Here is a 195,713-nt window from a genome sequence, read left to right on the forward strand (position 1 = left end):
AGTTGGACCCCGAAAACCATACTGGCGACGACGACACATAGCGCGGGTTTCATGCACGCCTCCTTGGTCATATCGAGCGAATACGCCGATAAAGCATAGACGCCAGCCGGCGACCCAAGGAGCTTCCGCCAGTTGGAACCTGTGTTTTGGCGGGCGATGCAAGGGAACACCCGTCGATATCGAACGGTGATGGCCCTATGTCGCACATGGATGGCCGGTTTTTTTGAACGCGTGGGCTCGTTCCAAGCCCAGCAACGATCGGCCGGAATGCCTGTCTGAGCGGCTCAAATTGGCCGCTCGCAGCCTCCCCACCTGAACAAGGGCCCTCTATCGGGGCGTTCAAGGCAGTTTTGACAGTCAGCGGAAACTATCCGAAAACCCGTACCCAGGCCGCCCGGATTCGCCGCGCCCGATCTTCAAAGAGATATGAGGCGGCCAGCGCGAGCAGACCGGAAACGACGCCCGTCGCAACGTGCTCGACAACAGGAAGCCGGTAGTGACTCGTATGCGAGAAAGCGTCGCCTAAGGCCGTCAGACAGCCGACGATCAGCGCATTGCCGTATCGATGCGAGTAGAGTTTCGCGGCTGGCGTGAACGTCAACAGTACCGCGAGGACCCCGGTGAGCAGTCCCGTCTGGAGTGCAATCGTCCAGTGGACAAGGCTCAAGACGTTGCCCCAACTCCCCGGCATGCAGGTCATGCACGCGCTGGTGGGCTGCCAGAAACGCTGGGCAAACAAGCTCATCCGGCGTTTCCATTCACTTGACATGATGCGCTCCCCGTCATGGATGCACGGAACGCGCGCCCGAGGGAATCAGGATCCAAAGAGCAGCGTATCCACGGTGGAATCATACCTCGCGACCAGATCTACGCCCCGTTCACGTGGGGCGGCAACTCGAAGGCTGCACGACCGGCATCGCCCAGCTGTCTTGGTGCAGACCTACCCACATGATCGTGTCGTAAATGCTGCGTTGCGCTTTGTTAGTCGGATACCGGGATCGCTTATAGTCGGATATGGTAATTCATATGGATTCCATACCATCACGACGCAAATGAACCAAAACGAAGCCCCGATTTTGTCGGCAATCCGCAGAACCATTCCGCATGAACCGGCTGGTGTGTTCTTGCGTAGCTAGCTGGCAGGGAGCCTGCCGAATTGGCATACGGTAGGGATTTCACCAAGTATTCGCGAACCGACTGCTGTGCGACGCTATGTCTCAGTGCCATTCCTCATGGAGACAGGCATGCAATCTGAGACACACAAGAAAGCAGCAGTCGGAGCTTTTCTTAATCGGTCGGCTCTGTTCCTGCTGATGTTGCCAGTTGCCTTCTTTCTCTGGGCACTCCACGCCTACCCGCCTCACGAAGCATGTTGGCTCGGCGTCGCCTCTGCCATCTATGTCTGGCCTGTGGCTGGAATCCTCTTTGTCGTCGCCGCAGGCTTTCACGTCGGCTCCACCAGTCGACGACTGGGAACGGCCGGCGAATTGCGGAAGGCGCACGGGCACTAGCTCCCGGCGGTGACGGGTGCGATGTACGCGACGGCCTCGGCAGGGACCTCGTCGATGACGAGGTTCGTCAGGCGGAAATCGGTGCAGTCCAGCAAGGGCGCGCATACCGGCGTTCACGGAAGATGCGCAGAAAATTAGCAAGCTGGTCTGTGACGTGTCGTGTCGCCGCTACCCCTGCCACCCGTCTTGCCTTCGCGGCACGGTCTCTGAAAACACAACGCCCCAGAGTCTCCTTTATAGGAGGCTCTGGGCGTTTTCAATTGGCGCAACTTATTCTGCAATGCGTTTGAAACTGGCGTAGTAATCCTCGGTGTAGTAGCAGTCGCTGGTTTGCTTGCGCGGTCCACCACATACGATGCGGCGTTGTCCGCGATCCGTTGAGCCAGGCGTGCGAACCGTGTATGCGTGGTAATAGCCGCGCGGATGCTCCGGCAGCAATGCCGCGCTGTTGCGGAACAAGACGCCGTCCTCGCTAAAAGGGAAACGGCCGCCCGCTTTGATCAGACGCAGTGTTTCGGCTGCTTCCGCCGGCAACTGCGCCTTAGTGACGACGGCCGGCGCGCTCGGCGCCGGCGCGCCCGATGCAGCCGTTGTGCCGCTCGCGGCCTGCCCAGGCTGACTCGCCGCCTGACTCGCGGAGGCGCCCGAATCCTGAGTACCACTTCCCGATCCGTCCTTGCCGCATCCGCCGAGGATCGCGTTCAAGGCGAGGATGCAGGAGAAAGCCCACGCTCGCTTCACGAAATGGTTGTCTCCGGGTTGACTGGCATTCGACGTTCACGAACGATTCAAGGGTATCGCTATTGGCAGAGTGAATCAATGTTCGGTCGGAAATAGGCGTTTCTTACCCGGCAACCAGGCTGATGCGCGCTTCACGGTGTTCGAGAAGCAGGCAAATCAAGCAGATCGCGGTGAAGCTTCGAAGGGTGCATTGCTCCCTCGCCCACGTCTAGAGCAGCAATCGATCCGGCAGGGAAGCTCGCGCCAGCATTGTCTACGCAGCGCAGCGCCAGTGACCTTGACAGCTTGTGGTGTCCGAGAGGCTTATGGCTCAACCGAAACATCCCGGTCGTCGCCCATCCCGTGATACCCACCTTGAAATATGACAGTCACGTTGCGGGGGTTGTCTGCACGATAGACGTTGGCATAGATGGGGGTCGCCACGATGCCCGCGCCGCAATCGAATTTCAGATCCTTGTCGATTCGTCCACTTTTGATATTGATAAGACGCAGGCGGACCATCGACAACGAACAATCCACCGAAGACTGGTACACACCCAGCAACAGATGGTTCTTCGTGTGATGCCACATCGGTATTTCGACAACACCGACCACTCGGGGTGTTTCGAGGCCGGTATCGTTGAGACTGCCGACTTGATGCAGCGCGATCGGCAGGATTTTTTTGCCATCTCGCCACTCCCCCGATGCCTTCGTATCGCTGATTTTTAACGCAATAGGGCAAGGAACAGGGTGCGTCGGCGAAGCGGCAGGCACCGTTGGCGAATCACCAAACGAAACAGGCTCTACTGCTTCGCATAACTGCATCTCTCCATTGGGTTGGCGTTTACCTTGCAATGGAATGGGAACGCGATGAGCATCGTAGTAGTAACTGCCATCGACGCGCCACTGACCAGACTCATTTCGGTTGATGTCATCGTAGGTCTGTAACGACACATGAACAGGGAGGCTACCAATCGTGCCGGCATAGTTCCTGATCTCATACCACCCGGCATGGGCCGACGAAGCGGTGAACAAAATCACGCATAGGATCGTGCAAGAGAAATTTCGTTTGCGTTTCATCGGTTATCTTCAGTTGTCGCCGATAAGTATGCCCGCGGACCGGTATCGGCCATTCGCGGCCGATAGACTCGATTACAAGCACGGCTGCCTTCCTTTCGCGCAATTACAAAACATCAAGTCTCACGCGAGGGTCCCGATAACCCGATTGTACGTCGCTACCGTGCATTCGATTTTCGACCGTCCCTCCAAGCGCTGAACAAAGGAAGCATCAGCCCCATGTCGCCTGATCCGATCAACACGAACACGTCAGTCACCACACCGCCACCGCCCGAGCCTCCTCCATCAAAGGATGCATCGTCGACGGCCAGCACGTCCGACCGCAGTAACGATGCACTGATGGCAGCCCTCAAACGCACGTTGACGCGGCTCGGCATCGATGCATCAACGGGCTTGACCATCAGCGACAGCGTCAACGACAACTCCGACGCCTTGTCGTTACCCAGGCGCGTGAGTGCGTCGAGCGCATCACTGATCGCGGCGCTCTATCAGGCGCTCGAACTGCAGCAGTCAATTGCCCTGGCCAATGGCCTGAGCATACCGGGCAAAGAGACGAAGGACGCGCTTTCCGTCGTGACAGATATCCAGTCATCCAATTCGGCCGTAAATGGCTATCGCGATCTCGGCGCTCAGATTGCCGATCTGGCGAAGATGTCCGGTACGGTGGCAAGCGACGACGATGCCGATACGGACGAATGGGGTTTCGATATTGACGATTCCGCAAACACCTCGAGCGCTGACACACAGCCGGGCGACCCAATGACAGCCGCAATCGGACAATTGAATCAGGCGTTAAAGGATCATGTCGTGACGCTCGTGCAGAATGCAAACGCGAAAGTCTCGCTGGCTGCGGTACTCGACGGATTATCAGACGAGACGAAGGGAGTCCAGTGGCGGCCGCTTGGCGTGCTGATCGACGTGCAGGCGTAGTGCCCGATTAACGCCTCATGCCCGAGAGACATGCCTGTACCCTGGAAGGGGCCGGCGCTGTATGCATCCGGACGCGGCAATCGAAGCCGCTCGCCACGGCCCTCCGGCGCGGATTTCATTCACGCGTGCTTCTGTCGAGGAATGCGATTCCCCCAGGAAATTCAACTAAATAACTTCCACTTCGAGCGGATTTCGACGTCAGAACTGACCTCCCTCATCCCGTCTGTTACCCATATAACTTCCCAAGTCAAGCAGGTTTCAACCATAAATCTTCCATCGTCGCAGGCGCTCGCCATAAGGGGTTGCACGCGACCAACGTGAGCACCTTCGGGCGATCCCGCCCATGAACGCGCGAACCGATCGACTCAAGATCGGCCTGAGCAGACGTTCACGTGTCGCCGTTGGTAAGCCAGCTCAGGGTTGCTCTTTTGCCACTCTCACCGCCGCGACCGCGAATGTCAGCTCTCGCCGCAGTCGCATGAGTACTTGCGACCCGTTGCTGACTCGCTGATCCGTGAGAAGCGGACGCCCACCAACCTCGCTGAAGGTGCACAATCGACCTGTAGATCGTGACACCCGAAAGCGGCCACTCGACGGTGTCAATGTCCACGATAGAACTCCATACGTACAGTTGACTCTGCACGTGTCCGCCGATGCGTGCGTCGGGGTCCATCGGTCAATCGGGCATTATTGGCGGCCCGACACCGGACCTGGTGGCGTACGTCACCGGGATATGATCGTGCAGATCTGGATCGGTTCGTTTTGATCGAGCCTTGCAGCAAGGAGAGCAACCATGAAGAGCATTTTGATGGGTGTTTTAGCGGGTCTCTCATTCGGGTGCCTTGCCGCCCCGAATTGCAACGACGTAAAGACCAATTGCATCGACAATTACAATCGGGACATCGGAGCGTGTGGAAATTACTCCGACAGACGAGGAGAACTTTGCAAGGCGGACGCACAAAATCGATATCTGTCATGCGTTCAGGCTGGTGGCTGCGGGGGCTAACGGCGCCTTATTCATTGCGGCCGTAGATCCGAAGCACCGTTAACCGACCGCTTTCGGACCCCACTCCCGACCGACGGCTTATGGCCGACTACTTGCCCGATGTAGTCGGCCAACGACGACGCACGAGAGACGGTGACGGGACGACGAAGCAAGCGTCGATGGCGCCCAGCTTCTTGACGACCTTGAAGGTCGCCGAAAAAATGGGCGTACGACTACAAGTCTGTCGCGGGCACGGTCGCTGACATTCCAATCGTCTCGGGGCTTGAATGCGCCAGCACGTAGTTCACCAGCGCCTTCAGCTTGGCAGGCTGCTGCCGTCTGCTCGGGTAGTACAGGTAGAACCCGGGAAAAGTCGGTGAGAAGCTGCTCAAGACGCGTTTCAGCTTCCTGGCCCGGATGTGAGGAAGCGCGAGCTGCTCGAACGTGTACGCCAGTGCAATCCCATCCAGCGCAGCTTCAATCGAGAACAATGAGTCGCTGATCGTGAGATTGCCGCTGATCTCGTACTCGACGATACGGCCTTCGACCTCGAGCTCCCACTTGTGAATCGCCCCACTGCCTGAAAACCTGAATCGCACGCAGTTGTGATGGATCAGATCGGAGGGGTGCCGTGGCACAGAATGCTGCCTGAAGTAGTCGGGAGATCCAACAATGGATACGGCAACCGGGCCACCGAGAGGCACAGCTATCATGTCCTTCTGGACACTCTCTCCCATTCGAATGCCCGCGTCGAACCCTCTTTCGACGATGTCCACGTAGCCCTCGTCATTCGTCAGCTCCACCTGGACGTCCGGATAGGCTTTCAGGAACCCGGCCAGCAGCGGCTGGAGGACCATGGCGGTCGAGATTCGCGCTGCGTTGATGCGCAGCACGCCCGATGGCCGGCCTTGAAGCTCATGAAGTTGCTCCCCAGCTTCCAGTACGTCGCTCAACGCCGGCCCAATCCGGGACAGGTACGCCTGTCCGGCTTCAGTGAGGCTGACGCTACGCGTGTTCCGGTTGAGAAGCCTGACGCCGAGCCGGGCTTCCAGGTGGCGGATCGCCTGACTGAGCGCAGAAGGCGAGACCTCGAGCGCTGCCGCGGCGGCTGAGAACCCGCGGTACTCTGCGACCTTCCAGAATGCGAGCAGTCCATCAAGCTGGTTGAGCCTCATACTTTGAAGAATATCTTCAAAGCGTGTTCAGCACCAGGGTGTTTTTCTTCTCAGTCAATCTGCCTAGAGTGACAGGCATTGACCAGGACTGGGAGTTTGAGCATGAGCAAAGTGTGGTTTATCACAGGTGCTGGCAGCGGTATCGGCGCCGGTACGGCCAGGGCCGCACTGAAGTCAGGTGATCGGGTCGTTGCCACAGGCAGGAACCTGGACAAGGTGGGCAATGCCTTGCGCGACCTGGCCGGCGAGAATCTGGAGATTCTCCGGCTGGACGTCTCCGACGAGGCCCAGGCAACGGCAGTGGTCGACGAGGCGCAAAAGAAGTTCGGGCGTGTCGATGTAGTCGTGAACAGTGCCGGCTACAGCCTCTTAGGCAACTACGAGGAGCTGGGGACGCAAGACATTCAACACCTGTTCGCGACGAACTTCTGGGGCGTGAGCAACGTGATGCGGGCAGCGCTGCCGATCATGCGCAAGCAGCGCTCCGGGCACATCATCAACGTCAGTTCCGTGGCAGGCGCTGTCGGCCTGATGCACTGCGGCGCCTACAGCGCGAGCAAGTTCGCCGTGGAGGGGCTCTCGCTTTCTGTGGCTGAAGAGGTCGGAAAGTTCGGCATCGAGATCACGGTGGTCGAGCCGGGATTCTTCCGCACGGACTTGTTGGCCGCAGCCAACGCCAAATGGCCGGACAAGCGTATCGACGATTACGCCGCCGCGGAGGTCAGCGCCGAGGCGATGTGGTCCCCCTATGCCGGCAAGCAACCGGGCGATCCGGACAAGCTAGGCCAGATCCTGGTAAAGCTTGTGGGCATGGAGACTCCACCCAGAGTGTTCGTGGCCGGAAGCGATGCACTGGCGTCGGTCGGGCCGGCTGTGGAGGCTCGATTGAAAGCGGTGCACGCCTTCGAGGCGCTTTCGAAGTCGACGGACGGCAGCTTCTGATCGCGAGGCGAGTTGCCCTTGCCACGACATACCTAACCCGCGAAGGACTGACCCAGCATGAGCACGCTCCACGTCAACGGCCGTGAGCACACGGTCGACGTCGCCCCGGACACCCCCATTCTCTGGGCCTTGCGCGACACGCTGGGCATGACGGGCACGAAGTCCGGTTGCGGCGCCTGCACCGTGCATCTGGACGGGCAGGCCATCCGCTCCTGCGTTACACCGATCTCGGTGGCCCAGGGCAAGCAGATCACCACCATCGAAGCCACCACCGACGGCAGCGACAAGGTCGGCGCCGTCGTGCATGCAGCCTGGGTCAAGTACGACGTCGCCCAGTGTGGCTACTGCCAAAGCGGCCAGATCATGAGCGCCACGGCGTTTCTGAAGTCGTTGCCCCGCGGCAGGCAGCCTACCGCCGTAGATGCGGAAACCGGGCGCGCACGCTTCCACGAGATCTCATCCAGCGAATATGTTTTTCAGCAGTCGTCGGTTGCCCTGCTCGCTAACACGCTAAGGCTGTATGTACAGATCAGCAAAACTGCCCCGTAGCCCCTCGCCGGTCGGCGCATAGTCCTTCACTTTCTTCCGTCTCTATGTCGACCCGCTCGGCACCTCACGCTTCGTCAGCTCTCAAGCCGCAATGAACCCGACAAACACATATTTTTTCATAAACGGTATATACGGTATTCTTGTAGAGGTGTTGTGACATTCGCAGACTTACCGGACCAGCAGCGGCGCTGAACGGGACGGTACGCTGCCATCATGACTCGGGACAACGCCCGGCAGCTGTAGATCGACGCAGGGAGACTAACGATGAAGCTTTCTCACAAACTCGCTTCGCACAAGGCGGGCCCGGTGTGGGGGCTCGCATTTGGCCTGCTCGTCACGCTAGCGGGGATAGGACTCTGGTGCAATGCGAAGCTATCGGCGTCCGCCGGCCAGCTCGATGAATCGTTGTCGGTAGCGGCGGTGCTCGTTGGCGTGCTCGCGGCTATCTACGCACTGCACGAACTTCGGCATCGTTAGCCGCTTTTCAGGTCGCTTCCTGCTCGCGGCGGCAGTGGCACCTGGCATTGCCTGTTGCGAGTGTCGGGCTCAAATGCGACGCAGAAGCTCTTCCCCGAACTGAATCACATACGTATCCTGCGGTTTGAGTTCGTCGACAGCGCGAATACGTTCGTAGATCAGCAATGCACCGACCAGCTTCGAGTTGTAATGGCTGCCAAAGTCAGCCTGCGCGACACCCGTCAGGGTTTCGTACTTGTCGAGCAGATCGTTCTGGAAAAGAAGCGCGATAGCCGGTGTATTGGGTCCGCGTGGGTTATTGACCGTCAACCCGGCAGGCGTTCCTTCGAGCGCTTCACGTTCGACAATATGGGCATCTTTATCGAATCGTCCGGTCAGCAAACCGGCGACTCGCATCAGAGATTGTCGTGCTATGGCGTACGTCGGCATTCAAGTCTCCTGGCCACGAAAGAGGATCCAGCAGCAGACATGTCGACACATACGAACCACTGAGCCCTTCGCTTGCGATGCGCCTTTCGCTGCGCACGGGGCCAACGTCGCATTGGATCGGCACAGACGTGCCGGGCCTACTCCCGAATTTGAAACTGCTTATGAAGTGCCCAATGTGTCGAACCACGTCGGCGCGGCTCGACTACGCACTGCGTCACAGGCATTGCCCCAGGTCACGAACCGATTCCCTGCGCGTCGAAAAGACCTTCATAGAGAACCGTGCTCAGGTATCGTTCGCCGGAGTCGGGCAGAATGACGACGATCGTCTTGCCTGAATGCTCCGGACGCTTCGCGAGCCGCACGGCAGCCGCGACGGCCGCACCTGATGATATCCCCGAGAGTATCCCTTCTTCGCTAGCAAGACGTCGGGCGTATGCGATCGACTCTTCGTTGGTGACCTGTTCGATCGCGTCGACGAGAGCGAGATCCAGAACGTCGGGAATAAATCCGGCACCGATGCCCTGGATCTTGTGTGGCGCAGGCTGGAGCGGCTCACCCGCTCGCGCCTGTGTGAGGATCGGGCTCGCAGCGGGTTCTACCGCCACGGATAGTATCGGCTTCCCTTTGGTCTGCTTGACGAAGCGCGACACGCCCGTAATCGTGCCGCCCGTGCCCACGCCCGAAACGAGAATGTCGATGCCGCCCTCGGTGTCGTCCCAGATTTCCGGACCCGTTGTCTTTTCGTGTATGGCGGGGTTCGCAGGGTTCTTGAACTGCTGAAGCAGAACGTAACGGTCGGGCTGCCCGGCAGCAATTTCTTCGGCCTTTGCCACCGCGCCGGGCATGCCGCGCGCGCCCTCCGTCAGCACTAGCGTCGCCCCGAACGCGATCAGCAGCTTGCGCCTTTCAACGCTCATCGTCTCAGGCATAGTGAGCGTAAGCGGAATTCCGCGGGCCGCCGCCACGTACGCAAGAGCAATGCCCGTATTGCCGCTCGTCGGTTCGATTATTTCCTTGCCGGGACCGAGTAGCCCTCGAGCTTCTGCATCCCAGATCATCGCGGCGCCAATGCGGCACTTCACAGAATAGGCCGGATTTCTGCCCTCGATTTTTGCCAGAACGGTCGCAGGCGCGCCATCCGTCAAACGGTTGAGACGGACCAGCGGCGTGTGACCGATGGAGCGCGAGTTGTCTTCGAACCAACGTGCCATGTTTTTTTGCTCCTATGCCGATAGGCAAAAGTGGACTTAGTGTAGAGCGGCGGTCTACAGAGTCAAGCATTCGCACTTCCGATTCCAGGCGCTTCATCCAAACAAGCAGCAGATGTGACGTTCGAGCAGATCTTCGATTACGCACCTGTGCCCTTTGCGCACGAGTGTCGATGGCGTGAGCCACAACGAGGCCAAAGCAATCACACCGGGTTGGGCCGAGGCCGGTGCGAGCGTGCTGTTGCATGCGGTCCTGCGATCGGCTGCATAGCGCTGCTTGAGAGCAAGATGGGAGCGGTGTCGACGCGAGCTCGCCCGGGCCGGCATAAGGTTATGCGAAGCGATTGGTTAGTGGAAACGGAACACGTCAATAGAATGACCGCATTCGCCAACCTTTCCTGGACAGGTATCCATTCATCGTGCAAGCGCTCTCCTTCCCGTTTCTGCGCATCCTCCGTTGGGCGCTGCTCGCTATCATCGTAACCGGCACCGCACACGCTCAGGAGCAAGTGCTGCGGGTCGGCGTGACGAGCGGGCCGCACGAAGAAATCTTCGAGGCAGTCAAAAAAGTCGCTGAGCGCGACTATGGACTGCATATCCGGATCGTGTCGTTCAACGACTATATCCAGCCGGACGCGGCCCTCGACGCAGGCGACCTCGATGCGAACAGCTACCAGCATCGGCCTTTTCTCGCTTCGCAGGTTCGCGCGCGCGGCTATAAGCTCGTCGGGATCGGCCGCACATGGATTGGGCCAATCGGTCTGTATTCGAAGCGCTACCGGAAGTTGGCCGATCTGCCGGACGGCGCGACCATCGGCATTCCGAACGATCCCGCGAATGAAAGCCGTATTCTGCTGCTGCTTCAGAAGGCGGGCAGCATCAAACTGCGGCAAGGAATCGATCCCGTCACCGGCATCAACGCGACGCCGCTCGACATAACCGCGAACCCGAAGCACTTCCATTTCAAGGAAGTCGACGCCGCGCAACTGCCGCGCACGCTCGACGACTTCGACGCCACCACCGTCAACGCGGACTACGCGATCAAGGCCGGCCTCAATCCGGCAAAGGACACGATCCTCGTTGAGAACGGCTCAAGCGTCTACGCATGTCTGATCGCCGTGCGAGAGCAGGATGCGAACAAGCCTTGGGTGCAGCAGCTGGTTTCCGCCTATCAGTCGCCTGAAGTCAAGCAGTTCATTCTGTCGCGCTATCAAGGCGCAATCATTCCGGCTTTCTGAGCGTCAGGCGGGAATCGCCGCCCCAGGCGCGCACCATCACCGGGCAGCGACGCACCTGAAATGCAAATACGCATTTGATGGTTAGCCGCCAGGCCTATCTGTGGGACGCTACGCGTTTCATCGGGTCACGCCAGCGCTGCCGCCCGGCTTCGCTGACGTGATCCGCCTTCGTTCCGCCGCACGCCCTTCCATGAGCAAGAAGCAAATCATTCTGAACGCGTTCACCATGAACTGCGTCGGCCATATCAATCATGGCCTCTGGACGCATCCGCGCGATCGTTCCACCGATTATCGGAAGCTCTCTTACTGGACCGATCTCGCGAAGCTGCTCGAGCGCGGCCTGTTCGACGGCTTGTTCATCGCGGATATCGTCGGCGTCTACGACATCTATCAGCAATCGGTCGACGTCACACTGAAGGAATCGGTGCAGTTGCCCGTCAACGATCCGATGATGCTCGTCTCCGCGATGGCAGCCGCCACGCAGAATCTCGGCTTCGGCATCACGGTGAATCTCACGTATGAGGCGCCCTATCTGCTCGCGCGGCGCTTCTCCACGCTCGATCACCTGACGGAAGGCCGTATCGGCTGGAACATCGTGACGGGCTATCTCGACAGCGCCGCGCGCGCCATGGGCGGCACCGAGATGATCCCGCACGACGAGCGCTATGAGCGCGCCGACGAGTATCTCGAAGTGCTTTACCAATTATGGGAAGGAAGTTGGCAGGACGACGCTGTGCTGCGCGACCGTGAAGGACGCGTATTCGCCGATCCCGCGAAGATCCGCAAGGTGCATCATCATGGCCGCTACTACGACGTCGACGGCTATCACCTGAGCGAACCCTCGCCGCAACGCACCCCGGTGCTGTTCCAGGCGGGGTCATCGGGGCGTGGCCAGGCGTTCGCCGTGCGTCACGCCGAGTGCGTGTTCGTGTCGAGCCAGAGCAAGACTGACACGCGCAAGCTGGTCGATGCGCTGCGCGCGCAAGCCGCCGATGCCGGACGCGACCCGACCGATCTGAAGATCATCATGGGCATCACCGTCGTGGTCGGGCGCACGCAGAAAGAGGCCGAGGAGAAATTCGCCGAATACGCGCGCCATGCCAGCCCCGAGGCGGGGCTCGCACACTTTGCGGCGGGCAGCGGCATCGACTACTCCACCTACGCGCCCGACGACGAGCTTGCCCCACCCGGCGGCCACAAGGGACGCGGCATCGAATCGTCGGTGCAGCGCGTGACCGACGGCAAGCGCGGTGTCACCGTGCGACATCTGCTCGAACAGATGCAGTTGGGCGGCCGCTATACGACCATCGTCGGCGATCCCGTGCAGGTGGCCGACGCGCTGCAAGCGTGGGTGGATGAAGCGGATATCGACGGCTTTAACCTCACGCGCACGGTGACGCCGGAAAGCTACGAGGATTTCATCGGTCTGGTCATCCCCGAACTGCAATCGCGCGGCATCTACAAGACTGCGTATGCGCAGGGGACGCTGCGCGAAAAGCTCTTCGGCGAAGGCGCACGGCTCGGACCGCGGCACACGGGCGCGAGCTTTCGCGATCTGTCGAACGTCACGGCCGCGCAAGTGACATGAACGCCCCGTCGCCCCTTCTGCAGATCGACCAGTTGAGCGTGTCCTTCGGCGCGCACGCCGCGGTGCGGCCTTTCGATCTGACCGTCGCGCGCGGCGAGATCGTCGCGCTGGTCGGCGAATCCGGCAGCGGCAAATCCACCATCGCCCTCGCAACGATGGGCCTGCTGCCCGGCCAGGCGCATGTGCAAGGCGCGCTCCGCTTCGAGGGCAAGCCGCTCTTCGGCCAAAGCGAACGCGAATGGAGCGCAGTGCGCGGCAATCGCATCAGCATGATCTTTCAGGAGCCGATGACTTCGCTGAACCCGCTTCAGCCCATCGGCAAGCAAGTCGCGGAAGCCTTGACGCTGCATCGGCCGATGTCGGCGCAGGCCGCGCGCAAGGAAGCACTCGCACTGCTCGAACTCGTCCGCCTGCCCGAGCCGCAGCGCCGCTTCGTGCACTATCCGCATCAACTGTCCGGCGGGCAGCGGCAACGCGTGATGATCGCGATCGCCGTCGCCTGCCGTCCCGGCCTGCTGATCGCCGACGAGCCGACCACCGCGCTCGACGTCACGATTCAGGCGCAGATTCTGGAGCTGATCGACCGCCTGCGCCGCGAACTGTCGATGGCCGTGCTCCTCATCACGCACGATCTCGGCGTGGTCGGGCGCTGGGCGGATCGGGTGGTCGTGATGAAGGACGGCGCGAAGGTCGAGGAAGCGGCAAGCACGCAGCTGTTCGCGCAGCCCTCGCAGCCCTACACCCGCGCGCTGCTCGGCGCATCGCTGCATTTCGGCGCCGGTCTGCATTATCGCGACGTGCGGCTCACGGACGCGCCGCGCGCCGTGCCACGGTCTGCTGACCACACGCCTGCCCCCGTGCTGCTGGAGGCCCGCGACATCACCGTCGATTACCACGGCGTGCGTGCCGTCGACGGCGTGACCTTCGACATTCGCGCGGGCGAGACCGTGGGTCTGGTGGGTGAATCGGGATGCGGGAAGTCATCGCTGTCGCGAGCACTGACGCGGCTCGTCGAGCCTTCGGGCGGCCGCATCGTGTTCGACGGCGAGGACATCACGCATCGCAGGCGGCGCGCCTTGCGGCCGTATCGCCGGCGTGTGCAGATGATCTTCCAGGACCCGTACGGCTCGCTGAATCCGCGTCATACCGTCGAGCGCACGCTCGCCTATGCGATTGCGATTCACGGCGTCGCCAACCGGCGCGAACGCGACGCGAAGATTCGCCGCATCGTCGACGCGGTCGGTTTGCCGGATTCGGCGCTGCGGCGTTATCCGCACGAGTTTTCGGGCGGGCAACGGCAACGCATCGGCATTGCCCGCGCGCTCGTACTCGAACCCGAACTCGTCATCTGCGACGAGCCCGTGTCCGCGCTCGATGTCTCAATCCAGGCGCAAGTTCTCGACCTGCTCGTCGATCTCAAGCACGAGCTCGGCCTCGCACTGCTGTTCATTTCGCACGACCTTTCGGTGGTCCGCTACATCGCGGACCGCGTGCTGGTGATGCAGGCGGGGCGCATCGTCGAACGCGGAGATCAGGCCTCCATCTGGACTTCGCCGCAACACGCCTACACGCGCACCCTGATCGACGCCGTGCCGTCATCGCAGGCCCCATTCTCACTCGACACAAGGAAAATTGATCGTGACTTTCAAGAGCAAGCGGCAGCCCCCTTCGACTTCGACGCTCCTGTTCCGCGATGATCCGCTGGGAGCCGCGGTTGCCGATCTGAAGCGGCGCAAACTGCTCAAGGGCGCCGGCGCGCTGCTTGCGGGCGCGGCGACACCGTTCATGTTTACGGGCGAAGCCTGGGCCACGACGGAAACGACGCCCATCACACTGAACGGCGCGAAACGCGGCGGCACGCTCACGGCCGTCATCCACCCGGAGCCGCCGACGCTCGCGTTCTTCGTCAACTCCGCGACCATGATCGGCGCGGTGGCGAGCAAGATCTTCGATGGCCTTATCGAGTACGGTCCCGATCTGAAGCCGCGTGCGCAGCTCGCCGAGAGCTGGAACGTATCGCCGGACGGCCTGACATGGACCTTCAAGCTGCGCCAGAACGTGCTGTGGCATGACGGCCAGCCCTTTACCTCCGCCGACGTGAAATTCTCGGCCGAGGAAGTGTGGCTCAAGATCAGCCCGGCGTCGCGGCGCGTGCTGCAATACCTGACGAAGATCGACACGCCGGACGCGCATACGGTCGTACTGCATCTGTCGAAATCCACGCCCGCGACGTTCGGCATTCTCGATTCGCTGGGCACGCCGATTCTGCCGAAGCATCTCTACGAGAACACGGACATCCGCAACAATCCGTACAACAACAAGCCGGTCGGCACCGGTCCGTTCAAGTTCACGGAATGGGCGCGCGGCGACCGCATTGTGCTCGACCGAAACGAGAAGTACTGGGCGCCGGGTCAGCCCTATCTGGACCGCATCACATGGAAGATCACGCCGGACGTCTCGGGCCGCGCCACCGCGCTCGAAACGGGCGCGGCGCAATACGGCGAACGCAACCCGGTGACCTTCGCCGATGCCGACCGCCTTGCGAAGCTGCCCAATCTCATCGTCTCGCGCGAGGGCTATAACGGCTACGCGGCGTGGCTCTGGCTCGAACCCAATCTGCGTGATCCGATCCTCGGCAAACTCGAAGTGCGTCAGGCCATCGCGCATGCGATCAATCGCGACGTGCTGGTCAAGACCGTCTGGGGCGGCTATGCGGTGCCCGCCACGGGCCCGGAGTCGTCGCTCGTCAAGTCGTTCTACACACCGGATACGCAGCAATATGCGTACGATCCCAAGCGCGCCGAGGAACTGCTCGACAAAGCCGGCTTCCCGAAGAAAGCGGACGGCTGGCGCTTCAAGCTCGATCACGATTTCATCCCGTATGGCGACGACTATCGCCGCACGGGCGAATTCGTGCGTCAGGCGCTGCGCCGCGTCGGCATCGACGTCAATCTGCGCGGGCAGGATCTGCCGACCTGGATCAAGAACGTCTTCACCGACTACAACTTCCAGCTCATCAGCAGCTGGGGCACGGACGGCCTCGATCCGCAGATCGGCATCGAGCAGCACTACTGGTCGAAAGCGGCTTCCAATGGCACGCCGTGGTTCAACGCCTCCGGCTACGCGAGCCCCGAAATGGACCGCGTGATCGAAGCCGCACAGACGGAAACCGATCCGGCCAAACGACGCGACCTGTACGTCCAGTTGCAGAAGATCGCGCAGCGCGACCTGTCGCTCATCAATCTGTTCGAGTTTCGCTGGTTCGGCGTATGGGCGAAAAACCTGCGCAATGTCACCGACACCGCCAGCCATTCGCGCGCCAACTTCGCGCGAGTCTGGTTCGACAAGGCGTAATCATCATGCAGCTCACATCGGCGCTCGCTTCGCGCAAGATCGGGCGCAGGCTGATTCAGTTCGTGCTCGTGCTGCTCGGCACTACCGTGCTCAACTTCGTGCTGCTCAAGCTGATGCCCGGCGATCTCGTCGATGTCATCGCGAGCGAGAGCGGCAACGTGTCGCCGCAATACGTGGCGCAGTTGCGCGAAGCATATGGTTTGAATCAGAGCGTCGTGTGGCAGCTGCTGCATTATGTCGAGCATGCGGTGCGGCTCGATCTCGGCTTCTCGTTTCGCTTCGGCGAACCCGTAGCGACGCTGATTTTCGCCCGTCTGCCCGCCACGCTCGCGCTGATCGGCACGGCCCTGCTGGTCTCCGTAAGCCTTGGGCTGCTGCTCGGCGTGCTGGCCGCGCGCCGTCCGCATGGTTTCGTCGACACGCTCGTGTCCACGCTCGCGACCCTCGGCTATTCGGCGCCGATGTTCTGGACCGCGCTGATGCTGATCGTGATCTTCGGTGTGCATCTCGAATGGCTGCCGATCGGTGGTGTCGCCGACACCAACGTTGCGCATCACGGCGTCGCGTTGCTGCTCGATCATCTGCGCCATCTCGTGCTGCCTGCTGCGACGCTCGTACTGTATTACGTAGCCATCTTCGCGCGCCTCGCGCGGGCCTCGATGATCGAGACGCTGCAGGAAGACTTCATCCGCACTGCGCGCGCGAAAGGCGGACGGCCGTGGTACGTGACGACGCATCACGCGCTGCGCCATGCGGTCCTGCCCGTGCTGACGATGCTCGGTCTGCAAGGCAGCGCGCTGATCGGCGGCTCGGTGATCGTGGAGACGGTGTTCGGCTGGCCGGGGCTCGGACAGTTGTCGTTCGAAGCCATCAAAAGCCGCGACGTCAATTTGCTGGTCGGCGTGCTGCTGCTTTCCGCGTTTCTGGTGGTCCTGCTCAATCTGATCGTCGATCTGCTCTACGGGCTGGTCGATCCGCGCACGAGGTCGCGTCGATGAAACAGCTCCATTTCCTGCGCCAGCCGTCCGCGCTGGTCGGCGTGATCCTGCTCGCGCTGGCGCTGTTCGCGGCGCTATCGGCCAACTGGCTCTTCCCCGGCGATCCGCTCGATATGGTCGCCGCACCCTATCAATGGCCTGGCGCCGACCACGCCTATCCGCTCGGCACCGACCTGATGGGACGCGATCTGCTCGCCGGGCTGTTTCATGGTGCGCGCGTGTCCCTCTACGTGGGGACGACGGTCGCGCTCATCGCGCTCGTGCTGGGCGTGCTGATCGGCGGCGTCGCGGGCTACTTCGGCGGCGTCATCGACCAGACACTGATGGCGATCACTGAGTTCTTCCAGACCGTGCCGCCGTTTCTGCTCGCCATCATTCTCGTCGCGATTCTCACGCCCTCGCTTTCGACCATCGTGTTCGCGCTCGGCGTCACGGCGTGGCCGAGCATCGCGCGGCTCACGCGCGGCGAGTTCATCGTGTTGCGCGAGCGCGAGTTCGTCAGCGCTAGTGTGGCGCTCGGGGCAAGCGATGCCCATCTGATCTTCATCGAGATTCTGCCCAACGCGCTCACGCCGATCCTCGTTTCCACCGCGCTACTCGTCGCCAATGCGATCCTGTCCGAAGCAGCGCTGTCGTTTCTCGGCCTCGGCGATCCGAACGTCGTGAGCTGGGGTTCGATGGTCGGCACCGGGCGCGAAGCGCTGCGTACTGCGTGGTACATGATCGCGGTGCCCGGCTCGGCGATCGCGCTGACAGTACTGGCGCTCAATCTGCTGAGCGATGCGTTGCACGCCACGTTCAATCCGCGGCTATCCAGAAACCGCCGCGCCGACGCAGCGTCTGCGCAAGAAGCGGTCGAAGCGCTGCGGCCCTGAATGCGCCCTCCTCCGATCCATACGCAAGGCCACGCCCGCCCGCATCACTCCGACGGCTTCGAGAATCCCGCAAAACGCTGATCGATCACGCGCTTGAATTCCGCCGATTTATAGGCGTTCGCGATGTCCGTCACATACGGCTTGTTCAGGTCGGCCGTGCGCACCGCGACGAGGTTCAGGTAATACGGCGGGATCTTCTCGAGCAGCAGAGCATCCGTGAGTTTGAAGCCGGCTGCGAGCGCGAAGTTGCCGTTCACGAAGGCGTAGTCGACGTCATCCAGAGAACGTGGCAACTGCGCGGCCTCGAGCGGCACGAGCTTGATGTTGTGCGGATTGGACGCGATATCGCGCTCCGACGACTTCACGGGATCGACGCCCGCCTTGAGCGTCACCCAGCCGAGCTGCTGCAGCAGAATGATTGCGCGCGCCTGGTTGGTGACGTCGTTCGGCAAAGACACGGTCGCGCCGTCCTTCAGCTCGTCGAGACGCTTGTGCTTGTGACTGTATAGCCCGATGGGCGCTGTCGGCACCTTCACGAGTTCCGACAACGCAAGCTTGTGATCGGCCGAGAACTTCTTCAGATACACCTCGTGCTGGAATGCATTGGCGTCGAGCGCGCCGTCGGCGAGCGCGAGATTCGGCTGAACATAGTCGCTGAACTCGACGATCGTCACCTTGTAGCCTTCCTTCTCCAACTGCGGCTTGATACCGTAGCGAATCTGGTCCGAGTAGGGACCGGCTGTCGCGCCGAAGCGGATTTCGGGCTTGCCTGGATCCGCGGCGTACGCATGAGATGCGAGCACTGCGCTGATCGCGACGGCCAGCAGGCTGGCTCCCAATGGACGAAACGTTTTCATCTGGCTCTCCTTTCGCGCTTCGCGCCTGCATGGACGCGAAGCAATTGCCGTAGCAGTTGTTATTCGTGATGCGCCACAAGCTTACGAATCGGTTAGCCAAAGCCAAACCAATGAATCAATCTATGTTTTTCTGGATTAGCGTCTTAGCCCAATGCTGTCCCGGGCGGACTCATGCCCAACGCGAAAGATGAAGATGCTGGTGGATGTCTGTCAGCAGACCAACGTCGCGTCCACGTTTCTGATCGGCTAGCACGGTGTGAAATTGCCGACGTGGAACGGTGTACCGCAACGTTGAGGCACTTCCGGCGTTGGTCCGCCCCGTGGCCGGACGAGTACTCCGTGCGCTTAAGCGTAGCGCCCCTGAAACCTCAGCGGCGCACGAGCATGGCAAGCGAACGATGCGCATCGAGTTCCCTGTCATAGCCTGTAAGCGGACCATCTACACGGCGTATCAAACGCGGCGTGGCTACCGTCGTTGCCTCGGAGAGCACCGTCGAACTGGACATCGGTGTGGTGCCCGTCAAACAGTAGCCAACATCGCGCCGCGCGTTAGCGCAGGTGCGCACCTTGCCTGCGTCAATCAGCGTGGCGAGCGCGGCTTCCATTGTCTTCTCCGATACGCCGAACAGACGGGCGAAGGTTACGGCCGTGTAGACTCGGTTGTGTCGCATTTTCAGCATCAAGCTATCGATCAGCGGATTCATGCTCATAAAGGTCAACCCCGACAGTTTCGGAATGAACGCCGTGCGCTGAACTTGCACGCGGCCCGAGTGGAAGCATGGCAGGGTCTACAAAATCCTGGAAAGACCGAGTTTCGATATCGTTATGAAATGCGCAGCACGTCGTCATAGGAGCATGGGCCCGATCGGCCCAGGAAGGCTGTATCAAGTTCGTTTTCGTAGTCGCCGCGATTATGGTAGTTGCTCTTGCGGCTCGGTGGTGTATGTACCGGTTGAGTTTCAGCAACGCGGACTGAGCCGGCGCGCGATTCCGCCATCGACTCGGGCGACCGAAGTTCCGTTTGTGGACGACAACTTTAGGTCCCTGCAGGGACGTACGGCCGGATTCCGGCACTGTATGGATCCGGCGCCTTTCGCGCGTCGAGCCATCAACTCTTAAAGCCAGATCCCCTGAGGAACAGTTTTGGTCCGTGCATAGCGCATACATGACGGTCAAAAAGGCGTCATCGCTCGCCGCGCGACACCTTTTCCTCTGATTCATAAGTGTTTGTCCATCCCGGAAATTCGTATGCGACGCCACAGCGCCTAGAGTAGACGTGTGAGTCCGATTGCCCGCAAACACCACTCAATTGCTTTGGAGGTTTTAGATGAGTCATGCATCGGAGGAAAGCCTCTCAGCCCACGAATCGACCGACGGCGACTATGCCTCCCTCGCGAGCGAGATTGTCGACATTTTCTACAAGATCTACGGTACCCATCCGGGCTTTCGCGTCAACCACGCGAAAGGCATCGTCGCGGAAGGCAGCTTTGTCGCCACGCCCGCTGCGGCGGCTTTGAGCCACGCCGCGCTCTTCGACGGCAGCAGCATTCCCTTCACCGTGCGCTTTTCGAACGACGGTGGCTTTCCGGCCATCCCGGACGGTGCCCCAGGCAACATCAAGGGAATGGCCGTCAAGTTCCATCTGCCTGGCGGGGCCGAAGTCAATATCGTGATGCTGGCGGTGAAGACCTTCCCGATGGCGACCGGCGAGGGGTTTCGCGATCTGCTGGCGGCCATCAGCGAGAGTCCCGAAGATGCACCGAAGCCGACGAAGCTGGATGAATTCGCGGCCAGCCACCCGACCGTTCCTGCGGCCTTCAATACTGCGGGCACGCCGGACAGTTTTGCGCACGAGGAATATCGTGGCCTCAACGCCTTTATCTTCGTCGACAAGGCCGGGCGCAGGCAGGCGGTGCGCTACATCATGAAGCCGGAAGAACTCGTGTATCTGACGGCTGACGAGGCGGCCAGACAACCGCTCGATTTCCTCGTCGACGACCTGCCGCAGCGCATTGCGAACAAGCCGGTCAAATTTCACTTCGCGGCCCAGCTTGCCGAACCCGGCGACCAGACCAAAGATCCAAGCCAGCCCTGGCCCAATGATCGTCAGGTGGTGGACCTGGGCGTATTGACAGTTCACAAGGTCCGTGACGACAGCCGGGAAGTGCAGAAGGATTTGCTGTTCCTGCCGACCGACCTGATCGACGGAATTGAGCTCTCCGACGACAGGATGCCCGTGATCAGGTCCGAGGTATATGGGGTGGCGTTCGCGCGACGCAGCCGATGAGCGCACGCGGGGCTCGACGTGCCCGCGTTTCAGGCAGACATGGCTGGGCCGCGTCGTGCCTGGGCGACATCGAACGCGGTCTGGCACACGCACTACCATGTGCAACCTGCTCTGACGAACGATTCGATGGAGACGCCCCGGGCTCTATATAGGCAAGCATCGTAAAACTATGATCGCGCTCCGGCGTGCCCGCTGGCAGTATCGCGCCGATTGCCGCGTGCCCGGAGATCACAAGCGCGCTTCCAGACCAGATTCCATTCCGACCAGTGATGTCCGACGGCGAACAGCGACTCGATCTGGTCCTAATGCAGCACTGCGACGCTCGTCAGAACAGGCAACAGCATCACTTCCAGCAAGCTAAGCACATGTTGCTCGATGGGGAAAGCGGTTCGCATGCTCGTCGCGAAGTTCACATCCCATAGCGCCGTTGCCTCGTGCAGCAGGAACGCAACGATCATCGCGACGAGCACAAGCGCATTAATCTCAGCGAAGAGCGCAACGAGCAGCGGAACGCGTTCCCGTTTGCAGCAATGCGCTCCTGCCTTCCCAACTCAACGGTCTTCGCGCACCACGCGCAATCCAGTACCAAACGGGACAAGCCTGTGCAATCTCCAGCGACGTCATCTCCGTATGCTGGCTATGCAGCGGCACTTCATCGGTCGCCCATCGCACGGGCCCGGCCGCGGGCAGTGTGCGTATCGCACGCACCGGCACCCGCTGGCTCGCGATGTCGTGATAGCTGTTCCCTCTTAATGTTGGAGAAACCGTATGAGCGATTACAAAACCACAACTCTCGTCGTTGGTGCATTCGCCACCGCCCTCGCTGCACTGACGGCTGCCTCCGCGAGCGCAGAAGAATTCACTGCCGCCCAGAAGAAGATTCAGGCGGAGCACACAGTGCTCGTCAAATCGGGCAAGGTCGAACCCTGTTTCGGCACGGCGCTCAAGGGGCAAAACGATTGCTACGCGGGCGCAGGTACGACCTGTGCCGGGACGAGCACGACCGACTATCAAGGAAACGCATTCAAGCTGGTGCCCAAGGGAACCTGCACAACCATGTCTACGCCGAACGGCCCTGGAAGCCTGTCTCCCAAGGCCTGATATCGACATGTGGTCAGGCCGCGTAAGCCTGGCCACGCAGTTCTCTCTGGAACAATGCCCGGATATGTCAGAGTCACTCTCGCCCAATGCTCGATGCCGCCTGCCGACGCGCACCGGGGTTGGGCTCAAGGCCGAACATTACAGAGCAGTCCTCGAATCGCGGCCGGATATCGGCTTTTTCGAGGTGCACGCGGAAAACTACATGGGTGCAGGTGGCCCGCCGCATCGATTCCTGTCGGCGATACGCGAGTCCTACCCTCTGTCCATTCATGGCGTCGGGTTGTCCATAGGCGCGGACCGACCTCTGGACCGGGATCACCTGCTACGGCTGAAAAGACTCATCGCCCGATATCAGCCCGCGCTGTTTTCGGAGCACCTTGCCTGGTCCGGTCACGACTGCGGTTTTCTCAACGATCTGCTTCCCGTTCCCTACACTGCGCAAAGCCTGACTTGCATCGTCGATCACGTAGACGAACTACAGGAAGTACTCGGGCGGCAGATCTTGCTTGAGAACCCATCGACCTATCTGGCGTTCGAAGAAAGTACGTACCCGGAGACCGGCTTCATTGCCGAAGTCGCGCGGCGAACGGGATGCGGTCTCCTTCTTGACGTCAACAACGTGTATCTCGCGTCGATCAATCAACAATGGGACCCGCTCACGTATATCGATGCGTACCCGCTCGCGGCCGTGCAGGAGATTCATCTCGCCGGCCACGCGCAGGAGGCGGACGAACGGCGTCGCCCGCTGCTCATCGATACGCACGACCGTCACATTGCACGCGTTGTATGGGACCTCTTCGCATACGCAATCGGCAAGACCGGTCCGATGCCAACGCTGATCGAATGGGACGCAAACGTGCCCGACTGGCCAACCCTCGCAGCAGAAGCAGAGCTGTCCGACACGATTATCAAGGCCGCCACGCGCCCAGCAACGGTCGAAATGGCGACAGCGCTGCCCTCGCTCACTGTACGGCAGCGCAATTCAGCGGGAATACCAACGCTATGATCAAACGGCACATCATGGTCTATTACGCGTGGAGTCGGCCAGGCGAAACGGGCGCGCCGCTTCAGGTGATAGAGGATCGATTTCCGACGCTCTTCGAAAGCCGCAGGATGGTCTTCCCGAGATTTCATGAACTCGCGGACCCGCATCAGTTCGACCAGAGTATCGCCGGCTTTCTCGATCACATCATGAAGCGCAATTTCACCGCTTTCGTCGATCTGGCGGCATCGCTAACAGGTCAACGCGTCGCGGAAATCGAGCGCGTCACGGACGATGGAAAAATCACGCCACTCAACGCACGTCTTCTCGCTGGAATCGACACGCTGATAGTCATCAGCTTCGATTCCCAGAGAACAGCCCAGACTGCGCAGAGCGACGAGATCGAAGCGCTCCGCACGTTCCTCGACCATCCGGATCATCTCGCCTTTGTTTGTCCGCACCACGACATCGGCGATGTCGCGCATCTTCCGGAAAGCGAGCAGCTGCAACGTCACATCGTCGAATTCCTGCACCATGGAGACACGACGATTCCGCCACGGCAACGGTTCGGAGAGTTCGCGCGCTCGCTTCTCGCTGGACTTGGTGTACCTGTGGAAAATCGCTTCGGGCTTCGACCGGCAGCCGAAGCGGATGGCACGCCAGCGCCGATCGAAGTCGATACCACGCTTGACCGCCTCGGCCTGCTTCAGAAAGTCAGCACTTTCAATCTGCATCCACATCTGCCGCAGCTCGAGCGCCTTGGCGAGGCGTTCGACAAACTCGATGTCCTCGCCCATCAGCGCATCGACACGAGCGCTCCACCGCACCCTTTCGCAAGTGACCGCCCAACTTTCGATGCACTCCTCCAATCACGCCCAGACACGTTTGCCGGCACCCTTCTGGTGAGTGATACGACGCTTTGGAGTTCGACGGCGGGTGGTGTCGACAGTCTCCGCGCATTGTGGACGAATGTGGTTCAACGATCGGCCCGGGCCTGAAGGCACAATGGCCATGGTTCCTCTAAAACCACCTCCCGCGTCCGCCCGGATACCCCTGAATTCTCATTCCTTGTTCGAGCGGCAAAAACACTTCGCTTCGGCATTGCTGTATCCAGCTATGCCTGTGCCTCCCGGCCTGGTCGGCCCCGATCGACAACCCAGCGAAAATCGCTTCAATGTGTATCGCAACAATGTTGTGGTCGGGCTCGTCGACGCATTAAAGGCTGCGTTTCCCGCTGTGCTTCGTATCGTCGGAGATGAGTTCTTTGCGGCGATGGCCCGAATTTACGTCTCGCGCCATCCACCGGAATCCCCTGTCATGCTTGACTATGGCGGAACGTTTCCAGACTTCATCGAGGCGTTCCGACCGGCGAACAGCGTGCCATATCTGCATGATGTCGCTCGACTCGAGCGGGCGTGGGCCGAGGCGTATCACGCCGCAGAGGTCTCTCCCATAGATCACGCTGTTCTTGCCACGATCGATCCCGATAGCCTTCCGCATCTGCGCCTCACGCTGCATCCATCGGCACGGGTCGTTCGATCCTGCATCCCTGTCGTCCAGATATGGCAGATGAACATCGACAGAGGCAAGCCGACCGGGGTCGACATCACCATCGGCGGCGAAGATGCGCTCGTCCTGCGCCCACACGCCGAGGTCGAGGTTCGCAGACTGCCTGTCGGCGCGGCAGCTTTTATCCACGCCATTGCGGCCAACCAATCAATGAATGAAGCAACGACGCTCGCACTCGACGATCATGCCGATTTCGATCTGGCCGGTGCGCTGCGAGATCTGTTCATGATCGGTGCGATTGTCGGATTGAGCCCACGGGCCTCTGATTCCGGCCACCTGCGAGGTATCGATGAGTCAGCTTAGCGCACCAACGAAAGGCCGTCTCGCGCCGAGGGTCCGTAAGGCCGCTGAGCTGATTCAGAAGTTCGCCTGGATCGTTGCACCGCCCTTGCTGCGGATTGCTCTAGCACTCCCTTTCTTCCGATCAGGTCTCACCCGTTGGGACGGCGTGCTGTCCATTTCGCCCGCCACGCTCTTCCTGTTCGAAAACCAGTTCAAGGTGCACATCCTGGGCGGCGCATACCCATTTCCCGCCCCTGACGCAGTCGCACTTATCGTTGCAATGGCAGAAGTCACGCTCCCGGTTTTGCTCGTATTGGGATTCGCAACCCGCTTTGCGGGGCTCGCGCTGCTTGTGATGACGGGCGTCATCCAGCTCGTATTCCCCGACGGCTGGGCAAATTTTCATCTCTGTTGGGCGTCGCTCGCCGTGGGCATCATGGCCCTTGGACCAGGCCCACTGTCGCTGGATCATTTGTTAGTGCGCATCCTCAAGCCGCAAGTCGCGGCTCGATGATTCTGGCTTCTACCGTTGAGCAAACGGTAGTGCGTACCGGTTACGAGCTGATTGCACGGTAGACGCGTTCATGCGCCGGTGCCGCAGCACTACCCTTTCAATACACGTCGTCGCCGTCCATGCTCTCGTGCAAACGCAGCCGGCGTGCAACCCGTATGACGATGAAAACGACGGGTGAAATGACTCTGGTCTGAAAAGCCCGTCATGAGTGCAATTTCCGACAGCGGAATGTCCGTCTCAAGCAGCAACGACTGTGCGCGACGAATCCGGCATTGCTCGACAAAGCCAATCGCGGTCATACCCGTACTGCGCTTGAACAGCCGGGTGAAGTGGAAACGCCCCACGTTCACGATGCCGGCAAGTTCGTCGAGTCCGATCGACCTGTCGAGATTTTCCTCGATGTATTCGGTAATGCGCGCAACTTCCATTCTGGTCAACGCGGGATGTTCCCGTGGAATGACCGGTTCGAATGCGTTGTAGCTTCGAAGCAGATGCGCCGCCAGCGCAAAGGACACGTGATCGACTATCAGCGTTTGTGCGGGATGAGGCTTGCGGTCGAGTTCCGCGATGAGAACTCGCGCGATGTGTTCGATGACAGGGTCTCGCGTCTCGAACACATTTCTGATTTCTATCTGCGTCGTACTCTGGCGTCCAATCTGCTCGCCGGCAGATGCAACGAGCGCAGTGGGAATACGCAATCGCGCGGTCGCGGAAGCACTCCCCTCCCAAAGCGAATCGTACCCGGCCGGCATGAGCATCGAGACGCCGGAAGTAATCAGACATTCGTGAACGGCTCCATCGCGCCCCTGAACGAGACGCGCACTCCCCGAAGGGCAATAACAGATCAGATGATGATCGAGGGCGGGATACCGTTCGGAGATATTGTGGAGCGGAGCGTACATGTCCACTGTCACTCCCGACCACTCCCGTTCACGAGTGGTTGCTGTGGGACGATGCGACAGCACGTGAACGATCTCATCGATCGTTACGGGGTTGTCGGCAGTTTGGTAAGTCGTTGACATGTCACAGTGCCCTGTGAGCCTGCTGTTAGCTGTGATCTGGCTCTGCAAAGAATGCTAACACGCCAATATTCCAGAATGGAAAAACCAGTGGAGCCATAGGGCGAGTTATGTTTGTCGCTATCAATGTCTCGATGTTCGATATAACCGTGCACATTCCACTCGTCAAGCATCGACAAAAGTCAGCACGAGTGTTCAATCCAGCTTTCGCCCGCCCTGATAGCCTGAAGCACCTCTGCATGTCGAGGCCATGCCGGACCTGTCCGAGGACGATATCCCCATCCATTCGTTCATCCTCGCTGTTGTGAGTCAAAGGCGCAAAGCTGATGGACCATTTCGATGTCGTCATCGTCGGGTGCGGCGCGGGCGGCTATAACACTGCTATTCGAGCGGGCCAGTTGGGTTTGTCTGTCGCCTGTATCGAACGGGCATCGCGCCCTGGCGGAATGGGCATTCGGACCGGCTGCATTCCTTCCCGAGTCTTGTTACGCAGTTCTGAAATATATGACCTGATGGACAAGGGGAGCTTCACCGCGCTAGGGATTGGCTGTGCACCCACGCTTGATCTCGCGCAGATGATGGCCCACAAAAAGGCAATCGTCGACAAGATGTCGACGCGTGTTCACAGCCTGCTGCACAAGCAGGGGGTAACGCTCATCCATGGACATGCGAAGCTGGCTGCGGCTGGGCAGGTCGAAATCCGAAATGCGGAGGGCGCACGGCGAACCGTACGCGGTACATCCATCGTTATTGCAACAGGTTCCGAGCCCATTCCACTGCCGTTTGCCGCTTTCGATCATGTGAAGATTCTCGATTCCGACGACGCGCTATCGCTCGACCGTGTGCCGCGGCATCTCGCCATTATTGGCGCGGGCGCCGTCGGCGTCGAAGTCGGCTCGATCTGGCGCCGCCTCGGCTCACGCGTGACGCTCATTGAACAGCGCGACCGCATATGCTGCTGGTGCGACCGCGACGTGACGGCTGCGCTGGAGCGATCACTCAAGCAACAGGGCATCGCGATCAGGCTGTGCAGTGACGTGATCGGCGTCGACAAGCGTGCCAGCGGTGTTTCGATTCAATTGCGCACGGCGACATCCAGCACAATCACTACCGTCGATGCAGACGCCGTTCTGGTCGCCATTGGCCGGCGGCCATCGACGGGCGGTCTCAACCTTGCGGGCATTGGTGTACAAGCGGGTGCGCAAGGCGCATTACTTCAGCAAGCGTTTGCACAAAGAGGCCCGGCTATATGGGCCGTCGGCGATGCCGCGGTAGGCCCGATGCTGATATCGAAGGCGGAAGAGGAAGCGGTAGCCTGCGCTGAACGGATCGCTGGCCTGCCTGGGTTCGTCGATTATTCGTCGATTCCCTATGTCCTCTATACAAGGCCGGAAGTCGCGATGATCGGCAAAACGGTGGACGAGCTTGTGCGAGTGGGAGCTCCATATAAAGTCGGCTACTTTCCGCTCGCGACCAACGCGCGTGCCGCGATAGACGGAATCGCCGAGGGGTTCGTCAAGCTGCTCGTTGAAGCTCGAACGAATCGGATCGCGGGTGCTCATCTCATTGGTCCGGGCGCGGCCGATCTGATTTCACAAGTGGCAATCGCAATGGAAGCATCCATGCTGTGCGAAGACTTTGCGCACATCTGTCACCCTTTCCCCGCCTGGTCAGAGGCGCTGCGTCAGGCCGCGATGGCGGCAGGCGGATGGGCGACACACATCTAGCGCGTCGCCTCACCGTGCTGCGCGGAACGCCTGCGTCCCTGGAAATTCCGGCGCAGCTTGACTATCGGAATCGTGATCTTGTTGAGTATGTCGGAGGCAATGGCGGATTGACGATCAACCAGAGAGCGCGACATTGTCGTGGCGAACCAACCTTGACCGCAACAGCCGAATCTGCGGTCAATCAGGTGTTGAATCAGCGCATGTGCAAGCGTAAAAAATGCGCTGGTTGCCGATCAGTTGCCATCTGCTGGCACAGGTCTTGTGCTGTCGTCGACGGCGACATTGTCGGGAGCCTCGCGAGGTACGAGGCACCGAGGAGCCATCGTCACGCGAGGCCGTCGAGCTCCTGCAACAGTTCATGCCTGGCTCGGAGGTACAGGCCCAAGTTGTTAAAGCGCCCTACTCCATCGACCTCAAGCAGTACCGCCACGCAGGGCAAATTTACATCGGCGGCGCCACGCCGTCCTTTTCAACCACGACGAATTGCGCACCGTAGCTCCCGCCGTTGGCCGGCGCTGCCACCACGAACACTTTCTTTCCCGCGATCAGATCAGCACGCGTGGCGGGCGCGAGCGTCACGACGGGCACGTTGGCCGGCACCGTGATCGAGTTGCTGCCGCCCTTGTACGAGAGTTTCAGGTCGCGTCCGCTCGTGCTCTCGACAACCGTGTCCACGTTTGCATTCGTCATTGAGCTGTTGGCCCCGAGATCCCATGCATAGTGACCTTCGCCCGTACCGCGCGCAGCCTCGGGGAAGACCAGCACTTCCTTCGCAGTCAGCTTGCCGTCGGGACCGGGCGTTGCCGCTGCGCCGACATAGGAACCCGGTTTGATATCGGCGAGCTGGATCGGCTTCACGGCGCTAACCTTCGACGCGTCGCTCATGGCAATCGTCACGGTTTCGCCACTGCGGCGATGCACCGTCAACGTATTACCGGAGAACGACACGATGTCGCCACGGATACGTTCGGGCTTCGCAGCCGGAGATTGAGCGAACGATGCGCTGGCAAGCGTGAGCGCGACGAAGGAAGCAGCGAGCTTGAAACGAATGGGCATAGGGACTCCGTTTGTGTGATGTGATTGAAAATGTCTGCGGCGTGCGGGTCAGGATCCGCCGAACCAGTTGTAGCCCTGGTTTTCCCAGTAGCCGCCGGGAAATTCGTTCGTCACCGTAATGGCGACAATATGTTTCGGGTTCTTGTAGCCGAGCTTGGTGGGGATGCGCAGCTTCATTGGAAAGCCGTATTTCGCAGGCAGAACGTTGCCGTCATAGGTCAGCGTCAGCAGCGTCTGCGGATGCAGCGCCGTTGGCATGTCGACGCTCGTCCAATAGTTGTCGGCGCAATGCAGCGCGACGTATTTCGCCGTGGTATCCGCGCCGGCCAGCAACAGAAAATCCGAGAAGCGCACGCCGCCCCACTTGCCGATCGCGCTCCAGCCTTCGATACAGATATGCCGCGTCACCTGGCTGCGTTGCGGCAGTGCGCTCAGCTCGCCAAGCGTCCACACGCGCCGGCCTTTGACGAGACCTGTGAGTTCGAGCCGCCACGTCTGTGCATCGACCTCCGGTACCTGATCGATGTCATAGAACGCGTTGAACGGAAATGGGCGCGTAATCATCGAGTCCGGATACGTCGGCGCGAGCTTGCGTCGATCGAAGAGTAGCGCCTGCGCGTCGTCGTTAAACGAGGACATCGTGCGTAGCAGGTTGTTCACCGACCTGTCGTTCGTCAGATCGCAACCCGACAATAGCGCGAGGCCGCCCAGCGTCAGGATTCTCTTGCCAAAGAGACGCCGCGAAGACGAACCCAGTTCCTTCTGCGCGTCCTTGATGATGGATGCGGCGTCGAGCGTCCGCACGTCTTTATCTGAATCCATGGTTAGCGGCCCCGGATCATGGTAAGCAGCGATCGCGGCACGAGCGCAACCATGGCGACATGGATCGCGAAGAAACCAACGAGCACGCTCATCGCAACGAAATGGACGATGCGTGCGTTATCGAAGCCACCCATCAGCGTCCGCAGAACCGGGAACTGCACCGGCTTCCAGATCGTCAGGCCAGACACTATCACCAGCGCAATGTCGACGATGACGACGAGATACGCCAGCTTCTGTACAGCGTTGTACGCGCCAAGATCGCTGTGACTGAGCTTGCCGCGCAGCGCAGCAACAAGGTCGGTCGCAATCGCGCGAAAGGTGATGGGGAAAATGGTTTTGCGCAGTCGCCCGGTGAAGACGCCCAACGCCAGGTACGCGACGAAGTTGGCGACCAATACCCACATGATCGCGAAGTGCCAGAGCAGTGCGCCGCCCAGCCAGCCGCCGAGCGTGATAGCCGCCGGGAAACTTATCGTCCCGAAGATAGGAGACGCTTCATACACCTCCCAGCCGCTCATACACATAAGGATCACCGCTGCTGCGTTGATCCAGTGGAAAGCGCGGACCCATACGGGATGAATCGTGGCGTGATTCAAGAAAACCTCGTTGTCTACGGTATGGAAAGCACGTTGCGCGATAGTCTGCGAGAGCGCCGATAGAGCGCGCGTCGTCCGTGCGCCATGGTTCAACGCGCCGAAGCTGGCGCTACGTTTCCGCAGCGGCTCGCGGTTGGCTTGAAGATGAGGATCGCAGGTGGGCGGCAGCGAGGGTATCGGTCAAACGACCGATGGGCGCCAGAGGCGATGTCCCGCCGCATGAGGAAATGCGTCTATGGAATGTAAAAGCCGGCGTTGGCAATTAACGTGATGTGCCCGCTTGGGTCATCGCCAATATCGGCAGCTATTGTTGAAGTTCGTGAATTCTGGGAGCGAACGAGATCAGGGAGAGTCGCACGCAAATTCGTCAACTGCTAATCGAAGCACGCGCGATATCAAATCTTCCGAACTTTTATTTCGCATCCCGTAAATGCGACTCGTCCGACTCCAAGAATATGATGCCGTTATCCGAGCATGATGTTCCGCTTGATATTAAGCGCGCACTCCATTCTCTAAGAGTATCAGGCGCTACTTAAACAGTATTGGACGATGCTTCAGCGGTTCGCCTATCCTGAGCCCGCTACCAGACAAATAAATTGAAGGGATAGGTCACGGAGATGGGGGCATCATGCAGCACAGCCACACTTCTGCGTAGACGATCTTAGCGGCAGTCACGATCTACGACACTGCGCCGAGCAAGCCCTCGCATCTAGAGAATCCCACATCGCGGTTTCACGCAATGCGTGCGCAGAACCGCGCTCATCCGCACACGATCCATAAATCAAGCATGAAAGGAGACAGCATGCGCCATCTCGATGTTCAAAAGCTTTGCGATGAAGCCCGATTCAGTAAGTTCCACCTTCTGCTGCTCCTGTGGTGCGCGCTCATCATCATCTTCGATGGATACGATCTCGCGGTCGTCGGCATTGCGTTGCCATCGATCATGCGCGACATGAACGTCGCGCCGACAAGTGCCGGCTTCATGGTGAGTTCGGCCTTGCTCGGCATGATGATCGGCGCCGTGTTTCTCGGCACTATCGCAGACCGCATAGGTCGCGTTCCCGCCATCGTCATTTGTCTGTTGCTCTTTAGCGTCTTCACTGCGGCGGCGGGCTTGACGGGCGATCCAGTGACGTTCGGCATTGCGCGATTCCTCGCGGGCCTTGGAATCGGCGGCGTCATGCCGAACGTGGTTGCGCAGATGACGGAATACTCGCCACGCAAAATCCGCAACACGATGGTCACGTTGATGTTCAGCGGCTATTCCATCGGCGGAATGCTTGCGGCGCTCGTTGGGAAAGCGATGATCGAACGTTACGGCTGGCAATCCGTGTTTCTCGCCGCAGGCATTCCCGCGTTGCTTGCGCCGGTCATCTGGAAGCTAATGCCAGAGTCCCTGGCCTTCTTGGTACGCAACCAGCGCGAGGCCAGGCTGAAGCAGATTCTTCCGAAAATCGACCCGGCCTACGTCCCTCAGCAAGCCGATCACTTCACGCTGCACGAGAAGGGCACGGAAACCGTCTCTCCCATCAAACAACTCTTCGCCGATGGCCGCGGCTCCAGCACCGTGATGCTTTGGATCGCCTTCTTCATGTGTCTCTTCATGGTCTACGCGTTGAGTTCGTGGCTGACCAAGCTGATGGCAAGCGCGGGCTATAGCCTCGGCTCTGCGCTCACGTTTGTCCTCGTTCTCAACTTCGGGGCGATGATTGGCGCAATCGGCGGCGGATGGCTCGCAGACCGCTTCAACATCAAGCACGTTCTAATCGTGATGTATGGACTGGCGGCGGTTTCCATCAGTTTGCTGGGAGTCAAGGTTCCCGTCGAAGCGTTGTACTTTCTCGTTGGGTTGGCCGGAGCGTCGACGATCGGCACGCAAATCGTCACATACGCGTTCGCTGGCCAGTTCTATCCGACCGCGGCGCGGTCGACGGGCATCGGGTGGGCGTCGGGTGTCGGACGAAGCGGTGCAATTCTGGCGCCGATCGTGATCGGATTCCTTGTGAGTCAGTCACTGCCGCTGCAGCAGAATTTCATCGCAATTGCGATTCCTGGGGCCATCGCGATGCTCGCGGTGTGCCTCATCAATGTGAGGCGTGCGCCGCCAGACGGCGCGATGTCCTCCGTCCCTGAAGTCGACCCCATTTAATCGCGACACTACGCACGATTGCGCTCTCAGCCTGCTCTGCACGCTGAGAGCGCCTTGCTTTCGCGGCGACCTCTCGCCGCTCTCGTACTCGAAAGCGGCTGAATGGCCAATACGGAATCACCAGCGCAAGACGGTGCGGACGTCACTAAAACGACTTTTTGTCGACGTGGCCATCTCTCCAACGACCACGGTATCGCCATTCCCTTGGCGGGAGCTCCACCCGTCGATTGTCGAGTGCAAACCACAGGACAACTACTATCGCTGGCTAGCGCTCACCTACGTTGTCACGCTCACGAGTCATCCCGCGTTGTCTCTACCGTGTGGTATCGACAATGAGGGCATGCCGTTCGACTTACAGATCATCGGACCATTTCGCGAAGATTTAGCGACGCTTGCTATCGCCCGCGCACTCGAATGAGTCTTCAACACTCCCCGACTTTACGCCGGCCACGTCCTGATTTGACGCGGTTTGAACAACCAGATACCGCGCTGAAATCAAATGTCACCGCGCCACCTGACTTCGACCCATTTGGTGGTGAGTCTATCCGTTGATCGACGCCATAACGATGGGCAAACGGATCGATTCTGTCGCACTAAGACGGTGCATTTTGATTCGAGCGAACTCGACGAATGACATGATTGATGAAGTAGACCCTGACTCCGGCCGTGGCCCGCGTCTTTAAACGCCTGCACTACCCGCTTGGAGTAACGTTGGTGTACGTGCAGTAGTACGTGGCCTACGGGCTGAGTGTGCGAAATCTGGAAGAGATGATGCTGAGCGCGGCATACAGGTCGATCATTCGACCGTGCATCGTTGGGCCTTAAAACTGCTTCCGGTGCTGGAGAAGGCGGTCCGGCGTCACAATTGGCACGAGCTGGCGCGTTGATGAGACCCACATCAAGGTCAAGGGTCACTGGAAGTATTTATATCGCGCGGTTGTCAAGGCCGGCCAGACGGTCGATTTCCTGCTGCGTGCTCACCGTGACGAGGCTGCAGCCCAGCGCTACTTCGAGAAGTCGATCGATCAGAACGGCGAACCCGAGACGGTCACAATCGATAAAAGTGGTGCGAATCTGGCCGCTCTTGGGGCCCTCAACGCGGAGCGCGACACGCCGATCAAGATCCGCCAGAACAAGTATTTGAACAACATCATCGAACAGGACCATCGGGCTATCAAGCGCCGTACCCGGCCGATGCTCGGGTTCGAGACCTTCCGTTGTGCCCGCATTCTGCTGGGCGGCGTCGAGATCATGCACATGGTTGCGAAGGGGCAGATGAAAGACAGTGGTAGCTGCCAAATCCCCGCCGAGCAGTTTTACTCGCTGCTCAAATAAGCAATCCAAATAATATCGCTATTTGCTCGAGCCGCCGTCTTTGTTGCGACAGAACCAAAAATCGTCCCGCCCAATCAACTCGTTGAGAAGGCGGCTCTTGCCGTGGTTGTATTTGCCGATGACGGAGACGAGAGGCTCATCGTGTTCAAGCGGGATTGCCAGCCGCGCCATGTCGTCTGTGCGACTCGGGAGTAAGGAAACGACATCGCGTGTTGCTTGCTGATGTATTTCGCTGGACAATGGCCGGCTCCTTATATTGGCATGCGCCTGGCTCCCGCGTCACTCAGGCAGGACGGCTACGGCCTTGATTTCAACAATGTAACCGGCCGTTCCGCCAAGCATGTGGGCGCCCACTGCCGTCCAGGCTGGCAGCGGGTCCGTCGTAATATATCGGTCACGCACTTCCATGAAGAGCGGAAGGTCGCGCATGTCGGTGTGGAATGTGGTCAGGTCAACCACGTCGCTCATCGATGCGCCTGCCGCAGCCAACACAAGCTTGAGGTTCTCGAAAGCCTGGGCTATCTGCGCCTCGCGACCTTCAACTAATTCCATGGCCGCGTTACGACCAATCTGACCAGATACGTAAACAGTGTTGCCGACCTTGAGTGCAGGGGCGTACCGAATCTTTTCGTACACGGCTTCCATCCCGTCAGGGACGATGGCTTTACGTTCGCTCACAGATTTGTCTCCTTGTATATGCCGAACGCGGGAAGCGTCGACAACGTCAGCCGTTATCTCCGCCGGCTACCGGCAACACAGTGCCGGTGATATAACCTGCCTCGTCCGAAGCGAGGAACAGAATCGGCGCGGCCTGCTCGTCGATGCTGCCGTAGCGTTTCAAGAAGGTCGATTCAGTGACCTGCTTCACCGCTTCGCTCATCCAGACTTTTTCCTGTTCACTGTCGCCGGCCGTGTTGCGGGGGACACGTCGCGGAGGCGCATCGGTCCCACCTGGCGCGGTGGCAACCACCCGGATGTTGTGCTCCGCGTATTCCATCGCCAACGACTGCGTAATCGCGTTGACACCGCCCTTGGCCGCCGAATACGGTACGCGGCGGATGCCGCGAGTGGCATTCGAGGAGACGTTGACGATGGTCCCTCCCCCGCGCTTAAGCAGGTACGGCAACACTGCATGGCAGGCGTACAGCGTCGGCATGAGTGACCGACGGATTTCTGCATCAATCTGTGCGGGCTCGAACTCGGCGAAGGGACGCATGCGAATCGCGCCACCCACGCCATTCACCAGGATGTCGATGCCGCCGAACTTGCGTGCGGCAAAATCCATCGCCGATGCGGCGCCTTCATAAGTCTCAAGGTCGGCGACAAACCCGGCTGTGTCCGCGCCTTCCGCTTCGGCGGCGACTTCTGACACGAAGTCAGCGCGGTCTACGAACAGCACCTTGCCGCCTTCTGCGGCTGCGCGAAGCGCTACCGCGCGACCAATGCCCTGCGCGGCACCCGTGACCACCATGACCTTGCCGGCAAATCGTTGCGTGCTCATACGGTCCTCGGCGCTGCGTTCGGAGTGAACTTCTCGTAATGAAAGCTGTTGGGCTTCATGCCGTTATCGTCGAAATACTTACGTACGGCATCGACCATCGGTGGCGGCCCGCAGAGGTAAACGTCGACATCACCCTCATTCAGGATCTCAGCTGGCATGTGCTGCGTCACCCAACCCTTGCGCGGATGATTCGAATCCGCATCGGCTACAACCGTGTCATAGCTGAAGTTCGGCAACTTCGCCTTGTACGCTTCGATGGCATCAACCTGCACCAGGTCGAGGTCGCGGGTCACGCCATAAATGAGGTGGACCGTCTGCTGCGAGTCGGCGCGCGCCAGCACTTCCAGCATCGACAGAAACGGAGCCAGGCCCGTGCCGCCAGCGAGAAACAGCAACGGCCGCTCGACGGTGCGCAGATAAAAACTTCCGAGCGGTCCGACTAGCTCTACCTTGTTGCCTTGCTGTGCGGATTCGAGCCAGGTGCTCATCACGCCACCAGGAATCTTCTTGATCAGAAAACTGATTTTCGATTCGCCCGGTGCAGATGAAAACGAATATGAGCGATATTGACCGCTGCCGGGAACATCGATGTTGATGTACTGGCCTGCCAGGAAAACGGGCGCAGCAGCATCCACGTCCAGTTCGAGAACAACAGCCGCATCGTTGTGCTGGTCGATCTTCGCCACGGTCGCGGCGAACCTGCTTTGCTCAGTCTTGCATACCGTGGACGATGCCGGCACTGCAATCACACAGTCGCTTTGCGGCACCATCTGGCAGGTGAGTACGAGACCACTTTCCTTTTCATCCTCGGTCAGCGCATCTTCGATGTAGTCGTCGCCAAGGTCGTAGCTTCCGCTCTCGGCGCGGCACTTGCAGGTACCGCACACGCCGTCGGAGCAATCCATCGGCAGGTTGATCCTGGCGCGAAAGGCGGCATCAAGCACCTTCTCGCCCGCCTTGCATGTGACAAAGCGGGTCACGCCGTCTTCAAAATTCAGTGCAATGTTGTAGCTGGACATCTTGCCTCCTGTACTTCTGATTTCTGCTGACGCTCGACATCAAACGTGATAAACGTCGAGCACCTGGCGGATGTAGTCGTCCTTCAACACAATGCGCTTGTAGGAAATCAATAGTTCATCATTGACTTTGCGCAGAGTGACAAACATCGTGCCGAAAAACTGGTCGGTGGTTTTGTAGCGATGGCTGAGCGTGTTGAAGTTGTAGCGCACGTCTACTTCGTTCTCGCGCTCGGCCAGCACTTCTACGTTCGTCACGTTGTGACTGGTGCGTGGTTCAGGCATCGAAGCACTACTGCGCTCTGTCTTGATGCGGAACACCCGGTCTTCAAGCCCGCCACGGTCCGGGTAGTACATAAGCGAAATCTGGCCTTCGTGGTCGTCGGTGAGCTGGTCGTCGTCATCCCACGCGGGCATCCAGTACGTGACGTCCTCGGCATAGCATGCAAGCCAGTCTTCCCACTGCCGGTCATCGAGCAGGCGCGCTTCGCGGTACAGCGCGGCACAGATTTTCTGGTAATCGAAGCTCATGCCAGTGCCTCCCCTTGTTCTTTTTTGAGCGCGTCCCGCATCACATGCACCCAGTATTCGTGCTGACACACAAAGAGCCCTTCGTCTTCGCTACGCTCGCCTGAGATGAGCGGCTTCAGTCCCATATTTTTGGCGTTCGCGTCGGCCCCCTCGACCCACAGCGGCGCCCCACGCGAAAGGTCGTTCCACAGCGCAGTGGTGCCGGCATAGCCCGCCTGGCAAGCGCGGAACTCTTCAAGGTCATCTGCCGTGCCCATTCCGGAGACGTTGAAGAAATCTTCGTATTGCCGAACGCGGGTAGCGCGGTCGGTCGCGCTTTCGCCCTTAGGGGCAAAGCAAAAAATGCTGACTTCAGTCTTGTCTACGCTGATCGGACGTACGACGCGAATCTGGGTACTGAACTGGTCCATCAGGAACACGTTCGGATACAGGCACAGGTTTCTTGTCTGGTTGACGATAAAATCCGCCTTGACTTCGCCCACGCGTGCCTTGATTTCATCGCGGTGTTGATAGACCGGGCGCACTTCGGGATTCATGGTCTTGGTCCACAGCAGGATGTGGCCGTGGTCGAATCCGTACACGCCCGCCACCGACTTGCTCCAGCTGTTCGCGTCCACCGCCTTGGTGCCCTCTACCTTGCGACGGTCCATCGTCGCAGCGTAGTTCCAGTGGACGGTGCTCACGTGATAGCCGTCGCAACCGTTCTCCATCTGCATCTTCCAGTTGCCGTCGTAGATGTACGAGGAGTTGCCCCGCAACACTTCCAGCCCGTTTGCAGCCTGGTCGACAATCTGGTCGATGATGACCTTCGTCTCGCCGAGGTACTCCTCCAGTGGAATGGCGTCCGCGTTGAGGCTGCCAAACAGGAAGCCGCGATAGCTCTGGAAGCGTGCAACTTTCTTCAGGTCGTGCGAGCCGTTGGTATTGAATTGCACCGGGTATTCGGTGGTCTTCACGTCTTTCACTTTCAGCAGCTTGCCGGTGTTGGCGAAGCTCCAGCCGTGGAAAGGACAGGTGAAGGTGCCTTTGTTGCCGTGCTTTTTCCGGCAAAGCATCGCGCCTTTGTGCGCACAGGCGTTAATGACCGCGTGGAGCTCGCCGTTCTTGTCGCGAGTGATAACCACGGGCTGACGCCCAATCCAGGTCGTGTAGTAATCGTTGTTTTCGGGAATCTGGCTTTCATGCGCCAGATATATCCAGTTGCTCTCGAAGATGTGTTTCATCTCGAGCTCAAACAGATCGGGGTTGGTGAAGATGTCGCGGCGGCAACGGAATACTCCGTTTTCCTTGTCGTCCTGAACCGCGGTGTGCAGCAGTTCATCCAGCTGCGTGGCTTTGTTGAGAATGGCAGACATGTGTGCTCTCCTACGCGTGCTTCAAGCTACGAAGCACGCGCATCGGTGTCGAAAGATTCTTGAGGAGAATTGAGCGGCAGCAGCGGTACGAGGTAGCAGCCGCGCGGAACGGTTACGCCGTGACAGACGCGCGCAGACGACTGACGAGCTGGTTATCCTTGCCATGAACCAGCGGAGTCAACTCGATGTTGAACTCGATTTCCTTGTACGTGTCGGCCTTCATGCCCAGAGCCGTGCCGCCCGTCTTCTCGATCACGTGGGGAATCAGGTCTTCACGGGTGGCATAGGCGAAGTCGTCCCAAATCAACGGGTCGCCCTCGATGTTGATTTGTGTCGTCAGCTTGCGGTACTTGTCGGTGGTAACAAAAAAGTGAACATGCGCCGGACGGTTGCCGTGACGTGCGAGGACATTCAACAACTGCTGGGTCGCGCCATGCGGCGGGCAACCGTAACCCACCGGCATGAGTGTGCGGAACTCGTACTTACCGTGGGCGTCAGTGCTGACGGCACCGCGCAGGTTGAACTCGCTCTGCGCGCCGGTCGGGTCGAAGTGCGAATAGAAGCCCTTCGAGTTGGCGTGCCAGCACTCGACCAGGGCATTTGCGACGGGCTTGCCATCCGGGCCGGTCACCGTGCCGCGGATGACCAGCGGGCCCGCGTCATCGTCCGGATTGACGTCGATCTTCGATACGCCGTCGCGCACTGGCGCACCCGCAACATACAGCGGACCTTCGATGGTACGCGGCGTGCCACCAGTGATTTCTGCCGCCTTGTCCTCGGCGTCCATGCGAATGTCGAGGAATTTCTCCAGACCGAGACCAGCAGCAAGCAGAGCAGCTTCGCCATCCTGGCCGAGCTTGTTGAAGTAGTGGACGCCGGCCCAGATTTCGTCGGGCGTCATGTCGAGGTCGTCGATGGCCTTGAACAGGTCGCCCAAAAGGCGATTGACAATCTGCTTTGCGCGAGCGCTGCCGTCCTCGCTACCCATGTTGGCGGCCGCCTTCAGCAGGTCCTGCACTTCCTTCGTATCGAACACTTTGACGCTCATGTCTGCTCCTGAATCTCTATTTTTGCTGGGGTAAACCCTTCGTTTAGCGCCCGCCTGAATATGCCTGAGAGGTATAATGGGTGCTGAAACAGAGTGTGAATGCAGAATAATGGACGCCGGAAGGCCTCGTCCAACACTGATTTAGTATCGGTCTATATCCACGAGGTATTGAAATGGAACTGCGGCATCTTCGCTATTTTGTCGCTGTGGCCGAGGAACGCAATTTCACACGCGCGGCGAAGCGACTCAATATGGCCCAACCGCCGTTGAGCCGTCAGATACAGCAACTTGAAGAGCTGCTTCAGGTACAGCTTTTCCAGCGCGACTCACGCCCGTTGCAGTTAACGGAGACGGGCAAGTTCTTTTACGCTCATGCCCTTCAGTTGCTGGCTCAGACCTCCGATCTCGAATCCATGACGAGACGCGTAGGCAACATTGAGCGCAGCCTCTCTATAGGTTTCGTTGGCTCGACCTTGTACGGAATGCTGCCCAAAATCATCCGGCGATTCCGCGACGAGAACACCACAGTCGAACTCAGCCTCCACGAGATGTCGACGATGGACCAGATCAGAGCGCTGAAAAGCGGTCAAATCGATGTCGGGTTCGGCCGCATTCGGCATGAGGAAGCAAACATCCGTCGGGTGATTCTTCGCGAAGAGAAGATGATTGTTGCACTCCCGGAGGGCCATCCACTCTCACTGGTCAAGCCCGTCCTCGCTCTCAGCGACCTGGTCAACGAGACCCTGATTATTTTCCCTAAGGCCCCGCGACCCAGTTATGCGGACCAAGTACTGTCGGCATTCAAGGACCGCGGTCTCAAGCCTCGCCGGATATACGAAGTACGAGAATTGCAGATTGCTCTAGGCCTCGTGGCGGCGGGCGAAGGAATTTCTGTCGTTCCCAGTAGCGTTTACGGTCTGAAGCGAGACGATGTGAGCTACAAGGAACTTGACGACCCGACTTTGGTTTCGCCAATCATCATGAGCATGCGTGCGCTCGACGAGTCGCGCGACATTCGGGAAATGCTCGAACTCATCTATCGGCTGTATGAGGAGGAAGGCATCCCCTATGCGGCCCGTAACGATTTCGGCCGGTGACACACGCCATACCTCGGGGGTATGGCACTAGACGTCGATGGTGTTGGACATGGGGTTGCTGAGCACGCAATACTTCAGCAACCCTTCAACTCCAACATTCCAGGTATGAACGCCCAAATCACATCCGTCGAAACCGTTCTGGTTGACCTCCCAACCATTCGCGCGCATCAGCTAGCAATGGCGACAATGCAGCAACAAACTTTGGTCGTCGTTCGTCTGCGCTCGAGCGACGGTATCGAGGGGATTGGCGAAGCCACCACGATCGGCGGCCTGTCGTACGGCGAAGAAAGCCCCGAAGGTATCAAGCTGACCATCGACACTTACCTGGCACCGGCACTTGTTGGGCAGGACGCGACCAACGTCAACCGCGCAATGCTCAAGCTGAATAAGGTTGCGCGGGGAAACCGGTTTGCAAAATGTGCAATCGAGACGGCCTTGCTGGACGCGCAAGGCAAGCGCCTGGGCGTCCCTGTTTCGACCCTTCTTGGCGGCGCTGTCCGCAAGACACTTCCGGTGCTCTGGACGCTCGCGAGCGGCGATACACAACGAGACATCGAGGAAGCAGAAATGCTCCTCGCCGAGCGTCGCCACAACACTTTCAAATTGAAGATTGGCCGACGTAGCGTTCGTGATGACGTAGCTCACGTATCGAAAATCAAGTCCGCGCTTGGCGACCGTGCCAAGGTTACTGTCGACGTGAATCAGGCGTGGAACGAGGTTGACGCAACGCTCGGAATCCATGCGCTCGAAGCTGCTGGCGTTGACCTCATCGAGCAACCTACGCCGCGTGAGCAACGCGGCGTACTCGCCAGACTTTCCGCGCGCTTCATCGTGCCCATCATGGCTGATGAAGCTGTGACGGGACCGGAGGACGCTCTTGAACTCGTACGTGACGCATGCGCGGACGTGTTCGCGTTGAAGATTGCGAAGTCCGGTGGGATTTACGGAATGATGCGCGCGGCCGCTATCGCGGATGCGGCCGGCGTAGCGCTGTACGGCGGCACGATGCTGGAGGGCAGCATTGGGTCGATTGCGTCGGCACATGGATTCAGCGCGCTTCCGCAACTTGCGTGGGGTACTGAGCTGTTCGGGCCGCTCTTACTGAAAGACGACATTGTCACCGCAAGACCGCAGTATCGGGATTTCGACCTTCATCTGCCAGAAGGACCGGGGCTAGGCCTGCAAATCGACGAAGAAAAGCTCGCTTTCTATCGTCGCGACAAAAAATAATTGAGCGCGCGTCGTTCCAGCATCAAACACACCGGCTCATTCCAACGGTGTGCTGCTGAACCTGAGAGACCCGACTTTTTAAATGAGAGACGCATGCTTTATCTCGTAAGAATGGATGTGCACCTGACAAACGATATGCCGATGGCTCAGGCAGATGAAATCAAGACCCGCGAGAAAACCTACTCGCAGGAGCTTCAACGTCAGGGCAAATGGCAGCAACTGCATCGCGTGGTCGGTGAATATGCCAACTACAGCATTTTCGATGTCGAGTCCAACGACGAACTGCACACCATTCTCTCTGGCCTGCCACTGTTTCCGTATATGACGATGAAGGTGACTGCGCTCGCACGTCACCCATCCTGCATCCACTAAAGCCTTCCGTGTGCCATGCATCGCGACAACGAAGGTACGCTAGTGTCCGCCGCTCCGATGGGGCGCTGGTCCGTGTCGGCAGTCACCGCAGGGCTGCTCGCCGTCATTATTTCTTACGCCGGACCGCTTGCAATCTTCTTCCAGGCGGCGCGTAGTGCCCATGTTGGCAATGACGTCGTCGCGTCCTGGGTCTGGGCAATTTCTATGGGCGCTGCAGTCTCCGGCATAACATTAAGTTGGTGGCTGAAGCAGCCCATCATAACGGCCTGGTCTGCGCCCGGAACCGCGTTGCTTGTTTCGCTCTTTCCTGGCATGCCTGTGAGCGAGGCAATCGGCGCTTACATCATCGCCGGTGCGTGCATTTTCGTGCTTGGCGTGTCCGGGTTGTTTGACCGGATAGTGAAGCGCATACCGAAAGGGATAGCCTGCGCAATGATGGCAGGCATTCTCTTTCAGTTCGGCACCAATGTATTCAAGTCGGTAGCAAGCACTCCTTGGCTTGCGCTGGGAATGCTCGCGAGTTACATCGTTTTCCGTCGATGGGCCGCGCGCTACTGCCTCATCCTGGTTCTGGCGTTCGGTTGTGCGCTCGCTGTGGCACTCGGTTTGACGAATCTGCAGTCGGTAAGTCTGCACGTTACCCGTCCCGTGTTCACAATGCCAACCTGGTCCTGGCAGTCAACCGTGAGTCTGGCGGTCCCGCTGGTTATCGTGAGCTTGACTGGCCAATTCCTGCCCGGCTTCGCTATCTTGCGGGTATCCGGTTATCAGACGCCGAGTCGCCCGGTTCTCGTGGGGACCAGCCTGGCGTCGATTCTGGTCGCGTTCGCCGGTGGCATAACGATTGTCATCGCAGCAATCACCGCGGCCTTGTGCACCGGTCCCGACGCGCATCGTGACCCGGAGCGCCGCTACGTCGCAGGTATCGCGAATGGGCTCTTCTACCTGATAGGTGGCGTCTTCGCGGGGACGGTCGTCATGCTGTTTGCAGCCCTCCCCAACGCCTTCGTTGCAGTGCTCGCAGGCCTTGCTTTGCTCGGTGCTATTGCGACGAACATAGTCGGGCTGGTGCAAGACGACGCCCATCGCGAAGCGTCATTCATCACATTCATCGCCACAGCTTCCAACATGAGCTTTCTAGGTCTCGGTGCGGCGTTCTGGGGTATCGTCCTGGGCACGTTGGCTCATCTGGTTCTCGGAAGAACCGGTCATAAGCGTTGAGGAATGGCTTTGTCATCAGTGCATGTCAGGTCAAACATTTTCCGACACAGCTCGGCGTTGAAGTGGCGGAACGGGTGCTCATCGGAACCCTATCTGAGTAAGTGGCGAGAGGTCCGCAAGCCTCTTGAGGGAAGTCGCGAACGACACTCTCATGGGGCCGGAATCGGAACCGCAGCAAGACCTTGTCCGAAGGAACCGCAATTGAACGCGATGATGCAAAGCAAAAACAATCGGCAGCTTTTTACCTATCTGCCGGTTCGGCGAAAGACTCAATATGTCACGTGATGACATGGCCAAGGAAACTCGTCGGTGGGGCCTGAGCGTCTCGAACAGGCACGCTATCCGCAATGCAGATGCAGAAATTTCCAATCTCGAGAAAGCACTAGCTGCAGACGGAACGCACTCGGTTTTCGCTCAGACTTACTGGCGGCGGCGTCTGTATGAAATTCACGAAATGCCGGGGCTTGGACCTGCTCAACGTATCAAGCTGGAAAAGCTTCTCAGTATCCTGGAGGGGCACGAGAAGCGGATGAAATAGCAAGCGAAACTGCTGTGCGGCTCCTGGCGCCGGGTCGGCACGGCAGTTGAAAGGCGCAGCGGCCGATCATTGGCATCAAGTAGAACGGCGCCATGCATTTGACCTGAAAGGCCCAATGGCCTGAATGCCTCCAAAGGCGTCGGGATAATTCATACGCAGCATTGCTAGCGCGATTTGCGTAGCGCGCCACCAGTCCTCTGGGTCCTGTTCCGACCAGCGGCTCTTCGGCCTCGAGATTTCCAGCGGATAGCGCGCGGTGCCGACGACGTGTCCATCGCTGGCCAACAGGAGGACCTCCAGTTCGGTCGTGCCAAGGTCAATGCCGAGGAACATTACACAAACCCAAACTGTCTCTTGCCCATATTTGCCTAGAGGTCGAAGTTGGTAGGCATCAAAACAACGTCGCGAATGGTCAGGCCGCGTTGCCGCGTCAACATGAACATGATTGCGTCCGCCACCTCGCTAGCCTCAATCAGGCTTCCGGATTCTTTGGCTTCTTTCAGTTTTTCTTCTGGCCAGTCGGCAAGTAGCGCGCTGATGACCGGGCCGGGCGATACAGAACCGACGCGAATTCCGTGTTTGAAAACCTGCCGTCGCACCGTTTGTACAAAGCAGTTAATCGCCCATTTGGAAGACGCATAAACCGGCTCCCACGGCGTTGGAAAGTGAGCCGCTAAAGAACTGGTCACCACAATATCGCCGGTCCGACGAGCAATCATGTGGGGCAGCACGTCGTGAACGTTTTTCATCACGACATTGACGTTGAGATTCAGCATCCGGTCAATCGCTGCCGTATCCGCGTCCACCAGCTCACCGCCGACATACGTGCCTGCGTTCGCATGCAGGATGTCGATTTGTCCTGCGATGTCCAGCACGCGCGGTACGAGCGTCGAGCAGGCTGTCGCGTCAAGCAAATCCACGACCAGCGGAATCGCCGCATCGCCGCGTTTCCTGCAGATTGCATTCAATGCGGCTTCGTCGCGGTCGACCAGCACAACACGGGCACCAGCCGATAACATCGCCTCGGTGCTGGCCAAGCCTATGCCTGAAGCAGCGCCAGTGACAACAGCGACCTTGCCTTGCAGTTCCCCGGCCATTTCCTCATCCTCCTGTTGGCGCTCGTTGCGGACTTGCTGCGGTAGCGATCTGCCCGGGTAACCTGACGCCCGTGGCGTCCGTAGTCGACATTGAACGCGGCTTCATCTTTCCACCTTAGCGTCGCCAAAGGCGCTATCCGCCTTGCGGTCGCAGCCGGTGCGAGTCGACCGTTGCAAAACCACAAGCGAGCAACTGCTCAGTAAGCGAGCAAATAATCAGCTGTAGGGCTAGCTCTGTCAAGGCGATTTCGAGAGGGGAAAACCCGATGGCCGGCGGGTGAACGATGTTTATTTGTCTGTCGCAAAGAGTGCGTTGGCCTCCGCAGAAGGAGGTGCGTCGCTCATCGACTGCCCGGCGCCGCGAGTCAATCCGCCAAAGCTATGCGGTTGCACGTGAGGCGTCTTGCCATCAGATGACGAGAGGAAAACTCTCCTGAATCGCGGACTGGACCTTGACCACCGCAGAATCGCGCATTGAGCTAGTCCGCCAGGCAAGTACGATGGGATAAATCGGGAGTTTTACCGGGCACTCGACAAGCGTCAGCCCGGTCAATCTGGAAATCGCCAGGGCCGCATGCCTCGGAATGGTCGCGACCGCACGGGAGCCCTTCAGCAGATGCGGCAGGGAAGCAAAATGTGTTGTTGAGGCTATGACGTTACGCCTTCGGCCGAGTGCCGACAGCCCCTCATCCACGATCCCTACCACCCCTCCCGAGGAGACGAGAATGTGTCCCCGAGACACGTATTCGTCAAGCGTCAGAGTAGACGCCGCGCGGCGTTTCTCATCCAGGAGACACGCGTAATCGCCTTCACCTACAACTCGATGATTGAGTCCTCGGCCGGACGGTGCACCCGCAACAACGCGAGGTCCATTTCGCGATTTGCCAGTGCGTCGCCGACAATCTGGCTATGGGTTTGCCGGAATATGAGCCTTAGTCCCGGCGTGCTCTGCGCCAGGCGTTCAATCAACTTTCGTCCCACCGCAATCTCAAAGTCGTCGGACAGCCCAACCGAAACTGAGCGGCCGTGAAACGAGGTCGCCTCGGGCCAGGCGATAGCGACGGTCTGACGGCACTTGCCGAGCGCTTCGCTCACCAGCGGTTTCAGCTCTTTTGCACGGGATGTGGGCGCAAGACCCCGTCCAGTGCGTACGAACAGGGTGTCGGAAAACACTTCGCGCAGCCGTCCGAGCGCCGCGCTCACTGCGGATTGCGTGAGATTGAGCCGAATTGCAGCTCGGCTTGCGCCGCCTTCCTCGAACAAAGCTTCAAACACCTTGAAGAGGTTCAGGTCGACAGCATCGATATCAATGTTGTTCATATCAGATAGTGGCGATATGTGTTCACACGATTTTACTTCCGGGCAAAGATGCAGACACAAACGTTCATCGAGGAAAACACCATGTCCAGGTCAAAAGTCGCCGCGCTGCAAATCGGTTCGTCTGCAGCAGGAAAAGCCCAGACCCTGCAGCACATCCTCTCTTTCGAAGAGCAGATTCGCGCCTCCGGCGCCAAGCTCGTGGTCATGCCTGAGGCGTTGTTGGGCGGCTACCCTAAGGGTGAAATTTTCGGGACGCGTCTTGGCTATCGGTTGCCGGAAGGTCGCGAGGCTTTCGCGCGGTACTACGACAATGCCATTGACGTGCCGGGCGAGGAAACTCAAGCGCTCGCTGACCTCTCGGCTAAGTGCGACGCTTCAATCGTCATTGGGGTCATCGAGCGAGATGGAAACACGCTCTACTGCACGGCGCTGTTCTTCAATCCCGGAGAGGGATTAGTGGCGAAGCACCGCAAGCTGATGCCTACCGGCACAGAACGGCTTATCTGGGGCCAGGGAGACGGCTCGACGCTGCCCACGGTCAAAACGGGAGCCGGCATCACCGGCGCGGCTATCTGCTGGGAAAATCACATGCCATTGCTGCGCACCGCCATGTACGCCAAGGGCGTTCAAGTCTGGTGCGCGCCCACAGTCGATGAACGCGACATCTGGCAATGCTCCATGCGGCACATCGCTCACGAAGGTCGATGCTTTGTCATCAGCGCGTGTCAGGTTCAGCCTTCTCCGGCGCAGCTTGGAGTAGATGTTCCGGGTTGGGACGAGAACCGACCGCTCATCAACGGTGGCAGCCTCGTCGTGGGTCCGCTGGGAGAGGTGCTCGCGGGACCGCTGCACGGCGAAGCGGGTCTTGTCGTCGCAGAAATTGATACGGCCGAGCTAACGCGCGCCAGATACGACTTCGATGTCGTCGGCCATTACTCCCGCCCAGACGTGTTCTCGCTGTCAGTCGATGAGCGTCGCAAGCGCACTGTGAATTTTTCAGCCGCCCCTGACTGAGCCAAATATCGAGGTCCAAGGCCAGATTTATGTGCCTTCTCCCCAACGGAACCCGATGGATAGTTTTCAACACCGCCCTCCCCGCCCTGCTCCACTGCATTGAGCAGTATGTCAACTCGACGAGAACATGCCAAGCCGACGAATCGAACGACGCACGCCTAAGTGAAGGTCACGCGCGCGCGGCGCGTCGGCAGAATCAACGGCGTCGAATTTAAGCTTGCAGGACAGTTCCCTGTGGACGGCCGGTCTGTCCTTCCGACCTTGGTTTTGCCGCACGCCTGGGCGCTCACCTGATACCGTAGAGATAGTCCGCGTTTTCGAGGGAGAAGCACTGCCGGTACGTGATGCTAGCCATGTTGCCGTCATCACAGGCTCATGGACCATGGTGACGGACTGTCTTCCGTGGAGCGAAATGACGGCCGAGTGGATTCGCGATGCGATGACTATAGACATGCCCATTTTCGGCGTTTGCTACGGCCATCAACTGATGGCGCATGCGCTGGGCATGCGTAGTCTACTATCACCCAAAAGGTCAATAGTTAGGATGCCAGATGATAGCTTGATGCCTGCCGACGGCGCATCGTTCTTACCTGCACCCGGTAAATTTGCCCCCGCATCTTTTGCGTCCGCTGGGCAACTTTCCGACATTCGACGAAGAAGGCCCGCCCCTCTCGAGCCTCGTTCTGGCCACGCTGTATCGGGCGGTTTTCACTTCCCCCAGTGCCCTCAGTGCCCTCAGCAGAAAAAGCAAACGGTTACCTCAGTGCTCGCTTAATTGAGGATGTGGTGGACCGCTTTCTGCGCTCGTCGCCACCAGCTTCCTGATACACCTTGGCCACTGACGACCGTTCGGTTCGTAGCCTCTTCGTCGTCGCATTTGACGTCGCCGCTTGCATCGCTCAAAGCGACGTTGTCAAAGCCGCCAGCTTCGGAAGCGTATGCTGCTGGATATCACCTGGAGACGACCATGGCGCTTACCGGCAAGACAATATTCATGTCAGGCGGAAGTCGCGGTATCGGACTTGCCATTGCGCTCCGGGCGGCACGTGACGGCGCGAACGTCGTGATTGCAGCGAAGACGGTCGACCCGGACCCGCGGCTTGACGGCACGATACATACGGCGGCCGCTGCCGTGGAAGCTGCCGGCGGAAAGGCGCTCCCGCTTGTCGTCGACATTCGTGATGAAGAACGCGTAAAGGCCGCGGTTGCCAAGGCCGTTGACGTGTTCGGCGGCATCGACATCCTCGTGAACAATGCCAGCGCCATCCGGCTGACGGGAACGCTGGATACGCCCGTCAAGCGGTACGACCTGATGCACGGGGTGAACGGCAGGGGTACGTTTGTCTGTGCTCAGGCCTGCCTGCCTCACCTCCTCGATTCGCCGAATCCACACATCCTTACGCTGTCGCCTCCGCTGGTCACGGACCCCAAGTGGTTCAAGGATTTCCCGGCATACGCCATCGCAAAGTACACGATGAGCCTGTTCACGCTGGCGCTAGCTGGTGAGTTCAAGGACCGTGGCGTCGCCGTAAATTCGCTGTGGCCAAGAACCGCGATTGCGACTGCGGCCGTGCGAAACGAGATTGGCGGCGCGGATATGATTGCTACGTGTCGCAAACCGGAGATAGTTGCCGACGCGGCCTACTTTATCCTGACACGCCCATCCAGGGAGTGCTCGGGAAATTTCTTTCTCGATGACGAAGTACTATTGGCAGCTGGCGTCCGGGACTTTTCTCAATACGACGTCCAGGCTGGGGCCGCATTGCAAGCTGATTTTTTTGTCGATGCCTTGCCGGGCATGCTACCGGCGGACAATATGATAAAGCCTGCCAAGCCCTCATGAGATTCGCTGGCCACACGACAGTCGGCTGTCAACCTGATGCAGCAGACCCGGCGGCCCGCGGAAACTGTCCATAGCCGCGTAGCAATGAGCCCGAAGGCGACATAGAATTGCGTGAGAAAACCACTAACGCGTAGGAGGAAACGATTCATTTCTCCAGGAGACGGTCCAGTTCTCGACGGTCGTGGGTTGCACTTCACGCAAAGGAACGGGTGAGTCAACGGTCCACGTTATCGGCAACATCTATTCGAGAAATGTTGGATGCAGGTCGATGCGTGTTGCTTGGGGAGGTTCCGCCCAACCGCCGCTGCTACCTCATTTACAGCAAAGCAGACGACCGCTGTTTTGTCGTTGTACAGGACATCGGCAACTGGGCTGTCGTTACAGTTCTGCCACTCTGGATGTGGAACAACGGCGATTTGTCGGAAAGCTCGCCTCAGGCAGAAGAGGCTCGCAGGCTGGCGCTCGAACCACGCTCACGCCGGCCAAAACGAGAAGATTTCGGGTATCAGTCGCGACGGCGGACCGGCCTGTTCAGGCGTAGACGATAAGCCCGCCTGGAGCTTAACGACTCTCGCCGACGCCCCCACCCTCCACGTCGCACGCTCGTGGCCTTTTATGACACATCTCGCACAGCCAATCCCTCAAGCAAGGCGCTGAGCGCCTCATCACATGCGGGCGCGAGCAATCAAAAGGACGTGCCCTGTCCGCATTCACGAACAGCACATAACTGCAAGAAGAACGATCCGCCTCGGCGGACCATTCTTCGCGCGACCGCGAAAGCGCTTTGGTATCAGATCGGTTGAATGTTGGCCGCCTGCTTGCCCTTCGGTCCTTGCTTGACCTCAAAGCTCACCTTTTGCCCCTCCTGAAGGGACTTGAAGCCCTCCGCCTTCACTTCCGAAAAATGAGCAAACAGGTCTTCGCCGCCATCGTCTGGCGTAATGAAGCCAAAGCCCTTCGCATCGTTAAACCACTTCACAGTACCGGTTGCCATGATTGTTTCCAAAATTGAAATAGGCCGCGTTATGCAGACGCCATCGGCCGCGTCGTAGATATGTTCAATGTCTCCGGAGACGGAGTGTCACGGTCCACTGCGACTGAAGTAGTCGCGATTGGGCGATGCCTACCGAAAAAGATACACCGCCCTGCGCAAACCATATGCCAGCTTGTAGCGGCGCACAATTGGTGTCTTTCCGACTGATAGCTGACCAGGTTGGACCGCTCATCGCAGACGACTCCCGAAACGTACCAGGTAATGATTTGTTTGCAGGTACGCCCGGCATCCCCTCAAAGCTCGCGAGACAAAGGCGACCTCGGTCTTCACCCGCGATTAGCGAGACGTCCTTTACCACCTTTTTACTTGCTGCAGGGTTTCAAGACCCCCTAAAATTTCGGGATTGTCAGACTGAGGACAGATGCGGTGGGCAATCAATGTCGTCGATTTCCGGACAGTTTCACTGCCCGACCGACGGGACGTCCGCGCCCGCTTTTTTTTCGAGCCTCCGTCTTGCCAGCAGGCAGACATTGCGCGCCGCGGTGACGCTCTCTGTGCACCTCAATTGGCGCCATATGGCCGCAGCGATTGCGTGCGTCCGCATCGCACCGCGTCGTAACGCGTCAACTCGCGGCTGCGTTCGTTAACACCTTTTCGAATCACTCACGTGGGCGGACGCGTACCCCCTCACCAAGACACGAGAAGCCTATGCATGCAGACAACGCCGCACTTGCAGCGGAATACCAGCAGTACCTTGGCGAAGCCGAGAGATGGTTCCGTCACGCGAAGGAAGCGACACACGCCGGGGTTGACACAAAGAGCGCCCGGGGAGTCGCAACGGGATACACCGGCGAGCCGTATGGCCCACTGGCAGTGTTCAACGAATGGGCCGACCGGCAGTTCGCGAAGCAACTCGCGCCAGGCTATTTTGACGCCGCGAATCTGAGCGACCGTGCCGCGTTCGACGTTTGGCAGGCTGACATGGTGCGAGATATTCGCGCCCATTGGTCAAGGAAGCGCGCGTCCGAAACGCGCGGCAAGACCCATCAAGTCGAATTCCCACCCCTGCCGTTTCTGCAAGCTTCGCGGCTGGCCAACAGTTTCATCAAGGCGTTGCGCGTTAAATGCAATAAGCGGCCACACGTACTCGAGGCGATTTTTGCCAACGGACACGTGGTGCTGGACGCGCCGACGTTGGGCGTGCTTCGCGACCTGAACACGAAACTTTCTGAGTACAACCTGCTGCAGAGCGAGGACGAAGTCCAGCAAAGCTATCGCTCGATTCAACAGCGCGCGCGAGACTTCTGTGCGGAGTATGGCGGCTCTCCATTGCTGTTCGATGTCTTCGCGCGTAACAAGCGGCCGGACCTTGAAGGCAAAGACCTGGACTCCCGGTCTCCTCAAGTTGGGCGGTCGCGAGGTCGGGCTCACGCCTTAATCTGTTGAAGCATCGCCTTTGCTTCGGCGAGCGTCCTATTCTGTGGCTTGTCGTTCGTGGCTCCGTTTAACAGCCTCTGGAACACTCGCCACTTCACCCCGATGAAATACCTGATGCCGTGCTGCGGGTGCTGGGCCCTAACTGATTTGATACCTGGCCATACCCGCTCGGACAGAAAAAGCAGCCGCAACCGGATGGCACGCAATGAACCAGCAAAATAGAGCTGTAAAGAGTAGCCGGGGTACACACGAGCCTGTTACGCAGGCAATGCTTTTGCAGTGCTACGCCGCGCTGGATGCCTTTCGCCGGGGGTACGGTTCGCGCGAACTGGTTACCACGCTGGGCCGATATCTCCTGATCGCTGGGGAGCTTTGCCGCCTCGGACACCAGTCAGACGCAATCGGGCACATAGCAGCGGCACGGGCGGCGGTGGTACGGATGGATGCCACTGAACAGCAGGACCGCGTATGGCGTATAGACGATGCCGACTACTCGCGACTTTGCGTCGCATTCGCAATTCTGGACGACCAACTATCCGTAGCGTCACTGGACGATATCGCGAATGCAGAGACAAGCATTGCTGAAGGCTTGCTCGGAGCCGAACGCGAACCGGTCGTCGTCGAGCCGATTTGACGTCCAGACAGGAAACAGACTTTGCAGCTCCTGTCACCTCCCCTGAAAGCACTGACCACGCCCTTCACCCTTGTCTGACAAGACTGCGCCCGCCATTTGCCGATGAATTCCTCATGGTCTTCCTGTGCCAACAGATTGCCTCCTTGCGCGTAGCACCACACGCCTGACTTGCGCTCAACTCAAGCGAGACAAAGGCAACTACGGTCTTCGTGCGGTGTTGGCAAGACGTTCTTTACAACCTTTTAACTTGCCGCTGGGATTGACGCCCGATTAGAATCCCATGAACGTCAAAAAAGGACTGATGCCTTGGACAATCGATGTTGTCGATTCTCGGACAGTACCACTGTCTGACCCGCAGGACGTCGCGCACTTTTCTCTCAGCCGCCGTCTTGCCAGCAGGCAGACGGTGCGCGTCGTAGTTGCTTTCTCTGTGCACATGCAATAACGCCATACGGATGCCGCATTTGCGCGCGTTCGCGTGGCGCCACGTCGCGAGCGTCAAGTCTCGACTGCGCTCATTCGCGCCGTCTGGATTCACTGCCGCGAACGCGTGCATGAGCACATGCGCACGATAAGGCTTCGCCGTGCCGGACAGTGACACTTATCGCGTATGCCGTCTCAGTTTTATCTTTTTAGTGAAGCGAGTAGACGCTCCTCGTCGCGTGCATAGTGTGCCCGACTTCTGCGTCTGCTGGCTTTCCGCGAACCGCATTAAGCTCGCCTCGGAGAAATATGATGAACTTCGGCCTCCTCGTTTCACAACTTCCCCACGTCCAGGAATCGCGCGTCCACTACGACACCATGCTCGCAATACACGCCAGCAGACCGCATAAGTTTGTTGCGTTCTGGCAGCGTCTTAAAGCTCTCTTCTCGCAGCTTTCAGCGCTCTTCCGGCATCCATGAGAAACCCACACGCGAGTCAGCATAGTCGGGGACTGCAACTTTCAAATACGTGTTGACGCCCGGACGTCGTCGCGACGATGACATGCTTGCAGTCAACTGAAATGCAACGAGCGAAGCGTTTCCGACAAAACAGAAGGCTCGCCATGAAGGCTATTGAACACGACTGCACTTCCGGAGAACCGCTGCGCCTGAGTGCGCATGAAATTGCTACGCTGCTGCTGCTACTTCATGCACCCGTCGATTTGATTGCAGCGACACCAGACGTGATTTCGCTTCGGGAAAGCGAGTTGGTTCATCTGGTCGAGTCGAAGCAAGGCCAAACTATGTTCGCGATTACGGACAAAGGAAACGCCGTGCTGCGGATACTGGGCGCGCGATGAGCAACGGCGCGGGCGCAAGCCCGACGCTTCCTTATCAAGTCTTGAGATGATGCCGCGGCAACCGGGCCGTACAGTAATCGGTTCAATATCGAATATGACCAACAGAAAAATCGTTCAACTACTCCACGTGCAGAGCGATAACCGTGTTTTTGTGGATATGGCTGACGACGAGGACAATCCGTGCTTGTCATGTGGTGCGTGTTGCCAGCACTTTCGGGTGTCGATGTATATGGGTGAGATGGCGAGTTCACCGGGCGGCACGGTACCGGATGAACTCGTGCGTGCTGTCAATCCAGTCATCGTTTGCATGAAGGGAACGGAGACTGGCAGTGGACGCTGCATCGCTCTGCGAGGGGTAGTCGGCAAGCCTGGCATCAAGTGCGGGATATACCATCTGCGGCCTACGCCATGCCGCGAATATCGCGTGTGGCTCGAGGATGGAACACCCAACCCCGATTGTCAGCGACTGCGAAAGGATAACGGACTAATGCCCCTGAAACACCGGTCTGCTGTTCCCGGCGTCACGGAGTGGTGAGTGGCGGGACATGGCGTGCTGTTTCCCTACGAAACTTAACGCTCAATTCTAGCCCGCCTGCCGGGCAGCGCCGTGTGTGTTGCAGTGTTCGCATTGCCGCGAGAGAAAGTACGATTTTCTCGTCCTTTCTCCTCACGCCTTGCGTGATGCGTCGTTCCGCGCTGGCGTGACCTTTCCAGACACAGGAAGACCAATGCGTGTCCTGATAGTCCGCGCAACCGGACTGCTCGGCAAGGAGGTCGTCCGCCTGCTCTCGCCCGAACACCAGGTCATCGGCACCCGCCTTACAGGCGCGGACTTGTCCGTTGACCTCGCTGACAAAGCGGGGCACAGTCAGACGGTTTGAACAGGTTGGCCCGCTCAGCCGGGCCAACTCCTTTTTCGTCGCCCTGTTGACCATTCCCGTTCGCGAACGATGCGCAATGCGCTCGCCGACCCGTCAACCGTGAGACCAGCTAGTATCATTCATAGGGGCGCAATGAACGGAGATACTTCAATGGATGACCGATTCGATAGACGAGAACTGCTGCTTCACCTCGGGGACATGCTCGAAGCTTTGAGCTGTTTGACCAAGGCAGGTCGACCGGATGCGCCGGTGGCTCAACTCGCGAAGGAGCAGGATTCGTTCCAGGAATTTGGGTACCTCCGGGCGCTCGCCCCGAAAATGACGGTGACCGAGTTCAGCGCACGCGTCGCGAGCGCGTTCTTCCTGTGGCCAAAGGAGCTGCTCGAGTCCGAACTCAACCGCAATGCGCTGGCGTCAACCGTTCAGCATGACCTCTTTGATGGCAACCCTGACGGCTGGAAGGAATACGTCGTCCACGTCCAGAAGAAGGTGACGTGGTTTGGGACCGGGCTTCCCGAGATAAAAACGAGCGTCTCGGACGAATCCGCGCACGTTGCCACTGAAGAAGCGAGTCCGGTCGAAGCGTCGGTCAAGGCCGCGCCGTCTGTGGAGTGGGATACGCCCGACGAGAAGAAGGGTTGGCCTTGGCCGCAGCCGGGGTCGACGTCCTGACACGCAATGGCTCACCGCATCTGACTCAGATTCCAGGTTCCCGAGCGCCCGAACTTCGCACCACCGACAGCACTGTCAACGAGAAAAGCCCTGACAATCAATTTTCGGAAGGCACTCTACCAACCCCGTCACGCTTCCACGGACGCCCTCCTCTCGGGTGATTTCCGCAGCAACACAGGTTGCCGAGCTGATGGCCTCGGCGGCGCTGACGACTTCTGCCCGATCCCCGAACTCATCGGACCGGAAGAACTGTGACTCTCGGAGCATGTCCGAGCCGGGTCCGACCTTCACGCCCTCACGCAACATGAGCGTATGTGCCTCTCGACACCTGCGGAGCGAGCTCCGTCAATTTCGCGAGCGACTCGGCGTGAAAATCTGGCGCTGGTCCCTTGTTTCGTGAGATGGACAGGTGTCGCCAGCGTGTGGCGACGGTCTTCCTTTATCCTGCTTACTGGCTATTCGCCATCGCCTTCCAGTTTCCGAAGCACCTCCGTGATGACCTTGTGTGTCGTCTCGAGGTCCTTTACCTGAAGTCCTTCCGCAAGGTTATTGACCCATGGCATCTGCAGGTGCATCGCATCCCCGAGCGCCTGCATCCCCTTGTCCGTCAGTACGACCAGGGCCGCTCGTCGGTGGTGCGGATTGACTTCAAAAGAAACGAGGTCCTCCGCCGCCAGGTCGTTGACGATGCGCTGAACATTCTGGCGGTGCGCTCCGATATCGCGCGCGAGCCACGCGACCGGCTGCGGCCGTTCAGCTGCGGCGATAGTGCCAAGAATCTGCCAGCGGGCACTCGTCAAGCCGACCTCGCCGACCAGTCGGTCTCCCGCCGAGAGTAGCCGGTTGTTGAGCCGAAACAGGTCGAGAATCGTATCGGACAAGGCTGTTCCGGCAGGCGTTCGCTTAGGTTTAGGCATCTGTCACCATATTCTGAATATGGTGTAACGATTTCACATTGACATCATAATGTCAATGTGAAATCGTTACACCATCACAACCATCGATAGAAGGAGTCCGCCATGCTCATTCGCCCGCTTGACCCTGCCTTTCCAATAGAACGTCAGGTCGCAATCGATGCCTCTCCCGTGGTTTTGATGAACGTCTTTACGCTGGAAAAGGCCGACGAGTCGTCGTTCCTCAAAGTATGGCAAGACGACGCAGAATTCATGAAGCGTCAGCCGGGCTTCATCTCCACCCAACTGCACCGCGCGGTTGGCGAGAGTCCGACGTATCTTAATTACGCCGTCTGGGAATCCACCGCCCATTTCCGGGCTGCGTTCACGGACCCTGAGTTCAGGGCCAAAGTCTCGGCCTATCCGTCGTCGGCCGCTGCTACCCCGCATCTGTTCCAGAAAATTGCGGTGCCAGGCATCTGCGTCGCGTAATCGAACGAGAGGTTGCCGGAAGCGGCAAGGGGGCACGGAATACGACCGGCACGCCTGCGTGTATGTTTGCGACGGTCGGCCCCGGACGCCGCGTGTCAACGCGATAGCGCGACTGCCCCAGTTTGGCGAGCGCAGCACACACTGCCCCAGCACCCGTCAAGCCTGGCGCGGCGCGTCGTCCTGCTCGGTCGTGCTTAACGGCTGCGATCAATCGGGGCGCCATCTCTCCCAAAAGTAAGGGGCGTCGCAAACGGCATCGCCTTTCGACTGGTGACACTGCGGCCGACGAAGGATAGCCCCTGTTTACGCCCTCGGCAGAGTGTGCAAGTATCCCTTCCAGCACATAGTACGGATACTCTTGCTCTCTCGCGAGGTGCAGAATGGACTGGAGGTTCTGGAAGACCGTGAAGCGCCTCGAGGAGGCGCGCGACTGGCCCACCGATACGCATGAATCGATACGGCAGCTCCTGAGCATGTATCAGGGCGCCGGAATACCGCCGTTCGCGAGCTGGGCCGCGCCCGGCATTGCGTTCACACCCGACGTCGAACCCACCGCCCGAAACGGTGTCAAGGGCTACCAGCTTGCCCTCTGGTTCTGGCTGTTTGCTGAGAAGCACGGCACTATCGCGGCGAGGATGGCACGCGAAACTTTCTGCCTGCTTGCCGACGCGGCGCAGCCGTCGTCGGGACACACCATTGATTCCCTCCTCGACCTGGAAAACCGCCTGGCGCATTCTGTCGAGGCAATTTCCGCTGAACAGCGCACCTTCAGACAGGAAGGCCTGTCCGTGGAACTGCCGATGGAATTCTTTCTGGCCACAGGAACCCTCAGGCTCACACTCGACTCACCCTATGCGGGCAATGCGAGCGTCCCCTTGAACGGAAATGACTACAAGCTGGCAGACTGCTTTCGCCATGCAACAGAGGAAGCGCTGGCTGTTTTCCGGCCGATGATTCAGGCGGTCGACTTTGACGCGAAATTGCTGCCCAACTGGAAATGGAGCGACCGGCCGGGCGCGGTAGAACGACATCTACAGCGGCGCCACAGCAATCCACTCTTCCCCCTGCACCGTCAATTGGTGACGGCCCACGACGTCCATGAAGCGCGTCTTGCCGACAACCAGGCCCTTCAGGACATCCGCAACGAGTTCAATGACGTTCGCCGGACATTCTCCCAAACGCAGGAGTTGCCGTTGAACTGGCAGCCATTCCTTGAAGGTTATCGGGACTACGTGGACAGGCTCGATGAGCGTCGCCTTGTAGCGGGCGGGCAGAACTCGCCGCTCGGTGACGCAATAGCGGCGCTGCGGGCCGACATCCTGGCGGCGTGGCGCTCTGAGATTCAGAAGAACCGGCATAGCCTCGCCACGCTCGAGCAGGATGAAGCGCGAAAGGCCGAACGGCGTGTGCTTCTGTACGGATGCGACTGGACCGCTCAGCTGTTGAGTCATGGCTCCCTGATACCGCCGGAGGAAGTTGTTCCCGCCCTGCTAAGCGAATCTCCTCCAGAACTTGAGAAAGCGGTGACCGGCCTGCAGGCAGAGCCGCGCCTGCATGAGACGCTCGCACACTGCAAGGCAGCTGCACATCGGCTCGTGAGCGACCTTCGAGCGGCAGGTCACAACTTTCCCGATATGAGCGACAAACTCCGCATCCTGGACGGACCCGCGGAGCAGGTGCCGGTCTGACGTTTCTCATCGCATACGTTATCCGACTGGTTCCCTTGCGTGACTCAGACAGTCACGCAAGACACTTCACTCGGATTACAGAAGCGCCATCGATTCCGTCATGTTCTGTCGCATGTAATCGAGGAATCGCTTCTGGAATAGCATCGTATGCTCGTGCGCGAGTTTTTCAGCGGCAACAGCATGCTTGCGCGCAATCGCATCAATCATGTCTGCATGGTCACGCCCCAGCTTCATTGCCGTTGGCGACGATACCGTGAAATCAAAGTGAAGGTGCAGGAGCGGCTGCCCTCCACCAGGCAGCCGCTCGTAGTACCCAACGAAGTAGGGATTGTTAGCTGCATGCGCGATGGCCATATGCAGCGCCTTGTTCGTTTCGGACATGACGTTGAAGTCGCCACTGTCAACCGCCTGCATATAAACGTCATCCGCCTTCTGAATACGCAGGAGGTCAGCTTCCGTCCGGTGCAACGCTGCAAGGCGCGTCACTGCACGCTGGATGAGGTCCAGCGCCGACACATACTTCGGGAACTCGTAGCCACGACGGGAGCCTGCGGACTCTCACTCGACACGCCGCGGAGGCAAACCAGGTGATTCAGCCAAAAATTTCCTATTAAACAATAAAAAAACCCATCAGGTTACGGCTAGCATCCGGTCATCAACTGGCATGTGCTGCATCTGTAGTTTTAACTAACTGCTTATGGCCTTTTGGCTGTGGAGTCCGTCGAATGCGAGTCGTCGTGCTGGGCAGCGGAGTCGTGGGTGTAACGAGCGCGTTCTATCTCGCGCGGGCAGGCCACGAAGTCACGGTCATCGACCGGGAGCAGGGTCCCGCTCTCGAAACGAGCTTTGCCAACGCAGGCCAGATTTCCCCTGGCTACGCGGCGCCTTGGGCTGCCCCCGGTGTACCGCTCAAGGCTGTGAAGTGGATGTTCCAGAAACACGCCCCGCTTGCAATCAGACCGGACGACGAGGACAAGCAGTTCCAACTGCAATGGATGTGGCAGATGCTGCAGAATTGCACCGCCGAACGCTACGCGATTAACAAGAACCGCATGGTGAGACTTGCGGAATATAGTCGCGACTGTCTGAAGGCTTTGCGAGCCGAGACGGGCATTCAGTACGAGGGACGTGCAGGGGGCACTCTTCAGGTTTTCAGGACGCAGCAGCAGTTCGATGGCGCGGCGAAGGATATCGCGGTACTTAGAGAGGCCAACGTCCCGTACGAGTTGCTGACAGCCACTGAGCTCGCCCGGGCTGAACCTGCTCTTGCTGCCACCTCACATAAGCTGACGGGTGGACTGCGCTTGCCTGGCGACGAAACCGGTGACTGCCAGTTATTCACCACCCGGCTCGCCTCGATGGCTGAGAAAGCTGGCGTTAACTTTCGCTACAACACCCAGGTTGATGGTCTGGTCGTCGAGGGTGGACGCGTCGCCGGCGTTCGGCATGGCGCGAAACTCATTCATGCCGATATGTTCGTCGTCGCATTCGGTTCCTATTCCACGAACTTTCTCTCGGACATCGTAAAAATCCCCGTGTATCCGCTCAAGGGGTACTCCATCACTGTGCCCATCGCCGACGAGTCACGTGCGCCGGTCTCAACAGTTCTCGATGAGACGTACAAGATTGCTATCACACGATTCGACAAGCGCATCCGTGTCGGTGGGATGGCCGAAATCGTTGGGTTCGACAAGCGCCTTCGCGAAGCTCGTCGAGAGACTCTGGAAATGTGTGTGAACGACCTCTTCCCTGGCGGCGGCGACACATCGAGCGCCACATTCTGGACCGGTCTTCGTCCCATGACGCCCGACGGGACACCTATCGTAGGTCGTACATCCATACCGAACCTTTTCCTGAACACGGGTCACGGCACGCTCGGTTGGACCATGTCGTGCGGTTCAGCACAGCTTCTTGCCGACTTGATATCAGGAAAGCAGCCCGCCATTCGGCATGACGACCTCAACGTCTTTCGCTACGACAAAGAGCCACAGGTACCGGCCGACTTCCAACTGAGCTAAGTGTCGTGGCGCGGCACTGACTTTCCGCGGCACGACTTCAGCGATCCGGACTGCGACGCTCCGAAGTTTCGTTCAAACCTTGCCTTTGAAGAGAAAGCTTATGCCACGTTCCATCACAATTGCCCCGACCGCGACCGTCCTGTAGTCGAATCTTCGACGTTTGCAGCTCCTGCCTCTGTCAACGTCCACAGTGCACCCTTACGCAGCCCAGCGCGGAGGACGTTCTACAGGCAATCCCGGCTGAGAACAATACGCTTACGGAGCTGGTGTCGAAAATGCTGCCGACACGGGAGCTTCCATTCGACGCGCTTCATCAATTGGTCACCGTTACCGAACATGCTGGGCGATGCGCAGACATCTCCAGGAGGTGAACATGGCTGATTTTCACACACAGGCTGCTACGACCCAGCAAGCAAATCTTGACTTCTTCTTTGGTTTGGCCGGCAGAATGCTGGAGGGCGAGGAGAGGCTCGTCAGATTGAATCTGGAGACGGCGAAGACGACGTTTGCCGATTGGTATCAACGTGTGCAAGACGGGATGACGAAAAAGGACAGGCAGGAAGTGGGTGATTTGCAAGACGTGCTGGCGCTGCCCTCGGCCGAGAAGGTCCTGACGTACGAACGTCAGGTTGCCGAGATTGCGTCGAGTACGCAAGCGCAGCTGTCAGAGGTCGTCAATGCCCGGTACCAGGAGGTCAGCCGCCAGGTTCAATCGTTCGCCGAAAATCTCGCGCAAAACGCCCCGGTCGGCGCGGAAGCCGCAATCGCATTTCTGAAACAGGCTATCACGCTCGCCGACACCGCTCAGGAAAGCGTGCAAAAGGCAACCAGGCAGGCAGTCGAAGTCGCGCAAACCAACCTGGACGCCGCAACGAAGGCCGCATCAGAGGTGACCGAGGCAACTGACCAGGCAGTCGAGAATGCGACGAAATCGAAGCCGGTGAAGCAATAATTCGAGGGAACGTTGAACCCGATGTGGTCGCATCGCGCGGTGAGCTGACCGCCCGGCCACACTGCGCTATGGCCGCTATCGGACAAGCCCTACTCCCGTGTGCGCTGGTCGTTCGTTCCGGCGCACGTGATGCCCACCCACGTCTGTTACCCGGCTCACGTCCGAAACCTGCACACACGGGAAGACCGTGTCACGGCGCGTAGTTGAAAAGGACTGGTCTGCCTCGGCGGACCGGTCCCTACGCGACAGCGAGTGCGGTGAGGTGTCAGATTGGCTGTATGTTTGCCGCCTGCTTGCCCTTCGGTCCCTGCTTGACCTCGAAGCTCACCTTTTGCCCCTCCTGAAGAGACTTGAAGCCCTCCGCCTTCACTTCCGAAAAATGTGCAAACAGGTCTTCGCCACCATCGTCTGGAGTAATGAAGCCGAAACCCTTAGCGTCGTTGAACCACTTAACCGTGCCGGTTGCCATGCTATTCCCTGTTGGTTGGATTGGTCATCGCGCGAGCCCCTCGCACGTGCGCGAACTCACGGAAAGTGAAGAACAAGTCGGAGGGGTATCGCGGAAGATTCGGAAACACAAGCGGCCCATACCTGTCACTTGAAGCTTGAGTTGGCGCATAGCGGTTTATACGGCGGCTCGTCGCGCGGGTCAATTGGCGTTTGTCTGGTTTGGCTCCAGCCGCGAAACACAGCCTCAGAGCACCGTGAGATGCGCTCGTTGGTAACAGCGCACCGCATCAGCTCCGCGTGGCCGCATTCGGTCTGCGCCAATCGCCCACGCGCCGTGAACGAAGGCGGCCGGGTACCTTCTTCAGCGTTGCAGGAGCAGGTTCAAGTTGTCAGTCGGACTTTGCCCAAACCTGATTCAGTGAACAACCAGGCGGGTACGCCACCACGCCATCACGCTTGCCACGAACACACCCCGGCACGCGCCAAGGACAAACATGATGAACCGAATGGCGACGCACATCGTGTCCAACGAAAGTGCGCGCAGTACACGCGGAAAAGCATACTGGACACTGGCCATAAGGAACAACGCGAAGACTCCAGTCAACACAGCCGCGCGCCTGTGCATGAAGGCAGGAGCATGCCGCACACGGTAGCGGACGATAGCCGCCGAAGAGCTGACCCAGACGCATCGGCTGCGCTCGCACGACTGACCTTCCGTAACGACCTCGGACTCAGAACGCTCCTCCCGTTACGCCATGTAGTCCCGCCGACCAAACTACTGTATCCAGTGGAACTGGTACTGCCCGTACTGTTACAGGGAAGACGAAATGGCGCATCGACTCAAAGCGTGAGTGCGCGGCACTCGTGTGCTCACGATCACGCGAACCGGCTTCTTTGACGGTCGTCAACAACAGGATGCCTGGACCAGGACGAGGCGGTTATCCGACGGTTGATCACGAGTTCGCACGCGAATGGCCCCTTTGTTCGTAACTAGCGTAAGAACTAAATCGTCTTTTTTGTGGAGAATATCCGGTAGAAAACAAATCAAATGAGACGATTTTGCTTTTTTACCGATGCCGCCTTCAGGCAGCAGTTTGGTGGCTAAACTTATTAGGAAAGTGGAAGGATCTGTAGAAACAGATCATCGCTTGAAACTGGAGCGTGTCAGATAGTTGTGCAGGAGAAAGCGGACGCCAACTCGCTCGCGGGCACAGCCTACCAGGCCGGTAAGGCAATCCCATGGAATTTCTCTTATTGGCCGCGATTTTCTTTACGTCGACTGGATTTCTTTTCGGCGCATCGGGGGCGCCGTCTCCGCCGGCGGCGATCGAGCCAGCTTCCGTTTCCGGATATATCGAAGGCGGGGCCACGGGCTCGCCGCTGATTCCCCAATTGCGAGGGACGAATGGCCTGTTCGCTCAGCAAGCAGGCGGGGCGACCTTCACCAGCACGATGTCGGACGAGCGCATATGCAAGGATGCGCAAAACCGAACCGTTAGTTTGACGCAGTGACGACTACCGTTTCTCTCGTGCGGCTTTCACGGTACATTGCTCGGGCTTAAGAGCCCACGACGTGGCCGCCAGACGCCGAATTGCTTGATTTTTCAGCCTAATTTTTCTTCCGACGAAGGACAGTCTCGTCGATTGTGCACCGCCGCCTTCATCAGATAATTTTCATCTCTGCCGCAGGAATTGTGTGATCTGGTTTTCAACTAGCCACTTTGAACTAGAATCTTGACTGGTTGGTAAAGAGCCGACCGCCGGGTTCACAAGCAAAGGCATTGAATGCTTGTGTTGCAACGAAGCTTCGTGACTACTTCATGAATCAGGGGATCGTGATGCGCGCCCACCTTGCTCTCGTTGTCATGCCTCTTCTGGTTGTTGGCTGCAACACACCGCCCATTCCCCCAGGAAAATCCATCGATATCCCCACCGCATTGGAGCAGGTCATGACGGGCCTGTGCAATTTCAAGAAGGAACAGGCGGCACGCGGAAAGGACTGGGGCGTCGCAATAGAATCGATTACAGTGGAACTCGACCTGACCGTGGACGGCGCGAGAAATCCGGCCGTAGCCGTGGCACCCGATATACAGTTTATTCCGACCGTCAGTTACGGGCAGATCATCACGGCCAACAGAGGCAGCAGGCTCGCACTTACGTTGAAGAACACTGGCGGCGGTAGTGTTCCTACCGGCGAATGCGCTCTGTCCAAAGCCGAAAAATAGGTGACGTCGAATCGCACTGCGCCATTCGCATTGCAGACAGTCACAACGTACGCCCAAGTCATCCCATGCATTGCGCATCAGGTGTCGAAATGCCGGGCAAAAAGAATGAATAGCATTTGTCGGTCATTCGCGTGTTGCGATCGCGGCATCGACGACAGAATCTGTCTGCGGCCAGGTTCCATCATGATTGCGCCTCGCAGCCATGTTCGCAAACACCGGTGCTTCCCATACCTGTTCGCCTTATCGCCTCTGCCACCACGCGCTGCGCCGCCTGAGCGGTTATAGTTCGAGGACTGGGTGCTCACTCGTCCACGATCGTTGTCGCGCTGCGACGCACCGCCTGCGCCGACACCCTGGAAAGCCGTGACGCGTCCGCCACCCGGGTAGCCGTTGCTTCGAAAGCTTGCTGATTCCGTTGTTGCGCCGGCACGAGTGGGCGTTTGGGCGCGATTGTTTGCTGAAGCACCAAGATTGGATATCCCGGTTTCAACCATCCAGACAAGTGAGCAACGACCGCCTGAAGCAGGCTTGCGAACCAGCAGAACTTCCTGCCCCAAACGGGGCCTCTATCCTCGCCGCAAAGCGGCCACATAGTTCCTCTTGAATCGAAAGTCGTGCATTACTCCGGCTGGAAGGCACGGGAAGATTTCCCAACACTCCAACAACGGGAGTGCGTCATGTATATCCGGTTCGACAAGGCGGGGCGCAACCTGCCGCGGTACCTGCCAGATCGACTGAAGCGTCCGTCGTTGTCGCGATGCACGCGGGCAGCTGCTTGCGGCCTGATCGTGATCCTGCATCCTGTACAGGGGTTGGCCCAGGCCACGCCAGGATCCCTGTCGAGCCAGGCCGTCGTTGGTGGCAACGTCAAACAGCATGCCGATGCCGTGCTTGCCGTCATGACCTACACAACGGTGCCCGATGTTACGACCAGTTCACTCTCGATCAATAGCGGCACCACCGGCAATCCCAGTTTCGGTCAGTCACAACTCGGAGGCGGATTCACGATCAGCAGGTCCTTTCCGTTGTATGTTGAAGGGACGATCGCCTACAGCCGCTACGATCCGACGTTCATCGCCACGGACGGCGCCGACCAGCGTCCCGTGCCGGCAAAATGGAACACCTTCAGTGGCACGGTCGGCATCGGCTGGGATTTCCGGATTACGAACGAACTGGTGTTCCGCCCGATCCTGAACGGTACGATCGGCCGCGTGTCGAGCGACCTGAAGGTAGGACAGTCGATCTTCAATCGCATCACCGACCGCAACCTTCAGTTTCTCGAGAACGGGTCGCTGGACGCGTATGGCTACGGCGGATCGCTGATGCTCGACTATGAGCATTATCGCGACAACTATGAAATCGACGCTGAACTGCGCGCGACCGATATCTACCTTCGCAGCTTCGGGAGTTCATCCGAAGCCGTTCAGGGCTCGGCCATGGCGCAGCAAGTGAGCCTGTGGACACGCTGGCGTGCGCCAACTGGCTGGCACGCGCTGGACCGGCCGATCCGTTACGTGCTCGAGTTCGCCTACTCCCATTATTTCGGTGACAGTGCGGGGGTGCTCGGTTTCAACGAACTGACTTCACTCGGCGTCGGTCTGGAACTTGATAGCAGCAGATATCCGATCATCGTCACCAGGACACGTGCGATGGTGCGGTACGTGTTTGGACATAATGTCCACGGCGTGTCCTTCGGATTCGCCATGAGTTTCTAAGCGGAAATCTCGACTGTACGCGTTCAATGCCAAGCCTCATGATCTGCCCGTCAGAAACATTCGCTTGGGCCAATGGCGCCTTTGTGACGGCATGTCGAATGCCTCTGCGTCTGAACTCGCCCGCGCCGGCGCTGACTACACTTCTGGGATGCGCGACGCCCATCATCAAACCCATATGACGCGAACGATCGGGCGGCTGGCCGGGTTCGCTCTCGCCCACGCCGCCTTTCTTGCTGCCTGCTCGACCATCCCGCTCACGCCCGCCAGCGGACCGCCGGTGACCACCATCGACGTGGTCGAGCGCGGCTGGCATACCGATGTCTGCGTGCAGGTGCAGGACGTGCCGGACCTGCAGGCCTGGCTGGCGCAGGACTTCGTCGGTGCCACCCACCTGTGCTTCGGCTTCGGCGAACGTGAATTCGCGATGACGCGGGAGCACAGCATCCTGGCGACGCTATCGGCCCTGTGGCCCGGCCGCGGCGCGATCCTGATGACGGTGCTGCGTGACACTCCCGTCGCCGCCTACGGCGCCGACAAGGTGGTCACGCTGCAGGTGGCCGCGGCCGGCAAGGCGGGCCTGGCCGCCTACCTCGACCAGTCGGTGCAGCGCGACAAGCTATCGCACCCCGTGCGGCTCGGCGACGGCCCGTATGCCGGCAGCCTGTACTTCGGCGCCACAGCGAACTACGCGGGCTACTACACCTGCAATACCTGGACCGCCGACGCCCTGAGGTCCGCGCAATTGCCGGTGGACGGCACGATATTGTTCGCCAGCACCGTGTTTCGACAGGCGCGCGACGTTGCCGCCTGCCAGCATCCCGGCAACATCACTGGCACGGACCCGGCGTGCATACCACGGTAGAACCTGCAGGCACGACGACCGTGTGCGAGTTCGGCGGAGGCGAGGAGTCGCTGCTGCTCAACGAGATGCAGCCAGTCAGGGTCAGCAGAGGTAGCAATGCCAGCGAGCGCGCAAAGAATCTGAACCTTGCCATGACGATCTCCAGGTCAGGTCAGGTCGGGCGGGTGCCGATGCGGGCGTCCGGAACCTCGCCTTTCCCTATCCGGAGTATAGGTAACAACTGAAGGGTCTCGCTTGCGCGGGCCGCACCGTTCCCGTTAAGTGCGGTATGTGCGATATCGGTCGAACGTTTCCCGACATCCGTACTGCAGCGTCCGGATCAGGTGAAAACCGAAAAGGGCTTCTCGATCAACTCCAGGGTCCTGCTTTCAGGATCGTGATGGACGTGCCACGGGCTCGCCGGGCGAGCGCTCGTCACATCTCACAAGCCACCCGGTCGCGCGCGGCGTCAGAGCAAGGGGCACGCGGAATCGCGGCGGTTCGGGATTCTCTCCGCCATGCGGTGGTGTCCGGGCAAAGGACGAGAGGAAAGCGCACGAGAACAGGATGATAGAAAAGTAAGTCTCACTGCGTTCCATCGGTTGCCACTGACACCACAGCGCTCACCACAGTAATCATCGACAATATTAAAACGAAGGGCGGACTACTGATAGCGAGTAACGACCCAAATCCATCCTGGTTATCCGATGCGGCAGCAGCGCATTCCGTTTGGCATCACTTATTGAAGCCTGCTCCCGATCGGTGGGATCTGAATATCGGTAAGTCATCTTTTCTTGAGCTAGTTGTACCCTAACGTCGTCATTCATCGCCGGCGGCGTCGACTGAGCGGCGGGCCGGCATGTTGCCACACTCCTTTTGCCTCCGACGCATGCGGAGCATTGAGCGCTCACACGCAATTGGGGCGCCAGTCGACAAAGCTGATAGTCGAAAGAACTTCCGTACCACTGGTCCGGTGCAGATGAGAGCGCGTTGCGCCAATACGCGTCGCGCTTATCTATGATTTCCCCTTCCATAAATCACTTTATCGGGTCAAGAAGCGTAAGCGCTCTGCCCGTATGCGGCGAGTTCTAAGGGAGCTGAAAGGACCCCGACTATCTGGCCGCAGCGCGACCTATTCAGCATGAAACATCTCCCTCACTCGATCAACCCACGGACCGCCCTGAAGCGAAAACGCTCAGGCAACTATGGCTATCCCCGAAGTCAAGCAGATGGTCGACAAAAGTGCTGGGGTGTCAGTCTGACACAAAGTATGGACCCTGAAGTCAATCCAGCCGTCAACGAGCAGGCTTCGCTGGCGCTTCTGAACGCCAGCACAAGAGCATCCCGCAATACGGTAGCTGACAACCTGCTTCACCGCAGACTCGGCGATGCTGTTGCTGATCGGCAGGCCCTTGCGATGCCGGGCACCGTAGTTGACCAACACGCCCGGTTACAAGAGCATTGATTAGATTTAGTCATTGGCGATCGTGCATGGATCGGTGTGAAAGCAGCTGCATAAACAGAAAGTACGCTCTGAAAATACCAACCTTGCACTAATCGCTCAAAGCCTTTAACCGCGCGGGTTTCGATGCCCGACTATCACTGCGGATTCACTACCACCCGCCTCCCCTTTCCATCCCTGACACGGTATCGGCTAGAGTTCCATCTGTGATGCAGGTCCTATTGGAGAAGACATGCGCGACAACCTGATTCCCGTCATCGTTAGCCGGAAATGGCAAATTGCCAAGGGGTACCATGCCGTTGAACTGCGAACGACGTCAAAATCGGCGCTTCCGCCGTTTAACGATGGGTCGTGTGTCACACTCTGCTTGAATAGCACTGGTGACAAGGAAAGAATTTATCCCTTGCTCGGTGTTTCGTCCCTGTCAGATGGTTACGTGGTTGGCACGAGACAAGATGGTGATGGCAGAACGGATAGTCTGCTATCCGAGTTTCCGTTGAATGAACGAGACGAAGTGTTTGTCGGCTCTCCCAAAAGCCCGCCAACAATTTTGGACGATCGTGCGCGATCCATCCTGTTTGCTGGCGGAATAGGCGCAGCATCGATCGCGGGAATCGCGAAGCGGCTTGCATTGGCGGGTCAAAGGTTCGAGGTGCACAACTTCGCCCGATCGGCCGACCGCGCAGTTCTTCGAGAAGAATTTGACGCGCTTCGAAGTCACGGTGAGGTCTATCACCATTTCGGCCTGTCCGATGATCTATTCGCGCAGAAGAGTTCCCACGCAATGAGTCCAACTCATGCCAACACGCAGATTTACTGCAGCGGCCCCCCTGCTTTCATGGATCTCATTGAGCGCCAAGCCCGCGAATGGGTGTATGCAGCGAACGTTCATAAAATTGCCCTTGGCGACCAAACGGCATGCTAAGCGGCAGTGCGACGGCACGGTGACTGAGGCACGTTTTCCGCAGCTGATGCACATTCGCTCATCGGTCTTGCAAGCCGCCCGCCGTCCACTGCCTGATGACGACCCCGAACCGGCCGTCGAGCATGCACGACTCCGGTGTCTCTTCGATTCGCTGCGGACATCCGGCGCGGTAAGAGCGGTAACGGCAGCTTGAAGAAAGAGGGTATGTCTCAGCTATGCAGTCCGCCACTGCGCCGCATCAGCCCCTGGGAGAACGCGACGTCGCCTATAAGCGTCCTCCGTGGCGTTCGATGATGGAGCTGCAGATTGGCAAGCCTGCGTGATCGAGCTTGGTCCGTCTCGCGCCAGCCGAACGGCCACTTCCCGGACCACGGGCATCAGGGCGCGCTAGCCGCTTTCATCGCCGGCGAGGCTGCGCGCGACATCCGATGGACAAATCGAAGCAGTGGGAGCACGACTGCCAGGCAACGCCAGCACGCAGCGTTCAATGTCGGGACTTGATACGGGCATCGTCGCTAGGCCGTTGCTTCACCCGAACAGCGCTATTCCACGCGACGCCGCGTCGAAATCGCTGATGCCGTGGAAATGACCAGATCGGCGAAGCGTCGCTCGTCGCGGTCGGCGTGCCAGCGCGACCGCGCCACGGCGATATTCACCGCACCGATTCCCCGCCCGTGCGCATTGGTGATCGCCGCCGCCGTCGAAATATCGCTGACGAAGTACTCGTCTTCCGTATGGGCATACCCTTGCTTGCGGATCTGCGCGATGCGGTCCCTGATCTTGCGTGGCTGATACACGGTCGACGATGTGTAAGGCACGAGATTGGTGCGGGAGAGAATGTCCTCGATCTCTCCGTCGGGAAGCGTCGCAAGGATCGCGAGTCCCGGCGCGGTGCAATATGCAGGCAGGCGCGAGCCCGTGATCACGTGGGCGTTGAACACATTGCGGCTCACGATTCTCAACACGAACACGATGTCCGTATCGTCCAGCACGGTGAGGTTGGTGGCTTCCTCCGTCTCCGAGCCGAGCTGCTGGAGATAGGGCGTCGCACGACTCACGAGCTCGTTCGATGTCAGATAATGATAGGTGAAGTCCAGCAGCCTCGGCGACAGTTCATATTTGCGACTGTCGGGATCCTTGAACAGATAGCCGAGCGCGGCGAGCGTGAACGTGAAGCGCTGCGTCGCGCTCATGTCGAATCCCGTGAGCGACGAAATCTCGGACAGAGACAACTGACGCTTGCTGCCGTCGAAGGCGGTGAGCACTTTCATCGCCTTTTCGACGGACTGCACGTACAGGGACGAGGCACTCGGATCCGCCGCGTCGGCCTGCGGCTTCGTCGCTGGGCTCTTGCGCTTGCGCGGGACTTTGGGCGCTTCGATCATCACGTGTTCATCTTTTCGATTGTTGGTGAATTATTGCATAACCTTAAAGTCCTATCGTTATCCGATATCAGGCCCGCGCTTTGCCCATCCGATCCCACGCGTCGTCCACGCTGCGCGGCAGCAGATGCTTCTTGATACGCTCGCTGGCCGTCAGTTCGAAGCTCGCCACCGCCCGGTAGTAGCGCGGCAACTGAAAGCTCGCGAGCCGCTCGCGAGCCCACGCGTGCATGGTTTCCCAGTCCACAGGTTCTTCCTTGAACTGCACGTTGAGCAGGATGTCCTGCTCACCGATCGGCGAAGCCACGCCGATCGCAGCACTTGCGCGCACCGCCGGATGCGCCGCGAAAATGCGCTCGATCTCCCACGCCGATACATTCTCGCCTCGTACGCGCATGCTGTCCGTCTGCCGGCCGATGAAGAAGAAGTCCCCGTCGGCATCGCGCCGTGCACGATCGCCCGTGTGCAGCCTGCCGTTGCGCAAGGCTGCCTGAGTCGCGTCGGGATTCTTGAGGTACGCCGGCAGGAACGTGCCATCCACCTTGCTCGACAGCACGATCTCGCCCGCTTCGCCTTCCTTCACCGGCTGACCGTTTTCGTCGAGCAGTTCGATCTCGATCCACGGCAGCGCGCGACCGATCGACCCCGGTTTGCCCGTTGCATTCGCGGTCGCGAAGCTCGAGCATTCGGTCATGCCATAGCACTCCCGCAGGCGCACCTTGAGTCTCTCCTGCACCAGCGCCCACGCGGAGGCGCTCACGCCCGCGCCCCATGCGACGCGCAGCGTGTGCGCCTCGGGGTGCGCGTCCAGCGGTAACTGCATGAGAATATCGAGGACGCCGCCGAGATAGTGCAGTTGCGTCGCGCCCGCGCGCTCGACCTGCGACCAGAACTGCGAGGCCGAGAAGCGCGGTACCGCGTGCAGAGTCACCGCTTCGAGAAACGGCAGCAGCAGCATCTGCGCGCCGCCGATATGGCACAGCGGCTCCCACAGGAAGAGCCGGTCATCTTCGCGCACATCGGCGACGCGCAGCGCGGCTTCGCCCGCAATGCGCATCATCCGGTGCGTGAAGACGACGCCCTTCGGCGCGCCCGTTGTACCCGAGGTATAGATGACGCACAACGGATCGTGCACGCCGATATCCGGGCTCGCGAATGCGGCATTCGCTCCCTGCGCATCGAACGCCGGCATTCGCACGCGCCGTGTCGTCCCGCAGTCGATCGTCTCGGTCAGGGCGTCGAACTCGTCCTCGATGATGAGCAGTTTCGGCTCGGCGTGCTGCAGCAGATATTCGAGGCCCGCCGCGCGCAGCTTCGTGTTCACGGGCACCCAGACGAGCCCGCTCAGCACGAGCGCGTAGATCAGGTGAACGTGCTCTGCGCTGTTGCCGAGCATGACGGCGACGCGGTCGCCCTGCACGAGCTCTTTCTCGGCGAACCAGCGCTGCAACTGTGCGACATGCCGCGCGATGTCGTCGCAGGTGATCGCCTGATCGTCGAAGTGTGCGACGGTGCGCGACGGTTTGCGGCGCAGTTCCGCCGCGAGCAATGGCACGCAGTCGAGTTGGTCGTCTGCGTGGCGGTGAGCAAAGTATTCCGAGTAGCGATGCATATAGGTACCGAATGGAAAACCCAGGATTCAGCGCGCGCGGCGCTTAAGCCAGGAAGAAACCGCCACGACGAGTGCAATGAGAACGATGAGCGTGGTCGACACCGCCGCGAGCGTCGGCGTGATCGCAAGCTGGATGTCGTCCCACATCTGCTTCGGCAGCGTCGAGTTGATGCCGCCGCTCACGAAGATCGCGATGGTGAGATCGTCGAAAGAAACCAGGAACGCGAACAGGAATGCCGCCGTCACGCTCGCCATGAGCAGCGGCAGCACGATCGATGTAATGCGCCGCAGCGGCGACGCGCCCATCACGCGGGCTGCGTCGTCCAGCCGCCAGTCGAAGCGCTGGAAGCCCGCGGCGAGCGTGACGACCACATAAGGAATCGCGAGCACCGTATGACCGACCACGAGGCCGAGATTGGTGCCCGTGAGCCCGAGGCGGCCGAACAGATACAGCAGTCCCACCGCGACGACGATACGCGGCACGATCAGCGGCGCGACCAGCAGCGCGAACACCGGCTTGCTCGCGCGGCGCGGCATGCGCGTCATCGCAAGCGTCGCGCCGAAGCCGAGCAGCAGCGACAGCAGCGCCGTGCCCAGACCGACTTCGAACGAACGGATGATCGCGCTGCGCCACACCGGCGAATCCATGAAGGTGCCGAACCATCGCGTGCTGAAGAACTTGGGCGGAAACGCGATGTAATCGCTCGTCGTGAACGCGTACGGAATCACCGAGAGCACCGGCACCACGAGCACGACCATGATGACGCACGTATAGAGTCCGAGCGGGCTCGCGGCGCGCGCGGCCGTATCCGCGTGCGCTTTGCGGGGCATCATGAACGGCGCGAACAGGCGGCCCGCCGTCATCAGGAGGGCGAGCTTGAAACCCTGCGCACGCGAGCCGCGCGAACGCTCCGTCACTTCGCCCGTCAGCGATGTCAGGCCGACCATGCGGTCATAGATGAAAAAGATGACGATCGAGCAAATCAGGAGCACCGTCGAGAGCGCGCCCGCAAAGCGCATGTCGAAGAGTTCGAGTACGGACGAAATCACGAGCTGCGCGATCATCGTTTCCTTCGGCGAGCCGAGCAGCGCCGGCACGATGAAGAAGCCGAGGCTCGAGATGAACACCAGCAGCCCCGCCGCCGCCACGCCCGGCGACGAGAGCGGCAGGAACACCGTGAAGAAACTCGTGCTGCGTTCCGCGCCGAGCGTTTCCGCTGCCTGCGCGAGACGGTCGTCGATGCCGCGCATCACGGGCAGCATCGTCATGACGGCGAGCGGCAGCATCGAATGCACCATGCCGATCAGCACGCCCGTCAGTGAGGGGATCGTGCCGCTCGTCTCGCGCACGAGGCCGAGCGAAAGCGCAATGGTCGAGAGCACGCCGGTCTTCGAGAGCAGCAGCATCCAGGCGTAGGTCTTGACGAGATAGCTGGTCCAGAACGGCAGCATGATCCACAGGAGCCAGCGTTCACGCACGCGTTCCGACAGCCGGCTCAGCATGTACGCGACCGGATAGCCGAGCAGGATGGACAGCGCCGCCGTCAGGAACGATATGGCGAAGGTGGTCCACAGCACCTTCGCATAAACCGGCGTGCGCGCGATGCGCTCGAACTGCGCGAAGCCGATCTGGCCGTCCGCGCTGACGAGACCGCCTTGCAGGATCTCGCCGACCGGCACGATGAAGAACACCAGCAGGAACAGGAGCGTGGGCACGATCGGCAGGAAGCGCATGCAGCGCGCGAGCACGACGGGCCGGCCGCGCCGCGAGGCTTGGTTCTCGCGGTGCGCCTGAAGAGCGATGGTCATGGCGATTCCTCAGGCGTGTAACAGCGTCGTGCGATGCGGATCCCACATGAGACCGACCCGGTCGCCGACGCGTGGCGTCACGCTGCGCTCGCAGCGTACGGTCAACTCGCTGCCGTCGCTCATCGCGAGTTGCACGCGCGTGTCGCTGCCGAAGAACACGACATCCGAGATCGTGCCGTCGACGAAGCCGCTGTGCGGTTCGACGAGACGCGGCGCTTCGGGGCGCAGGAGCAGCGTGTGACGCTTCGCGGGCGCGTCCGATGCGCCGTTCGGCAGGGGAATGCGGCCTCCCGCCGCGAGCAGGATCGGCTCGCCGCTGGCGCCGCGCGTTGCGTCGAGTTCGCCTTCCAGCAGGTTCGAATGACCGATGAAACCCGCTGCAAAGCGCGTGGCCGGACGATCGTAGAGGTCCGCGGGCGTGCCCACCTGCTCGATGCGCGCCTGATTCATGAGGCAGATGCGGTCGGAGAGCGTGAGCGCTTCGTCCTGATCGTGCGTCACGTAGACGAAGGTCGCGCCGAGTTCCTTGTGCAGGCGTCGAATCTCGGCCTGCATGTGTTCGCGCAGCTTCTTGTCGAGCGCGCCGAGCGGCTCGTCGAGCAGAATCACCGAAGGCCGGTACGCGAAGCAGCGCGCGAGCGCGATGCGCTGCTGCTGCCCGCCCGACAACTCCTTGGGAAAGCGCTTCGCGTACTCGGTCATGCGCACCATCGCGAGCGCGTCGTCCACTGCGGCGCGCACTTCCTCGCGCGACTTGCGGCGCATGCGCAGGCCGTACGCGACGTTGTCCCACACGCTCATGTGCGGGAACAGCGCGTAGCTCTGAAACACCATGCCGATGCCGCGCTTGCCCGGTTCGACATGCGTGACGTCGCGCCCGTCGATCTCGATGCGCCCCGCGCTCGGCGCGACGAGGCCTGAGATCATCTGCAACAAGGTCGTCTTGCCCGAACCCGAGGGACCGAGCAGCGTCAGGAATTCGCCCGCCTGCACGGCGAGATCCGTCGGTTCCAGCGCGACCGAATCGCCATAACGCTTCGCGATGCCGATCGCCTCGAGTTTCGAGCTCATTGTCCGCTCCTCAGGAAATGATCCACGAATTGAACCGCTCGGTGACCTTCTGGCGGTTCTCCTCCCACCATTGCGGGCTGGGCAGCTTCATGTCCTTGATGTTCTCCGGCGACGTCGGCAGCAGCGTTGCGCGCTCCTTGCTGATGGTCTCGAAGGACTTCTTGTTGGTCGGACCGTACGCCAGCGTTCGCGTGAGCGTGGCCTGACGTTTCGCGTCGACGCAGAAGCGCACGAACTGTTTCGCGGCATCGGCACGCGGCGTGCCCTTCGGAATGCCCCAGCCTTCGATCGAATAGAGCCCCTGATTCCACACGATCGTCACCGGTGCGCCGCTGTCCTTCGCGGCCTGCGCGCGGCCGTTCCAGGTCGAGATCATGTCGACGTCGCCGCTTTGGATCGCCTGCATCGCCTGCGCACCGGACGTCCACCAGATGTTGATGTGCGGCTTAATCTTGTCGAGGCTCTTGAACGCGCGGTCCACGTCGAGCGGATAGAGCTTGTCGAGCGGCACGCCGTCTGCAAGCAATGCCTGTTCGAGCGTGTCGAGCGGACTGCGGCGCAGGCAGCGGCGGCCGGGAAATTTCTTCACGTCCCAGAAGTCCGCCCACGACTTCGGGCCGTTGTCCTTGAACTTGTCCGCGCGATACGCGAGCACGGTCGAATACACGTCGACGCCGAGCCAGTTTGGCGTGATCGCCTCGGGCATGATGTCCGGAAAGTCGCTCGCCTTCAGGCCGATCGGCTCCAGCAGGCCTTTCGATTCGAGATACGGAATGTCCGCCGACAGCGTCAGCGTGGTTACGTCCCACACATAGTTCCTGGTTTGCACCATCGCCGCGAACTGCGCGACCGGCTGCGATTCGCGCGCGACGCTGACGACCTTGATGCCCGTCGCTTTCTCGAACGGATCATAGAAGGCTTCGCGATACGCGGTCGTGTACGGACCGCCCGGGTCCGATACGACGATCTGCTTCGATTGAGCGCGCGCAACAAGCGGCATTGCGCCAGCCACGGCGAGCGCGCCCGCGCCATGCAGAATGCGGCGGCGCGTCGGGTTGAAGTCTTGCGTCATGATTCAGGTCTCCCGCACTGGGGTTGAGAAGAAGCGGCTCGACTTCAGCCCGATTTATTTGGCGCGCTTTTTGAAGAACTCTTCCATCATGCGAGCGGGCTCGCCGGAGTCGTACGCCTCGCGCTGGATGCGCTCACCCGCCGCGATACAGTCCACGAACCCCGGCTCGGTCATCTCGCGAAAACGCTGCTTGTCCAGACGCATGGCGACCGGCGGCTTGGCGGCGAGTTCAGTGGCGATTTCCAGCGCCTTCTCGAAGACCTTGTCCTGCTCGACGATGTGATGAATCAGCCCGATGCGATAGCACTCATCGGCATCCATTAGGCGGCCGGTGAGCGTGAGCTCGATGGTGCGCGACATGCCGAGCATCGAATTCATGATCCACGGTCCGGTCGTGCTGGCGATGCCCGCATTGATTTCCGGCTGGCCCATGCGCACGCCCGGATGACCCACGCGGATATCGCCGAGCAGCGCGACCTGAAACGCCGAACCCGCGGCCGTACCGTTGAGCGCCATCACGAGCGGCTTGCTCAGGCCGCGCAGCGTCGCGTAATAGCGCTGCCATTCCTTGACCCACGCCACCGCGCGTTCGCCGTCGAAGTCGTGCGCCTCCGCCAGATCCTGCCCCGCCGAGAACGCGCGATTTCCCGCGCCCGTCATGATGATCGCGGCGACCTCGTCGTCAGCATTGAAGCGCTTGAGCGCCGCAATAATCGATTCGCGCATCGGCGTGGTCCACGCGTTCATGCGCTCCGGACGATTCAGTGTGATGACCGCGACGCGGCCGTGATTCGAAAACAGAATGTCGTCACTCATGATTTATCGCATCGTAATAGTTGATGGTGAAATGCAATATAGATTCATCAAAAATAAGGTACAAGCGGGTTTACGCGGAAGAAGATGCAAACTTGATGAAAAAAATGCACGCGGGTGAAGCGAATCCGTCGGGCGGTCGAGAAAAAATCAGTGGGAAACGAACGTGCGAATGCATCGGGCCGAGGATGGCCCGATGCATTCGCCAGGAGGAAGAGAAGAAGGAAGCGCGAGGACGCCGCTTCAGGCGCCCCGCTTTTGCACGCGCGCTGTCGCGCGGCGCATCACTTTGTCCCAGGATGATTCCGTCGCGACGTGTCGGTTGTCGGCGCGGACGAACCAGCGGTCCTGCGCCGTTGCCCACCACTGCAGTTCAACGCCTGCTTATCTCCACAGGCGCTTGAAGCGCGCCTGGATATGCGTGCAGGCGTTGAATAACTCTGAAGGGAGGAAATCCCGGAGTGCCCAAATGCCGTGAGAGTTCGGGAGCCTATCCGAAGCCACCAAGGGTAGCCAGCTTGCGACGTAAAGCATGGCCAGACCGTCCGGATGACGAACACGCCTCGCCCGGCGGCTGCTCTCAATCAGGGAGTCTGCAAAGTACCATCCTTCAACCGGGTTTGCGTCCACGTCGTCACGGTGTTCTCACACGGATACTTTGCCGCTTCAGCTTCGTCGATATCGACTCCCAGACCGGGTCTGTCGTTCGCGTACACGTGCCCGTTGCGGAACTCGGGCAAGCCAGGGAAGACGTCCAGCAATGCCGCCCGCGGCCCCTTCAAGTCCTGGATGACGAAGTTGGGCGGCTCGGTGCCCGACCATTCCTGAACCCCGAAATTGCGCGCAGCGAGATCGATATGGATGTTCGCCGCGTGAGCCATCGGCGACATATCGCCCGGACCGTGCCAGGCCGTCCTCACGCCAAACTGTTCGGCGAATATCTGCAGCTTGCGTCCGGCAGTAATCCCGCCGATCTGGCTCAAGTGAACGCGTATGAAGTCGATCAGGCGCTCCGTGATCATGAAACGCCATTCAGACGGGTTGTTGAAGAGTTCGCCCTGAGCGAGAGGTGTCGTCGTCTTTTCTCGCAATTGCCGTATCCATTCGCCCTCTTCCAGCGCAATCGCATCTTCAAGGAAGAACAGCTCGTATTGCTCGAGCTCGCACGCGAAGCGGATCGCCTCGACGGGTTTGAGGCGTTCATGCACGTCGTGACACAGCTCGACGTCGAAGCCCACCTTGCTGCGAATGCCGTCGAAGAGTTTGATGGTCTCACGCATGTACTTCCTGCTATCGAGATACACGCCCTCGGGCGCACGCGCCGGCGCGCCCGAGGGCGCCTTGCCATAGCCGCCTCCGCCGTAGCCGCCGCTCTGACATCGAATGTGCGTGATGCCCTGCTCCCGGTACTTCTGGATGTTCTCGCACAACTCGTTGAGGTCACGCCCGTCCGCATGGCGATAGATCGGCACCCCTTCCCTGCACTTGCCGCCGAAGAGTTGATAGAGCGGCATGCCCGCCATCTTGCCCTTGATGTCCCATAAGGCCATGTCGATGCCCGAGATCGCATTGTTCTCGATGGGGCCGTTGCGCCAGTAAGCGTTCTGGTGCATCAGTTGCCACAGTTCCTCGATCGCCTCGGCGTCCCTGCCGATCAGAAGTGGCCGCAAATACTCGTCGATCAGACATTTGACGGCTACATGCCTATACGCAAACGTCGCGCAACCGAGCCCATACAGTCCAGCCTGATTGGTCTCCACCTTGACGACGATCAGGTTGATGCCTTCCGGCGCGGTCAGGATGACCTTTACATCGGTGATCAGCGTTGCCATGTTGTTCCTGCCTTACAAATGTTGTGTCGTGGCGTGGCGCTTTATCAGCGGCTCACTGCGAGCCGCCCTTCCTGCTTCGAGCGCTGACCGGCGGGCGCAGGCACGGTGATCATCACAATCACGGAGCAGAGCAGCGCACCCGCCATGAATATGTACGAGGCCGCCGGGCTACCCGTTGCGCCGTTCAGATAGCCGACGATCCACGAGCCGAGAAACGCTCCCAATGCGCCGCATGCGTTGATGAGTCCGATCGCGCCGCCCAGCACGTTGCTCGGGATGAGTTCGGGAACGAGGGCGAAGAACGGTCCGTACGGCGCATACATCGTTGCACCTGCCACGACGAGCAACGCAAACGACATCCAGAAGTGCGAGCTGCCGATCATGTACGAAGCCACGAATGCAATCGTCCCGATCAGCAGCAGCGGCCAGACGAACAGCTTGCGGTTGCGGGTCTTGTCGGACAGCCATGATGCGAGCAGCATCAGGACGATTGCAGCGAGATACGGCACGGCGGCAAGCCAGCCGACCGACACGATATCGATTGTCGAAGCCGTCTTGAGAATCGACGGCAGCCACATGATGAAGCCATACACGCCGATGCTCCACAGCGCGTGAATTGCACAGCATTTCAGTACGATCGACGAGCGGAACGCGGTCTTGTAGTCGCGCACCGGCGCGATATCGGCCTGCTCGGCTTTCAGGCGCGCCTGCAATTCGGTCTTTTCTGCGTCGCTCATCCAGGGCGCATCGGCCGGTTTGTCCTTGACCGTGAACCACCACACCACGGCCCATGCCAGCGCAGGTACGCCTTCAATCACGAACATCTCGCGCCAGCCGAAGCTGTGCACCAGATAGCCGGACACCACCGACATCCACAGCACCGTCACCGGGTTGCCGAGAATCAGGAACGTGTTGGCGCGCGACCGTTCTGTTCGCGTGAACCATCGGCTGATGTACATCAGCATCGACGGCATCACGGCAGCCTCCACGATGCCGAGCACAAAGCGCAGCACCATCAGCATCGGAATGTTGCTCACCATGCCCGTCGCTGCTGCGCAGAGCCCCCACAGGATCAGGCTGAAAAAAATCAGTTTCTTGACGCTGTTGCGCTGCGCGTAGATTGCACCGGGCACCTGAAACAGACAGTAGCCGAGAAAGAACAGCGACCCGATCAGCGACGACGTCCCATGCGTGATACCGAGATCCTTGTCAATGCCGGCAGCTGCTGCAAAACCGTAGTTAGCGCGATCCAGATAGGCGAGGCTGTAAGTGATGAAGATGATGGGCATCAGATACCACCACCTTTGAGTTGCTACGGGTTTGACGCTTTCCATGATGTCTCCGATCGGTACCGCGAAAGACGGCACACACTGCGTGATGAGCGGGATCGTGCCGTTCTTTTAGTTGTCGTAGATCCCTGCATGAGTTGCATTCAAAGCACGGCCAGCCAGCCTCCATCGACATAGATGATCTGGCCGTTGACATAGCTCGATGCGGGCGACGACAGAAACACGGCCGTGCCGACGAGTTCCTCCGGTTTGCCCCAGCGTTGCGACGGGTTGCTGTTCTTGACCCATGCATCGAAGGCGGCGTTATCGACGAGCGCCTGGTTCATATCGGTCAGGATGTAGCCGGGACCGATCGCGTTCGCCTGGATGTTTGACGCGGCCCATTCGGCGCTCATCGCGCGGGTCAGCATCTTGATGCCGCCTTTCGCCGCGGTGTACGCGCCGACTGTCGCACGGGCCGCTTCGCTCGTCAGTGAACCGATATTGACGATCTTGCCGCCCGTGCCGCGCGCGATCATCCGCTTCGCCGCCTGCTTCGATACGATGAAGGCACTGGTCAGGTTCGTGTCGATCACGCGCTGCCAGTCCGACAGTTCTAGGTCGACGAGCGGCTTGCGAAACTGGATGCCGGCATTGTTGATGACGATGTCGATCTTCACGCCGTCTTTGTCCCATTGGGCGAACGCATCGGCGACGGCCTGTTCATCGGTCACGTCGAAGGCTCGGCCTTGTGCGCGGAAGCCCTTCGCATCCAGCCGGCTGACCGCGTCGGCGACCGTATCGGCGCGTGTACCGTTCAACATCACGCTCGCGCCTGCGGTTGCGAGCCCCTCGGCCAGCGCAAAGCCGATGCCGCGCGCGGAACCGGTGACGAGCGCCGTGCGCCCGCTCAAGTCGAATAACTGTGTCATGCGTGGCTCCTTGTGCGGAATTCAAAAACCAGGCGCGAAAACGCCCCTCGCGACCGGCCTCCCGCCGCGACGATAGTGGAAGCAGGAAGCGTCAGACGGGTGTGTCGTTTGCGGTTTGCCTGAGCTTGTCGCGGTCTTCGAAGTCCTTCTCCGCACGCTCGATCAGCGTCAGTACGGCAGCCTCCGCGGCCGCTTCTTCGCCCTTTTCGATCGCCACGCAAAGAGCCTCGTGCATCGGCAGCGAACGCGCCGGACCGCCGGCGATTTCGGAGCTGAGCTCAAAACTCGTACGCAGAATCGCCGACAGCGCGTTTTGCATCTGCTGGACAAACTGGTTGTGGCAGGCGGTCAGGATTGCGCCGTGAAACGCGAGATCGGCAGGAACGTATTCGCCATGGCCGGCGACAGCGCGTTCCATCGCCTTGAAAGCGCGACGCACGGCGACGCGGTCTTCATCGGTCGCGCGTCGGGCTGCGAGTTTGGCTGCATTCGGTTCGATGATGAGGCGCAGCTCCATCAGATCCTGGATCAGGCCCGCGTCAACCGTTCCCGCCCTCGCGCGCCACGTGATCACGTCCGGGTCGAACAGTTGCCATTGCGAACGCGGCAGCACGATCGTGCCGTAACGGCGGCGCACCTGGAGCATGCCTTTCGCCGACAGCGATTTCATCGTCTCGCGAATCGTGATGCGACTGACCTGCATCTGCTCGGCGAGCACGGGCTCAGCCGGAAGAATGTCGCCTGGCGCGAACTTGCCTGAACAGATCTGTTCGCCCATCTGGTTCAGGACCTGCCGATGGAGCGTTTCCATGTTTTCGCCTCTAGATCATACGTATGATGTAGAGATATTAGGCAAGCGACGAACCGAGTTCAACCAGGGATCTCCCTGTATCTGAGCAATGGGATTGACAGCTCTGTTGCGCGCGGCGATTAACTATCGGCTCGTTGGGGCGCGGGTCCACGGGTCAAACGACCGATCGATATAGAAGAGCGGTGCCGCTGAGCGGGCTTCTATGTGTATGCCGCGCGTGCTCGTCGAAAGCGAGCAGCAGCGATCCTCCGGGCGCGCCCGATGTCGGTTTCAATCCTGATTATTGTTGTTAGCACGATTGCGCTTTATCGCGTCAGGCTTGCTAGCGAATATGTATCCGTCGTAACGACAAATACTGCGATGATCGAGGGATATCGGGCGAACGGATCTGTTGCAGTAAGACGCTCCGTTATGATGTGGGGAACGACGGGGCCTACTGTCTCTGGTCTTTTCCGATAGACTGAACTATCGGTCCTCCTTCAGTCTCTCACGCTCCGCCCAATGCGCACCTGAAGCCGGTAGATTTCCCGCCCATCTCCCTTCACCATTGCCCATCGCTCGCAAAGCTCCGAGGTCAGTTCGTTGCGCGCGAAATCGAGCAAACTCTGTTCCGATATCCCCTCAACCAGTACAACCCATTCCTCGGCGAAGCAATTGCCACTCCGGCGACTCTCTTCCGTATCTAGCGTGGAAGCAAGCCGGTCAGGTATGGCGAAAGCCACACTCGCAATGCCGGGTCGCGCACTCCACTCGCCGCGAACCGCGCGCTCGATCTCGCGTTGTACCCGATCGGGTTCATCCGGCGCGACACGGATTACCATCAAGAACGCGCCTTCCGCACCGCCCTGCTGCGCTATGAGCCGATACGCCGAACGTCTACCATTCTGAAACGTCGCGAGGGTTGCGCGGGTCCATGGCGTGGGATGGTTGAGTCGCTCAACGTAGTCTGGCTGCGAGAGAACGGCCAGACTCTCGACATCGTACAGAATCAGATAGCGCGGACTCGCAGCCTCTTGAACAAAGCGTCGTCCACGCAGAAATCCGGAAATCGCGAGCCTCTCAACCAGATGCTCACGCGTATGCCACTCAACGAAGTTCGCGTCATCGCCGTCGCTTATGTCGAGCGTCGCGCACAAAATGGCATGTTCGGGCAGATTCATGTTGTCGATCCAATAAGAAAGCTACCACTCGACGGGCAGTGCAATGAGACCAAACACATTGCCGTTACGTTTGAATTCCAGTTCGTCGAAGGGTACTGCGAGACGCAACGACGGAAGCCGCTTGAATAGCGTTTCGAACACCACCTGCAGTTCCAGGCGTGCTAGCGGTTGACCTAAACATTGGTGCACACCAAAAGAAAATGCCACATGCGACGCGCTTCTCGTATCACGACGGATATCGAACCGGTCGGGTTCGGGAAACGCTTCCGGGTCGTGGTTCGCCGCCTGCACCGGCGCAAATACACCCTCGCCCTTGCGGATAAGTTGCCCCCCGATCATCACGTCGGCGGTCGCCACCCGCGCAGAATTCATGTGCGTGATCGAGTGAAAGCGCAACATTTCCTCTACCGCACCGCGAACAAGCGACGGTTCCGCAATTAGCGCGGCCGTTTGCTGCGAATCCTGCAGCAGGCTCAGCAGCCCGAGTCCAATCTGGTTGGCCGTGGTCTCATGTCCGGCGAGGTACAGCAAAGCACCCATTTGTACGGCGTCAGCATGCGAGAGCTTGCCTGTGTTGATCCATTCGACAGCGAGACGGCTCAAGAGATCGTTGCCTTCGCCAGGATGCTGCTCCTTTTCGCGCAAAAGCCGGTCGATGTACTGTTCCATTTCCTGCGCTGACTGCGTCAGCAGTTCCGGGCTGATGTCGAGGTTCATCCGGTTGCTGCTCAGCATCTGCAGGCGCGCGTGATCTTCATAAGGTACGCCGAGCATGATCGAGATGACAACCGAGGGGAGCGGCAATGCCACATCCTGGATGAAATCCGCGGGCGCACCCTTCGCGATCATCTGATCAAGCAATGTATCGAGTGTGCTCTGTACGAATGGACGCAACTCGTCGATGCGCTTCATCATGAATTCTTTCGTGAGCGTCCGCCGATACTGACCGTGCTCCGGCGGATCCATCGTAATGAACGTCTGATAAGAGCGGGACTGTGCTGCCCGCGCCGGCGAAACGGACGGATAACCGTGCGTTTCCGGCGAAGCGCTGAAATGCGGACTGGTCAGCACTTCCCTGAAGTCCTTCATTCTCGTGACCACCCATACGCTACTGCCGTCCCACGTCTTTACGCGCCTGATGGGTTCGCTTTCGCGAACGCTCGCATAGCGAGGCGGCGGATGCAGCGGACACTCCGCTGCACGAGGCCAGGGAAATGTGTCGCTTTCGAGCGGACAACGCTGTTGAGAAGTATCGTCAGTCATTCGCAGTCACCTTCTTGCTGAAACCATTGAATCGCGTTAGCGCGCAGTCGCACCACCATCGACGGGTAGTGCCACGCCGACGACGAAAGAAGCCGCATCGGAGCACAGCCACACGACGGCCGCTGCAATTTCTTCGGGTTGCGCCATCCGTCCGAGCGGATTGGCGAGCCTGGCGCGTGTGAGCAGCTCGTCACCGAATCTCGCATGCGTGAGCGCCGTTTCTACGAGTCCCGGACACACGGCATTCACGCGGATACCCTTAGCTGCGAATTCAATGGCCGCCGCCTTCGTCAGTCCTACGACGCCGTGTTTTGCTGCTCCATACACACCATCCGATGGAACACCCACGAGGCCCGAGCGTGAAGCGTTATTGACGATCGCGCCCTTCCCGGCGACAAGCATGTGATCGAGTTGAGCCTTCATGCAGTGCCATACGCCCTCCAGATTGACGGACATCACGCGGTCCCAGTTTTCTTGCGTCGACACATGCAGGCTTGCGGCGCGATCCGGCACGCCCGCGTTGTTGAATGCCATATCCAGTGCACCGAATCGCTCGACAGTGGATCGCACCATGGCCTTGACGGATTCCCCGTCACTTACATCGACCTTGATGAACGCCGCTCTCGCATCACAGTGCGCCTCGATGTATCTGGCCGTCTCCTCGCCGCCCACCGTATCGGCGTCCGCGACTGCGACTGCCGTTCCGATACGGGCGAAGGCGATGGCCGTTGCACGGCCGATGCCGGACGCGCCACCCGTCACCAGCGCCACTTTCGAGCCTGGTCGTCGATCCATGTTTTGTATCTCCTCTGTCTCACACGCACGGCTCAATGCCTGCGCATGTTCATATCCTTGCGACCCTGCGGCGGCACCGCACACGTTCCGCTATGCCGTCATTGCGAGGTTCGCGAACAGCGCAACCAGCGCGTCGAGGGTTGCGTAGAAACCAGTCACGAAAGATTTCCTGTTCATCATCACCTCGCACATTTGCGATTCCCGACGCTTACCAACTGACAGGCAACGCCTTCAGCCCATAAACGAATGATTTGTCCTTGTAGTGGAGCGTGTCCGCAGGTACGGCCAACCGGAGGTTCGGGAAACGTTTAAAGATCGTCTCGAACACCACCTGGAGTTCAAGACGCGCAAGCGGCTGTCCGAGACACTGGTGGATGCCGAACGAAAACGCGACGTGCGACTGGTCTTTCGTATCGCGACGGATATCGAAGCGCTCCGGTTCCGGGAATGCGGCGGGATCGTGATTCGCAGCGTGCAGGAGCGCAAGCACGCCCTCGCCTTTGCGGATCAGTTGTCCGCCGATCATGACGTCTTCTGTCGCGACCCGATTCGAGTTCATGTGCGTGATCGAGTGAAATCGCAGCATCTCCTCGACGGCACCCTTGACGAGTGAGCCGTCTGCCATCAGCGCATCGCGTTGTTCGGGATGCTGGAACAAACTCAACAAACCCAGGCCAATCTGATTTGCGGTCGTCTCGTGCCCCGCCAGATAAAGCAAGGTCGCCATCTGAACAGCATCGGCGTGCGACACCTTCCCCGGATTGATCCATTCGATCGCCATCCGGCTCAACAGATCACTGCCGTCGCCCGGATTGCGTTCTTTTTCGAGCAGCAGCGCGTCGATGTACTGACTCATGCTTTTCGCCGACTGCGTCAGCGCTTCTGGCGCAATCGACAGGTCCATCCGGTCGCCGCTCCACTTCTGGAGCTTGTCGTGGTCCTCGTAGGGCACGCCGAGCATGATTGAGATGACGAGAGACGGAAGCGGCAGCGCGACCCCCGATATGAAATCGGCGGGCGCACCCTTGCTTTCCATTTCGTCGAGGAGACGATCGAGCGACTTCTGAACCAGCGGCCTGAGTTCCTGCATGCGTTTGGCCATGAATTCCTTCGTCAGCGTGCGCCGATACTGGCCGTGCTCGGGCGGGTCCATGGTGATAAAGGTCTGGTACGACTTCGACTGCGCGGCGCGCGACGGCGAAATAAACGGGAACCCGGGCGTCAGCGGCGACGCACTGAAGTGCGGACTGGTCATGACTTCCCTGAAATGCTCCATGTCGGTGACGAGCCAGGCAAGGCTTCCGTCCCACAGCTCGACCTGAACAACGGGTGCCTTTTCGCGAAGCCTCGCATACTGAGGCGGAGGAATAAGCGGCGCGGCGCTATCTCGTGGCCAGGGAAAGCTCTCCGTGGCAAACGGGCATTTGAGGGTTGTCTCAGACATATTCATTTTTTCCTCGCAATAAGGCCTTCGGGTCTGTCTTTCCTAGAAGCGATGCCGCATGCCGATACGCAATACGACCTGATGTGCCGTATTGGACGGCGTAATCGTCAGATAGGACGCCACAGCCGGCTGACCCGTCGAATCCGTACCGGAAGCAATCTGGTAGTTCGCCATGAAGTACACGTCTGTCCGTTTGGAAAAGAAGTAATCGACCGATGCATTGAACATGTGATATTTGGCACTGTCCTTGCCGTCGATTGCACCGCCGACGAGATAGTCGTAGGAACCGTTCAGCCACAGGAAAGGCGAGACCGCGTAGCGGGCAAAAACGTTGTAGCTGTTGAATGTTGCAGTGCCCGTATAGCCGCGCGGGTTGGTGAGCGCAAGATTGCCGGACGAAGGCGAATTCAGATCACCAAAGGTGATGTGCGAATAGTCGGCGCCCAGCACCAGGTTCTGAATCGCGTACTGGAAAGCGGCACCCATGACCTGGTAGTACGCCGCGGAAGCGAATGCGCCATACACAGGGTTAGTCTGAACGCCGTTGATCGAGCCAAGATTATTGGCCGTGGTCGAGCTGTTCGGATTGTTCCCGAAGAACGAGCGATTCGGATCCCGGGCACGCAAATAGGCAACAGCCGCCGTAAATGGGCCGTTTGCATACGAAGCGCCAGCGGAATAGACGCTATTCGTGCCGAACGAACCCGCTACACCTCCAAAGCTATACAGCCCGCCAAACTTGAATCCCCCATACGTGTTGCTGGTGAACTTGACAGCGTTGTTGACCCGGTACGAATTGCCAAAATTGTTGATGTCGTTACCGTGCAAGGCGTAGGTTCCGTTGCCGACCGCCCCCGTAATCGGCCCGATGAAATCGACCCCCGAATCATACTGGCGGCCAAGGGTGATCGTGCCATAAGGAGACGAAAGCCCGACGTACGCCTGGCGCCCAAACAGGTTACCTCCTTGCCCAAGCGCACCTGTGCCGATATCGAAGCCATTTTCCAGCAGGAAGATAGCCTGATAGCCGCCACCGAGATCTTCGGTGCCGCGGAAGCCCAGTCGATTACCCTGCATGATGCTGCTGCTCATTGCGTACTGATGGCTGCCCGTCCGTCCGCCTGACGCGGCCGTTTGCGCATCGTTGACGAAATTCAAGCCGTAGTCGATCACGCCGTAAATCAGCACGTTGCTCTGAGCTGAAGCCTTTAACGACACCAACAAAACAGCAGCGACTGACGCCCGTCTCCAATACCTCATCTCCGTCTCCTAGTTTCGTATGATTTATAATATGATTTGTATTACTACTTATGCGGCACTAGAGCGAACCCAGAATTTAGGCGACACCCAGTTTTATCCGGGCACATGAGTCGCGCCGCCCAACGTGCGAAAACTACTTCATTCGCTCCTGCACAATGAAAGCTGCGGCATGGGCGTCCTTGAGCGCGTACGGAACTGGTACAGCACATCGGCGCGCAAAACCGGTTTGGCCAAGGCATCGCACTCCATCACACAAGCCAGTGTCAGTTGCCAGTGATCATCTACGGGTCGAACTGCCTTCACTGCCGCGCCGAGGCGCAGACCCGTGTTCGCCGACACAGGCAGGAGAAAGTGCAACTGCTCGACACCACAAAGCGTGAAGTCCAGCGTGTCTTCAATCACGTAGATCTCCTGCAGCATCGGAATCACCAAGGCAAGCAGGACGGCACATGGCACCTGTCGCTCACGCGATCCCGGCGTCTGCATCCGCAAGCAGTCGACGGATAGCGATTCGAAACTGGCAAGCATCGCTTGATCGACCTCCACCCAGTCGCTGTGACCGAGATTGAAGCCAACGCAGGCGCGGATGCCCTCGATTCCGCTTAACATTATTGGCACGTGGATCTCCGTGTTCGGGTCGCGCCATCGCGCGTCAGTGCGTTATGACTCGAAGAGTTCGGTGTTGCCTTCGCCGAGCACAGGGGCAGCTCGGCGCGGCTTCAGCAGATGTCCGTTGAAACGCGCAGGGTAGCGGATTGCCCGCACGACGCCTGTCGGTGTTTCAAGCTGCGAGAACAGTTCGTTATGACGCACCTGTGCGTCTTCCAGATGAGCAGTGGGCTCATTCACGGGTCCCGCCGGTACGTCGAGTTCACGAAAGCGCGCGAGCCATTCCGCCGTCGTCTTCCCTTTGAGCGGCGCCGCAATCCGTTCGAAAAACGCGTGCGTCATTTCGCGCTTGTCAGTGAGCTTTTTCAGCTCTTCTTTCCATTCGGGGTGCCCGACGGCTTCAAGTGTGCGACTCAACTGCTTGCCGGAAACGGGAGACACGACAAGGTACCCGTCGCTCGTCTTCAGCACGGGTTGCGGCGCCAGCGTCACGTCAGAATCGTCACCGATGAAGGTGCGGTTATGGAACATGTCCGGGAAGTTGTAGTAGGACAGGATATCCAGCATCGACGTTTCGAGATGAATCGCCTTTTTTGCGCGATCCCGCGCGATCAGTCCCGAGAGCGCCATCTGCGCGGCAAAGATCGCAGCGACCTTGTCAGCAAGAAACGTATTCGTCGCGCGCGGCGTGCCGCCCGCAGCTTCATAGCTGAGCAGGCCCGTGCGGCCTTGAATCAACGCGTCAAATGCAGGCTCCGTGGCAAGTTCTCCATCGGGTCCATATCCCGTGATCGAAAGCTGGACGATCCGTGGATTCAGCGCGCTCACCGCCTCGAAGCTCAAACCCAGCGATGCCGACACATGGGGACGCCAGTTCTCGACGTAGACGTCGGCGTCACGCAACAGCACCTTGAATCTAGCCAGATCGTCAGCGGACTTGAGGTCGAGCGTGACGCTGCGCTTGCCGCGATTCGAGTTGGTCCAGACCGTGCCGACGCCGTCCCAGCTATGCCCGAAGTTGCGGTATGGATCGCCCGTCGGCGGTTCAACCTTGATGACGTCTGCGCCGAGGTCGGAGAGCATCTGCGCGCAAAACGGCCCCGAAATGTAGCTGCATGCTTCTATCACCTTTACACCGGCAAGCGGTCGTTCGAACGCGTCGTTGGCGTTCGACGGGGTCATTGTGGAAGCGGTTGTCATGCGTGTTGCTCCTGTGTCTGAATTGCGTTCGTCGCGCTAACGGCCCGTAGGTTCGCCATCGCGAGCACCATGTCGAGAGTGGGCGTGGCAACGCCTGCTAGATCGCGCACCGCGCCAATCGAACGGCTCAACGGTTCGAGTTCCAGCTCGCGGCCCGCTTCGAGGTCTTGCAACATGGACATCTTGTGATGCGGCGCGCTGAGCGTCATCGCAATTCGCTTGTCTGGCGTGGGTCCGATCCGCAGCCCGAGCTGCGCGGCGACCGTATCGGCTTCCGACATCATTGATTTGATGAGAGGCAATACGCCACCGGCTTCTGCCATCTCGCCGAGTGTTGCTTGCGTCAAGAGTGCGACCGGGTTAAAGCAGAGGCTGTTGACGAACTTGACCCAGATTGCGGAACGGATGTCTTCATTCACTTTCGCGGCGATTCCGCTCGCGCACAGCAATTCGCTCAATACGCGTACTCGTTCGGAATCGCTGCCGTCGAGTTCACCGATCGGGCAGCCCGCCTTCGCACCGTCCTGCACGATTACACCTGGCGCGCTGGCATGCGCGCCGATCCAGTAGACACAGCCCAGCACTTGCGCGGGCGGGATGGCACGCCACTGACTTCCGTCGCGGTCCAACGCGGGCAGTTGCGTGCCGTTAAAGCGTCCCGGCAATGCGTAGAAAAAGTAGTAAGGAATGCCCGTTGTCGGCGGGAGGATTGTGGTGTTCGGACCGATCAGCGGTGCGATCTGTGGGAGCGCATCGTCGACCTGATGCGCCTTGAGCGTGATGAACACGTAGTCCTGTGGACCCAGTTCGCGCGTATCCGACGTTGCGTGAACCGACACCGAGAATTCATCGCTTGCCGTCCTAACGCGAACACCGTGTGTCCGGATAGCGTCCAGCGTCTTGCCGCGCGCAACGACGCTCAACTCGCATTGCCCAGCACGCGCGAAATGAGCCGCGAGATAGCCGCCGATTGCTCCGCCTCCAAAAATGCAAACCCTCAGCATAATTCGCTCTCTCGCAAACTTATGAACTGCGCCTTGCACCACTTCACGCAGATGTGAAGTCAGACGCATACGATGAGCAAAAGATACGGGCCACCCGGGCAGGAGGGGAAATACTAAAAAACGATGATTCAAGCAGATCGGCGTATAGATCAGGATGTGATCTGCCGCACGCCCGCAGGCTATTGGCGCACAGCCTGCTCGCTTTTTCTGGCACGGCGGAACGCGGCGGGAGCAACCCCGACGGTGCGGCTGAATGCGGTGCTGAACGCGCTGTCCGAGTAGTAGCCGATGGACAGCGCGATATCGGTGATCGAGCGTTCGCTGTTGAGCAACGCATCTTTGGCAAGCGCAATGCGCCAGTTCGACAAATACGTGGCAGGCGCAACGCCGACACGCTCGGCAAAGCGCCGCGCAAATACAGCGCGCGACATGCTGACCTCTTTCGCAAGCAGATCGACGGTCCAGTGACGCGCCACGTCCGCGTGGATCTTCTGCAACGCCAGGTGGATGTGCGGATCAGCCATGCCGCTGAACCAGCCGGCCTCGCGCACGTCGATCTTGTTCAGCGGCCGGCGCCACACCTCGACCAGCATGATTTCGACGAGGCGGCTCATCACGAGGTCCCGCCCCGACAGGTTGCAACTGGACTCTTCGCCGATTAGTGCGATCAACCGCGAAAGCCTGCCTGCCTCTTCGTCTGAGGAACGGATATGCAGAAAGTCCGGCAACATGCCCGAGAAGAGCGCCGTGTGTTCAGGGCCAATCTCGAAGTACCCGCCAACCAGGCGCACCGTATCGCCGCCGAGGCCTTCGTCCCATCGCACGTATTCATCGCTGGCGACGCGCTCTTCCTTCGCGTGCAGCGTCTTCGTCGCTTCGAGGTCACTGACGAGACAGTAGCGGGCCGTTGCCCGTATCAACAGGTAATCCCCCTGATGCAGATACAGCGGCTGGCCATGACGCGGCACGTACCAGCATTGCCCCGTGACGACGAGAAAGTACACGGGTAAGTCGCGGCACGGCACGCTCAACCCCCAGCGCCCTTGCGCCTCGACCGTTCTCCAACTGATCGCCTGCGGTCGCATTAGTCGGATGATATCGGTCAGGATGTCCATGTTGAGACGATCGATAAAGTTTAAGAGACGGCCTCTTATAGATTAACTCATCGCTGTGCATTAACGTGTTTCTCACCGACCGGCGCGCACGCGCAGCGCAAATCAAGCCGGCGATCCCCCCGCGGGAAAAACAACACGGAGACAAAGCAATGAAACTCAAGGACAGAGTCGTCATCGTCACAGGCGCAGCACAAGGCATGGGCCGCGCGATCGCGCTCGAAGCCGCGCGCCAGGGCGCGGCGTGGGTCACGCTGGCTGACGTGCAGGAAGATCGCGGCGCGACGGCTGCCTATGAGGTCGAACAGGCGGGCGCGAAAAGCCGCTTCATCCGCACCGACCTCTCGAACACGGAAGCGATCCGCCACATGATCAACGAGACCGCGCGCCTCGCGGGTGGGATCGACGTGCTGGTCAACAACGCGGGGGTGACCGACGACGGCCTGACGGGTCGCGCGCCCACGATCGAAGACCTGCCCGAAGCAGTCTGGGACACGGTCATGAACGTCAATCTCAAGGCAATGTGGCTGGCGAGCAAGTTCGCCGCACCGTGGCTGCGGCGGTCCACAAGAAGCCCCGCTATCGTGAACGGTGCATCGGTGGCGAGTACTGTCGCTTATCCCGGCTTGCCAGCCTATGCGGCCAGCAAGGGTGGTGTGGTCATGCTGACGAAAGCGATAGCGCTCGATCTTGCCGACGCAGGCATCCGTTGCAACGCATACGCGCCGGGCGCAATCGACACACCGATGCTCAGCCGCAGCGTCGAGCATGCGCCTGATCGCGAGAAAGCCCGCTCGCGTCTGTGGGGCACGCATCTCCTCAAGCGCCTGGGGCATCCCGAGGAAGTGGCGAAGCTGGTGTGCTTTCTCGCTTCCGACGAAGCGTCGTTCTCGACGGGCAGCACGTTCAGCGTCGACGCCGGGACGCTCGCGTGGCGCGGTGTTCACTGAGTGCGTGAGCGGCAAGGCGATGCGAACCTCCAGCGGACATAAAGGACGCCCCAAGACGCGCGGCAAATCGCTCACGCGCCGCTGGATGAACGCACTCTGCCTCGCACTCTATATGACCGACCCGATTCGCCAGGGTATCGACGCCGAACTCGTCGCCGAGTACCTCCGTGAATCCGAATCGTACGCTCCGTGCAGTACAGGACGGATCACCTGACGAGCATCGAACTGCATCTGCCGGATCGATACAACCAGCAGTATGCGAACATCAGAGAAGGAACGCTGACATGAACATGCGCCAACTTCAATACTTCCTCGCCGTCGCGGCCGAGCTGAACTTCACGCGCGCCTCGGAGCGCGTGAACATCGCCCAGCCAGCATTGAGCGCGCAAATCATCGCACTGGAAGATGAACTGGGCACGCCGCTTTTCACACGCGAAAAGCGCAAGGTATTGCTGACGCCCGCAGGCGAAATTCTCGTCGAACATGCGCAGCGCGTGCTCAATACGGCCTCGGCGGCAATTGCCGCCGTACGAGCATCGGGACGCGGGGCGCGCGCCCATCTGATCGTTGGTTCGATCTATACCGCGATCTACTGTTTCCTGCCGAATACGCTGCGGCTCTTCAACACGCTCGCGCCAAACTCGGATGTGAGTCTGCAGGAAATGACCATTTCACAGCAGATTGCCGGGCTCAAGGAAGGTCTGATCGAAGTAGGCCTCGTGCGAGGACACATCTTCGATCACAACATCGTGACCGAGCTGCTGTATCGCGAGCTTCTCGTCGTTGCGGTGCCCGCGGGCAGCCAGTATGACGTGCCCGGTCCCGTCGATCTGCACGATCTCGCCACGTGGCCGCTGATCGCCGTCGCGCGTGGCACGGCTACCGAGCGCGGTTACGGCGACAAGATTCTCGACATTTTCGACGACGCGAACCTCAAGCCCAACGTTGCCAAAGAGGCGTACGACATGCATACGTCCGCGTGCCTCGTCGCAGCGGGCGTGGGCGTGGCCGTCGTCCCCGCAATCATGCAACTGATGCAGCCGCACGGTGTCGCGTATCGTCCGCTTGCCGTCGAGACGCCGGGTGTCTCGCTTTCTCTCGCATGGCACAAGGACCGCGTGCCGCCGTTGCTTGGCGCATGGCGCGAGGCCGCGCGTGCGAACGCAGCGCAACTGATCGCGCGGCATCCGCAGTACTTCATCGACACATCGGCGCCGCGTCTCGTTGAGGCAGTGGCTGCCTGAGGCATCACCGCTACGTCTCGGGCCCCTCGCGTAACCAGTCTTCGATCTCTTCACTATGTTCGCCGAGGTGAGGCGCTGCGCGCACCTCGGCAGAAGGCGAGCCGTGAAAGCGCACCGGTAGACGCATTTGCAGGTAGTCGCCTTCCGATGGGTGCGTCCTGCGCTCGAAGAAACCCACCGATGTCAAATGTGGATCCGCGAACACCGCATCGAGATCCTTGACTTCCGAGGCCGGAATATCCGACTCCGCAAAAAGCATGAGCCAATAACTCAGCGGTTTGTCCGCGACAATGCGTGCCATTTCCGCGGACATCCGGTCCAGCGCTCGAAATCGCTCCCGTGCCGAACACAGATTCTCCCGCTTCAGAAAATCCGCGTGGCCCGTCACTTCGAAGAATCGAACCCATCGTTCATCCGTATAAGGTGCGATAGAGATATAGCCATCGAGGCACTTCAGCGGCTGGCGCAGCGGATCGAGCTGGCGCGGATAGCCGGCGGGATCAGTAGGCGGAACGAACGCACGCCCATAGATATGTTCCTGCAGCAGGAAATGCGTGAAGCTCTCGAACATCGGCACTTCGACGGCTTGTCCCTGCCCCGTTCGCTCGCGATGCAACAACGCACCGAGCACGGCGTACGTCGCGTGCAGGCCGGCCACCTTGTCGGCCATCGCCATAGGGAGAAAGCGGGGACTCGGATTACCGTCTGTGCGCGGCAGAAGACTCGCCGCGCCCGAAGCGGCCTGAATGATGTCGTCATACGCCGGCTTGCCCGCATAGGGGCCGCCTTCGCCAAAGCCTGTGCAATGGACGTACACGAGACGAGGATTCAGAGAACATGCGGCCTCGTAGCCGAGGCCAAGCCGCTCGATCGCGTCACGGCGCAGGTTGTGTATGAAGACATCGCAACGGCGCAGCAGACGCAACAGCGACGCTTTTCCGCGCGGCGTCTTCAGGTCCCAAACGACAGACCGTTTGCCGCGATTGAGCGTGATGTGCGCCGGCCCCATGCCGCGTGTGTTCGCGGGCCGCCCGACTCGCCTGATCTCGTCGCCTGCAAGCGGCTCGATCTTGATGACGTCCGCGCCCATTTCGGCAAGCGTCGCGGAGCAATAGGGGCCGAAGATCACCGACGTCATGTCGAGAATGCGAACCCCTTCGAGAATGGACAATGCGGCCATGGCTATCTTTTCCTGCAACGAATATCAGACCGCTTCCTCGAGCGTGAGCAACAGCTTCAGATCGAATGACGGATCGGCGGCCTGCTCGCGGGACGGACTGATGCGCCGTTGCAGCAATCGCCGCGCAGCCATGTGGTCGGAAGGCCGGTTGCAGGATTCGACGCCCGTCAGCCGATGATGGCGGAAGCGGAACACCGAGAACGAACCCGACGCGGGGTCGCCGCGCATGACACTGCTGTCGAGCCTGCGCGCAACGCCCGCTATTTGCAGGCGCGCGCCGCCCTGATCGCTCCAGAAGATCGGCGTCTGGTCGTAGGGTGCCGTCTGCCCCAGAATGGATCGCGCTACGTGCCGCGCCTGATCGACGGCGTTCTGCACGGATTCGAGACGCAGCAGGTCGCCGCCGTCGAACGCGTACGGGAAGGCCGCGCAATCGCCGATTGCGGATATCGAAGGGTCCGACGTGCGCAAGCGCTCGTCGACGATGATTCCGTTGAACACGGACAGGCCGCATTCCGAAGCAAGTTCACTGTTGGGCACCACGCCTGCGGCTACGAGCACGAGATCTGCATCGAGTTTGGTGCCGTCCGAGAGCTTGACCGCGAGGACGCTCTTCTCGCCGCGCAGAATGCGCTCAACGTGCGCGTTGAAGTAAAAGCGTGTGCCCGCCGCTTCGTGATGCGCGGTATACGCCGCCGACATCTCGGCGGAGATCGCCCGTTTCATCACGCGATCCACAGACTCGACCACGCGCACGTCGCATCCACGCGCGGCCGCGATGCTGGCGACTTCCAGCCCGAGAAAGCCCGCGCCGATCACCACCACGCGCCGCGCCTGTTCGAGATGCGCTTTCAGCAACTGCGCATCGTTCACCGACCGCAGCGACACGATGCCATCGGTCGGTTGCGTCACAAACGGCAGTGACCGGTTGCGAGAGCCCGTCGCGAGCACCAGATGATCGTATGAGATCGCACGCCCCGACGTCAGCGACAAGCGCCGCCGGCGACGGTCGATCGACCCGACGCGCTCACCCGCGAGCCGCCCGATACGCGTATCGTCGAACCAGTGCATCTCTTCGAGGCAGAGCTCTTCCGCACCGACATCGCCCGTCAAAAAGCGCTTTGACAGCGGCGGCCGTTGATACGGCAAGCCAGCCTCTTCGCCGATCAGCCGGATCGTGCCTTCGTATCCCTCGTCGCGCAGGGACGCCGCGACCTGCAGCCCGGCCTGTCCCGCACCCACGATCACGATCGAATCGGGCCGCGCGTTCACTGCCCGTTCTCCTGTGCCGCTGCTTCGTCCGTCACTTTCTCGACCTTGATCGCTTTCGACGGACATTTACGTGCCGCGCCGAGCACCTTTTCATAAAGCGCCTCGTCTGGCTCCGTCTGCAACAACTTCACGACGCCGTCCTCGTCGCGCTGATCGAACACTTCAGCCGTCGACAGCACGCACAATCCCGCGCCGACGCAGACGTCCTGATCGACGGCGACCCGTAATTTGAAGTTTCCATTCGACATGCCTTACTCTCCTCATTCGCTACGATGAGCGCGCCTCGTTTAACTACCAGGTGACGGGCAAGGCTTCGAGACCTTGCACGAAATGGTCACCCTTGCCTTTGATGTCTTCAAGCGGCACGGCAAACTGCAAACCCGGCATGCGTTCAAACAGCGATGCGAACACGACCTGCAACTCGACGCGCGCAAGCGGCTGGCCCAGGCACTGGTGAATGCCGTAGCTGAATGCGACGTGATGATCGGCCTTGCGCGTAATGTCGAACCGTTCCGGCTGATCGAACGCTGTGGCGTCATGATTCGCGCCGGAAATCAGCGCGATCACGCCCTCGCCTTTTCTGATCATCTGACCCGCCACTTCGACGTCTTCCGTTGCGACGCGAAACGCGTTGTAGTGAACGATCGTGTGAAAGCGCAGCATTTCCTCGACCGCGCTGCGCAGCAACGTCGGGTTCTCGCGCAACAGCTGCAACTGGTCCGGATTGGTCAGGAAGCTGAACACGCCGAGCGCCATCTGGTTCGCCGTCGTTTCATGACCGGCCATCAACAGCAATTCGGCCATGATGACCAGCTCGCGGTGCGTCAAATGCCCTGGGCGCACCTGTTCGACAATCAGCCGGCTCAGCAGGTCGGTGCGATGCTCTGCGTCCTTCTCGCGCTCGGTAATCAGACGGTCGAGATAGGACAGGATGCGATCCGACGCCGCCTTTGGAATCGACGGATCCACATCGAGGAGCACCTTGAGGCGGCTTTGTTCCTGGAAGAAGCCGTGATCGCAGGCGGGCACGTCGAGCAGGCCCGCGATGACTTCCGACGTCAGCGGCAAGAAGAGGTCTTCGACCAGATTCGCGGGCGGTCCCTTTTCGAGCAATTCATCGACGAGGCGACTGAAGATCGACTCGATGCGCGGACGCATGTCGCTCACGCGCTTGATCATGAACTCTTTGGTCAGCATGCGGCGAAATTGGCCATGCTGCGGTGGATCCATGCGAATGAACGCTGGTTCCAGGTCCAGCACGGCATTGCGGGCAGCCGAAAGGCTCGGAAATCCGCTCACGTGCGGATCGCCGCTGAAGCGGTTGTCGCCCAGCACGGCGCGCACATCGTCATAACGCGTGAAGAGCCACGCATCCTTGCCATCCCACATCTGCACCTTGACGGGTCCGGGCTGCTGCTGGAAATCGCGGTATTCCCCAGGCGGGAGAAACGGACATTGCCGCTGCATCGGGAATGCCGGTTTGCTGAAAGGACATCCAGACATCGTGCCTCCCGTCACATCGATTGAATAGTTGAAATCATGTCGGGAAGCCGATCACAGACCACCGTTGACGTCGAGCGTCGCGCCCGTCACGTAGCGCGCATCGTCGCTGACGAGAAAGCCAATCGCCGAGGCGATTTCTTCAGGTTCCGCTGCGCGTTGCAAGCCTGAGCTTGCGATGAGCCTGTCGCGGATTTCCTTCGGCACCTTTTCGCCCATCGCCGTGTTGATCGTGCCCGGCGAGACCGCTGCGACGCGAATGCCGTGCGGCCCGAGCGGCTTGGCGAGGCTCTTCGTCAGATTGATGACGGCCGCCTTCGAGCCGCCGTAGTCCGTCACGCCGCTGCCTGCCGTGGCCACGATAGACGCGAGGTTCACGATCACGCCGCCGCCGCCCGCCTTCACGAGGCGTTTCGCCACTTCCTGACTGAGAAAGAACGGCGCACGCGCGTTGACGCCGTAGGTGAAGTCGTAGTCGGACGGCGAGATGTCGAAGAACGTCTTGCCGTGCCAGACGCCCGCGTTGTTGACGAGCACGCGAATCGTGCCGTGTTCCGCGTCGATTGCCTCGATGGCTGTCTGGATCTGCTCATAGTCCGTTACGTCGCACTTGCGGTAGGCGTAATCACCCTTGCCCGACTCGGCCACGTCGAGCCCGACGACCTTATAGCCGCGCTCACTCAGGTTCTTGCAAATAGCTTGTCCCGTCAGGCCGTTAGCGCCTGTGACAACTGCAACTTTGGTGGTCATGTGTCGCCTCTTCTCACGATATGGTCTGGAACTGCATCCGCTTCTTGCACGCTCTCTGTCGAGCGGCGTCAGGCTCAAGATTCGCCCGACAGACGATGCGGGTCCAATACTGTTTTGCGAGATCGTGAGACCGAATTCCTATCGTTGCCGCGCCGGTATGACGCGGGTTAGCGGCTAATGACGATGCCCGCCCTTTCCCTGTCCCAGCAATCGGCCGTAACCCCTTCAGTGCGCAACCGATACTTCTCGACGCGTTCGCTCGGCGTCTTCGGCAAGCAGTCGCGAAAAGCAACGTAACGCGGAATTGCGAAGTAGGCGAGACGCGGCTCACACCAGAGGATCAGTTCGACTTCTGTCAGTCGCCCGCCGCTCCTGAGCACGATCACGGCCTTGACGTCGTCTTCGCCGAGTTCCGACGGCACGCCCACCACGCACGATTCGAGCACGGCCGGATGCGCGTTGATCACAGCCTCGACTTCGAACGACGAAATGTTTTCACCGCGCCGGCGCAACGCCTGTTTCTTTCTGTCGACGTAGTGGAAATAGCCGTCGTCGTCCTGCTTCGCGAGGTCGCCCGTGTGAATCCACAGATTGCGGAAGAGGTCGAGCGTCGCGTCGGGATCCTTGTAGTAGCCTGTCGTGCCCAGATATGGACGTTGCGGTCGAACGACCAGTTCGCCCGTCTGACCGCAGCTGACTTCGTTATCGAGATCGTCGACGAGCCTCACGTCGTAGCCCGTGATCGCCTTTCCGCATGCGCCCGCACGACGGTCCTCGTACGGATTGACCAGACAGCTGCTGCACTCGGTCATGCCGTAGAGTTCGAGCAGACGCGTACTGAAGCGCTGTTCGAATGCATGCCACACATGCGGCGGAGCAGCCGCCCCGACCATCAGGCGTAGTGGATTGTCGGCATCGCGTGGTGAGGGTGTCTGCTTCATCAGGATCGACAGCATGCCGCCGATGAATTTCGCCGACGTGCAGTTCCAGCGCCGGCAATCGTCGAGCATGCGGCTCGCGGAAAAGCGTTCGACGAACACGGCCTGTGCACCGGCTAGCAGCGCAGGTCCTGTCGTGCCGTGGGCGCTGGTGTGGAAGAACGGCAAGCCGGTGTACAACACGTCTTCGTCCGTATAGCGCGCGTACTTCACCGCCTGCGCCCAGATTTCGTACCAGTAGTGATGGCTGATCAGCACGCCCTTCGAGCGCCCCGTCGTCCCCGATGTGTACGAGATCGTGGACAACTGCCGGAAGTCGACCGACACACCCGGCGATGTTTCCGCGCGCGACATCAGTTCATCGAAATGCAACGCCTCGCGTCCAGGCCAACCGGCAAGACGAGGCGACGTCCGTCCATCAACGACGATTGCGTGCCGCAGCTTCGGCAGCCGGTCCGCTATGGCGCCAAGCGGCTCCGCGTAGGCAGGCTCGGCGACCAGCGCGATGCAATCGGCGTGGTCGATCTGATACGCAAGGCCATCCCCCTTCAACGCGATGTTGATCGGCACGCACACCGCGCCGATCCTGTTCAGACCGAACCACGCGAACAGAAACTCGACCCGGTTCGACAACATCAGCGCAACCTTGTCGTCAGCCCCGATGCCAAGCGCGCGAAATCCGTTCGCAGCGCGATTCGACAGCGCGTTCAACTCTTCAAAGCTGACGGTCCGATCACGAAAGCGGAACACCTCGTGTCGCGGATGACGCCGTGCCTTGTCTTCGAGAATGCGCCCGATCACGCGATCCGTCTGCGCGTACTCGTGCATCGTCCATTCGGCCCATCTGCGTTCGGCCCGTTCGAACTTGTCGTCCCACTGCCCCATCGTCTCGCTCGCCCCGGCTAATCCATAGGTTGCGCGACGCCGTCACGCAAGACTTTCATCCTCACTGACCCGCATCAACCCTTCCTGCATCGCCGTGCCGACCAGCCGTCCGTCCTGATACAACGCGCCCGCACCCAGCCCGCGATTGTTCATCGCACATGCCCCCGTCATGTCGTAGTAGAACCAGCGGTCGGGTCTGACGGGCGCGTGGAACCACATGGCATGATCGAGACTCGCGGAGCGCGCGCGACGGTCCATCTGGCCATAGCCGCGCGGACGCATCGCCGTGGTCATCAGGTCGAGGTCGCTCGCATAGGCGAGGACGGCATGGCACAACAACGGATCGTCACCACATGGTTCGCGCAGCCTGCACCACAGCCCATTGACGGGCGGCCTCACGCCGGGATCGAGCCACGGTCGCCACATCTCGCTGCGCCGCTCGAAAAGCTGCATGATCAACGACACATGCGAGCGCCGTCTCTCCAGCAGGTGCGCTTCACGCGCGAAGAAATCCGCTTCCGCCTGCATCTGCTCCGGCGGAGGCACGACCGGCATCGGCGGCAGACGCTCGTGGTCGCCTTCGGGCGTCTGAAACGAGGCCGCGCCGATGAACACCGCCTGCCCGTCCTGTGTGACGAAAACATGGCGGGTGCTGAAGTTGCGGCCTTCCCGCACCGGATGCACGTCGAAGCGGATCTTCTTCGCCACGTCGCCAGGATGCACGAAATAGCCTTGCATCGAGTGCAGACGATGCGGCTCGCGCACCGTCTGCCCCATCGCCATGATCGACTGGGCGAGCAACTGTCCGCCGTAAATGCGGCGCACGCCATCAACGGGCGACCATCCTGCAAACACATGGCGGCGTTCCTCGCGCACCCGCAGCAGCGACAGCAGTTCGCTCACAGTGAGCGCCATGCACCCTCCCGTCAGCCGGGAATCGCTACGACGAGACCGTCCAGCTCCGGCGTGATCTCGATCTGGCAACTCAGGCGGCTGTTGCTGCGCGGCTCGCCGAGACCTTCCAGCATCTCCCGCTCGATATCGCACGCCCCTCCGACAGCACTTATCCATGCGTCGTCGACATAGACTTCGCAGGTCGCGCAACTGCACGCGCCGCCGCATTCGGCGACGATGCCCGCAATCATGTTGTCGACAGCACCCTGCATGACGGAACTGCCAAGCGGCACATCGACTTCCGTGATTTCGCCGCTCACTTGCATATATTTGACGACTGGCATTGCGCACCTCTCTCTGGCTGAAACAATCGGACTACTGCTGCGCCGTGTCGAACAGCGACTTCAACGAAAACTTCTCGTCGGACAACTGCATTGCATCGACCGCAATGCCTTCGGCGATCAAACGCTTGCTGAGCATGAATTCCTGCGCGCGGTTGATGCAATCCGCCGCCACGAGCTTGCCGCCCTTCAGATAGAACGCGGTGAAACTGCGACCCGTGTCGCGCTGACCGCGCACGATGACCTGGTCGTAGCCCACATTGAGGCCGGCGATCTGCAGCTTGATGTCGTATTGGTCGGACCAGAACCAGGGCAACGCGTGATACGGCTTGTCTTTGCCGCACAGCGCGGCGGCTGCGGCCTTCGCCTGCTCCATCGCATTGGGCACCGATTCGAGACGGATGCGGCCGTAGTAGGGCGACGGGTGCATCGTGCAATCGCCCGCTGCGACGATGTCCACATCCGTCGTCCTCGCGCATGCATCGACCACGATGCCGTTGTCGACAGTGAGACCGGCCTGCTCCGCAAGCTCGACGTTCGGCAGCACGCCCACGCCGACCACCACCAGACTGGCCGGCAACACTACTCCGTCGCGCAGCACGATGCGTTCGACACAACCGTCGCCCTCGAATCGCTCGACCGTGACACCCGTGCGGATATCGACGCCCTCTTCGCGATGCACACGCTCGAAAAAACCTGACACTTCTGGTGCGGTGACTCGCGCGAGCACGCGCGGCGCCATCTCGAGCACCGTCACGCGCATCCCAAGTCGTTTGAGCACGGCGGCCGTCTCGAGCCCGATATAGCCGCCGCCGACAATCGCCGCGTGTTCACCGGGTCTGACGTGCTGACGGATGCGATCGATGTCCGCGATGCCGCGCAAATAGTGGACATCGGGCAATTGCCCGCCAGCCAACGCGACCGTCCGCACGCGCGTGCCTGTACACAGTGCGAGCTTGTGGTACGGAAGCGCCGAACCATCCTGCAATGTCACGCATTTGCGGTCACGATCGATGGACGCGACACGCTCGCCGAGGCGAAACTCGATGTTGAACCGGCTATAGGCGTCCGCCGTACGGATCAGCAGATCGTTGCTGTTCTTTTCACCGAGCAGATACGCTTTCGACAGCGGCGGACGGTGATAGGGCAAGTGTGGCTCGTCGCCGATCACGACGATGCGCCCTTCCCAGCCCTCCTTCCGCAGACTCGGCGCCAGTTGCGCCGCTGCATGGCTCGCGCCGATGATGATGCAGGTCTGCTCCACGATGCCCTCCTTGCTGTCCGTCATGACGTCTCACGCGCCCATGGCAGGCCAGGCGCCGCCGCGCTGCCCGAGCACTTCGTCGTTGTGTTCGCCGAGCATGGGCGGCGAACGGTGTATCTGCGTCGGCGTGCCCGAGAAGTTCAGCGGATTGTTGATGATCTTGAAGTGACCGCCTTTGGGATGCGGCAAGGTCTTCAACAGGTTGTCCACGACGTGCGGATCGTTGAACACTTCGGGCCAGGTGCGCACCGCGCCGTAGATCGCGCCAGACGCCGACAGCGCCCGTTCCCACGTGTCGAGATCGCGGGTTGCGAAGATCGTCGCCAGTGTTTCGTTGACGAGATCCCGGTTCGCGAGCCGCGCGGCCTTCGTGGCGAAACGCGCGTCGGTCTTCAGTTGGGGGGCATCGAGCGCATCGCACAGCACATGCCAGAACTTGTCGTTGATCGTGATGATCATGATTTCGCGGCCATCGGAGGTCGCGTAAGTGTTGTTCGGCACGATGTCCCAGTGCTGGTTGCCCATGCGCGACGGCGTTTTCGATGTCAGGTCGAAATACACGTCGCGCGGCACCTGACTGAAAATGCTGGCGTCTAGCATCGACAGATCGACACGTTGACCTTCGCCCGTGCGTTCCCTTGCCTGCAACGCGGTGAGGATGCCGATCGCGGCCAGCAGGGCCGTCACGAGATCGGAAAACGGAAAGCCTGTCTTCAGCGGACCGGATTCTTCCGTGCCCGTGACCTGCATCACCCCGGAGATCGCCTGAATGATCATGTCGAGTGCGGGACGGTTCTTGTCCGGTCCCGTGCGGCCGAAGCCCGAAATCGAGCAGTACACGAGCCGTGGATTGATCTCCCGCAGTGCTTCATATCCAATGCCTACACGGTCGGTAAAACCCGGCCGGAAATTTTCGACCAACACATCGGCTTCGGCGGCCAGCGCGCGCGCAGCGGCCTGTCCCGCCTCCGTCTTCAGATCGAGCACGATCCCACGCTTGTTGCGATTCACGCCCAGGAAGAACGCACCATCGCCGTTGAGCGTGGTCTCGCCGGAGCGTCGAAACGGATCGCCCTCGGGTTGTTCGACCTTGATCACATCGGCGCCGCAGTCGCCGAGCATCATCGTCGCGAACGGCCCCGTCATCATCTGCGTGAAGTCAAGCACTTTCAGGCCCTGCAGCGCCGCTTTCATGCCTTTTCCTTTGCCGTGTAGAACGCTTCGCGCTCGTGATTCGACGCACGCACGCCCTTGTCGCGGCGCTGCTTCATGAAGTTGTATTCATCGGACTCGTAGCGCACGTTCGTGGCAAGTGCGTGTAGCACGTGACCATAAGAGAACTGGCTGGCGATGCCGAGCGAATCCATCGCGAGATTGGTCGCCGCCTTGCCGACCACGATGCCATCACGCGGCAGACGCACGATGCGTTCGGCCCATTCCTCACCCGCATCTTCGAGGGCCGCCAGCGGCACGACCTTGTTGATCAGACCGTTGGCCAGACAGGTCTGCGCATCCCACACGTCGGCCATCAGCAGCAGTTCGCGCGCCTTGCGCGGCCCCAGCGCCATGATTTCCCACGCCGCAAAATAAGCCGCGCCGGACAGCCCGAGCTTCTGTTCCGGGTGACCCATCTTCGCCGTATCGGCCGCAATCACGAGATCCGAGCCTTCCGCGAGATACAGGCCGGCGCCGAGGCAATAACCCTTCACCAGCGTCAAGGTAGGCTTCAGAAAACGGAAAATGCGCTCGAAGCGTTCGATATAGCGCTTGTCGTGCAGCAGCCGCGCGCGTTGACTCGGTTTGCGCGGACGGCCTTTGTCGTCGTAGGTGGTCTCCCCGTACTCGGTGCCGACTTCGGCGAGATCGTGCCCCGTGCTGAAGTCATCTCCCGCGCTGCGTAACACGACAACGCGGACGTCGTCGTCGGCTTCGGCGCGGTCATAACCATCCATCAGCTGATCGAGCATGGCGCCCGTCATCGCGTTCTTCTTTTCCGGGCGATTGATCGTGATGTAGGCCCGGCCGTCCTTTGCGACGTAATCGATGCTGCCTGTCATACGTTTCTCCTCCGCACCCGTGCGAGTGGGCGCATGTCTGTTCGCAACCCTGCGGGTTGGTCAGTTGTTCAGGTTGATCGCCACCGCTTTGACTTCGGTGTAAAGCTCGATCGCCTCGAAGCCGCGCTCGCGGCCCCAGCCTGACTGTTTATAGCCGCCATAAGGCAAGCTCGCGTCGGGCGACGACAGCGCGTTGACGTTGACAATGCCCGCCTGCATGCGGCGCGCCATCTTGTGCGCGCGCCCGATGTCTTTGGTCCAGATGCTGGCCGCGAGACCGTAGGTGGATGCGTTTGCGGTAGAAGCGATCCCGTCCAGATCGTCATCGTCGAATGACATCGCGCAGAGCACCGGTCCGAAGATTTCTTCGTCGTGCACCTTCATGCCGGGTTTTACGCCCGTCAGTACGGTCGGTTGCACAAAGAAGCCACGTTCGCCCGACGACCCGCCGCCCGTGTAGAGCGTCGCGCCCTCTTCCTGCCCGCTATGGATGTAACCCGCGACGCGGTCCAGCTGGCGTCGTGAGATCACCGGGCCCATCTCCGTTCCAACGTCGAGACCGTGACCCATCTTCATGCTGTTGGCGCGCTTTGCGATCAGTTCCAGCATCGGCTCGAATGCGCGCTCGTGGACATAGAGCCGCGACCCCGCCGCGCAGATCTGCCCCGCATGAAAGAAGATCGATGAACACACACCTGCGGCGGCGGCTTCGAGATTCGCATCGGGAAACACGATCACAGGCGACTTGCCGCCGAGTTCCAGCGACACGCGTTTGAGGTTGCCGCTCGCTGCCTGCAGGATGCGCCGCCCCGTTTCGCCGGAGCCAGTGAACGCCACCTTGTCGACATCCGGATGCGCAGCAATAGCCGAACCGACGGGATTGCCAAAGCCTGTCACAATGTTCAGCACGCCCGGCGGAATGCCCGCTTCCAGCGCGAGTTCGCCGAGCCGCAACGCCGTCAACGGCGTCTGCTCCGACGGCTTGAGCACGACGACACAACCTGCTGCGAGCGCAGGCGCAATCTTCCACATCGCCATGTTGAGCGGAAAATTCCAGGGGATGATCTGCCCTACAACGCCCACCGGTTCACGAAGCGTATAAGCATGCCATTCGCCCGCGAGCGAGACGTTCGGTGTCTGGCCGCCCATCTTCGTCGTCCAGCCCGCCATGTAGCGCAGCATCTCGACGATCCCGGCCACGTCGCCGTTACGGCAGAACGGCAAGGGCTTGCCGCTGTTGATGCATTCCAGTTGCGCGAGTTCGTCGCCGTTGGCTTCGATCAGGTCGGCAAAGCGCAGCATCATCCGCGTGCGCCCGGACGGCGTGACCTTTCGCCACGAACCCTCCAGCGCGCGACGCGCCGCCTCGACTGCACGATCGACGTCGGTCGCGCTCGCCTCGGCAACCGTGGCGATCACTTCACCCGTCGCGGGATCGACGACGTCGGTGCGCTTGCCGCTATCCGACGCGACCATACGGCCATCGATCAACAGCTGATGTTCGCGGGAAAGAAAGGCCCGTGCCGCTTCACCCAGCGCCGGATGAATACTCGTCGTCATGTCAGTGTCCTTGATCGTCAATGTAGGGGTATCGCATCATTTGCCGAGCAACTGCCGGGCAATGATCAGCCGGTGGATTTCGTTAGTGCCTTCGAGAATCTGGTTCAGCTTCGCGTCGCGCATGAAGCGCTCGACGGGATACTCGGTCGAGTAACCGTATGAGCCATGCACCTGGACAGCTTCGAGCGCTGCTTCCATCGCGACGTCGGTGACGTAGCACTTCGCCATCGACGAAAGCAGCGTGAGCCGGCGGGTGTCACCCGCGTCGATTTCCTGTGTGCTCGTGTAGAGCAGCGTGCGGGCGGCCTCGATTTTCATCGCCATGTCGGCAAGCTTGAACTGGATAGCCTGAAAATCGCCGATCCGCTTGCCGAACTGACGGCGGTCCTTCGCGTAGCGCACTGATTCATCGAGTGCCGCCTGCGCCAGTCCAAGCGACGACGCCGCGACGGAAGGCCGGTTCAGATCGAGAATCTTCATGCAGGCCTTGAAGCCGTTGCCTTCCTCGCCGAGCAGACAATCGGCGTCCACGCGCATGCTCTCGAAGAACACCTGATAGCTAGGCGAACCATGCCGTCCCATCTTCACTTCCTTGCGGCCGACCTTGAGACCAGGCGTTTTCGTGTCGACGAGGAACACGCTGATGCCGTCGTGCCCGCGCCCTTCCGACGTGCGCGCGAACACGAGCATGTAGTGCGCTTGCGCGGCCCACGTGATCCAGCTCTTCTGCCCTTCGATCACGTACGAGCCGCCGTCACGGCGCGCCGTCGTGCGGATCGCGGAGACGTCCGAGCCCGCCTCGGGTTCCGTGATCGCAACGGCAGAAATGGTCCGGCCTTTCGCGGCTTCGGGCAAATAGCGCGCCTTCTGCGCATCAGTGCCGAAATGCAACAGCGGCAAGATGAGTCCAATCGAGTTGTTTGCGCACAGCGTCGACGCAGCGAGCGACACCTTGCCGATTTCTTCCTTTGCGATACACACGGACGTCAGGTCGCCGCCCGGGCCGCCGTACTCTTCCGGCACCCACATCTGCAGGAGACCAAGATCGCCGAACACCTCGACCAGGGTGTGCGGAAAGTCGCGCGTCTCTTCCATCGTGGCGACGAGAGGTCGCACCTGTTCATCGGCGACCCTGCGGACCATTTCCCGCAGCATCTCCTGTTCTTCGCTGAACTTCACATCGTTCTCCTCGTATGCATCACGTCAGAGCATGGTCACGTCGCGAAAGCCGAGTGCGCGCATCGCCGGCTCGTCGCTCACGCGAATCAACTGCGACTGTTTGGACAGGCTTTCGATGCTGAATGCGTGCCAGCAAGGAATGACAATGACGTCTCCGCGCGTCAGTTCGACAGTGCCGAGTTGTTCGACCGTCATGCGCACATTGCCGCTCAAGACGGTGTAAATGCTGTTGTCGATGCGCGGACGCTGTTCGTGCTGCGCGCCCTGCGTCAGTCCGATCGACTGCACGCCGATGGTCTTCAGGCAGCCGGTGTCGAGGTCGAAGGTTCCCTGTTCCAGCGCGCCGCGCTCCAGGTCGGCGCGCTTGTGGCGCATCGGCGAATCCGGCTCGTGTCCCGTCACAGGCTCGTTGCGTTGCGGGTAATCCTCGAAAAACATGCACTCGAGGTTCTGTACGAACGGCACGTCGAGGAAATCGATCCAGAAAGCGGGCTCGTCGCCGAAGTTGCTGTGGCCGTGCCAATGCCACGAAGGCGTGAGCACCACGTCGCCGGGCGCCACATCGATGCGCACGCCATTGACGATCGTGAAGGTGCGCTCTCCCGCGTCGAGGATGAGCCGCAGCGCGTTGGGCGAATGACGGTGCGAACGCGCTGTCTCGCCCGGCAGCACGAGCTGATAGGCGGCCACCAGATTGCGGCAGGTCGGATAGATGTTGTCGGCAATCGGATCGACCATGATCAGGTTGCGGCGCTCTGCCTGCTCGGGCGAGACGAACGCGCAGGCTGCATCCAGCGCGGCGCGCGCATCGGCATAACGCCACACGGCCGGTACGAAACGCGGACGCGGCGTTGGCCACATCTGCGGCGCTTTCTTGGCCCAGCCCGGCGACAATGCGCGCGCATGCAGGTCCTCGAAGAAACCTTCTGGCGCAGTGGGCGCCTGCGTGACGGTTTGTGACATCACTGTCCTCTATTCGTTTCGTCCAGCACGGACGACATTGAAACGCGTGGCGGCAAGCGCGTTCGCATCACACCGCAAGGCCGGCTTTCGCTTCGTCCCATACCGGGTGATCGCCAAGCTCGCCTTGACGCACGCGCAGCTTCATCGAGCCGACACCGTCGATCACGATCTCCAGCACGTCGCCGTCCCCGACGGGACCGACACCCGCTGGCGTGCCGCTCGCGATGATGTCGCCAGGTTCAAGCGTCATCACGGCCGAAGACATCGCGATCATTTCGGGAATGTCGACGATCAAATTGCGTGTCGACGCGGATTGCCGCTCCTCGCCGTTGACCAGCAGACGCATTTCGATGTTGCCGAAGTCGGCGATTTCGTCGGCGGTCGTGATCCATGGTCCCGTCGGGCAGAACGTATCGAACGACTTGCGCATCACACGCTCTTCCTTGCCGCGCACCACCATGTCGAGCAGACACGTGAATCCGAACACGTAGTCGTGGCTTTCAGCGCGCGTCACACCGCGTCCGCGCTTGCCAACGATGATTCCCAGCTCGCATTCGTGATGAATCTGACGGCCCGCGAGAGGCGGCAACACGATGTCGTCGGCGGGACCGCTCAGGCTCGAATTGGCCTTCAGGAAGAAGCCCTGACCGCTCGCCTTGTACGTCGAGATCACGCTGCTGCCGTTGCCGTGCTTCATTTCGTCGATGTGCGCGTGATAGTTCGCGGGGAACGCGATAACCTTGTTGGGCCATTGCACAGGCGTTTCGAGCCGCACTTCGCCGAGTGGCCTGCCTTCGCGATTCGCCAACGCGTCGAGCAACGTAGAGCCGCGTTCCGCCCACTCCGCAATCAGGCGCACCATGCCGACGGGCGGCCACGTCCCGGGCACCGCGCCCGCCAGATCGCTGACATCGATGACGCGCTCGCCATCGACGATGCCGATGCGGCCTTTGTCGAACGTAACGAGTTTCATCGCGTGGCCACCTCTTCGGACACGACCATCTCGGGCCTCACGGGGTACTTGCCGCGAATCACGTCGATCAGCGCCTGAGGGTCTTCCGGCGCCGTGTCGGCGCGCCACGCCACGTGTCCATCGGGCCGCACGAGCACAAGTGCGCGTTCGTATGCCGCGCGCGCCGGCTCATTATCGATATCGACCACGTTGAACGGGACGCCCGCCTGGTCCGCGGCGTCACGCAGCAGGTCGACGGTAAGCGACCGGTCAAAGCGAAGCAGTACGAAGGCCTGACCGAACAGATCGAGCGTCGAGCGGCCAGGTTCCAGCCATACGTGCGGGGCGCGATGACCGGGACGCGAAGTCTGCACATAAGTGCTGACGGTGTCCTCCGGTTCGGGCGTCCCGTCGGGTAACACGATCGACGAACCCTCGTAGCGGAAGCCCAGATGAATGCCGATCGTGTACCACTCACGCTTCATCATCCTGGTGTAGGCGTCGCCGAAAATACGGCGGGCCTCGTCGCCTGCTTCGCCGGGTTCGAACACAGCGGCACTCAGGTTTTCTCGCGGCGTGAGCATCAACTTCAGGTTGCTGGTCGCCTCGTTGACGTTTCGGATCGCCACCGGACGGCGCTCGAGTTCGTACGTGTCGAGCAGGTGTTCCCCACCCCAACCCTGGACCATCGCCTGCAGCTTCCAGCCGAGATCCACGGCATCCTGAATGCCCATGTTCATGCCGAAGCCACCCGTCGGCGAGGTGATGTGCGCAGCGTCGCCGGCGATCTTCACGCGTGCCGTCCCATAGTTGTCGGCGACGAGTTGACGGCGAATCCACGGCATCACCGAGATGATCCTGAACTCGAAATCGTCGCGGCCCACCGCGCGGCGGAATGCGGCTGCCACGTCGTCTTCGGACAGCGTGCGCATGGTCCCATCGCCGACGATAGAAAAGCGCCACCAGTCACATCCGTTGATCGCGACCACCGTGCTCCAGGTGCCTTCCGGCCCGATAAAGATGTAGCGATAGCCCGGCTTTTTGTCGTGCAGCGCTTCGAGCCCTTTGCACTCGATGATCGCGTTCGTCGTGTAGGTCAGCGCAGGAGTACCCGTCATGCGGATGCCCAGATTTTCCTTCACGCGGCTCGCGCCGCCGTCGCAGCCCACGACGTACTGGCATTCAATGGTCTCTTCCGCTCCCGATGCGAGATCGCGCACGGTCACGGTGACGCCGTCATCGCGCTCTTCGTGCGACACGTACTCAGTGCAATAACGAACCTGAACGTTGCCTGTCTTCCTGGCGAAGCGCGTCAATACGGGATCGAAGAAGTTTTGCGGGCAGCGTTCGCGCTTTTGCGGACTTTGCTCCGGCCGCGCTTCGTCGCGTACGCTCGGAAAGGGCTCGCGGCCGAATTCATAGCCGCCCGCAAGCTGCGAAACCCACGCGTAGTCCTGCGGATAGTCGCGGTTATAGCCCGCGTTCTCGACATCGTCGACGATTCCCCAACGACGGCAAAACTCCATGGTGCGGATGCCGACCATGTCCATCTTCGGCTGGAAGACGGTTCCGTCGCTCCGTTCGATCAGCACACAGGGAATACCCCGCCAGCCGAGATCGCCCGCAAGGGAAAGACCGATCGGCCCCGCTCCGACAATGACGACCGGGGTGCGCCCGATCGCGTCTATTTGCGCCATAGCTGAATGCTCCATCATGCTCTACGTGTCGTATGAACTTACGTCGCACCGCTACGCTTCCCGACAGCGGCACCTCGATGTGAAGCCACTCTAGCAAGCACTCCCGGGCCTCGACCAATACTGTTTGTGAAGGAATTCAGAGGATTTCCCTCTGACATGCAGACAAGGTTCTTCCTCTCACTGGATCGGAAAAACGTATTGGTGGCGAGCCAATGTGCATGGCTATCCTGTGAAACAGTCGTCCGGTCGACACAGTCCGGCGCCCGATAAAAGACAAGATCAGGAGACACAGTCCCATGCCAGCCAGCCGTTTCGATTAGTCGCATCGCGCGACATGTTTCAGCAGCTCGGCCTGCCGGCAAGTCCGGACGCGTGGCCGTCGATTCGCCGGTGCGCCGTGGACACTTCCCGACGGCGCCTCTTCTCCAAAGGCTCGCCATGACGACGCATGAACGCCCCTGGTATCGCTGGTATGTACTGTTCATCCTGACGCTGATCTATGCATTCGGCTACATTGATCGCCAGATCGTGACCATCCTCGCGCCCTATCTGAAGAGAGACATGGGCATTTCCGACGCGCAGCTCGGGTTGCTGTATGGCACGTCTTTCGCGCTCTTCTACTGCGTGTTCGGTATTCCCCTCGCCCGTCTCGCTGACGGCTGGAGCCGCGTGCGCACACTCGCGCTCGGTCTTTCATTCTGGTCGCTGATGACCGCCCTCTCCGGCCTGTCGCGCAACTTCGTGCAACTCGGCACCGCACGCATCGGTGTCGGCATCGGCGAAGCGAGTGCTACGCCTGCCGCCGTTTCGCTGCTCGGCGACTACTTCGAACGCGCACGGCGCGGTACGGTGCTCGCACTCTATTCTGTGGGCGTGTATGTCGGTGCCGGCGCATCGCTCGCGATAGGTGGCTCGATCGTATCGGCCTGGGAACACACCTATGTGCACGGCACCGCGCCACTCGGTCTCACGGGATGGCAGGCGTCGTTCATTGGCGTCGGCGTACCGGGCATGCTGTTCGCGCTGATCGTGCTGCTGACGATTCGCGAGCCGGTGCGTGGCCGGCTCGATGCCGTGCCGGCCAGGAAAGACCCGCGTCCGTTCGCTCATGCACTGCGCGATCTCGGCTCGATGGTCCCGCCGTGGAGCTGGCTGCGTCTGCAGGCCCTCGGCGCGCCGCGCCGGGAATATCTGCGTAACTTCGTCTACCTGCTGTGTTCCGTTGCGTTGGTGGTCGTGGCGACATGGGGCACCAACCAGGTGCTCTCCGCGGGTCACAAGGCCGTGATCGCAACGGTCGGCGGCTTCGATGTCACCAGCAACCTCGTACAGTGGATTGCGATTGCCGTCGCGTTATACGTCTGCTCTAACTGGTACCAGGCCACGCGGCTCGGCGACGCCTACGCGCATCGTCTCATCACGGGATCACGGACCTTTGCGGCCGTCACTGTCGCCGGTGCATTTCTCGCGTTTGCGATGAATGCCGTCAACGCCTTCGTATTCGTCTACGCAAGCCGCAATCTCGGGCTTACCGCGCAAGCGGGCCTGCATCTGGGCATGATCGCGATCATCGCGGGCGGCGCGGGAATCACTGCAAGTGGTTATCTGTGCGACTGGGCCAAGCGCAAACACCCCTTTGGCCGTCTATATTTCGTCTGCGTGACCGCGTCGGCCTTCAGCGCGGCGAGCGTGCTGCAATACCTCACGCATAGCGTCACGCTGTTCTATTGCGCATATGCCGTCGCGACGTTCTTTGTGCCGATGTGGTTTGGTCCGCTTCAGGCGACGACACAAGACCTCGTCATTCCGCGCCTGCGCGGCACGGCCTTCGCCGCGTTTTCGCTGGGACCCAACATTTTCGGTCTTGGCCTCGGTCCGTATTTCGTCGGACTCGTCAGCGACGCTTCCGGTGACCTTCGGCTTGCAATTCTTTGCGCCATCGGCGTGCTGCCCATATCCATCGGTGCACTGCTGTTTGCCAGCCGTTCGCTGTTGCACGGAGAAGCCGCTGCTCACGCTGAGCTCGAACGCTTCAACGCCGAAACGGGCGAAGCCGAGCTCGTGGAAATGGGCGGACCGCAACTCACACACTGACCGTTTCGTCTCGCACCCGACCCGATACTTTTTCTCGATCGTTCGACAGGATTAAGCGATTGGAATTCGTCGACGGTAAGTGTTCAACTTTGTTTCTGTCTCTCACGGATAAGGACTCAGGCAATGAGGTCGTCAGCATGAAGGTATTGGTTACAGTCAAACGCGTCGTCGATCACAACGTGAAGGTGCGCGTCAAAACGGACTGCAGCGGCGTCGAACTCGACAACGTGAAAATGTCGATCAACCCCTTCTGCGAAATCGCCGTCGAAGAGGCCGTGCGTCTGAAGGAAAAAGGTATCGCGACGGAAGTCGTGGCCATCTCCATCGGACCCGCTGCCGCGCACGAGCAATTACGCACAGCGCTGGCGATTGGCGCAGACAGAGCGATTCTGGTCGAAACGGCAGAAAAACCCGGTGCGCTGGCCGTCGCCAAGCTCCTGAAGGCGGTTGTCGAGCGCGAGCAACCGCAACTCGTGCTGCTCGGCAAGCAGGCTATCGACAGCGACAACAATCAGACGGGCCAGATGCTCGCCGCCTTGATGGACTGGCCGCAAGGCACATTCGCTTCGGCCATCGACGTCACGGCGCAACGCGTGACGGTTACACGGGAAGTAGACGGCGGCCTGCAAACGGTCTCGCTGAAGTTGCCCGCCGTCGTGACGGCCGACCTGCGACTCAACGAGCCGCGTTACACGACGCTGCCCAATATCATGAAGGCGAAGAAGAAGCCATTCGAAACGCTGGCGGCGAGCACGCTCGGAACGCCCATCGACACGACGCTCAGAACACTGCGTGTCGAACCTCCGGCGGAGCGCAGCGCGGGCGTCAAGGTGGAATCCGTCGCGCAACTGGTCGACAGGTTGAAAACGGAAGCAAAGGTGATCTGATGGCCATTCTCGTAATCGCAGAACATGCGAAAGGCGCGCTCGGCGCGGCGACATTGAACACAGTCTCGGCCGCTCATGCGATTGGCGGCGACATCACGATGCTGGTGGCGGGGCATCAGGTGGAGGAGGTCGCGCAGCATGCCGCCCGCATCGCGCACGTCAAGACGGTGTTCGTCGCCGACCATGCAGCGTATCTGCATCAATTGCCGGAGAATGTTGCCCCGCTCGTCGTATCGCTAGCGGCGAGCTTCAGCCACATTCTCTGCGCTTCAAACTCACAGGGCAAAAACGTGTTGCCGCGTATCGCGGCGCTGCTCGATACAGATCCCGTTTCAGACGTCGTCGCTATTCTTTCCGGCGACACGTTCAAGCGTCCCATCTATGCGGGCAATGCACTCGCGATCGTGCAGTCATCCGCACCGGTCAAGTGCGCGACCGTGCGTGCAACTGCATTCGAGCCAGTGGATGCAACGGCTGGCAACGCGGACATCGTATGCGTCGAGTTCGCGATGGATGCTGGCACATCGGCTTTCGTCGACGAAAAGTTGGCGAACTCGGATCGCCCCGATCTGAATGCCGCTGCGATCGTCGTGAGCGGTGGCCGCGGCATGCAAAGCGCCGAACAGTTCTCTCTGCTCTACCCGTTGGCCGACAAGCTCGGCGCAGCCGTGGGCGCGTCGCGCGCGGCCGTTGATGCCGGCTTCGCGCCGAACGATCTGCAGGTCGGACAGACCGGGAAGATCGTCGCGCCGCAGTTGTACATCGCGGTCGGTATTTCCGGTGCGATTCAGCATCTGGCCGGAATGAAAGACTCAAAGGTGATCGTCGCCATCAACAAGGATGCGGACGCGCCGATCTTCCAGGTTGCGGACTATGGTCTCGTCGGCGATCTGTTTGAGGCGCTGCCGCAACTGCAGGCTGCGCTTTGACTTCAAGGTCTTGAACGAGAGCCTCGCCTCGTCATGTGAGGGGCGAGGCTGGCATCCATTGCAACGCATGCCGACCGCTTTAACCGCTTGCACCACTGCCTCCTTCAGGAGTTGCCGACATGACCACACTGACGCAAACACTCGCAGATTTCGCCGTTCAAACGCGTTTCGAAGACCTGCCCCAACCTGTCGTGCACGAAGCCAAACGCCTGCTGCTCGACACGATAGGCTGTGCGCTCGGTGCAATCGAAACGACAAGCGGCAAGATCGCGCTGGAATACGTGAGCATGCTCGGCGGAACGCCCCACGCGACCGTCGTGGGATCAGACCGGCGCAGTTCGGCTACGGCTGCCGCCTACGCAAACGCGCGCCTCGCCAATGTGCTCGATGCCGACGACACCTTTCCCACTTCGACGCACTTCGGCAACGCGACCGTGTTCTCAGCACTGGCGTTGGCGGAACTGGATAAGCGTAGCGGCCGCGACCTGCTCGGCGCAATCGCTGTGGGCTTCGACGTCGGCGCGCGGATCGGCAGCTGGATGGGCGCGCCGATGCAGATCGAAAACGGCAAGGTGATCGGCTGGAATGAACTGGGCGGCCCGGCGGCGACCATTACGTGGGCCGCGATTGGTGCGTCAACGCATATTGCGCGTCTGGACTGTCGGCAGGCCAATCACGCATTCGGTATTGGCGGCAGTAATTCGCCTCAACCCACGTTGCGCAAGTGGGCGGAATCCATCGAACAGCCGATGTACAAGTACGCCGACGCGGGCTGGTGCGCGGAGATCGGTGTTTCGTCCGCACTGCTGGCGCGATTGGGCAGCACGGGCTTCAAGGATATTCTCGACGGCGAGAATGCGTTCTGGAAGTTCTACGGGTCACCTACCCATGACGACCACGCACTGCTGGCAGGGCTCGGCACCGAATGGCAGATTCTCAATACGACCTATAAGCCTTGGCCCTGCTGTCGCTGGATTCATCATCCGTTGACCGCGTTTGCGCAATTGCTCGATCGGCATGCTCTGCGGCCAGATGAAATCACACGTGTAGTGGTACGCGCCAATCCGTTTGCCCTTACGCCAATTTTTCGTGAGCAGCATCCTCGCGATCTGCTGAGCGCCGAGTTCAGCCACGCGCACGCGCTCGCCGCGCTGGCGCACGCGATTCCAGCGGGTCCGCGCTGGTACGCAGCCGCAACGATGGATGATCCGCGCATCGCCGCGCTCCGCGAACGTGTGACCGTTGTGCCCGAACCATCATCGTCGAATATCGCCGAATGGATGACGGGCGGCCAGTGGCGTGGCGTGCCGGGTGGTGTCGACATTCACGCGCGCGGGACGATCTTCAGCGCGACCGCCGACAACGCGATCGGCGATCCGTGGACGGGCGCGACCCGATTCACCGACGAGCAGATCACGCGGAAATTTGGTGTGATGGTCGGTCTCGATGTCAACGGCGACGGCGGCGACGAACTTCGGCGCGCGGCGCGCGACGTCGCTGACGTGGTCATGTCACTCGATGAATTGCCCGTCGAGCGTCTTACTGCCAGCCTTGACGCACTATCCCGGTCGATGCGTGCGCAGGGAGTCGAAGCGTGAGCGAAACCGGCCATGCGGACGCTACTGCAACCGATATCGAGGCGCGCGCCGCTGTGCCGCTCCTGCTGACGCCACCCTTCTTCATGCTGGTCTGCATTACGCTGTGCGGCACGTTTCCGCTACATGTGTTCATCCCTGCGTTGCCATCGGCGGCGCATGATCTCGGCGCTTCGACGTCATCCATTGGCGCGACCATCACGCTCTATGTGATCGGTTTGTCGATCGGACAACTGGTGTATGGCCCGCTTTCCGATCGATACGGCCGACGGCCCGTGCTCCTGGCCGGCCTCGTGCTTTTCACACTCGCCAGTCTCGGCGCGGCCATTGCGCCGACGCTCGAAGCGCTCGAATTTGCACGTGTCGCCCAGGCGTTCGGTGGATGTTCCGGTCTCGTGCTCGGCCGCGCCATTGCGCGCGACGTCAGCGGTGCGATCACGCTGATCCGCAGGCTTGCTTCGCTCAGCATCGCTATGGCGGCAGCAACGGCCATCGCCCCCGTGATCGGCGCGCTACTGGTCGAGCATCTTGGGTGGAGAGCCATTTTCTTTGCACTCAGCGCGGTCAACGCAACCGTCCTGCTGTGCGTCTGGTTCACGGTTCCAGAAACGCGCGCGGTCTCGGGTCATCACACGTTGGCTCGTTATCTGGCTGGCTATGCACGCCTGCTCAGATCGCCTGCGTTCGTCTCGCACACTCTTGGCGGCGCAAGCGCGGGCACGGGGATCTATGCGTTCCTCTCCGCTTCCCCGTTTATTCTCGAGTCGCATTTCGGACTCTCGGGAGCGGCGTTTGGCTGTGCATATGGTGTGCTGGTGGTCGGACTCGCATGCGGGCAGACCACGGCGAAACGGATTGCGGGCAAAGTGCCTGCGCGCACCGCGCTGATCTCGTCGAGTCTCATCATGGCGGCAGCGGCCGCGAGTCTTGTGGTTGCGTATGCGGCGCACGAATGGACGGTCGTGACTGTCATGGCGCCGATGATCGTCATGTTCTACGCGACTGGCCTGTCCAGCCCTTTCGCGATCAGCGGTGCGCTCGATGTCGATGCGTCGGTGGTGGGTGCGGCGGCGGGACTCTACGGCAGTTTGCAAATGGGCTACGGCGCGTTTTGCACGGCTGCGGCAGGCCTCTGGCCGGATAATCCCGCCGTATCGATGATCGCCACCCTGGCTTTGTCCAGCGCAATCGCGTGGCTTTCGTTCAGGTCTGCGCCGCGCCCATTGTCTGCGAAGTGAAGCGATAAACAGACTGCCGATCGAGCTCCCGCGCCGTAGCGATGACCGGCGCCGCGATCAAGCCACTGCACCGCCGTCTACCGGCAACGACACGCCGACAACAAAGCTGGCCGCGTCAGAACACAACCATGCAATGCATTCGGCGACTTCTTTGGGTTCGCCTATGCGGCCCAACGGATTCATCGTTCTGGCCAGCTCAGGCAGACGTTCTCCGAATTTGCTTTCGACAAAAGGAGTCTGCACGAGGCCTGGGCACACCGCGTTAATACGTATGCCACACGGTGCGTAGTCGATGGCCGCCGACCGGGTCAGTCCGAGCACGCCGTGCTTGCTGGCTGTGTAGATAGCAAGCCGCGGCTTGCCCACCAGTCCCGTGCGCGACGAGACATTGACGATCGCGCCGCGGCCGGCTGGCAGCATCGCGCTAATTTCGTGTTGCATCGATAGCCAGACGCCACGCAGATTGATCGATATCAGGCGCTCCCATTGTTCACTTGAAGCATCGACCAGATCGATGGACGTTTCGGACACGCCGGCGTTGTTGACCGCGCAGTCGATCCGCCCGTATTCACTCATGGTCCGCGCGACCATTGATTCGACGGAAGCCGGGGAAGTGATATCGGTTTCCACGAACAACGCTTTCCGACGCTCGTGGCCGAGGCGAGTCGCAAGCGCATTGCCCTCTTCGCGGCAACGGTCGGCGATTACGACACATGCGCCTTCGCTCGCCAGCAATTCCGCAGTCGCCTTGCCGATTCCGGACGCACCGCCTGTAATCAATGCGATCTTGTTCAAGAAGCGCGGCGTGCTGCGCGCCGCAACCGTCGTGTCATTCGTTATTGAAGTTGTTGTCACGCACACCACTCCACAGAAACGCCTTCAGGAAGTGCTCCGGCACGCCGGTGCGAAAGTACTCACCACGTAACGGGCAACGTTTCCAGCCGATAGACTTGCGAAGTGCTGTTGAACGTGAGCGCTTCGACAGGGACGGCAAGCTTCAATTCGGGCAGACGTTTGAACAGCATGCCAAATACTGTATGCAATTCAAGCCGCGCAAGCGGTTGCCCGAGGCATTGGTGAATACCATAAGCAAAGGCTACATGTTCCTGCGGGTTACGATGAATATCGAAGCTATCGGGATTCGGGAATACGGCTGGATCGCGGTTTGCAGCGAAGATCAGGGGATACACCCCTTCTCCGGCGAGAATCTGCTGACCGCCAATCATCACGTTCCCAGTCGCCACACGAGCCGAGTTGAAATGCGCAATGGTATGAAAACGTAGCATCTCTTCGACAGCACTCGACAGCAACGACGGATCAGCCTCAAGCTCAGCGCGCTGATCCGGGTTCATCAATAGCGACAGCGTGCCAAGCCCGATCTGGCTGCTGGTCGTCCCGTGTCCCGCCGAATACAACAGCGACGCAATCCGCACCACCTCTTCCCGCGTCACATTGCCGGGGCGAATCTGCTCGATGACGAGGCGGCTCAGCATGTCGCTGCCATCGCCAGGGTCGGCTTCCTTTTGCGCGATGATCTGACCGAGGTGAGCTTCCATATTACGCACTGCCTGCTGGACCACCTCAGGCGATGCAGTGTGATCGTTTCGGGTGTTGCTCCATGTGCCGAGCGTCGCGTGATCTTCGTACGGCACGCCAAGCAGCGCGGAAATAACCATGGACGGAAGCGGCTGCGAAAAATGCTTGACGAAGTCGACGGGCGGCCCGTGCTCAACCATCCCGTCGATCAGTTCATCGACGAGTTTCCGCACCATCGGACGCAGGTCGCTCATCCTTTTTTGCATGAAGTCCTTCGTCAGCATGCGGCGAAACCGTGCATGATTGGGGTCGTCCATATTGATGAACGCCTGGCGCGAACGCGCCTGCACGGCGCGCGCCGGAGAGATCGACGGATAGCCGGGATGGAACGGGTCGACGCTGAAATGCGGGCTGCCGAGGATGACACGAACATCTTCCCAGCGCGTCGCAATCCATGCGGTCGAGCCATCCCATAACGTGACCTTGGCGAGCGGCTGCTCGGCGCGCAGACGCGCGTATTCGAGTGGAGGGTTGAGCGGATTACCACGCCGTTGAAATGGAAAATCGCGTTCTGTGTCGTCTTGAACCAATACGTCTGAATCCTTTTGCACTGTTACCTCTTCGAAGGTGATCCAGGCTTGACAGTGCAGCAGCGCTGCACTGTCGCGTATTTGTCACTCAATCCGAACGCCACCCGGATGAGGTGCACCTGCAGTCGAAATGTCGAGCGCCCCCCGTCCCGCATCCGCTTTCGAACGTGACTGGCTGACGCGAAACGCAAGAAATGCGGACACGAGAAAGAAGGCGGACATCACATAAAGTCCCGTTCGACTCGTCCCGGTCAGATCGTGCGATATGCCGAGGATCCAGGGTCCCACCAGCCCCGCCGTGCTCGCCACCGAGTTGATGAAGGCAATCGCGATGGCTGCGCGCGCACCGCTGAAGGACATCACGGGGATGGTCCAGAACAACGGCACCGCCGCCTGCACGCCCGCAGCACTGATGCAAAGGCCGACCAGGCCTACGACGGGTGAATCGACTTTTGCCGTGATGCACAGACCGATAGCCGACAGGAGCAGGCTGATCAGCAGATGCCATTTCCGGTCCCCCGTCTTGCGGGACGTCCAGGCTACCAGCGCAATGCCGAATACGGCCGCTAGCCACGGAATAGAAGAAATCAGACCAGCATCGACAGGATTGACGTGAAATCGCTCCTGCATGATCTTCGGAAGGAAATAGGTGACCGCCCAGAACCCGATGATGATGGAAAATTCAAGACCAATATAAAGCCATGTCAAGGAATCGAACACGACGGCTTTGAGTTCTTTCAGGTCGGCTTTCCCATCTCCATGATCCGGCGAAGTCTTCGACAGCAGATAGTCTCGCTCTTCCTGCGTGAGCCATTTCGCCTGTTTAGGGTTGTCGGGAAGAATAAACAGCACGAGGATGCCCATCAGCACCGCGGGTATCCCCTCCAGCGCGAATGCCCAGCGCCATCCGGCAATGCCTGCCACACCATCCATCAAAAGAAGTCCTGCCGTCACGACAGAGCCCAGCGCGAGCGAAACGGGCACACTCAATTCGAGAGCCAGATACGCCTGGCCAAGCAGATGTCGCGGATACCAGAAGGTCAGATAGAACAGCACACCCGGAAAGAAACCCGCCTCGGCGACACCCAGCAGGAAGCGCAACGTATAGAGCATTGGCACACTATGCGTCGCTGAGAGCAGGCATGTGACGATCCCCCAACTGATCATGATTCGCGCGATCCAGAGTCTCGCTCCGAACCGTACAATTGCCATGTTGGACGGGACTTCGAAGACCAGATAGCCGAGGAAGAAGATGCCTGCTGCAAACCCGAACGCAGATGCACTGAGGTTAAGCTCTTTGGAAATGGGGGAGAACAAAACCCCAAGATTGGCGCGGTCGATGTAGTTGATAAAGAAGCAGAGGATCAGAATTGGGATGATTCGAAGCGTGACCTTTAAAAATATCTTCCGTTCAATGGCCGTGTGCGATCCGGAATGTGCAGAATGCTGCGCGACTGGATTATGTTGCATCGTCTCCTCACCAATAAGAATATTCGGGCACTGTCAATTGATCTGCGGTTCTTGAGAACTTGCCAGCCCACGACTGCCTTATCGCCGCTTCTATGGCGGCGTTCAGCAAACGTATAGACAGAGACCGAAATGCGTCGCGTGACGATGCATCGGATATCACATGCGAAATCGTGGAGACGACGAAGCCCCCGGACCACGGAGCATGCTCCGAAGTCCGTGTGCTTCGATTGTCTCTTTGAAGGTCACGCGCAGTTCATGCGCACGAAGGTTGCCGAGTGCCTTGCGACACCGCCTGCGTGTTCGATCTGTCTGAATTGGTTTGTCTGTCGGTAGCTTATGCGTCGACGGTTGCCGCTACCAATACGTTTTTCTGATCCACTCAGACGAAAAATATAGGAACGAAAGCGCTATGCAATCACAACTCATGTCTGGTGATACATGAGTTTCTTCGTATGTGATCGCGGCATTCTGGAGAGAGACACTCAGTGCGGCGCCCTTAATTCTTCGCTTCCGATGTCGGGAGCCACGAGACGTCACCACGCATTCATGCAGGGACGTGCCCTCTGAGGCGGAAACACCTGCCACGACCCGTCGCCGTGACGGAAGAACAACATCGACAACGTACGTGACGGCCGGCAGACCTCAACCCGGACGCAGCGGTGAGGGCCCGCTTCGTCACGCGCCAATCTGACGATACGCGCGGGAGCCCCATGGTCCGGTGCCAGCCACTTTTCAACCAGCCCATGCAACGTTGTTGACTTGCCGTTCATTGCTGACTCGGCGCTGATATAATAAATGTCAGACAAAAACGTGAAAAAATTCAGTCAAAAAAACCCGTTATCGGCAGTTTTAGGCACTGATAGTCTGCGCCCTTGTCCAGTAAGGGGCCGACGGTTGCGAAAATCCCATAATATTAGGCAAACGAAGTCTGTTACCCTGCGCCCTTTCTCCCAGCTTGAACCCGTAAAGATGGATACCCCTTTCAACGAACGCGGCGTGTCGGTCACGCGCAATGCGCTGTCGGCGGCCGGCCAGGTCTTTCCCTTGCGCGAGATCAAGGACGTGCGCGTCGTCACCGTGCAGAAGAACAAACTCGTGCCTTGGGCGATTTCGCTGATCGGTGCCGTGGGCCTGGTGGTCGGCGGCATGTTTGCGTCGCCGGCGGGTGTCGTGGTCGGCGTGATGCTGATCGTCGTCGGCTGGCTCACGTGGATCACGCAGGACGTCACGCATCGCCTGATGGTTCAGACAGCGGGCAGCGAACGCGAGGCACTGTCGAGCATCGATCTGACGTTCGTCGAACGTGTCGCGCAAACGGTCCGCGACGCGCTCGCCTCGGCCACCGCAGCCACCGCCACCGCGCCGAAGAGCCAATAGCACTCGCGCGCCACCGTGCCGTCTTTACACAAAATTGATGGCCCACGTAGCCCTTTTTTGCATCGGGTTGAGACGCCGCCCGCTACAGTGAACGCGTCTCCACAGCCGCGCCGCCCACTTCGCGTCGGCGCATCGACGATGCATACCGCCTTCGCTTCATCGCGCACGCTGCCGCGCCGCGCGCCCGCCATCGAACGCTCCACACAAGCCGCCCTGTCGCTCGTGACGATCGACGTGACCGTGCCCGGCACCTCGTCGGCAGCGGGCCGCAGCGCGCTGCTCGCGGCCCTCGGCGAGGGTTCGCGCCTGTTCGTGATGACTGTCGACAAACGCAACGACTCCATCACGTTTCGCGTCGATGTGATGGCGCGCAGCGTCGGCGATGTGATCGGCGCACTCGCGGGCGTGCTGCACCGCGCGACGATTGGCCGCGTGCGCTCGATCGCTCTCCCGCAACACGCCGCGCAGCAGCACTGAAGCAACACCATTCACCTTCACACATTTTTGCAGGTCGCGATGCTCGCGCGCGTAGAGTCGGCGCTCCTGTCATCTCGCGTGTCCTCGCGCCAGGCCCGCGCACACCGCCGAGCCGGATCGACTGCACCCGCCGAAGCCTGAACGGCTGGCGCAGCTGTCATCGCAGGTCACGCACTACTGCAAGGTGTGTGCGATGTCTGTCCATTTCTACCGGCGCCTGGCCGGCTTTGCGGGCACGTTGATCGTGCTCGCGCTCGCGGCCTCGCTCGTGGCCTGTTCAACGCCGATCTCCACGCCCGCTCCGCCCGAGACGAAGGCGAGCCTCATCAACGAAGGACGCGACGGCCTGCTGGTGATGCTGTCCGCGGAACGCAGCGACAAGCGCGGCCGCGCGTCGATCGGGTTGCCCGTGCAGATGGACGGCAAGGCCGTCTATCTGATGCTCGATACGGGCACAAACGGCGTGCGCGTGCTGTCGAAGGTCTTGCCACGTTCGAGCTATCCCGCGGCGGGCATGCGGACCTCGTACACGTTCGCGACAGACGCGCAGGTTTCCGGCGCAACCGTCACGGTGCCATTCAGCATCGCCGGCACGAAGCCCGTCGATCTCGCCGTGCAAGCCGTCGACGAAGTCAGTTGCCTGAAGACCAACAAGCGCTGCATCGCGCAGGACGGCTACACGGGCGAGTTCGGCTGGGCGTTCTCGGGCATTCTGGGCGTCGGTGCCGACGATCCGCGCGACGCCTGCTGCACGCAGCCGCTGCGTGCGCTGCCCGCGAACATCGGCCAGCGCTATCTGGTGCGCGCCAATCTCGATCGTCCGCTGCTCGTGTTGAGTCCGTCGAACGCGCTGACGAAAGACTTCACGCTCGTCCCGCTCACGATGGGCAAGGACGGCTCCGCGCAATGGCCGACCGGCTGCGTGCAGGTCGGCAGCAAGATGCGCTTCTGCGCGCCCGTCGTGTTCTCGACGGGCGGCACCGACATGATCCGCGTCGAAACCGACAAGGCGCCCGACTGGGCCGACGACGTCGAAGAGCATAAGCCGATCGCGCAAGGCAACTACGACGTGGTGCTGGGCGTGGGCGACTGGGCGCACCGCTTCAACGACGCGCAAACGACGATCGCGAAAGCCGCGCCCGGCGGGAACCGCATCGTGATCGGGCTAATGGCGCTGCAGAACATCGACTTGTACTTCGACTTTGCGCATGGCCAGCTCGGACTGCGCGCGCCACGCAACAACGAGCGCATGGGTAGCTGACGCAACGTCCCTCAAGCAACCGGCACAAAACAGAAAGCCGCCGCGCGATATTCAATCGCGCGGCGGCTTTTTATCATGCGCACATCACGTCACATCACATCGCGTCACTCGAGTTCGAGCGGCTTCACCTTCCAGATATCGCGCGCATACTCGGCAATCGTGCGGTCCGACGAGAACTGCCCCATGCCCGCGACATTCTCGATCGCGCTCATGGTCCAGCCGCGCCGGTCGAGATAGCGCTTGTCGACTTCGTCCTGCGCCTTCGCGAACGCGGCGAAATCAGCGAGCACCATGTAGTGATCGCCCCAATCGACCAGCGTGTGGAAGATGTCCGAGAAGCGCAGTGGATCGTCGGGTGAGAAGAAGCCTGTGCGAATCTGGTCGAGCGCGACCTTCAGTTCGGCATTGTGCTCGTAGATTTCACGCGGACGATACCCCGTCGCGCGCAACTCGTCGACCTGATCCGCCGTGTGCCCGAAGATGAAAATGTTGTCGCGCCCCACGGCATCGCAAATCTCGATGTTCGCGCCGTCCATCGTGCCGATCGTCAGCGCGCCGTTCAGCGCGAGCTTCATGTTGCCCGTGCCCGACGCTTCCGTGCCCGCCATCGAAATCTGCTCCGACAGATCCGCGGCGGGAATGATCAGCTCGGCCACGCTCACGCCGTAGTTCGGCACGAACACGACCTTCAGTTTGTCGCCGATGATGGGATCTTCATTCACCGCCTTGCTGACGTCACCGATCAGCTTGATGATCGTCTTCGCCATCCGGTACGCGGATGCCGCCTTACCCGCGAACATCACGACGCGCGGCACCCAGTCGCGCTCCGGGTTCGCGCGAATCTGGTTGTAGCGCACGATCACATGCAGCACGTTCAGCAATTGCCGCTTGTATTCGTGGATCCGCTTGACCTGTAGATCGAACAGCGCATCGGGATCGAACGTCATCTTCGTGTGCTGCTGCAGGCGCTGGATCAGACGCAGCTTGTTCTGCCGCTTGGCTTCATGAAAGGCGTGCACGAACGACGGGTCGTCGCGCAGATCGCGCAGCTTGCCGAGCTCGAACAGATCGCGCCGCCAGTGCGTGCCGATCTGCTCGTCGATCAGATGCGACATCGACGGGCTCGACTGCGCGAGCCAGCGGCGCGGCGTCACGCCGTTCGTGACGTTCGTGAAGCGCTCGGGCCAGATTTTCGCGAAGTCGGAGAAGATGTCGCGCGTCATCAGTTGCGAGTGCAGCTTCGACACGCCGTTGACCTTCTGGCTCGCGACGATCGCCAGATGCGCCATGCGCACGCGCCGCTGCCCGTATTCATCGACGAGCGAGATGCGCCGGATCATGTCGACGTCATGGCCCGAATGCTCGCTGACGTGCTTCAGAAACTCCGCATTGATCTCGAAGATGATTTCGAGGTGGCGCGGCAACAGGCGCGCGAGCGTTTCGACGTCCCACGTTTCGAGCGCTTCGGGCATCAGCGTGTGGTTCGTGTACGAGAACATCTGCTGGATGTCTTTCCACGCTTTCGCCCACGGCACATGATGCACATCGACAAGCAAACGCATCAGCTCGGGAATCGCGAGCACCGGGTGCGTGTCGTTCAGATGCACCGCGACCTTTTCGGCGAAGCGGCCGAACGTGCTGTGCGTGCGCTGATAGCGGCGAATCAGGTCCTGCATCGTCGCCGACACGAAAAAGTACTCCTGCCGCAGACGCAGTTCGCGGCCGGCGGGCGTCGAATCGTCGGGATAGAGCAGGCGCGAGACGTTCTCCGACATGTTCTTCGCATCGACGGCACGACGATAGTCACCCTGATTGAACGCGGACAGATCGAGCTCTTCCGTCGCGCGCGCGGACCATAGGCGCAGCGTGTTGGTCGCACTCGTCGCGAAGCCTGGGATCACGGTGTCATACGCCATCGCGTTCACGTGCTGCGTTTCGATCCATTCGACGTGACCGTCTCGCTGCACCGTGCGTCCGCCGAAATGCACGATGTATTGCACCTCGGGACGCGGAAATTCCCACGGGTTGCCCGCGCGCAACCAGTAATCGGGCGTTTCGAGCTGCTCGCCGTCGACGATCTGCTGCTTGAACATCCCATATTCATAGCGGATGCCGTAGCCGAAGCCCGGAATGCCGAGCGTCGCCATCGAATCCAGAAAGCATGCCGCAAGGCGCCCGAGGCCGCCGTTGCCGAGCGCGGCATCGGGCTCAAGATCGGTTAGCGCTTCCATATCGACGCCGAGGCCCGAGAGCGCTTCCTTCATCTGATCGTAGATGCCGAGCGCGAGCAGCGCGTTGGTGAACGTGCGCCCGATCAGGAATTCCATCGACAGGTAATACACGCGCTTCACATCCTGCTCGTACTGCAGGCGCGTGGTCTTCATCCAGCGCGCGACGAGCCGGTCGCGCACGGCGAGCGCCGCGGCGTGCAGCCAGTCCTGCGGGCGCGCTGTCACGGCGTCCTTGCCGACGCCGTACATCATGCGGTTGGAGATCGAGCGCCGCAGCGCATCGACGGTACTGTTGAGCTGGTCGAATTCCAGATCCACCGCTGTCATCGAAGCCTCCGGTAAAACGACGCGGCACGCGCTTGATTGCTTGCGTATTGGATGCGGGCGGCGCGAGCCGGTCTGGTGGATAAATAAGCAGAGTAGGACATTTTGCGTAATCCCGCGTCTGCGGCCATTGCGTTACCAAAAGCCCGCTAATCCAAGCAGACAACGCCTACCATTGCGCAGTTCCATGACTGCTGTGTCGGATTTTGCCTGGCTTCACGCTGAAGTCTTTGCATCTGGCACGATGCCGGTGCAGACGGCTCTGTTCCTTGCACTAGTATGGATGAGTAACAAGGCGGATCGGAGACAGTATCGCCGTGCCGCGTCCCGCCGGGTCCTGCTGTAAAGCCGCTAGCGTCGTCGTGCTCCGACGGAGGTCGAAATGAACGCACAATCCGTGCTCGGTATCATCCATGCGCAGGAACTGCTCATTGTGTCCCTGATCCGCGCGCTTCCGCCCGGCGATCGGCGCAAAGTATCCGACGAGTTCCAGGATCAGGTCGAACTGGCCGAAGCGCCCCATCTGAGCGACGGTCACGATCGAGAGATGACCGACGCATTCAAGGCGCACATCCGCAAGCTGTCGATTCTGCTGGCTTCGTGTAACTGACGTTGCGTCGCAGTCGGCGCATTTCGTCCCGTCGACGCGTTCGGGAACCGACAGTTAGTCGCGACGACCACGCACGAAGCCGAGCTTCCAGACAGCTTTCAGAAGACCTGTTTTTGCGCGGCTCCCAGCACGATCCGCGCCGCTCTGTAACAATCGCTTCATTCGCTTCGAGCACGCCCGTCGCCCCATGATGCGGTCGACGCCGATATGCGCCCGCTCAGTCCTCTGCAGAGCCTGTCCTTGTCCGAGAACACACCCAATCCGGCCCGCGTCGCCGACGTGCCCATGTCCGCCGGTCACCGTTTCGCGATGGCCGCGATCATGCTGTCGGTCGCCCTCGCCTCGCTCGATACCGCTATCGCCAATACCGCGCTGCCCGCAATGGCCGCGGATCTGCACGCGAGGCCGGCGGCGTCGGTATGGATCATCAACGCCTATCAGCTGGCGATGGTTGCGACGCTGCTGCCGCTCGCCGCGCTCGGCGACATCGTTGGGCACCGGCGCATCTATATCAGCGGGATCATCGTGTTCACGGCGGCCTCGCTGGCATGCGCGCTATCGCCGACGCTGCCGTGGCTGGCGGGCGCGCGCGTCGTGCAGGGCCTCGGCGCGGCGGCCATCATGAGCGTGAACACCGCGCTGATCAAGCATCTGTATCCGCCGCATCGGCTGGGGGCGGGGGTCGGGCTGAATGCGCTGGTGGTGGGCGTGTCGTTTGCCGTGGGGCCGACGGTCGCGTCGCTGATACTGTCGGTGGCCAACTGGCCGTGGCTGTTTGCCGTCAACGTACCGCTCGGCGTGCTGGCGCTGTCGTTCGCGTTGCCGGGACTGCCGCGCACGCCGCGCGGCACGCATCACTTCGACCGAGTCGCGGCAATGCTCAACGTAATCACGTTCGCCGCGCTGGTGTTCGCGCTCGGCGAAGCGGCACAGCGCGCGTCCACGGCTGTCGTGCTCGGCTCGGCGGCTGTCGCGATCGTATTCGGCGCGCTGCTGATGCGCCGCGAGACGGGCCACCCCGCGCCGATGCTGCCCGTCGATCTGTTCAAGCTGCCCGTGTTCGCGTTGTCGGCGGTCACGGCCGTGTGCTCGTTCGCTGCGCAAGGGCTCGCGTTCGTGTCGCTGCCGTTCTATTTCGAGGATGTCCTGCATCGCAGCCAGGTCGAAACCGGCTTTCTGATGACGCCCTGGCCCGTGATCGTTGCGCTCGCGGCGCCGTTCGCGGGACGGTTGTCGGACCGCTATCCGCCGGGACTGCTCGGCGCAATCGGCCTTGCGATTCTGTGCGCCGGCATGGCGGCGCTCGCGATGCTGCCGCCGCATCCGAGCGTGATCGACATCTCGATCCGCATGGCAATCTGCGGCGCGGGCTTCGGATTTTTCCAGTCGCCGAATCTGAGGGCGCTGATGGCGAGCGCGCCGCCGCATCGCAGTGGTGGCGCAAGCGGGATCATCGCGACGTCGCGGCTGATTGGGCAGACGACGGGCGCGGCCCTGGTTGCGTTGAGCTTCAGCATTGCCGGACGTCATGGCCCGACGCTTTCGCTGGCGACGGGCGCCGTGTTCGCGGGGGCTGCGAGTATTGCGAGTGGATTGCGGCTGTTTGCACCGTCGCATCGGGGGCAGGCTAGCGTCACGGTTACGACGGTTACGGCGAAAGAACAGTAGGTAGCGAGGGCGAGTATTGCGCTCGCCGCCACTGCGCTTCACGCGAACCCGGCGTGAAGCGATGCCCCTCACTTACCGCGCAAAATACTCCTTCACCGCCGTCACGAACGTATCGATATCCGCACGCGACACATCCATATGCGTGACAAACCGCGACGCATACAACATCTGCGTAAGGATGCCGCGCTCCTTGAGCCACACTTCGAGCGGCGCACAATGCTCTTGCGGAAACTGCGCGAACACCATATTGGTGGCCTGCGACTGCACCTTCACCTGATCGATCTGCGCAAGCGCCGCCGCCAGATGCGCGGCGTTGTCGTGATCTTCCGCGAGCCGTTCGACGTTGTGATCCAGTGCGTACAGACACGCAGCCGCCAGCACGCCGGCCTGCCGCATGCCGCCGCCCAGCACCTTGCGCCAGCGATGCGCAACGTCGACCAGCGCCTTGCTGCCCACCAGCACCGAGCCCACAGGCGCGCCTAGCCCTTTCGAAAAGCAGATCGAAACCGTATCGAAAGGTGCACACAGCGCTTCGACGGGCTGCTTCGACGCGACGGCCGCATTGCAGACGCGCGCGCCGTCGAGGTGAGTCGACAGCCCGCGATCGCGTGCAAGCTGCGTGGCCTCGGCGACGTAACCCGCCAGCAGCACCTTGCCGCCGATGGTATTTTCCAGCGCCAGCAGACGCGTGCGCGCGAAGTGATTGTCGATGGGCTTGATCGCGGCGGCGATCTTGTCGAGAGGAAGCGAGCCGTCGAGCGCGTTCTCGATCGGCTGCGGCTGGATGCTGCCCAGCACGGCCGCGCCGCCACCTTCGTACTTGTACGTGTGCGCCGCCTGGCCGACGATATATTCGTCGCCCCGCGCGCAATGCGCCATCAGCGCGGCGAGATTGCTCTGCGTGCCGCTCGGGAAGAACAGCCCGGCCTCCTTGCCCGCGCGCTCGGCGACGGTGGCTTGCAGCCGCAGGACCGTCGGATCGTCGCCCCAGACGTCGTCGCCGACTTCGGCGGCTGTCATCGCCGCGAGCATGTTCTTGGTCGGACGGGTCACGGTATCGCTGCGCAAATCGATCATGTGCTTTTCCTCGAGGATGACGGGGCGCCCCACTGACAACGGCACAACGCGTGAAGCGCGCGATTGAATCCGCAAGTTTATCAACTCCGCCGGGACGAGGCAGCCTGGCCGCTCTGCCAGGTGCCATGCGTCGAATGGTATTCGTAAAACTTCGTCACGTAAGCTTTTCGAAGGCCATCGCAGGCAGGTATCGTTGCGGCCTCGCCGTTTCGGATACCTCACATTCTGCCCGATCGACGAAATCGGCCGTTGGTTCAAGTTTCCCGTCCAAAAGCCGATACATGCAGTTGCCGAACAAACTGAGAGATCTCGCTTTGAAGACGAAGACATTGCTGGCGTCGCTTGGCGCCTGCGTTGCGTTGTGTGCATGCGCGCCGTCACTGCCCGTTCAGGGCGCACACCTGACGCCGGTGGCAGCCACTCAGCAGCAACGCATCCGGGTGGTCGACACGGTGCACGTCCGACTCTCGACGGGGTATTCACGGCGCATATCGAGCGGCTCGCTCTGGCGTCTCGCGGGCGAGATTCCCCAAGGCTTCGCGTACAAGCCAGTCAACGACGTTTTCACCGTCGAAGGCCGGCAGATGCATGAAGCCTGGCTCGTGGTGAAGGGCGACCGTCTGGTGGGCTTCTATCTACCCGGCGAATCGCACTTCTCGCCGCTCGATCCCACTACATCGATAACCACCGAGGCCATTCATGATTAAGCTTTCCCGCGTTCTGATCGCCGCTTCCGCGGCCGCACTGCTGGCAACGGGCTGTGCCAGCGGACCGGAATTCAAGGACGTCGCATCGTCGATTCCGACCATCAAGGAATCGCAGGGCCGGATTTACTTCTACCGCTCGAACTCGATGTTCGGCGCGGCTGTGCAGCCGGACATCAACCTGAACAGCCAGGTGGTCGGCAAGTCGAAGCCGGGCGGCTTCTTCTACGTCGATGAGCCGGCGGGCGACTATGTCGTCTCGACCACCACGGAAACCGAGAAGACCCTGACGTTTCATCTGGACGCCGGCGAGACCAAGTACGTGAAGACGAGCATCGGTCTGGGCCTGCTGGTTGGGCGCATCATTCCGTCGCTCGAATCGACGGAAGAAGCCAACGAGCATCTGCAAGGGCTGCATTACATCGGCACGCCGACCACGGCGGCAGCGAAGTAAGCCTGCATGATTCAATCGGCCGGCGGCGTGCGTCGCACCCGCCGGCCGTCGCGACTTCATCGCACGAAAGAGACAGAGGCGCAGCCGCGCGTACTCAAGGCGTCTCCAGCGCCCACTCCTTCGAATCGAACGTGTCCGCGAACACCTCGAAGTCTTCGATCGGCAGTGGCCGGCAGAACAGATAGCCCTGGTACGCCTGACACCCCGCATCGGCCAGAAACTGCCGCTGCGCTTCCGTCTCCACACCTTCCGCGATCACACCCAGGCCGAGACTCTGTGCGAGCGTGACAATGGCGCGCGCGATCACGGCATCGTTCGGATCGTCGAGCACGTCGCGCACGAACGACCTGTCGATCTTCAATTGCCCCAGCGGCAAGCGCTTCAGATAAGACAGCGACGAATACCCGACGCCGAAATCATCGAGCGAGAACACCACGCCTTTCGTGCGCAGCAACATCATCTTGCCGATGATGTCCTCGACGTTGTCGACCAGCACGCTCTCCGTCAACTCGAGCTTCAGACGGCTCGGTTCGGCGCCCGTGCGCGCGAGCGCGTCGAGCACGGTGGCGACGAAGTTTTCCTCGCGTAGCTGCTGTGCGCTCACGTTGACGGCGATCGACAGATGCGCCCGGTCCGAGCGCGTGGCCCACTGCGCGAGCTGCCGGCAGGCCGTATCGAGCACCTTGTCGCCGACCGCCAGAATCAGTCCCGTCTCTTCGGCGAGCGGAATGAATTCGGCAGGCGGCACGAGGCCATGCTCGGGATGCTGCCAGCGCACCAGCGCCTCGGCGCCCGTCACGCGGGCGCCATTGAACACCTGTGCCTGGTAGTGCACGAGCAACTGGTCTTCGTCGATCGCGCGGCGCAACGCCGCCTCCAGCGCCGCGCGCTCCATCACTACCGTCTGCATGGCCGGATCGAAGAAGCAGATGGCGTTGCGCCCGCTTTCCTTCGACTTGTACATCGCCAGATCCGACTGCTTCAGCAACTCGTCGATCGATGTTTCGTGGCCCGTGAACAGCGTCGCGCCAATGCTCGCGGTCGTGCGGAAGTCCGTGCCTTCGAGGTAGTAAGGGCTCGAGAGCGCGGCCAGCACCTTTTCGGCGGCGCTCTCCGTCTCGCTCGCTGCTTCTTCGCGGATGCGGCTCAGGTCGCCCAGCACGATCACGAACTCGTCGCCGCCCATGCGCGCGACCGTGTTGCCCTCGCGCACGCTCGCCAGCAGGCGTCGCGCGACCTGGCTCAACAGCAGATCGCCCTTGTCGTGACCGAGCGTGTCGTTGAGCGTCTTGAAGTTGTCGAGATCGACGAACAGCAGCGCGCCGTGCGTATGGTTCTGCGCGCTCAGCGCGATCACCTGTCTGAGCCGGTCGCGCAGCAGCGTGCGGTTCGGCAGATGCGTGAGCGCGTCGAAAAACGCCAGTTCCTTGATCTGCTCTTCCGCGAGCTTGCGCTCGGTGATGTCGTAGTGCGTGCCGACATAGTGCGTGACGCGGCCGTCGTCCGCCTTTACGGCCGTGATGGTCAGCCACTTCGGGTAAATCTCGCCGTTCTTGCGGCGGTCCCAGATTTCGCCCTGCCATCCACCCACGCGCCGGATCGTGTCCCACATGTCGCGGAAAAACGCGGCATCGTGCCGTCCCGAGCTGAGGATGCGCGGGTTCCTGCCGATCACGTCTTCGGCCGTGTAGCCGGTGCACTCGGTGAACGCGGAATTGACGCGCAGGATCGTGCCGTCGGCGTCCGTGACCATCATGCCTTCGAGCGAATCGAAGGCGACGGCGGCGATGCGTAGTTCGGCCTCGCTCTCGCGCACTTCGGCCGTCATCTTCGACGCGAGCCGCATCGCGCGGCTGCGGCCGCTCGCGAGGCTCCATGCGAGCAACGCGAGCAGCAAGCTCAGGCCCGCGCCCGTGCAGGCGATCAGCAGCTTCGCGTTGCGGCCGAAGCGCGCCTTGAAGTCGGGCTGCGCCGTCATCGACAGCGTCCAGTCGTGGCCACCCACCACGAGGTATTCGTTCGCGGAGATCACCTCGAGGTTCTTCGGCTCCGGCGAGCCGTACAGCAGCGCTTCGGACGACGTCTGCGTGCCGTCGTAGATCGACAGGTAGAGGCCGGGCGGCTGCTCGCCGTAAAGGCTCGCCAGCACGTCGCGCATGCGGAACGCCGCATACACCCAGCCGAGCAGATGCGCGCGGCGGTCCTCGACGTTGTCCTGCGGCTCGCCGCGCGCGTAGATGGGCAGATACATCACGAAGCCGGCAACGGGCGGCGCGCCCGCGTCCGACGCCAGTTGCACCTTGCCCGACACGACGGCAAGGCCGGAATCGCGCGACTTTTCCATCGCCAGCCGCCGCACGGCATTTGCCCACGAATCGAAACCAAGCAACGCATTGCCCGCGCCGGAGATCGGCTCGCGCGCGATCAAGGGCGCGTAGCCGTTGCGCTCGCCAGGCGGATTGATCGCGTAGTGACGGCCCGTGCGGATACGCATGTCGGCCATGTGCGCGTCCCGCCGTTCTGCAGGCACCCATTGCACGACGCCGATCGCCTGCACGCCCGCGAAGTTTGCGTCCGCGTTGATCGCGCCGAGGTAGCCGTGAAACGCGTCGAGATCGAGCGAGCCGCGCGCCGCGAACATGCCCTGCACGCCGCGCAGCATCTGCTCGTAGGTCGCCATCCGCTGCTCGATGCGGCTGACGGCATCGCCCAGTGCGAAATTGAATTCGGAAAGCAGCTCGCGCCGCGCGGCCTGGCGCTCGTGATCCCACACTGACCAGGTGATGCTCAACCCGGTCAGGAGAATCAGCAGCGGCAACAGGACGAGGCGCGCGCGGTTCATCGTGGTACGGAGAAGTCGACCATCGAGTCCGCGAGTTCAGGTTTGAAGTATTTCCTGAAAATGCGGCGCACCGTGCCGTCCACGCGCATCTCCTCGACAAGGGCGCGCCATTTCTCCCGCTCCTGCGGCGACAGCGCCCTCTTCGACATGATGAGACCGTGCGGCACGGCGGCGTCGTTGAATTCGATGATGGTGGTGATGTCGCGGATGCGCTTCTCATCCAGCGCCGGATAGTCGAACGGCTCGATGATCATCCCCTGAATGGTGCCGCGCATCAGCGCCTGGTAGAGCGGCTCCAGCCCGCCCGCCTGACTGATGCGATTGGCTGCAGCGAGCGTATCGACCAGTTCGTTGGCGGACTGACTATACCGGAAGCTTCTTATGACACCGAGTTGAAACTGGTCGTTGTGTTCAAAATCGGACAAGTGCCGGATGCCGGCATCCTTGCGCACGAGCAGGTAGAACTTGTCGCTGAAGTACCAGGCGAATTGCGCGTAGCCGTCGCGCTCGTCGTTGGTGATGCCGGACAGGCTGAAATCGAGCGCGCCGGACTCGATCAGCTTCCAGATGCGCGCCCGCGACATCAGGCTCACGCGGATATCGCAGCCGCTGCGGCGGCTCAGTTCGTCGGCGAAATCCTTGTCGATGCCCGCGTTGGTGTCCTGCGAATACAGCAGGCCATGGTCGTGCAGCGCGAGTGTGAACGGACGCGTGCAGTCGGGGCCGCCCGCAGCAAATGCACGCGTGCTGGCGGCACCCAGTGTCGCGAGCACGACTAGCAAGCCTATGAGTCCGCGGTGAATCACGCTGATGCTCCCCGTTGTTCGGTGGTGGGTGGTGCTTGCGTCCGCTGCGCGCGGATGGCCGCTCGCGAGACGATGGCGAGCCTACGCGAAAACGGACCATTCGGGTTAACGGCAAAAAGACAGCTGACTTGACCTGGGTTTTGCCTGGTGCTTCGCGAGGATGACTGAACCGCTCGACAGCGCAGACTCACCTGCTTGCAAATTTCATTTCACTAACGGCGCACGCGCCTTGTCATTGGAACCGCACGTCGACCGCGAACAGTTCTGCTGCATTGTCGTTGATCGCGCAATGACGGCCGGTCTCGACGGTATGGAGCGTGACATACAGACGTTTCAATTCTTCGTGCGTGCCTTTCGGGTTCGCGAAGCGCATCGATTCGATCTGCGCGTCGGTGACGTCGTCGGGCTTCGACAGGACAGGCGTGCAGGTCAGGCGGATCGGCTGTCCATCATACGTGCTGGCGATGCCTGCCGTGGTCGCGTCGTCGATGCCTTTCACAACAGACGCGCCGCCGATCCTCACGTCGTAGACGTCGTGCGCGAACGAGCCTTGCGTCACGCAAAACTCGGCGGACTTGCCCGGCTGGCCGTTGAGCGTCGCTGCACGGCAGGTCGTTTTTCCGGGCACGGCATCGAGCGTGGCGGCCTCGGCTGCGGGTGACGCGGCATCGACGGGGGCTGACGTGAAGATCGACGAAGCAGCCGCAAGCGCGGCAAAACAGGCAAACAGTTTCAGTTTCATTTGAAAGCGCTTTAACAAAAAACCTTATGGGCAATTTCGGAACGACGCGACGATCACGCCACCGCCGCCACGAAAATCGCATTGTTGACGGCATGCAGCAGGACGGGCATCGCGAGGCCCTGGGTCTTTTTGGCAAGCCAGCCGGCCACGAGCGCCAGCAGGAACAGATAGGCGAACGCGCGCAAGTCCTGGTGCATCGATGCGAACACTACTGCCTGAAGCACGTTCGACCAGCGGAAGCCAAGGTGCCGTGACAAGCCGCCCAGCAGCGCGCCGCGAAACACCAGTTCTTCGATGACGGGGACGGCCACGCAAAGAATCGCGACGGCGAGCGGCAGCGAACCCATTGCCTTCGCGCCGATCACGATCGAATGGGCGAACGACACGACGCTCGTCTCCGCGACGTGCGGCGCGCGCGACGCCGTCGCCCAACGCAACACGTTCAGACTGAGAACGCCCGCCGCAGGCAGGATCCACACGGGCTTCCACGCGCCTTGCCCCCACCAGCTGCGCCACGCGATACGCTTCGCGATCCACGCGAGGCCGGCCGCCGCAAACAGCAGCGTCCATAGGTACGACACAACGAGATCGCTTTGCCAGCCGACACGCCCGACCTTGTCCTTCACCTGCGCGATGAGCGCCGTTCCCGAGTGAAACGACATCACCAGCCAGAGCGCGATCAGGAACAGGCTTAGCGCATACCACGCATGCCTCAGCCCGATACCCGCGAACAGCGGCTCGGACAGCTTGCCTTTGCGCAAGCGCACTACGCCGCGATAGTGAACGGGAAACAGCAGCAGGCCCGGCAAGCAGGCGAACATGGCGACCATCGTCAGGTCGCCGGCGGCAAGCGGAAGCAGATCGAGCCTGAAGGCGACGGGGGGATCGAGAGCCAGCAGATGCGCGTAGGCCGACGACAGCCGCACCGCGTTGCGCGAGCGCGAATACTCGTCGGCGATCACGGCGGCGGCAGCGTTGGCATCATGTGTATCGAAGGCGACGTCCAGCCGCAATTGCCGCAACTGCGGCGACTCGTTCTTGATGGGCGTCTTGTCGGCCGACAGAATGGACTGCGCCGCGATCGAATTTCCTGCGTGCTGAAGGGCTCGGGCGTGCGTGTACGTGTCGATCTTCAAGCCCGCTTTTTCGGCCCTGTGCAATTCGTCGAGCGCCGCCGCGGACGTCAGCACGTCCACTGCCGTGTTGATGCGCCGGGACTCCGTCCAGGCCATCTTTGCAACGGGCGACGCCGCCAGCATCGCCACCCCTTCCTGCACCTTGCCATGCCCGCCGAGATACCGGACGGCCTCCAGCAACTGCGGACTGTCCGGGTCCAGATGAGCGGCGATCACGGCTTCCTCGCCAGCGCGTCTGTCGTCTTTCTGCCAGGCGTACGCACGCGACAACGCTGCATGCAGCCGCGCCCGCTGCGCCGGCGTCCAGTTCGCCGAACGCATGACGAGCGGCTCGCCGAAACTGGTGGCGTCCTTGCCGAAGCGCTGCTCGAGATTGAAGAGCAACGCGTCGGGATTCGACGGGAACTGCTTGTCGAGGCGCGTGCGGCACGCTTCGAGATCTTTCGACGCGACACCGGACCACGCAAGCTCCTCGGACCATGCAAAGCGCTGGATGAACGTGCAACGTGCGATCGCCAGCGCGGCGTCGTTGGGTTGCTGGTTCTGGGCGTGATCGTAGGCGTCCAGCACGTTCTTGTACGCAACCTGCTGCTGGTCCGAGACCAGGCCGGCTGCGCGATCAGCGGAGTGCAGCAGATCGGGCGCCGGTGTCGTCGCGCTGCTGGCGTGACAGATCCCGCACATCAGCGCGACACCCAACGACAGCAAGCGCTTTTTTATCGACATCATGGCCTGTCGCACATCGCGCCCGAGGAATCGGCGAACGTCGACGCGCCTGCGCATGCGGCCGTGAAGAAAAAGCCGATAAGCCTGGACCGTGGCGTCCCGACCTCTCTCAGATAGTTGTACATGACTCTTGTCTCGCAGAACCCGTCCGCGCGAGGCGTGGCGCTAGCCATCACGCGCAAAAACGGCATGTCGCTCGAACATGCTTACGGCAACGAGTCACGGAAACTTTAGAAGCGCGAAAACGCGGAGTTATCGGTTGACGAGCCATTTGACAATTCGAATCCAAAGGCTCAAAAGCAACGCGCCCACGATCTCGACGATCGTGGGCGCGAAACGAAGCCCGAACCCGTTTTAAACGAAGGAAACGCGCGTGCTCAGTGGCCCAGCGATTCCAGCTTTGCTCCCGCCACCTGGCTGGCCTGCGGCCTCGCCATCTGCTTGACCAGCAGCGCGACGCACGCAACCAGACCGGCAATCGCAATCGTCGCGAACACGCCGGAAAACGTGAAGTGCCGGCGCGTCAGTTCCGCGACGAGAAACGAGCCGGCAATGCCGCCGAAGCGCCCGACGCCAAGCATCCACGCGACACCCGTGCCGCGCCCTTCCGTCGGATAGAACGCAGCCGCGAGGGCGGGCATCGATGATTGCGCGGTGTTCATCAGCACGCCGGCGATGAACACGATCGCCACCAGCGCGCCGACATTGCCCGCCGCCTGCCCGATGCAGTACACGCTGATGGCCGTCAGTGCGTAGCACACGGCAATCACGCGGTTCGCATTGAAGCGGTCCATCAGCACGCCCGCCAGCACCGCGCCGACGCCGCCGAGCGGGAACAGCGCTGAGATCAGCGTCGCGCTCTTCGGCGTGAGGCCCGCGTCCTTCAACAGAATCGGCATCCAGTTGATCGACGCATAGAAAATCACTAGGCCCATGAAATACGTGAGCCACAGCATCACCGAGCCGACCATGTACGAACGCGACAGCACGACGCCGAGCCCCTTGCTGCCCGTTTGCGGCGCCGTCTCCGTCATCACGAACGATCCGGCGTTCAGCGCCTGCGACGAGATGCGCGCGAGCGTCGCGCGAATCCGTTCGACGGGCTGACTGCTCGCCACCATGAAGCGCACCGACTCGGGCATCTTGAGCAGCAGCACGACACCGAGCAACAACGGCGTCACGCCGCCGAGCATCAGCACGGTGCGCCAACCGAAATGCGGGATCATCCACGCGGCGAGAAAGCCGCCAAATGCCGCGCCCAGCGGAAAGCCGCAGAACATCAGGTTGATCACTGTCGCGCGCCGGCGGTCCGGGCAGAATTCGCCCATCATGGTTACGGCGTTCGGCATCGCGGCGCCGAGGCCGACGCCCGTGATGAAGCGCAGCACGGTCAATTGCCCGATGCTCGACGAAAACGCCGACGCGAGGCACGCGATGCCGAACAGGAAGACGGACGTGAGCAGCAGCGACCGGCGTCCGAGCCGGTCGGACAGCGGACCCGAGCCGAGCGCGCCGCACGCGAGGCCGAACAGCGCGGCGCTCAGCACGGGCGCGAGATCAGGCCGCGACAGGCCCCACTCGGTCAAGAGCGATGGCGCGATAAAGCCGATCGCCGCCGTGTCGAAACCGTCCAGCAGGACGATCACGAAGCACATGAAAAACACGAGCCATTGAAAGCCACCGAATGGCTGCTCGTTGATGAACGTCTGAACGTTCACGACGGAAGTGCGGTTCATCGACTGTCTCCTGCTACGCACGACGCAATGCTGCGCCTGTGATCCTATATTGCCTCAGAAGCGAGGCGCGATACGCATGCTCGTGACGAACACGGTGCGCGATACGAAGAAGAAGACGTCACGCGCCATTGTTCGTATATCGCACAATCTTTCAGATTGCGAACACTTTATCGTTTTGCATCGGCAAGCGTCAACGAAGGGTTATTACTGATGGATCGGTGTTGGGACGGCAGATGCAGCACGTCGGGCATCTCGCGACAACGAACGTGCTTCACGCGACCTCGACTTTTCATCGAGCATGCTCTGTGACGTTTTAGACTGAAAAACAAGGCAAAAACTGAAACGACAATAGATTTGGATGCCTTATCAAATACGTGTTCATGTCACGGAAACGGACAGCATCCGCCCCAACGATCATCCTTACATACGCGACGACAGAAGACCGTGCCGCCCGCCAAATAGTCGGGCGTGAAGCACAGCCATCGTCCCATTTCGACTCAATCGACGCGTTCCCACGACACCCACATACTTACAAACAAAAAACTTTCCTTACTTTTTACTTTCATATATAACGACAAGGCATGTCGCGAACACGCCTGTCTCGCACATGTCCTCAGCCCACCCGTGCTAGCCGGTGGGCTTTTTTTTGGTGTATTCGCTTAATCGCAGGTCACATACAAATTCCTTTCATCAGTCCATACCTCTCGGTGAAAACCCCTCCACTCTTTCACTTGACTTACTTGATATATCACATATCGTATGGAATCTATCAGCGTCGCATTTTTAGCGCCGGTGATCGGAAGAGCCGCTCAGGCCCCCGCAAAACTCAACAGGCAAGTTTCGCAACTATCGTGCACGCGACGTGAGCGGCGCTGAAGCGCCCCCTCCCGTCGTCAAAGGAGACAGCGATGAAGACAGAGCATCAGGAAGGGCCGTCGTCGTGGTATGCATCACCGTGGGTGCAGCTCGTATTCGGCGTGGTCTGCATGGCGATGATCGCCAACATGCAGTACGGCTGGACCCTGTTCGTCAACCCGATCGACGAGAAGTATCACTGGGGCCGCGCGGCCATTCAGGTTGCGTTCACAATCTTCGTCGTGACGGAAACCTGGCTCGTGCCGATTGAAGGCTACCTCGTCGACAAGTACGGGCCGAAGCCGGTCGTGGTCGGCGGCGGGCTGCTTTGCGCCGTCGCCTGGGTGATCAACTCGATGGCGTCGTCGCTGCCGCTGCTGTACACCGCGGCCGCCATCGGCGGGATCGGCGCGGGCGCTGTCTACGGCACGTGCGTCGGCAATGCGCTGAAGTGGTTTCCGACCCGCCGCGGTCTCGCGGCCGGGATCACGGCAGCCGGCTTCGGTGCGGGTTCGGCGGCGACCGTCGTGCCGATCGCCAACATGATCAAGCACAGCGGCTACGAGGCGACCTTCCTGTGGTTCGGCCTCGGCCAGGGCATCGTCGTGTTCCTGCTCGGCATGTTCCTGCTCGCGCCGTCCGCCAGCGTGCTGGCGTCCGCGAAGAGCGCGCTGTCCAGTGCCAAGCGCCTCGTGCACAACGCGACGCCGCGCGAGGTGGTGTCCGCGCCGGTCTTCTGGGTCATGTACCTGATGTTCGTGATGATGGCGGCAGGCGGCCTGATGGCGACGGCGCAGCTCGGGCCGATCGCGAAGGACTTCGGCTTGCACGACTCGCCCGTTTCGCTGCTTGGCCTGACGTTGCCCGCGCTGACCTTTGCGCTGACGATCGACCGTGTGCTGAATGGTCTGACGCGTCCGTTCTTCGGCTGGATCTCGGATCGCATCGGCCGCGAAAACACGATGTTCATCGCGTTCGCCATCGAGGCCGTCGGCATTCTCGCGCTGTCGAAGTTCGGTCAGAGCCCGGTGGCGTTCGTCGTGCTGACGGGTATCGTGTTCTTCGCGTGGGGCGAAATCTACAGCCTGTTCCCCGCCACCTGCGGCGACACGTTCGGGCCGAAGTTCGCGGCCACCAACGCCGGCCTGCTTTACACGGCGAAGGGCACGGCAGCGCTGCTGGTGCCGTTCACGAGCATCGTCACGGCAGCGACGGGCAGTTGGCACGCCGTGTTCATGCTGGCGTCGGGCATGGCCGCCGTCGCCGCATTCCTGGCGCTCTTCGTGCTCAAGCCGATGCGCCGCGCTTACACGCTCCAGCATTCGGAGGCGTCGCTGGACACGCCGTACGGTTCCTCGACGCGCATCAGCGACTCGGCGCGTATTTCGGCTGAAGGAGGCTGATCGGCAGCACGTGTTTTGAGGTTGTCAGGATGCCCGTTTGCCAGCGCGCGACGGGCATCCGTCATTCCGGAAGCTTTAAGCACTACCGCTCTCGCACGTCATTCCTGGCGCACTCTGTAGCAGCGGGCGTGACACACTGCCCTCATCCTGCCGCCAGCTGTCCAGTTCCGCGCCGCGCATCCGACCCTGCACCAATCTGGCACGAACCGTGCGCGCCACGCAGTCGCCGATACGCACGCCTCCGCTCCAGCAACGCTTCGTCGCCGCAATCCGTCGAATCCGCGGGCGTACGTGTCGCCCTTCCGACACTGGCCGACCGCAGAGGCGAATCCGATGGACCGCGAAGAGCTACTCGAAGACTGGCGCACGCTCGCGCTCGATATCGAGCATCAGGTGGAAAACGCAGTCATCGGGCAGCCCGAGACCATCCGGCTGATCAACGTCGCGCTGTTCGCGCGCGGCCACGTGCTGCTCGAAGGCGGTGTCGGCGTCGGCAAGACGACGATCCTGCGTGCGTTCGCACGGGCGATCGGTGGCGATTTCGAGCGCGTCGAAGGGACGATCGACCTGATGCCGGGCGATCTCGTCTATCACACGTATGTCGATGCCGAGGGCAAGCCGCGCATCGAGCCCGGACCGCTCATCAAGCACGGCGAACGGCTCGCCACCTTCTTCTTCAACGAGATCAACCGTGCGCGCCCGCAGGTGCAATCGCTGCTGTTGCGCGCGATGGCCGAGCGCTCGGTGTTCGCATTCGATCGCGAATACCGCTTTCCTTATATGACCGTGTTCGCCGACCGCAACAAGGTCGAGAAGGAAGAAACCTTCGAACTCGCGGCGGCGGCGCGCGACCGATTCATGTTCGAACTGAATATGTCGACGCCCGAGGACGCGGCCGCACGGCGCGCGCTCGTCTTCGATCCCGACTTCCACGACACGGAAGCGCTGCTCGCGCGCGTCACGACCGACGTGCTGCCGTGGCAACGGCTGAACGCGATTGGCGCGAGCATTCAACGGACGATACACGCGAGCGAGGCGATCGAACGTTACGCGCTCGACATCTGGCGCGCGACCGAAAACCCGTTGCAGTTCGATATCACGCTCGACGACGTGGACATGCAGCGCCTGATTCTCGCCGGGGCGAGCCCGCGCGGTATGAGCGCGCTGCTGCGGGCGGCGCGCGTGGTCGCGTGGCTCGACGGGCGCACGTATCTGATGCCCGAGGACATTCACCGCGTGCTGCTGCCGACACTCGGGCACCGCGTGTACTTCACGCCCATCTACGAGTTGCGCCGCCAGGAACTCTCCGATGCGCTGATGACGCAGATCGTTTCGAGGATCGCGGCGCCGTGAACACGTTTGCGGAGTTCCAGTACCGGCTTCCCGTGCGGGTGTCGGGTGCGCGGCCCGGCGGGCATCGCGGGTCGAGCGTCGGCATCGGCCAGGAGTTCGCGGCGCACACGCGGCTGTTCGATCATCCCGATCCACGCCGGATCGATGTGCGCGCAAGCATTCGCAGCGTGCAGCGCGAATGGCTCGTGCGCGTGCACCGGCAGCGCGTGGCCGTGCCCGTGCATGCCGTCGTCGATGTGTCCGCGTCGATGCGCTTCGGCGCCGCGAGCACGAAGCTGGAAGTGGCAGCGGCGTTCGTCGAAGCGCTCGGGCATAGCGCGTTTCGCATCGGCGACCCGGTCGGCATGCTCGCATTCGACGACGACGCGCGCGAGGATCTTTTCGTGCCCACGCGGCACGCGCGCGGCATGGGTCCGCTGATGGCGGAACTGTTGCGCGATTGCGCGCCGCGGCAAACGCGCGCGCAGTCGCGCGAGCGCGGCTTGCGCGATATCGCGACGCGTCTTGCTGGCCGCGCGTGTCTCGTCTTTCTCGTGTCCGATTTTCATTGGCCGCTGGCCGCGCTGCCCGGACTGCTCGACACGCTGACTCACGCTTGGGTCGTGCCCGTCGTGCTGTGGGACCGCGCGGAAATCGAGCCGCCGTCGCACAACGGCTGGATGTCGCTCGTCGATATCGAATCTGGCGAAATGCGCTCGATGTGGATGCGCGATTCCGTCCGCGAGGGCTGGCGCAGCGCCGTCGCGGAGCGGCGCGCGCAAATCAATGCGCTGTTCGCGCGTCACGGCATCCGCCCGTTCTTCAATCAAGGCACGTTCGAACCCGAAGCGCTCAGCCGATACTTTCTCGAGATGACGGCATGATCCGCATCGGCACCTGTGCGACGGCTCTCGCATGCGCGTTGATGATCGCAAGCGCGTGCGTTCGCGCAGAACCCGCGACCGTACAGCAGCCACGTGCCTTCGGCCACGTGCTCGGCGACATCGTGACGCAACAGGTGCTGCTCGGCCCGGACGATCGCGCCGCCGAATTGTCGGCGATGCCGTCGACGGGCCGCGTCAACGCGTGGCTCGAACGGCGCCCACCGTCGATCAGCACGGATGCCGACGGCCACCGCTGGCTCGTGCTCGACTACCAGGTGATGAACTCGCCGCGTGCGCCCGCCGTTACCTCGACGCCGCCGCTCCAATTGCGGCTCGCATCGGGCAAGACACTCGATATCGCGGCAAGCCCGCTGTCGATCGGTCCGCTCGCGCCGTTGGGTCTCGCCGACGCCGGACGCCTCGCGGGACTTCAGCCCGACCGGCTGCTCGCGCCCGAATCGACGGCGCCGCTGCGGCGCGCGTTGACCGTGTGGATCGCGCTAACCGTCGCGGTGATGATCGCGTGGCTCGGCTGGTGGCTATGGCGCAACCAGCGCGACGCGCGGCAGCTTCCGTTTGCGAAGGCATGGTCGCGTTTCGGGCGGCAGGACGACGCCGCACTCGAAGCGAATCCCGATGCCTGGCGCGGTCTGCATCGCGCGCTCGATGAAGCGGCGGGCCGTGTCGTGCTGGCCGGCTCGGTGCCGGACCTGACGGCGAAAGCGCCACATCTGCGTGAGCTTCAGCCGCAACTCGAACAGTTCTTCCAGCGTTCGTCAGACCGGTTCTTCAGTCAGTTGCCGGTAGCGTCGACATTTTCATTGCGCGAGTTGTATCGCGCGCTGTATCGCGCGGAAAAGCGCCATCACCGATGAGCACGCCGCCCGATTTCCTCTATCCGTGGGCGCTCGTTTTGCTGCCGCTCGCCGCGTTGCCGCTGCTGCGCCGAAGCATCGATACGCTGCCGTATTCGTGGGTCGCGTGGCTGCCGCACGATCGCGCAGGCCGCGTCGTCGCGTTCATCTGGCGCGCCGCCGCGATGGTCGCGCTCGCGGCCGTGATCGTCGGGCTTGCGGGGCCGGGCTGGTCCGGCGAGCAGACGCGCATCACGGGAACGGGCGCGGAAATCCTGATTCTGATGGACGGCAGCGGCAGCATGAACCAGCCGATCAGCAGCGGATCGATGAATGTCGCCGACGCGCCCACCGCAGGCGAAACCAAAAACCAGATGGCACGCGATGCAATCACCGCGTTCGTCGCGCAACGCGTGAACGACCGCTTCGCGTTCATGCTGTTCGGCACGCATCCGATGCTGGCCGTTCCCTTCACACGCGACCGCTCGGTGATCGACGCCGCGATTGCCGCGACGGGCATCGGACGCGGCACGCCGGATACCTTGCTCGACCGCGGCATCCAGTACGCCGTCGAACTGTTCGATGGCCGCGCGCGCATGAGCAGCCGCGCGATCGTGCTGGTCTCGGACGGCGGCGCGCGGCTCGACGACGTGGCGCGTGAGCAGATCCGCGCGGGACTGTCGCGCAACGGCGTCGCGTTTTACTTCGTCTATCTGCGCAGTGGCATTTACAGTCCCGACCTGCATGTGCGTCCCGCCGACACCGACCATTCGCCGGAAGCCGAGCTGCACCGCTTCTTCCTGTCGCTGCCGACGCCCTATCGTCTCTATCAGGCCGACAGTCCGCAACAGGTTGCTCGCGCGATGAGCGACATCGCGCGCAATGAAAACGCGCCTGTGTCGTTCGTCGAACGGCTGCCGAGGCAGGATCGCAGCGCCTGGTGTTATGCGACGGCGCTCGTCTGCTGCGCGCTGCTGATCGGCGTGTGGTTCATGCAAAAGCGGAGCCTGCGATGAAGCGGCTGCCCATCCATCTGATGTTCGGCGTGGCGACGCTGTGCTGCGTCGGCGTTGCCGGCTACTACGCGGTGCGTCTTCAGCACGTCGTGCAGGCGAATCGCGAGATCGCCGCGATCGACACGCAACAGCGCGAGCAATGGAGCAAGTCCGCGACGGACAGCAACGCGCCCCCCGTGCGGCTCGCGCAAGCCGTCGCGCTCGCGCGCGCCGGGCAGCATGCGGAGGCGGGCAAGCTCTACTACGACCTGTCGCGGCTCGCGCCTTCGAGTGAAACGGGGCGCCTCGCGCTCTACGATCTCGCCAACATGTATCTGCGCGAAGCTGCCGGCGACAGCGCGCAAGGCCCCGTGCGCTCGCCGCCGATGCTGGAAACCGCGAAGGCGCGCTATCGGGAACTGTTGCGGCTCGAACCCGGCAACTGGGATGCACGCTACAACCTCGAGCGCGCGCTGCGCCTCGCGCCCGAAGCGCAAGACACCGCCGACGACATCAACGACGTGAAGGAGCAGCACAACATCAACGTGCGCGGCGCGGCGCCGGAGGAACTGCCGTGAAGCGCGACGCGCGGCCATGGATGCGCTATCTGCGCGGACGCTGGTGGCACCTTCCGCTTGCGTCGCTGCTGCTCGCGGCGGCCGTCCTGATGCTGCCCGTCGAATTCAAACGCCCGGTGTTCCGCTACGTCGTCACGTTCGATATCACGCAGAGCATGGACGTCGAGGACGTTGCAATGGGCGGCAAGCCCGTGAGCCGGATCGACCTCGCGAAGGCGGCGATAAGCGACGTGTTGCAGCATTTACCGTGCGGGTCGGAAATCGGCTGGAGCGTGTTCACGAATCAGCGCTCGCTGCTGCTGGTTGCACCTGTCGAAGTCTGCAGCAACTACGATGCGCTGCTCTCGTCGCTCGATCAGATCAGCGGAAACATGCGCTGGGTCAACAGCAGCGTGATCGCGCAAGGCGGAATCTATTCGGCCGTCCGCGCCGCCACCGATCTTGGCCACAATACGGACGTCGTGTTCATCACCGATGGCCAGGAAGCGCCACCCGTCGCGCCGAACGAAACGACGGTGCGCGACATTCCGCAAGGGCTCGTGCATGGCTGGCTGATCGGTGTCGGCGGCGACCAGCCCGCGCCGATTCCGAAGACCAATGCCGACGGCGTGCGCACCGGCTACTGGCAAGCGGATGAAGTGAGGCAGGTGCGGCCCGAGCCCGGCGCGCCTGCGGTCGCAGAGAGCCACGAAGAACTGTCGCAACTCAGGGAAACGTATCTGGAAGCCCTGGCAGGGCATCTCGGCTTCGGTTACAGGCGGCTCGTCGGCCCGACTTCGCTGCGCGCGCCACTGATGGACGCGCGTTACGCGCACCCGATACCCGTAGCTACCGATATCCGCTGGGCGCCTGCGCTGCTCGCACTGATTCTGCTCGTGTGGCGCTTTCTTCCGGCAAGAAGCATCGCGCAAGCGGACAAGCCCGCAAGCGCGTCAATCGTCACGGCTCGCACGCGCAGTGCTCCCGTTACCGCTGGCTCGTAGCGCGCGAGGCTATCCGGCACGCGCTTAAAGAAACACCCCCAGGCACGCCGACTGCTCCTTTGTCATCATTTCGTAAGGACCACCGGCCATGCACTCGACGCTTATCTCATTCTTCTCTCGCCGCCTGCTTTCATCGGCGGGGGTGTTCTGCGCCGCGATGTCGCTGTCCGCATTCGCCGATGCGCAGATCACCGCGCCAAGCGGCGCGGGCTCGCAGGAAAACCGCACCGCGCCGATGGGCACGAAGTCCGATCCGCCGCCTGCGCACATGCTCGAATCGAACACCCCGCAAGCCGCCGAAGCAAAGCCTGGGCAACGCAGCAAGGCGAAAGGCAAGTCCGTGCACAAGCCCGAAGGCGCGGGCGGTTTCGACAACGGTCTTTATGGCACCGGCGCGGGAAGTAACAAATAGCCGTCAAGCCGCCCTCACGATTCTCCGACGCGATTCATGTTCTTTTGAATCACGTCCTCTTTATTCATGTTCTTTTCTTCGGACCATTTGAGCAACGAATCGAGCGCGGGACACAATGCCTGTCCCCACTCGGTCATCCGGTATTCGACCTTGGGCGGCACCTGCGGATATTGCTTCCGCTCGACGATGCCGTCCGCTTCGAGTTGCCGAAGCTGTTGAGCGAGCATCTTTTGCGAAATGCCGGGAATCAGCTTCTCGAGGTCCGAGAAGCGCTGCACCTGGCCGCCAAAGAGATGAAAAAGAATCACAAGTTTCCAGCGTCCTTCGAGCAAACGAAAAACGGCTTCGACATCGGCGGCGGCCGTTGCGGCCGTATAAACCTTCCTCATAGGTAAGTCACTTACTTTTTCGTGCGTTCTTGTGGAACAGGTTGCTGATAGCGAGAATGAATGTATCGCAATTCACGACTTCATATCGGATATGGCATTGAACGCATTGAACCTCGCAGGCATGCGCACGCTCGTCACGGCAGGCACGAAGGGCATCGGCAAAGCGGTCGTCGAGCGCTTCGTCGAACTGGGCGCGACGGTGTTGACGACTGCGCGCACGCACACGCAGGATATCGACGCACGACACTTCGTGACCGCGGATCTGAGCACCGAAGAGGGTTGCGCAAGCGTCACGCGCGCGGTTAAGGAAAAGCTGGGCGGTCTCGATGCGATCGTGCACGTGCTCGGCGGTTCATCAGCACCCGCCGGGGGCTTTGCCGCTCTCGGCGACGACGAATGGCAAAAGGAACTCGACCTCAATCTCTTTCCCGCAGTGCGGCTCGATCGCGCGCTTTTGCCGGCCATGATTGCGCAGGGAAAAGGCGTCGTGATTCATGTGACGTCGATTCAGAACCGTCTGCCGTTGCCCGAATCGACGACAGCTTATGCGGCCGCGAAGGCTGCGTTATCGGCGTATAGCAAATCGCTGTCGAAGGAAGTGACGCCCAAAGGTATCCGCGTCGTACGCGTGTCGCCCGGCTGGGTCGAAACGGAAGCGGCCGTCGCATTGGCGGAACGTCTCGCCGCGGAAGCGGGCACCGACTATGAAGGCGGCAAGTCGATCATCATGAAGTCGCTCGGCGGCATTCCGCTCGGTCGTCCGGCGAAGCCTGCGGAAGTCGCGGATCTGATCGCGTTTCTGGCTTCGCCGCTCGCATCGGCGATCAGCGGAACGGAGTATGTGATCGATGGTGGAACGGTGCCGACGGTGTAGGCGCGACGCAGATTTCGATCGAAGTGCTCGCGCGCGAGCCCGCCACAGTTTGCACTTCACGATCAGCATGCTCGGGAGCGCTATTACGGCCGGTCCCAAACACTTGAGTATTAGATTGCTGCCTCCGCGCCGTAAACCAGGACGTGTGCGCAACACCTGCCTCACGCCCCGGAGCCGGCTTCCTGACTACCACCTCGGCGCGATATCGGCCAGTTGCGCGACTCCGCGTCCAAACGAAAAGTTCTCGTTTGGCACGGGCACGAGCGCGATGAAGACATCGTCGGGCGACACGCCTACGTCCCGCTCCAGCAGACGCGTCATCGTCGCCATCAACGCTGCCTTGTCCGACGCAGGTCGATGTGCGCCTAGCATGACCGTCACGATCATGGCGTTCTTGCTTCGCTCCATCTCCATGAATGTGGGATCGATGAACAGTTCATCGTCGCCGTGTTCGCTGATCATGATGAACCGGTCTCCCTTGGGAATGCCCAGCGCTTCAACCAGCGACATGTTGAGTGCGTTGCCCATCGCGATCTTCTGTTCGCGACTGAAGCGCCCTTTAGGAATATGTGCGTGAAATACCGGCATGTGTGTTCTCCATTTGCCTAAACTGATTGCTGTAGGGTTCGTCTATTAAATCTGTTTGCGCCCGGCCGCATCGGCACCAGTGAGATGCAGCGTGAACCAGTCCACGGCCGCGCCGCTCGCGAGATCAAATGCCGCGTCGTACGGATCGAAGTGATGGCCCGGCACCAACACGAGCCGCTTGGGTTCGAGCGCGCGTTCGTAGGCTTCGAGTTCGAGATCGGTCATGGTCACGCGGTCGTCGTTCGCAATGACCATCAGAAGCGGCGTCGGCGAGATGCGGCTTACCCACACGCCGGGCTCATACATGCTCGCGGCAAATGACGAGCGCAGCGTGACACGGTTTTCCCAAGCTGCACCGGCCAACGGCTGCGAATAGAACGCAATCGCTTCAGGCGACCGATAAGCGGCAGGCACGCTCGCGTCTGCGCCGACCACGGCCTGAACGCGCGGAGCGTGGCCACGATGCTGCTCGCGCAGATCCTCAGTCATGGTGGCAATCCAGGCGGGCATCGCGTCGGGCGCGACGCGGCGTCGAACCTGCTCGAAGCCGCTGATGGTCGGAACCTGCGAGACGACGCATTTGACGCGGCGGTCCGTGGAGGCGAGCACCAGCGCGTGTCCGCCGCTGAAACTGCTGCCCCAGATTCCGATGCGCGCGGGGTCCACTTCGGGCCGGCTCTCGAGCCAGGTGATCGCTCTGCGCCAATCTGCGATCTGCGCCCACGGATCGATGTCGTGGCGCGGCGTGCCGTCGCTCGAACCAAAGTTTCGATGATCATGAACGAGGACAACGAAGCCGGCCTCCGCGAACGCAGTCGCGAAACGTTCAAGGCCGTGTTCCTTCACGGCGGCGAATCCGTGACACATCGATATCGCTGCGCGACGCTCCGTCGAGGCGGGCACAAACAGCCAGCCGCGCAACGTGACGCCGCCTTCTCCGGCGAACTCTATTTCAGTCCTGCTGATCATGCCGCACTCCGTCTTTACCATATGTTGATATGCGCATATTATGATCAGCACCAACGTTTGACAAGCATCTTTGTCGAGGAGACGAGCATGACAGCAGTATCCGATCTGACGAATGATCCGGATCAGCCGCCGTACGACGCGCTGATCTTCATTCATGGTTTCCTCGACAATCGCACCGTCTGGAACGATCTGATCGAGGCGCTTGCGCCCTCTTCGGTGCCCGTGATCGCGCGCGATCTTCGCGGCGCAGGTGATCGTCGCAATGAAGACGACGCGTGCACGCTGGCGCAGGCGGTCGCCGATATCGTGCAAGTGTTCGACGACAGGCGGTTGTCGCGCGTGGCGCTGGTCGGACACAGCATGGGTGCGCAGATCGCGGAACTCGTCGCCAGTGAACGTGCCGCACAGGTTGCGTCGTTGACGCTGATCACGCCCACACCTTTGCGTGGCAACACATTGCCGGACGAAGTACGCGATCTGCTGCGAGAAAGCGGTGACGCTCCTGCCGTCCAGCGTCAGATTCGCGTTTCATTCTCGACCCATCTGAATAGCGATCAACTCGATTCACTGACCGCGCCCCACGTATTGAAGAACAAGGCCACCGTTCGCCAGTATTACGATGCGTTCACGCTCGGCGATTCGCGCGGCAATGCGCCGTGTTCGTTTCGTGGCCCGACCATGGTGATCGGCGCCCAGGACGACCCTGTGATCACGGTCGAGCAGATTGCCGCCGAATGCCGCGAGCGCTTCCCGGCAGCAAGTTTTCGCATCGTCGCTCACTCCGGTCACTGGCCGCATCTGGAGCAGCCGGCGCAAACAGCACAACTTCTCGCGCGACACCTTGGATGGGCGACGCTCAAACCGGCTACGTCCGCGCAAGCGTCACGGCACGACTACGTCAGTGCCTCTGACGAAAGCCGCTGAGCCTCGCGTATATTTCCGAGTTCGACGAAACCTGAGCGAATACGACATGCCAATCCAAAAGGAACTGCTGGAAGATATCGATGGGCGTTGCAATTGTCTTGCGGCGCGCAAGGCGTCCCGGTATCTGACAGCGGCATATGACCAGGCTCTCGCGCCCGCGGACCTGCGCGCCACGCAGTTCTCGATTCTCTACAAGCTCGCTAAAGACGGCCCGCTCACGATTGGCGATCTGGCCGCCGCCATGGCGATGGATCGCACGACGCTGTCTACAAACCTGAAACCACTCGAGCGGGACGGGCTCCTCGAAATGGTCCCCGGACAGGATCGCCGGGTGAGGATGGTCGTGATTACAGACGCTGGCGTAGCGCGCTATCGCACGGCGCTTCCGATGTGGCAAGGGGTTCAGCAGGAATTCGAAGGTCACTACGGCGAAAAGCGTGCAGTCGCGTTGCGCAACGCTTTGCGCAACGTGTTGAATAGCGGATTCAGCCCTTGGGCTGACGGCGAAGGCGCTACCGCTAAAGACTAGACACGCGCCGATCGGGCAGGAGTTGGCGGTGCATCCCGCCTATTCGGCCGCGCATCCGCCACGGATACGCTGCCGGATTATGTGCATATGCACAACGTTGCACACATCATCCGAAATGGAAACAGGAGACACGTATGAAGCACCCCCATATCGTCGAGGCATGCCGGAAAGCATTCAGCGGATTCGAGCTCAACGACAAGACCGACCTCGTTGCCTTACTTGACGACGATGTCGTCTTCGAGTTCTCCGACTCCCTGCCCTACGGCGGAACCTACGAGGGAAAGCAGGAGTTTCTAGCCTTCTGGAAGCACGTTTATGAGAAGTGGGAGACTTTCACTTACGACGCCAGAGCGGTCCTTGAAGCGGACGATTACATCATCGTCCCTGTCCTCACGCGGGCAAAAGCGCTCAACGGTTATCTCATGGAAAACGAACATCTGTTTCTGTTCAAGGTCCGGGACGGCCGGATCGTTCACGGACGCCTCTACGCCGACACCGCGCGAGGACGCGACATTCTGGAAGACAAGCCGCCGAAGCGCTATCCGAAACTGATCCTTGGATAAGCCCATGTCGTGGCCTGGACGGCTCGCGCGTTGATTAATCGAAGTGGCGCGGCGGCCCGGAGGTACTGTCCGGGCGAGCCGCGCGCGACACATGGAGCGTGCCGCCCTCTAGCGCACCCAGCCACGCTCGATCAACGGCACATCCCAACCGGGCTCAGTGCCGAGCCAGTCCACCAGAAACTCGACCAGCGCCTTCACCTTGAGCGCCTGGCGTTGCGTGGCCGGGTACACGGCCGCGAAGTTCAAAGGCGATAGCGCATAGTCGGCGAGAATGGGCACAAGCGAGCCGTCGAGCAGCGGCGCGCTCGCCACCAGTGTGGGCAAACACACGACACCACCGCCCGTCAGCGCATAGTCGCGCAGCAGATGCACCGAGTTCGAGCGGATCATGCCGGGCAGTTCCATTTCGAAGACCTCGTCGCCGCGCGTCATCGTCCAGTGATTGCGCGATGGATAGCCCGAATAGAGCGCCGTCGTGTGCTGCAGCAATTCGCGAGGATGCTGCGGCGCGCCGTGCTCTTTGAGGTACGAAGGCGCAGCGCAAAAGAGCCGCCTCACGGTAAAGAGCCGCCGCTCGATCAACGACTCCGAGATAGCAGGGAAGACCTGGAACGCGACATCGAAGCCCTCTTCGATGGGATCGACGACGCGGTCGTTCACGATGATGTCGAGCTGGATGCCGGGATAGCGCCGGTTGAATTCCCCTAACACCGCACCGAAATGACCCAGCGCGAAACCAGGCAGCATCTGGATACGCAGCCGCCCGGTGGGCGTGGCGCGCAATTCGCGCATCTGATCGGTCAGGTCGTTGACGCGCCCCACCACCTCCGCACATTCACGATAGAACGCCTCGCCGACTTCGGAGAGGCGTACGTGCCGCGTGCTGCGGTGAAACAATGGGGCGTTGACGAAGCGCTCCAGTTGCTGGATGCGGTTCGTCACGACCGAACTGGTCACGCCGAGTTGTCGTGATGCCTCGGCGAAGCTGCTTGTTTCCGCAACCCGCACGAAAGCCTCGATACTCAGAAAACGATCCATGCCGCTTCCCTGTCATCGTGTACAGCACGTCAGTGTATACGCGCTGACGCCGGTGACAGTGGCATGCGTGAACATCGGCCTGAAGGCAAATGAAAGCGCACGGCGCGCTGCTTCTTCTCGAAGCAGCACGCCATGCGCATAAGTACTCGTATCGGTGGCTTTATTCGAATTGCTCGGCCACAGGAAATTCGCCCGTCGACCCATTGCGCCGGCGCAATTTGGCAGGTGCAGTCTCCTTGAGCAGCAGGCTCACACCGATGCCAAGCAAAACCGCGCAGATTGGCAGCCACAGAATATTCTGAATGCCAAAGCGAGTCGCGACGAAACCAGCAAGCGCAGGCGCCACCCCGCCGCCGAAGATCTCGCCCGCGCCAACCACGATCCCGATTGCCGTCGAGACCATGCCGACGGGCGCCGCCTCCGTCGCGACCGGTCCGGAGAGCAGCGAAACGAGGCCAAGCGTGAAGAATGCCGACACGAACAGCACAGCGAACAAGGCCACCGGCTGCGCGCCGAGCCCGCGAAACACGTACAGCATCACCGCCGTCCCCGCGAAACCGACCACGCTCGCAAGACGCCGCCCCACCAGATCGGAAAGCCCCGGCAAGCCAAACTGGCCAACGAATCCACCAAAGCCGATAGCCGAGACCACGATGCCCATGCGCTGCGTGTCGAGAGCCAGGTACTCGGTGAGATAGAGAGGCAGCATCGCCCCCAGCACGAAGACGCCCGTCATCGCACAGAACAGCGCGACCATCGCGACACGGATATTCCCGCTCTTCAGCACGTCGCGCCAGTTGCCGCGCCGGGCTTGCGCCGTCGCCTGCCCATGCGACTCGGAGGGCACCGATACAGGCGTGGTCTTCGGCTCGCGAATCACGCGGAACATCAGCAGGCCGAGGATCAGCCCGGGAACGGAAACCAAAGCGAACACCCAGCGCCACGACATCACGTTGAGCAACTGCGTGGCAATGATGGGCGAAAGAGCCAGTCCGAACAGCGCGAATCCGCTTTGCTGGAGCCCGAGATTGAAGCCACGGCGTTTCGGATGCGAGGCGTCGGCTGTCGCGGCGAAACTCGTCGGGCAGAAGGAGCCTTCGGCGACGCCCATCAGGGCTCGCACAGCCATCAGACTCGCGAGTCCGCCCGCAACACCCGAGAATCCCGACAATAGCGAGAACGCGACAATAGCGGGAATCAGGACCTTACGGCGTCCAAACTTGTCGGAGATGCCGCCCATCAACGCAGCGAAGACACCCCATGAAAGACCGAGGATGCCGATACAGTTGCCGACGTCCTGGGCCGTCAGATGCAGGTCCTTCATGATGGACGGGAAAAGCGGCGCGATCAGCCATCGGTCCAGGCCCACCAGCCCGAATCCGAGCGCGAGCAGCGTCACCGCTTTCCATTCGTAGGACACGTCCCACTGGTTCGATCTCATCCTTGTCTCCTATGACAAATTCGACGGCGACCGCACGCAGTGCAAGCAGCCCGCGGCGTACACAGCGCCGACGTAGGAAGAATGATCCAGGCGCAACGTGGAAAGAATGCGATGACGACCGAATACGTCATTCGCGAAATGCAAACAATGGCCGCGACATGCCTCGCGAGGCATGCCGGACAGGGATCTGCGCTGAAAACGAAGGCGGTGGTGTCAAGCTTCTGGCGTACCCCAGGGCTACCCCGGGTAGACGCGTGCGCGCCCGGGCGGCGGCCTGACGCGAGGCAAGGGAACCCGCTGCGTCGCGACGCGCGGCAGAGGGCTTCGCCGGTGCTATAGAGACAGTTACCTCGGGGCTAACGCTCGCTCCCTGCTCGATCCTATGATTCGTCGTTGGGCGGATGACTACCAGCATGTCGCGGCGAAGCGCACCTTCAGCAAGGCAATGTAACTTCCATACCTTCCAAAGACAGGTTTCTCAGCCGAGCGCCGCCAGAAGCGCTTCAAGAAACCGCAAATACGCCGTTGCCCCCGGATCGGCGTGACCGATGCTGCGCTCTTGCACCCACGCCGCACGCCCCTTTTGCGATTGCAGCGCGGCCGTGCTTTCAACCTGACGCCGCGCGGTCGCAATCATCTCAGCCAGAATCTCTCGCGCGCTCCCGTTCGACGCTTCAAGCACATCGAGGCTCGGCACCAGCGCATCGAGCACGGTCTTGTCGCCGACCTTGCTCTTGCCGCGTTCGACGATGCGCGCCGCGACCGCGCGCCCAATCGTAAGCACGTCGTCTTTGCCGACCTCATGCCTGTCCACCATCGTCTTTGCCGCCGCCAACAGGCCGCCGCCGATCAACGCCGCGAACGTCGAGGGGTTAGCCGTCGAAAAGGCCTGCCCGGCGGCACGCAACATGTCGCTCATCGCCGCGTCGTCGGGTAAAGCGGCGAGCGCTTTCACGACGGCCGCCGATCCCGCCTTCACCGTAATGCCGAGATCGCCGTCGCCGAGCGCCGCATCGAGGTCGCGCAATTCGTCGGTGTGCGCCGGCAGCGCATCCAGCGTGCGGACGAGCAGCGCGCGGACTTCGTTGCAGGACATGCTCATGATGTGTACTCCATCAAACCAGCAGCCAGTCGCGATATAGCGGCGAACGCGCGGGCGCGGCGAGCAGCGTTTCGAGTTCGTCGTCGAGCAACATCACGGTGATCGACGCACCCGCCATTTCGAGGCTCGTCACATATTCGCCGACATACGAGCGCGCAATCGACAACCCGTGATCCCCAATCACTTTCGCCGCGCGCCTGAACAGCAGATACAGTTCTTCGAGCGGCGTCGCGCCGAGTCCGTTGATGAGCACGGCAAGCCGCGATCCCTTCGACGCCTGCAGATCGCCAAGAATCTGACCCATCAGACGATCCGCAATGGCATCGGCGGATTCCAGCTTGCCGCGATGCGTGCCGGGTTCGCCATGAATCCCAATGCCGATCTCCATCTCGCCATCGGGCAGCGTGAACGTGGGTTTGCCCGCAGCGGGCAGGATGGTCGGCGACAGGCCGACGCCCATGGTGCGGCAATGATCGTTCGCCTTCGCGCAGATGCGCGCGACTTCGTCAAGCGAATCGCCGCGTTCCGCCGCAGCGCCCGCGCACTTGAAGACGAACGCCATGCCGGCAACGCCGCGCCGGTCGCTCGCGCGCTCCGCTGGCGCCGACGCGACATCGTCGGTCAGCAAGACGGTCTTGATGTCGATGCCTTCGGGTTCTGCGAGATCGGCGGCGAGATCGAAGTTGAATACGTCGCCGCCGTAGTTGCCGTACACATACAGCACGCCCGCGCCGCCGTTCACGGCTTTCGTGGCTTCGAAGATCTGTTGTGCCGACGGCGACGAGAACACATTGCCTACCGCGACGCCGCTGCACAGCCCTTCGCCGACATAGCCAAGAAAGCCCGGCATATGGCCCGATCCACCGCCCGTGACGATGCCGACATGCCCCGCTTTCGGCGCATCGGCACGCACGAGTGCGCGACGGTCGGCTGTCGCGGCCTTGATCCAGCCCGGGTGCGCGAGCAACAGCGCATCAATCACTTCGTCAACGAAATCATCTGGCTGGTTGATGATCTTTTTCACGCGATTCTCCTTGTGATGATCAGTTCTTGCGCCGTTGGCTGAGCGCATCGAGCATGACGGCGGCGAAGATGACGCCGCCCTGAATGAACTGGGTCCAGAATGGATTGACGCCGAGCAGCGACAGACCAACGTTGATCACGCCGATCAGCACCACGCCGATAAACGTGCCGACGATCGAGCCGCGCCCGCCCGCCAGCGATGTCCCACCAATCACGACGCCCGCGATCACCTGCAATTCGAGCCCGTTGGCGGCCGAAGGCAACGTGGAGTTGAGCCGTCCCGCGAGCACGATTCCCGCAATCGCCGCCGTCACGCCGGCGAGCGTATACGTCAGAAAGATCACGCGACGCACCGGAATGCCCGCAAGCCGCGCCGCCTCCTGGTTGCCGCCGACCGCGAACACCTGGTGACCGAACGTCGTCTTGCGCAGCAACACATGGCCGATCACGAACACGATCAGCATCACGATCATCGGCGCGGGTAAACCGACGTACGTCTTCGCTCCGAACAGCGTGAACGCATTCGGAAAATCGAACTTGGTGCGGCCATCGGAAATCGCGAGCGTGAGACCACGGCCCATCGCCATCATCGCGAGCGTCACGATGAACGGCACGAGCCTGAGCCATGTCACCGAGAAGCCGTTCAGCGCACCGACAAGCGCGCCGACCGCGAGCGCAATCGCGAGACCGGCGATGCCGACCCCGACGGCGTCGGGTGTCGAACCCGCCATGAAGGTCGCGGCGACCATCCCGCTCAACGCGACCAGCGAGCCGACCGACAGATCGATACCCGAGGTGATTATCACGAATGTGCCGCCCACCGCCGCGATGCCGACCACCGACGTCTGCACGAGGATGTTGGTCAGCGTGCTCGTCGTGAGAAACTCGGGCGACGCAATCGACAGCACGACGCAGATGACGATCAGTGCGGCCAGCAAGGGACCGACGCCGCTGCGCAGTTGCCGGATCACGCGACTCGAAAGCGCTTCCGGGTCAGTCTGTTTCGCTGCCGTCGAAGTCATGCTCGTGCTCCTGTTGTCGCCCATTGAATCACCGTCTCCGAATCGGCTTCGTCGCGGGGCAGTTCCGCAACGATCCTGCCGCGATACATCACCAGCACCCGGTCGGACATGCCGAGCAGTTCCGGCAATTCCGAACTGACCATCACCACGGCCGCGCCCGCGCGCGCCATCGACACCATATGCGCATAGATTTCCGTCTTCGCACCGACGTCGATGCCGCGTGTCGGCTCGTCGAGCATGATCACGGCCGGCTGCGTGGCCGTTGCGCGCCCGAGAATCACCTTCTGCTGATTGCCACCTGACAGATTGCCCGTGATCTGCACGACGCTCGACGCCCGCACGCCGAAGCGCGCACTCGCCTTCTGCGCGAGCGCACGCTTTCGCGCGTTGCGCACGAAACCGCCCGTCGCGATCGCCTTCAGGCTCGACAGCACGATGTTCTCTTCGATGCTCGCTTCGAGCACGAGGCCTTCGAGCTTGCGATCTTCGGCGGTATAGACGAGACCCTGGCGCACGCCATCGGCGGGCGAGCGGACCACGGTTTTGTTGCCGCGAATGAAGATGTCGCCTTCGGTCACCGTCTGCGCACCGAAGATCGCCTTCAGCAACTCCGTGCGGCCCGCGCCCGCAATACCCGCAATCCCGACGATCTCGCCCGCGCGCACCTTGAAGCTCGCGTGCCGCACGATGGGCGGACTCGCGAGATCGCGCACTTCGAGCACGACCGGGCCGTAATCGCGCGGCTCCCACGGGTAGAACGAGTCGAGATTGCGCGCGACCATCGCCTGCACCAGATCCTGTTCGCTCCACGCCGACATCGGGCGCTCGCTGACCGTCGCGCCATCGCGCATCACGACGGCCGAATCGGCCAGCTCGAACACTTCTTCCAGATGGTGCGAAATGAAAATGATGCCCATGCCCGCAGCGCGCAAACGTCTCACGACGGCATACAGATGCGAGATGTCGTCACGCTGCAACGCGGCCGTCGGTTCGTCCATCACCAGAATGCGCGCGTCGCGCGCAATGGCTTTCGCGACTTCGATCAGCTGCCGCTTGTTGAGCGGCAGATCGCCGAGCCGCATGGATGGCGACACGCCGTCGAGGCCCACTTGCGCGAGCGCCTGTCGCGCATTCTGATCGGCCGCGCGACGCTGAACGAAGCCGTTGCGTGCCGGCATGCGGCCAAGGAAGAGGTTTTCCGCCACCGTCATGTCGTTGACGAGCGACAGTTCCTGATAGATCACCGCAACGCCCGCATCGATTGCCGCGTGCGTACCGCGTCCGAGCGGCACGCCATTGATCTCGATCGTGCCTTCGTCCGGTTCGTAAGCCCCCGATAGCGTCTTGATCAGCGACGATTTGCCCGCGCCGTTCTCACCGACGATGGCCAGTACCCGGCCCGCCTCGAGCGTCAGGCTGACGCCGCGCAACGCCTTCACACCCGGAAAGCTTTTGACGATGCCCGCCATGCGCAGCAACGGCGGCACATGGCTGTCGGCACCCGCACGCGGGTGTGGCTGCACGTTGTCCTGCGGCTGCGAACTCGTCCCGGCGTTCATGTGCTAATCCCGCATTCGATGACGGGCCCGCGCCTTGCAAACGGCGCCCGTCCAGGTCACATCGATACGTTACTGGCTCACCTGCAGCGACCACAGACCGTATTTTTTCGTTTCGTCCGAATCGATATTCGACTTGTCGATCAGGAACGTCGGCCATGCGTACGTGGCGGGCACGGACTTGCCCGCCGAGTTGTCGGCGATGAAACTGAGCGACTTCGCGGCCATTTCAATCGGGTTCTGCGAGATCGTCGCGTCCTGCTTGCCTGCGCGGATCGCCGACAAGGCCTGCGCCGTGCCATCCGCCCCGATGACGAGGATGTGCGCCTTGTCATCGAGTGGCTTGTAGCGGCCCGCGTTGTCGATCGCTTTTTCCGCGCCCACGGTGTTGTCGTCGTTGGCCCCGAACACCGCGTCGATCTGCGGGAATTTCTGCAGGATGTTGGTCATCGCGTTCAGCGACTTCTCCTGATCGAAAGCACCTTCCTGACGCGCCACGACCTTGATGTCCGAGTACTTCGCGATCTCATCGCTAAAGCCCTTTTCACGATCGGTGGCGGCCGTCGTGCCGACCAGGCCGATCAGGTCGACGACATTGCCCTTCGCGGAGCCGTAACGTTTGGTCAACTGATCGGCGATCCATTTCGCGCCCGTTGCGCCGAGCGCGACGTTATCCGACGCGACGAATGACGTGACCTTGCCGCCGTCCGATCCGCGATCGAGCGTGAAGACGGGGATGTTCATCTGATTCGCTTTCTGCACCACGGGGATGATCGCCTTCGAATCGATCGGGTTCAGCACGAGCGCGGTAATGCCTTGACTCAGCAGATTGTTTGCGTCGTTGACCTGTTGTTGCGCATCGCCGTTCGCATTGGTCTGTACCAGATCGAACGACTCGTCTTTCGAGCCTTTTTCGACGCCGAGCTTCAATCCGACGAAGAACGCATTGTTCAGCGTCGCGATGGAGAAGCCAATCTTGGTCTTGCCACCCGGGGCCGACGCCGGCGCAGCGCTCGCGACTGCGGCGCCGCTTGCGCTGGCATCGCTCGCCGCGGTTACCGTCGAAGGCGACTCGCTCTTCGAGCAGCCGCTCAACGCAGCGGCGACGCACAACAGTCCAGCACCCGCCGGCGCGGCGAGTGAACTCCATCCATTAAACCGTGCTGAATTCCAGGCCATGAGCGTCTCCGTTGTTCAAATAGTCAGTTATCAGATACCGGGAGTCGATGTACGCGGATGCGTACCGACGGGTCAGACTCGACACACTGCACACTACGGGCGTTTGGGTCGCACGCCATATTGACTAAATCTGTCCACCACCTCGGCCATCTGTTCGTCCGACAGCACGGGCGGCGCGCCGAGTGTCGCCGCGAGCAGATACTGCTGCGCCAGCACTTCGACTTCATTCGCGAGCCACAAGGCTCGCGCGAGATCGGGTCCAAGCGCAATCACGCCATGATGCGCAAGCAGACATGCAGTCCGGTCTTGCAGCGCAACCACCGCATGATCCGACAGCGCCTGACTGCCAAAGGTCGCATAGGGCGCGCAACGAATCGAATTGCCGCCCGCAGCGGCGACCATGTAGTGATGCGCGGGAATATCGCGGCCGTGAATCGACATCGCCGTGGCCGCGTTCGAATGGGTGTGGACGACCGCGCCGATTTCGGGCCGTGCGTGCAGAATGTCGCGATGAAAGCGCCATTCCGTCGACGGCCGCTTTTCGTCGAATACAGGCGCAGTCGCTTCGATATCGAGTGGCAACCAGACGATTGCGTCCGCATCCAGTTGCGCCGCCGGCACGCCGCTCGGCGTAACCAGAAAGCCATCGCGCCAGCGCGCGCTCACGTTGCCTGACGTGCCCTGGTTGATGCCCAGGCGCACCATCTCCCGCATCGTGTGCACAATGTCGGAACGCAGTGCGTCTTCCGTCGCTGACTGGCTGTTCACGCTCACGATGCCGTACTCGCAGCGGGCGCCTGGGCCTGGAACAATGCCTTGAGGTTGGCTTCGAACGGTTTGGCTATGATGCCTCGTTCCGTGATGTAACCCGTCACGAGATCGTGCGGCGTGACATCGAATGCGGGATTCAACACCTTGATGTCCGCAGGCGCGATCTGCTGACCACCGAGATGGGTCACCTCGTCGCCATGACGCTCCTCGATGACGATCGTGCTGCCATCGGGTGTCTGCAGATCGAGCGTGGACGACGGGCATGCCACATAAAACGGCACGCCGAAATGACGCGATGCGATGGCGAGACTCAACGTGCCGATCTTGTTCGCGAAGTCGCCATTCGCCGCCACCCGGTCCGCGCCGACGATGACGACATCCACCTTGCGCCGCGCCATCAGCGACGCCGCCATGCCATCGGTGATCAACGTGACGTCGACATTGGCCTGCCGCAACTCATACGCCGTCAACCGCGCGCCTTGCAGCAGAGGCCGTGTTTCATCGGCATATACGCGAAACGCGATGCCTTCCTGATGCGCCATATAGATCGGCGCGGTCGCGGTGCCAAGCCCGGTCGTCGCCAACGCGCCGGCATTGCAATGCGTGAGCACACCGCAGCCTGCCGTAATGAGCGGCATGCCGTGCAACCCAATCTGTTCACACAGCAACTGGTCTTCGCGATGAATCTGCATCGCCTCCTCGACCAGCGCCCGATACAGAGAGGCGGAATCGGCCGCGCCCGAACAATCGGCGGCGCGCAACATGCGCTTGAGGCTCCAGTTGAGATTCACCGCCGTTGGCCGCGCGCTGTCGAGATACGCCGCCTGCTCGATCAATGCGGCGCGGAACGCGTCGAGCGGCAGGTCACGCGACGCCTGCATCGACACACACAGACCATAGGCCGCCGCGACGCCGATTGCCGGTGCGCCGCGTACGCGAAGTTCGTGAATGGCCCGCCACACTTCGAAAGCTGTCGTTAGCGCTTCGATCACAGTTTCGCGCGGCAAGCGTGTCTGATCGATGATTCGCAGACTGTCGTCTTCCCACGCGAGCGTAGCGGGCAGACTTTCGAAGATTGGCAAAACCATAGGTGCTCCACGGCAATTTGATGTGTGCCCGACTGTTTCGGCTTTCTGCATTTGATGGCTTGCGATCCCGTTCATTGCAAGCGATGCTCGCGGGTCTGCACATCGCGCGCCAATTCCACGACCTCCTCGATCGATCCAAACGCGTGACGCTCGATCAGCAGGCGCTCGGCAAACTGCACGCATTTCACTTCGACAGCCGCACGAATCGCATCGTCTGAAATGCTGGTGATATCCGCGACCTTCGCCATGCCGACAATCCGCCGGATCATCTTGCATCCCGCAAAGCCCAGCGAGTTCGCCAGCAAGCGCTGCATGAAACGCACGCGATAGGCTTCCGCGCAGTGTCCGCCCGGATCAGCGCCGATGAAGTGACTTTTCCGGCGGCTCTCATGCTCGCGCCACAACAGCCGGAATTTATTCGCGAACGCCGTCCAGATGCCCGTGATCTGATCGAGAAGCCACTCGCGATAATCGTCGGATCCTTGCCCTGTGCGACGGTCATGCCAGTCGCGCGAGAAATAGGCGAGCAACAGATTCGCCAGCACCGCGCCGACATCGAAACCCATTGGTCCATAGAACGCGAACTCGGGATCGATGACGTAGGTTTCGTCCTGGTTCACCATGATCGACCCCGTATGCAGGTCACCATGCACCAGGGTCTCCGCATCGTTCATGAACGACCATTTCATCTCGGCCACAGCCACGCGTAGCGCGGGCGTTCTCCAGATGCGCTCGATCATCTGTTTCGGGAACGCGTTGCTATAGACGTTGGACGGATGATCTTCGAACGGGAAGGTGAATACGAGGTCTTCGGTGATCTTGCAGAGTTCAGTGTTGATTGCCGCGCTCACCGCCTGCTTTTTGACTTCGGGTGCAAGAAACAGGTCAGAGCCGTAGAACAGCGTATGCGCCAGATAGGTCGATAGATGGTCGGTGAGCTTCGGATAAACATGACCGTCCATCAGCTTTTGCCGCAGGATCGCGTGCGATGACAGCCGCTGCATCACCATCAGATACAACTCGGTATCGGCGTGATAGACGCGCGGCACGTGTTGCGGACACAGTTCGCCAAAGCGGCGCAGTGCCGCCACTTCCCGGATCATCCGATGCCGCGTCAACGGCCACGTCTTGCCCACGAGCCGTAAAAATGGCGGGGCCTGTTTGACGACGACACTTTTCTCCGGTGTCCGCGCGTTGCTCACGAAGTAGACGTAGTTGAGATTGCCGTCACCCACTTCCGCGATGTCGAGTTCGCCCGGTTGATTGAGCAACGCATACACGGATGGCACGCCTCGCAGATAGGCGGCCAACTCCGAAGAACTCAGTGCTTCGAATTCCATCAACGTCTCCTCCGCGATCGATCCGGCTTCAGCGTTTCTTGCGAACCAGATCGAACTTGAAGATGCTCGTGTTGTAGTAGTCGTTGCTGTAACAGATCGGCTCGCCGCTTTGATCGAAATCGACTTCATCGAGCAACAGAAACAGACCGAATCCGTCGCCGAGTTCCGGCAGATCGCGCGGCGTGAGAATGGTCGGCTGGATCGATGTGTGTGTGTGCGACAGCCGGCGACCCGTGCGCTCGAACATCGCGAACAGCGACTCGCCGAGTTCGCCATTCGCCGCATCGAATACATGCTTCGGCACGGTGTCGATGCAGTACGCGGCGATCGCATCGTCAGCGCATCGCACCCGTTCGATGCGTACACAATCGGCGCCGACGCCTAGCCGTAGTTTTGCGGCCAGGTTCTCCGACGCCTTGATCTGATCGATCCGCAACCGGCACGTGGTTGGAATCGCACCGACACTCCGGATCATGTCCGTCACAGACATCAGATCATCGAGCCCGCCTTCGAGCTTCAACGAAATTTGTCTGATGAAGGTACCGCGTCCCTGCACGCGAGACAGCAAGCCATGCGAAATCATCTGCGCGACCGCCTCGCGCAGACTGGAACGTCCTACGCCCAGCAGCTCGCATAGCTCTATTTCCGTGGGGATTTGATCGCCTGGCTTGAGCGCGCGCTCCCGGATCATCGACGTCAACGACTCCTGGATCTTGTCGCTCATCGAACGTTCGACACTCAGGCGCATGCCAGTACCCAGTATTGAAAGTAGATGAAATATAGATCAGACGTCTGATGTTTTTATCGGTGTTTACCCGCGCGGAGATGGCGGCCCTTGATTGTGGCCGCTCGAAGCTGAGCACTGCGCAACGTCGATCGTTGCCGACTACATGGCCGACAAAATCCACTCGAGCCGATTACCTGTGCTGCTTCGCTTTTGTAGCAGCGTTGAGTCCGCCGGCAATGAATCCGCGTGCGTGTGTCGCAAGGTCCATGCTGTCGTCCCACAAATTTCTCCAGATGGCCAGCGCATTGGACAACTGCTCATTCACAACGGCGGATGAAAAACTCTCGAATGTGACCACCCCTTTGTAGTCGATCATCGCCAGTGCATGGAAGAACTGTGCAAAATCGATCGTGCCGGAGCCAAGGTATCCACGGTTGCTCTCGCCAATATGGACGTAACCGAGACGCTCTCCGCACTGGAGCACCGGCTGCATGAAGTCGCACTCTTCGATGTTCATGTGGTAGGTGTCCAGATGCACCACCACGTTCGGCGCCCCGATCTCGTCCAGCATGCCGAGCGCTTGCGACGCCGTGTTGAGCAGGTTGCTCTCGTAGCGATTGACCACTTCCAGACCGAGCGTGACATTCTTCTTCTGCGCAAGCTCTGCGATCCGCTTTAGCGATTCCACTGCATTCTGGCGCCCCTTTGCGGTAATAGGCGCCGCGTATTTGCCCATTGCACTGTACAAAATACCGCCAAAGTAAGCACCGCCGAGTTCCGCGGTAATCCTGACACCCTCTTCTAGCAGAGCCATGCCTCGCGAAACCACTGCGGGGTCTTCGCTGGATATGTCAGCGTCGAAAGTCAGACCACGGGAGCAGCCAATCTCGAGGTTGTGCTCCTGTAGCAGGTCACGGGTCAGCGAGAGGTCCATTACCTTTGGACCGTGCAAGGAGAGTTCGATCAGATCGAAGCCTGCCGCTTTCGTCTGGGTGATGACCTTGCGCGTCGACTCCGGCGACAGATCCCCTGCCCATACCAACGCGTGGACGCCTAGTTTGTTCATTGCGCTGCGCCTCCCGTCGCGACGACTATGCCCGTCAACGACCCAAGTCTGCTTTCAGTTCACACGCATCGCATCGGCAACGGGCTGCTTGCGTTCGAGCGCCATGCCGTCCTGACGGAAGAGGTGCACGTGACGCTTCGAAAAGCCCGGCTTGATTGACTGCCCTTCCATCGCAGCGGATTCCCCCGAGCCCTTCACCTGGATCACCCGTTCGTCGGCAAGACGCACGTGCAGGAGCGTCTCGCTGCCCAGATGTTCGATGACCATCACCTCGCCGGCTAACGCGCTATCGGTGTCGCTATTCGCCGACTCAGTCAGATGCTCGGGTCGAACACCGAGCACGATCTTCTGATCCGGCTCGATGGCGTCGCCATGGCACGGCACGTCGAGCGACGCGCCGCCGGGCAGTTCGATCGTGACGCCCGCCTCGTGCTTCCTCAGCACGCGGACATCGAGAAAATTCATCTTCGGAGAACCGATGAAACCCGCCACGAAACGGTTGCGCGGCGTACGGTACAACTCGAGCGGCGAGCCGATCTGCTCGACTTCGCCGTGATTGAGCACGACGATCCGGTCGGCCATCGTCATCGCTTCCGTCTGGTCGTGCGTGACGTAGATCATCGTGGCGTTGAGCTGCTTGTGCAGCTTGATCAATTCGAGGCGCATCTGCACGCGCAATGCGGCGTCGAGATTCGACAGCGGTTCGTCGAAGAGAAACACCTTGGGCTCACGCACGATCGACCTTCCGATCGCCACCCGTTGGCGCTGGCCGCCCGACAGCGCGCGTGGCCGTCGCTCCAGCAGTTGTCCGATCTGCAGGATATCCGCCGCCCGATGCACGCGCTCCTTGATCTGCGCTTCGGGCAGCTTGATCATGCGCAGCCCGAACGCGATGTTCTCGTACACGGACATATGCGGATACAGCGCGTAGGACTGAAACACCATCGCCACGCCGCGCTCCGACGGTTCGAGTTCCGTCACGTCTTCGCCTTCGATCACGACGCGGCCCGAATCGATCCGCTCGAGCCCCGCGATGCTGCGCAGCAAGGTCGACTTGCCACATCCGGACGGACCGACGAACACCAGAAATTCGTGTTCCTTCACATCGATGTCGACGCCCTTCAGCACGTCGGTGCCTGCAAACGCCTTGCGGATCTGCTGCAAATGTACGGCGCTCATGCGTGTCTCCTGTCCCATGCAAGGTCGTACAGCGCCATGCGCTGGTCTCATGCAAAGCAGTGGCTGCGTCACGAAGGATGCACAACCTCGCGCGGCGAATCTGCGGCGAACTCGAATCGCACATACCGCGACGCACCATCCAGCATTTGACGATTTTCTTCTTGACAACAGGTGCGCGTCAAAATATACATTTGTAAAACGCAAATTACAAGTGAAACGACGAGGGCGTGCCGTACGTTTTGCACGCGTCGATACACGTCGCCGCAATGACGATGAACGCCGCGGCATTTGCCGATGGTTCAAGAACAATCAAGGAGACGAACGATGAAAAAGCGCTTTCTGCAGCCTGCTGCCATAGCGTTGTCGCTTGCCACGGCGTCGCTGCTCTGCGCTGCCAACGCGGAGGCCTGGACATTGAAGGAGGCCGCGCAGCCGTACTCGGGCACCACCATCAAGGCGATCTTTCTCGATCGCCCCGGCTACAAGGCCGCGCAGAAACTCATTCCGCAGTTCGAAAAGGAAACGGGCATCAACGTGAAGTGGGAAGTGATCCCGTACGAGAACACGCGTGAAAAGGAAGTGCTCAACTTCGTCGGCGGCGGCGATCAGGACGTGGTGCTCGTCGACGTCGTGTGGATTGGTGAATTCGCAAGCAACAAGTGGCTCGTCCCCATCAAGACCTTCACCGACAACCCGAAGCTCGCCGACCCGAAGCTGAACCTGCCCGGCTTCTTCCCGATTCTGCTCGACTCGTTCGGCTCATGGGACAAGGTCACGTACGGCTTGCCGTTCGATAACTACTCGGGCCTGATGTTCTACAACAAGTGCATGCTGAAGGACGCCGGCTTCAATGAGCCGCCGAAGACGTGGGACGAACTGCTCAACACCTATGCGCCAAAGCTGACGCAGGCCAGCAAGAACCAGTTCGCGTTCGCGCTGCAGTCGCGGCGCGGCGAAACGCAGTCCGCGGACAGTTTCATGCGCGTGCTGTGGCCGAACGGCGGCTCGCTGCTCGACGCCAAGTTCAAATCGAACCTGATGTCGCCGCAATCGCAGGCAGGCCTCGAATACCGGCAGAAACTGATGAAGTACATGCCGCCCGGCATCGTCGATTTCGATCACGCCGAAGCCGTCAACGCGCTCGCGCAAGGCCAGGTCGCGATGATCACCGAGTGGTCCGCGTTCTATCCGACGCTCACCGATCCGAGCAAATCGAAGATCGGCAACTGCCTTGCGATCACCACGGAACCGAAGGGTCCCGCAGGCCTGAAGCCCGCGCTCGGCGGCTTCTCGCTGGCCGTCAACGCGAAGTCGAATGCGAAGAAACAGGCGGCGGCGTGGCTGTTCATCCAGTGGATCACCTCCGAAGAAATGGCCAAGCCGTATCTGGAAGCGGGTGGCGTGCCCGCGCGCACGGCCGTGTACCAGGACAAGGCCGTGCAGGACAAGTATCCGTTCGTGAAGCCGATGGTCGAGTCGTGGCAAGGCGGCGTACCCGACTATCGTCCGCGCTTCCCGGAATGGCCGGCCGTGTCGGAAGTGATCGGCGAATGGGGCACGAAGATCATGCTGGGCCAGGTGTCGGTGAAAGACGGCGCGCAGACCATCGGCTCGAAGACGGAAGAGATACTGAACAAGGCGGGCTATTACAGCGGCAAGAAGCCTTTGCTGAAGTAACGGCGACGCACCACGGGAGCATCGATGTTGAACAGCACTGCTCGACCCGGTAACGGCATGACACCGGCAAGGCCCCGCTCGCGGGTGCGCTTGCCGGGTTCGGCCGCGTTCTGGTTTCTGATTCCGGCGATCTTCACGCTGGCGGTAATCGGCATCTATCCGCTGCTGCTGGCGTTGTACAACTCGTTTCATCAGTACAAGCTCGCGGATCTGGCGTCGGGCACGCCGTTCATCTGGTTCGACAACTACATCGCGACGCTGAGCGAGCCGTCGTTCTGGGGCGCGCTGGGACGCACGGCGCTGTTCCTGTGCGTGACCTTGCCGATCGAAGTCGCGCTCGGACTGTTCGCCGCGCTGATGCTCCATCGCACGACACTGCCGTGGATGCGCACCATTGCGCGTGTCAGCCTGGTGATTCCGATGGCGACGACGTATGCCGTCGTCGGCCTGATCGGGCGGCTCATCTTCAACCGGCAGTTCGGTGTAGCGAACTACATCGGCGGTCTGGTCGGCATGCCGCCGCAGGACTGGCTCGCCGATCCGACGCTCGCGTTCGTCTCGGTGATGATCATGGACATCTGGCAATGGACGCCGTTCTGCGCGCTGATTCTGCTGGCGGGCCTGACGATGGTGCCGAAGGAAGCCGAAGAAGCCGCGCGCCTCGAAACGCCCAGGTGGAGCAAGATTCTGTGGCATCTGCAGCGGCCCTATCTGCTGCCCGGCCTCACGGCAATCCTGATCCTGCGTTCCGCCGACATGCTGAAGATGTTCGACGCCGTCTTCACCATGACGCGCGGCGGGCCGGGCACCGCGACGGAGTTCATCAGCGTGTATATCCAGCGCGTCGGTTTCCGCCTGTTCGATCAGGGCATGGCGTCTGCGCAGGCGATCCTGCTGCTGATCCTGACCATCGTGCTGTCGCGGCTCTATATCCGCTTCGTCTATCGGGAGGCCGCGTGAACGCACCTTCGACGCAACGCGCGAGCGGCGACGCCGCGCTGCCCGGCAACCCCCGCCTGACGGCACGCGCACGCCGTGCGCGCAGCGCGCGGCGCAACGCGACCGCGTGGCATTTTCTGGGGCTGCTGGTCGTATTCCTCTCGTCCGTGTTTCCGTTCTACTGGATGGTGACGACGAGCCTGAAGAGCCAAGCGGAAGCGCTCGCCTATCCGCCCGTGTGGCTCTTCAAGCCGACCTTCGTGCATTACGTGGAAGCGCTGTTCACGCATGAAGTGGGCGGCAGCCTGATCAACTCGCTGATCATCGCGAGCAGCACGACGGTGCTGTCGATCCTGCTCGGCACCCCCGCCGCGTATGCGCTCGCGCGCTATGAATTCCGCGGCAAGGAAGACCTGTGGTTCTGGTTCATCTCGAACCGCATGGTCAGTCCCGTCGTGCTCGCCGTGCCCTTCTTCCTGATCGCGACGAAGCTCGATATCGTCGATACGCACCTCGTGCTGATCCTGCTGTACATCACGTTCTCGCTGCCGATCGTGATCTGGATCTGCACCGACCAGTTTCGCAACATCCCCGTCGAGCTCGACGAAGCCGCGCGGCTGGACGGCGCTTCGCCGTGGCGCATCTTCTGGCGCATCAATCTGCCGCTGGCGATGCCGGGTATCGTCGTGTCGGCGATCTTCGCTTTCATCTTCTCCTGGAACGACCTGCTCTACGCACTGGTGCTGACGCGCACCGACGCGATCACGTCGCCCGTTGCCGCCACCAGCTACATGAGCGGTTACGAGCTGCCGTGGGGCGAGATCATGGCGACAGGCACGCTGATCGTGCTGCCGATGGTCGTGTTCGCGCTGCTCGTTTCGGGCCGGCTCGTACAAGGGCTGACGATGGGCGCAGTGAAGTGACGCTCTGGTATAACCGCGTGTTGCTTTTCATTCGAACACAAAACGATACATGACCAAGACCGCCCCACTCGTCACGATGCCGGAAGCCGATGTTGCCATCGATGCCGAAGAGGAATTGCAGGCGCGCGTCGCGTGGCATTACTACATCGGCAATATGACGCAGCAGGAAATCGCGCATCTGATCGGCAGCAACCGCGTGCGCGTGAACCGGCTGCTCGCGGCGGGCCGCGAATCGGGCCTCGTGCAGATCACGATCAACAGCCGGATCGCGCCGTGCATCGCGCTGGAGCAACAGCTCGTCGAGCGATTCGAACTCGACGACGCGGTGGTCGTGCCGACGGGCATCAGCCCCGAGGCGAACATGGCCGCGCTCGGCATCGGGGCGGCGGGTTGCCTCGTCAAGCGCATCACGGAAGGCGCGACGGTCGGCATCGGCTGGGGTCGCACGATACGCGCGGTGCTGCGTGCCATGCCGCAGCGCGCGTATGGCGCCGTCAACGCCGTGTCGCTGCAAGGCGGCCTGTCGCATTGCCCGAGCATCAACACGTTCGACATCGTCTCGGACTTCGCGAATCTCTGCCACGCCGACGCTTATCTGTTCGCGGCGCCTATTTATGTCGGCAGTCAGAAAACGCGCGATCTGATCCTTCAGGAAGAAACCGTGCGTAGCACGTACGAACTCGCGCGCAATGCCGATCTCGCGCTGCTGACCTGTGGCGACCTGACGGAATCGCTCGTCGTCACGTACGGAATCTCGAAGCCCGACGATCTGCGGACCTTGCGCAAGGCGGGTGCGATCGGCGACATGCTCGGCCATTTCATGGATGCGAACGGCGACCCCATCGATCATCCGCTCAACCGCCGCACGGTCGCGATCTCGCTCGACGATCTGCGCAAGATCGAGGACGTGGTGCTGGTATCGGGTGGCACGAAGAAGTTTCATGTGACGCGCGCCGCGTTGCGAGGCCGCTATGCGTCGGTGCTCGTGACGGACGAAGACACGGCGCGTCGTCTGTGCGACGAACCTTGAATACTTAGGGACCGCAATGTCCACGCACGACGACCCTCGGCAGTTCGACGGCAAGACAGTGCTCATCACGGGCGCGGGCAAAGGCATCGGCCGCGCGACGGCGCAACTGCTGGCGCAGCGGGGCGCGCGCGTGATCGCGCTGAGCCGCTCGGCCGCTGATCTGCGAACGCTCGAAGTCGAGATCGGCTGCACGACGCTATGCGCCGATCTCGGCGATGCAAGCGCGGCGCGCAGCGCGGCAGAAGCGGCGCAGCCCGTCGATCTGCTCGTCAATTGCGCGGGCATCGTCGAACTGCAACCGTTTCTCGACACGAGCGTCGACGCCTTCGACGCCATCATGGCCGTCAACGTGCGCGCCGCGATGATCGTCGCGCAGCAATGCGCGCGCAGCATGATCGGGCGCGGCGTGGCCGGTTCGATCGTCAATGTGTCGAGCCTGTCGGCGACCGTCGGCTTGCCGCTGCATGCGGCCTATTGCGCATCGAAAGCCGCGCTCGACGGCCTCACGCGCGTGATGGCCGTCGAACTGGGTCCGCACGGCATCCGCGTGAACACAGTCAACCCGGTCGTCACGATGACGCCGATGGCCGAGAAGGCATGGAGCGATCCAGAGAAGTCCGCGCCGATGCTCGCGCGCATTCCGCTGAAGCGCTTCGTGCAGCCGCTCGAAGTGGCACGCACGATCGCTTATCTGCTCAGTGACGAGTCGGCCATGGTGAGCGGCGTGAGCCTCGCCGTGGACGGCGGCTTCCAGGCCGGCTGAACCCGCGTGGCACGTGCCGAACGACGTGCTCCGTAAATCACACTCTCTCTTGCGAAAGGAACGATGATGGACGCATTGGTACTCGAAGGCGCACAACGCATCAGCCTGCGGCCGTTCAGCCTGCCGCAGACGGTTGGGCCGCGCGACGTGCGCATCCGCATCCATACGGTCGGCATCTGCGGCAGCGACATCCACTACTACCAGCACGGACGCATCGGCCCCTTCGTCGTCAACGAGCCGATGGTGCTCGGGCATGAGGCGGCAGGCACCGTCGTGCAGGTCGGCGACGAAGTGCAGCATCTGAAACCCGGTGACCGCGTCTGCATGGAGCCCGGCGTGCCCGACATGGATTCACGCGCATCGCGCGAAGGGCTCTACAACCTCGACCCGAAAGTGCGCTTCTGGGCGACGCCGCCCGTGCACGGCTGCCTCGCACCGTTCGTCGTCCATCCCGCCGCGTTCACCTACAAGCTGCCCGACAACGTGAGCTTCGCCGAAGGAGCCATCGTCGAGCCGCTGTCGATCGGACTTCAGGCCGCGAAGAAAGCGGCCATCAAGCCAGGCGACGTCGCCGTCGTGCTGGGCGCCGGCACGATCGGCATGATGTGCGTGCTCGCGGCGCTGGCGGGCGGATGCAGCCGCGTGATCGTCTGCGACATGGTGCCGGAGAAGCTCGCGTTGATCGGCAGCACGCCGGGCGTGACAGCCGTCAATATCCGCGAAGCATCCGTCAGGGAAGTCGTGCGGCGCGCGACGGACGACTGGGGCGCGAATATCGTGTTCGAAGCGAGCGGCAGCGAGAAAGCATTCGATGGCATCGTCGATCTGCTGTGCCCCGGCGGCTGCCTCGTGCTGGTCGGCATGCCGCAGCATCCCGTACCGCTCGATATCGTCGCGTTGCAGATCAAGGAAGCGCGCGTCGAGTCCGTGTTCCGATACGCGAATATCTTTCCGCGCGCGATTCAACTGATCGCGTCGGGACGCATCGACGTCAAGCCGTTCATTTCGCGCTCGTTTGCTTTCGCAGACGGCATCAAGGCATTCGAAGAAGCGGCGAGCGGCAATCCGACTGACGTGAAGGTGCAGATCGTGATGGAGTGACCGCGCAAGCGATGCGGGTTGCCCGTTTGCCAACGAAACCAGCGTGAGGTGCAGCATGAACGCGACGGAAGATGCAGCGTCAGCCATGACGGCGATCGTTTGCCGTGCGCCGAAGGACTATCGCGTCGAGGAGGTGGCGCGCCCGCGCGCCGGGCGCAATGAACTGGTGATACGCATTGCCGCTTGTGGCATCTGCGCGAGCGACTGCAAATGCTGGTCGGGCGCAAAGATGTTCTGGGGCGGCCCGAATCCGTGGGTCAAGGCGCCTGTCATTCCGGGCCACGAGTTCTTCGGCTATGTCGAGGAACTCGGCGAAGGCGCGGCGGAGCATTTCAATGTCCAGCTGGGCGAGCGCGTGATCGCCGAACAGATCGTGCCGTGCGACAAGTGCCGCTATTGCAGATCGGGCCAGTACTGGATGTGCGAGGTGCACAACATCTTCGGCTTCCAGCGGGAAGTCGCCGACGGCGGCATGGCCCAGTACATGCGCTTTCCGCCGACCGCCATCGTCCACAAGATTCCGCTTGGCGTATCGTTGGAAGATGCGGCGATCATCGAACCGCTCGCCTGTGCGATTCACACCGTCAATCGCGGTGACATCCAGCTCGACGATGTCGTCGTGATCGCAGGTGCAGGACCGCTAGGCCTGATGATGGTGCAGGTCGCGCATCTGAAAACGCCGAAAAAGCTGGTGGTGATCGATCTGGTCGACGAGCGTCTCGCGCTCGCGCGGGAATACGGCGCAGACGTGACGATCAATCCAAAATCCGACGATGCACTCGGTGTCGTCCGGTCATTGACCGATCAGTATGGTTGCGATGTGTATATCGAAACGACGGGCTCGCCGTCAGGCGTCACGCAGGGACTGGATCTGATCCGCAAACTCGGGCGCTTCGTCGAGTTCTCCGTGTTCGGCAGCGATACGACGACAGACTGGTCGATCATCGGCGACCGTAAGGAACTCGACGTGCGCGGCGCGCATCTCGGCCCGTATTGCTACCCGATCGCCATCGATCTGCTCGCGCGAGGGCTCGTCACGTCGAAGGGGATCGTCACGCACGGCTTTACGCTGGAGCAATGGGACGAGGCGATCAAAGTCGCGAATTCGCTCGATTCGATCAAGGTCCTGCTCAAGCCGAAAAACTGAAGCGCAATGTGCGAAGGCCTTCCCTGAACTCCCGGCCGCCATAAAATCATGTGTGTGATGGCGTTGACCCGAAAAGGATCAGGTCATCACTTGCACGGGTAAAGCCGGCTACGTCGATTCACCTAAGGGAAGACCACATGAGGAACTCAAAGATCCGCGCGTCACTGCCAGCGTTGGCGCTCCTGCTCGCGGGCTGTGCCGCGGGCGGCATGCCGGGAGGCGCAACGCATCTGAGCGCCGCACAGTGCCGCGACCTGACCGAGCTTCGAAACAATGCGCCCCTCACCCGCGAGCGCAATCTCAGCGAACTGGCAGCGCTCAGGCAAGCGGGTTACGACCCATCACGGTGGTTCGATCCGTACTATCCGGAAGATCTGCAGGCTGCGCAGGATCAGGTCGATCGCTGGTACCACGCTGAGTGCCAACAGGCCCAGGTAAGATGAGCCTGCGGTTTGCATTCATGGCGATTACCCGCTGCCCGACACCGCATGACCGGGCTTTCTTTTGCCTGCTTTTCTTTGCCGCGGTGTACCCGCGATGACTGCCGCCAGGCGTTGAGCAGCGGCATTCATCTGCTCGCTGCTAAACCCTCCAAAGCCAAGAACAAGACCGGGGCGTCCCGTCTGCGGCGCGAACATGGGCGACACTGCACGTACCGCGACGCCCTCCCTGGCGGCGCGCTCGACAACCTCCCGGTCGTCCAGCCCGTCTGCGAGCCAGAGTACGAGGTGCATCCCCTGATCGCCGGGCTCGATCCACGCGAGATCAGCGGGGAGCAAAGCTTCGATCGTATCGATCAGTTGACGCCGATGTTCGGAGTAGACATTTCGAACCTTGCGTATGTGCCGCTCCAGATGTCCTTCCGCCATGAAGGCGGCGAGCACGTGCTGATCGGCAGTTGGCGGGTGGCGATCCATGAGCACGCGTGCACCGCAGAACGCATCGACGAGCTTGCGCGGGACGATCAGATAACCCAGTCTGAGGGACGGAAACAGAATCTTGCTGAACGTACCAAGATAGATCACGCGGTCCGGAGCCAATCCTTGAAGGGCCGGAAACGGATAGCCCTCGTAACGTAGCTCGCTATCGTAATCGTCCTCGACTACCCAGGCATCACTGCCGCGTGCCCACGCGAGCAAGGCCGTGCGCCGCGCCATGCTCAAGGGCATCCCCAAAGGATACTGATGGGACGGCGTAACGAATGCCGCGCGTGCGTGCGGGGCCATGTTTATGCCAGCCTCGACATCAAGACCCTCGGCGTCAACAGGCACACGGATCACGCCCTCGCGATAGCCGATGTTTTCCATGATGGCGGTGACGCCACGGTAAGCGGGGTTCTCGACCCACACCTGATCGCCCGGACCAAGCAGGACCTGACTCGCGAGAAAAAGTCCCTGTTGGGTACCGCTGGTCACAATGACCTGGTCTGCCTCACACCGCACGGAGCGGGACCTTCGCACATAGGCCGCGATCGCTTCGCGCAGGGGTAACGCGCCCAACGGATCGGCATATCCCGTGGGCGCGCCCGGGCCCCTTGCGCGCAACCGGTTACCCAGGCGACGCCAGATATCGCCGGGCGCGGTCAAACCGACCGGGACAGATATCGCGAAGGGCATAGGCTCAAGCGGACGGAACTCTCGTGCAATCTGGGCGAACGCCAGGGCGCGCCCGGGTAGCCCGGACTTCGGTGCCGGCTCCAGTATTGCCTCGGGTGTGCTGACCGGCTGCGACCCCGTCAGGGCTTGCGCGACATGGGTTCCCGCTCCCGCTTTTGATTCCAGAAAGCCCTCGGCAAGCAATTGCTCGTAGGCCTCGATCACCGTCCCTCTTGCAACGTGAAGCGAGGCAGCGAGCGAACGCGATGACGGTAATACGTCTCCGGCTCGCATGCCTCCCTTGCGCACCGCCTCCCGCAGCGCCTCGGCAATTTGACGGCTCAGATTGCCCGCCGTGCGATCGAGCGCCCCGAGGGACGGCATGTCCGCGGCTCGCGCAGTTCTCGCCATAATTCTGGCTCACTATAAATTTAACAAACTGGTCCTTCAGGATAAACCACTTTTACAGCAAACTGGAAGGGTCGCAGTGATACCAGCCAACCGCCCTTAGCAGCCAGAGACAGCGCATGTACGTACCAGCCCACTTTGCCGAAACCCGAAAGGAAGTTTTACATTCCCGCATCGTTCAACACCCGTTTGGCACGTTGATCACTCACGGGAGCAGCGGACTAGACGCCAATCACATTCCGTTTGAACTTGCAGCAGAGGACGGCGAACTGGGCGTGCTGCGCGCGCATGTGGCGCGGGCCAACCCGGTATGGCAAGAGGTGGCGAACGGCGACGAGGTGCTGGTCGTCTTCCATGCGGGCGACGCCTATATTTCTCCGAACTGGTATCCGAGCAAGCACGAACTGCACAAACAGGTGCCGACCTGGAATTACATGGTGGTGCATGCGCACGGCCGCATTACGATTCTCGATGATGAGCGCTACGTGCGAGGCGTAGTGGGCCGGCTCACGCGCACACATGAGGCATCGGAACCGAAACCGTGGAAGATGGGCGACGCACCGAAGGACTACGTGGATGCGATGGTAAAGGCGATCGTTGGTGTTCAGATTGAGGTCACGCGTCTTGTTGGCAAGAGCAAGCTCAGTCAGAACAAGGAGGCACGGGACATCCAGGGTGCGGCCGAAGCACTCAAGTCGAGTGGCGAATCCCAGCTTGCCGATGCAATGCTCGCCGGGGTTCCGACGAAGTAGTGATACAGAGCGGTCGGCTTCACTCAACACTCATCAGAAAGCCCAATGTACTCTTCCACCTTCATTTTTCGGGCCGGTCAATACGACGAGGCGTTCCATGAACTCGATCGACGGATTGCCGAAGTGGCGCGATCCATACCGGGATATGTGAGTGAGGAGACGTGGGAAAACGCCGGTGAAGGATTGATCCAGAACGTCTACTACTGGGAGTCGGAAGAGGCATTGCTACAGCTCATCAGGCATCCCGTCCACGTCGAGGCGAAAGCGAAGCAAAGTCGCTGGCTGGATGGCTATCGGGTGATCATCGCGAGGGTGATTCGGGAGTATGGCGATGGCCGGCTCGTGAGGCGGCTCCACGGCCATCAGTAAGAGACAAGTCTGGAAAGCAATCGTCTCTTCCAGACGAACGCGGACTTCTGCGCCGTGCCTGAAGCACGCTTCGCGGTGACCCGTCGACAAATGGTGCACCCCGCGTTCAGCACGCCAACCCAGTGAGAAAGGAAACCGCAGCCCCTTCAGATCAAAGCCGATAGCTCCCGCCATCACGCTCGAGCAGTCGCAACAGCGCCGTCCATTCTCGGTCCAGATGCACCGTATCGAGGTAGGCATAGTCGTCGTGCTGTTTAGCAGCGTGTTCACAAACTTCGGGCGAAGGAATCACAACCTTCTGCCCCGCCGACAGCGTCGCAACCTGGATTTCGCATGCCTTGTTGAGGTAGTACATACGCGTGAACGCTTCGGCAACCGAACGCCCCGTCGTCAGCAAGCCGTGATTGCGCAGAATCAGATAGTCCTTTTTGCCGATCGACGCGACGATCCGTTCACGCTCATCGAGTTCGAGCGAGATGCCTTCATACTCGTGGTAGGCAACACGGTTATAGAACTGCATGCTGATCTGGTTCAGCGGCAGCAGACCGCATTCCATCGCGGCCACTGCCATGCCGTACGTGGTGTGCAGATGAACGACGCACTCGACGTCGTGTCGCGCCTGATGCAGCGCGCTATGAATCGTAAAGCCGGCCGCGTTCACTTCGAAACGGTCGTCTCCGATCGGATTGCCATTCACATCGATCTTCACCAGCGACGACGCGGTGATTTCGTCGAAGAACCAGCCGTGCGGATTGATCAGAAACTGGTCGTCGGTGCCGGGCACCCGCGCCGAAATATGCGTGTAGATCAGATCGGTCAGTTCGAACTTCGCTGCGAGCCGATAGGCAGCGGCGAGCTGGACACGCGTATCCCATTCCACCTGCGAAATATCCCGTGGTTTGCGGTTGATGTGCGGATCAGTGGTGGAAATCATGCTGAATTCTCTCCAGGTCTATAAATTGCAAGAACGTGGCCAGGCAGCACATCGGTTGGATGCATGGCTAACCGTGGTTCGCATAGTTGTTGGGTGAAAGAAAATCTACAGTTCGGCAACGAGCGACGGCACTGCGCTGAACAGATCGCCAACCAGACCGTAGTCCGCGACGCTGAAAATCGGCGCTTCCTCGTCCTTATTGATCGCGACGATGACCTTCGAGTCCTTCATGCCCGCCAGATGCTGGATCGCGCCGGAAATGCCGACCGCGATGTACAGTTGCGGCGCGACGATCTTGCCGGTTTGGCCGACCTGATAGTCGTTCGGCACGTAGCCAGCATCGACGGCTGCGCGCGATGCGCCCAACGCGGCCTGTAGTTTGTCTGCCAGCGGCTCCAACACTTGTGTGTAATTCTCGCCACTTCCGAGACCGCGCCCACCCGAAACAACGATGTTCGCCGACGTCAGTTCCGGACGGTCCAGCTTCGTCACTTCACGGCTCACGAACTGCGAGATGCCTGCGTCAGCCGCTGCGTCGATCTTCTCGATGGATGCGCTGCCGCCTTCTGCTGCAACGGGATCGAAGCCAGTTGCACGCACTGTAATGACCTTGATCGGGTCTTGAGACTGGACCGTAGCGATCGCGTTGCCTGCATAGATCGGGCGCTCGAATGTATCGGCGCTGACGACAGCCGTAATCTCGCTGATCTGCGCGACGTCGAGTTTCGCCGCAATGCGCGGTGCGACGTTCTTGCCGTAGGCCGTAGCCGGCGCGAGGATGTGCGAGTAATCCTTCGCGATGGTCAGCAACGTCGCCTCGACGTTTTCCGCGAGGCCTGCTGCCAGTTGCGGCGCGTCAGCGAGCAGCACCTTCGCAACGCCCGCCACCTTCGCTGCGGCATCAGCCGCGCCTTGCGCGTTGTGGCCTGCAACCAGCACATGAACGTCGCTGCCAATCTTTTGCGCGGCAGCAACCGTATTGAGCGTCGCTGCCTTTAGCGCCGCGTTGTCGTGTTCAGCAATTACCAGAATCGTCATGTTCTTTCCTGTACCTCAGAGAACTTTGGCTTCGGTCTTGAGCTTCTCGACCAGCGTCTTCACATCGGCCACCTTCACGCCAGCCGAGCGCTTCGGCGGCTCGCTGACTTTCAGGGTCTTCAGACGCGGCGTGACATCGACGCCCAGATCTTCGGGCTTCACGGTTTCGAGCGGCTTCTTCTTCGCCTTCATGATGTTCGGCAGCGTCACGTAGCGCGGCTCGTTCAGGCGCAGATCGGTCGTGATGACTGCGGGCAACGTCAGCGACAATGTTTCCGCACCACCATCGACTTCACGCGACACCGTCGCCTTGCCATCCGCCACCACAACTTTCGATGCAAACGTCGCCTGCGGCAGATTCGCCAGCGCAGCGAGCATCTGGCCCGTCTGGTTGGAATCGTCGTCGATGGCCTGCTTGCCGAGAATCACCAGTTGAGGCTGTTCCTTGTCGACCAGTGCCTTCAAAAGCTTCGCCACGGCCAGCGGTTGCAGGTCTTCACCAGACTCGACCAGAACCGCACGATCCGCGCCGATCGCCAGCGCCGTGCGCAGCGTTTCCTGACACTGCGCGACACCGCAAGAAACAGCAACAACCTCGCTGACAACACCCGCTTCCTTCAAACGCACGGCTTCCTCGACGGCGATTTCGTCGAACGGATTCATCGACATCTTCACATTCGAAATATCGACGCCCGTGTTATCCGACTTCACGCGAACCTTCACGTTGTAGTCGACCACTCTCTTGACCGGCACCAGAATCTTCATCCCTTGCAACTCCGCTATTCCGCACCACACAAAAACGGCGAAAAATTGGAACTTAGAAAATTTTTCGCCTATAGGTATAGTCACTCATGCGCACCGGAAGGCACCTCGCTCGAGCTCGACAAAATCCGAATATTCCCTTATAAATCAATGCAATATATGGAAAAAGCAAGCGTCGGCATCGATCCGGAAGCACAAAGTTAATTTGTTCGTGTTGACAGCACTGTAGGACGTCACTCATCATATGTCAACGATCAAAAAATAACCGGTTCGACGCTGTTGGAGACGGATGGCAAAGACCTGGACTGGACGGCCAAAACGCCATCCAGAGTGCATCACCCAAATTGTTTCGCCGGGCACGCCCCGGCGCATGTCATGGATTTAAACAGGAGAGTCATGGTGGCCAGTCACGACAAGGCGCGAGTGGGTGTTGATATCGGTGGAACCTTCACCGACGTTGCGCTGGAACTTGGTGGAGAACTCTTTTCCACCAAGATCCTCACGGATTACACGGCGCCCGAGCGCGCCATCATCAAAGGCATCGGCATCGTCGCCGACAAGGCTGGCATCGCGCTGAAGGACATCGGCGTCATCATCCACGGCACCACGCTCGCCACCAACGCACTCATCGAACGACGCGGGGCGAGAACGGCCTTCGTCACCACGCAAGGGTTCCGCGACACGATCGAAATGCGGACCGAAAACCGCTTCGAACAATATGATCTGAATATCAAGCTCCCGCCTCCGCTGATCGAACGCTGCGATCGTTTTACGCTCGGCGAACGTATCGACGCGCAAGGCGGCGTCCTGCTCGCGCCGACGGAAGCCGAGATCGAGACCATTGTCGATCGCATCGAACGAGGCGGCTATGAAAGTGTCGCCGTCGGTTTCATTCATGCGTATGTCAATGGTGTGCACGAACGTATGGTGCGCGAAGCGATTGAACGGCGTCTGCCGCATGTCTCCGTGTCGATTTCGAGCGAGGTATCGCCGCAGATTCGGGAGTTCGAACGGTTCAACACGGTCTGCGCCAACGCGTATGTGCGCCCGATCATGAAGTCCTACCTGGACCGCCTGCTCGGTAAGGTCCGTGAAGCCAGCGCGCTTTGCCCGATCTTCATCATTCATTCGGGTGGCGGCATCGTCTCGATCGAAAGCGCATCCGAGTTTCCCGTGCGTCTCGTGGAGTCGGGCCCTGCTGGCGGCGCGATTTTCGCTGCGCATATCGCTGCACGCTACGATCTGAATACCGTTCTCTCGTTCGACATGGGCGGCACGACTGCGAAAATCTGCCTGATCGACGATCTGACGCCGAAGACGGCCAACACCTTCGAAGTCGCGCGCACGTATCGCTTCAAGAAAGGCAGCGGCATGCCGATCTCGATCCCCGTTGTGGAAATGGTGGAGATCGGCGCGGGCGGTGGTTCGATTGCATCGCTCGACGTGATGCGTCAGATCCGTGTCGGCCCGCACAGTGCCGCATCCGAACCCGGCCCCGCCTGCTACCAGCGCGGCGGCACGCAGCCGACCGTCACCGATGCCGACCTGTTGCTGGGCCGCCTCGATCCCTCCAACTTTGCGGGCGGCTCGATCCAGCTTTCCACCGACAACGCCGCGAGCGCGATGCTCAGCGAGGTAGGCGGCTCGATCAACCTCAATGCCGAGGAAACGGCTTACGGCGTAGCCGAAGTCGTCGACGAGAACATGAGCAATGCCGCTCGCGTGCATGCCGTCGAAAGCGGCAAGGACATCAGCGGCTACACGATGATCACGTTCGGCGGCGCGGGCCCACTGCACGCCGCGCGTCTGTGCGAAAAGAGCGGCATCAGGAAGTTCATCGTGCCGCCCGGCGCGGGCGTTGGCTCGGCGATCGGTTTTTTGCGCGCGCCGTTCGGCTATGAAAGCGTGCGTAGCGCCAGCATGCGCTTCAATGACTTCGACGCCGACGCGCTCAACAGGATCGTCGATCAGTTGAGCACGGAAGCCGTGCATTTCGCGCGGCAGGGCTCGGGTGAAGCCGAGCCCGTAGTCGAAATCAAGGCCTTCATGCGCTACGTCGGTCAAGGCTGGGAAATTCCCGTGACCATTGCGCACCGCCGTTTCACTGCCGACGATCGCACGACCTTCACGGAATCGTTCACCAAGGCTTATACGCAGTACTTCGGCCGTCCCATCGATGGTCTCGACATTGAAATCGTCAGCTGGGCCGTCAAGGCAAGTTCGCCGCTGCCGCCTGTCGAACGTCTGCAACTCGTGACGTCCCGCGACGCGGTGGTCGCGCCGAAGTCTCGCAAGATCTTCGATGCAGCGCTGCATCGCTTCGTCGATGCGGCCATTGTCGAACGTGCGTCGCTGAAGGTCGGCGAAAGCGTGACGGGCCCCGCGATCATCGTCGAACCCGAAACGTCGACGCTCGTCACGTCCTCCTTCGATGCGACGGTGCAGCCCGACGGCTGTCTGCTCGTGGTCGCCAAAGAACTGAACGCCGCCCAGTAATCAGGAGTAGAACCATGTCTCTCAGCAATCTCGACACCATTCACATGCAGGTGATGTGGAACCGCCTGATCTCCGTCGTCGAAGAACAGGCGATGGCCCTGATCCGAACGGCGTTCAGCACCAGCGTGCGCGAGGCAGGCGATCTCTCGGCCGGTATCTTCGACAAGCGCGGCCGCATGCTCGCGCAAGCGGTCACGGGTACGCCGGGTCACGTGAATACGATGGCCGAGGCAGTCGGACATTTCATGAATGCAATCGGCGTGGACCGGATGTACGAAGGCGACGTCTACCTGACCAATGATCCCTGGAAAGGCACTGGCCACCTGCACGACTTCACGGTCGTGTCGCCGTCGTTTCTCAATGGCGAACTGATCGGCTACTTCGCGAGCACCGCACACGTGGTGGACATCGGCGGTCGCGGCTTTGGTCCAGACTCGCGCGAAATCTATGAGGAAGGCCTTTTCGTCCCGATCATGAAGCTGATCGAGCGTGGCGAAGTCAACCGCGACCTGATCAATATCGTGCGCAACAACGTGCGTGAAGCCGACAAGGTCGTGGGCGATCTGTACGCGCTTGCCTCGTGCAATGAGACGGGTCACAAGCGCCTGCTCGAGATGCTCAAGGAATTCAATCTGAAGGATGTCGAAGGCATTGGCGAGTTCATTCTTGCGCGCAGCCGCGAAGCGACGCTCGAACGTATCGCTGCGCTGCCCAAGGGCGTCGAGACCAACGATATGACGCTCGACGGATATGACACACCCGTCAAGCTCAACGTCACGCTCACCGTCGGCGACGATCATCTGCTGGCGGACTTTGCGGGCACGTCGCCGGCGAGCCCGTTCGGCATCAACGTTCCGTTGCTGTACGCCAAAGCCTACGCGTGCTACGGCCTCAAATGCATCATCGCGCCCGAAGTGCCGAACAATGCCGCGTCGCTCGAACCGTTCCGCGTTCAGGCACCCGAAGGCTGCATCCTCAACGCGCAACGTCCCAGCCCCGTTGCCGTGCGTCACGTGCTGGGCCACTTCGTGCCCGATCTGGTGCTGGGCGCGTTGCACAAGATTTTGCCGGACCGCGTGCCCGCTGAAGGTTCGGGTGCACTCTGGAACCTGCATGTCAGCGCACGTCCCGTGCGCGAAGATTCAGGCCTGAAAGGCAGCGAAATCCTGATGTTCAACAGCGGCGGCACGGGCGCGCGCGCTGAACTGGATGGGCTATCGGCCACGGCGTTCCCGAGCGGCGTGCACGCGATGTCGGTCGAAGCGACGGAACAGGTCGGGCCGATTGTCGTGTGGCGCAAGGAAATGCGCTCAGGCTCGGGCGGCGCCGGCAAACTGCGCGGCGGTCTGGGCCAGATCGTCGAGATTGGCCCACGCGCCGGCTATCACTTCCGCTTCAACGCGATGTTCGATCGCATCGATCATCCTGCGCGTGGACAGTCCGGCGGCAAGTCGGGCGCGCCAGGACAGGTCACGCTATCGGACGGCACGAAGATGAAGGGCAAAGGCACGCAGACGGTCGCCGAACATGAACGCGTCGTGCTGTCGCTGCCTGGCGGCGGCGGCGTCGGTGCGCCCGCCGAACGCGAACGTGAAGCCCTGATTCGCGATATTCGCAACGAGTACATCTCTGAAGCTCAGTTGCGGGACGACTACGGTGTCACGCCCGACGCCCTGAGCGCATCGAACAACCAGTAAGGAGCCACCCACATGACCGACATTACCAAGCCTCCGTTCAAGAACATCCTGATCACGGGCGCCGGCGGCGCGCTGGGCTCCGTGCTGCGCGAGTCGCTGCGGCCGTATGCGGAAACGCTCAGTCTGAACGAACGCAAATCATTGGGCGAAGTGCGCGAGAACGAAAAGCACTTCATCTGCGATCTTGCCGACCGCGATGCCGTGTTCGACATGCTCAAGGGCGTCGACATGGTGATCCATATGGGTGGCGCGCCGCGCGAGAACACGTTCCAGGTGATTCTGGATTCGAACATCGTCGGCAGCTACAACATTTACGAAGGCGCACGGCAGGCGGGCGTCAAGCGTGTCATTTATGCGAGCTCGGTGCATGCAATCGGCTTTTACGAATGCACGCAAACTATCGATGCCAACTCGCCGCAACGACCGGACAGCCTGTACGGCGTCAGCAAGACCTTCGTCGAGAACCTGTCGCGCTACTACTTCGACAAGTTCGGCATCGAATCGGTTTGTTTGCGCATCGGCTCGTGCTTCCCGAAACCGGTTGACCGCCGCATGCTGGCGACATGGCTCTCCTACGACGACTTTTCGCATCTGTGCGTCCAGTCGATCATGACGCCGAGCGTCGGTCACATGATCGTTTATGGCAATTCGAACAACAGCGCGAACTTCTGGGACAACACGCAGGCTGGCTATCTGGGCTTTCGTCCGAAGGACTCCGCCGATGCGTATCGCGCCGAAGTCTATGCGAACACGCCTGTAGGCGACCCGCGACATCCCGCCGTGCGCTTCCAGGGCGGTCAGTTCGCTGCCGACGGCCACTTCGAAGACCCGAAGACGAAGTAAGCGCCGCTACTTGACCGACTTTCTGGAAACACTGAGATGGCACAGCAAGCATCAAAGCAGCACTACGACGTCGTGATCGTGGGCGGCGCGGTCGTCGGCAGCGCGACCGCGTATTTTCTGGCGAAGAACCCGGACTTCAACGGTTCGGTTTTGGTTGTCGAGCGGGACTGGACCTATGCGCAATCCGCGACGGCTCTGTCGAGTGCGTCGATCCGCCATCAGTTCTCGAACCCGCTGAACATCAGGATCTCGCAGTTCGGCACCGAGTTCATCCGCAACTTCCACGAACTCGTTGCGGTCGAGGGCGACGCACCCGAACTCGGATTCAAGGAAAACGGCTACCTGTACCTTGGCGATGCAAAAGGCGCGGCGATGTTCGAGCGCAACCACGCGACCCAGCGCGAAAACGGCGCCGATGTCGTGTTGCTCGATCAGGACAAGTTGAAAGCGCGCTTCCCTTGGCTGAATACCGACGGACTGGTCAACGGCGTCTATGGACAAAGCGGTGAAGGCTGGTTCGACAGCTACGGGCTGCTTCAAGGTATGCGGCGCAAAGCCCGCTCGATGGGTATCGAATATATCGAAAACGAAGTGGTCGATGTGGTGCGCGAAGGCGACAGGATTACGGGTGTGACGCTCAAGAGCGGCGAAACTATCGGGTGCGGTCTGATGGTGAATGCCGCAGGCACGCGCGGACCCGCGATGGCCCGTCTTGCCGGACTCGAGATTCCCGTCGAGCCGAGAAAGCGCTGTCTGTTCGTGTTCGACTGCCGCACGCCGCTGCAAGGCACGGTGCCGCTCACCATCGACACGACGGGCATCTTCTTTCGCCCCGAAGGGCAGTATTACCTGACGGGCTGCTATCCCGATCCCGACCCGCTGGCGGATGTGAACGACTTCGACGTGATCCATTCCGAGTTCGAAGAAGTCATCTGGCCCGCGCTTGCTGAGCGCGTGCCCGCGTTCGAGGCGATCAAGGTCGTCAACGCGTGGGCCGGCCACTACGACTTCTGCATGCTTGACCACAATGCGATAGTCGGACGGCATCCGCAGGTCGAGAACTTCCTGTTTGCCAACGGATTCAGCGGACATGGTTTGCAACAGTCGCCCGCCATCGGGCGCGGCCTGAGCGAGCTGATCACGTACGGCAAATACCGGTCGCTCGATCTTGCACCGCTCGGCTATGAACGCGTGGTCGAGAACAAACCTTTCCTCGAAGAAGGCGTGATCTGAGTGCGTCGCCCATTGACCAAAGGCAGATAACATGACTTCCCATTCCTATCAGACCGCGCTGGTCACTGGCGCGTCCAGCGGCATCGGGCGCGCGATTGCACAGCGGCTCGTCAACGACGGGTTCAAGGTCTACGCACTCGGCCGCGACGCCAAAGCGCTCGATGCACTCGCAAGCGAGTGCGACGTCACGCCGATCGCTCTCGATCTGCAGGACACGACGCCGTTGCGAGATCTGTTTGCGCGCACCGAAATCGACGTCGTCGTCAATAACGCGGGGCTGCTACCGGCGCTTGCAAAGTTCGCTGAGAGCGAACTTGCGGATATCGACCGCATGATCGATATCAATCTGCGCGCGCCGCTGCGCCTTGCGCACATGGCGCTCGGCGGCATGATCCAACGCAGGCGCGGGCATCTGTTCTTCGTCGGCTCCAGTGCCGGGCGATTCCCGCATCCGAACACCGCCGTCTATGGCGCGACGAAGGCCGGCATCAGCATGTTCTGCGATTCGCTGCGTTGCGATCTGCTCGGCACGAAGGTTCGCGTTACGGAGATCGCACCTGGCCGCGTGCAAACGAGCCTCTATCGCACGGCGCTCGGCGCGGAAGGCGCGAACGAAAAGCTGTACGACGCCTATCGCTCGATTCAGCCTGAAAACATCGCCGAACTGATCGCGACGGCCATCGCGCTGCCGGAAGCTGTCGACGTGTCGCGCATGGAAGTTTTCCCGACCGATCAGGCAGCAGGCGGCTCGCAGATCGTCTCAGTCAAGTAATCCACGTACAGCCCTACAGGACATATTCGAATCATGAAGAATCAACGAGTCGTTATCGTCGGCGGCGCTTCCGGCCTTGGCCTGTCCGTCGCCAAACTGATGCTCGCAGACGGCGCGCAAAGCATTGCGCTGATCGACAAGAACGGTCCGCTGCTCGACGAAACCGTGGGCGCGCTGAAGGCGCAAGGTCACACGGTTTTTGGCGCGGTCGGCGACATCACGCGCAAGGACTCCGCGCAGGAAGTGTTTCGCACGGCGCTCGCAGCGCTGGGCCGCGTCGACTGCCTGATCAACAGCGCGGCCATTTATCCGCGCCGCCCTATCCTCGACATCTCCGATGACGAGTGGGACCTGGAAAACGCCGTCAATATCAAGGGCACCTATCACATGATGGTCGCTGCCATCGAACATATGCGCAGCCGTGCGAAGGTCGAGCCGCATGTCGCGGGCCGCATCGTCAACATCACATCTGTCGATGCGTTCAAGGCGCATCCGCAGAACGCGCATTACGCGGCGACGAAAGCCGCTGTCGTGAGCCTGACGAAATCGTTCGCGCAGGAAGTGGCGAAGGACGGCATTCTCGTGAACTCCGTCGCGCCCGCCGGCTTTGCGACCGACAAGGCAAAGAAGGCAGGCTTCCTCTGTGAACTCGCCGCTGCCAATCCGCTGGGCCGTGCGGCCGAACCCGAAGAAATCGCGCAATGGGTCGTCATGATGGCAAGCGCGCGCAACACCTATGCGACGGGCGAAAACGTCATCGTCAGCGGCGGTTATATCTACGCTTGAGTCACATCAAGAATTCGCCCCGCCCCGTTCGCGGGCGGGCAACGACGCGGCCGCGACTGTGGTAGAGTCATAATATGTCATACGGCGCAGGTCAGACCCGTTCCACCCACGCCGGCGCGGTACGCCTGCAGCCGAGAATTGCAGAGCACTCCTGATCCGGTGTGAGTACACGGAATGACTCTGGACGCTGAAACCCTCCTTAAGAACGCGGCGAGCACTGGCAAGCGCCGCAGCCTGACCGAACTGGTCATCCAGGCACTGAACGACAAGATCGACCGCGGCGAATATGCGCCCGGCGCCAAGCTTCCGACCGAACCCGAACTCTGCAATGAATTTAGCGTCAGCCGCACTGTCGTGCGCGAAGCCGTTGCATCGCTGAAACTGGGACGCCGTCTCATTGCCCGTCACGGCGTTGGTGTGTTCGTTTCGGAGACACCTGGCCAATCCGGTGAAATGGGCTTTATCGACACCACGACGCTGAACAACTCGATGCATGTGCTCGAACTGCGTATCGGCGTCGAGACGGAATGTGCGGCCTATGCGGCGTTGCGCCGGTCAGAGCATCATCTCCGGGCGCTCAAGGAAGTGTATGCACGCATGGAAATCGTTGCCGCGGACGATGAAGCTGAATGCGCACGCGCGGACTTCGAATTTCATCTCGCTGTCGCCACCTGCTCCGAAAACCCGCACTTCACTTCGATTCTTCGCTCGCTTGGCCAGGAGATCATCATCGACCTGCGTCTCAAGCACGCAAAAGCGAACGCCAAGGAACGAAAGACGTACATCAGGCGCATTCAGCGTGAGCACGCCGATATCCTCGACGCGATTGAACGGCAGGATGAGACGGCAGCGCGGCGCGCGATGCGACGTCATCTGAACGAGAGTCTGGAGCGCTATCACCATCTTTCGAGTACGCGCAGCGAGTAATCAGGCGCTTCGTGTTCGCGCCTTCTCCACGAACAAACGCCGGATGAATGGTGCGTCGCGTAACGCTACCAATCATCCGGCGTTCTGATTCGAACACGGCGGCCCGTCAGTTCTGCAAGGCCTCAACCTTGTCGCCGTACGCGACCGCTTGCGGCACCCACTTCCCGCCGATCACCTTGTAGAACGTCGCTGCGGGATCTTTCATATCGCCGTTTTGCATGAAAGCGATATTGCCCGACACCCCCTCGAACGCAACCGATTTGATGAGTGGACCGTACACTTTCGGGTCGGTCGAGTTCGCTTTCTGCATCGCGTTGATCAGAACCCACGTCGCGTCATACGCGGAAGGCGAGTAAGCCACGACGCCTTCGTTGTACTTCGCCTTCATCTTGTTGTCGAACTCCTTGCCGGCCTTCAGCCTCGACAACGGTACGCCGTAGTCCCATGAAACGGCACCCTCGGCGCTATCGCCCGCGACCTTCAGGAACGTCTCGTTTTCGAAGCTGCCGCCGCCGAGCAAGGTCGCCTTGATGCCGAGCTGCCGCATCTGCTTGATCAGCATGCCCGCCTGTTGATCGAGTCCGCCCCAGAAAATGACATCCGGGTTGAAGGACTTCATCCGCGTGAGCTGGGACTTGAAATCAACGGCCTTATCGGTCGAAAACTCGCGATCGACGATTTTCCCGCCTGCCGCTTCCACGCCTTTGACGAACTCGTCTGCCATGCCCTGCCCGAACGCCGTGCGGTCGTCGATCACGGCAATGCTCTTGCCCTTCAACGCCTGAACGGCTGAATGGCCCGCGAGCTGGCCCATCTGCGAATCGGAGTTGGTGACACGAAATACCGTCTTGAAGCCCTGCGATGTGAGCATCGGATTCGTTGCCGTGGGCGACACCATCGGGATACCCGCGTTGTAGTAGATCCGCGAAGCCGGAATGCTCGTGCCTGAATTGAAGTGACCCACGATCCCCGCGACCTTCGAGTCGACCATTTTCTGCGCGACCTGCGAGCCCATGCGCGGGTCACCCTGGTCATCTTCTGCATCGATTGCGAAATGCACCGGCTGCCCTCCGATGACGAGTTTCTTCGCGTTCGCGTCGTCGATTGCAAGCTCGACGCCGCGCTTCAGATCGACCCCGTAGTGAGCGGACGCCCCCGTCAACGGGGCGGCGAAGCCGATCGTCACGTCCCCCGCGTGAGCGGCCGGGGCGACGAGCAATGCCCCGGCGGCCAGGCTCGCGGCGAACACGATACTTTTGAGTTGATACGGGATGTTCATCTGATTCCTCTGCGAATTTCGACAGGTTGAAAAAGAGGTGTCAGGTCTGGGCACGCCCGCCCCAGCTCGGTGCGAACCACCGGCCACGCTTCGAAACCCGACCGCATGCCTATCAAGGTATTAGGTGAGACGTCATATGTCAATGGATCAAAAAGGCCAGCCGGACCAGGGTTTTCGAGAGGCATCGGAGAGCGGCCCGCGATGCGTTCAGGTCGCGCCGGGTGGCGGAACCTGCTTCGGGGCATTGAAGGTACTGAGTCGCCCCTGAATAATGCGTTTGCCCGGCGGTGGGGTCATGCGCCGGGCATGATTCGGACGAGAGTGGTAAGCGAAGCAGCAAGAATGAGGGCGTAAAAAACCTTCAGCTTCCTGAGGATCATTCGTAGGTTGTGACCGGCGCCGCATAACACCGCGTGCATCGCGTCGCCGAGCACTCCCTTCAGCCAGTTCCGATCGAGTTTGCCATCTGTCTTCATGTGGCCGATCGCTGGCTCAATCGCGCTGCGCCGTCTGATCATCGCTCGTAATCCCCGCGTGATGCCTCGCCTCAACCCCGGGTGGTAGATCTTCACACCTTCGATGTCTACGCCCTTGTATCCACGATCCACGACGGCGATTTCTGGCGTGACGTCGCTCAGGATCGCCGCCTGTTCGAGCGCTTCTGCAAGTGTGTGGCCGTCGTATGGATTGCCTGGCATCGAGCGCATGCCAACGACCAGGCCCTCCCTGTGCGTCGTCGTAATCGACACCTTCACGCCGAACTCGTAGGGCGTGCGCGCCTTGCCCTTGGCCAGGCACTCTACCTCCGGCGCATGCAGAGCGTAAAGCTTGGTTTTGTCCTTTGTCTTTTGCGACAGGATCCGCTTTGTGCGACCAATCAGTTCCTGCAGGACCCCGCGACTGCCTTCGGAGACCGCATCAATCTGCCGCTCGACGTCACGCATCACCCGACCCACACGCGAGCGCAGTGTGCGCAACACTTTCTTCATGCGTTTGTACTGCTTGGCATGGGCATAGCGGCCTATCTGACGCGCCAGGTGCGGCGCCTCGCGGTTGTAGTTCTGCCTCAGTTTCAGGCCGTGCCGTGCTGCAGCCTTTACCAGATGTTCGCGACACCGCTCAAGCAACCGCGAATCGGTCGGATGGGCAACCGCTTTCTGCATGACAGTTGTGTCAACGATCACGCGCTTGACGCTCGCGGCCTTGATCACGCCGGCCCGTTTGGCTGCGTCGATCGTTTCGGCCAGCAACTCTTCAACACCAGCCTCGCCCAGCCGCTTGCGCCAGCGCGTCAGGCTCGACGGATCGATCGGCGGTTCGGTCTGCAAATACGTCTCGCCGGTGAACACCTGCCAATAAGGATTTTCCACCCATTGCCAGACGACTTCTTCGTCGGACAGGTCAAATGCGTGCTGCAGATACAGCAGACCGGCGACTAGCCTGGGTGATGTTGCCGGGCGTCCCTTGCGCGACACGAAGCTCTCGCTCATCGCCATGCCCAGCCGATTCCAGTTGATCAGGTCAGCCAGCCGCACCAGCGGATGTCTCAGATTGATCTGCTCGCGCAGCGGCTGCCGGAAGAAATCTCCCTCTGTCACAGGCGTCTTCGGACCCATCCGCACCTCGTCAGAATTTGCAGGATTTAGGCATCAATATGCCAGGTCTCTGCAAATCCCACAATGCCATTTCGGCCTCGGAGCCTTACCGCATAAGCTTTCGCGGATTGTTCAAGGCCGACTACTGAGGGGTTTCTGCGGGGAACGTGCGGGACGATCGTCACACCGATACGCTTTCATCGCGCATCAGGGATGGGGCCACCCTCAAGGGCAGCCCCTATTCTCATTGTTGAACCGATGCCCGGAATCGCCGCTTTGTCAGCGACACGATGCGCCACGCGACTGAGTCGAAGTAAAGCGCACATGGGAGATGCGCAATCTTCAATTGCATGCAAGGCGCCATCGATAGGCATCAGCCATTCCGGTCAGTCATCCTCTCCCAGTCCCGGTAGCGGCCGGGTGCCCTCCAAACGTACGGAGTGCAACGATGCCGGGTCCAGGCCGAGTGCACGCAAGATAGTGGGTGCAACCTGCGTGGTGCTTACGCGGCGATCGACATGCCGCTCATGGTGATGTCCATCGGGATACGCGACGATCAGACCCAGATGACTGTCGTCCGGCGCGTTCCCGCCATGCTCCTCGTCTTTCGCTTTGCTCGATGTGTAAATAACACCGGGGTTGGGTTGCACGATGATATCGGGCGTGCGTCCGTCTGCCGGGTCGCCAAATAGCGCCGCGAGCCGCGGTCCTGAAAGGATGTACGCCTGCGGCCCGTCCGCGCAGATTCCTGGCGCATTACAACCAAGGTTGGCCTTCAGCGTCGACACGACATCCTGAACCTGGCTCTGATCCCGCAACCAGATGAGACCGACATCGTCGGTTTGCGCGAGGCCTGTGCCGACCAGACCCGTCCCGTCATTCAGGTTCCCCGTCGTCGTACTATTTTGTCCAAAGTGGCCGTTCGGATCGAGGTAGTTATGCGCTTCGAGCAGGTTCACCAGCGTGTCGCCGTTCTTGACCAGCTTGGTGTGGTCGCTGGGCGACTGGCCGTGCTTGGCCGTTACGACCACCATCGTCGACTTCGCGAGATCTCTCGACTTCAGCGCATCGACCATCTTTCCGAGCGCATCGTCAACGTAGCCGATAGCAGCCGCCACCTGCTTGCCCGGCGTAAAGCTCGCGTCGAGATAGCCGCCGCCAGACGCGACGGGCGCCTTCTGCGCAACACTCAATGTCTGAAAATTCGTACCGAACAAGGTCGGCACAGCGGCGTTTTGCTGGCCCGTCGAGTCCTTGCCGTCGATCTCATTGATGATGGACTGAACATGCAGGTTATCGAACTGTTCAGTATGCGCGTACACGTCGGTGTAGTTCGTGCCCGTCGCCGGATCGATCGAATTGATCTCGGTACGCGACAGATCGTCGACGCCCTTGCCTGACGGACCATTTAGCCAGTCGTAGCCCCACGCATGCTTGTCGGCCCATGCCGTACGGGCACCATGGAAATGCTGCTTGACGGCCTCGAAGATCGTATTGGTCTTCACATAGTTATGTGGATAAACAGGCACGCACACGCCATTTGTCTTTGCATATGGAATCGCTTGCGGATTAAAAGCGCCTCCTCCATCGAGATGCGTAAGCGCCCCGCCGTTCTCTGCATCTATTCCCGTCGTTTCGTCGAATACGACATTCCAACCCTGCTTGCCCTGGCAAGTCGGATCTGATGGCGCGTAAAGCGTGCGATCGTACGAAACGTCATAGAACAGTCCCGCCGATTTCGGCAAGCCGCCCGTCACGAGTGCCGCGAGGCCAGGAAACGAGTCGGAGAGACCGGGTGTATAAGCATTGGTGTACGTTACGCCGGACTTCGCCAGCAAAGCCATATTCGGACACGTGTTAGCGGCGATGCAACGTGCCACATCCTGCTCGTGGAGACCGTCCACACTGATCAGCAAAACATGTCGCACCTCAGTGTCGCGCCGGTCGTGATCGTGACCATGCTCCTTATCATCGCCAGCATGAACGACCATCGGAACCGCAATCGTTGCCGCCAGGATGCCTGCTCCCATTTGCCTGATAAGACGACTCATCTTCACCTCACTGAATGTTTTGAATTCGAAGTTATTACAGCGAGGTAATGTGCTCGTTTAATACGTCGTCAAGATGACCTTTCCCTTTCGTTTTGCCCAATTCATGAGAATGAAAATCATGATCCACAAAGAGAACTTTAGCGCCGAGTAATTCCGCAAAGTACTTCGGATAGGAGTATGTCATCGAACTCGCTAATGTGGCCCACTGAATATATCAAAAGATCGAGCGTCAATAACACGATAACGAATTCGTAATTAGACGGTCAGTGCTGCGATAACTCACGTCACTAGAATGCTCTTCGTGGAAACAACCACTTCCTCAATACTTAGGAGGGTCATCATGAAGCTACCAGCCTTGTTCGCGGTCACCGTGCTCGGCCTTGCATTCGGTGCGAATGCCTTTGCACAAGCAACTACGCACGGCATCACGCGTGCCGAAGTGCATGCACAACTTGTCGAGGCGCAGGCAGATGGGTTAGTGCCTGTTCCCAAAAACGACTATCCGCCATCCGCCGATACCATCGCACGGAACAAGGAGCTGTATGCAATCCAGCATCATCAATCCGCCAGCGATACCGCATCCTCAACCGGGAACGTGACAGCCCCGCGCGCTGCCTCCGACTGACCGCGTGTGAGCGAAGAGATCATCGTTACCGCGACGGGCATCACGCCCGTCGCTATTCGCACTATAAAGAAGGCTCAATCTGGCGAAATAATCCGGCGATAGAATCGACCCACGGGTACGGCGTTGTTGCATAAATCGGTGTACCGCGCGCCGATCTGACGTTTACGCGCAACGGTAGTGACGGCACCCCTGTTAACTTCGGGGTGAACTGCGTACATTCTCGATTTTTGCCCGGGAAGATGCGCAAAGACGATCGCAAGAGGCAGGAGCCCAAAGGGGTTTATCGAGTCAGGAACTGGGCTGAGTACAACGCGGGCTTGATCGCGAGAGGCGATGTGACCATGTGGATTGACGAAAGCGTCCTGACGCACGTGCCCGGGAAGGATTCGTCCAGACGTGGCCGGCCATGCGTTTATGCTGACGCAGTGATTCAGATGCTGCTCGGGTTGAAACAGGTGTTTCGCCTGCCGCTGCGGGCGCTTCAGGGTTTCGCTCAAAGTCTGCGCGCACTTGGCTTCGCCGGGCTGCCGGTACCGAACTACACGACACTGAGCCGTCGCGCGCAGGAGTTGAAGGTCGCGTTGCCCGCGATCCGCAACGGCGAGCCGCTGCATCTGCTTGTCGA

The 195,713-nt window shown here is 60.7% G+C and carries 183 protein-coding genes and 3 pseudogenes (1 of these 186 running past the window's edge); 88 read left to right on the forward strand and 98 right to left on the reverse strand.

Going from position 1 to position 195,713, the window contains the following annotated elements:
* Window positions 1-53, reverse strand: partial view of a hypothetical protein gene (locus tag SB822_RS06485; protein ID WP_410854340.1) — the 5' end (the start) only. The gene continues 1,006 nt to the left of window position 1, outside the view; only the first 53 of its 1,059 coding nucleotides appear in the window; its start codon is at window positions 51-53; its stop codon lies off the left edge, out of view.
* A 314-nt stretch (window positions 54-367) separates the two neighbouring features.
* Window positions 368-769 carry a hypothetical protein gene (locus tag SB822_RS06490; protein WP_410854341.1) on the reverse strand — a complete coding sequence of 134 codons (402 nt, stop codon included), beginning with the start codon at window positions 767-769 and terminating at the stop codon, window positions 368-370.
* Window positions 770-1,244: 475 nt separating this feature from the next.
* Here SB822_RS06490 and SB822_RS06495 point away from each other — a divergent pair, with 475 nt between their 5' ends.
* Complete coding sequence (locus SB822_RS06495; RefSeq protein WP_007580977.1) at window positions 1,245-1,511, forward strand: hypothetical protein; 267 nt, start codon at window positions 1,245-1,247, stop codon at window positions 1,509-1,511.
* Between the two features lie 270 nt (window positions 1,512-1,781).
* Here the strand turns inward: SB822_RS06495 and SB822_RS06500 are convergent, their stop codons facing one another.
* Complete coding sequence (locus tag SB822_RS06500; RefSeq protein WP_410854342.1) at window positions 1,782-2,252, reverse strand: ribonuclease; 471 nt, start codon at window positions 2,250-2,252, stop codon at window positions 1,782-1,784.
* Window positions 2,253-2,555: 303 nt separating this feature from the next.
* Window positions 2,556-3,311 carry a hypothetical protein gene (locus SB822_RS06505; RefSeq protein ID WP_410854343.1) on the reverse strand — a complete coding sequence of 252 codons (756 nt, stop codon included), beginning with the start codon at window positions 3,309-3,311 and terminating at the stop codon, window positions 2,556-2,558.
* Window positions 3,312-3,647: 336 nt separating this feature from the next.
* Between SB822_RS06505 and SB822_RS06510 the strand changes: the two genes are divergently transcribed.
* Window positions 3,648-4,238 carry a hypothetical protein gene (locus SB822_RS06510; protein WP_236674216.1) on the forward strand — a complete coding sequence of 197 codons (591 nt, stop codon included), beginning with the start codon at window positions 3,648-3,650 and terminating at the stop codon, window positions 4,236-4,238.
* Between the two features lie 1,218 nt (window positions 4,239-5,456).
* Here the strand turns inward: SB822_RS06510 and SB822_RS06515 are convergent.
* Window positions 5,457-6,398 carry a LysR family transcriptional regulator gene (locus SB822_RS06515; RefSeq protein ID WP_007580987.1) on the reverse strand — a complete coding sequence of 314 codons (942 nt, stop codon included), beginning with the start codon at window positions 6,396-6,398 and terminating at the stop codon, window positions 5,457-5,459.
* Window positions 6,399-6,500: 102 nt separating this feature from the next.
* Between SB822_RS06515 and SB822_RS06520 the strand changes: the two genes are divergently transcribed.
* The 3 genes from SB822_RS06520 to SB822_RS06530 all read left to right on the forward strand — a co-directional run bounded on the left by SB822_RS06520 (window position 6,501) and on the right by SB822_RS06530 (window position 8,366).
* Entirely contained in the window at window positions 6,501-7,340 is an 840-nt protein-coding gene (locus tag SB822_RS06520) for an SDR family oxidoreductase (RefSeq protein ID WP_410854344.1), read from the forward strand.
* A gap of 57 nt (window positions 7,341-7,397) precedes the next feature.
* Window positions 7,398-7,889, forward strand: a complete 492-nt coding sequence (locus SB822_RS06525; protein ID WP_410854345.1) for a (2Fe-2S)-binding protein — start codon at window positions 7,398-7,400, stop codon at window positions 7,887-7,889.
* Window positions 7,890-8,153: 264 nt separating this feature from the next.
* Window positions 8,154-8,366, forward strand: coding sequence for a hypothetical protein (locus SB822_RS06530; protein ID WP_007742169.1), 213 nt, complete (start codon window positions 8,154-8,156; stop codon window positions 8,364-8,366).
* Window positions 8,367-8,435: 69 nt separating this feature from the next.
* Here SB822_RS06530 and SB822_RS06535 read toward each other — a convergent pair whose 3' ends face one another.
* Window positions 8,436-8,795 carry a hypothetical protein gene (locus tag SB822_RS06535; protein WP_410854346.1) on the reverse strand — a complete coding sequence of 120 codons (360 nt, stop codon included), beginning with the start codon at window positions 8,793-8,795 and terminating at the stop codon, window positions 8,436-8,438.
* Between the two features lie 233 nt (window positions 8,796-9,028).
* Window positions 9,029-10,006, reverse strand: a complete 978-nt coding sequence (cysK, locus tag SB822_RS06540) for a cysteine synthase A (RefSeq protein ID WP_410854347.1) — start codon at window positions 10,004-10,006, stop codon at window positions 9,029-9,031.
* A gap of 416 nt (window positions 10,007-10,422) precedes the next feature.
* On the opposite strand from cysK, the gene SB822_RS06545 reads away from it, so the two are divergent.
* The 6 genes from SB822_RS06545 (at window position 10,423) to SB822_RS06570 (ending at window position 18,056) form a co-directional block, all read left to right on the forward strand.
* The gene (locus tag SB822_RS06545) at window positions 10,423-11,241 is read left to right on the forward strand and encodes a MetQ/NlpA family ABC transporter substrate-binding protein (protein ID WP_410854348.1); all 819 of its coding nucleotides are present in this window, start codon (window positions 10,423-10,425) and stop codon (window positions 11,239-11,241) included.
* 190 nt (window positions 11,242-11,431) lie between these two features.
* On the forward strand, window positions 11,432-12,829 hold the full coding sequence (locus SB822_RS06550; protein WP_410854349.1) for an LLM class flavin-dependent oxidoreductase: 1,398 nt from the start codon (window positions 11,432-11,434) through the stop codon (window positions 12,827-12,829).
* On the forward strand, window positions 12,826-14,526 hold the full coding sequence (locus SB822_RS06555; RefSeq protein WP_410854350.1) for an ABC transporter ATP-binding protein: 1,701 nt from the start codon (window positions 12,826-12,828) through the stop codon (window positions 14,524-14,526). Before SB822_RS06550 ends, SB822_RS06555 begins: the two co-directional genes overlap by 4 nt.
* Window positions 14,468-16,183, forward strand: a complete 1,716-nt coding sequence (locus tag SB822_RS06560) for an ABC transporter substrate-binding protein (protein WP_094297419.1) — start codon at window positions 14,468-14,470, stop codon at window positions 16,181-16,183. Before SB822_RS06555 ends, SB822_RS06560 begins: the two co-directional genes overlap by 59 nt.
* A gap of 5 nt (window positions 16,184-16,188) precedes the next feature.
* A complete protein-coding gene (locus tag SB822_RS06565) occupies window positions 16,189-17,181 on the forward strand; it encodes an ABC transporter permease (protein ID WP_410854351.1) in 993 nt (330 codons plus the stop codon).
* On the forward strand, window positions 17,178-18,056 hold the full coding sequence (locus tag SB822_RS06570) for an ABC transporter permease (protein ID WP_410854352.1): 879 nt from the start codon (window positions 17,178-17,180) through the stop codon (window positions 18,054-18,056). The genes SB822_RS06565 and SB822_RS06570 overlap by 4 nt, the downstream gene beginning before the upstream one ends.
* Before the next feature lie 44 nt (window positions 18,057-18,100).
* On the opposite strand, the gene SB822_RS06575 is transcribed toward SB822_RS06570, so the two are convergent.
* Window positions 18,101-18,913, reverse strand: coding sequence for a MetQ/NlpA family ABC transporter substrate-binding protein (locus SB822_RS06575; protein WP_007742156.1), 813 nt, complete (start codon window positions 18,911-18,913; stop codon window positions 18,101-18,103).
* A 368-nt stretch (window positions 18,914-19,281) separates the two neighbouring features.
* Window positions 19,282-19,584 (reverse strand): hypothetical protein, encoded by a 303-nt coding sequence (locus SB822_RS06580; RefSeq protein ID WP_236674217.1) that lies wholly within the window; start codon window positions 19,582-19,584, stop codon window positions 19,282-19,284.
* Window positions 19,585-20,240: 656 nt separating this feature from the next.
* On the opposite strand from SB822_RS06580, the gene SB822_RS06585 reads away from it, so the two are divergent.
* Window positions 20,241-21,200 (forward strand): catalase family peroxidase, encoded by a 960-nt coding sequence (locus SB822_RS06585; RefSeq protein WP_410854353.1) that lies wholly within the window; start codon window positions 20,241-20,243, stop codon window positions 21,198-21,200.
* A 302-nt stretch (window positions 21,201-21,502) separates the two neighbouring features.
* Here SB822_RS06585 and SB822_RS06590 read toward each other — a convergent pair whose 3' ends face one another.
* Window positions 21,503-21,658: a hypothetical protein gene (locus SB822_RS06590; protein WP_410854354.1), complete on the reverse strand. Its 156-nt coding sequence runs from the start codon at window positions 21,656-21,658 to the stop codon at window positions 21,503-21,505.
* Between the two features lie 310 nt (window positions 21,659-21,968).
* Between SB822_RS06590 and SB822_RS06595 the strand changes: the two genes are divergently transcribed.
* Both SB822_RS06595 and SB822_RS06600 read left to right on the forward strand, forming a co-directional pair.
* Window positions 21,969-22,301 carry a DUF2282 domain-containing protein gene (locus SB822_RS06595; RefSeq protein WP_007742130.1) on the forward strand — a complete coding sequence of 111 codons (333 nt, stop codon included), beginning with the start codon at window positions 21,969-21,971 and terminating at the stop codon, window positions 22,299-22,301.
* A gap of 64 nt (window positions 22,302-22,365) precedes the next feature.
* The gene (locus SB822_RS06600) at window positions 22,366-23,307 is read left to right on the forward strand and encodes a DUF692 domain-containing protein (protein WP_007581022.1); all 942 of its coding nucleotides are present in this window, start codon (window positions 22,366-22,368) and stop codon (window positions 23,305-23,307) included.
* A gap of 227 nt (window positions 23,308-23,534) precedes the next feature.
* Here SB822_RS06600 and SB822_RS06605 read toward each other — a convergent pair whose 3' ends face one another.
* Complete coding sequence (locus SB822_RS06605; protein ID WP_410854355.1) at window positions 23,535-24,080, reverse strand: hypothetical protein; 546 nt, start codon at window positions 24,078-24,080, stop codon at window positions 23,535-23,537.
* Between the two features lie 208 nt (window positions 24,081-24,288).
* Between SB822_RS06605 and SB822_RS06610 the strand changes: the two genes are divergently transcribed.
* Both SB822_RS06610 and SB822_RS06615 read left to right on the forward strand, forming a co-directional pair.
* Window positions 24,289-25,155 (forward strand): DUF2063 domain-containing protein, encoded by an 867-nt coding sequence (locus SB822_RS06610; RefSeq protein ID WP_410854356.1) that lies wholly within the window; start codon window positions 24,289-24,291, stop codon window positions 25,153-25,155.
* Window positions 25,142-25,648: a DoxX family protein gene (locus tag SB822_RS06615; RefSeq protein WP_079487994.1), complete on the forward strand. Its 507-nt coding sequence runs from the start codon at window positions 25,142-25,144 to the stop codon at window positions 25,646-25,648. The genes SB822_RS06610 and SB822_RS06615 overlap by 14 nt, the downstream gene beginning before the upstream one ends.
* An 89-nt stretch (window positions 25,649-25,737) precedes the next feature.
* Here SB822_RS06615 and SB822_RS06620 read toward each other — a convergent pair whose 3' ends face one another.
* Window positions 25,738-26,718 carry a helix-turn-helix domain-containing protein gene (locus SB822_RS06620; RefSeq protein ID WP_410854357.1) on the reverse strand — a complete coding sequence of 327 codons (981 nt, stop codon included), beginning with the start codon at window positions 26,716-26,718 and terminating at the stop codon, window positions 25,738-25,740.
* Between the two features lie 275 nt (window positions 26,719-26,993).
* Here SB822_RS06620 and lpdA point away from each other — a divergent pair, with 275 nt between their 5' ends.
* Window positions 26,994-28,394, forward strand: coding sequence for a dihydrolipoyl dehydrogenase (lpdA, locus tag SB822_RS06625; protein ID WP_410854358.1), 1,401 nt, complete (start codon window positions 26,994-26,996; stop codon window positions 28,392-28,394).
* A 441-nt stretch (window positions 28,395-28,835) separates the two neighbouring features.
* Here the strand turns inward: lpdA and SB822_RS06630 are convergent, their stop codons facing one another.
* Genes SB822_RS06630 through SB822_RS06640 form a run of 3 tightly spaced genes read right to left on the reverse strand, consistent with a single transcriptional unit; the run spans window position 28,836 to window position 30,868 of the window.
* Entirely contained in the window at window positions 28,836-29,450 is a 615-nt protein-coding gene (locus tag SB822_RS06630; protein WP_007581028.1) for a hypothetical protein, read from the reverse strand.
* Between the two features lie 48 nt (window positions 29,451-29,498).
* Window positions 29,499-30,272, reverse strand: a complete 774-nt coding sequence (locus SB822_RS06635; protein WP_007748901.1) for a molybdopterin-dependent oxidoreductase — start codon at window positions 30,270-30,272, stop codon at window positions 29,499-29,501.
* Between the two features lie 2 nt (window positions 30,273-30,274).
* A complete protein-coding gene (locus SB822_RS06640; protein ID WP_410854359.1) occupies window positions 30,275-30,868 on the reverse strand; it encodes a cytochrome b/b6 domain-containing protein in 594 nt (197 codons plus the stop codon).
* An 802-nt stretch (window positions 30,869-31,670) separates the two neighbouring features.
* Between SB822_RS06640 and SB822_RS06645 the strand changes: the two genes are divergently transcribed.
* The 3 genes and pseudogenes from SB822_RS06645 (at window position 31,671) to SB822_RS06655 (ending at window position 34,352) form a co-directional block, all read left to right on the forward strand.
* Entirely contained in the window at window positions 31,671-33,017 is a 1,347-nt protein-coding gene (locus tag SB822_RS06645; protein ID WP_410854360.1) for an MFS transporter, read from the forward strand.
* A 166-nt stretch (window positions 33,018-33,183) separates the two neighbouring features.
* Window positions 33,184-33,435: an amidase family protein gene (locus tag SB822_RS06650; RefSeq protein ID WP_410854361.1), complete on the forward strand. Its 252-nt coding sequence runs from the start codon at window positions 33,184-33,186 to the stop codon at window positions 33,433-33,435.
* 236 nt (window positions 33,436-33,671) lie between these two features.
* Window positions 33,672-34,352, forward strand: a pseudogene (locus SB822_RS06655) (IS6 family transposase).
* 18 nt (window positions 34,353-34,370) lie between these two features.
* Here SB822_RS06655 and SB822_RS06660 read toward each other — a convergent pair.
* From SB822_RS06660 to catA, 7 genes are all read right to left on the reverse strand, one after another.
* Window positions 34,371-34,592 (reverse strand): hypothetical protein, encoded by a 222-nt coding sequence (locus SB822_RS06660; protein WP_007748906.1) that lies wholly within the window; start codon window positions 34,590-34,592, stop codon window positions 34,371-34,373.
* A gap of 39 nt (window positions 34,593-34,631) precedes the next feature.
* The gene (locus tag SB822_RS06665) at window positions 34,632-35,030 is read right to left on the reverse strand and encodes a RidA family protein (RefSeq protein ID WP_007748907.1); all 399 of its coding nucleotides are present in this window, start codon (window positions 35,028-35,030) and stop codon (window positions 34,632-34,634) included.
* A 46-nt stretch (window positions 35,031-35,076) separates the two neighbouring features.
* Entirely contained in the window at window positions 35,077-35,853 is a 777-nt protein-coding gene (gene benD / locus SB822_RS06670) for a benzoate diol dehydrogenase BenD (RefSeq protein ID WP_007581035.1), read from the reverse strand.
* A complete protein-coding gene (gene benC, locus SB822_RS06675; protein WP_007748917.1) occupies window positions 35,850-36,872 on the reverse strand; it encodes a benzoate 1,2-dioxygenase electron transfer component BenC in 1,023 nt (340 codons plus the stop codon). The genes benD and benC overlap by 4 nt, the downstream gene beginning before the upstream one ends.
* Before the next feature lie 39 nt (window positions 36,873-36,911).
* On the reverse strand, window positions 36,912-37,400 hold the full coding sequence (gene benB / locus SB822_RS06680; RefSeq protein WP_410854362.1) for a benzoate 1,2-dioxygenase small subunit: 489 nt from the start codon (window positions 37,398-37,400) through the stop codon (window positions 36,912-36,914).
* Window positions 37,397-38,755 (reverse strand): Rieske 2Fe-2S domain-containing protein, encoded by a 1,359-nt coding sequence (locus tag SB822_RS06685; protein WP_410854363.1) that lies wholly within the window; start codon window positions 38,753-38,755, stop codon window positions 37,397-37,399. The genes benB and SB822_RS06685 overlap by 4 nt, the downstream gene beginning before the upstream one ends.
* Window positions 38,756-38,867: 112 nt before the next feature.
* Window positions 38,868-39,803: a catechol 1,2-dioxygenase gene (gene catA / locus SB822_RS06690; RefSeq protein WP_410854364.1), complete on the reverse strand. Its 936-nt coding sequence runs from the start codon at window positions 39,801-39,803 to the stop codon at window positions 38,868-38,870.
* Window positions 39,804-39,976: 173 nt separating this feature from the next.
* On the opposite strand from catA, the gene SB822_RS06695 reads away from it, so the two are divergent.
* The 5 genes from SB822_RS06695 (at window position 39,977) to SB822_RS06715 (ending at window position 44,261) form a co-directional block, all read left to right on the forward strand.
* Window positions 39,977-40,900 (forward strand): LysR family transcriptional regulator, encoded by a 924-nt coding sequence (locus SB822_RS06695; protein ID WP_007748925.1) that lies wholly within the window; start codon window positions 39,977-39,979, stop codon window positions 40,898-40,900.
* 105 nt (window positions 40,901-41,005) lie between these two features.
* Window positions 41,006-42,130 carry a muconate/chloromuconate family cycloisomerase gene (locus SB822_RS06700; RefSeq protein ID WP_410854441.1) on the forward strand — a complete coding sequence of 375 codons (1,125 nt, stop codon included), beginning with the start codon at window positions 41,006-41,008 and terminating at the stop codon, window positions 42,128-42,130.
* Between the two features lie 93 nt (window positions 42,131-42,223).
* Window positions 42,224-42,502: a muconolactone Delta-isomerase gene (catC, locus tag SB822_RS06705; RefSeq protein WP_410854365.1), complete on the forward strand. Its 279-nt coding sequence runs from the start codon at window positions 42,224-42,226 to the stop codon at window positions 42,500-42,502.
* A 15-nt stretch (window positions 42,503-42,517) separates the two neighbouring features.
* The gene (locus SB822_RS06710; protein WP_410854366.1) at window positions 42,518-43,723 is read left to right on the forward strand and encodes a benzoate/H(+) symporter BenE family transporter; all 1,206 of its coding nucleotides are present in this window, start codon (window positions 42,518-42,520) and stop codon (window positions 43,721-43,723) included.
* A 289-nt stretch (window positions 43,724-44,012) separates the two neighbouring features.
* The gene (locus SB822_RS06715) at window positions 44,013-44,261 is read left to right on the forward strand and encodes a hypothetical protein (protein WP_236674222.1); all 249 of its coding nucleotides are present in this window, start codon (window positions 44,013-44,015) and stop codon (window positions 44,259-44,261) included.
* A gap of 53 nt (window positions 44,262-44,314) precedes the next feature.
* Here the strand turns inward: SB822_RS06715 and SB822_RS06720 are convergent.
* The 3 genes and pseudogenes from SB822_RS06720 to SB822_RS06730 form a co-directional block, all read right to left on the reverse strand.
* A pseudogene (locus SB822_RS06720) lies at window positions 44,315-44,594 on the reverse strand (FGGY family carbohydrate kinase); the annotation flags it as partial.
* A 35-nt stretch (window positions 44,595-44,629) separates the two neighbouring features.
* Entirely contained in the window at window positions 44,630-45,358 is a 729-nt protein-coding gene (locus tag SB822_RS06725) for an SDR family oxidoreductase (protein ID WP_007581053.1), read from the reverse strand.
* 409 nt (window positions 45,359-45,767) lie between these two features.
* Window positions 45,768-46,678: pseudogene (locus tag SB822_RS06730) on the reverse strand (LysR substrate-binding domain-containing protein).
* Window positions 46,679-46,759: 81 nt separating this feature from the next.
* On the opposite strand from SB822_RS06730, the gene SB822_RS06735 reads away from it, so the two are divergent.
* The 3 genes from SB822_RS06735 (at window position 46,760) to SB822_RS06745 (ending at window position 49,535) form a co-directional block, all read left to right on the forward strand.
* Window positions 46,760-47,692 (forward strand): carbon-nitrogen hydrolase family protein, encoded by a 933-nt coding sequence (locus tag SB822_RS06735; protein ID WP_410854367.1) that lies wholly within the window; start codon window positions 46,760-46,762, stop codon window positions 47,690-47,692.
* A gap of 451 nt (window positions 47,693-48,143) precedes the next feature.
* Window positions 48,144-48,467 carry a glutamine amidotransferase-related protein gene (locus SB822_RS06740; RefSeq protein WP_410854442.1) on the forward strand — a complete coding sequence of 108 codons (324 nt, stop codon included), beginning with the start codon at window positions 48,144-48,146 and terminating at the stop codon, window positions 48,465-48,467.
* 192 nt (window positions 48,468-48,659) lie between these two features.
* The gene (locus SB822_RS06745; protein WP_079487981.1) at window positions 48,660-49,535 is read left to right on the forward strand and encodes an SDR family oxidoreductase; all 876 of its coding nucleotides are present in this window, start codon (window positions 48,660-48,662) and stop codon (window positions 49,533-49,535) included.
* A gap of 790 nt (window positions 49,536-50,325) precedes the next feature.
* On the opposite strand, the gene SB822_RS06750 is transcribed toward SB822_RS06745, so the two are convergent.
* Window positions 50,326-50,529, reverse strand: a complete 204-nt coding sequence (locus tag SB822_RS06750; RefSeq protein WP_007581066.1) for a cold-shock protein — start codon at window positions 50,527-50,529, stop codon at window positions 50,326-50,328.
* Window positions 50,530-51,237: 708 nt separating this feature from the next.
* Here SB822_RS06750 and SB822_RS06755 point away from each other — a divergent pair.
* From SB822_RS06755 to SB822_RS06775, 5 genes are all read left to right on the forward strand, one after another.
* Window positions 51,238-51,975 (forward strand): hypothetical protein, encoded by a 738-nt coding sequence (locus SB822_RS06755; protein WP_007581067.1) that lies wholly within the window; start codon window positions 51,238-51,240, stop codon window positions 51,973-51,975.
* Between the two features lie 196 nt (window positions 51,976-52,171).
* Complete coding sequence (locus SB822_RS06760; RefSeq protein ID WP_410854368.1) at window positions 52,172-52,600, forward strand: hypothetical protein; 429 nt, start codon at window positions 52,172-52,174, stop codon at window positions 52,598-52,600.
* Window positions 52,601-53,646: 1,046 nt separating this feature from the next.
* The gene (locus SB822_RS06765; RefSeq protein ID WP_007581072.1) at window positions 53,647-53,883 is read left to right on the forward strand and encodes a hypothetical protein; all 237 of its coding nucleotides are present in this window, start codon (window positions 53,647-53,649) and stop codon (window positions 53,881-53,883) included.
* A gap of 94 nt (window positions 53,884-53,977) precedes the next feature.
* Complete coding sequence (locus SB822_RS06770; RefSeq protein WP_410854369.1) at window positions 53,978-54,418, forward strand: YkgJ family cysteine cluster protein; 441 nt, start codon at window positions 53,978-53,980, stop codon at window positions 54,416-54,418.
* 496 nt (window positions 54,419-54,914) lie between these two features.
* The gene (locus SB822_RS06775) at window positions 54,915-55,436 is read left to right on the forward strand and encodes a hypothetical protein (RefSeq protein WP_079487976.1); all 522 of its coding nucleotides are present in this window, start codon (window positions 54,915-54,917) and stop codon (window positions 55,434-55,436) included.
* A 455-nt stretch (window positions 55,437-55,891) separates the two neighbouring features.
* Here SB822_RS06775 and SB822_RS06780 read toward each other — a convergent pair whose 3' ends face one another.
* Window positions 55,892-56,317, reverse strand: a complete 426-nt coding sequence (locus SB822_RS06780) for a MarR family winged helix-turn-helix transcriptional regulator (protein ID WP_236674223.1) — start codon at window positions 56,315-56,317, stop codon at window positions 55,892-55,894.
* A gap of 138 nt (window positions 56,318-56,455) precedes the next feature.
* Between SB822_RS06780 and SB822_RS06785 the strand changes: the two genes are divergently transcribed.
* Both SB822_RS06785 and SB822_RS06790 read left to right on the forward strand, forming a co-directional pair.
* Window positions 56,456-56,821: an antibiotic biosynthesis monooxygenase family protein gene (locus tag SB822_RS06785; protein WP_007581081.1), complete on the forward strand. Its 366-nt coding sequence runs from the start codon at window positions 56,456-56,458 to the stop codon at window positions 56,819-56,821.
* A gap of 380 nt (window positions 56,822-57,201) precedes the next feature.
* Window positions 57,202-58,509, forward strand: coding sequence for a tryptophan leader peptide (locus tag SB822_RS06790; RefSeq protein WP_410854370.1), 1,308 nt, complete (start codon window positions 57,202-57,204; stop codon window positions 58,507-58,509).
* A gap of 75 nt (window positions 58,510-58,584) precedes the next feature.
* Here the strand turns inward: SB822_RS06790 and SB822_RS06795 are convergent, their stop codons facing one another.
* A complete protein-coding gene (locus tag SB822_RS06795; RefSeq protein ID WP_410854371.1) occupies window positions 58,585-59,025 on the reverse strand; it encodes an FCD domain-containing protein in 441 nt (146 codons plus the stop codon).
* A 209-nt stretch (window positions 59,026-59,234) separates the two neighbouring features.
* Here SB822_RS06795 and SB822_RS06800 point away from each other — a divergent pair, with 209 nt between their 5' ends.
* Together SB822_RS06800 and phaP are read left to right on the forward strand one after the other, a co-directional pair.
* Window positions 59,235-60,527 (forward strand): D-amino acid dehydrogenase, encoded by a 1,293-nt coding sequence (locus SB822_RS06800; RefSeq protein ID WP_410854372.1) that lies wholly within the window; start codon window positions 59,235-59,237, stop codon window positions 60,525-60,527.
* Between the two features lie 373 nt (window positions 60,528-60,900).
* Complete coding sequence (phaP, locus tag SB822_RS06805) at window positions 60,901-61,479, forward strand: TIGR01841 family phasin (protein ID WP_410854373.1); 579 nt, start codon at window positions 60,901-60,903, stop codon at window positions 61,477-61,479.
* Window positions 61,480-61,744: 265 nt separating this feature from the next.
* On the opposite strand, the gene SB822_RS06810 is transcribed toward phaP, so the two are convergent.
* On the reverse strand, window positions 61,745-61,948 hold the full coding sequence (locus tag SB822_RS06810) for a cold-shock protein (RefSeq protein ID WP_007581066.1): 204 nt from the start codon (window positions 61,946-61,948) through the stop codon (window positions 61,745-61,747).
* A 1,801-nt stretch (window positions 61,949-63,749) separates the two neighbouring features.
* On the opposite strand from SB822_RS06810, the gene SB822_RS06815 reads away from it, so the two are divergent.
* From SB822_RS06815 to SB822_RS06835, 5 genes are all read left to right on the forward strand, one after another.
* Entirely contained in the window at window positions 63,750-64,154 is a 405-nt protein-coding gene (locus SB822_RS06815; protein WP_007581088.1) for a hypothetical protein, read from the forward strand.
* 677 nt (window positions 64,155-64,831) lie between these two features.
* Window positions 64,832-65,869: a hypothetical protein gene (locus tag SB822_RS06820; protein WP_007581091.1), complete on the forward strand. Its 1,038-nt coding sequence runs from the start codon at window positions 64,832-64,834 to the stop codon at window positions 65,867-65,869.
* 91 nt (window positions 65,870-65,960) lie between these two features.
* Window positions 65,961-66,731: a DUF2459 domain-containing protein gene (locus SB822_RS06825; protein ID WP_236674224.1), complete on the forward strand. Its 771-nt coding sequence runs from the start codon at window positions 65,961-65,963 to the stop codon at window positions 66,729-66,731.
* A 1,120-nt stretch (window positions 66,732-67,851) separates the two neighbouring features.
* Complete coding sequence (locus tag SB822_RS06830) at window positions 67,852-68,175, forward strand: hypothetical protein (protein WP_131542598.1); 324 nt, start codon at window positions 67,852-67,854, stop codon at window positions 68,173-68,175.
* A gap of 229 nt (window positions 68,176-68,404) precedes the next feature.
* A complete protein-coding gene (locus tag SB822_RS06835) occupies window positions 68,405-69,097 on the forward strand; it encodes a hypothetical protein (protein WP_007581093.1) in 693 nt (230 codons plus the stop codon).
* 387 nt (window positions 69,098-69,484) lie between these two features.
* Here SB822_RS06835 and SB822_RS06840 read toward each other — a convergent pair whose 3' ends face one another.
* The 20 genes from SB822_RS06840 to SB822_RS06935 form a co-directional block, all read right to left on the reverse strand.
* The gene (locus SB822_RS06840) at window positions 69,485-69,607 is read right to left on the reverse strand and encodes a DUF3253 domain-containing protein (protein ID WP_114221843.1); all 123 of its coding nucleotides are present in this window, start codon (window positions 69,605-69,607) and stop codon (window positions 69,485-69,487) included.
* Window positions 69,608-69,639: 32 nt separating this feature from the next.
* The gene (locus SB822_RS06845) at window positions 69,640-70,482 is read right to left on the reverse strand and encodes an IclR family transcriptional regulator (protein WP_086915195.1); all 843 of its coding nucleotides are present in this window, start codon (window positions 70,480-70,482) and stop codon (window positions 69,640-69,642) included.
* Window positions 70,483-70,549: 67 nt separating this feature from the next.
* Window positions 70,550-72,091 (reverse strand): AMP-binding protein, encoded by a 1,542-nt coding sequence (locus SB822_RS06850; RefSeq protein ID WP_086915194.1) that lies wholly within the window; start codon window positions 72,089-72,091, stop codon window positions 70,550-70,552.
* Window positions 72,092-72,118: 27 nt separating this feature from the next.
* Window positions 72,119-73,900 carry an ABC transporter permease subunit gene (locus SB822_RS06855; RefSeq protein ID WP_410854374.1) on the reverse strand — a complete coding sequence of 594 codons (1,782 nt, stop codon included), beginning with the start codon at window positions 73,898-73,900 and terminating at the stop codon, window positions 72,119-72,121.
* Between the two features lie 9 nt (window positions 73,901-73,909).
* Entirely contained in the window at window positions 73,910-74,971 is a 1,062-nt protein-coding gene (locus tag SB822_RS06860) for an ABC transporter ATP-binding protein (protein ID WP_114221845.1), read from the reverse strand.
* A 10-nt stretch (window positions 74,972-74,981) separates the two neighbouring features.
* A complete protein-coding gene (locus tag SB822_RS06865) occupies window positions 74,982-76,043 on the reverse strand; it encodes an ABC transporter substrate-binding protein (protein ID WP_007735754.1) in 1,062 nt (353 codons plus the stop codon).
* 54 nt (window positions 76,044-76,097) lie between these two features.
* Entirely contained in the window at window positions 76,098-76,859 is a 762-nt protein-coding gene (locus SB822_RS06870) for an enoyl-CoA hydratase/isomerase family protein (RefSeq protein ID WP_086915187.1), read from the reverse strand.
* Between the two features lie 581 nt (window positions 76,860-77,440).
* Window positions 77,441-78,688 carry an enolase C-terminal domain-like protein gene (locus SB822_RS06875; RefSeq protein ID WP_007581095.1) on the reverse strand — a complete coding sequence of 416 codons (1,248 nt, stop codon included), beginning with the start codon at window positions 78,686-78,688 and terminating at the stop codon, window positions 77,441-77,443.
* Window positions 78,689-78,732: 44 nt separating this feature from the next.
* Window positions 78,733-80,022, reverse strand: coding sequence for an MFS transporter (locus SB822_RS06880; protein WP_007581096.1), 1,290 nt, complete (start codon window positions 80,020-80,022; stop codon window positions 78,733-78,735).
* Between the two features lie 98 nt (window positions 80,023-80,120).
* Entirely contained in the window at window positions 80,121-80,888 is a 768-nt protein-coding gene (locus tag SB822_RS06885; protein ID WP_007581097.1) for an SDR family oxidoreductase, read from the reverse strand.
* 91 nt (window positions 80,889-80,979) lie between these two features.
* On the reverse strand, window positions 80,980-81,699 hold the full coding sequence (locus tag SB822_RS06890; protein ID WP_410854375.1) for a FadR/GntR family transcriptional regulator: 720 nt from the start codon (window positions 81,697-81,699) through the stop codon (window positions 80,980-80,982).
* A 479-nt stretch (window positions 81,700-82,178) separates the two neighbouring features.
* Window positions 82,179-82,859, reverse strand: coding sequence for a hypothetical protein (locus SB822_RS06895; RefSeq protein ID WP_410854376.1), 681 nt, complete (start codon window positions 82,857-82,859; stop codon window positions 82,179-82,181).
* Window positions 82,860-82,880: 21 nt separating this feature from the next.
* Window positions 82,881-84,122: a cytochrome P450 gene (locus SB822_RS06900; RefSeq protein WP_410854377.1), complete on the reverse strand. Its 1,242-nt coding sequence runs from the start codon at window positions 84,120-84,122 to the stop codon at window positions 82,881-82,883.
* Window positions 84,123-84,158: 36 nt separating this feature from the next.
* Entirely contained in the window at window positions 84,159-84,917 is a 759-nt protein-coding gene (locus tag SB822_RS06905) for a glucose 1-dehydrogenase (protein WP_410854378.1), read from the reverse strand.
* A 208-nt stretch (window positions 84,918-85,125) separates the two neighbouring features.
* Window positions 85,126-86,367, reverse strand: a complete 1,242-nt coding sequence (locus SB822_RS06910; protein WP_410854379.1) for a cytochrome P450 — start codon at window positions 86,365-86,367, stop codon at window positions 85,126-85,128.
* Window positions 86,368-86,403: 36 nt separating this feature from the next.
* Entirely contained in the window at window positions 86,404-87,621 is a 1,218-nt protein-coding gene (locus SB822_RS06915; protein ID WP_410854380.1) for a porin, read from the reverse strand.
* Window positions 87,622-87,759: 138 nt separating this feature from the next.
* The gene (locus SB822_RS06920; RefSeq protein ID WP_035539629.1) at window positions 87,760-88,230 is read right to left on the reverse strand and encodes an acyl dehydratase; all 471 of its coding nucleotides are present in this window, start codon (window positions 88,228-88,230) and stop codon (window positions 87,760-87,762) included.
* Window positions 88,231-88,281: 51 nt separating this feature from the next.
* On the reverse strand, window positions 88,282-89,430 hold the full coding sequence (locus SB822_RS06925) for a CaiB/BaiF CoA transferase family protein (RefSeq protein ID WP_410854381.1): 1,149 nt from the start codon (window positions 89,428-89,430) through the stop codon (window positions 88,282-88,284).
* On the reverse strand, window positions 89,427-90,434 hold the full coding sequence (locus tag SB822_RS06930; RefSeq protein WP_007735739.1) for a ketopantoate reductase family protein: 1,008 nt from the start codon (window positions 90,432-90,434) through the stop codon (window positions 89,427-89,429). Before SB822_RS06930 ends, SB822_RS06925 begins: the two co-directional genes overlap by 4 nt.
* 179 nt (window positions 90,435-90,613) lie before the next feature.
* Window positions 90,614-91,549, reverse strand: coding sequence for an AraC family transcriptional regulator (locus SB822_RS06935; protein WP_007735737.1), 936 nt, complete (start codon window positions 91,547-91,549; stop codon window positions 90,614-90,616).
* A 149-nt stretch (window positions 91,550-91,698) separates the two neighbouring features.
* Here SB822_RS06935 and SB822_RS06940 point away from each other — a divergent pair, with 149 nt between their 5' ends.
* The 3 genes from SB822_RS06940 (at window position 91,699) to SB822_RS06950 (ending at window position 93,740) form a co-directional block, all read left to right on the forward strand.
* A complete protein-coding gene (locus tag SB822_RS06940) occupies window positions 91,699-92,496 on the forward strand; it encodes an SDR family NAD(P)-dependent oxidoreductase (RefSeq protein ID WP_007581108.1) in 798 nt (265 codons plus the stop codon).
* An 85-nt stretch (window positions 92,497-92,581) separates the two neighbouring features.
* Complete coding sequence (locus tag SB822_RS06945) at window positions 92,582-92,710, forward strand: hypothetical protein (protein ID WP_256211407.1); 129 nt, start codon at window positions 92,582-92,584, stop codon at window positions 92,708-92,710.
* 70 nt (window positions 92,711-92,780) lie between these two features.
* On the forward strand, window positions 92,781-93,740 hold the full coding sequence (locus SB822_RS06950) for a LysR substrate-binding domain-containing protein (RefSeq protein WP_007581110.1): 960 nt from the start codon (window positions 92,781-92,783) through the stop codon (window positions 93,738-93,740).
* Between the two features lie 10 nt (window positions 93,741-93,750).
* Here the strand turns inward: SB822_RS06950 and SB822_RS06955 are convergent, their stop codons facing one another.
* The 16 genes from SB822_RS06955 to SB822_RS07030 form a co-directional block, all read right to left on the reverse strand.
* The gene (locus SB822_RS06955; RefSeq protein WP_410854382.1) at window positions 93,751-94,920 is read right to left on the reverse strand and encodes a CaiB/BaiF CoA transferase family protein; all 1,170 of its coding nucleotides are present in this window, start codon (window positions 94,918-94,920) and stop codon (window positions 93,751-93,753) included.
* Between the two features lie 24 nt (window positions 94,921-94,944).
* Window positions 94,945-96,192: an NAD(P)/FAD-dependent oxidoreductase gene (locus SB822_RS06960; RefSeq protein WP_410854383.1), complete on the reverse strand. Its 1,248-nt coding sequence runs from the start codon at window positions 96,190-96,192 to the stop codon at window positions 94,945-94,947.
* Window positions 96,189-96,440 (reverse strand): ferredoxin, encoded by a 252-nt coding sequence (locus tag SB822_RS06965; RefSeq protein WP_007735731.1) that lies wholly within the window; start codon window positions 96,438-96,440, stop codon window positions 96,189-96,191. The genes SB822_RS06960 and SB822_RS06965 overlap by 4 nt, the downstream gene beginning before the upstream one ends.
* A 43-nt stretch (window positions 96,441-96,483) precedes the next feature.
* Window positions 96,484-97,695: a cytochrome P450 gene (locus SB822_RS06970; RefSeq protein WP_007735730.1), complete on the reverse strand. Its 1,212-nt coding sequence runs from the start codon at window positions 97,693-97,695 to the stop codon at window positions 96,484-96,486.
* Window positions 97,696-97,746: 51 nt separating this feature from the next.
* Window positions 97,747-98,442, reverse strand: coding sequence for an SDR family NAD(P)-dependent oxidoreductase (locus SB822_RS06975; protein WP_007581115.1), 696 nt, complete (start codon window positions 98,440-98,442; stop codon window positions 97,747-97,749).
* A gap of 167 nt (window positions 98,443-98,609) precedes the next feature.
* Complete coding sequence (locus tag SB822_RS06980; RefSeq protein WP_410854384.1) at window positions 98,610-100,265, reverse strand: AMP-binding protein; 1,656 nt, start codon at window positions 100,263-100,265, stop codon at window positions 98,610-98,612.
* Between the two features lie 42 nt (window positions 100,266-100,307).
* Window positions 100,308-101,180 carry an acyl-CoA thioesterase gene (locus SB822_RS06985; protein WP_410854385.1) on the reverse strand — a complete coding sequence of 291 codons (873 nt, stop codon included), beginning with the start codon at window positions 101,178-101,180 and terminating at the stop codon, window positions 100,308-100,310.
* Window positions 101,181-101,191: 11 nt separating this feature from the next.
* Entirely contained in the window at window positions 101,192-101,503 is a 312-nt protein-coding gene (locus SB822_RS06990) for a 2Fe-2S iron-sulfur cluster-binding protein (RefSeq protein ID WP_410854386.1), read from the reverse strand.
* Window positions 101,504-101,534: 31 nt separating this feature from the next.
* Window positions 101,535-102,788: an NAD(P)/FAD-dependent oxidoreductase gene (locus tag SB822_RS06995; protein WP_410854387.1), complete on the reverse strand. Its 1,254-nt coding sequence runs from the start codon at window positions 102,786-102,788 to the stop codon at window positions 101,535-101,537.
* A gap of 6 nt (window positions 102,789-102,794) precedes the next feature.
* Window positions 102,795-103,958, reverse strand: a complete 1,164-nt coding sequence (locus SB822_RS07000; RefSeq protein ID WP_007735721.1) for a CaiB/BaiF CoA transferase family protein — start codon at window positions 103,956-103,958, stop codon at window positions 102,795-102,797.
* A complete protein-coding gene (locus SB822_RS07005; RefSeq protein WP_410854388.1) occupies window positions 103,955-104,821 on the reverse strand; it encodes an enoyl-CoA hydratase-related protein in 867 nt (288 codons plus the stop codon). Before SB822_RS07005 ends, SB822_RS07000 begins: the two co-directional genes overlap by 4 nt.
* 60 nt (window positions 104,822-104,881) lie before the next feature.
* Window positions 104,882-106,381, reverse strand: coding sequence for an aldehyde dehydrogenase family protein (locus SB822_RS07010; protein ID WP_007735717.1), 1,500 nt, complete (start codon window positions 106,379-106,381; stop codon window positions 104,882-104,884).
* Window positions 106,382-106,417: 36 nt separating this feature from the next.
* Window positions 106,418-107,560: an acyl-CoA dehydrogenase family protein gene (locus SB822_RS07015; protein WP_410854389.1), complete on the reverse strand. Its 1,143-nt coding sequence runs from the start codon at window positions 107,558-107,560 to the stop codon at window positions 106,418-106,420.
* Between the two features lie 24 nt (window positions 107,561-107,584).
* Window positions 107,585-108,523 carry a cupin domain-containing protein gene (locus SB822_RS07020; protein ID WP_410854390.1) on the reverse strand — a complete coding sequence of 313 codons (939 nt, stop codon included), beginning with the start codon at window positions 108,521-108,523 and terminating at the stop codon, window positions 107,585-107,587.
* A gap of 67 nt (window positions 108,524-108,590) precedes the next feature.
* Window positions 108,591-109,496, reverse strand: coding sequence for a fumarylacetoacetate hydrolase family protein (locus tag SB822_RS07025; RefSeq protein WP_410854391.1), 906 nt, complete (start codon window positions 109,494-109,496; stop codon window positions 108,591-108,593).
* Complete coding sequence (locus SB822_RS07030; RefSeq protein WP_410854392.1) at window positions 109,493-111,172, reverse strand: FAD-dependent oxidoreductase; 1,680 nt, start codon at window positions 111,170-111,172, stop codon at window positions 109,493-109,495. The genes SB822_RS07025 and SB822_RS07030 overlap by 4 nt, the downstream gene beginning before the upstream one ends.
* A gap of 438 nt (window positions 111,173-111,610) precedes the next feature.
* Here SB822_RS07030 and SB822_RS07035 point away from each other — a divergent pair, with 438 nt between their 5' ends.
* From SB822_RS07035 to SB822_RS07055, 5 genes are all read left to right on the forward strand, one after another.
* Window positions 111,611-113,266 (forward strand): MFS transporter, encoded by a 1,656-nt coding sequence (locus tag SB822_RS07035; RefSeq protein ID WP_410854393.1) that lies wholly within the window; start codon window positions 111,611-111,613, stop codon window positions 113,264-113,266.
* A 137-nt stretch (window positions 113,267-113,403) separates the two neighbouring features.
* A complete protein-coding gene (locus SB822_RS07040) occupies window positions 113,404-114,153 on the forward strand; it encodes an electron transfer flavoprotein subunit beta/FixA family protein (protein ID WP_410854394.1) in 750 nt (249 codons plus the stop codon).
* Complete coding sequence (locus SB822_RS07045; protein ID WP_114221861.1) at window positions 114,153-115,082, forward strand: electron transfer flavoprotein subunit alpha/FixB family protein; 930 nt, start codon at window positions 114,153-114,155, stop codon at window positions 115,080-115,082. Before SB822_RS07040 ends, SB822_RS07045 begins: the two co-directional genes overlap by 1 nt.
* 119 nt (window positions 115,083-115,201) lie before the next feature.
* On the forward strand, window positions 115,202-116,680 hold the full coding sequence (locus tag SB822_RS07050) for an MmgE/PrpD family protein (RefSeq protein WP_410854395.1): 1,479 nt from the start codon (window positions 115,202-115,204) through the stop codon (window positions 116,678-116,680).
* Entirely contained in the window at window positions 116,677-117,915 is a 1,239-nt protein-coding gene (locus SB822_RS07055) for a multidrug effflux MFS transporter (protein WP_410854396.1), read from the forward strand. The genes SB822_RS07050 and SB822_RS07055 overlap by 4 nt, the downstream gene beginning before the upstream one ends.
* Window positions 117,916-117,972: 57 nt before the next feature.
* On the opposite strand, the gene SB822_RS07060 is transcribed toward SB822_RS07055, so the two are convergent.
* From SB822_RS07060 to SB822_RS07070, 3 genes are all read right to left on the reverse strand, one after another.
* Complete coding sequence (locus tag SB822_RS07060) at window positions 117,973-118,710, reverse strand: glucose 1-dehydrogenase (RefSeq protein WP_410854397.1); 738 nt, start codon at window positions 118,708-118,710, stop codon at window positions 117,973-117,975.
* Window positions 118,711-118,829: 119 nt separating this feature from the next.
* A complete protein-coding gene (locus SB822_RS07065; RefSeq protein WP_410854398.1) occupies window positions 118,830-120,041 on the reverse strand; it encodes a cytochrome P450 in 1,212 nt (403 codons plus the stop codon).
* Between the two features lie 84 nt (window positions 120,042-120,125).
* Window positions 120,126-121,511, reverse strand: coding sequence for an MFS transporter (locus tag SB822_RS07070; RefSeq protein ID WP_410854399.1), 1,386 nt, complete (start codon window positions 121,509-121,511; stop codon window positions 120,126-120,128).
* A gap of 969 nt (window positions 121,512-122,480) precedes the next feature.
* Here SB822_RS07070 and SB822_RS07075 point away from each other — a divergent pair.
* From SB822_RS07075 to SB822_RS07085, 3 genes are all read left to right on the forward strand, one after another.
* Window positions 122,481-122,888: a DUF6232 family protein gene (locus SB822_RS07075; RefSeq protein ID WP_007581140.1), complete on the forward strand. Its 408-nt coding sequence runs from the start codon at window positions 122,481-122,483 to the stop codon at window positions 122,886-122,888.
* Window positions 122,889-123,026: 138 nt separating this feature from the next.
* Window positions 123,027-123,365, forward strand: a complete 339-nt coding sequence (locus tag SB822_RS07080; RefSeq protein WP_410854400.1) for a hypothetical protein — start codon at window positions 123,027-123,029, stop codon at window positions 123,363-123,365.
* A 193-nt stretch (window positions 123,366-123,558) separates the two neighbouring features.
* Complete coding sequence (locus SB822_RS07085; protein WP_410854401.1) at window positions 123,559-124,626, forward strand: hypothetical protein; 1,068 nt, start codon at window positions 123,559-123,561, stop codon at window positions 124,624-124,626.
* 104 nt (window positions 124,627-124,730) lie between these two features.
* Here SB822_RS07085 and SB822_RS07090 read toward each other — a convergent pair whose 3' ends face one another.
* Window positions 124,731-127,184: a glycogen/starch/alpha-glucan phosphorylase gene (locus tag SB822_RS07090; RefSeq protein WP_007738972.1), complete on the reverse strand. Its 2,454-nt coding sequence runs from the start codon at window positions 127,182-127,184 to the stop codon at window positions 124,731-124,733.
* 379 nt (window positions 127,185-127,563) lie between these two features.
* Here SB822_RS07090 and SB822_RS07095 point away from each other — a divergent pair, with 379 nt between their 5' ends.
* Together SB822_RS07095 and SB822_RS07100 are read left to right on the forward strand one after the other, a co-directional pair.
* Window positions 127,564-127,791, forward strand: coding sequence for a hypothetical protein (locus tag SB822_RS07095; RefSeq protein ID WP_007581144.1), 228 nt, complete (start codon window positions 127,564-127,566; stop codon window positions 127,789-127,791).
* 285 nt (window positions 127,792-128,076) lie between these two features.
* Window positions 128,077-129,459, forward strand: coding sequence for an MFS transporter (locus SB822_RS07100; protein ID WP_039900375.1), 1,383 nt, complete (start codon window positions 128,077-128,079; stop codon window positions 129,457-129,459).
* Between the two features lie 72 nt (window positions 129,460-129,531).
* Here the strand turns inward: SB822_RS07100 and ltaE are convergent, their stop codons facing one another.
* On the reverse strand, window positions 129,532-130,536 hold the full coding sequence (ltaE, locus tag SB822_RS07105) for a low-specificity L-threonine aldolase (protein WP_086915164.1): 1,005 nt from the start codon (window positions 130,534-130,536) through the stop codon (window positions 129,532-129,534).
* A gap of 281 nt (window positions 130,537-130,817) precedes the next feature.
* Between ltaE and SB822_RS07110 the strand changes: the two genes are divergently transcribed.
* Entirely contained in the window at window positions 130,818-131,243 is a 426-nt protein-coding gene (locus SB822_RS07110) for a hypothetical protein (protein ID WP_079487934.1), read from the forward strand.
* Complete coding sequence (locus SB822_RS07115; protein ID WP_007738968.1) at window positions 131,236-131,694, forward strand: DUF2846 domain-containing protein; 459 nt, start codon at window positions 131,236-131,238, stop codon at window positions 131,692-131,694. The genes SB822_RS07110 and SB822_RS07115 overlap by 8 nt, the downstream gene beginning before the upstream one ends.
* 94 nt (window positions 131,695-131,788) lie before the next feature.
* On the opposite strand, the gene SB822_RS07120 is transcribed toward SB822_RS07115, so the two are convergent.
* The 5 genes from SB822_RS07120 to SB822_RS07140 all read right to left on the reverse strand — a co-directional run bounded on the left by SB822_RS07120 (window position 131,789) and on the right by SB822_RS07140 (window position 139,682).
* Entirely contained in the window at window positions 131,789-134,536 is a 2,748-nt protein-coding gene (locus tag SB822_RS07120; protein ID WP_410854402.1) for an EAL domain-containing protein, read from the reverse strand.
* Window positions 134,533-135,342 (reverse strand): substrate-binding periplasmic protein, encoded by an 810-nt coding sequence (locus tag SB822_RS07125; RefSeq protein ID WP_410854403.1) that lies wholly within the window; start codon window positions 135,340-135,342, stop codon window positions 134,533-134,535. Before SB822_RS07125 ends, SB822_RS07120 begins: the two co-directional genes overlap by 4 nt.
* Window positions 135,343-135,574: 232 nt before the next feature.
* Window positions 135,575-136,084, reverse strand: a complete 510-nt coding sequence (locus tag SB822_RS07130) for a hypothetical protein (protein WP_007738966.1) — start codon at window positions 136,082-136,084, stop codon at window positions 135,575-135,577.
* A gap of 53 nt (window positions 136,085-136,137) precedes the next feature.
* Entirely contained in the window at window positions 136,138-137,949 is a 1,812-nt protein-coding gene (locus SB822_RS07135; RefSeq protein WP_410854404.1) for a CPBP family intramembrane glutamic endopeptidase, read from the reverse strand.
* 374 nt (window positions 137,950-138,323) lie between these two features.
* On the reverse strand, window positions 138,324-139,682 hold the full coding sequence (locus tag SB822_RS07140; RefSeq protein ID WP_410854405.1) for an MFS transporter: 1,359 nt from the start codon (window positions 139,680-139,682) through the stop codon (window positions 138,324-138,326).
* A gap of 908 nt (window positions 139,683-140,590) precedes the next feature.
* Between SB822_RS07140 and oxlT the strand changes: the two genes are divergently transcribed.
* From oxlT to SB822_RS07180, 8 genes are all read left to right on the forward strand, one after another.
* Window positions 140,591-141,940 (forward strand): oxalate/formate MFS antiporter, encoded by a 1,350-nt coding sequence (gene oxlT / locus SB822_RS07145; protein WP_079500300.1) that lies wholly within the window; start codon window positions 140,591-140,593, stop codon window positions 141,938-141,940.
* A gap of 333 nt (window positions 141,941-142,273) precedes the next feature.
* The gene (locus tag SB822_RS07150) at window positions 142,274-143,293 is read left to right on the forward strand and encodes an AAA family ATPase (RefSeq protein ID WP_007581153.1); all 1,020 of its coding nucleotides are present in this window, start codon (window positions 142,274-142,276) and stop codon (window positions 143,291-143,293) included.
* Window positions 143,290-144,156 carry a DUF58 domain-containing protein gene (locus SB822_RS07155; protein WP_007738959.1) on the forward strand — a complete coding sequence of 289 codons (867 nt, stop codon included), beginning with the start codon at window positions 143,290-143,292 and terminating at the stop codon, window positions 144,154-144,156. Before SB822_RS07150 ends, SB822_RS07155 begins: the two co-directional genes overlap by 4 nt.
* Window positions 144,153-145,031, forward strand: a complete 879-nt coding sequence (locus SB822_RS07160; protein ID WP_410854406.1) for a hypothetical protein — start codon at window positions 144,153-144,155, stop codon at window positions 145,029-145,031. The genes SB822_RS07155 and SB822_RS07160 overlap by 4 nt, the downstream gene beginning before the upstream one ends.
* Window positions 145,028-146,026: a vWA domain-containing protein gene (locus SB822_RS07165; RefSeq protein WP_410854407.1), complete on the forward strand. Its 999-nt coding sequence runs from the start codon at window positions 145,028-145,030 to the stop codon at window positions 146,024-146,026. Before SB822_RS07160 ends, SB822_RS07165 begins: the two co-directional genes overlap by 4 nt.
* The gene (locus SB822_RS07170) at window positions 146,023-146,583 is read left to right on the forward strand and encodes an MxaK protein (RefSeq protein ID WP_410854408.1); all 561 of its coding nucleotides are present in this window, start codon (window positions 146,023-146,025) and stop codon (window positions 146,581-146,583) included. Before SB822_RS07165 ends, SB822_RS07170 begins: the two co-directional genes overlap by 4 nt.
* On the forward strand, window positions 146,580-147,566 hold the full coding sequence (locus tag SB822_RS07175; protein WP_410854409.1) for a vWA domain-containing protein: 987 nt from the start codon (window positions 146,580-146,582) through the stop codon (window positions 147,564-147,566). The genes SB822_RS07170 and SB822_RS07175 overlap by 4 nt, the downstream gene beginning before the upstream one ends.
* Window positions 147,567-147,654: 88 nt before the next feature.
* Window positions 147,655-147,978 carry a hypothetical protein gene (locus SB822_RS07180; RefSeq protein ID WP_007581159.1) on the forward strand — a complete coding sequence of 108 codons (324 nt, stop codon included), beginning with the start codon at window positions 147,655-147,657 and terminating at the stop codon, window positions 147,976-147,978.
* A 14-nt stretch (window positions 147,979-147,992) separates the two neighbouring features.
* Here the strand turns inward: SB822_RS07180 and SB822_RS07185 are convergent, their stop codons facing one another.
* Window positions 147,993-148,367 (reverse strand): winged helix-turn-helix transcriptional regulator, encoded by a 375-nt coding sequence (locus SB822_RS07185; protein WP_007581160.1) that lies wholly within the window; start codon window positions 148,365-148,367, stop codon window positions 147,993-147,995.
* Between the two features lie 91 nt (window positions 148,368-148,458).
* Here SB822_RS07185 and SB822_RS07190 point away from each other — a divergent pair, with 91 nt between their 5' ends.
* A complete protein-coding gene (locus tag SB822_RS07190) occupies window positions 148,459-149,241 on the forward strand; it encodes an SDR family oxidoreductase (RefSeq protein WP_007731756.1) in 783 nt (260 codons plus the stop codon).
* A gap of 186 nt (window positions 149,242-149,427) precedes the next feature.
* On the opposite strand, the gene SB822_RS07195 is transcribed toward SB822_RS07190, so the two are convergent.
* Together SB822_RS07195 and SB822_RS07200 are read right to left on the reverse strand one after the other, a co-directional pair.
* Entirely contained in the window at window positions 149,428-149,829 is a 402-nt protein-coding gene (locus SB822_RS07195) for a tautomerase family protein (protein ID WP_007581163.1), read from the reverse strand.
* Window positions 149,830-149,874: 45 nt separating this feature from the next.
* Window positions 149,875-150,798: an alpha/beta hydrolase gene (locus tag SB822_RS07200; protein ID WP_410854410.1), complete on the reverse strand. Its 924-nt coding sequence runs from the start codon at window positions 150,796-150,798 to the stop codon at window positions 149,875-149,877.
* Window positions 150,799-150,885: 87 nt separating this feature from the next.
* Here SB822_RS07200 and SB822_RS07205 point away from each other — a divergent pair, with 87 nt between their 5' ends.
* From SB822_RS07205 to SB822_RS07215, 3 genes are all read left to right on the forward strand, one after another.
* Window positions 150,886-151,722, forward strand: a complete 837-nt coding sequence (locus tag SB822_RS07205) for an alpha/beta fold hydrolase (RefSeq protein WP_410854411.1) — start codon at window positions 150,886-150,888, stop codon at window positions 151,720-151,722.
* Between the two features lie 46 nt (window positions 151,723-151,768).
* Window positions 151,769-152,251 carry a MarR family winged helix-turn-helix transcriptional regulator gene (locus SB822_RS07210; protein ID WP_007731750.1) on the forward strand — a complete coding sequence of 161 codons (483 nt, stop codon included), beginning with the start codon at window positions 151,769-151,771 and terminating at the stop codon, window positions 152,249-152,251.
* A 134-nt stretch (window positions 152,252-152,385) separates the two neighbouring features.
* Window positions 152,386-152,814, forward strand: coding sequence for a nuclear transport factor 2 family protein (locus SB822_RS07215; RefSeq protein WP_079500312.1), 429 nt, complete (start codon window positions 152,386-152,388; stop codon window positions 152,812-152,814).
* Between the two features lie 108 nt (window positions 152,815-152,922).
* Here the strand turns inward: SB822_RS07215 and SB822_RS07220 are convergent, their stop codons facing one another.
* From SB822_RS07220 to SB822_RS07280, 13 genes are all read right to left on the reverse strand, one after another.
* A complete protein-coding gene (locus SB822_RS07220) occupies window positions 152,923-153,852 on the reverse strand; it encodes a LysR family transcriptional regulator (protein WP_007731747.1) in 930 nt (309 codons plus the stop codon).
* Between the two features lie 160 nt (window positions 153,853-154,012).
* Window positions 154,013-155,293: an MFS transporter gene (locus SB822_RS07225; RefSeq protein WP_410854412.1), complete on the reverse strand. Its 1,281-nt coding sequence runs from the start codon at window positions 155,291-155,293 to the stop codon at window positions 154,013-154,015.
* A 478-nt stretch (window positions 155,294-155,771) separates the two neighbouring features.
* On the reverse strand, window positions 155,772-156,395 hold the full coding sequence (locus SB822_RS07230; protein ID WP_410854413.1) for a DAK2 domain-containing protein: 624 nt from the start codon (window positions 156,393-156,395) through the stop codon (window positions 155,772-155,774).
* A 13-nt stretch (window positions 156,396-156,408) separates the two neighbouring features.
* Window positions 156,409-157,419 (reverse strand): dihydroxyacetone kinase subunit DhaK, encoded by a 1,011-nt coding sequence (locus tag SB822_RS07235; protein WP_410854414.1) that lies wholly within the window; start codon window positions 157,417-157,419, stop codon window positions 156,409-156,411.
* Between the two features lie 19 nt (window positions 157,420-157,438).
* Complete coding sequence (locus SB822_RS07240) at window positions 157,439-158,440, reverse strand: ABC transporter permease (protein ID WP_410854415.1); 1,002 nt, start codon at window positions 158,438-158,440, stop codon at window positions 157,439-157,441.
* Window positions 158,437-159,999, reverse strand: a complete 1,563-nt coding sequence (locus tag SB822_RS07245) for a sugar ABC transporter ATP-binding protein (RefSeq protein WP_410854416.1) — start codon at window positions 159,997-159,999, stop codon at window positions 158,437-158,439. The genes SB822_RS07240 and SB822_RS07245 overlap by 4 nt, the downstream gene beginning before the upstream one ends.
* Window positions 160,000-160,068: 69 nt before the next feature.
* Complete coding sequence (locus SB822_RS07250; protein ID WP_007581184.1) at window positions 160,069-161,175, reverse strand: sugar ABC transporter substrate-binding protein; 1,107 nt, start codon at window positions 161,173-161,175, stop codon at window positions 160,069-160,071.
* Window positions 161,176-161,268: 93 nt separating this feature from the next.
* Window positions 161,269-161,949, reverse strand: a complete 681-nt coding sequence (locus SB822_RS07255; RefSeq protein WP_410854417.1) for a class II aldolase/adducin family protein — start codon at window positions 161,947-161,949, stop codon at window positions 161,269-161,271.
* Entirely contained in the window at window positions 161,946-163,034 is a 1,089-nt protein-coding gene (gene mtnA, locus SB822_RS07260) for an S-methyl-5-thioribose-1-phosphate isomerase (protein ID WP_410854418.1), read from the reverse strand. Before mtnA ends, SB822_RS07255 begins: the two co-directional genes overlap by 4 nt.
* 71 nt (window positions 163,035-163,105) lie before the next feature.
* Window positions 163,106-164,374: an S-methyl-5-thioribose kinase gene (gene mtnK, locus SB822_RS07265; protein ID WP_410854419.1), complete on the reverse strand. Its 1,269-nt coding sequence runs from the start codon at window positions 164,372-164,374 to the stop codon at window positions 163,106-163,108.
* A gap of 28 nt (window positions 164,375-164,402) precedes the next feature.
* Window positions 164,403-165,098 carry a GntR family transcriptional regulator gene (locus SB822_RS07270; RefSeq protein WP_410854420.1) on the reverse strand — a complete coding sequence of 232 codons (696 nt, stop codon included), beginning with the start codon at window positions 165,096-165,098 and terminating at the stop codon, window positions 164,403-164,405.
* Between the two features lie 193 nt (window positions 165,099-165,291).
* The gene (locus tag SB822_RS07275; protein ID WP_410854421.1) at window positions 165,292-166,167 is read right to left on the reverse strand and encodes a sugar phosphate isomerase/epimerase family protein; all 876 of its coding nucleotides are present in this window, start codon (window positions 166,165-166,167) and stop codon (window positions 165,292-165,294) included.
* Window positions 166,168-166,221: 54 nt separating this feature from the next.
* On the reverse strand, window positions 166,222-167,346 hold the full coding sequence (locus SB822_RS07280; RefSeq protein ID WP_410854422.1) for an ABC transporter ATP-binding protein: 1,125 nt from the start codon (window positions 167,344-167,346) through the stop codon (window positions 166,222-166,224).
* 324 nt (window positions 167,347-167,670) lie between these two features.
* Here SB822_RS07280 and SB822_RS07285 point away from each other — a divergent pair, with 324 nt between their 5' ends.
* The 8 genes from SB822_RS07285 (at window position 167,671) to SB822_RS07320 (ending at window position 175,369) form a co-directional block, all read left to right on the forward strand.
* Window positions 167,671-169,023 (forward strand): ABC transporter substrate-binding protein, encoded by a 1,353-nt coding sequence (locus SB822_RS07285; RefSeq protein ID WP_410854423.1) that lies wholly within the window; start codon window positions 167,671-167,673, stop codon window positions 169,021-169,023.
* Between the two features lie 24 nt (window positions 169,024-169,047).
* Window positions 169,048-169,983: a carbohydrate ABC transporter permease gene (locus tag SB822_RS07290; RefSeq protein WP_318268174.1), complete on the forward strand. Its 936-nt coding sequence runs from the start codon at window positions 169,048-169,050 to the stop codon at window positions 169,981-169,983.
* Entirely contained in the window at window positions 169,980-170,885 is a 906-nt protein-coding gene (locus tag SB822_RS07295) for a carbohydrate ABC transporter permease (protein WP_007581202.1), read from the forward strand. The genes SB822_RS07290 and SB822_RS07295 overlap by 4 nt, the downstream gene beginning before the upstream one ends.
* 49 nt (window positions 170,886-170,934) lie before the next feature.
* Complete coding sequence (locus SB822_RS07300) at window positions 170,935-171,915, forward strand: sugar-binding transcriptional regulator (RefSeq protein ID WP_086915148.1); 981 nt, start codon at window positions 170,935-170,937, stop codon at window positions 171,913-171,915.
* A gap of 16 nt (window positions 171,916-171,931) precedes the next feature.
* The gene (locus SB822_RS07305) at window positions 171,932-172,678 is read left to right on the forward strand and encodes an SDR family oxidoreductase (protein WP_410854424.1); all 747 of its coding nucleotides are present in this window, start codon (window positions 171,932-171,934) and stop codon (window positions 172,676-172,678) included.
* Window positions 172,679-172,744: 66 nt separating this feature from the next.
* The gene (locus SB822_RS07310) at window positions 172,745-173,779 is read left to right on the forward strand and encodes an NAD(P)-dependent alcohol dehydrogenase (RefSeq protein WP_042307612.1); all 1,035 of its coding nucleotides are present in this window, start codon (window positions 172,745-172,747) and stop codon (window positions 173,777-173,779) included.
* A 55-nt stretch (window positions 173,780-173,834) separates the two neighbouring features.
* Complete coding sequence (locus SB822_RS07315) at window positions 173,835-174,926, forward strand: alcohol dehydrogenase catalytic domain-containing protein (protein ID WP_410854425.1); 1,092 nt, start codon at window positions 173,835-173,837, stop codon at window positions 174,924-174,926.
* 137 nt (window positions 174,927-175,063) lie between these two features.
* Window positions 175,064-175,369: a DUF4148 domain-containing protein gene (locus tag SB822_RS07320; RefSeq protein ID WP_410854426.1), complete on the forward strand. Its 306-nt coding sequence runs from the start codon at window positions 175,064-175,066 to the stop codon at window positions 175,367-175,369.
* Window positions 175,370-175,393: 24 nt separating this feature from the next.
* On the opposite strand, the gene SB822_RS07325 is transcribed toward SB822_RS07320, so the two are convergent.
* Complete coding sequence (locus tag SB822_RS07325; RefSeq protein ID WP_410854427.1) at window positions 175,394-176,932, reverse strand: PLP-dependent aminotransferase family protein; 1,539 nt, start codon at window positions 176,930-176,932, stop codon at window positions 175,394-175,396.
* Between the two features lie 116 nt (window positions 176,933-177,048).
* On the opposite strand from SB822_RS07325, the gene SB822_RS07330 reads away from it, so the two are divergent.
* Both SB822_RS07330 and SB822_RS07335 read left to right on the forward strand, forming a co-directional pair.
* Window positions 177,049-177,681 carry an FMN-binding negative transcriptional regulator gene (locus SB822_RS07330; RefSeq protein ID WP_410854428.1) on the forward strand — a complete coding sequence of 211 codons (633 nt, stop codon included), beginning with the start codon at window positions 177,049-177,051 and terminating at the stop codon, window positions 177,679-177,681.
* 45 nt (window positions 177,682-177,726) lie between these two features.
* Window positions 177,727-178,050, forward strand: a complete 324-nt coding sequence (locus SB822_RS07335) for an antibiotic biosynthesis monooxygenase family protein (protein WP_079487904.1) — start codon at window positions 177,727-177,729, stop codon at window positions 178,048-178,050.
* 151 nt (window positions 178,051-178,201) lie between these two features.
* Here the strand turns inward: SB822_RS07335 and SB822_RS07340 are convergent, their stop codons facing one another.
* The 3 genes from SB822_RS07340 to SB822_RS07350 all read right to left on the reverse strand — a co-directional run bounded on the left by SB822_RS07340 (window position 178,202) and on the right by SB822_RS07350 (window position 180,787).
* The gene (locus SB822_RS07340) at window positions 178,202-178,984 is read right to left on the reverse strand and encodes a class II aldolase/adducin family protein (protein ID WP_410854429.1); all 783 of its coding nucleotides are present in this window, start codon (window positions 178,982-178,984) and stop codon (window positions 178,202-178,204) included.
* Window positions 178,985-179,089: 105 nt separating this feature from the next.
* Window positions 179,090-180,022, reverse strand: coding sequence for an electron transfer flavoprotein subunit alpha/FixB family protein (locus SB822_RS07345; RefSeq protein ID WP_410854430.1), 933 nt, complete (start codon window positions 180,020-180,022; stop codon window positions 179,090-179,092).
* A 15-nt stretch (window positions 180,023-180,037) separates the two neighbouring features.
* Entirely contained in the window at window positions 180,038-180,787 is a 750-nt protein-coding gene (locus tag SB822_RS07350; protein ID WP_410854431.1) for an electron transfer flavoprotein subunit beta/FixA family protein, read from the reverse strand.
* A 393-nt stretch (window positions 180,788-181,180) separates the two neighbouring features.
* Here SB822_RS07350 and SB822_RS07355 point away from each other — a divergent pair, with 393 nt between their 5' ends.
* The 7 genes from SB822_RS07355 to SB822_RS07385 all read left to right on the forward strand — a co-directional run bounded on the left by SB822_RS07355 (window position 181,181) and on the right by SB822_RS07385 (window position 189,538).
* Complete coding sequence (locus tag SB822_RS07355) at window positions 181,181-183,280, forward strand: hydantoinase/oxoprolinase family protein (protein WP_410854432.1); 2,100 nt, start codon at window positions 181,181-181,183, stop codon at window positions 183,278-183,280.
* Between the two features lie 14 nt (window positions 183,281-183,294).
* Window positions 183,295-184,977 (forward strand): hydantoinase B/oxoprolinase family protein, encoded by a 1,683-nt coding sequence (locus tag SB822_RS07360; protein WP_410854433.1) that lies wholly within the window; start codon window positions 183,295-183,297, stop codon window positions 184,975-184,977.
* 12 nt (window positions 184,978-184,989) lie between these two features.
* The gene (locus SB822_RS07365; protein ID WP_410854434.1) at window positions 184,990-185,820 is read left to right on the forward strand and encodes an NAD-dependent epimerase/dehydratase family protein; all 831 of its coding nucleotides are present in this window, start codon (window positions 184,990-184,992) and stop codon (window positions 185,818-185,820) included.
* A gap of 36 nt (window positions 185,821-185,856) precedes the next feature.
* Complete coding sequence (locus SB822_RS07370) at window positions 185,857-187,053, forward strand: NAD(P)/FAD-dependent oxidoreductase (protein ID WP_410854435.1); 1,197 nt, start codon at window positions 185,857-185,859, stop codon at window positions 187,051-187,053.
* A 31-nt stretch (window positions 187,054-187,084) separates the two neighbouring features.
* Complete coding sequence (locus tag SB822_RS07375) at window positions 187,085-187,825, forward strand: SDR family oxidoreductase (protein WP_410854436.1); 741 nt, start codon at window positions 187,085-187,087, stop codon at window positions 187,823-187,825.
* A gap of 33 nt (window positions 187,826-187,858) precedes the next feature.
* On the forward strand, window positions 187,859-188,611 hold the full coding sequence (locus SB822_RS07380; protein WP_410854437.1) for an SDR family NAD(P)-dependent oxidoreductase: 753 nt from the start codon (window positions 187,859-187,861) through the stop codon (window positions 188,609-188,611).
* Window positions 188,612-188,785: 174 nt separating this feature from the next.
* Window positions 188,786-189,538, forward strand: a complete 753-nt coding sequence (locus tag SB822_RS07385) for a FadR/GntR family transcriptional regulator (protein WP_007581238.1) — start codon at window positions 188,786-188,788, stop codon at window positions 189,536-189,538.
* A 106-nt stretch (window positions 189,539-189,644) separates the two neighbouring features.
* Here SB822_RS07385 and SB822_RS07390 read toward each other — a convergent pair whose 3' ends face one another.
* The 3 genes from SB822_RS07390 to SB822_RS07400 form a co-directional block, all read right to left on the reverse strand.
* On the reverse strand, window positions 189,645-190,817 hold the full coding sequence (locus SB822_RS07390) for a branched-chain amino acid ABC transporter substrate-binding protein (protein ID WP_007743095.1): 1,173 nt from the start codon (window positions 190,815-190,817) through the stop codon (window positions 189,645-189,647).
* Between the two features lie 293 nt (window positions 190,818-191,110).
* Window positions 191,111-192,433, reverse strand: coding sequence for an IS5 family transposase (locus SB822_RS07395; RefSeq protein WP_410854438.1), 1,323 nt, complete (start codon window positions 192,431-192,433; stop codon window positions 191,111-191,113).
* Window positions 192,434-192,798: 365 nt separating this feature from the next.
* Window positions 192,799-194,463 carry an alkaline phosphatase family protein gene (locus SB822_RS07400; protein WP_410854439.1) on the reverse strand — a complete coding sequence of 555 codons (1,665 nt, stop codon included), beginning with the start codon at window positions 194,461-194,463 and terminating at the stop codon, window positions 192,799-192,801.
* Window positions 194,464-194,803: 340 nt separating this feature from the next.
* Here SB822_RS07400 and SB822_RS07405 point away from each other — a divergent pair, with 340 nt between their 5' ends.
* On the forward strand, window positions 194,804-195,088 hold the full coding sequence (locus tag SB822_RS07405) for a DUF4148 domain-containing protein (protein WP_007743100.1): 285 nt from the start codon (window positions 194,804-194,806) through the stop codon (window positions 195,086-195,088).
* A 239-nt stretch (window positions 195,089-195,327) separates the two neighbouring features.
* Window positions 195,328-195,713, forward strand: a 386-nt coding sequence (locus SB822_RS07410) for a transposase (protein WP_410854440.1), incomplete at its 3' end; no start/stop codon positions are given.

It is taken from the genome of Paraburkholderia sp. SIMBA_054, from assembly GCF_046534875.1.
Classification (GTDB): domain Bacteria; phylum Pseudomonadota; class Gammaproteobacteria; order Burkholderiales; family Burkholderiaceae; genus Paraburkholderia; species Paraburkholderia hospita.

Coding starts and splice junctions, on each gene's coding strand:
- SB822_RS06490 (WP_410854341.1), bottom strand. CDS start 769: ATGTCAAGTGAATGGAAACGCCGGATGAGCTTGTTTGCCCAGCGTTTC.
- SB822_RS06495 (WP_007580977.1), top strand. CDS start 1,245: ATGCAATCTGAGACACACAAGAAAGCAGCAGTCGGAGCTTTTCTTAAT.
- SB822_RS06505 (WP_410854343.1), bottom strand. CDS start 3,311: ATGAAACGCAAACGAAATTTCTCTTGCACGATCCTATGCGTGATTTTG.
- SB822_RS06510 (WP_236674216.1), top strand. CDS start 3,648: ATGGCAGCCCTCAAACGCACGTTGACGCGGCTCGGCATCGATGCATCA.
- SB822_RS06515 (WP_007580987.1), bottom strand. CDS start 6,398: ATGAGGCTCAACCAGCTTGATGGACTGCTCGCATTCTGGAAGGTCGCA.
- SB822_RS06520 (WP_410854344.1), top strand. CDS start 6,501: ATGAGCAAAGTGTGGTTTATCACAGGTGCTGGCAGCGGTATCGGCGCC.
- SB822_RS06525 (WP_410854345.1), top strand. CDS start 7,398: ATGAGCACGCTCCACGTCAACGGCCGTGAGCACACGGTCGACGTCGCC.
- SB822_RS06530 (WP_007742169.1), top strand. CDS start 8,154: ATGAAGCTTTCTCACAAACTCGCTTCGCACAAGGCGGGCCCGGTGTGG.
- SB822_RS06535 (WP_410854346.1), bottom strand. CDS start 8,795: ATGCCGACGTACGCCATAGCACGACAATCTCTGATGCGAGTCGCCGGT.
- cysK (WP_410854347.1), bottom strand. CDS start 10,006: ATGGCACGTTGGTTCGAAGACAACTCGCGCTCCATCGGTCACACGCCG.
- SB822_RS06550 (WP_410854349.1), top strand. CDS start 11,432: ATGAGCAAGAAGCAAATCATTCTGAACGCGTTCACCATGAACTGCGTC.
- SB822_RS06555 (WP_410854350.1), top strand. CDS start 12,826: ATGAACGCCCCGTCGCCCCTTCTGCAGATCGACCAGTTGAGCGTGTCC.
- SB822_RS06565 (WP_410854351.1), top strand. CDS start 16,189: ATGCAGCTCACATCGGCGCTCGCTTCGCGCAAGATCGGGCGCAGGCTG.
- SB822_RS06570 (WP_410854352.1), top strand. CDS start 17,178: ATGAAACAGCTCCATTTCCTGCGCCAGCCGTCCGCGCTGGTCGGCGTG.
- SB822_RS06575 (WP_007742156.1), bottom strand. CDS start 18,913: ATGAAAACGTTTCGTCCATTGGGAGCCAGCCTGCTGGCCGTCGCGATC.
- SB822_RS06580 (WP_236674217.1), bottom strand. CDS start 19,584: ATGCGACACAACCGAGTCTACACGGCCGTAACCTTCGCCCGTCTGTTC.
- SB822_RS06585 (WP_410854353.1), top strand. CDS start 20,241: ATGAGTCATGCATCGGAGGAAAGCCTCTCAGCCCACGAATCGACCGAC.
- SB822_RS06590 (WP_410854354.1), bottom strand. CDS start 21,658: ATGATCGTTGCGTTCCTGCTGCACGAGGCAACGGCGCTATGGGATGTG.
- SB822_RS06595 (WP_007742130.1), top strand. CDS start 21,969: ATGAGCGATTACAAAACCACAACTCTCGTCGTTGGTGCATTCGCCACC.
- SB822_RS06600 (WP_007581022.1), top strand. CDS start 22,366: ATGTCAGAGTCACTCTCGCCCAATGCTCGATGCCGCCTGCCGACGCGC.
- SB822_RS06605 (WP_410854355.1), bottom strand. CDS start 24,080: ATGGGCGAGGACATCGAGTTTGTCGAACGCCTCGCCAAGGCGCTCGAG.
- SB822_RS06610 (WP_410854356.1), top strand. CDS start 24,289: ATGGCCATGGTTCCTCTAAAACCACCTCCCGCGTCCGCCCGGATACCC.
- SB822_RS06615 (WP_079487994.1), top strand. CDS start 25,142: ATGAGTCAGCTTAGCGCACCAACGAAAGGCCGTCTCGCGCCGAGGGTC.
- lpdA (WP_410854358.1), top strand. CDS start 26,994: ATGGACCATTTCGATGTCGTCATCGTCGGGTGCGGCGCGGGCGGCTAT.
- SB822_RS06630 (WP_007581028.1), bottom strand. CDS start 29,450: ATGCCCATTCGTTTCAAGCTCGCTGCTTCCTTCGTCGCGCTCACGCTT.
- SB822_RS06635 (WP_007748901.1), bottom strand. CDS start 30,272: ATGGATTCAGATAAAGACGTGCGGACGCTCGACGCCGCATCCATCATC.
- SB822_RS06645 (WP_410854360.1), top strand. CDS start 31,671: ATGCGCCATCTCGATGTTCAAAAGCTTTGCGATGAAGCCCGATTCAGT.
- benD (WP_007581035.1), bottom strand. CDS start 35,853: ATGAGCACGCAACGATTTGCCGGCAAGGTCATGGTGGTCACGGGTGCC.
- benC (WP_007748917.1), bottom strand. CDS start 36,872: ATGTCCAGCTACAACATTGCACTGAATTTTGAAGACGGCGTGACCCGC.
- benB (WP_410854362.1), bottom strand. CDS start 37,400: ATGAGCTTCGATTACCAGAAAATCTGTGCCGCGCTGTACCGCGAAGCG.
- SB822_RS06685 (WP_410854363.1), bottom strand. CDS start 38,755: ATGTCTGCCATTCTCAACAAAGCCACGCAGCTGGATGAACTGCTGCAC.
- catA (WP_410854364.1), bottom strand. CDS start 39,803: ATGAGCGTCAAAGTGTTCGATACGAAGGAAGTGCAGGACCTGCTGAAG.
- SB822_RS06695 (WP_007748925.1), top strand. CDS start 39,977: ATGGAACTGCGGCATCTTCGCTATTTTGTCGCTGTGGCCGAGGAACGC.
- SB822_RS06700 (WP_410854441.1), top strand. CDS start 41,006: ATGAACGCCCAAATCACATCCGTCGAAACCGTTCTGGTTGACCTCCCA.
- catC (WP_410854365.1), top strand. CDS start 42,224: ATGCTTTATCTCGTAAGAATGGATGTGCACCTGACAAACGATATGCCG.
- SB822_RS06710 (WP_410854366.1), top strand. CDS start 42,518: ATGCATCGCGACAACGAAGGTACGCTAGTGTCCGCCGCTCCGATGGGG.
- SB822_RS06715 (WP_236674222.1), top strand. CDS start 44,013: ATGGCCAAGGAAACTCGTCGGTGGGGCCTGAGCGTCTCGAACAGGCAC.
- SB822_RS06725 (WP_007581053.1), bottom strand. CDS start 45,358: ATGGCCGGGGAACTGCAAGGCAAGGTCGCTGTTGTCACTGGCGCTGCT.
- SB822_RS06735 (WP_410854367.1), top strand. CDS start 46,760: ATGTCCAGGTCAAAAGTCGCCGCGCTGCAAATCGGTTCGTCTGCAGCA.
- SB822_RS06740 (WP_410854442.1), top strand. CDS start 48,144: ATGCCCATTTTCGGCGTTTGCTACGGCCATCAACTGATGGCGCATGCG.
- SB822_RS06745 (WP_079487981.1), top strand. CDS start 48,660: ATGGCGCTTACCGGCAAGACAATATTCATGTCAGGCGGAAGTCGCGGT.
- SB822_RS06750 (WP_007581066.1), bottom strand. CDS start 50,529: ATGGCAACCGGTACTGTGAAGTGGTTTAACGATGCGAAGGGCTTTGGC.
- SB822_RS06755 (WP_007581067.1), top strand. CDS start 51,238: ATGCATGCAGACAACGCCGCACTTGCAGCGGAATACCAGCAGTACCTT.
- SB822_RS06760 (WP_410854368.1), top strand. CDS start 52,172: ATGAACCAGCAAAATAGAGCTGTAAAGAGTAGCCGGGGTACACACGAG.
- SB822_RS06765 (WP_007581072.1), top strand. CDS start 53,647: ATGAAGGCTATTGAACACGACTGCACTTCCGGAGAACCGCTGCGCCTG.
- SB822_RS06770 (WP_410854369.1), top strand. CDS start 53,978: ATGACCAACAGAAAAATCGTTCAACTACTCCACGTGCAGAGCGATAAC.
- SB822_RS06775 (WP_079487976.1), top strand. CDS start 54,915: ATGGATGACCGATTCGATAGACGAGAACTGCTGCTTCACCTCGGGGAC.
- SB822_RS06785 (WP_007581081.1), top strand. CDS start 56,456: ATGCTCATTCGCCCGCTTGACCCTGCCTTTCCAATAGAACGTCAGGTC.
- SB822_RS06790 (WP_410854370.1), top strand. CDS start 57,202: ATGGACTGGAGGTTCTGGAAGACCGTGAAGCGCCTCGAGGAGGCGCGC.
- SB822_RS06800 (WP_410854372.1), top strand. CDS start 59,235: ATGCGAGTCGTCGTGCTGGGCAGCGGAGTCGTGGGTGTAACGAGCGCG.
- phaP (WP_410854373.1), top strand. CDS start 60,901: ATGGCTGATTTTCACACACAGGCTGCTACGACCCAGCAAGCAAATCTT.
- SB822_RS06810 (WP_007581066.1), bottom strand. CDS start 61,948: ATGGCAACCGGCACGGTTAAGTGGTTCAACGACGCTAAGGGTTTCGGC.
- SB822_RS06815 (WP_007581088.1), top strand. CDS start 63,750: ATGAATCAGGGGATCGTGATGCGCGCCCACCTTGCTCTCGTTGTCATG.
- SB822_RS06820 (WP_007581091.1), top strand. CDS start 64,832: ATGTATATCCGGTTCGACAAGGCGGGGCGCAACCTGCCGCGGTACCTG.
- SB822_RS06825 (WP_236674224.1), top strand. CDS start 65,961: ATGTCGAATGCCTCTGCGTCTGAACTCGCCCGCGCCGGCGCTGACTAC.
- SB822_RS06830 (WP_131542598.1), top strand. CDS start 67,852: ATGAAACATCTCCCTCACTCGATCAACCCACGGACCGCCCTGAAGCGA.
- SB822_RS06835 (WP_007581093.1), top strand. CDS start 68,405: ATGCGCGACAACCTGATTCCCGTCATCGTTAGCCGGAAATGGCAAATT.
- SB822_RS06840 (WP_114221843.1), bottom strand. CDS start 69,607: ATGCCCGTATCAAGTCCCGACATTGAACGCTGCGTGCTGGCGTTGCCT.
- SB822_RS06845 (WP_086915195.1), bottom strand. CDS start 70,482: ATGATCGAAGCGCCCAAAGTCCCGCGCAAGCGCAAGAGCCCAGCGACG.
- SB822_RS06850 (WP_086915194.1), bottom strand. CDS start 72,091: ATGCATCGCTACTCGGAATACTTTGCTCACCGCCACGCAGACGACCAA.
- SB822_RS06855 (WP_410854374.1), bottom strand. CDS start 73,900: ATGACCATCGCTCTTCAGGCGCACCGCGAGAACCAAGCCTCGCGGCGC.
- SB822_RS06860 (WP_114221845.1), bottom strand. CDS start 74,971: ATGAGCTCGAAACTCGAGGCGATCGGCATCGCGAAGCGTTATGGCGAT.
- SB822_RS06865 (WP_007735754.1), bottom strand. CDS start 76,043: ATGACGCAAGACTTCAACCCGACGCGCCGCCGCATTCTGCATGGCGCG.
- SB822_RS06870 (WP_086915187.1), bottom strand. CDS start 76,859: ATGAGTGACGACATTCTGTTTTCGAATCACGGCCGCGTCGCGGTCATC.
- SB822_RS06875 (WP_007581095.1), bottom strand. CDS start 78,688: ATGGCAACGCTGATCACCGATGTAAAGGTCATCCTGACCGCGCCGGAA.
- SB822_RS06880 (WP_007581096.1), bottom strand. CDS start 80,022: ATGGAAAGCGTCAAACCCGTAGCAACTCAAAGGTGGTGGTATCTGATG.
- SB822_RS06885 (WP_007581097.1), bottom strand. CDS start 80,888: ATGACACAGTTATTCGACTTGAGCGGGCGCACGGCGCTCGTCACCGGT.
- SB822_RS06890 (WP_410854375.1), bottom strand. CDS start 81,699: ATGGAAACGCTCCATCGGCAGGTCCTGAACCAGATGGGCGAACAGATC.
- SB822_RS06895 (WP_410854376.1), bottom strand. CDS start 82,859: ATGAATCTGCCCGAACATGCCATTTTGTGCGCGACGCTCGACATAAGC.
- SB822_RS06900 (WP_410854377.1), bottom strand. CDS start 84,122: ATGACTGACGATACTTCTCAACAGCGTTGTCCGCTCGAAAGCGACACA.
- SB822_RS06905 (WP_410854378.1), bottom strand. CDS start 84,917: ATGGATCGACGACCAGGCTCGAAAGTGGCGCTGGTGACGGGTGGCGCG.
- SB822_RS06910 (WP_410854379.1), bottom strand. CDS start 86,367: ATGAATATGTCTGAGACAACCCTCAAATGCCCGTTTGCCACGGAGAGC.
- SB822_RS06915 (WP_410854380.1), bottom strand. CDS start 87,621: ATGAGGTATTGGAGACGGGCGTCAGTCGCTGCTGTTTTGTTGGTGTCG.
- SB822_RS06920 (WP_035539629.1), bottom strand. CDS start 88,230: ATGTTAAGCGGAATCGAGGGCATCCGCGCCTGCGTTGGCTTCAATCTC.
- SB822_RS06925 (WP_410854381.1), bottom strand. CDS start 89,430: ATGACAACCGCTTCCACAATGACCCCGTCGAACGCCAACGACGCGTTC.
- SB822_RS06930 (WP_007735739.1), bottom strand. CDS start 90,434: ATGCTGAGGGTTTGCATTTTTGGAGGCGGAGCAATCGGCGGCTATCTC.
- SB822_RS06935 (WP_007735737.1), bottom strand. CDS start 91,549: ATGGACATCCTGACCGATATCATCCGACTAATGCGACCGCAGGCGATC.
- SB822_RS06940 (WP_007581108.1), top strand. CDS start 91,699: ATGAAACTCAAGGACAGAGTCGTCATCGTCACAGGCGCAGCACAAGGC.
- SB822_RS06945 (WP_256211407.1), top strand. CDS start 92,582: ATGAACGCACTCTGCCTCGCACTCTATATGACCGACCCGATTCGCCAG.
- SB822_RS06950 (WP_007581110.1), top strand. CDS start 92,781: ATGAACATGCGCCAACTTCAATACTTCCTCGCCGTCGCGGCCGAGCTG.
- SB822_RS06955 (WP_410854382.1), bottom strand. CDS start 94,920: ATGGCCGCATTGTCCATTCTCGAAGGGGTTCGCATTCTCGACATGACG.
- SB822_RS06965 (WP_007735731.1), bottom strand. CDS start 96,440: ATGTCGAATGGAAACTTCAAATTACGGGTCGCCGTCGATCAGGACGTC.
- SB822_RS06970 (WP_007735730.1), bottom strand. CDS start 97,695: ATGTCTGGATGTCCTTTCAGCAAACCGGCATTCCCGATGCAGCGGCAA.
- SB822_RS06975 (WP_007581115.1), bottom strand. CDS start 98,442: ATGACCACCAAAGTTGCAGTTGTCACAGGCGCTAACGGCCTGACGGGA.
- SB822_RS06980 (WP_410854384.1), bottom strand. CDS start 100,265: ATGGGGCAGTGGGACGACAAGTTCGAACGGGCCGAACGCAGATGGGCC.
- SB822_RS06985 (WP_410854385.1), bottom strand. CDS start 101,180: ATGGCGCTCACTGTGAGCGAACTGCTGTCGCTGCTGCGGGTGCGCGAG.
- SB822_RS06990 (WP_410854386.1), bottom strand. CDS start 101,503: ATGCCAGTCGTCAAATATATGCAAGTGAGCGGCGAAATCACGGAAGTC.
- SB822_RS06995 (WP_410854387.1), bottom strand. CDS start 102,788: ATGACGGACAGCAAGGAGGGCATCGTGGAGCAGACCTGCATCATCATC.
- SB822_RS07000 (WP_007735721.1), bottom strand. CDS start 103,958: ATGAAAGCGGCGCTGCAGGGCCTGAAAGTGCTTGACTTCACGCAGATG.
- SB822_RS07005 (WP_410854388.1), bottom strand. CDS start 104,821: ATGACAGGCAGCATCGATTACGTCGCAAAGGACGGCCGGGCCTACATC.
- SB822_RS07010 (WP_007735717.1), bottom strand. CDS start 106,381: ATGACGACGAGTATTCATCCGGCGCTGGGTGAAGCGGCACGGGCCTTT.
- SB822_RS07020 (WP_410854390.1), bottom strand. CDS start 108,523: ATGTCACAAACCGTCACGCAGGCGCCCACTGCGCCAGAAGGTTTCTTC.
- SB822_RS07025 (WP_410854391.1), bottom strand. CDS start 109,496: ATGAAACTCGTTACGTTCGACAAAGGCCGCATCGGCATCGTCGATGGC.
- SB822_RS07030 (WP_410854392.1), bottom strand. CDS start 111,172: ATGGCGCAAATAGACGCGATCGGGCGCACCCCGGTCGTCATTGTCGGA.
- SB822_RS07035 (WP_410854393.1), top strand. CDS start 111,611: ATGACGACGCATGAACGCCCCTGGTATCGCTGGTATGTACTGTTCATC.
- SB822_RS07040 (WP_410854394.1), top strand. CDS start 113,404: ATGAAGGTATTGGTTACAGTCAAACGCGTCGTCGATCACAACGTGAAG.
- SB822_RS07045 (WP_114221861.1), top strand. CDS start 114,153: ATGGCCATTCTCGTAATCGCAGAACATGCGAAAGGCGCGCTCGGCGCG.
- SB822_RS07050 (WP_410854395.1), top strand. CDS start 115,202: ATGACCACACTGACGCAAACACTCGCAGATTTCGCCGTTCAAACGCGT.
- SB822_RS07070 (WP_410854399.1), bottom strand. CDS start 121,511: ATGCAACATAATCCAGTCGCGCAGCATTCTGCACATTCCGGATCGCAC.
- SB822_RS07075 (WP_007581140.1), top strand. CDS start 122,481: ATGGATACCCCTTTCAACGAACGCGGCGTGTCGGTCACGCGCAATGCG.
- SB822_RS07080 (WP_410854400.1), top strand. CDS start 123,027: ATGCATACCGCCTTCGCTTCATCGCGCACGCTGCCGCGCCGCGCGCCC.
- SB822_RS07085 (WP_410854401.1), top strand. CDS start 123,559: ATGTCTGTCCATTTCTACCGGCGCCTGGCCGGCTTTGCGGGCACGTTG.
- SB822_RS07090 (WP_007738972.1), bottom strand. CDS start 127,184: ATGACAGCGGTGGATCTGGAATTCGACCAGCTCAACAGTACCGTCGAT.
- SB822_RS07095 (WP_007581144.1), top strand. CDS start 127,564: ATGAACGCACAATCCGTGCTCGGTATCATCCATGCGCAGGAACTGCTC.
- SB822_RS07100 (WP_039900375.1), top strand. CDS start 128,077: ATGTCCGCCGGTCACCGTTTCGCGATGGCCGCGATCATGCTGTCGGTC.
- ltaE (WP_086915164.1), bottom strand. CDS start 130,536: ATGATCGATTTGCGCAGCGATACCGTGACCCGTCCGACCAAGAACATG.
- SB822_RS07110 (WP_079487934.1), top strand. CDS start 130,818: ATGCAGTTGCCGAACAAACTGAGAGATCTCGCTTTGAAGACGAAGACA.
- SB822_RS07115 (WP_007738968.1), top strand. CDS start 131,236: ATGATTAAGCTTTCCCGCGTTCTGATCGCCGCTTCCGCGGCCGCACTG.
- SB822_RS07120 (WP_410854402.1), bottom strand. CDS start 134,536: ATGAACCGCGCGCGCCTCGTCCTGTTGCCGCTGCTGATTCTCCTGACC.
- SB822_RS07130 (WP_007738966.1), bottom strand. CDS start 136,084: ATGAAACTGAAACTGTTTGCCTGTTTTGCCGCGCTTGCGGCTGCTTCG.
- SB822_RS07135 (WP_410854404.1), bottom strand. CDS start 137,949: ATGATGTCGATAAAAAAGCGCTTGCTGTCGTTGGGTGTCGCGCTGATG.
- SB822_RS07140 (WP_410854405.1), bottom strand. CDS start 139,682: ATGAACCGCACTTCCGTCGTGAACGTTCAGACGTTCATCAACGAGCAG.
- oxlT (WP_079500300.1), top strand. CDS start 140,591: ATGAAGACAGAGCATCAGGAAGGGCCGTCGTCGTGGTATGCATCACCG.
- SB822_RS07150 (WP_007581153.1), top strand. CDS start 142,274: ATGGACCGCGAAGAGCTACTCGAAGACTGGCGCACGCTCGCGCTCGAT.
- SB822_RS07160 (WP_410854406.1), top strand. CDS start 144,153: ATGATCCGCATCGGCACCTGTGCGACGGCTCTCGCATGCGCGTTGATG.
- SB822_RS07165 (WP_410854407.1), top strand. CDS start 145,028: ATGAGCACGCCGCCCGATTTCCTCTATCCGTGGGCGCTCGTTTTGCTG.
- SB822_RS07170 (WP_410854408.1), top strand. CDS start 146,023: ATGAAGCGGCTGCCCATCCATCTGATGTTCGGCGTGGCGACGCTGTGC.
- SB822_RS07180 (WP_007581159.1), top strand. CDS start 147,655: ATGCACTCGACGCTTATCTCATTCTTCTCTCGCCGCCTGCTTTCATCG.
- SB822_RS07185 (WP_007581160.1), bottom strand. CDS start 148,367: ATGAGGAAGGTTTATACGGCCGCAACGGCCGCCGCCGATGTCGAAGCC.
- SB822_RS07190 (WP_007731756.1), top strand. CDS start 148,459: ATGGCATTGAACGCATTGAACCTCGCAGGCATGCGCACGCTCGTCACG.
- SB822_RS07195 (WP_007581163.1), bottom strand. CDS start 149,829: ATGCCGGTATTTCACGCACATATTCCTAAAGGGCGCTTCAGTCGCGAA.
- SB822_RS07200 (WP_410854410.1), bottom strand. CDS start 150,798: ATGATCAGCAGGACTGAAATAGAGTTCGCCGGAGAAGGCGGCGTCACG.
- SB822_RS07205 (WP_410854411.1), top strand. CDS start 150,886: ATGACAGCAGTATCCGATCTGACGAATGATCCGGATCAGCCGCCGTAC.
- SB822_RS07210 (WP_007731750.1), top strand. CDS start 151,769: ATGCCAATCCAAAAGGAACTGCTGGAAGATATCGATGGGCGTTGCAAT.
- SB822_RS07215 (WP_079500312.1), top strand. CDS start 152,386: ATGAAGCACCCCCATATCGTCGAGGCATGCCGGAAAGCATTCAGCGGA.
- SB822_RS07220 (WP_007731747.1), bottom strand. CDS start 153,852: ATGGATCGTTTTCTGAGTATCGAGGCTTTCGTGCGGGTTGCGGAAACA.
- SB822_RS07225 (WP_410854412.1), bottom strand. CDS start 155,293: ATGAGATCGAACCAGTGGGACGTGTCCTACGAATGGAAAGCGGTGACG.
- SB822_RS07230 (WP_410854413.1), bottom strand. CDS start 156,395: ATGAGCATGTCCTGCAACGAAGTCCGCGCGCTGCTCGTCCGCACGCTG.
- SB822_RS07240 (WP_410854415.1), bottom strand. CDS start 158,440: ATGACTTCGACGGCAGCGAAACAGACTGACCCGGAAGCGCTTTCGAGT.
- SB822_RS07245 (WP_410854416.1), bottom strand. CDS start 159,999: ATGAACGCCGGGACGAGTTCGCAGCCGCAGGACAACGTGCAGCCACAC.
- SB822_RS07250 (WP_007581184.1), bottom strand. CDS start 161,175: ATGGCCTGGAATTCAGCACGGTTTAATGGATGGAGTTCACTCGCCGCG.
- mtnA (WP_410854418.1), bottom strand. CDS start 163,034: ATGGTTTTGCCAATCTTCGAAAGTCTGCCCGCTACGCTCGCGTGGGAA.
- mtnK (WP_410854419.1), bottom strand. CDS start 164,374: ATGGAATTCGAAGCACTGAGTTCTTCGGAGTTGGCCGCCTATCTGCGA.
- SB822_RS07270 (WP_410854420.1), bottom strand. CDS start 165,098: ATGAGCGACAAGATCCAGGAGTCGTTGACGTCGATGATCCGGGAGCGC.
- SB822_RS07275 (WP_410854421.1), bottom strand. CDS start 166,167: ATGAACAAACTAGGCGTCCACGCGTTGGTATGGGCAGGGGATCTGTCG.
- SB822_RS07280 (WP_410854422.1), bottom strand. CDS start 167,346: ATGAGCGCCGTACATTTGCAGCAGATCCGCAAGGCGTTTGCAGGCACC.
- SB822_RS07285 (WP_410854423.1), top strand. CDS start 167,671: ATGAAAAAGCGCTTTCTGCAGCCTGCTGCCATAGCGTTGTCGCTTGCC.
- SB822_RS07290 (WP_318268174.1), top strand. CDS start 169,048: ATGTTGAACAGCACTGCTCGACCCGGTAACGGCATGACACCGGCAAGG.
- SB822_RS07300 (WP_086915148.1), top strand. CDS start 170,935: ATGACCAAGACCGCCCCACTCGTCACGATGCCGGAAGCCGATGTTGCC.
- SB822_RS07305 (WP_410854424.1), top strand. CDS start 171,932: ATGTCCACGCACGACGACCCTCGGCAGTTCGACGGCAAGACAGTGCTC.
- SB822_RS07310 (WP_042307612.1), top strand. CDS start 172,745: ATGGACGCATTGGTACTCGAAGGCGCACAACGCATCAGCCTGCGGCCG.
- SB822_RS07315 (WP_410854425.1), top strand. CDS start 173,835: ATGAACGCGACGGAAGATGCAGCGTCAGCCATGACGGCGATCGTTTGC.
- SB822_RS07320 (WP_410854426.1), top strand. CDS start 175,064: ATGAGGAACTCAAAGATCCGCGCGTCACTGCCAGCGTTGGCGCTCCTG.
- SB822_RS07325 (WP_410854427.1), bottom strand. CDS start 176,932: ATGGCGAGAACTGCGCGAGCCGCGGACATGCCGTCCCTCGGGGCGCTC.
- SB822_RS07330 (WP_410854428.1), top strand. CDS start 177,049: ATGTACGTACCAGCCCACTTTGCCGAAACCCGAAAGGAAGTTTTACAT.
- SB822_RS07335 (WP_079487904.1), top strand. CDS start 177,727: ATGTACTCTTCCACCTTCATTTTTCGGGCCGGTCAATACGACGAGGCG.
- SB822_RS07340 (WP_410854429.1), bottom strand. CDS start 178,984: ATGATTTCCACCACTGATCCGCACATCAACCGCAAACCACGGGATATT.
- SB822_RS07345 (WP_410854430.1), bottom strand. CDS start 180,022: ATGACGATTCTGGTAATTGCTGAACACGACAACGCGGCGCTAAAGGCA.
- SB822_RS07350 (WP_410854431.1), bottom strand. CDS start 180,787: ATGAAGATTCTGGTGCCGGTCAAGAGAGTGGTCGACTACAACGTGAAG.
- SB822_RS07355 (WP_410854432.1), top strand. CDS start 181,181: ATGGTGGCCAGTCACGACAAGGCGCGAGTGGGTGTTGATATCGGTGGA.
- SB822_RS07360 (WP_410854433.1), top strand. CDS start 183,295: ATGTCTCTCAGCAATCTCGACACCATTCACATGCAGGTGATGTGGAAC.
- SB822_RS07365 (WP_410854434.1), top strand. CDS start 184,990: ATGACCGACATTACCAAGCCTCCGTTCAAGAACATCCTGATCACGGGC.
- SB822_RS07370 (WP_410854435.1), top strand. CDS start 185,857: ATGGCACAGCAAGCATCAAAGCAGCACTACGACGTCGTGATCGTGGGC.
- SB822_RS07375 (WP_410854436.1), top strand. CDS start 187,085: ATGACTTCCCATTCCTATCAGACCGCGCTGGTCACTGGCGCGTCCAGC.
- SB822_RS07380 (WP_410854437.1), top strand. CDS start 187,859: ATGAAGAATCAACGAGTCGTTATCGTCGGCGGCGCTTCCGGCCTTGGC.
- SB822_RS07385 (WP_007581238.1), top strand. CDS start 188,786: ATGACTCTGGACGCTGAAACCCTCCTTAAGAACGCGGCGAGCACTGGC.
- SB822_RS07390 (WP_007743095.1), bottom strand. CDS start 190,817: ATGAACATCCCGTATCAACTCAAAAGTATCGTGTTCGCCGCGAGCCTG.
- SB822_RS07395 (WP_410854438.1), bottom strand. CDS start 192,433: ATGGGTCCGAAGACGCCTGTGACAGAGGGAGATTTCTTCCGGCAGCCG.
- SB822_RS07400 (WP_410854439.1), bottom strand. CDS start 194,463: ATGAGTCGTCTTATCAGGCAAATGGGAGCAGGCATCCTGGCGGCAACG.
- SB822_RS07405 (WP_007743100.1), top strand. CDS start 194,804: ATGAAGCTACCAGCCTTGTTCGCGGTCACCGTGCTCGGCCTTGCATTC.